General features: G+C 69.5%; 200 protein-coding genes, 1 pseudogene and 1 riboswitch (1 of these 202 cut by a window edge). Of the genes and pseudogenes, 104 read left to right on the forward strand and 97 right to left on the reverse strand.

Annotation, left to right across the window (positions count from 1 at the left end; all coding sequences use genetic code 11):
* Positions 1-268: 268 nt before the first annotated feature.
* Positions 269-1363 carry an SseB family protein gene (locus AB6V29_RS09275; RefSeq protein WP_369358199.1) on the forward strand — a complete coding sequence of 365 codons (1095 nt, stop codon included), beginning with the start codon at positions 269-271 and terminating at the stop codon, positions 1361-1363.
* 55 nt (positions 1364-1418) lie between these two features.
* Here AB6V29_RS09275 and AB6V29_RS09280 read toward each other — a convergent pair whose 3' ends face one another.
* Positions 1419-2045: a DUF1684 domain-containing protein gene (locus AB6V29_RS09280; RefSeq protein WP_267786214.1), complete on the reverse strand. Its 627-nt coding sequence runs from the start codon at positions 2043-2045 to the stop codon at positions 1419-1421.
* Between the two features lie 153 nt (positions 2046-2198).
* On the opposite strand from AB6V29_RS09280, the gene ligD reads away from it, so the two are divergent.
* Positions 2199-3224 (forward strand): non-homologous end-joining DNA ligase, encoded by a 1026-nt coding sequence (ligD, locus tag AB6V29_RS09285; RefSeq protein WP_369358201.1) that lies wholly within the window; start codon positions 2199-2201, stop codon positions 3222-3224.
* Here ligD and AB6V29_RS09290 read toward each other — a convergent pair.
* Positions 3221-4171 (reverse strand): DUF5937 family protein, encoded by a 951-nt coding sequence (locus AB6V29_RS09290; protein WP_369358202.1) that lies wholly within the window; start codon positions 4169-4171, stop codon positions 3221-3223. The genes ligD and AB6V29_RS09290 overlap by 4 nt on opposite strands.
* Before the next feature lie 55 nt (positions 4172-4226).
* Between AB6V29_RS09290 and AB6V29_RS09295 the strand changes: the two genes are divergently transcribed.
* The gene (locus AB6V29_RS09295) at positions 4227-5504 is read left to right on the forward strand and encodes an MFS transporter (protein ID WP_369358203.1); all 1278 of its coding nucleotides are present in this window, start codon (positions 4227-4229) and stop codon (positions 5502-5504) included.
* Positions 5505-5528: 24 nt separating this feature from the next.
* Here the strand turns inward: AB6V29_RS09295 and AB6V29_RS09300 are convergent, their stop codons facing one another.
* The 3 genes from AB6V29_RS09300 to AB6V29_RS09310 form a co-directional block, all read right to left on the reverse strand.
* Positions 5529-6572: an ATP-dependent DNA ligase gene (locus tag AB6V29_RS09300; protein ID WP_267786219.1), complete on the reverse strand. Its 1044-nt coding sequence runs from the start codon at positions 6570-6572 to the stop codon at positions 5529-5531.
* Positions 6573-6576: 4 nt separating this feature from the next.
* Positions 6577-7755 (reverse strand): AI-2E family transporter, encoded by a 1179-nt coding sequence (locus AB6V29_RS09305; RefSeq protein WP_369358206.1) that lies wholly within the window; start codon positions 7753-7755, stop codon positions 6577-6579.
* A gap of 100 nt (positions 7756-7855) precedes the next feature.
* Positions 7856-8203: a response regulator gene (locus AB6V29_RS09310; RefSeq protein WP_267786222.1), complete on the reverse strand. Its 348-nt coding sequence runs from the start codon at positions 8201-8203 to the stop codon at positions 7856-7858.
* A gap of 134 nt (positions 8204-8337) precedes the next feature.
* Between AB6V29_RS09310 and AB6V29_RS09315 the strand changes: the two genes are divergently transcribed.
* A complete protein-coding gene (locus AB6V29_RS09315; RefSeq protein ID WP_369358208.1) occupies positions 8338-10017 on the forward strand; it encodes a sensor histidine kinase in 1680 nt (559 codons plus the stop codon).
* A gap of 40 nt (positions 10018-10057) precedes the next feature.
* On the opposite strand, the gene AB6V29_RS09320 is transcribed toward AB6V29_RS09315, so the two are convergent.
* Together AB6V29_RS09320 and AB6V29_RS09325 are read right to left on the reverse strand one after the other, a co-directional pair.
* The gene (locus AB6V29_RS09320) at positions 10058-11299 is read right to left on the reverse strand and encodes an acyl-CoA dehydrogenase family protein (protein WP_369358210.1); all 1242 of its coding nucleotides are present in this window, start codon (positions 11297-11299) and stop codon (positions 10058-10060) included.
* 409 nt (positions 11300-11708) lie between these two features.
* The gene (locus AB6V29_RS09325; protein ID WP_369358212.1) at positions 11709-12377 is read right to left on the reverse strand and encodes a TetR/AcrR family transcriptional regulator; all 669 of its coding nucleotides are present in this window, start codon (positions 12375-12377) and stop codon (positions 11709-11711) included.
* A 122-nt stretch (positions 12378-12499) separates the two neighbouring features.
* On the opposite strand from AB6V29_RS09325, the gene AB6V29_RS09330 reads away from it, so the two are divergent.
* A complete protein-coding gene (locus AB6V29_RS09330; protein ID WP_369358214.1) occupies positions 12500-13975 on the forward strand; it encodes an FAD-dependent oxidoreductase in 1476 nt (491 codons plus the stop codon).
* A gap of 151 nt (positions 13976-14126) precedes the next feature.
* On the opposite strand, the gene AB6V29_RS09335 is transcribed toward AB6V29_RS09330, so the two are convergent.
* The 4 genes from AB6V29_RS09335 to AB6V29_RS09350 all read right to left on the reverse strand — a co-directional run bounded on the left by AB6V29_RS09335 (position 14127) and on the right by AB6V29_RS09350 (position 20390).
* Complete coding sequence (locus AB6V29_RS09335) at positions 14127-14759, reverse strand: LysE family translocator (RefSeq protein WP_267786227.1); 633 nt, start codon at positions 14757-14759, stop codon at positions 14127-14129.
* 384 nt (positions 14760-15143) lie between these two features.
* Complete coding sequence (locus tag AB6V29_RS09340) at positions 15144-16709, reverse strand: FAD-dependent oxidoreductase (protein ID WP_369358215.1); 1566 nt, start codon at positions 16707-16709, stop codon at positions 15144-15146.
* Positions 16702-19002 (reverse strand): molybdopterin oxidoreductase family protein, encoded by a 2301-nt coding sequence (locus AB6V29_RS09345; RefSeq protein ID WP_369358217.1) that lies wholly within the window; start codon positions 19000-19002, stop codon positions 16702-16704. The genes AB6V29_RS09340 and AB6V29_RS09345 overlap by 8 nt, the downstream gene beginning before the upstream one ends.
* Complete coding sequence (locus AB6V29_RS09350) at positions 19002-20390, reverse strand: MFS transporter (RefSeq protein ID WP_369358219.1); 1389 nt, start codon at positions 20388-20390, stop codon at positions 19002-19004. The genes AB6V29_RS09345 and AB6V29_RS09350 overlap by 1 nt, the downstream gene beginning before the upstream one ends.
* Before the next feature lie 330 nt (positions 20391-20720).
* Here AB6V29_RS09350 and AB6V29_RS09355 point away from each other — a divergent pair, with 330 nt between their 5' ends.
* From AB6V29_RS09355 to AB6V29_RS09380, 6 genes are all read left to right on the forward strand, one after another.
* Positions 20721-21869, forward strand: a complete 1149-nt coding sequence (locus tag AB6V29_RS09355) for a hypothetical protein (RefSeq protein ID WP_369358221.1) — start codon at positions 20721-20723, stop codon at positions 21867-21869.
* Between the two features lie 314 nt (positions 21870-22183).
* Entirely contained in the window at positions 22184-23884 is a 1701-nt protein-coding gene (locus tag AB6V29_RS09360; RefSeq protein WP_369358223.1) for a hypothetical protein, read from the forward strand.
* Entirely contained in the window at positions 23872-24984 is a 1113-nt protein-coding gene (locus AB6V29_RS09365) for a hypothetical protein (protein WP_369358225.1), read from the forward strand. Before AB6V29_RS09360 ends, AB6V29_RS09365 begins: the two co-directional genes overlap by 13 nt.
* 3 nt (positions 24985-24987) lie before the next feature.
* Complete coding sequence (locus tag AB6V29_RS09370; protein WP_369358227.1) at positions 24988-26871, forward strand: hypothetical protein; 1884 nt, start codon at positions 24988-24990, stop codon at positions 26869-26871.
* Positions 26825-27754 carry a PfkB family carbohydrate kinase gene (locus tag AB6V29_RS09375; protein ID WP_369358229.1) on the forward strand — a complete coding sequence of 310 codons (930 nt, stop codon included), beginning with the start codon at positions 26825-26827 and terminating at the stop codon, positions 27752-27754. Before AB6V29_RS09370 ends, AB6V29_RS09375 begins: the two co-directional genes overlap by 47 nt.
* A gap of 238 nt (positions 27755-27992) precedes the next feature.
* A complete protein-coding gene (locus tag AB6V29_RS09380; RefSeq protein ID WP_115915798.1) occupies positions 27993-28250 on the forward strand; it encodes a nuclease in 258 nt (85 codons plus the stop codon).
* A gap of 48 nt (positions 28251-28298) precedes the next feature.
* On the opposite strand, the gene AB6V29_RS09385 is transcribed toward AB6V29_RS09380, so the two are convergent.
* Together AB6V29_RS09385 and AB6V29_RS09390 are read right to left on the reverse strand one after the other, a co-directional pair.
* The gene (locus AB6V29_RS09385; RefSeq protein ID WP_289941474.1) at positions 28299-28700 is read right to left on the reverse strand and encodes an aldehyde dehydrogenase; all 402 of its coding nucleotides are present in this window, start codon (positions 28698-28700) and stop codon (positions 28299-28301) included.
* 239 nt (positions 28701-28939) lie between these two features.
* A complete protein-coding gene (locus tag AB6V29_RS09390; RefSeq protein WP_369358231.1) occupies positions 28940-30190 on the reverse strand; it encodes a multidrug effflux MFS transporter in 1251 nt (416 codons plus the stop codon).
* Positions 30191-30234: 44 nt separating this feature from the next.
* Here AB6V29_RS09390 and AB6V29_RS09395 point away from each other — a divergent pair, with 44 nt between their 5' ends.
* Both AB6V29_RS09395 and AB6V29_RS09400 read left to right on the forward strand, forming a co-directional pair.
* Positions 30235-30699, forward strand: coding sequence for a MarR family winged helix-turn-helix transcriptional regulator (locus AB6V29_RS09395; RefSeq protein WP_369358233.1), 465 nt, complete (start codon positions 30235-30237; stop codon positions 30697-30699).
* A gap of 90 nt (positions 30700-30789) precedes the next feature.
* Entirely contained in the window at positions 30790-31152 is a 363-nt protein-coding gene (locus tag AB6V29_RS09400; RefSeq protein ID WP_369358235.1) for a VOC family protein, read from the forward strand.
* Between the two features lie 42 nt (positions 31153-31194).
* Here AB6V29_RS09400 and AB6V29_RS09405 read toward each other — a convergent pair whose 3' ends face one another.
* Complete coding sequence (locus tag AB6V29_RS09405; RefSeq protein ID WP_369358237.1) at positions 31195-31452, reverse strand: hypothetical protein; 258 nt, start codon at positions 31450-31452, stop codon at positions 31195-31197.
* Positions 31453-31548: 96 nt separating this feature from the next.
* Here AB6V29_RS09405 and AB6V29_RS09410 point away from each other — a divergent pair, with 96 nt between their 5' ends.
* Positions 31549-31758: a hypothetical protein gene (locus AB6V29_RS09410; RefSeq protein ID WP_369358239.1), complete on the forward strand. Its 210-nt coding sequence runs from the start codon at positions 31549-31551 to the stop codon at positions 31756-31758.
* 95 nt (positions 31759-31853) lie between these two features.
* On the opposite strand, the gene AB6V29_RS09415 is transcribed toward AB6V29_RS09410, so the two are convergent.
* The 4 genes from AB6V29_RS09415 to AB6V29_RS09430 all read right to left on the reverse strand — a co-directional run bounded on the left by AB6V29_RS09415 (position 31854) and on the right by AB6V29_RS09430 (position 33727).
* The gene (locus AB6V29_RS09415) at positions 31854-32096 is read right to left on the reverse strand and encodes a DUF1653 domain-containing protein (protein ID WP_369358241.1); all 243 of its coding nucleotides are present in this window, start codon (positions 32094-32096) and stop codon (positions 31854-31856) included.
* Positions 32093-32449 carry a hypothetical protein gene (locus AB6V29_RS09420; protein WP_369358243.1) on the reverse strand — a complete coding sequence of 119 codons (357 nt, stop codon included), beginning with the start codon at positions 32447-32449 and terminating at the stop codon, positions 32093-32095. The genes AB6V29_RS09415 and AB6V29_RS09420 overlap by 4 nt, the downstream gene beginning before the upstream one ends.
* A gap of 144 nt (positions 32450-32593) precedes the next feature.
* Positions 32594-33064 (reverse strand): hypothetical protein, encoded by a 471-nt coding sequence (locus AB6V29_RS09425; protein ID WP_369358245.1) that lies wholly within the window; start codon positions 33062-33064, stop codon positions 32594-32596.
* A gap of 162 nt (positions 33065-33226) precedes the next feature.
* Complete coding sequence (locus AB6V29_RS09430) at positions 33227-33727, reverse strand: small multidrug efflux protein (RefSeq protein ID WP_369358247.1); 501 nt, start codon at positions 33725-33727, stop codon at positions 33227-33229.
* Between the two features lie 204 nt (positions 33728-33931).
* Here AB6V29_RS09430 and AB6V29_RS09435 point away from each other — a divergent pair, with 204 nt between their 5' ends.
* The 4 genes from AB6V29_RS09435 (at position 33932) to AB6V29_RS09450 (ending at position 37718) form a co-directional block, all read left to right on the forward strand.
* Positions 33932-34219 (forward strand): hypothetical protein, encoded by a 288-nt coding sequence (locus tag AB6V29_RS09435; RefSeq protein WP_103206635.1) that lies wholly within the window; start codon positions 33932-33934, stop codon positions 34217-34219.
* Between the two features lie 332 nt (positions 34220-34551).
* Positions 34552-35835 carry a sodium:proton exchanger gene (locus tag AB6V29_RS09440; RefSeq protein WP_369358249.1) on the forward strand — a complete coding sequence of 428 codons (1284 nt, stop codon included), beginning with the start codon at positions 34552-34554 and terminating at the stop codon, positions 35833-35835.
* Between the two features lie 96 nt (positions 35836-35931).
* Positions 35932-37119 carry a sensor histidine kinase gene (locus AB6V29_RS09445; RefSeq protein ID WP_369358252.1) on the forward strand — a complete coding sequence of 396 codons (1188 nt, stop codon included), beginning with the start codon at positions 35932-35934 and terminating at the stop codon, positions 37117-37119.
* Positions 37116-37718: a response regulator transcription factor gene (locus AB6V29_RS09450; protein ID WP_116238599.1), complete on the forward strand. Its 603-nt coding sequence runs from the start codon at positions 37116-37118 to the stop codon at positions 37716-37718. The genes AB6V29_RS09445 and AB6V29_RS09450 overlap by 4 nt, the downstream gene beginning before the upstream one ends.
* A gap of 102 nt (positions 37719-37820) precedes the next feature.
* Here AB6V29_RS09450 and AB6V29_RS09455 read toward each other — a convergent pair whose 3' ends face one another.
* Positions 37821-38258 carry an ImmA/IrrE family metallo-endopeptidase gene (locus tag AB6V29_RS09455; RefSeq protein WP_369358255.1) on the reverse strand — a complete coding sequence of 146 codons (438 nt, stop codon included), beginning with the start codon at positions 38256-38258 and terminating at the stop codon, positions 37821-37823.
* A gap of 17 nt (positions 38259-38275) precedes the next feature.
* Positions 38276-38698, reverse strand: coding sequence for a helix-turn-helix transcriptional regulator (locus tag AB6V29_RS09460; protein ID WP_103206631.1), 423 nt, complete (start codon positions 38696-38698; stop codon positions 38276-38278).
* A gap of 85 nt (positions 38699-38783) precedes the next feature.
* On the opposite strand from AB6V29_RS09460, the gene AB6V29_RS09465 reads away from it, so the two are divergent.
* From AB6V29_RS09465 to AB6V29_RS09565, 21 genes are all read left to right on the forward strand, one after another.
* Entirely contained in the window at positions 38784-38945 is a 162-nt protein-coding gene (locus AB6V29_RS09465) for a hypothetical protein (protein WP_369358258.1), read from the forward strand.
* 172 nt (positions 38946-39117) lie between these two features.
* Positions 39118-39408, forward strand: coding sequence for a phosphopantetheine-binding protein (locus AB6V29_RS09470; RefSeq protein WP_103206630.1), 291 nt, complete (start codon positions 39118-39120; stop codon positions 39406-39408).
* A 39-nt stretch (positions 39409-39447) separates the two neighbouring features.
* Entirely contained in the window at positions 39448-40668 is a 1221-nt protein-coding gene (locus AB6V29_RS09475; protein WP_369358260.1) for a beta-ketoacyl synthase, read from the forward strand.
* Positions 40665-41555: a hypothetical protein gene (locus AB6V29_RS09480; RefSeq protein WP_369358263.1), complete on the forward strand. Its 891-nt coding sequence runs from the start codon at positions 40665-40667 to the stop codon at positions 41553-41555. The genes AB6V29_RS09475 and AB6V29_RS09480 overlap by 4 nt, the downstream gene beginning before the upstream one ends.
* Before the next feature lie 62 nt (positions 41556-41617).
* On the forward strand, positions 41618-42610 hold the full coding sequence (locus AB6V29_RS09485) for a DUF4872 domain-containing protein (protein ID WP_369358264.1): 993 nt from the start codon (positions 41618-41620) through the stop codon (positions 42608-42610).
* Complete coding sequence (locus AB6V29_RS09490) at positions 42607-43209, forward strand: 4'-phosphopantetheinyl transferase superfamily protein (RefSeq protein WP_369358265.1); 603 nt, start codon at positions 42607-42609, stop codon at positions 43207-43209. Before AB6V29_RS09485 ends, AB6V29_RS09490 begins: the two co-directional genes overlap by 4 nt.
* The gene (locus AB6V29_RS09495; RefSeq protein WP_369358267.1) at positions 43206-44393 is read left to right on the forward strand and encodes an ABC transporter permease; all 1188 of its coding nucleotides are present in this window, start codon (positions 43206-43208) and stop codon (positions 44391-44393) included. Before AB6V29_RS09490 ends, AB6V29_RS09495 begins: the two co-directional genes overlap by 4 nt.
* A gap of 62 nt (positions 44394-44455) precedes the next feature.
* Complete coding sequence (locus tag AB6V29_RS09500; protein ID WP_295832255.1) at positions 44456-44872, forward strand: thioesterase family protein; 417 nt, start codon at positions 44456-44458, stop codon at positions 44870-44872.
* Entirely contained in the window at positions 44859-46301 is a 1443-nt protein-coding gene (locus AB6V29_RS09505) for a phytoene desaturase family protein (RefSeq protein ID WP_369358269.1), read from the forward strand. Before AB6V29_RS09500 ends, AB6V29_RS09505 begins: the two co-directional genes overlap by 14 nt.
* Positions 46298-47386: a beta-ketoacyl synthase N-terminal-like domain-containing protein gene (locus AB6V29_RS09510; protein WP_180993373.1), complete on the forward strand. Its 1089-nt coding sequence runs from the start codon at positions 46298-46300 to the stop codon at positions 47384-47386. Before AB6V29_RS09505 ends, AB6V29_RS09510 begins: the two co-directional genes overlap by 4 nt.
* Before the next feature lie 5 nt (positions 47387-47391).
* Positions 47392-48132 carry a 3-oxoacyl-ACP reductase FabG gene (gene fabG / locus AB6V29_RS09515; RefSeq protein WP_258027863.1) on the forward strand — a complete coding sequence of 247 codons (741 nt, stop codon included), beginning with the start codon at positions 47392-47394 and terminating at the stop codon, positions 48130-48132.
* Between the two features lie 8 nt (positions 48133-48140).
* Positions 48141-48587 (forward strand): 3-hydroxyacyl-ACP dehydratase FabZ, encoded by a 447-nt coding sequence (gene fabZ / locus AB6V29_RS09520; protein ID WP_369358582.1) that lies wholly within the window; start codon positions 48141-48143, stop codon positions 48585-48587.
* On the forward strand, positions 48584-49279 hold the full coding sequence (locus AB6V29_RS09525; protein ID WP_369358271.1) for an ABC transporter ATP-binding protein: 696 nt from the start codon (positions 48584-48586) through the stop codon (positions 49277-49279). Before fabZ ends, AB6V29_RS09525 begins: the two co-directional genes overlap by 4 nt.
* On the forward strand, positions 49276-49986 hold the full coding sequence (locus tag AB6V29_RS09530; protein ID WP_103206620.1) for a flavodoxin family protein: 711 nt from the start codon (positions 49276-49278) through the stop codon (positions 49984-49986). Before AB6V29_RS09525 ends, AB6V29_RS09530 begins: the two co-directional genes overlap by 4 nt.
* 49 nt (positions 49987-50035) lie before the next feature.
* Positions 50036-51244, forward strand: coding sequence for an ABC transporter permease (locus AB6V29_RS09535; RefSeq protein WP_369358273.1), 1209 nt, complete (start codon positions 50036-50038; stop codon positions 51242-51244).
* Positions 51245-51278: 34 nt separating this feature from the next.
* The gene (locus tag AB6V29_RS09540; RefSeq protein WP_369358275.1) at positions 51279-52751 is read left to right on the forward strand and encodes a carotenoid oxygenase family protein; all 1473 of its coding nucleotides are present in this window, start codon (positions 51279-51281) and stop codon (positions 52749-52751) included.
* Between the two features lie 49 nt (positions 52752-52800).
* Entirely contained in the window at positions 52801-53700 is a 900-nt protein-coding gene (locus tag AB6V29_RS09545; protein WP_141375225.1) for an ABC transporter ATP-binding protein, read from the forward strand.
* Entirely contained in the window at positions 53697-54575 is an 879-nt protein-coding gene (locus AB6V29_RS09550) for an ABC transporter permease (RefSeq protein ID WP_103206617.1), read from the forward strand. The genes AB6V29_RS09545 and AB6V29_RS09550 overlap by 4 nt, the downstream gene beginning before the upstream one ends.
* The gene (locus tag AB6V29_RS09555) at positions 54548-56659 is read left to right on the forward strand and encodes a GNAT family N-acetyltransferase (RefSeq protein ID WP_369358279.1); all 2112 of its coding nucleotides are present in this window, start codon (positions 54548-54550) and stop codon (positions 56657-56659) included. Before AB6V29_RS09550 ends, AB6V29_RS09555 begins: the two co-directional genes overlap by 28 nt.
* 10 nt (positions 56660-56669) lie before the next feature.
* Positions 56670-57020: a hypothetical protein gene (locus AB6V29_RS09560; RefSeq protein WP_369358281.1), complete on the forward strand. Its 351-nt coding sequence runs from the start codon at positions 56670-56672 to the stop codon at positions 57018-57020.
* On the forward strand, positions 57017-57424 hold the full coding sequence (locus tag AB6V29_RS09565) for an ASCH domain-containing protein (RefSeq protein ID WP_307315332.1): 408 nt from the start codon (positions 57017-57019) through the stop codon (positions 57422-57424). The genes AB6V29_RS09560 and AB6V29_RS09565 overlap by 4 nt, the downstream gene beginning before the upstream one ends.
* Positions 57425-57433: 9 nt before the next feature.
* Here the strand turns inward: AB6V29_RS09565 and AB6V29_RS09570 are convergent, their stop codons facing one another.
* On the reverse strand, positions 57434-57841 hold the full coding sequence (locus tag AB6V29_RS09570; RefSeq protein ID WP_369358285.1) for a RidA family protein: 408 nt from the start codon (positions 57839-57841) through the stop codon (positions 57434-57436).
* A 176-nt stretch (positions 57842-58017) separates the two neighbouring features.
* Here AB6V29_RS09570 and sucC point away from each other — a divergent pair, with 176 nt between their 5' ends.
* A complete protein-coding gene (gene sucC, locus AB6V29_RS09575; RefSeq protein ID WP_369358287.1) occupies positions 58018-59181 on the forward strand; it encodes an ADP-forming succinate--CoA ligase subunit beta in 1164 nt (387 codons plus the stop codon).
* A 17-nt stretch (positions 59182-59198) separates the two neighbouring features.
* Positions 59199-60101, forward strand: a complete 903-nt coding sequence (sucD, locus tag AB6V29_RS09580) for a succinate--CoA ligase subunit alpha (protein ID WP_369358289.1) — start codon at positions 59199-59201, stop codon at positions 60099-60101.
* Between the two features lie 397 nt (positions 60102-60498).
* Here the strand turns inward: sucD and AB6V29_RS09585 are convergent, their stop codons facing one another.
* On the reverse strand, positions 60499-61950 hold the full coding sequence (locus AB6V29_RS09585; protein WP_267786262.1) for an NCS2 family permease: 1452 nt from the start codon (positions 61948-61950) through the stop codon (positions 60499-60501).
* Positions 61951-62016: 66 nt separating this feature from the next.
* Here AB6V29_RS09585 and AB6V29_RS09590 point away from each other — a divergent pair, with 66 nt between their 5' ends.
* The 9 genes from AB6V29_RS09590 (at position 62017) to purH (ending at position 73072) form a co-directional block, all read left to right on the forward strand.
* Positions 62017-62454, forward strand: coding sequence for a nitroreductase family deazaflavin-dependent oxidoreductase (locus tag AB6V29_RS09590; protein WP_369358291.1), 438 nt, complete (start codon positions 62017-62019; stop codon positions 62452-62454).
* 338 nt (positions 62455-62792) lie between these two features.
* Positions 62793-65372: a nitrite reductase large subunit NirB gene (gene nirB, locus AB6V29_RS09595; protein ID WP_369358583.1), complete on the forward strand. Its 2580-nt coding sequence runs from the start codon at positions 62793-62795 to the stop codon at positions 65370-65372.
* The gene (nirD, locus tag AB6V29_RS09600; RefSeq protein ID WP_210072216.1) at positions 65369-65785 is read left to right on the forward strand and encodes a nitrite reductase small subunit NirD; all 417 of its coding nucleotides are present in this window, start codon (positions 65369-65371) and stop codon (positions 65783-65785) included. The genes nirB and nirD overlap by 4 nt, the downstream gene beginning before the upstream one ends.
* A complete protein-coding gene (cobA, locus tag AB6V29_RS09605; protein WP_369358293.1) occupies positions 65782-67068 on the forward strand; it encodes a uroporphyrinogen-III C-methyltransferase in 1287 nt (428 codons plus the stop codon). Before nirD ends, cobA begins: the two co-directional genes overlap by 4 nt.
* The gene (locus tag AB6V29_RS09610) at positions 67065-68204 is read left to right on the forward strand and encodes a uroporphyrinogen-III synthase (RefSeq protein WP_267786266.1); all 1140 of its coding nucleotides are present in this window, start codon (positions 67065-67067) and stop codon (positions 68202-68204) included. The genes cobA and AB6V29_RS09610 overlap by 4 nt, the downstream gene beginning before the upstream one ends.
* Positions 68201-69013, forward strand: coding sequence for a sirohydrochlorin chelatase (locus AB6V29_RS09615; protein ID WP_369358296.1), 813 nt, complete (start codon positions 68201-68203; stop codon positions 69011-69013). The genes AB6V29_RS09610 and AB6V29_RS09615 overlap by 4 nt, the downstream gene beginning before the upstream one ends.
* Before the next feature lie 40 nt (positions 69014-69053).
* Positions 69054-70655, forward strand: a complete 1602-nt coding sequence (locus tag AB6V29_RS09620; protein WP_369358298.1) for a DUF6350 family protein — start codon at positions 69054-69056, stop codon at positions 70653-70655.
* Positions 70656-70796: 141 nt separating this feature from the next.
* On the forward strand, positions 70797-71396 hold the full coding sequence (purN, locus tag AB6V29_RS09625) for a phosphoribosylglycinamide formyltransferase (protein WP_369358300.1): 600 nt from the start codon (positions 70797-70799) through the stop codon (positions 71394-71396).
* 65 nt (positions 71397-71461) lie between these two features.
* A complete protein-coding gene (gene purH, locus AB6V29_RS09630) occupies positions 71462-73072 on the forward strand; it encodes a bifunctional phosphoribosylaminoimidazolecarboxamide formyltransferase/IMP cyclohydrolase (protein ID WP_369358303.1) in 1611 nt (536 codons plus the stop codon).
* A gap of 302 nt (positions 73073-73374) precedes the next feature.
* Here the strand turns inward: purH and AB6V29_RS09635 are convergent, their stop codons facing one another.
* A complete protein-coding gene (locus AB6V29_RS09635) occupies positions 73375-73896 on the reverse strand; it encodes a DUF1697 domain-containing protein (RefSeq protein ID WP_369358304.1) in 522 nt (173 codons plus the stop codon).
* A 182-nt stretch (positions 73897-74078) separates the two neighbouring features.
* The gene (locus tag AB6V29_RS09640; protein WP_369358306.1) at positions 74079-75506 is read right to left on the reverse strand and encodes an NAD(P)/FAD-dependent oxidoreductase; all 1428 of its coding nucleotides are present in this window, start codon (positions 75504-75506) and stop codon (positions 74079-74081) included.
* Between the two features lie 144 nt (positions 75507-75650).
* Between AB6V29_RS09640 and AB6V29_RS09645 the strand changes: the two genes are divergently transcribed.
* From AB6V29_RS09645 to AB6V29_RS09660, 4 genes are all read left to right on the forward strand, one after another.
* Positions 75651-77258 carry an AlkA N-terminal domain-containing protein gene (locus tag AB6V29_RS09645; protein ID WP_267786275.1) on the forward strand — a complete coding sequence of 536 codons (1608 nt, stop codon included), beginning with the start codon at positions 75651-75653 and terminating at the stop codon, positions 77256-77258.
* On the forward strand, positions 77255-77752 hold the full coding sequence (locus AB6V29_RS09650; RefSeq protein WP_267786276.1) for a methylated-DNA--[protein]-cysteine S-methyltransferase: 498 nt from the start codon (positions 77255-77257) through the stop codon (positions 77750-77752). The genes AB6V29_RS09645 and AB6V29_RS09650 overlap by 4 nt, the downstream gene beginning before the upstream one ends.
* Positions 77753-78048: 296 nt before the next feature.
* Positions 78049-79905, forward strand: a complete 1857-nt coding sequence (locus AB6V29_RS09655; RefSeq protein ID WP_267786277.1) for an ABC transporter ATP-binding protein — start codon at positions 78049-78051, stop codon at positions 79903-79905.
* On the forward strand, positions 79902-81719 hold the full coding sequence (locus AB6V29_RS09660) for an ABC transporter ATP-binding protein (protein WP_267786278.1): 1818 nt from the start codon (positions 79902-79904) through the stop codon (positions 81717-81719). Before AB6V29_RS09655 ends, AB6V29_RS09660 begins: the two co-directional genes overlap by 4 nt.
* A 238-nt stretch (positions 81720-81957) precedes the next feature.
* On the opposite strand, the gene AB6V29_RS09665 is transcribed toward AB6V29_RS09660, so the two are convergent.
* Positions 81958-82410, reverse strand: coding sequence for an N-acetyltransferase (locus AB6V29_RS09665; protein WP_210072204.1), 453 nt, complete (start codon positions 82408-82410; stop codon positions 81958-81960).
* Positions 82411-82755: 345 nt separating this feature from the next.
* On the opposite strand from AB6V29_RS09665, the gene AB6V29_RS09670 reads away from it, so the two are divergent.
* Positions 82756-84975 (forward strand): NADP-dependent isocitrate dehydrogenase, encoded by a 2220-nt coding sequence (locus tag AB6V29_RS09670; protein ID WP_369358311.1) that lies wholly within the window; start codon positions 82756-82758, stop codon positions 84973-84975.
* Between the two features lie 181 nt (positions 84976-85156).
* Here the strand turns inward: AB6V29_RS09670 and AB6V29_RS09675 are convergent, their stop codons facing one another.
* The 3 genes from AB6V29_RS09675 to AB6V29_RS09685 form a co-directional block, all read right to left on the reverse strand.
* Positions 85157-86557, reverse strand: coding sequence for a L,D-transpeptidase family protein (locus tag AB6V29_RS09675; protein ID WP_369358313.1), 1401 nt, complete (start codon positions 86555-86557; stop codon positions 85157-85159).
* A 107-nt stretch (positions 86558-86664) separates the two neighbouring features.
* The gene (locus AB6V29_RS09680) at positions 86665-88029 is read right to left on the reverse strand and encodes an FAD-binding oxidoreductase (RefSeq protein WP_369358315.1); all 1365 of its coding nucleotides are present in this window, start codon (positions 88027-88029) and stop codon (positions 86665-86667) included.
* Entirely contained in the window at positions 88026-88412 is a 387-nt protein-coding gene (locus AB6V29_RS09685) for a YrdB family protein (protein WP_267786283.1), read from the reverse strand. Before AB6V29_RS09685 ends, AB6V29_RS09680 begins: the two co-directional genes overlap by 4 nt.
* A gap of 138 nt (positions 88413-88550) precedes the next feature.
* A riboswitch (ZMP/ZTP riboswitch) is annotated at positions 88551-88636 on the forward strand.
* 57 nt (positions 88637-88693) lie between these two features.
* On the opposite strand from AB6V29_RS09685, the gene glyA reads away from it, so the two are divergent.
* The 3 genes from glyA to AB6V29_RS09700 all read left to right on the forward strand — a co-directional run bounded on the left by glyA (position 88694) and on the right by AB6V29_RS09700 (position 91900).
* A complete protein-coding gene (gene glyA, locus AB6V29_RS09690) occupies positions 88694-89968 on the forward strand; it encodes a serine hydroxymethyltransferase (protein ID WP_210072199.1) in 1275 nt (424 codons plus the stop codon).
* A 489-nt stretch (positions 89969-90457) separates the two neighbouring features.
* Entirely contained in the window at positions 90458-91342 is an 885-nt protein-coding gene (locus AB6V29_RS09695; protein WP_210072198.1) for a bifunctional methylenetetrahydrofolate dehydrogenase/methenyltetrahydrofolate cyclohydrolase, read from the forward strand.
* Between the two features lie 90 nt (positions 91343-91432).
* Positions 91433-91900 (forward strand): cytochrome C5, encoded by a 468-nt coding sequence (locus AB6V29_RS09700; protein ID WP_369358317.1) that lies wholly within the window; start codon positions 91433-91435, stop codon positions 91898-91900.
* 66 nt (positions 91901-91966) lie between these two features.
* Here AB6V29_RS09700 and hxlA read toward each other — a convergent pair whose 3' ends face one another.
* Complete coding sequence (gene hxlA, locus AB6V29_RS09705; RefSeq protein ID WP_210072196.1) at positions 91967-92590, reverse strand: 3-hexulose-6-phosphate synthase; 624 nt, start codon at positions 92588-92590, stop codon at positions 91967-91969.
* A 29-nt stretch (positions 92591-92619) separates the two neighbouring features.
* Positions 92620-93198 (reverse strand): 6-phospho-3-hexuloisomerase, encoded by a 579-nt coding sequence (hxlB, locus tag AB6V29_RS09710; RefSeq protein WP_307315386.1) that lies wholly within the window; start codon positions 93196-93198, stop codon positions 92620-92622.
* A 100-nt stretch (positions 93199-93298) separates the two neighbouring features.
* Between hxlB and AB6V29_RS09715 the strand changes: the two genes are divergently transcribed.
* Positions 93299-94138 carry a LuxR C-terminal-related transcriptional regulator gene (locus tag AB6V29_RS09715; protein ID WP_210072194.1) on the forward strand — a complete coding sequence of 280 codons (840 nt, stop codon included), beginning with the start codon at positions 93299-93301 and terminating at the stop codon, positions 94136-94138.
* An 18-nt stretch (positions 94139-94156) separates the two neighbouring features.
* Here AB6V29_RS09715 and AB6V29_RS09720 read toward each other — a convergent pair whose 3' ends face one another.
* Genes AB6V29_RS09720 through AB6V29_RS09745 form a run of 6 tightly spaced genes read right to left on the reverse strand, consistent with a single transcriptional unit; the run spans position 94157 to position 100741 of the window.
* Positions 94157-94963 carry an HpcH/HpaI aldolase/citrate lyase family protein gene (locus AB6V29_RS09720; protein ID WP_267786288.1) on the reverse strand — a complete coding sequence of 269 codons (807 nt, stop codon included), beginning with the start codon at positions 94961-94963 and terminating at the stop codon, positions 94157-94159.
* Positions 94948-95733, reverse strand: coding sequence for a fumarylacetoacetate hydrolase family protein (locus AB6V29_RS09725; protein ID WP_369358321.1), 786 nt, complete (start codon positions 95731-95733; stop codon positions 94948-94950). The genes AB6V29_RS09720 and AB6V29_RS09725 overlap by 16 nt, the downstream gene beginning before the upstream one ends.
* 1 nt (position 95734) lies before the next feature.
* Positions 95735-96892, reverse strand: a complete 1158-nt coding sequence (gene hpaD / locus AB6V29_RS09730; RefSeq protein ID WP_307315394.1) for a 3,4-dihydroxyphenylacetate 2,3-dioxygenase — start codon at positions 96890-96892, stop codon at positions 95735-95737.
* Between the two features lie 55 nt (positions 96893-96947).
* Positions 96948-98456, reverse strand: a complete 1509-nt coding sequence (hpaE, locus tag AB6V29_RS09735) for a 5-carboxymethyl-2-hydroxymuconate semialdehyde dehydrogenase (protein ID WP_267786290.1) — start codon at positions 98454-98456, stop codon at positions 96948-96950.
* A 45-nt stretch (positions 98457-98501) separates the two neighbouring features.
* On the reverse strand, positions 98502-99194 hold the full coding sequence (locus tag AB6V29_RS09740) for a GntR family transcriptional regulator (protein WP_307459009.1): 693 nt from the start codon (positions 99192-99194) through the stop codon (positions 98502-98504).
* Positions 99194-100741 (reverse strand): fumarylacetoacetate hydrolase family protein, encoded by a 1548-nt coding sequence (locus tag AB6V29_RS09745; protein ID WP_369358325.1) that lies wholly within the window; start codon positions 100739-100741, stop codon positions 99194-99196. Before AB6V29_RS09745 ends, AB6V29_RS09740 begins: the two co-directional genes overlap by 1 nt.
* 122 nt (positions 100742-100863) lie before the next feature.
* On the opposite strand from AB6V29_RS09745, the gene AB6V29_RS09750 reads away from it, so the two are divergent.
* Positions 100864-102255, forward strand: a complete 1392-nt coding sequence (locus AB6V29_RS09750; protein ID WP_369358327.1) for an MFS transporter — start codon at positions 100864-100866, stop codon at positions 102253-102255.
* 256 nt (positions 102256-102511) lie between these two features.
* Here the strand turns inward: AB6V29_RS09750 and AB6V29_RS09755 are convergent, their stop codons facing one another.
* Positions 102512-104170, reverse strand: coding sequence for a thiamine pyrophosphate-binding protein (locus tag AB6V29_RS09755; RefSeq protein ID WP_369358329.1), 1659 nt, complete (start codon positions 104168-104170; stop codon positions 102512-102514).
* 221 nt (positions 104171-104391) lie between these two features.
* Here AB6V29_RS09755 and AB6V29_RS09760 point away from each other — a divergent pair, with 221 nt between their 5' ends.
* Together AB6V29_RS09760 and AB6V29_RS09765 are read left to right on the forward strand one after the other, a co-directional pair.
* Positions 104392-104979: a TetR/AcrR family transcriptional regulator gene (locus AB6V29_RS09760; protein WP_210072185.1), complete on the forward strand. Its 588-nt coding sequence runs from the start codon at positions 104392-104394 to the stop codon at positions 104977-104979.
* A gap of 1 nt (position 104980) precedes the next feature.
* On the forward strand, positions 104981-105622 hold the full coding sequence (locus AB6V29_RS09765; protein WP_267786295.1) for a zinc ribbon domain-containing protein: 642 nt from the start codon (positions 104981-104983) through the stop codon (positions 105620-105622).
* Between the two features lie 4 nt (positions 105623-105626).
* On the opposite strand, the gene AB6V29_RS09770 is transcribed toward AB6V29_RS09765, so the two are convergent.
* Complete coding sequence (locus AB6V29_RS09770) at positions 105627-106331, reverse strand: IclR family transcriptional regulator (RefSeq protein ID WP_307459025.1); 705 nt, start codon at positions 106329-106331, stop codon at positions 105627-105629.
* Positions 106332-106428: 97 nt separating this feature from the next.
* On the opposite strand from AB6V29_RS09770, the gene AB6V29_RS09775 reads away from it, so the two are divergent.
* Positions 106429-108273, forward strand: coding sequence for an FAD-dependent monooxygenase (locus AB6V29_RS09775; protein ID WP_369358334.1), 1845 nt, complete (start codon positions 106429-106431; stop codon positions 108271-108273).
* Positions 108274-108765: 492 nt separating this feature from the next.
* A complete protein-coding gene (locus AB6V29_RS09780) occupies positions 108766-110238 on the forward strand; it encodes an NAD-dependent succinate-semialdehyde dehydrogenase (protein ID WP_267786299.1) in 1473 nt (490 codons plus the stop codon).
* Between the two features lie 184 nt (positions 110239-110422).
* On the opposite strand, the gene AB6V29_RS09785 is transcribed toward AB6V29_RS09780, so the two are convergent.
* Positions 110423-111862 (reverse strand): XRE family transcriptional regulator, encoded by a 1440-nt coding sequence (locus tag AB6V29_RS09785; protein ID WP_267786300.1) that lies wholly within the window; start codon positions 111860-111862, stop codon positions 110423-110425.
* A gap of 117 nt (positions 111863-111979) precedes the next feature.
* Between AB6V29_RS09785 and AB6V29_RS09790 the strand changes: the two genes are divergently transcribed.
* Entirely contained in the window at positions 111980-113872 is a 1893-nt protein-coding gene (locus AB6V29_RS09790; RefSeq protein WP_369358337.1) for a phosphoenolpyruvate carboxykinase (GTP), read from the forward strand.
* A 271-nt stretch (positions 113873-114143) separates the two neighbouring features.
* On the opposite strand, the gene AB6V29_RS09795 is transcribed toward AB6V29_RS09790, so the two are convergent.
* The 16 genes from AB6V29_RS09795 to sdhC form a co-directional block, all read right to left on the reverse strand.
* Positions 114144-116018: an ABC transporter ATP-binding protein gene (locus AB6V29_RS09795; RefSeq protein ID WP_369358340.1), complete on the reverse strand. Its 1875-nt coding sequence runs from the start codon at positions 116016-116018 to the stop codon at positions 114144-114146.
* A gap of 243 nt (positions 116019-116261) precedes the next feature.
* Complete coding sequence (locus tag AB6V29_RS09800) at positions 116262-117713, reverse strand: MFS transporter (protein ID WP_094735359.1); 1452 nt, start codon at positions 117711-117713, stop codon at positions 116262-116264.
* Positions 117714-117887: 174 nt separating this feature from the next.
* Entirely contained in the window at positions 117888-118241 is a 354-nt protein-coding gene (locus AB6V29_RS09805; protein WP_094735360.1) for a Fe-S protein, read from the reverse strand.
* A gap of 233 nt (positions 118242-118474) precedes the next feature.
* Positions 118475-118948, reverse strand: a complete 474-nt coding sequence (gene ribH / locus AB6V29_RS09810) for a 6,7-dimethyl-8-ribityllumazine synthase (protein WP_369358344.1) — start codon at positions 118946-118948, stop codon at positions 118475-118477.
* Positions 118948-120216 carry a GTP cyclohydrolase II gene (ribA, locus tag AB6V29_RS09815; protein ID WP_369358345.1) on the reverse strand — a complete coding sequence of 423 codons (1269 nt, stop codon included), beginning with the start codon at positions 120214-120216 and terminating at the stop codon, positions 118948-118950. The genes ribH and ribA overlap by 1 nt, the downstream gene beginning before the upstream one ends.
* The gene (locus tag AB6V29_RS09820) at positions 120213-120869 is read right to left on the reverse strand and encodes a riboflavin synthase (protein ID WP_210072164.1); all 657 of its coding nucleotides are present in this window, start codon (positions 120867-120869) and stop codon (positions 120213-120215) included. The genes ribA and AB6V29_RS09820 overlap by 4 nt, the downstream gene beginning before the upstream one ends.
* Complete coding sequence (gene ribD / locus AB6V29_RS09825) at positions 120869-121900, reverse strand: bifunctional diaminohydroxyphosphoribosylaminopyrimidine deaminase/5-amino-6-(5-phosphoribosylamino)uracil reductase RibD (RefSeq protein WP_369358348.1); 1032 nt, start codon at positions 121898-121900, stop codon at positions 120869-120871. Before ribD ends, AB6V29_RS09820 begins: the two co-directional genes overlap by 1 nt.
* Before the next feature lie 297 nt (positions 121901-122197).
* Positions 122198-123061 carry an Fpg/Nei family DNA glycosylase gene (locus tag AB6V29_RS09830; protein ID WP_369358350.1) on the reverse strand — a complete coding sequence of 288 codons (864 nt, stop codon included), beginning with the start codon at positions 123059-123061 and terminating at the stop codon, positions 122198-122200.
* Between the two features lie 64 nt (positions 123062-123125).
* A complete protein-coding gene (locus AB6V29_RS09835) occupies positions 123126-123683 on the reverse strand; it encodes a GNAT family N-acetyltransferase (RefSeq protein WP_267786309.1) in 558 nt (185 codons plus the stop codon).
* Between the two features lie 196 nt (positions 123684-123879).
* Positions 123880-124884, reverse strand: coding sequence for a tryptophan--tRNA ligase (gene trpS / locus AB6V29_RS09840; protein ID WP_267786311.1), 1005 nt, complete (start codon positions 124882-124884; stop codon positions 123880-123882).
* A 121-nt stretch (positions 124885-125005) separates the two neighbouring features.
* Complete coding sequence (locus AB6V29_RS09845; RefSeq protein WP_267786312.1) at positions 125006-125854, reverse strand: exodeoxyribonuclease III; 849 nt, start codon at positions 125852-125854, stop codon at positions 125006-125008.
* 61 nt (positions 125855-125915) lie between these two features.
* The gene (locus tag AB6V29_RS09850; protein WP_267786313.1) at positions 125916-127115 is read right to left on the reverse strand and encodes a YihY/virulence factor BrkB family protein; all 1200 of its coding nucleotides are present in this window, start codon (positions 127113-127115) and stop codon (positions 125916-125918) included.
* A gap of 134 nt (positions 127116-127249) precedes the next feature.
* Positions 127250-128035, reverse strand: coding sequence for a succinate dehydrogenase iron-sulfur subunit (locus AB6V29_RS09855; RefSeq protein ID WP_103206559.1), 786 nt, complete (start codon positions 128033-128035; stop codon positions 127250-127252).
* Position 128036: 1 nt separating this feature from the next.
* Positions 128037-129866, reverse strand: coding sequence for a succinate dehydrogenase flavoprotein subunit (gene sdhA / locus AB6V29_RS09860; RefSeq protein ID WP_210072156.1), 1830 nt, complete (start codon positions 129864-129866; stop codon positions 128037-128039).
* A 45-nt stretch (positions 129867-129911) separates the two neighbouring features.
* The gene (locus tag AB6V29_RS09865; protein WP_210072155.1) at positions 129912-130370 is read right to left on the reverse strand and encodes a succinate dehydrogenase hydrophobic membrane anchor subunit; all 459 of its coding nucleotides are present in this window, start codon (positions 130368-130370) and stop codon (positions 129912-129914) included.
* Positions 130370-130804 (reverse strand): succinate dehydrogenase, cytochrome b556 subunit, encoded by a 435-nt coding sequence (gene sdhC / locus AB6V29_RS09870; RefSeq protein ID WP_013583715.1) that lies wholly within the window; start codon positions 130802-130804, stop codon positions 130370-130372. The genes AB6V29_RS09865 and sdhC overlap by 1 nt, the downstream gene beginning before the upstream one ends.
* Positions 130805-131018: 214 nt before the next feature.
* On the opposite strand from sdhC, the gene AB6V29_RS09875 reads away from it, so the two are divergent.
* The 8 genes from AB6V29_RS09875 to AB6V29_RS09910 all read left to right on the forward strand — a co-directional run bounded on the left by AB6V29_RS09875 (position 131019) and on the right by AB6V29_RS09910 (position 140592).
* Positions 131019-132137, forward strand: a complete 1119-nt coding sequence (locus AB6V29_RS09875) for a mannose-1-phosphate guanylyltransferase (protein WP_103206556.1) — start codon at positions 131019-131021, stop codon at positions 132135-132137.
* Positions 132138-132395: 258 nt separating this feature from the next.
* Positions 132396-133469 (forward strand): BMP family protein, encoded by a 1074-nt coding sequence (locus AB6V29_RS09880; RefSeq protein WP_210072686.1) that lies wholly within the window; start codon positions 132396-132398, stop codon positions 133467-133469.
* A 152-nt stretch (positions 133470-133621) separates the two neighbouring features.
* Positions 133622-135139 (forward strand): ABC transporter ATP-binding protein, encoded by a 1518-nt coding sequence (locus AB6V29_RS09885; RefSeq protein ID WP_369358356.1) that lies wholly within the window; start codon positions 133622-133624, stop codon positions 135137-135139.
* Positions 135136-136464, forward strand: a complete 1329-nt coding sequence (locus tag AB6V29_RS09890) for an ABC transporter permease (RefSeq protein ID WP_307315438.1) — start codon at positions 135136-135138, stop codon at positions 136462-136464. The genes AB6V29_RS09885 and AB6V29_RS09890 overlap by 4 nt, the downstream gene beginning before the upstream one ends.
* Entirely contained in the window at positions 136461-137738 is a 1278-nt protein-coding gene (locus AB6V29_RS09895; RefSeq protein ID WP_210072153.1) for an ABC transporter permease, read from the forward strand. Before AB6V29_RS09890 ends, AB6V29_RS09895 begins: the two co-directional genes overlap by 4 nt.
* Before the next feature lie 36 nt (positions 137739-137774).
* Positions 137775-138176 (forward strand): cytidine deaminase, encoded by a 402-nt coding sequence (locus AB6V29_RS09900; protein ID WP_013583709.1) that lies wholly within the window; start codon positions 137775-137777, stop codon positions 138174-138176.
* Positions 138173-139462: a thymidine phosphorylase gene (locus tag AB6V29_RS09905; protein WP_369358357.1), complete on the forward strand. Its 1290-nt coding sequence runs from the start codon at positions 138173-138175 to the stop codon at positions 139460-139462. The genes AB6V29_RS09900 and AB6V29_RS09905 overlap by 4 nt, the downstream gene beginning before the upstream one ends.
* The gene (locus AB6V29_RS09910; protein ID WP_307315447.1) at positions 139462-140592 is read left to right on the forward strand and encodes an adenosine deaminase; all 1131 of its coding nucleotides are present in this window, start codon (positions 139462-139464) and stop codon (positions 140590-140592) included. The genes AB6V29_RS09905 and AB6V29_RS09910 overlap by 1 nt, the downstream gene beginning before the upstream one ends.
* Positions 140593-140864: 272 nt before the next feature.
* Here AB6V29_RS09910 and AB6V29_RS09915 read toward each other — a convergent pair whose 3' ends face one another.
* From AB6V29_RS09915 to AB6V29_RS09950, 8 genes are all read right to left on the reverse strand, one after another.
* Positions 140865-141749: a type IV toxin-antitoxin system AbiEi family antitoxin domain-containing protein gene (locus AB6V29_RS09915; RefSeq protein WP_307315448.1), complete on the reverse strand. Its 885-nt coding sequence runs from the start codon at positions 141747-141749 to the stop codon at positions 140865-140867.
* Positions 141750-141965: 216 nt separating this feature from the next.
* Entirely contained in the window at positions 141966-142748 is a 783-nt protein-coding gene (locus AB6V29_RS09920) for an alpha/beta hydrolase (RefSeq protein WP_369358359.1), read from the reverse strand.
* Between the two features lie 117 nt (positions 142749-142865).
* The gene (locus tag AB6V29_RS09925) at positions 142866-144017 is read right to left on the reverse strand and encodes a mannitol-1-phosphate 5-dehydrogenase (protein WP_369358361.1); all 1152 of its coding nucleotides are present in this window, start codon (positions 144015-144017) and stop codon (positions 142866-142868) included.
* On the reverse strand, positions 144014-144451 hold the full coding sequence (locus AB6V29_RS09930) for a PTS sugar transporter subunit IIA (protein WP_210072148.1): 438 nt from the start codon (positions 144449-144451) through the stop codon (positions 144014-144016). Before AB6V29_RS09930 ends, AB6V29_RS09925 begins: the two co-directional genes overlap by 4 nt.
* A gap of 104 nt (positions 144452-144555) precedes the next feature.
* A complete protein-coding gene (locus tag AB6V29_RS09935) occupies positions 144556-146220 on the reverse strand; it encodes a PTS mannitol transporter subunit IICB (RefSeq protein WP_369358362.1) in 1665 nt (554 codons plus the stop codon).
* Positions 146221-146271: 51 nt separating this feature from the next.
* Positions 146272-147954, reverse strand: a complete 1683-nt coding sequence (gene ptsP, locus AB6V29_RS09940; RefSeq protein ID WP_369358364.1) for a phosphoenolpyruvate--protein phosphotransferase — start codon at positions 147952-147954, stop codon at positions 146272-146274.
* Between the two features lie 15 nt (positions 147955-147969).
* Positions 147970-148245 (reverse strand): HPr family phosphocarrier protein, encoded by a 276-nt coding sequence (locus AB6V29_RS09945; RefSeq protein ID WP_210072145.1) that lies wholly within the window; start codon positions 148243-148245, stop codon positions 147970-147972.
* A gap of 20 nt (positions 148246-148265) precedes the next feature.
* The gene (locus AB6V29_RS09950) at positions 148266-148592 is read right to left on the reverse strand and encodes a PTS sugar transporter subunit IIB (RefSeq protein ID WP_369358367.1); all 327 of its coding nucleotides are present in this window, start codon (positions 148590-148592) and stop codon (positions 148266-148268) included.
* 189 nt (positions 148593-148781) lie between these two features.
* Between AB6V29_RS09950 and AB6V29_RS09955 the strand changes: the two genes are divergently transcribed.
* Positions 148782-150710 (forward strand): transcription antiterminator, encoded by a 1929-nt coding sequence (locus AB6V29_RS09955; RefSeq protein ID WP_369358369.1) that lies wholly within the window; start codon positions 148782-148784, stop codon positions 150708-150710.
* Between the two features lie 102 nt (positions 150711-150812).
* Here AB6V29_RS09955 and wecB read toward each other — a convergent pair whose 3' ends face one another.
* From wecB to AB6V29_RS09980, 5 genes are read right to left on the reverse strand one after another with little or no spacing between them, the layout of a single operon-like run.
* On the reverse strand, positions 150813-151958 hold the full coding sequence (wecB, locus tag AB6V29_RS09960; protein ID WP_369358371.1) for a non-hydrolyzing UDP-N-acetylglucosamine 2-epimerase: 1146 nt from the start codon (positions 151956-151958) through the stop codon (positions 150813-150815).
* The gene (gene xrtS, locus AB6V29_RS09965) at positions 151955-152689 is read right to left on the reverse strand and encodes an exosortase S (protein ID WP_369358372.1); all 735 of its coding nucleotides are present in this window, start codon (positions 152687-152689) and stop codon (positions 151955-151957) included. Before xrtS ends, wecB begins: the two co-directional genes overlap by 4 nt.
* Positions 152686-154050: a glycosyltransferase gene (locus AB6V29_RS09970; protein ID WP_267786332.1), complete on the reverse strand. Its 1365-nt coding sequence runs from the start codon at positions 154048-154050 to the stop codon at positions 152686-152688. Before AB6V29_RS09970 ends, xrtS begins: the two co-directional genes overlap by 4 nt.
* On the reverse strand, positions 154047-154241 hold the full coding sequence (locus AB6V29_RS09975) for a hypothetical protein (protein WP_116238539.1): 195 nt from the start codon (positions 154239-154241) through the stop codon (positions 154047-154049). Before AB6V29_RS09975 ends, AB6V29_RS09970 begins: the two co-directional genes overlap by 4 nt.
* A gap of 4 nt (positions 154242-154245) precedes the next feature.
* Positions 154246-155604, reverse strand: a complete 1359-nt coding sequence (locus AB6V29_RS09980) for a choice-of-anchor G family protein (RefSeq protein ID WP_369358374.1) — start codon at positions 155602-155604, stop codon at positions 154246-154248.
* 428 nt (positions 155605-156032) lie between these two features.
* Between AB6V29_RS09980 and AB6V29_RS09985 the strand changes: the two genes are divergently transcribed.
* Complete coding sequence (locus AB6V29_RS09985) at positions 156033-158237, forward strand: LuxR family transcriptional regulator (protein ID WP_267786335.1); 2205 nt, start codon at positions 156033-156035, stop codon at positions 158235-158237.
* Between the two features lie 204 nt (positions 158238-158441).
* Here the strand turns inward: AB6V29_RS09985 and AB6V29_RS09990 are convergent, their stop codons facing one another.
* Both AB6V29_RS09990 and AB6V29_RS09995 read right to left on the reverse strand, forming a co-directional pair.
* Positions 158442-160115, reverse strand: coding sequence for a phospho-sugar mutase (locus AB6V29_RS09990; protein ID WP_307315473.1), 1674 nt, complete (start codon positions 160113-160115; stop codon positions 158442-158444).
* Positions 160112-160945, reverse strand: coding sequence for a purine-nucleoside phosphorylase (locus AB6V29_RS09995; protein WP_307315476.1), 834 nt, complete (start codon positions 160943-160945; stop codon positions 160112-160114). The genes AB6V29_RS09990 and AB6V29_RS09995 overlap by 4 nt, the downstream gene beginning before the upstream one ends.
* A gap of 107 nt (positions 160946-161052) precedes the next feature.
* Here AB6V29_RS09995 and AB6V29_RS10000 point away from each other — a divergent pair, with 107 nt between their 5' ends.
* On the forward strand, positions 161053-162513 hold the full coding sequence (locus AB6V29_RS10000; RefSeq protein ID WP_369358377.1) for an NAD(P)H-quinone dehydrogenase: 1461 nt from the start codon (positions 161053-161055) through the stop codon (positions 162511-162513).
* Between the two features lie 380 nt (positions 162514-162893).
* On the opposite strand, the gene AB6V29_RS10005 is transcribed toward AB6V29_RS10000, so the two are convergent.
* Positions 162894-164660 (reverse strand): biotin carboxylase N-terminal domain-containing protein, encoded by a 1767-nt coding sequence (locus AB6V29_RS10005; protein ID WP_307315481.1) that lies wholly within the window; start codon positions 164658-164660, stop codon positions 162894-162896.
* Positions 164661-164737: 77 nt separating this feature from the next.
* Positions 164738-165385, reverse strand: coding sequence for a nucleoside triphosphate pyrophosphatase (locus AB6V29_RS10010; protein WP_369358380.1), 648 nt, complete (start codon positions 165383-165385; stop codon positions 164738-164740).
* Between the two features lie 153 nt (positions 165386-165538).
* Here AB6V29_RS10010 and AB6V29_RS10015 point away from each other — a divergent pair, with 153 nt between their 5' ends.
* From AB6V29_RS10015 to AB6V29_RS10030, 4 genes are read left to right on the forward strand one after another with little or no spacing between them, the layout of a single operon-like run.
* Positions 165539-166798: a class I SAM-dependent RNA methyltransferase gene (locus AB6V29_RS10015; RefSeq protein WP_369358383.1), complete on the forward strand. Its 1260-nt coding sequence runs from the start codon at positions 165539-165541 to the stop codon at positions 166796-166798.
* A gap of 59 nt (positions 166799-166857) precedes the next feature.
* Positions 166858-167526 (forward strand): response regulator transcription factor, encoded by a 669-nt coding sequence (locus AB6V29_RS10020; protein ID WP_210072132.1) that lies wholly within the window; start codon positions 166858-166860, stop codon positions 167524-167526.
* Positions 167519-168775, forward strand: coding sequence for a sensor histidine kinase (locus AB6V29_RS10025; RefSeq protein ID WP_210072131.1), 1257 nt, complete (start codon positions 167519-167521; stop codon positions 168773-168775). The genes AB6V29_RS10020 and AB6V29_RS10025 overlap by 8 nt, the downstream gene beginning before the upstream one ends.
* Positions 168772-169806: a hypothetical protein gene (locus AB6V29_RS10030; protein ID WP_369358385.1), complete on the forward strand. Its 1035-nt coding sequence runs from the start codon at positions 168772-168774 to the stop codon at positions 169804-169806. The genes AB6V29_RS10025 and AB6V29_RS10030 overlap by 4 nt, the downstream gene beginning before the upstream one ends.
* A gap of 325 nt (positions 169807-170131) precedes the next feature.
* Here the strand turns inward: AB6V29_RS10030 and AB6V29_RS10035 are convergent, their stop codons facing one another.
* Positions 170132-170368, reverse strand: coding sequence for an acyl-CoA carboxylase subunit epsilon (locus AB6V29_RS10035; RefSeq protein WP_210072129.1), 237 nt, complete (start codon positions 170366-170368; stop codon positions 170132-170134).
* Positions 170365-171963: an acyl-CoA carboxylase subunit beta gene (locus tag AB6V29_RS10040; protein WP_116238531.1), complete on the reverse strand. Its 1599-nt coding sequence runs from the start codon at positions 171961-171963 to the stop codon at positions 170365-170367. The genes AB6V29_RS10035 and AB6V29_RS10040 overlap by 4 nt, the downstream gene beginning before the upstream one ends.
* Positions 171964-172111: 148 nt before the next feature.
* Here AB6V29_RS10040 and AB6V29_RS10045 point away from each other — a divergent pair, with 148 nt between their 5' ends.
* The 10 genes from AB6V29_RS10045 to AB6V29_RS10090 all read left to right on the forward strand — a co-directional run bounded on the left by AB6V29_RS10045 (position 172112) and on the right by AB6V29_RS10090 (position 183373).
* A complete protein-coding gene (locus tag AB6V29_RS10045) occupies positions 172112-172894 on the forward strand; it encodes a biotin--[acetyl-CoA-carboxylase] ligase (protein ID WP_369358388.1) in 783 nt (260 codons plus the stop codon).
* A gap of 59 nt (positions 172895-172953) precedes the next feature.
* Positions 172954-173511: a PH domain-containing protein gene (locus tag AB6V29_RS10050; RefSeq protein WP_267786346.1), complete on the forward strand. Its 558-nt coding sequence runs from the start codon at positions 172954-172956 to the stop codon at positions 173509-173511.
* Positions 173512-173641: 130 nt separating this feature from the next.
* Positions 173642-174775, forward strand: coding sequence for a 5-(carboxyamino)imidazole ribonucleotide synthase (locus AB6V29_RS10055; RefSeq protein ID WP_369358390.1), 1134 nt, complete (start codon positions 173642-173644; stop codon positions 174773-174775).
* A 94-nt stretch (positions 174776-174869) separates the two neighbouring features.
* Positions 174870-175337 (forward strand): 5-(carboxyamino)imidazole ribonucleotide mutase, encoded by a 468-nt coding sequence (purE, locus tag AB6V29_RS10060; protein WP_307317903.1) that lies wholly within the window; start codon positions 174870-174872, stop codon positions 175335-175337.
* Complete coding sequence (locus tag AB6V29_RS10065) at positions 175334-176797, forward strand: LCP family protein (RefSeq protein ID WP_369358392.1); 1464 nt, start codon at positions 175334-175336, stop codon at positions 176795-176797. Before purE ends, AB6V29_RS10065 begins: the two co-directional genes overlap by 4 nt.
* On the forward strand, positions 176794-177897 hold the full coding sequence (locus AB6V29_RS10070; protein WP_369358394.1) for a glycosyl transferase: 1104 nt from the start codon (positions 176794-176796) through the stop codon (positions 177895-177897). The genes AB6V29_RS10065 and AB6V29_RS10070 overlap by 4 nt, the downstream gene beginning before the upstream one ends.
* A 26-nt stretch (positions 177898-177923) precedes the next feature.
* On the forward strand, positions 177924-178859 hold the full coding sequence (locus AB6V29_RS10075; RefSeq protein WP_369358396.1) for a glycosyltransferase family 2 protein: 936 nt from the start codon (positions 177924-177926) through the stop codon (positions 178857-178859).
* Positions 178860-178921: 62 nt separating this feature from the next.
* Positions 178922-179443 carry a hypothetical protein gene (locus AB6V29_RS10080; RefSeq protein ID WP_369358398.1) on the forward strand — a complete coding sequence of 174 codons (522 nt, stop codon included), beginning with the start codon at positions 178922-178924 and terminating at the stop codon, positions 179441-179443.
* Between the two features lie 113 nt (positions 179444-179556).
* On the forward strand, positions 179557-181284 hold the full coding sequence (locus AB6V29_RS10085; RefSeq protein ID WP_369358400.1) for a hypothetical protein: 1728 nt from the start codon (positions 179557-179559) through the stop codon (positions 181282-181284).
* A gap of 112 nt (positions 181285-181396) precedes the next feature.
* Positions 181397-183373, forward strand: coding sequence for a glycosyltransferase family 4 protein (locus tag AB6V29_RS10090; protein WP_369358401.1), 1977 nt, complete (start codon positions 181397-181399; stop codon positions 183371-183373).
* An 89-nt stretch (positions 183374-183462) separates the two neighbouring features.
* Here the strand turns inward: AB6V29_RS10090 and AB6V29_RS10095 are convergent, their stop codons facing one another.
* Positions 183463-184749, reverse strand: a complete 1287-nt coding sequence (locus tag AB6V29_RS10095; RefSeq protein WP_369358404.1) for a glycosyltransferase — start codon at positions 184747-184749, stop codon at positions 183463-183465.
* A 143-nt stretch (positions 184750-184892) separates the two neighbouring features.
* Between AB6V29_RS10095 and AB6V29_RS10100 the strand changes: the two genes are divergently transcribed.
* Positions 184893-186605, forward strand: coding sequence for a glycosyltransferase family 2 protein (locus tag AB6V29_RS10100; RefSeq protein WP_369358406.1), 1713 nt, complete (start codon positions 184893-184895; stop codon positions 186603-186605).
* A 22-nt stretch (positions 186606-186627) separates the two neighbouring features.
* Here the strand turns inward: AB6V29_RS10100 and AB6V29_RS10105 are convergent, their stop codons facing one another.
* The 6 genes from AB6V29_RS10105 to rfbA form a co-directional block, all read right to left on the reverse strand.
* On the reverse strand, positions 186628-188772 hold the full coding sequence (locus tag AB6V29_RS10105) for a glycosyltransferase (protein ID WP_369358408.1): 2145 nt from the start codon (positions 188770-188772) through the stop codon (positions 186628-186630).
* A gap of 5 nt (positions 188773-188777) precedes the next feature.
* Complete coding sequence (locus AB6V29_RS10110; protein ID WP_369358409.1) at positions 188778-189695, reverse strand: NAD-dependent epimerase/dehydratase family protein; 918 nt, start codon at positions 189693-189695, stop codon at positions 188778-188780.
* Positions 189692-190699: a GDP-mannose 4,6-dehydratase gene (locus AB6V29_RS10115; RefSeq protein WP_369358411.1), complete on the reverse strand. Its 1008-nt coding sequence runs from the start codon at positions 190697-190699 to the stop codon at positions 189692-189694. Before AB6V29_RS10115 ends, AB6V29_RS10110 begins: the two co-directional genes overlap by 4 nt.
* An 81-nt stretch (positions 190700-190780) precedes the next feature.
* The gene (locus tag AB6V29_RS10120; protein ID WP_369358413.1) at positions 190781-192193 is read right to left on the reverse strand and encodes a sugar nucleotide-binding protein; all 1413 of its coding nucleotides are present in this window, start codon (positions 192191-192193) and stop codon (positions 190781-190783) included.
* Positions 192193-193188, reverse strand: coding sequence for a dTDP-glucose 4,6-dehydratase (gene rfbB / locus AB6V29_RS10125; protein ID WP_369358415.1), 996 nt, complete (start codon positions 193186-193188; stop codon positions 192193-192195). The genes AB6V29_RS10120 and rfbB overlap by 1 nt, the downstream gene beginning before the upstream one ends.
* A gap of 2 nt (positions 193189-193190) precedes the next feature.
* On the reverse strand, positions 193191-194060 hold the full coding sequence (gene rfbA / locus AB6V29_RS10130; protein ID WP_369358416.1) for a glucose-1-phosphate thymidylyltransferase RfbA: 870 nt from the start codon (positions 194058-194060) through the stop codon (positions 193191-193193).
* Positions 194061-194206: 146 nt separating this feature from the next.
* Between rfbA and AB6V29_RS10135 the strand changes: the two genes are divergently transcribed.
* Together AB6V29_RS10135 and AB6V29_RS10140 are read left to right on the forward strand one after the other, a co-directional pair.
* Positions 194207-195124 (forward strand): ABC transporter permease, encoded by a 918-nt coding sequence (locus AB6V29_RS10135; RefSeq protein ID WP_369358417.1) that lies wholly within the window; start codon positions 194207-194209, stop codon positions 195122-195124.
* Complete coding sequence (locus AB6V29_RS10140; RefSeq protein ID WP_369358419.1) at positions 195081-196364, forward strand: ABC transporter ATP-binding protein; 1284 nt, start codon at positions 195081-195083, stop codon at positions 196362-196364. The genes AB6V29_RS10135 and AB6V29_RS10140 overlap by 44 nt, the downstream gene beginning before the upstream one ends.
* Before the next feature lie 271 nt (positions 196365-196635).
* Here the strand turns inward: AB6V29_RS10140 and AB6V29_RS10145 are convergent.
* Both AB6V29_RS10145 and AB6V29_RS10150 read right to left on the reverse strand, forming a co-directional pair.
* Positions 196636-196962 (reverse strand): annotated as a pseudogene (locus tag AB6V29_RS10145) (dTDP-glucose 4,6-dehydratase); the annotation flags it as partial.
* Positions 196963-197060: 98 nt separating this feature from the next.
* The gene (locus AB6V29_RS10150; RefSeq protein ID WP_369358421.1) at positions 197061-198023 is read right to left on the reverse strand and encodes a glycosyltransferase family 2 protein; all 963 of its coding nucleotides are present in this window, start codon (positions 198021-198023) and stop codon (positions 197061-197063) included.
* Positions 198024-198182: 159 nt separating this feature from the next.
* Here AB6V29_RS10150 and AB6V29_RS10155 point away from each other — a divergent pair, with 159 nt between their 5' ends.
* The gene (locus tag AB6V29_RS10155; RefSeq protein WP_369358423.1) at positions 198183-199184 is read left to right on the forward strand and encodes a glycosyltransferase; all 1002 of its coding nucleotides are present in this window, start codon (positions 198183-198185) and stop codon (positions 199182-199184) included.
* An 18-nt stretch (positions 199185-199202) separates the two neighbouring features.
* Here AB6V29_RS10155 and AB6V29_RS10160 read toward each other — a convergent pair whose 3' ends face one another.
* From AB6V29_RS10160 to AB6V29_RS10180, 5 genes are read right to left on the reverse strand one after another with little or no spacing between them, the layout of a single operon-like run.
* Positions 199203-200435, reverse strand: coding sequence for a lipopolysaccharide biosynthesis protein (locus AB6V29_RS10160; RefSeq protein ID WP_369358425.1), 1233 nt, complete (start codon positions 200433-200435; stop codon positions 199203-199205).
* A complete protein-coding gene (locus tag AB6V29_RS10165) occupies positions 200432-201559 on the reverse strand; it encodes a glycosyltransferase family 4 protein (RefSeq protein ID WP_369358427.1) in 1128 nt (375 codons plus the stop codon). Before AB6V29_RS10165 ends, AB6V29_RS10160 begins: the two co-directional genes overlap by 4 nt.
* Positions 201559-202755 carry a glycosyltransferase family 2 protein gene (locus tag AB6V29_RS10170; protein WP_369358428.1) on the reverse strand — a complete coding sequence of 399 codons (1197 nt, stop codon included), beginning with the start codon at positions 202753-202755 and terminating at the stop codon, positions 201559-201561. Before AB6V29_RS10170 ends, AB6V29_RS10165 begins: the two co-directional genes overlap by 1 nt.
* A complete protein-coding gene (locus AB6V29_RS10175; RefSeq protein ID WP_369358429.1) occupies positions 202752-203948 on the reverse strand; it encodes a glycosyltransferase family 4 protein in 1197 nt (398 codons plus the stop codon). The genes AB6V29_RS10170 and AB6V29_RS10175 overlap by 4 nt, the downstream gene beginning before the upstream one ends.
* A gap of 1 nt (position 203949) precedes the next feature.
* The gene (locus AB6V29_RS10180) at positions 203950-205866 is read right to left on the reverse strand and encodes a DUF6541 family protein (RefSeq protein WP_369358431.1); all 1917 of its coding nucleotides are present in this window, start codon (positions 205864-205866) and stop codon (positions 203950-203952) included.
* Between the two features lie 167 nt (positions 205867-206033).
* Between AB6V29_RS10180 and glf the strand changes: the two genes are divergently transcribed.
* Positions 206034-207170 carry a UDP-galactopyranose mutase gene (gene glf, locus AB6V29_RS10185; protein WP_267786378.1) on the forward strand — a complete coding sequence of 379 codons (1137 nt, stop codon included), beginning with the start codon at positions 206034-206036 and terminating at the stop codon, positions 207168-207170.
* 7 nt (positions 207171-207177) lie between these two features.
* The gene (locus tag AB6V29_RS10190) at positions 207178-209220 is read left to right on the forward strand and encodes an acyltransferase family protein (protein WP_369358434.1); all 2043 of its coding nucleotides are present in this window, start codon (positions 207178-207180) and stop codon (positions 209218-209220) included.
* 44 nt (positions 209221-209264) lie between these two features.
* On the opposite strand, the gene AB6V29_RS10195 is transcribed toward AB6V29_RS10190, so the two are convergent.
* The 3 genes from AB6V29_RS10195 to AB6V29_RS10205 form a co-directional block, all read right to left on the reverse strand.
* Positions 209265-210236 (reverse strand): glycosyltransferase family 2 protein, encoded by a 972-nt coding sequence (locus tag AB6V29_RS10195; RefSeq protein WP_369358435.1) that lies wholly within the window; start codon positions 210234-210236, stop codon positions 209265-209267.
* Positions 210233-212146 (reverse strand): glycosyltransferase, encoded by a 1914-nt coding sequence (locus AB6V29_RS10200; RefSeq protein WP_369358438.1) that lies wholly within the window; start codon positions 212144-212146, stop codon positions 210233-210235. Before AB6V29_RS10200 ends, AB6V29_RS10195 begins: the two co-directional genes overlap by 4 nt.
* Before the next feature lie 103 nt (positions 212147-212249).
* Positions 212250-213644: an O-antigen ligase family protein gene (locus AB6V29_RS10205; RefSeq protein WP_369358439.1), complete on the reverse strand. Its 1395-nt coding sequence runs from the start codon at positions 213642-213644 to the stop codon at positions 212250-212252.
* Positions 213645-213705: 61 nt separating this feature from the next.
* Between AB6V29_RS10205 and manA the strand changes: the two genes are divergently transcribed.
* The 4 genes from manA to AB6V29_RS10225 all read left to right on the forward strand — a co-directional run bounded on the left by manA (position 213706) and on the right by AB6V29_RS10225 (position 219655).
* Positions 213706-214860, forward strand: a complete 1155-nt coding sequence (gene manA / locus AB6V29_RS10210) for a mannose-6-phosphate isomerase, class I (protein WP_369358441.1) — start codon at positions 213706-213708, stop codon at positions 214858-214860.
* Positions 214861-215006: 146 nt separating this feature from the next.
* The gene (locus AB6V29_RS10215) at positions 215007-215330 is read left to right on the forward strand and encodes a WhiB family transcriptional regulator (RefSeq protein WP_074694106.1); all 324 of its coding nucleotides are present in this window, start codon (positions 215007-215009) and stop codon (positions 215328-215330) included.
* A 93-nt stretch (positions 215331-215423) separates the two neighbouring features.
* Positions 215424-218267 (forward strand): glycosyltransferase, encoded by a 2844-nt coding sequence (locus AB6V29_RS10220; RefSeq protein WP_369358443.1) that lies wholly within the window; start codon positions 215424-215426, stop codon positions 218265-218267.
* The gene (locus tag AB6V29_RS10225) at positions 218264-219655 is read left to right on the forward strand and encodes a DUF5719 family protein (protein WP_369358445.1); all 1392 of its coding nucleotides are present in this window, start codon (positions 218264-218266) and stop codon (positions 219653-219655) included. The genes AB6V29_RS10220 and AB6V29_RS10225 overlap by 4 nt, the downstream gene beginning before the upstream one ends.
* Before the next feature lie 22 nt (positions 219656-219677).
* On the opposite strand, the gene AB6V29_RS10230 is transcribed toward AB6V29_RS10225, so the two are convergent.
* Complete coding sequence (locus AB6V29_RS10230) at positions 219678-220112, reverse strand: hypothetical protein (RefSeq protein ID WP_369358446.1); 435 nt, start codon at positions 220110-220112, stop codon at positions 219678-219680.
* A 149-nt stretch (positions 220113-220261) separates the two neighbouring features.
* Between AB6V29_RS10230 and AB6V29_RS10235 the strand changes: the two genes are divergently transcribed.
* Positions 220262-220468: a DUF3499 family protein gene (locus AB6V29_RS10235; protein WP_103206488.1), complete on the forward strand. Its 207-nt coding sequence runs from the start codon at positions 220262-220264 to the stop codon at positions 220466-220468.
* Positions 220469-220493: 25 nt separating this feature from the next.
* Here the strand turns inward: AB6V29_RS10235 and AB6V29_RS10240 are convergent, their stop codons facing one another.
* Complete coding sequence (locus tag AB6V29_RS10240) at positions 220494-221324, reverse strand: RDD family protein (protein ID WP_369358447.1); 831 nt, start codon at positions 221322-221324, stop codon at positions 220494-220496.
* Positions 221325-221340: 16 nt separating this feature from the next.
* On the opposite strand from AB6V29_RS10240, the gene AB6V29_RS10245 reads away from it, so the two are divergent.
* From AB6V29_RS10245 to katG, 3 genes are all read left to right on the forward strand, one after another.
* Positions 221341-222336, forward strand: coding sequence for a stage II sporulation protein M (locus AB6V29_RS10245; protein WP_369358449.1), 996 nt, complete (start codon positions 221341-221343; stop codon positions 222334-222336).
* A 101-nt stretch (positions 222337-222437) separates the two neighbouring features.
* Complete coding sequence (locus AB6V29_RS10250) at positions 222438-222899, forward strand: Fur family transcriptional regulator (RefSeq protein ID WP_210072095.1); 462 nt, start codon at positions 222438-222440, stop codon at positions 222897-222899.
* On the forward strand, positions 222896-225148 hold the full coding sequence (gene katG / locus AB6V29_RS10255) for a catalase/peroxidase HPI (RefSeq protein WP_307315576.1): 2253 nt from the start codon (positions 222896-222898) through the stop codon (positions 225146-225148). Before AB6V29_RS10250 ends, katG begins: the two co-directional genes overlap by 4 nt.
* Before the next feature lie 273 nt (positions 225149-225421).
* On the opposite strand, the gene AB6V29_RS10260 is transcribed toward katG, so the two are convergent.
* The 4 genes from AB6V29_RS10260 to AB6V29_RS10275 all read right to left on the reverse strand — a co-directional run.
* Positions 225422-226381 (reverse strand): NAD(P)-dependent oxidoreductase, encoded by a 960-nt coding sequence (locus AB6V29_RS10260; protein ID WP_307315578.1) that lies wholly within the window; start codon positions 226379-226381, stop codon positions 225422-225424.
* The gene (locus tag AB6V29_RS10265) at positions 226378-229065 is read right to left on the reverse strand and encodes an alpha/beta fold hydrolase (RefSeq protein ID WP_369358452.1); all 2688 of its coding nucleotides are present in this window, start codon (positions 229063-229065) and stop codon (positions 226378-226380) included. The genes AB6V29_RS10260 and AB6V29_RS10265 overlap by 4 nt, the downstream gene beginning before the upstream one ends.
* Positions 229062-230084, reverse strand: coding sequence for a 3-oxoacyl-ACP synthase III (locus AB6V29_RS10270; protein ID WP_210072091.1), 1023 nt, complete (start codon positions 230082-230084; stop codon positions 229062-229064). Before AB6V29_RS10270 ends, AB6V29_RS10265 begins: the two co-directional genes overlap by 4 nt.
* Before the next feature lie 125 nt (positions 230085-230209).
* Positions 230210-230686 carry the 3' end of a DUF58 domain-containing protein gene (locus AB6V29_RS10275; protein WP_369358454.1) on the reverse strand. Its footprint extends 825 nt past the window's final position, so only the last 477 of its 1302 coding nucleotides appear in the window; the start codon falls outside the window, past its right edge — the gene reads right to left on this strand; the stop codon is at positions 230210-230212.

The raw sequence follows: 230686 nt of genomic DNA on the forward strand, positions 1-230686 counted from the left end.
CCGTGCGCGTGCGCGGGTGGGGGTGCCAGCGCGAGCACGTGCGCGCGGTCGGGGGTGCGGGCGCGGCGGGTCCGTCCCACGCATAAACGCGATCCACGCGCGGAAACGCGTGCTCCTCGCGTTTATCGGCGCTGATCGTGTTTATCGGTGCCCGCAGGCGCCGTCCCGCGCAGGAACGCCATGCGGTCGCGGCCTCGACCGGGGCGCGGACGCCGTTCGCGGCACCCCGCCGGGCCCGGCCCGCGGACCGCCCGGATAGGCTTGCGCAATGGCTCTCTTCTCGCGCCGCAAGAAGTCCGACTCCGACGACGTATCGGCCGACCGGCCCGACACCGCGATCGAGCCGGGCGAACAGCCCGTCGATCCCGCGGGCCCGAGCGATGCCGCTCCGGCCGCGGAGGTTCCGGCTGAAGCCGCCCCGACCGTGGGCATCTCGATGTCGTCGTTCCGCGGGGTGGGCGCCGGCCCCGACACTCCCGAGCCGTCGTCGGCTCCGCCGGTGGCAGCTCGTCCCTCGGCGCGCCAGCCCGGCGCGATGGAGGCCCCCGAGGCACCCGAGACGGTGCCGGGCCTTCGCGACAACGTCCTGCTCGGCAATGCCCTCGCCGAGGTCGACGGGCAGCCCGAGCCCGCTCAGCTGCTCAACATCGCGCGGCAGTTGCTGCAGGGGCACGTCTTCCTCCGCGTGAAGGGCGACGCCCGAGCGCTCCTCGCCGAGGGCAAGGACCTCCCGCTCGCCGTCGCGAACAACGGTGACGAGCAGCTCGTCCTCGCCTACAGCGGCGGACTCGCCCTGCGTGCCAGCGTCGATGCCGACGGCGACCGCGATACGTCTGCGATGGGCCAGCCCGTCATGGCGCTGCTGCGTCACGTGCTCGCCGGTCCCTACGCAGGCATCATCCTCGACCCCGCCTCCCAGCCGAACCGCGCCGTGCTGCCCAAGGCTCTCCTCGAGCGCATGGTCGCCGAGGTCGACCCCGAACTGCGCATCAAGACTGCCCTGTGCGAGACGCGCGATGACTCCACCGCGTCGAGGATCGTCGACGCGATCGTCGCCGAGGCTCCCCTGTGGATCGGCGTGAACCGCTCCGAGGAGGGCGGTCCGATCGGCGTCGCCGAGTCGCGGTCAGCCACGGGCGAACGTTTCCTCGAGGTCTTCACGCACCCGCTCGAACTTCTCGCCCTCGGCCGCGGTGACCAGCCGCTGCCCATCCAGCGCACACAGCTCGCGAAGGCTCTGGCCGGCGACGCCGCACTGACCGGCATCCTGATCGATCCTGCCGGCCCGTGGATCCGCATCGACCGCGACGAGCTCGCTCCGGTGATCGCTCTGGCGGAAGAGGGCTCCGAGCCCACCGCCTGACTCGACGACAAGACGGCGGGCCGCTCCCTCTCGGGGCGGCCCGCCGTCGTTCGTGTCAGACCCCGTACAGCTCGCCGACCGGCACCGCCACCGGGAGCACGTTGCCGGCCGGGGCCAGCGGGCAGGCCCACATCGGGTCGTACGCGCACGAGGGGTTGTATGCGAAGTTGAAGTCGATGACGAGGGTGTCGGGCGCGGCGCCCCGGCCGAGATCGGCGCCCTTGATGGTGTCGAGCAGATAACGCCCGCCGCCGTAGGTGCCCCCGGGGCGGCCGGCCGCGGCATCCCGAACCGGCACGAACAGCCCGCCGCCGTACGACGTCAGCCGCCACACGTCGAGGGATCCGGTCTCGGGCAGTTCGACACGACCGATGCGTTCGAAGCCGACCTCGCCGTCGGTGCCGGTCGTGGCCACGAACGAGGCCTCGTCGGCGTCGAGCAGGGGAACCTCGAAGCGCCACGCGGCGTCGTAGGGCGCGAGCGGCAGACCGACGAAGCCGTCGCGCTGCTCGGGGAGCAACGGCGTGGCCGGATGATCGGCGAACAGCGCGTCGCGCTCGATGCGCCACAGCTCGTGGGCGTCTTCGGGGTCGTCGGCTTCGCGCACCGCGTCGTACAGCGCGAAGACGCGTCGGCGCCAGTCGGCGATGTCGAGGGCGGTCCGGGCGGCTGCGGAGGTCATGGTCCGAGCGTAAACGGCTGCCGGATGCCAGGACTCGGGCTGGACAGCGAGGCGGCGCCCGCTCTGCTCGAAGACGTCTCCGGGGTACCACGGCTTCCGCCCTCTCGCGCAACCCGGCAGACACGACCGTAGCCCGCGCACTAGCGTCGGGACATGGCATCCCCCCGCATCACGCTGACCGTGCCGGGCCCCGACGGCGATCGGGAGGTGGGCATTTCGAACCCCGATCGCGTGCTGTGGCCCGAGGTGGGGATCACCAAGCGCGAGTTGGCGGAGTACCTCATCGCCGTCGCCGACCCCTTCATCGCGGCGAACGGGCATCGGCCGGTGTCGCTCGAGCGTTTTCCCGAGGGGGTGGGAGGCGAGGCCTTCTTCTCGAAGAACCCGCCGAAGGGGGCGCCCGACTTCGTCGAGGCCGTCACTGTGACGTACAACAGCGGGCGCCGGCATCCGCAGCTCTTCCTCGGCGAGATCGCGTCGGCGGTGTGGGCCGCGCAGATGAACACGATCGTGTTCCACCCCTGGGCCTCTCTCGCGAGCGACGCCGACCACCCCGTCGAGTTGCGTATCGACCTCGATCCGCAGCCGGGAACGGGTATCGCCGAGGCGGTCAGCGCGGCGCACGAACTGCGTACGGTCCTTCGCGAAGCGGGCCTCGAGGCCTGGATCAAGACCAGCGGCAACCGCGGCCTGCACGTGTTCTGCCCGATCGAGCCGACGCACGAGTTCCTCGACGTCCGGCACGCGGTCATCGCCGCCGCGCGCGAACTGGAGCGACGGATGCCGGATGCCGTGACCACGAGCTGGTGGAAGGAAGAGCGGGGTCAGCGCATCTTCGTCGACTTCAACCAGGCCAACCGCGACCGGACGATGGCGGGGGCGTACTCGCCCCGGGCTCTGCCCACCGCGACCGTGTCGACTCCGGTGTCGTGGGACGAGCTCGACGGCCTCGACCCGCTCGCGTTCACCGTGCGCTCGATTCCCGAGCGGTTGGACACGGTCGGGGATCCGTGGGCGGGGTTCAGCGAGAAGCCCGGACGCATCGACACGCTGCTGGAATGGTGGCAGCGCGACCTCGACGCCGGGCTGGGCGAGCTGCCTTTCCCGCCCGAGTTCCCGAAGATGCCGGGTGAGCCGCCGCGCGTGCAGCCCTCGCGGGCGAAGGCCCCAGACGCTTAGGGGTTCAGCGCGTCGCCCGCGGCGCTGCGGTAGTAGAGCACGGCGCGTCCGTATCGCGTGCGGTTCAAGAGCCCCGCGCGTTCCATCACGCGCAGGTGCTGGTTGATCGCGGAGGTCGAGACACCGAGCTGCAGGGCGAGATCGGTGGAGGATGCCGGCTCACCCAGCGCCACGAGAAGTGTCGCGCGCGTGCGACCGAGCAGGTCGACGACGGCGTCGGGTGCGGGCTGCGCGCTGGTGGACCACATCGCCCCCTGCCCGCGCGCGGGGTACATCACCGTGGGAGGGAGGTCGTCGTCGATCGGCGTGGACACCCGGACGGTGAAGATCGACGGGACGAGGGTGAGGCCTTCGCCGAGGACCGGTCGGCGGCGAACCTCGGGGTTCCACAACCGCACGTCGAGGTGTCGTCCGTCGTAGCGCGCGGCATCCGACAGGCCGTTGAGGACCGTACCCATGCCGGATTGCGCGGCGACGCGCCCACGGTAGGCGATGTCGGAGCGCAGGACCGCGCTCATGCGCGCCCAGTGCGGCGCGAAGCAGAGGTCCCACGTGGTCGCGAGCGCTCGCTGCAGACGAGCGACGACGAGATCGTGGCGCCCGCGGAAAACCGTCGGCACCTCCCCGTGCACCCGCTCGAGATCGGTGTGCAGGCGCGCCCGCGAGATGCGGCCGAGCTCCGCCAGTTCGTCGTCGAACGACGTAAGAGGGGAGGCGGGCCGCGGGTTGACGAAGTCCGCCGTCCACTTGCGGTCGTTGATCAGTGCGAGCAGTACGTCGAGATCCAGGAGCGGGCGCACGTCTGCGATCTGGCGGAGCCACGGAGCCTGCAGCGGGTACCCCTCCGGCTGCGACAGGGCGCGGAGTCCGAGGCCCAGCTCCGACAGCGGCGAGATACCGAAACGGATCGCCGAGATGTCGGCGGCCTCCAGCTCGTACCGGATCATGAAGCCCCACGCTACATCGATTGAACGCCTCTCCGCCGACTGGATCAATGGAGGGGTGACCAGCACGATCCCCGCCGCCCCCCTGAAAGTTCTCGTGCAGACGGACAAGACCCTGCGCCGCCTGCTCACGATCACGCTGGTCGACACCCTCGGACGCGGCGCGTTCTTCACTCTGACGACGCTGTATCTCACGCTCATCGTGGGACTCGAGCCCGTGACGGTCGGTATCGGCTTGACCATCGCCGGGGCGGTGGGCGTGGCCAGCTCGCTCGCCTTCGGCCACCTCTCGGACCGCTTCAGCGCACGGATGATGCTGATCGTGCTGCACGTCGTTCAGGGCGCGGCGCTCATCGGCTACCTCTTCGTGAGGGATCTTGCTTCGCTCGTGATCGTCGCCTCGCTCGTGCTGCTCGCACAGCAGGGCGGTGGGAGCGTGCGCTCGTCCGTGGTCGGGCGGGCGTTCCGCGGAGACGACCGCGTGCGCATCCGTGCCGCCATGCGGACCGTGACCAACGTCGGGATCGGGATCGGCACCGCGGTCGCGGCGATCCCGCTCGCCCTCGGCACGCCGTTCGCCTTCCACGTGACGATGACCGTCTCGGGATCGTTCTTCCTGCTGTCCGCGCTGCTCGTGGCCGGACTCGACCCGGCTCGCATCGACGTCTCCACCGCCGAACCCGCGCCGGACGCCCCCGCCGCGGCAGGCCGGAGTCCCTATCGGGACCCGCGGTTCCTGTGGCTCACCGCTCTCATGGGAGTGTTCGGCATCCAGTTCGGTGTGTTCGAGATCGGTGTGCCGCTGTGGGTCGTCGCGCACACGATCGCCCCCGACGTGGTCGTCAGCCCACTGCTGCTCGTCAACACGGTCGTCGTGGTGCTGCTGCAGGTGCGGATGAGTCGCGGGACCGGCACCTTCGCCGGGGCCGGACGCGCGATGAGCAGGTCAGGGTGGCTCATGGTCGCGGCGTGCGCGCTCTGGGCGGGCGCCGGCTGGATCGGCGGCGAGGGGTGGGGCCCGGTGGCAGCGGTGATCGTGGTGCTGCTGGCCGCGGCCGTCGTGCACTCCCTTGCCGAGATCACCTCGAGCGCCGCAGGATGGAGCCTCAGCTTCGACCTCGCCCCGCAGGAGCGTATGGGCAGCTACCAGGGCGTCTACGGCACCGGATACGCGGTCGGCGCGATGATCGCCCCCGCCGTGGTGACGCTCACGGCGATCGATCTCGGCACGGGCGGGTGGGCCATTCTCGCGGCGATGTTCGCCGCTGCGGCTGCGGGGGTCGTCGTGATCGCACGGCGGGCCGAGCGGGAAAGGGATGCCGCTCCCACCGACTGAGCGACAGTGCGGGAGTCGCCGGACTCAGTCCAGCACGTCGCCCAGGTCGTACGACGACACCGTCTCGAGCTGCGTGAACGTGCAGGAGCGGGCGTCGCGGTCGGGACGCCAGCGGTCGAACTGCACGGTGTGGCGGAAGCGCATGCCCTCGAGCTGGTCGTAACGCACCTCGAGCACGAGCTCGGGGCGCAGCCGGACGAACGACACGTCTTTCGACGCCGAGAAGCGTGAGCGGTCGGTCTCGCCGACGACGGCGGCGCCATCGGCATCTCGCTCGACGAGCGGGGCGAGTTCGTCGATGAGCTCGCGACGTTTCTTGTCGGTCCATGCCGAGACACCGCCGACGCCGTGCAGGCGACCCTCGTCGTCGTACAGACCGACGAGGAGCGAACCCACGCCCTCGCCCGACTTGTGGATGCGGTAGCCGAGGGCCACGACGTCTGCCGTGCGGGCGTGCTTGATCTTGAACATCGTGCGCTTGTTCGGGGCGTAGGGCTGGGCGAGCGGCTTGGCGATCACGCCGTCGAGGCCCGCGCCCTCGAACTCGGCGAGCCACCGGCGCGCGAGGTCGGGGTCGTCGGTCGTGCGGGTGACGTGAACGGGGTGCGGCACGGTGCCCAACAGGTCTTCGAGCTGCGCGCGGCGCTCCGAGAACGGCTCGTTCTGCAGGTCGCGGTCGCCGCGGGCGAGCAGGTCGAACGCGATGAACATCGCCGGCGTCTCTTCGGACAGCAGGGCCACGCGCGAGGCCGCGGGGTGGATGCGCTGCGACAGGGCCTCCCAGTCGAGGCGTTGCGCGCCGGCCTCGCCGCGGGCGACCACAACCTCTCCGTCGATGAGGCACGGCTCGGGCAGGATCTCGGCGAACGCCGCGACCAGCTCGGGGAAGTACCGGGTGAGGGGCTTCGCCCCGCGACTGCCGATCTCGACGTCGGTGCCGTCCCACGACACCAGCGCGCGGAAGCCGTCCCACTTGGGCTCGTAGCTGAACCCGCCCGCGACCTTGGCGTGCTCGGGCACCTGGGGCACCGACTTCGCCAGCATCGGTGCGGGGATGTCATAGCCCACGGCGTCAGTCCTCGCTCTCGCCCCCGGCGAGCGGAACGGGGTTGCGACGCTTCTTGCGGCGCGCCCACTCGGCCGGCTTGTCATCGCCGTTCCAGACGCTGATCACGCCCCAGACCACGGCGGTCAGCGGGACGGCCAGGAGCGTGCCCAGGATGCCGCCGATCGCGGTGCCACCGGCGAGCACCACCAGGACGACGAAGGAGTGCAGCTTCATCGAGCGACCCATGAGAACCGGCTGCAGGAAATTGCCCTCGAGCTGGTTGACCAGCACCACGATGCCGACCACGATCAGGGCGACGATCGGCCCGTTGGTGACGAGGGCGACGAGAGCGGCCAAGATGCCGGCGGTGACGGCGCCGACGATCGGGATGAAAGCGAGAAGGAAGACAAGAACCGCCAGGGGGAGGGCGAGGGGTACCTGCAGGATCGCCAGCCCGATGCCGATACCGATCGCGTCGACGGCGGCGACGGAGGCCGTGCCGCGGACGTACGAGCCCAGCACGGTGACGGTCTTGTCTCCGATCCGGCGTGCGCGCTCGTAGTCGCTGCCGCGGAAGGGGCGCAGCACGAACTCCCACATGCGGGGGCCGTCCTTGAGGAAGAAGAACAGGATGACGACCATGAGCACGAAGCCGGTGACGAACGATGCGACAGCGCTGACCCCGGCGAGGGCGCCGGTGCCGAACTCCGAGCTCGTGACGAAGCTCTGGACCCCCTGGAGCGCCTGATTCACCTGGTCGGGCGAGATGGCGAAGGGGAGCGTGTGATACCAGTCCTGCGCCTGCTCGAAGCCCTGCGTGGCCTGCGAGCTGAGGTAGTCCCACTGATTGATGACGGCGTTCGCCACCAGCCAGCCGAGCGCTCCGAGAACGACGACGACCGCGAGCAGCGTCAGCAGCGTCGCCAAGATGGCGGGCACGCCCTTTCGCCTCATCCACATCGTGACCGGCCCGAAAGCCGACGCGAAGATGAGGGCGAGGACCAGCGGGATGATCACCAGCGTGACCTGACGAATGCCCCAGATGAGCCCGGTCACCAGCACCACGACGATGATGATCTGCACGGCGCGGATGGCGAGACGCCCGAAGCCGTCGGACCACAGGCTCTTCGATGGCGTCTGTGCCGCCGGGGGGACGGAACGGACGGTGTCGTGCGGCGCGGGGTGGCGGGAGAACGGGCCCATGCTCACACGGTAGTGGGGACCTCCGACATGGCCGGTGTGTCTTGCGCCGGGTGTCGAGGCGGATTAGGGCGCGGCGACGCGGCTCCGCCGGAGTCCTCGGTCAACCCTCGAGGATCTCCCGAACCTGGGCGACGACCGCCCGCGGTCGGAAAGGTTTCGAGATGACCGCGTCGACGCCCGACTCGCGCGCTCGGCACTGATCTTCCGACTGCGCGCGGGCGGTGAGCATGAGGATGCGGGGCTGCTCGATACCGCACGTCGCCCGGATCTTCTCGCACGCTCGGATGCCGTCCATGACGGGCATCATCCAATCGAGAAGAACGACGCGCGGCCGTTCGCGCAGCACGGCGTCGACGCCTTCCTCCCCGTTGCTCGCCCGAACGGCTGAGATATCTGCTCGGTCGAGACCCATCAGCAACAGATCGGCGATGTCATCGTCGTCGTCCACAACCACAACCGAAGCTCCCATATGAGATATCTTGCCCGGAAAGTACCGTGATGGTCGGCGCAAAGAACCTCATCCCAGATGCTGGCAAAATCGCACGAGGCAGCGCCGTCCTGTGGCGCGCGGAAGGGGGCGGCATGCCCGATCGATCAATTTGGACGCCCCTTCTTCCTCGTCAGTTGTTCGTGCGTCTGCAATTGCCCTTCTTGCTCGGGGTCACGCTGCTCTCGGTCGCAATGCTCATCGCCGTTCCCGAACTCGAACGATCGGCGGAGTTGTGGCTGGGCTTGGTGGTGGCGGCGGTTGCCTCGGTCCTGTTCCTCTCGCCGCGGCAGACGTGGATGCACACGGGGTGGATCGTCGTCATCCCCGTGCTCGACATCGTCAGCATCGCGTTCGTGCGCACCGCCCTCCTGCCGTACCTGCCGTCCGTGGGACTGCTGTCCCTCGTCCCCTTCGCGTGGATCGCGTACCGGTTCGGGTGGCCCGGACTCGCGCTGATCCTCGTGTCCGGCATCGTCATCGCCGGTCTACCCTTTCTTCTCGGCGGACGACCCGTGACGACTCTCCTCGCGCTCGTGAATGTTCTGACCCTCCCCTTCATCGCGACCGGGTTATCGGTCGCGATCCATCTGGGTTCGCGGAACTTCGAAATGCGGCGTCGAATGTCGGAGGAAGCGACGGCGAGGCTTCGCACCGCTTTGGAGCAGTCGCACGAGGCGGAATTGCTCCTGCGTTCTGTGTTCGACACCGTCAGCGGAGCCGTGGCGTACTACAACGCGCGAAACGAGCTCGTGCTCGCCAATGCGACCGCCGCGAAGATGGTCGATGTCGTCGGATTCCGTCTCGACGTTCCCCCGTATGCAGGACCCGACGCATTGATGGCCGACAGGAAGACGAGGATCCCGCTCGAGCGCCAGATCATTCCGCGTGCCCTGCGGGGCGAGATCATCGCGAATCACATCGAATGGCTCGGCCGCCCGGGCAGCCAGATCGCCATCATGGCATCGTCGCGCCGCGTGCACCGAGACGACGGCACCCTCCTCGGCACGGTGATCGCCGCATACGACGTGACCGAGCTGGTAGAGGCGATCGAGGTGCGCGAGGAGTTCTTGACGACGGTGTCGCATGAGCTGCGTACTCCGCTCACATCGATCATCGGCTACACGGAAGAGATCGTCGACGTCCTCGGGGAAGACGCGAAGAGGCTCGGCATCGACTCGTGGCTGGCGACGATCCTGCGCAACACCGACACCTTGCTCGATCGTGTCAGCGAACTGCTGACGGTCGCCGATTCGCAGGTGCAGCTCGACGTCCGGGAGGTCGACGTCGCATCGATCATCGGGCGTGCGGTCGAACCGTTCACCGTGTTGGCCGGGCGCGCCGGTATCGAGTTGCGGACCGACGTGTCCGCCGATCTGCTCATCGAGGCGGATCCGACCCGTTTGGCGCAGGTGGTCGAAAATCTCGTGGGCAACGCGACGAAGTTCACCGGGCGCGGGGGACTTGTCACGGTCAGCGCGCGGCGGCGAAGCGACGAGGAACTGTCGATCTCGGTGGCCGATACCGGGATCGGGATGACCGCCGACGTCCGACGGCGCGTGTTCGACCGCTTCTATCGGGCTCAGGTCGTGCGAGACGACGCCATCCAGGGAATCGGCGTCGGCATGTCCATCGTGAAGAAGATCGTCGACGCCCACGGCGGGGAGATCGCGATTGAGAGCGCCCCCGGGCTGGGGACGACGGTGACGGTGGTGTTGCCGACGCGCTCCGTCACGAGCCCGGCTCCCGCAGCGGAGGCGGTGGAGTCCGCCTAGCCCCCTCGACGCGCGGGCGCCGGGGTGCCGGCATCCGGGCTCAGACGAACGCGCTCATTCCGGTGATGTCGCGGCCGAGCAGGAGGGCCTGGACGCTCTCGGTGCCCTCGTACGTGTGGATGGCCTCGATGTCGGCCATGTGCTGCATGACGCCGTTCTCGAGCAGGATGCCGTTGCCGCCCAGCAGGTCGCGAGCGATCGCGGCGACCCGGCGGGCCGCCCGGGTGTTGTGGTACTTCGCGAGCGACGCCTGGGTGGGACGCAGGCCTCCGCTGGACTCGAGGTCGGCCAGGCGGCGGCAGTAGAGCTGCATCGCGGTGAGCTCGTCGAGCATCTGCGCGAGCCGCTCCTGCACCATCTGGAACTTGGCGAGGGGCTTGCCGAACTGCATGCGTTCGGTGGCATATGTCCGGGCGATCTCGTAGCAGGCGGTCGCGTGGCCGAGCGCCGACCAGGCGACGCCCGATCGCGTGGCGAACAGAACCACCGATGCGTCTTTGAAGGTGTGTGTGCCGGGGAGCACGGCATCCGCGGGAAGACGCACCTCGTCCATCGCGATGTGAGCCTGGTGGATGCCGCGCAGCGACACCTTTCCGGTGATGACGGTGCCCGTGTAGCCCGGGGTGTCCTGCTCGACGAGGAAGCAGCGCACGTTGCCGTGGTCGTCGCCGCCCTCGTTCTCGACGCGCGCCCAGACGAAGGTGATGCCGCCGGAGGCGCCGTTGCCGATCCACTTCTTCGTTCCGCTGAGCGACCAGCCCTCGTCGGTACGGGTGGCGGTGGTCTCGAGAGAGACGGAGTCGGAGCCGTGGTCGGGCTCGGTCAGGGCGAAGGCGCCGAGCACGGTGCCGTCGGCGAGGGGCTTCAGCCAGCGCTGCTGCTGCTCGGGCGAGCCGTAGAGCGCGAGCGTCCGCAGCGCGAGTCCGCCCTGCACGGCGAGGGCCGTGGCGAGCGAGCCGTCGTGGCGCGAGATCTCCATGTTGACCAGGCCCGCGGCCAGCGGCGAGGTGTAGGGCAGCTCGTCGTGCTCGATGCCGTCGGTGAACAGCTGGAGCTCGCCCATGCGCCGGACGAGGTCGATCGGGTAGCTCGCGGCATCCCATTCGCCCTGCATGCGCGTGCCGACCTCGTCGGCGAAAGCCTTGGCGGTGTCCCAGATCGCGCGGTCGGCGTCGGGGATGTCGGCGAACACCGCGTAGTAGTCGGTGTCGCGGCGGCCCAGCAGGTCGTAGCGGGCGACGCACTCTCCGGGGAGCGCGCGGGCATCGGCATCGATGGTCATGGGTCCCAGTATCGCGCATGTTGATACTGGGTGTCACGTGCCGGGAGAGACTCGCGGCGAACGCTCGGACGGATGCTCGGGCGGATGCTCGGGTGGGCGCCCGGGTGCGCGCGGCGCCGTGTCGCGCGCCCCGCGATGACCGGGCCCGCTTCGACGTCGAGTGTCCACGACACCCGGAAGATTTTTCAGAATGTCCGGGTGTTTTGGACAACCAACGCAGGGCCTCGCCCCGCGATGGCGGTGCGTCGTTCGACGTCGAGTCCCGCGATGGCGGTGCGTGATTGGACGTTGAGTGTCCACGACACCCGGACGATTTTTCGCAACGTCCGGGTGTTTTGGACACTCAACGGGTGGGGCGGGCGGGCGGGCGGGCGGGCACGCGAGGGACGGCCCCCGCGAAGCCCGCGCGTCAGTCGCCCAGCGCCCCGCGCAGGCGCCGCGTGATTTCCGCGGCGGGCATGCGACGGGGGAAGGCCGCGACGATCAGGTCGTCGCCGGCAGCGTCATCGCCGTCGGGGTGCACGCCGTAGCGGCGCAGCACGTCGTCGAGAGCGCGACGGAGAATGGATGCCGGCACCCGAGCGCCCCGCATCAATCGGCGCAGCACGTGATTGTGCACCGCCGTGACCGAGGCCGCGAAGCCGACGGCATCCAGGGGGTCGATACCGGGGAGCGCTTCGCGCAGGTACTCGTCGAAGAGGCGTTCGTAGCGGAACACCGTGACGATCTCGCGGTCGCGAAGGCCCGGGATCTGCCGCACGATGGCGTAGCGGCGTCGGGCGACCTCGGGGTCGGCGGCGAAGTGCCGGAACACGCGCACCGACGCCTCGCACACGGCCGCCCACGGATCGTCGTGCGGCTGGGCGAGATAAGCGCGCGTCTCGGCGAGAAGCACCTCGTGGTCGGCGAACACGACGTCTTCTTTGCCGCCGAACTGCCGGAAGAACGTCGACCGCGACACCCCCGCCGCCTGCGCGATCTGCTCGACCGAGGTCTGGTCGTAGCCGTGCTCGACGAAGAGGTCGATAGCCGCGGACACGACGGCGGTGCGGCTCGAAGGGGCGGCGCTGTCGGTCACGCCCCGAGCCTATCCGCGGGCCGCCCGCGCGCGGGGTCGGGTTACGCGGGCGTCGCGTAGATGATCGAGGCGACGGTGGCAACCGCATACCGAGACCCTCGCGCCCGCGATGGGATGAACGCATGACCTCCTCCCTGTGGCACCGCGACCAGACGTCCGTCGACGGGACGCCGTTCGAACCCGACACCCGGCACGACGTGGTCATCGTCGGCGCCGGGATCACCGGCCTCTCGACCGCCGTGATGCTCGCCGAGGCGGGGGTCGATGTAGCGGTGGTCGACGCAGGTGACGTGGGGCAGGGCGCGACCGGGGCATCCGTGGGTATGGCATCCCTTCTGCAGGGGACGACGCTCGCGGCGCTCCGCGCCCACCACCCGGCCGGACTCGTGAAGGCGTATGTCGACGCGAACCGCGCGGGGCAGGAGTGGCTCGCCGAGCGCGCCGGCGCCGCCGCCGATTGGCGCACCGCCTTCACCTTCGGGCGGGGTCTCGCCACCGACACCGCTCTCGACGCGGTCCGCGATGCATCGCGCGAAGCGGGACTCCCCGTGCGCGAAGACGGCCCCGCAGACCTCGGCGGCCGCACCGCTGTGCGTGCCCTGGCCCTCGACGACCAGCTCGCCCTCGACCCCGTCGCGCTCTCGCGCTCCCTCGCCGAGGCGGCCCTGGCGGCCGGGGCGACGCTGCACACGGGCGTCCGCGTGACCGACGTGCACGCTCTGCCCGCCGGTCGCGCCGACACCGACCACGGCACGATCTTCGGCGACACCGTCGTTCTCGCCACCGGTACGCCCATCGCCCGCCGCGGCCTGTACGACCTGAAGACCCGGGCGCTGCGTTCGTGGGCGATCGCCTTCGAGATGGAGGGGGATGCCGAGGCCCCCGGCGGCATGTGGAGCGAGGTCGGCGCCGACGGGCGCAGCATCGTGGCGGCACCGTCGTCGTTCGGGCGCGGCGTTCTGCTGGTGACCGGGGCACGGCATCCGGTCGGCTCGGCGCCCTCGGAGGTCGCGCTCGCCGAGGGGCTCGCCGCCTGGGCGCGCCGCACGCTCCCGGTGGGCGCGGAGGTCGCCCGCTGGTCGGGCCAGGACTACCAGTCGCACAACCTCGTGCCCTTCGTCGGAGGGATGCCGAGGGGCCTCGGACGCCTCCGCTTCGCCACCGGATACGCCGGGTGGGGCCTGACCAACGCCCCCGCCGCCGCGATGCGGTTGACCGACGAGATCCGCGGCGTCTCGCGCAGCGACCGGCCGCAGTGGATGCGCACGATCGGCACGCGCATGACGGTTCCCGCCGACCTCGGCCGGGGAGTCGGCGAAGCCGCACGTCGGGTGGGCGTGGCAGCGGGCGCCTTCGCCGCGGCGGCGCCCGCACCGGTCAAGCGACCGGCCGAGGGAGCCGGGGTGGTGTCGCGGCAGGGGCTGCGGACCGCGGCGGTCTCGACGATCGAGGGACAGACGCGCGCGGTGGTGGCCCCGGCCCCGCTCACCTGGAACGACGCGGAGCGCTCGTGGGACAGCCCCGTCGACGGCTCGCGCTACGCCCCGGACGGGACACGGCTCGAGGGCGCGGCATCCGCGGATCTGGGTGTGCGCTGAGGTCGTCGGGCGTGGCGGGGCTCGGCTCGGCGGCCGCGCCGAGACTGCATCTCGCTGACAAACCGGTTGCAGGCTGACGCGGAGTCGTCAGCGAGTTGCCGTCTCGACGGCCGCCACCTGGACGACCGCCCGAGTCAGCTCTTCGGGCCGGTCAACTCTTCGCGCCCGACAGCGCGAGCGCGCCGCCGAGGCCGATCATCATGACACCGCCCGTGCCCGACAGGGTCGAGATGCGCTTGGGTGAACGGGCGAACCACTCGCGGGCGGTGCCGGCGGCCAGGGCCCACACGCTGTCGCAGGTGAGCGCCATGATCTGGAACATCAGGCCGAGAACGAGCAGTTGCAGCCACACCGCCCCCGCGTGCGGGTCGACGAACTGCGGCAGCACCGCGACGAAGAACGCGATCGTCTTGGGGTTGGTCAGACCGACGACGAAACCTTGACGCAGCAGGGTCCACGACGACGACGGCGCGCGGCTCGCCCCGGCGACGTGAGCGTGGCGATGACGAATGGCCTGGATGCCGAGCCACACGAGGTAGATCGCCCCGACGATCTTGAGCACCGTGAACGCGACGATCGACGACGCGACGATCGCCCCGACACCGAAGGCGACCGCGATGACGGCGGGCACCGTGCCCAGCGCGTTTCCGACGACACTGAGCACCCCCGCACGGCGGCCGAGCGCGATGGATCGTCCGATCACGAAGAGCACGCTCGGACCCGGGATGACGATGATGACGACCGACGCGGCGACGAAGGCCACGAGGTTCTCGATCGGAGGCATGCGGGGACTGTACTGCCGTCGCGTTTCGGGACGGTATCGCGCGTGGCAGCGGGCGAAACTCCTGAAATTCGGGATGCCGGTGGCGGTGAACGCGCGTAGGGCGGGGTGATCGCCCGGTTTCTCAGGAGTTTGGCCCGGCGGCTTCGCCTCGCCTCAGCCGGGTCCGGTGTCGGCAGGCGGCGGGGCGGCGCGCCGAGGCCAGAATTCGTACCCGCGTCTGGGCAGGTGGTGCGCGCGTCGCGGCGGGCCGAACTCCTGAGATTCAGGATCCCGGTGGCCGCGGACGCGTTCAGAGGGGGGTGATCACGCGGTTTCTCAGGAGTTCGGCCCGGCCGCCGCCGTGACCCGCCGCCGCCGAGGCCGCCGGACGTGGTGGCCGCCGCCCTAAGCCGGCACGGCCTCGCGGGCCAGCAGTTCGGTGATCCTCCCGACGCAGCCGCCGCAGCCGGTGCCGGCGCGGGTCGCGGACTTCACGCACGAGACCGTGGGTTCGCCCGCCGCGGCCGCCTCGCGGATGGCCCCGGCGCTCACGCCGTTGCACCAGCACACCGTCGCGTCGGCGGCGAAGGGGTCGGCCACCACTGCCATCCCGGCGTCCGGTGCGTCGAGGCGCAGGAGCGACGAGCGGTCGGCGGGCAGCTCCGACCCGCGCTCGAAGAGGAGCGTGAGCTCGGCCCCGGTCCGCGGCATCCCGACCGCGACGAAGCCGGTCAGCACACCCTCGACGGTGACGAGCTTGACGTACGCGCCGCGCGCGGGGTCGGCCCAGAGCGTGACCTGGGGGCCGTCGCATCCGGGAGCGTGTGCGAAGGGGTCGGCGTCGACCGCGCCTCCGGCGACGACGTCGATACCCTCGGCCTTGAGCATGACGACGCCGGGGCGTTCGACGGCGACAGGTCCCTCGACTCCCGACGACAGCAACGCCGCGAGCCTGTCGGCCTGCCGCCAGCCGGGTCCGACGAGTCCGCTCGGACCGCCCGGCACGCGGCCGTCGGCACCGGCTCCGGCGGGGTCGGCGACGTGCGCGCAGTCGCCGATGGCGAAGACGTTCGGGTCGGTCCACGAGCGCGACGCTGCGTCGACGAGCACGCCGGCCGAGGTGGCGAGACCGCAGAGCGATGCGAGCTCCGTTCGTGCCCCGACGCCGCACGACAACACCAGCAGGTCGCCCGCGAGCACCTTGCCGTCGGCGCACACGAGTCCGTCGAACCAGGCCTGACCGTGGTCGTCGTAGCGCTGCACGATGCTCTCGGCGCGCGCGTGGTGCATCATCTCGACGCCCACGGCGCTCGCCGCGGCGGCGAGCACGCGTCCGCCGTTCTCATCCAGCGTCCGGTTCATCGGCGCGGCGGAGTGGTACGCCACGACCACCTCGGCCCCCGCTTCTGCCGCGGCGAGGGCGAGTTCCATGCCGAGCACTCCCGCGCCGAGCACGACGATGCGCTGACCGGCCGAGACCGCCGCGCGCACGTGCTCGGCGTCGCCGAGGTCGCGCAGGGCCACGACACCGCGGGGGAGCGGCGCAGTGCCCTGATCCAGAGCAGAAGGGTCGGCCGGCCGCGCGGAGCGGTGCCGCTGCGCCCGCTCGAGCCCGGCGAGCGTCGGCACGTTCGCTCGCGCCCCGGTGGCGAGCACGAGCCGGTCGTAGGGAACACGGATGCCGTCATGCAGGCGCACCACCCCGAGGTCGCGGTCGACGCCGACCACCGTCGTCCCGAGCGCGAAGCGCACTCCCGCTTCTTCGGCGACGAGGCGGTCGCCCATGTCGAGCCCGTCGCGGTCGGTGCGGCCGACGGCGTACTCGGCGAGCAGCACGCGGTTGTACACGTCGTGCGGCTCGGCGCCGACGACGGTCAGGTCGATCCGCCCCTCTCGCACCGCGGGCAGGAGCCCCTCGACCAGCCGCGCCCCGACGGGGCCGTAGCCCACCAGCACCACACGCTCAGACACGGGTCTCCTCCTCGGTGCGCGACGACGGTGTGCGCGACGACGGTGTGCGTGACGTCGGTGTGCGCGACGACGCTGTGCGCGACGACGGTGTGCGTGACGACGCTGTGCTCAGCGACGGGGCGCCCGACGGCGTAGTGCTCGGCGCCGCACCTCTCGCGACCCCGACGAGCGCGGGCCCCACACCCGGGTGCTCCGCCACGACGACCGGCGAGGCCGTGGCGTGAGGGGGCGTGGCATCCGGGATCGCCTGCACCCGCACCCGCGTGCGCTTGAACTCGGGCATGGCCGAGGTCGGGTCGACGACGGCTTCGGTGAGGCGGTTGGCGCACTCGTCGCCGGCGTAGTGGAACGGCAGGAAGACGGTGTCGTGGCGGATGTCGGTGGTCACCGTCGCCCGTGCCCGTACCTCGCCCCGCTCGTTCGACACGGCGACCAGCGCGCCCTCGCGGATGCCGAGGCGCGACGCCGTCGCGGGGTGGATCTCGAGCCGCGCCTCGGGGCGGGCGCCGTTCAGCTCGGCGACGCGGCGGGTCTGGGTGCCCGACTGGTACTGCTGCAGGTAGCGGCCGGTGGTGAGGGTCAGCTCGTCACCGCGGTCGGTCGGCGTCGGGGGAGTGGCATCCACCGGCACCAGACGCGCCCGCCCGTCGGAGTGGGCGAAGCGTTCCGCGAACGGACGCGGAGTGCTCGAAGAGCGATACGGCCAGTACGCCTCGACGCCGGTGTCGAGCAGGGCATGCGAGAGGCCGGAGTAGTCGGCGACGCCGCCCTCCGACGCGCGAGCGAGCTCGTCGAACACCTCGGCCGGATTCACCGACCAGGTGGATGCCGCGCCCAGGCGCCGCGCGATCTCGGCCAGGATCCACAGCTCGCTGCGGGCCCCCTCGGGCCCCGGCAGCGCGCGGCGGCGGCGAATGACGCGGCCCTCGAGCGAGGTCATGGTCCCTTCCTCTTCGGCCCACTGCAGGACGGGCAGCACGATGTCGGCGAGCTCTGCGGTCTCGCTGAGGAAGAAGTCGCAGACGATCAGGGTGTCGAGGGCGGTGAGCCCCGCCCGCACGGCCGCGACGTCGGGAGCCGAGACGACGACGTTCGATCCGGCGACCAGCAGGGTCTTGACCGGCCCGCCGAGCTCGCCGAGCAGGGCGGTGGCCGGGATGCCGGCATCCGGAAGCTCGTCGGGATCGACGCCCCACACTCCGGCGACGTGCCGGCGCGCTTCGGGGTCACGGATGGAGCGGTAGCCGGGCAGCTGGTCGGCCTTCTGGCCGTGCTCGCGTCCGCCCTGGCCGTTGCCCTGGCCGGTGAGGGTGCCGTACCCCGAGCCCTCGCGACCGACCAGGCCCAGCACGAGCGCGAGGTTGATCGCGGCGGTCGCGGTGGCGGTGCCGTCGACGTGCTGCTCGACGCCGCGTCCGGTGAGGATGTATGCGCGTCCCGCGGCGAGGCGCCGCACGGTGGCCCGCAGCTCTGGGACGGGAACACCGGTGGTGGATGCCGTTCGCTCCGGCCACCACGCGGAGACGGATCGCCGCACCGCGTCGAAGCCCGTCGTGCGCTCCTCACCATAGGCACGGTCGGCGAGACCCTCGGCGAAAGCGATGTGCGTGAGGCCGAGCAGCAGGGGCAGGTCGGTTCCGGGGGCGGGCTGCAGGTGGGTGCCGGCGCCGTCTTCGGTGAGCCGCGCGGTGGCCGAGCGGCGCGGGTCGACGACGATCAGTCCGCCCGCGGCGCGGGCCCCGGCGAGGTGCGCGAGGAACGGCGGCATGGTCGCGGCGACGTTCGAGCCGAGCAGCAGGATCGTCGAGGCGTCGTCGAGGTCGGAGACCGGGAAGGGCAGCCCCCGGTCCATGCCGAACGCGCGATTGGATGCCGCGGCCGCCGACGACATGCAGAACCGGCCGTTGTAGTCGATCCGCGAGGTGCTGAGCGCGACGCGGGCGAACTTGCCGAGCTGGTACGCCTTCTCGTTGGTGAGTCCGCCGCCGCCGAAGATGGCGTTGGCGTCGGGCCCGTGGGTGGCCTTCGTGTCGCGGAACGCCCGGGCCACGGCATCCAGTGCTTCAGCCCAGGTGGTCTCGGCGAGGGTGCCGTCGGGTTGGCGGAGGAGTGGCATCCGGAGTCTGTGGGGGGATGCCAGGAGCTCCGCCGACGTCCAGCCCTTGGCGCAGAGCCCTCCCCGGTTGGTGGGGAAGTCGCGGCCGGCGACCGTGGTGGACCCCTCGTGGGTCACGGTCATGGCGCACTGCAGCGCGCAGTAGGGGCAGTGGGTGTCGGCGGAGCTCACGGACATCAGATGCGGGTTCCGCTCTTCTTCGACATGCGCAGGTAGATCCCGGCGGTGAGAGCGAGGAAGGCGACGTACGCGAGGGCGAACCAGCCGAGGGCGGGAGTGTACGAGCCGAACGTGGTCTTCGAGAAGCCGAGCAGCTGCGGAATGAAGAACCCGCCGTACGCGCCGATCGCCGAGATGAGGCCGAGGGCCGCGGCCGCCTTGCGCTGCGCGCCGATGCCGCCGTTGGCGCGGAGTGTGAAGATCGTCGGGATCATGCGGTAGGTCGAGCCGTTGCCCATGCCGGCGGCGGCGAACAGCACCAGGAAGCACAGCAGGAAGATCGCGAAGTTCTGCATCGGCAGGGTGAGGATGACGCCCAGGATGCCGAGACCCATCACCGTGAATGCGCCCATCGTGATGACGGTGCCGCCGAAGCGGTCGGCGAGCTTGCCGCCGTAGGGACGGGCGAGCGAGCCGACGAGCGCGCCCAGGAACGCGAGCGTGACGGTGGCGGTGCCGATCGCGAAGCCCTTGAAGTCGGGGAACGTGTCGGCGAGCAGCTTGGGGAAGACACCGGCGAAGCCGATGAACGAGCCGAAGGTGCCGATGTAGAGAACCGCCATGATCCACAGGTGCGGCTCTTTCAGAGCGGCGAGGGATGCCGTGATGTCGGCCTTGGCGCTGGACAGGTTATCCATGCGGAGGTACGCGCCGACCATGGCGACGATGATGAGCGGCACCCAGATGAGACCCGCGAGCGGCAGGTTGAGGGTGGCGGCGGCGCCGACCGTGATGACGATGGGGACGACGAACTGCGCGACGGAGGCGCCGAGGTTGCCGCCGGCGGCGTTGAGTCCGAGGGCGTAGCCCTTCTGCGCGGCCGGGTAGAAGAACGTGATGTTCGCCATCGAGCTGGCGAAGTTGCCCCCGCCGAAGCCGGCGAACGCGGCGATCAGGAGCAGCAGGCCGAACGGGGTCGCGGGGTTGCTGACCGCGATGGCGAGACCGATGCTCGGGATGAGCAGCAGGCCGGCCGAGACGATCGTCCAGTTGCGACCGCCGAAGCGCGGAACCATGAACGTGTAGGGGATGCGCAGCGTCGCGCCGACGAGGCTCGGCATGGAGATGAGCCAGAAGATCTCACCCGTCGACAGCTGGAAGCCTGCGGCCGGCAGAGAGACGACGACGACCGACCACAGCTGCCAGACGACGAAGCCGAGGAACTCGGCGAAGATCGACCACCGCAGGTTGCGGGCAGCGATGGCTTTGCCATCGGCGGCCCACTGGGTGGCGTTCTCGGGGTTCCAGTTGTCGATCCAGCGGCCGGGGCGGTGTCGTAGTTCCGCTGTTTCGGTTGCAGCCGCGGGCGGCGTTGCGGTTTCGGGGCGCGGGTCGGTGACGGTCACGGAGTCCTCCGATGGGCGATGCGGGGGAGGTGCAGCGCCCCGCATGGGTGGGGCGTGGTCGCCAGCGTAGGCAGGAGGGGTTTCCCGCGACCGCGTGCCCGGGGGCGGGGAGGTAACGAGTGGCTCACTGGAACGGATTGTCCGAGGAGAGACATCTGTTACATCCTCGACACGCATCACGCCGACCGGGGGAATCCTCCGTTGTGAGCGCGATCGTGCCCCTTGCGCGGGACAAGGCTGAGCAGTAGTGCGCCGAGAATGACGAAGATTCAGATATGTTGTGCTTGTAGCCAGATGGCGTCAGGGGTGACGCTTGTTTATTAGGATCGGTTGTGGGGAATCGTGAAAGAATTGTTGGCGAGGCGGCTGCTAGACACCGTGGTGTATGGCGATTCGGATGATGCGAGACCGTCCAGCGACGAGGTTGCTGCAGAAACCGCGCAGCTGACGAGGCTCGCAGCGCTCAAGTATGACGAATACGAGGGGTATAGCCCCGCGGTCAAGTTTCTCGAGTCGCTCGCGATCTGGTTAAGTCAGCTGGAGCCTTCAGACCGGCGCGGCGCCCTTCGATTCGTCAACGAACGACTGCTATTTATCTCTGCGGCCGAGATGGATCATCTCGTGGGAACCATTTATCCCGATCGCCTTCGCCCGTACTTCATACGAAAGGCTGCGCATGCGCTTGGAGTCAGTCACACCCGGGTAAGGCACGTGACGGCATCGGTCGAATTTCAAGAGCTCCATAGGCGTACGTTGATAATGGGCATGAGCGACGGCGCTAGGCTGGATAAGCTGCGAAGGGCCTCCTCTTTTTCTACTGAACAGTTTCACCTGGTTTCGACACTCGATGTGGGCAAGCAGGAAGATCTGAGGGGAAAGCTTGCGGACGCGCTTTCTCAGATGGGTTCGAGTGCACCCGCGAACTTTGCAACGGTGGTCGTTGTCGACGATTTCACGGCTAGTGGGACAACGATGCTGCGCCCCGTGGAAACTGAGGATAGCTCGGAGAAAGAGGGGGCTTGGGAGGGCAAGCTGGTGCGCCTTCGGGAACACTTGGTGCAACTTAAAGATGCGGGGATTGTGGCTGCCGACGCGCGGATCGTGGTACTGATCTACCTCATGACACAAAAGTCACGAGTCGCTCTCGCCGAGCGAATGCGAAACTCAGGTCTCGAATCCGAATTTGAGCTACGCGATGCGCACACATTTGGGGAAGATGTTCCGCTTGTCAACGGCCGCGACGATGAGTTCTTAAGAATTTTTGAAAAGTACTTCCAAGAGGAGTGGGTTGACGAGCATAATAGAAAAGCAGGGCATCCGAGATTCGGTTTCGCAGATAGTCGGCTTCCACTCGTCTTGCATCACAATGCTCCGAACAACACGCCCCCTGTAGTTTGGAAGCAGCATGATCCGGCAACAGGATCTGGCTGGAGTGGGGTCTTTCCTCGTCACGAGCGACACAGTTCGGAGCGACCGTAGTGGTTATACATAACCCTTTCCGGTATCGAGCGACCGAACAACTTAGCCAACTATCGAATTTCCACCGCACGTTTGGTGTAGAGATGCTCAGTCTCCTACCTGAAGGAGACGAGCTCTGGGATCGGCTAGTAGTTTTGCGTAGCGCCCCGGGGGCAGGTAAAACCTCGCTCCTCAAGCTCTTCTCGTCAGAGTCGTTGGCTCAACTTTCCGCGTATGTGCACCCTGAGGCGTCGGTCCTGGCTCTGAGAAAGGAACTCATGAGCCGCGGGGCAATTGACGCGAAGGGCTCTAAGCGACTGGGAATATTCCTCAGTATGCGCCCTGATTATAAGACGCTGGTAGATCTAGGACCCGATGGCGCGGCTGCGTCGAAAATACTCTTTAAGCTGTTGGATGCGCGCATTCTTCGAACTGCGCTCGAGGCCATCGCTTTTGCGCGCCAGGTGCCTTTTCCGAAGGATGTGGAACGCCTCGAACTTCTGTTCTCAGGTCGCGACGCCACTGCAACGGCCGCGGTGCGTCGCCTGAGTTCCGCGACGGATGAGCAGGTGCGATCTGGTTGTGTTAGCGCATTGGATCTTCTCTCGCGGGCGGAAAGCATCGAGAAAGAAGTTCTGGACTTGCTCGATTCGCTGGTCCCCGTCGAATGGGACCGAATTGACGGGCACACCAAGTTGTACAGCATCGATCTGCTTGATAGGGCGCGGTTTGCAGTCGACGGGGTAGAGGTTCCCGCAGAGCCGCTGCTGCTGATCGACGACGTTGACGAGCTGCACGGGGCACAACGGAGCGCCGTGTACGAGGCGCTTCTTGACCGGCGCATCGGGTTTGCGAGGTGGGTTGCGGAGCGGCAGGCGGCCGCTACATCCGGCGAGCTGATCGGCAAAACGGTGGGTCGAGACTTGATCATTGTGACCGTCGACGACGGACGGGTGGTGAGCGACTCCAAGCGGCACAAATTGCTGAAGCACATTTCCGACACTCGAGGCATCGAGGGACTCGGCGCGATAGACGTGCACTCGCCATTCAGTGATCTCCTCGATGGTGACACGTCTCTGGATCAGCGCAGCGTCATTGCGGCTTTGGAAGGGGCCCGACGTGGCGTCATGGAGCATCTACGGGAGCACCCCGCGTACATGCCATGGTTTAAGGAGATTGAAGCTCGTTTGGCGGGCGACAACAACCTCGAACTGGCCATCGCATTTCGCGAGGCTTCCATTCGTCTGGAGAGAGAGAATAGTCGATCGTCGGAAACATTATTCGGTGCAGATTTCGATGACTCCCTTGAAGTCGAATTGCCTTCGGAGTCGCAGTCGAAAGATCGGGGAGCAGCGCGGCTTTTCATATCGAACGAGTACCCTGTGCCGTATTACTACGGTGCGGAGACGCTATCCGCGTTGTCGAGTCGAAATGTCGAACAGTTCCTTCGGATATCGGGCGATGCCTTCGATGCAATGGTAGCCGCAGTTTCGCGTCGCTCCCGGCGGGGAAACGCGAACCTTGCTGCCGCCGACCAGGACAGGCTGATTAGGCGTGCCAGCATTACATTCTGGAACGACATCCCTAGGAAGGTGGAGAGTGGAAGCGATGTGCTTGCGTTGCTGACGGTAATCGCGGCCGTCAGCGTTGAGCAGACGTACCGCGCCAACGCTCCATACGCCCCCGGCGTGACCGGTACGGCTCTGCCATACCTGCAACGAAATGCTCTTCTGGATGGGGTGGGCGGGAAGAGTGATGTTAGACGCCGTCTGAGTGCGGCGCTTCGCATTGCGGTGTCGGAGAACTTGCTGGAGATGTCTAGCGATATTGTGCGCGTCAAGAACCAGGATTTGATTCTCTTCCATCTGAATCGGCTGCTGCTCCCTGCGTTGAAGCTGCCTTTACAACGCAGTGGATTCAGGGAGCAGAGTGTAGCAACTCTTTCCAAGCGCTTTGAGGCTGTAGTTCGGCTGGACCTTGACGCTGCTCGGGCAATCGGTCTCGTCCCCAGTCAAATACCAGGATGGCCAAGATGACAGATTCTTCTTCTCACCGCTGGAGCGATTACGTCTTCACGTCAGAATCCGAGGAGACTGTCGCGCTTATCGTGGAAGCCTCCGCCAGTGCAACCGGTCGCACTCTGCTGATATGTGGCGGTGGGTTCGATCCTCGAACTCTTCACGCTCCGACTGCTGTCGCCGGGATCGATCTCGAAAATCTCGTGGTTCTCGCGCTAAAACCGAATGCGCTGGGTTCCCACGCGGACGCGACTGAGTCAGCTTCCCACAATCTGCAATCGCTGCGTGAAATGTTTCCCGATAATCTGAATGTTATCGAGTCCCCCCAGGTGGCTGAGCCTAATTCTGCTGGCGCAACGCTAACTCGTCAGCTTGTGGCTGATCATGAACTGCTGTTGTATGAGACTGTTCTAGTTGACATTAGCGGAATGCCGTCCTCTATTTCCTTTCCAATTATCCACTTGCTGTTGAGTGATGATGAGGGCGGGGATGGTGCAAAATTCGCTGGCAACCTTCTGGTGTTGGTTTCGGAGGACGCTGAAACGGATCGGAGGATAGTCCGAAGCGAAATCGGTCGGGCGAGCGTATTGAACGCAATGACCCGGCTTCCAACCGCTCGTCAGACCGTCATCTGGATACCGATATTGGGCGAAGGGGCGGGAGAGGAGTTGAGTAGAATCCGCGTGATGCTTGACCCCGAGGAGGTCTGTCCGGTAGTCCCATTTCCGGCCACCCGTGCCCGACGCGCGGACGACCTGATCGTCGAGCACGGTGACCTGCTGTTCGAGGTCTTGCGGTTTGAGCCCCGAAATGTATTGCACGCGTCCGAACTCAATCCCTTCGACGTGTATCGGCAGATGGTTTCCCTAGCACGCCGGTACCGAACGGCGCTAAGCCCCCTGGGCGCACCGACGATTGCCACGAGCGAACATGGCAGCAAGCTGATGAGCCTAGGGGTGTTGCTAGCCGCCCACGAGGAGCATCTTGTCGTCGCGCAGGTAGACACAACGAGCTACGACTTCGCGAGTCCGGACGCGGCATCAGACCGCGTACCGGTGCTGTATGGCGCCTGGTTAACCGGCTTGCCGTACGACGTCGGAACCCCGGAGGATGGTTGACGCATGAGCACGTATGAGGAGAGTGTTGCGGCTATCCATCTTGAATTGGGGAACGTCGCCCGTTCGCCCAGTTTCGATGAGTTGAGCGTCTTCGCTGGTCAGCTGGCCGGTCGGCCTCTCGTTGCCGTCGGAAGCGGCGGGACGGCGGCCCTCGCTGAGCTAGCGGCCCTGGCACACAGAAAATCGACGGGTCGCGCTGCGTGGGCGATGACGCCCCTGACCTTCGCGCAGTCGGGGCCAATGCCGGCAGGGGCTGTTGTCTTGATTTTCTCGGCGCGCGCCAAGCACCCCGATACCGCGCTTGCTTTCGAGCGCGCCCAGCTTGAGGGTCTGCATGTCCTCCTGGTAACGGAGCGGTCTCTTCGAGACTTGCCGGACTCACTCAAAGGTGGTTCCCTGTCCGTGCTCACTGTTCCTTCAGGGCCATCCAAGGACGGGTTCTTGGCAACCGGATCGGTTGTTCGGATGGCGGCAGTCGTTTCGCGGATGTATGGATACTCCGTCGCTCAGCCGCCACTCGAGTCCATGGCGAATGTGACAGACAGAGTGATTGTTCTCCACGGCTTAGAAGGCATACCAGCCGCCACGGACCTAGAGACACGACTCCATGAGCTTGGTTTGGCCACCGTGCAGCGAGCAGATTTTCGAAACTTCGCCCACGGGCGCCACGTCGGATATAGCCGTCACAGCGATATGACCACGATCATCGCATTGACGGGGGATGAGTCGCGCGAAATTTGCATACGCACGTTGGGTCGACTTCCGGCGGGGGCGAACATGGTTCTTGTGAGTAGCGATAAGCGCGGAGTCGAGGCAGCGTTCGAACTCCTGGTGAAAGTGCTGCCTCTTCCGATCACGCTCGCGAAGGCCGTGGGAGTGGAGCCTAGTCGTCCGCCGGTGCCCAGTTTTGGTCGAGCGCTCTATCATCTTCCTTATAAGAGAGCGCTGCGAAAGTTCGGCCTCTCACCTGTGGGGCAGAAGTTGCGCGCTGCCGGGCTGAGCGAGGATTATGGCGCCTCCCGGGCGTATTTCAGCCACGCGTACGAAGATTGGCGTCGAAAGGTCGCTAGCTCGCCTTTCGTTGGTGTTCTCGTCGATTACGACGGGACCTGCGTGGCGACGCGGGACAGATGGGACCCCCCCTCCGTGGAGGTTCGTGAGCCGCTGGTTGGCATGATGCGCGCGGGTGTGCGTATAGCGGTTGCTTCGGGCCGTGGCGACAGCCTGTTCGCGGGGCTCCGCGAGTGGATACCGAAGGATCTGTGGTGGTTGGTCGATTTGGGTCTACACAATGGATCGTGGCAGCAGAATCTCGCAGATGATCTGTCTGAACCGACTGTGGGCGAAGATGCAATCGCCGATGCTGGGCGCGTGTTGTTGGAGCTTGAACAGTTGGGCATAGCCACGATTAAGATTGGAGCGCGTCAAATCTCGTTAAGCCCCGTAACGTTGACGCAGTCCGTTACGGATCTTCGTCATCTTGCTCTCGCCCTGTTGACTCCGCTTCGTAGTCAGCAGATGGACGTGCGCGAGAGCGCGCACAGCGTTGATGTCTTCCCGTCTGGCCGCGGCAAGGTGGCCACCCTCGACAGGGTGCAGAATGGATACGGTCGGTACCTATCTGTGGGAGACCAGGGAGGTCCTGGTGGCAACGACTTCGATCTTCTGCATGCATCGATTCATTCGATAACGGTGGGTCGGACGTCCCCGGATCCGAGCCGATGCTGGCCTGTGTTTGGGGCCGAGCTACAGAACGAGGTTGCCCTCAGCCGGATACTACGGCGCGTCCGGCTGGGGACCCGAAGTTTCCGATTCACCCCACCCATCTTGAAGGCAGAGCATGGCACATCGACGTCGGATAGTGAGCAGCGGCTACACAACAGCTGACGCGTTGGTCAACGGATCTGTCCGGGCAACGCCGGGTGGCACGGCGGCCAACGTCGGGCGAGCCTTGGCGTCGCTCGGGTGGGACGTCGACTTGGTCGGCAGAGTCGGCGATGACCCGGCAGGAAACCTTGTAATTGACCGACTGAGTCAATCGGGCGTAAATACAGATCACCTCCGACGTGATTCTGCCTGGCGCACGCCGGTGCTAGTGCAGGAGGCCCACCGAGGAGATCATCGATGGCGATTTCGATGCCCCGCCTGTGGGGAGAAATTCGCGACACATCGCCCGCCGCCTGAACCGGACGCGACAACTCTCCTGAGCGCGCTGAGGACTCCGGATGTGTTCTTCTTTGATCGCGCAAGCCGGTTCACTCTTCGGCTGGCGGAGGGATGGCGTGAACGCGGCACATTCGTCGTGTTCGAGCCGTCATCCCGCGGCGTTTTGAGTCTCTTTGTGCGCGCCGTTACTATCGCGAACATCGTGAAATTCAGCTCGCAGCGATCTGCTCCGTTTATGAATGTCCTAGAACTGCCCGATGCTGCGGTCGTCGAGACGCAAGGAAGTGTTGGTGCGAGGTTTAGATGGCCTTCGTCGAAACGGTGGCAGCACGTCGACGCGTTCGCTCCTAGTCAGTTCGTGGACTCAGCGGGGGCGGGAGATTGGACAACTGCTGGCCTTTTAGACCGGCTCTGGACGAGTGGCGGAGAGCGCGTGGATCTTGAGGCGCTCCCGGTGGCTCTACAGAACGGCCAGGCTTTGGGATCAAGGGCTTGCTCGTGGGAAGGAGTGTTTCCTGATCCACTGGACGACATAACAACTGACTTTGAATCATTTGGTTGTCCTCGAGTGATTTCAAGGCGGCAGGAAATGAGCAACGGTTGACACTTGCGCGAGAAACTCTCTTGGGCTGAAGTCTCGCAATGCATGTGCGTGCAGTTCATTCTTCTCTGGATAGTGCGGTTATCGTTGGCTCATGGGCTATGTATTTTTCTCCAGTTATTCTGGGAACGCTCGCGCGCCAGGTCGGCGATTTTGTTACGTCCCACTACACCGCAGATCGCCCGCCCCCGCGGCATCCCGTAGCTTCATCACACCAACCCCTTCGAAGGCAGGTGAAGCCATGTCCCGCACGATCTCGTCGACAGTCCACCCGATCCAGCGCTGCATGGCAGCCTCGAACCCCTCCGCGTGGTGGGATGGTCTCGTCATCGAGGCCGACGGATCGACCGCGACGCTCGCTCTGCTGAACGGCGCGACGGTGCAGCTGCGGATCGTGGGACCTGCGGTCGATATCGCGGTGGGGGAGCCGGTGGCGTTCCACCCGGTCGCCGAGCTGCTCAGCGCGTCGGCGATTCTCACCACCGCGCGCACCGCGTAGCCGAGCGGCCGCCGACGTAACGTCAGCGGCCGCGCGTGGAGAGAGAATTCAGGCGGTCATCGAAGACATCATGGCCTCGCACTTCATGACCATGTCGTCGCAGGCCATAGCGCAGTAGCGGCACATCTCGTCCATGTCGCCGTGTGCGCGGCACTCTGCGGCGCACGCCTTGCCCATGGTCATGCAGGCGGTCATCATGGCGCTCATCACGTCCATGTTCATTCCGGCCGGACGCATCATCATGTGCATCGTCGCCTGAGCCATCTCGACCATGTTCGAGCACATGGCGCAGCACGTGGCCATCTCGGCGCCGTGCATCATGTCGCTGCCGGCGCACATCGCCGCGGCCATCGCACACGCATTGAGCGACTGCATGCATTCCTGCATGGCATCCATGTCCATGGTCATCTCGCCCATGTCCATCGACTTCATCATGTCCATCGTGTCCATCTGGATCTCCCGTGCTCTCGTCGGTTCGGAGGAACCGGAGGCCGCGGAGGGACTCCGGCGTAACCGAATGCTACGCCCGCGGCCCCGGCGATCGACAGGCCTCGGAGCAGGTTGATCAGGTCGCCGTCTCGTTGTATCGGGATCACCGCCGCTGGCCCTCCGGAGGCTGACCGTCGGCTACTTCGTGGCCGGAGCTCGACGCGCTACCCGGGGCTGTGCTGCTGTCGTCACCGCATCCGTCAAGACGCCGAGGTGCCCGCGCTCGAGCGCCGCGTGGCAGCCAGGGCTACGGCCGCAATCGCGGCGGCGACGACCATGACGACGGCCAGCGGTGCGGCGGTGCCCTCTCCGCCCAGACTCACCAGCGGCGAGACCAGCGCGGCGAGACCGAACTGCAGTGCTCCGAGCACGGCCGAGGCGCTTCCGGCGATCTGGGGGACGGCGCTGAGCGCCAGGGCGGTGGCGTTTCCGAACACCAGCCCCAGCGACCCGACGGCGGTGAACAGCGGCACCGTGAGCCAGAAAGCCGGCGCGCCGAAGAAGACGAGCAGGGCGAAGGCGATGGCAGAGGCGGTTACCAGCGCGATCCCGAGCGTCAAGACGCTCTCGACCGAACGGGTGGCGGTGAGCTTGGGCGACAGGGCGCTCACGACCACCAGCGCCAGCGCGTTCAGGCCGAAGAGCAGGCCGTAGGCAACCGTGTCGAGTCCGAGCATGTTCTGGTACAGGAAAGGCGACGCCGAGATGTACGCCATCATCACCGCGAAGCCGAAGGCGAACACGGCGGTGTAGCCGATGAAGGTGCGCGACCGCAGTGCGCGAAGCGGAGACCCGGATGCAACCCGCTCGGCGCGCAGCATGTCGCGGCGGGCGCGCAGATGCGTCTCGCGCACCACCGCGAGTACGGCGACGAGCATCGCGACCGAGAGTCCCAGAACGATCGCCAGCAGGCCGCGCCACCCGATCGGTCCGACGAGCAGGCCCCCGAGCAGCGGTGCCACGACCGGGGCGACACCGCCCACGATCATCATCAACGAGAAGGCACGCGCGGCGGCCTTGCCGGTCGACAGGTCGGAGATGACCGCGCGACCGATGACCATTCCCGCTGCCCCACCGAGGCCCTGGAAGAGACGCGCGGCGACGAGGACGGCGACGTTGGGCGCGAATACCGCGACGGCGCTCGCGAGCACGCAGAGGGCGGCGCCGACGACGAGGGGCGGCACGCGGCCGAAGCGGTCGGAGAGCGGGCCGAAGACGAGCTGCCCGGCGGTCACGCCGATGAGGAACGCCGTCAGTGTGAGTTGCACGGTCGTGGCCGAAGTCGCCAGCTCGACGGTCATCTGCGGGAATGCCGGCAGGTAGAGGTCGGTGGCGAAAGGGGCGACGGCGCTCAGGAGCCCGAGCACCAGTAGAAGCGGCGTCGTGATGCCCTTTGGGTGAGGGGAAGAGGGCGCAGCCGGAGTACGGAGGGAACCGGTGTCGATCGTCATAGTTATGAAAGCATAACTGAATGGCGCGCTGTTACAGTCGAGCCGTGCCCCCCTCGGTCTCTGACGGTGCTCTCGCCGAGCTCGCCGACGTCATAATGCGCGTCGCGCGCGAGATCGATCCGAAGGGGCCTCAGGCGCCCGACATCGTGCCGCTCACCGGCACGGAAGCCCTCGTCATGAGATGGGTGCACCACAATCCCGGTGCCTCACCGAGCGCCGTCGCTAGAGCGACGGCGTTGCAGCGCAGCAACTGCAGCGTCGCGCTGCGCTCGCTGGTCGCGAAGGGCCTGATCGAGCGTCAGACCGCCACGGATGACGCCCGAGTGACGCGTCTGCATCCAACCGCTCTCGCGGATGAGAGCGTGCAGAAGCTTCATGCGTACTGGGCGGGCCGCCTGCGGAGGGCGCTCGACGGTGATGAAGCCGGAGTGCAGGCGGCGGCGGCCCTGCTCGCCCGCATAGAAGAGGAACTGCGCCACGGTGGCGACCCTCCGCCGATGTCAAGCTGAGGTCGCGTTGCGACAGAGCTTCGGGGGAGTTGATCACGTGGTGCAGCGGGCGGGGCGCGAAGAAGTCGTTCTGCTGCGAACATTGTTGGAATGAAGGTCCGTTTCGCGCGTCACACCGACCATCTCGACGACATCGTTCGGTTCTATCGCGACGGGGTCGGGCTCCCTGTGCTGGGCGGCTTCGAGGATCATGCGGGATACGACGGGGTGTTCCTCGATCTCCCCGGAAGTGGCGCGCATCTGGAGTTCACCACGGGCGGCGGTCACCCGGCACCGATGCCGGACCCCGAGTCGGTGCTCGTTCTGTACTTCGACGACGACGAGGAACGCCTGCGCATCGCGGCTCGCCTTGCCGGGCGAGAGGTTTCGCCCTCGAACCCCTATTGGCGGACGCACGCTCTGGCGTTCGCCGACCCCGACGGGTTCCAGGTGCTCCTCGTGTTGGAGCGGTGAGGACGGCGTCGACTACGCCTTGCGTCTGTAAAAGCCCTCGTCCTAGCGTGCCCGGATGCCGACCGACTTCAGCTCCAGCCCGGCGAGGCGCTGCATGACGACGGGGTCGCCTCGGCGCCAGGCGCTCACAGCGTCGGGATCGACTTTCGCGAGAACGCCGACCTTCTGATGCGTGAGTGCCCGCAGGGCGAGAAGGTCGGTGGTGAGGCCTGAACGCACCAGGTTGCGGGTGCGCGTCGCGCGCGAGATGAAGCGCAGCCGCGGGACGAGCCACACCAGCAGAACGATGAGGATCGGCAACCCGCGACTCCCACGCCGAGGGCGATCGCCGCCTGCCGGACGAGGTCTTGCTGTGTCTGGCCGACGGCCGCGAGGGTGTCGCCCGCGGAGCTCGCCGTGGTGAACGGACTGCTGATCCCCTCGCCGATGAACGGGACTCCTCCGAGGCGGGTGCCGGCGTCGGCCATCGACGCGCGGAAGTCCACGCCGGTCGCCTGGATCTGGCGGCCCAACTGCGCGAGCTGGTCGACGGCAGAGAAGACGGTGATCCCGGCGGTGATGCTCAGCGCGATGAGCACGAGCGCGATGAGGTCGACGGTCACCTGACGCGCGCGCTGCACGGCGAAGTCGGAATACAGTTTCACGCCGTCACTCTCCCACGCGGGGAGTGCGATCGCGGGGAACGAAGAATGGGCGCCGCGTCAGCTCGACGGGCCGACCCGCCGGAACCGCGGGCCCGAGTAGCCGTCGCGTTCGACGTGCTCGGTAAACATCTCGATCGGGCGCACCCAGGACGAGTGATCGCCATAGAGCGTGCGGTAGGAGACGAAGACCTCTTCGGTCTCCGAGTGCTTCGCGGTGCCGAAGACTTCGTAGCGCTGGCCTTTGAAGTGCTCATAGATGCCGGGTTCGATATCGACCGGCTCGCTGCCGTCGGTCTTCACGACAGTTCGGCAGGAGCCGTGCTGACCGTGCCGTCGGTGCGCGACTGCAGGTACTCGCAGAGCTTGCCGGTCGTGAAGAGTTCTTCACCGAGAGCGATGAGGTGGCTGCCCGAGAGCGGGAACTCGCCGGAGCGTTCGGAGAGGGATGCCGTCCACTTCCGCTCGCAGTCGACGTTCAGCGAGATCGATGCGGGCCCGTGGTTGAGGTGGATCGCGACCATGCCGGATTCGAGGTGCTCGGGGTCGTCCTGACGGAGGACGTGCACGGTGGCGTGCGCCACACGGTCGTGCTTCTCGTACTCGGTGACCCACTCGTGGATCTCGGTGTAAGTGGGACGAGCGGCGCAGGTCATGTGTCGAGACTAGCTGTCCGGGCCTCGCGCGACGTCTGCTCTCATGCACCCTCTCGCGGCGATCAGAGCGGCGCGGTCAGCGTGTGAGGTGGAGCACGACGAGACGGGCGCCGACCGCCCAGCTTCGCGTCAGGTTCGGTCGTGTCAGCTACCGGACGGCTGCACGCCAGCGAGATCGTGCAGGGCGCGGAAGCTCGCCTCGTGCTGCTCCCGGAGGGCCTCCCACCCGACGCCCGGATCGATCGACTCGGGAGAGGGAACCGCGACCGCGAACCCGTGCTGGGCGCGCGGAACCGCCTCGCCGGGCAGCCGCAACTCCTGCGTGAATGCGCCGGTATCGGGCGCGAACGTCAGGGTGTGCGCGGCGATGTCGTGGTCCCAGTCGGCCGACGGCCACGACATGAAGGCGACGTGGCGCGGGGGATCGAGCGGGGCCGTGGCGGACACCCAGCAGCCGTGGTGATCTTCGCCGGGGGAGAGGATCGTGTACGTCCCACCCTCGCGGTAGACCAGCAGCGCTTCGCGGAACGGCTTTTGCGAGAACATGGCCGTGTAATAGAGGGCTTGCGCGTAGATCGGCTGTCCGAGGGTCAGGGTGACAGTCTGCTGCGGCATCGGGTGGGTGTCCTCTCGAATGCGGGCGGGGTCTCCTCTATCCAGCCATGCGGGCCGTGGGCCGAGGTTGCGCGGAGCGAGGTCTTCGCTATGACGTTGCTGACCGCGCGCGGAACTCAGCGCAGACGTCGAGACGCGGCATCCCTCGTCCGAAGGGAAATCTCACGCCACCGCCCGGATCACGCCCGTGATGATCAGCGTGATCACCGTCGTCCACAGCACGATCGCGGCGGCCTGCCAGGCGAGCACGCGCATCGGCGGCACGCCGGTGGAGGTGAGGGCCGCGGCGGTGAACTGCGTCGGCAGCAGCAGGGGGCCGAGCAGGCTCACGCCCGGGGTTCCGTAGCGGTGGTAGGCCTTTTCGAACTTCTCGCGGCGGGCGGTCGGGGGTGTGGCGGCCGAGCCGCGGCGGGTGGTGACGGCGGTGCGCACGCGGGAGGAGGCGAGCACAACCACGGCGACGCAGATGATGTTGCCGACCGCGCCGGCGATGGCGGCGACGATCGGAGGGATGCCGCCGATGATGCCGATCGCCGCGGCACCTTCGCCCTCGATGAACGGCACGGCACCCGCGAGGGCGAGGATGAGCGGTTGGACGAGGTCGGGCACGTCGGCGACGAGGCCCTGGAAGCCGAGGATGAGGTCCGACACGGGATTCGACATGGGGACTCCGGGGGAATGAGGACGCGGCGTGTTCCGCGGTGATTCCATCCCATCGGCGGGCGGCTCGTCGCGGCAGTGTCGCGGTGTCACGACCGGGCGGGAAAATGCGGCGCCCCACCCCTGACGAATGTCAGGGGTGGCCTTCACGGCGTCTTCCGGATCGCGTATCGTCGCAAGCCCCGTGGCCGATCCGAAGGAGGAACCGTGCCGAGCTTCCTCGTGTGGATCGAGTACCTCTTCTGGGCGGTCATCGCGGTCGGGGTGCTCGTTCGTCTCGGCGTCGCGCTCGGACGTCGTCGCTCGGGCCGGCGCAAAGACGCCGTGCGACAGGCGATCCGCCCCGTGATCGATGCGGGTGCGGTCGAGTCCGCGTTCTACGGATGGACGCCATCGACCTCGGGGCAGCTTCGGCAGGAGCCCACCTCGATCGAGACGGCGCAGGACCGCGACCGCGTTCCGCCCGAGCTCCCCGACGACCGACCGCTGAGGTGACGCTCCCGCGGCATCCGCGCCGGATTTCGGACAGCCTGAACACTGGGAATGCCGCTCGGCGACCCGCGTCATCACGGGGTGAGGCAACCCGAAATCCTGTCAATCGCGCTCTCAGCTTGCGTTCAGAAATATCGCTGGCCGAGGCTGGAGGCAACGAAGGGGAGTAGCTCCGGGCCGCCTCCGGCCCGCGGCGGTGTCGACATACTGGCGTTCACGATGATCGCCCGGCATCCCACCTCGACCGGTCAGCGGTGAGGCGAGCGAGACCTTCGGCCCGCCCAGGCCGAAGCGTCGCTGTCCCGTCTTCGGTCGCGTCCGACCGGAGTTCTTCCATGCCACGCGCTCTCATCCGCCGTATCGGCCTGTGCCTGCTGATCGCGGCCCCCGCGATCGTCTTCCGGGTGCTCGGGTTCCACCCGAACGCCGTGCTCGATCTCATCGTCTTCGGTGCGGCCGTCGTCGCCGCGAGCTTCCTTCTGGCGTGGGCCGCCGAGGCCGCGCAGAAAGACATCTCGGGCCCGCTGGCCATCGCCATCCTCGCCCTGATCGCCGTGCTCCCGGAGTACGCGGTCGACCTCTACTACGCGTTCCGGTCGGGGTACGACCCGTCGTACGAGCAGTTCGCGGCGGCGAACATGACCGGCTCGAACCGGCTCCTTCTCGGCTTCGGGTGGCCGCTCGTCGTGATCGTGGCGTTGATGGTCGCGAACCGCGTCGCGAAGAGCAAGAAGGCCGCACGGGTGACGTTCCTGCAGCTGCCGCGCGAATCCCGCCTCGATGTGGGCTTCCTCGCGGTGCTCGCGGTCGTCGCCTTCGCGATCCCGCTGCTCGGCCACCTCCCGATCTGGTTCGGACTCGTCCTCATCGCCGCGTTCGCCTTCTACCTCTGGCGCGCAAGCCAGGCCGAGAGCGACGGCGAGGAGCACTTCGTCGGCCCCGCCGCGCTCATCGCCGACCTGCCCCAGCGGCCGCGCCGCCTCACCGTCATCGCGCTGTTCGTCGTGGCCGCGGCCATCATCCTCGCGTGCGCCGAACCGTTCGCCGAGGCGCTCGTGGAGTCGGGTTCTGCGTTGGGAATCGACAGCTACTTCCTCGTGCAGTGGCTGGCGCCGCTGGCATCCGAGGCTCCCGAATTCATCATCGCCGTGATGTTCGCGCTGCGCGGTATGGGGGCTGCCGCCATCGGCACCCTCATCGCGTCGAAGATCAATCAGTGGAGCCTGCTGGTCGGCTCGCTGCCCCTCGCGCACTTCTTCGGCGGCGGTGGGGGAGACCTTCCCCTCGACGCGCGCCAGATCGAGGAGTTCGTGCTCACCGGTTCGCAGACCGTGATGGGCGTGGCCATCATCATGGCGCTGCGGTTCCACTGGTGGTCGGCGGCGTCTCTCGCGGCGATCTTCGCGGTGCAGTTCTTCGTCACCGACACCGGAGGCCGGTACATCCTGTCGGGGGTGCAGATCGCGATCGCGATCGTCGCGCTGATCATCCACCGACGCAGCATCCTGCCGACGCTGGCGGCGCCGTTCCGCCGTCGGGTCCGCGGCGACGGGAGCGACGATGCGCTTCTCGCGGGTGCGGAGCCGGCGGCGTCGGGACCGCGACGAGAGGGCGCCTGAGCGGACGGCGGGCACGGAACCCACCCGTGCCCGCCCCCTCTCGCGGGGTCGTCCCGCCCCGCCCGTGACGAATGTCATGCCCGTACTGTGGCGGGTGTGAGCGCCCCCGCACCCGCACCCCTCCGCACTCCCGCGGCGACCTACGCCCGTGACGTCCGCGTCACCTGGTGGTACACCGCCGCCTCGGTGATGTTCCTGCACGTGTTCGCCCTCTTCCTCTGGACGTTCGTCGTCGTCATGCGGGGGACGCCGCTCGACATCGCGCTGGTCCTGATCGGGGCGGCCGGGTCGATGGCATCCGGAGTCCTTCTGCTCGTGCACTACCGCCGCGAGCCCCTCGACGACGGCGACGACTCGGCGCGGCGCCGGGTCTGGCCCCTCGTGCTGGTGGGGATCGCCTCGGCGGCGGTGTTCGGCCTGGGGGCGGGATCCGTGCTCGTCGCGGTGGCCCTCGCGGCGCAGGCGCTGTGCACGGTGCGGTGGCGGGGCGGCATCCGGCTGCGGCTCGTCGTGCTGCTGCTGGTCGTGATCGTGGCGGCGTGGGTCGTCGAGGCCACGCGCCTGAATCCCGACGGCTACCTCACCCTGACCTTCGCCCTGCCGTTGTTCGCGTCGATGCTCGCGCCGCTGACCGCCACCTCGCTCTGGTGGTGGGACATCGTGCGCGAACTCGACCGCGCCCGCCGCGCCGAGGGTCGCCTCGCGGCCGCGCAAGAGCGCCTGCGCCTCGCCGGCGACCTGCACGACCTGCAGGGCCACCACCTGCAGGTGATCGCGCTGCAGCTCGAGCTCGCCGAGAAGATGATGGGGCGGGATCCGGATGCCGCTGCCGAACAGGTCCGCGCGGCTCGCGTGAGCGTCGATGAGGCGCGGCGAGGCACGCGCGATCTGGCCTCGCAATTCCGCGGTGTGCCCCTGCCCGACGAACTCGCCAACGCCGCCGATCTGCTGCGCGCCGCGGGCCTCACCGTCGACCTGCTGGTCGATACCGAGGCCGGTCGCGCGCCGGCGGACGTGCTCGGGCCGGTGGTGCGCGAGACCACGACGAATGTGCTGAAGCATGGCGGCGGGGTCTCGGCATCCCTCTCCCTCTCCCGTCACGAGGGATCGTGGGTGCTGGTCGTCGAGAACGACTCGCGGGGTGCCGCGTCTCCGGTCGGCGATGGGGCGGGACTGTCGGGGATCGCCGAGCGCGTGGGCCTGGTGGGAGGGACGATGGATGCCACCCGCCTCGGCGACCGATTCCGCATCACCGTTCGCGTGCCCGAGGAGGTGACGGCATGATCCGCGTACTCATCGCCGACGACGAAGACATGATCCGTACCGCGCTCGCAGCTCTTTTGCGGTTGGAGGACGACCTCGAGGTCGTCGCCGAATGCCGCGACGGCGAGAGCGCCGTGACCGAGGCGCAGCGGCTGAGGCCGGACGTCTGCCTGCTCGACCTCGAGATGCCCGGGCTCGACGGCGTCGACACGGCCGCGAAGATCCTGCGGAGCGTGCCCTCGCGCTGCGTGATCGTCACGCGGCACGCGCGGCCGGGGGTGCTGCGGCGGGCGCTCGGTGCGGGAGTGAGCGGATTCCTGTCGAAGTCGCGACCGGCGGACGACGTGGCGGCCGTCATCCGCGAGGTCGCGGTCGGGCGCCGGTACGTCGACCCCGAGGTCGCGGCCGACGCGCTGAGCGACGAGCGCAGCCCGCTCACCGACCGGGAGCTCGACGTGCTGCGAGCCGGCGCGCGAGGGCAGACGGTTGCCGAGATCGCGGCATCCCTCCATCTGTCGGCGGGGACGGTGCGCAACCACGTGTCGTCGGTGCTCGGCAAGCTCGGACTCGCGAGTCGGCAGCAGGCGACGATCCACGCGCGCGAGCGGGGGTGGATTTAGTCGGTGCATCCGACGGGCGAGGGGACGAGTCGGTGGCGACCGTGACGCGGCCGTCGCGAGCGAACGGAGGGGACGAGCGCGGAGGAGCCGACGCACGCGGCGTCACGATGCCCAACGCTCGGACGAGTGGAACTGGCCGCGCCCCAGCCGGGCGCGCGTATAGGTGACGCCGCGCAGACGCGTGAGGTCGTTCTCGAGGAAAACGCGCAGGAGCTTGGGCGTCACGCCCAGTTCTTCGGCGATGTCGTTCTCGGGCAAACCCATCGCTTCGAGCCGGGCGAATCGCTCCGGATCGACGAGGAGCCGAGCGGCGTACGCGTCGGCGGCGGCCTCCGCACGGGGATCACCCGGGCCCCGGTGTCCGTGAAAGGCGTGTCCGAGTTCGTGTGCGACGACGCAGGCGCGCTCGACGGGGGTGAGGGTGAAGCCATACACGATCATGCGACGCTCGTGATCGTAGAAGCCCCGATAGGGTTCGGGGAGATGAGCGACGTGAACGGTGACCCCGAGGCGTGCCGCGAGGGCGAGTAGTTCTCGCAAGGCTCCTCCGTCGATGATCAGTCGGTCGACCTCGTCCTCTCGTCGGTGTTGGCGGCGTCGAGGAGACCGGGAGAGACGTGACCGAGGTAGGTCACGTTGTCTGTTTCGTCGAGGGTACGAGGGGCTTCCGACATGGAGGCGAGCAGCTTGACGAGGCCGTCGTGCGGCGAGCCGCTCGACGTGGAGCCGTCGTCGCTGTAGTCGACGAGGGCCATGTCGACGATCTCGCGCGTCGGCACGCGCAGGACCGCCGCGATGCGCTCGAGCTCGGAGACCGTGGTCTCGTTCACCCCGTCTTCGCGTCGCTTCAAGTTCGACAGGGGGATGCCGGTTTGCCGCGCGAGAGCCTCGCGCGTGACATCTCTGCGCCGACGCGCCGCCCGGATCGCCGAACCCAGATGCCGGTCGAACGGGTGGGGCGTCTTCTTCTTACGGGCCATGCCCCCAGCGTAGGAGAGTCCTCCCGTTTCACCGGGCGGGTGAAATCGTTTGAGGCAGTCAAACATGACCCTCTAGCATTCAAACATGACCACTGAGACGCGCGAGGAGCACCCGACAACGGACGAACAGGGCGCGCTTCCCGGCGGCGATCGCGGCGCGTGCTCGAAGCGAGATATGTCGGTGCGTGAATTCCTCGCGGAAGGCGCGCGGCGCGGCGTCACGACGGAACAGCTGTTCCCGGAGTGAGGCATTCGAGGCATCCGGTCCCCCCGGCGTCGGGTACGTCGTCGCCGCGGCACACGCCCGAGCGGCCCGCTCGGGTAACCGAAAGCCGGTTCACCGCCCGCATCGGGCCCCGACCATCCGCCCAGCCGCCTCGTCGATGTTTCGACCCACTGCAAGAGACGAAGGAAATGACATGACCGAACAGACCATCGAGCGAGAGATCGTCTCGGCCATCGTCGAACGACTGGGGCTCGAAATCGATCCTGTCGACGTCGACCTCGACGCGCCGATCTTCTCTTCCCTGGCGGAGGGAACGGAACACGAGGAGTCCTCGCTCAACCTCGACTCCATCGACATCCTCGAGGTCGTCCTCGCCCTCAACGCGACCTTCGATGTCGAACTCCCCGACGATCAACCCGAGGTCTTCACGTCCGTTCGTACGATCGCGGATTACGTGCGCGCGCACCGCGTCGACGCCGCCTGATCGGCGCCCGCTGACCACCGTCGAGAGGCTCCACCCAGGATGAGCACACGCGTATACGTCACCGGCGTCGGGTTGCTGAGTCCGATCGGGAACACGATGAGCGAATTCACCGAATCGCTCCGCGCGGGATCGAGCGGATTTCGGGCGATCCCGTACTTCGACACCGCAGCCTTCCCGTTCGACCGTGGAGCGGTCATCACCGAGTTCCCGGCGGAGCTCACGACCCTCGTGGCGGAGCATCTCGAGTGGGAAACCGCGGAGCACTACGGCGTGCACTGTGCGGCCGTCGCCCTTGCCGATGCCGGATTCGCCGTCGAAGCGCTCGACCCGTTCCGCACGGCCGTGGTCGTCGCGTCGTCGAACGCGGGCGTCGAGACGAATCACACATACGCGCAGCAGAAGCTCCGCGACGAAGTGATCCCGGGGGTGACCGTCGTGCGAACGCCCGCGACGGTCACCGCGACGATCCGCCGTGCGTTCGGATTGCGCGGGCCCCAAGCCGCGGTCTCCACCGCCTGCGCGGCCGGAAGCAACGCCGTCGGCCGCGCCTACGACTTCATCACGACCGGGCAGGCGGACGTGGCCATCGCGGGCGGTGCGGAACCGTTCTCGATGCTTTCCTTCTCCGGCTTCACCCTGCTCAAGTCGCTGACGCACGACGCCGTCCGGCCGTTCGACGAAAGGCGAGACGGTACGGGTCTGGGAGAAGCGGCATGCGTGTTCGTCCTGGAGAGCGCGGAGTCCGCGATCGCGCGCGGCGCGACGATCTACGGCGAAGTCTGCGGCTACGGCCTCTCCGACGACGCCTTTCACGCGACTGCCCCCGATCCGAGCGGAACCGGTGCCGTTCTGGCGATCACGCAGTGTCTCGCCGACGCCCGGATACGGCCGGAGGACGTGGACTACATCAACGCTCACGGAACCGGAACGCGTTACAACGACGCCATGGAACTCGCCGCGCTGACCCGCGTGTTCGGAGACAGCCTGGCACGTATCCCCATCAGCTCGACGAAGCCGCTGCACGGACACACTCTCAGCTGCGCGGGCAGTCTGGAGATGCTCGTGTGTCTCGCCGCGCTCGAGGGTGGTTTCGTTCCCGGCAACATCGGCACCACGGAGCCGATGCACGGATTCGCCGAACTCGACATCCCACACACCTCCCGTGACGTCGATGGGATGAGCGTCGCGATCTCCACCTCGTTCGGGTTCGGGGGGAACAACACCTGCGTCGCCCTCCGGAGGGTGAGGCGGGGAGAGTGATCGACGCACCGACGTCGCTCGCGCGACATTCTCATCCTGCTCTCGCGCCCGCGGGAATGATCTTCGACGCGTTGGACATCTCCGTCGAGCCGAGCGCGGTCGTGGTCATGGCATCCGGAATCCGGTACGCCGATCCGGACGGCCTCGATGACTTCGGCGGACTCGATGCGGCATTCGACCTCTTCGAGGCCGCGGGGTTCAACTGCGAGCAGTTCCGGAGCGTGGACGCCGGGCCGTTCCTCGATGCCGCTCGTCGGGAACACGCTCTCGCCGAGCGGCGCTGGAGAGCGACGCCGTTCTACTCCCTCCATCCCGAGTGCGACCCGGTGAGCGGGGCGACGACCGTGCGTCCTGTCGCTCTGAGCGAATTCGGCGACACGACCGTGCGGATCACCTCGACGTTCGCCGACCGGACGGCGTCCTACGAGGATCTGCTGCGCGGCGAATCGTCCCTGTGGGGATACGCGGCGCCGGTGCCCTCGCTGCGGGCGATCCTGGCACCCGCGCGCTACGACATCGCCGCGCGGGCCCGACGGTCCCTCCGACTCCTCTTCCTGCGAATGGCGACGGCCCGGGACGGCCTGTCCCGACTCGAGTCGTTCGTCTCGAGCCGCCCTCTGCGCGAGAAGACTCAGGCGTACCGGCGCGGCATGGCGGCGATGGGTGCCGGCGACGACTCGTTCCACCGCTCCGTGCTCGTGACGGCGATCGAGTCGTACGGCACGGCAACGGTTCCCGATGAGACACACGCGGGCTTCGCCCGCTCGGCCGCGCTGCACCTCGAGTTCCTGGACGGCGCCGATGCGGCACTCGCCGAGATCGCCCGCGTCGAGCGCGCCGCGCTCGACGCCCATGCACGCGGTGTCGCGGGACGGGTCTGCTCATGAAACTCACGCCACGCACGCAATGGCCCGACCCCTACCTCAGAGGGTCCCATTGCTTCTCGACCATGATCAGAAACGCGTTCCTCGGGACGGAGTTCGTCTTCGATGAAGAGCTCGCGTACGTCATCGGCGGCGGACTCGGGCTGCTGTTCCACCGCGACGGCGACACCTACTACATCAACAGTCGCATTCACGACCTCGAGCACTTCTTCGCGCGACGAACGGGCTCGCGCATCGAGTTCGTCTCCCACGCCACGGCGGACGCGATGCTGGCCCGCACCCGTGAGTGGGCAGACGCGGGCACGCTCCCGTACCTGTACTGCGAAGCGCGAGAACTGTCGACTTTCCGCGGCGTGCTTCCCTGGGAGGAGGTCCACGCCTTCGGCGAGCACGCGTTGCCGGTGCGGTCGGTCTCGGCGGCCGGCTCGTTGCTCGTGAACGACTACCTGTGGGCGCATCCGATCGCGATGGACGCGGAGGAGGTCGCGACGGCGGCGGCGATGCCGAGTGACGGTGCGATCTCGATGGCCTGCCCTGCCCGCCGATTCGCGGTCGGCCGGCTCATCCCGCCCGAGCACGTGCCCGACGTCCGCGAGGTACTCGCCCTGTCCCTCGTCGAGAGCGCTGAGCTCTTCCTCAACCCCGCGAACAACAGCCAGGGGGAGCGGGCTCTCAAGGCCTTCGAGCGAGAACTGGCATCGATGCCCGACACGGTGACTCCCCTCGTCATGCAGGTCGAGCTGGTGTCGATGGCGACGACGCTGGAGAAGATCGGTTCCGGGGGCGGCGCCGGGCGGCACCTGTTCGCACGGGGTCTCCGGGCCGCCTCGACGCACCTGGACAACGGCCGTCTCGCGGCGATCGCTACGGAGTACGCCGCCCTCGGCGGGAGGTGGCGTGCACTCGCTCGGGGCATGCGCGCCCACGCCGCACAGCAGGATCCGCGCGTCGGATGGGCGAGCGTGATCACCGCGGTGCGCGAGATCCGGCGGCGCGAGGTCATCGCCGTCACCGAACTGCTGCGCGTCAGCTCCGCTCTCCTGGGGGAGGCCGCGTGATCGTCGCACAGTGGATCGATCGCTCCGAGTACGGCGCGGGTGGACGGCCGTTGCGCCGTGCGGCCGGTCGGGCGCTGCTCTCGGACACGGCACGACTTCTGGGGCTCGGCGGACTGCGGGTACGCCGTCGTCCCGGCCAACGACCCGAGGCCGAGACTCCCGGCGTCTGGTTCTCGATGTCGCACACGGGCGACCTGACGGTGTGCGCCGTGGCGACGAGCAACGTGGCCATCGATATCGAGCAGCAGAATGCGCGACGGGAGCGTCGCATGGTGAGCGGTCCACCGGTCCGCTTCTTCACTGCAGCGGAGCGGGAGCTCATCGCACGCGACCCCTCTCGCCTGCTTCCCGTCTTCACGGCCAAGGAGGCGTGGGCGAAGTATCTCGGCCTCGGCCTCGCCCTCGGGTTCGGCAGCTTCGATGAGGCCAGCGTTGTCGCTCGCGACCCGGGTGTCGAGTTCACGCGGGTTTTCATCGACGGCACGGTAGGCACCGCGGTCCACAGGGCGGGAGAGGGCCTCGTCATCCGCCGGCGATCGCTGCGCCCGGAACAGCTCGCGGCGGGGGCCGACATCGATCGAGCGGAGCGGGCGCGATGATCGGAATCGCCGTACGAGACGTGGTCCACTACCGGCGTGAGACGGTCGGCGTCGTCGCGCAGGTGGCCGTGGGTATCGCGCTCTTCGTCATCGCGCTGTCGTTCGTCGCAGCGATCGGGCAGAACGCGGATCGACTGCTCTTCGGCACCGTCGGGGCGCCCTGGCTCGTGCAGCCGGCAACGCGCGATGACGTCCTCTCGGTCGACGCACACGAGATGTCGGACATCGCCGCTGCCGTGGGGGCGACGTCCGTCCATTCGCGCCTGGATCTGAGTGCCAACCTCGAGAGCCCCTCGGCCTCCCCGGATCGGCCGGCGAGCGCATCCGTGACTCTCGTCGGCGCGGACCTGGCAGCCGAACGCACGCTGGCCGAGAACTTCGGACTCCCTCCAGAGCCGCTCGGCGCCGATCGCATCGTGCTCACCGACACCGTCGCCCGGCAACTCGGAGTCGCCTCTGGTGACGTGCTCGTCATCTCGATCGGCGCTGCGCGGCTCACGTACACCGTCGACGCGGTGGTCACGGCATCCACACCCAGCTTCACCCTCGAGAGCTGGGTGCTCGTCGATCGAGAGTCGCTCGCCCGGAAAGTCTTCGGCGACGCCGACCGAGCCAACGAATTGCTGATCGATGCACCGCAGACCAGCACCGTCCGCTCCGAGATCGACGCCGCAACCGCCGGCCTCGGCTGCGCGACCACACTCTCCCTCTGGTCGGACACGATGTGGTCGTCCCTCATGCTCGGACCGGCGATCTGGGGTGTCGTGCTCGTCGCGGCGTCGACCTTCACCTTCTTGATCATCTGCATCGGCTTGACCTCGCTCGTCTACTCCGCCTTGCTCGCCCGCGTCGCAGACATCGCCGTGCTGAAGACAGCAGGAGCCCGATCGAGTGCGCTGGGGCGGATGTACCTGACCGAGGTCGTCGCCCAGTACGTGATCGGCTACGTCGTCGGCGGCATCCTGGCCGCGGTCCTGATCGCCGGCGCGAATGCCGTCGGTTTCACCTCGACCGACCAGGCGTTCACCTTTGTGGTCGGGGCGACGACTCTGTCCTTCGCGCCGACGTGGTGGGCGTTCCTCGCTCCGCTCGGCATCGGCTTCGTCCTGACCGTCGCCGTGCTCTGGTTCCCCATCCGTTCGCTGTGCCGGTACCCGGTGCTCGACCTCCTGGAGATTCGATGACCGCATCACGGATCGCGCCGCCGAACGAGATCAGGTTCTCGGTCCGTTTCGCCGAAACGGACATGGCCCGCGTCTACCATCACAGCAACACGTTCGTGTGGTTCGAGGCCGGCCGCTTCGCGCTCATCGAAAAGATGATCGGCGGACAGCCGATGATCGAGGTCGACGGGGTACCGATCTTCGCCCCCGTCACGAAGACTCGTGTCTCGTTCACGGGCTTCGCCAGGTTCGGCGACGAGCTGCGGCTCGAGACCTTCATCAAGCCGCAGGAGACCACGAAGCTCGTCTTCTACTACCGACTGACGAAAGTCGTTGACGGAGCCACCGTCGCCCTCGGGACGACCGAACACGTCACTCTCGTGGAGGGCGGGAGATTCCTCTTCCGCTGGCCGGAGGCGGTCGGGGAGAAGATGAAGACGTTCTTCTTCGAGAATCCCGGCGTGGTGACCGACGGGCGGGGTTTCGATGCGAAGCTCTGACGTCGTGGTCGTCGGCGCCGGAATGGCCGGTCTCGTCGCCGCGGCGCGAATGCTCCACCACGGTCACCGCGTCGTCGTCGTGGAGCGCACCGGTCAGGCGGGCGGTTACTTCGGCGGCTTCGAGAACGAGGCGGGAGACCGATTCGATCTGGCCGTCTCGCATCTCCTCGGCGGAGGGGAAGGCGAGTCCCTCGCTCGCTTGCTCGCGTCACTCGACCTGAGTGCCGCGGTGGAGTTGGAACCGTTCGACATCGCTGACATCCTCACGATCGGCGAGCGGCGTATCGAAATGCCGATCGGACTGGACCGACTCCAGAAGGAGCTCGCGCGAGAGTTCCCGGCATCCGTCGACGACCTGGCCCGCTTCTTCGACTTCCTGCGGTCGTTTCTCAGCGACGACTCAGCAGATCCTCGCGAACGCGGACGCTTCATGATGCGCCATCACCGTCGCGGGTTCGAGGAGTTCTGCCGGGAGACGATCACCGACCCCGAGCTGCGGACGGCCCTGGCGATGAGGATCCAGTGCGACGACTCATCGCTGCTGGTCATGGCCGGATTCATCACCGAGTGCTACGGCAAGGGGATGGTGTATCCGCGCGGCGGTGTGCGGAACCTCGTCGAATCGATCGTGGACCGCCTGCGGAGCGCAGGCTGCGAGATCATCTTCGACTCCTCGATGACGAACCTGGTCATCGAGGGCAGCCGAGCGAGCGGGGTCGTTCTCGCCGACGGCACGGTGCGACGCGCGGACGTGGTGTTCTTCACCGGGGACGCCCCGAGCCTCGGCGCCCTGCTGGAACGTCACGGTCTCGCCGGCATCGACGCGGGCGGCCGGAGACGAGGGCACTCGTCGCTGAGCCTCTTCCACACTCTCGCCGGCGTCGATCTGACACGCTTCGGTCGTGCCGCGCGTCACTACGTGACTGCGTCGACCGACGTCTTCGAGACCTACCGCGTTCTCGAAACAGGTGCCCTGCCCGAGCACCCGGTCATCAAGGTGCACGTCGTCACCAACATCGATCGCACCGTCGCCGCCCCCGGTCGAGACCTCGTGCGGATCGAGGTCGACATGTACCACGATCCCGACCTCCACGATGCGGATTTCTATGCGGAGTACGCAGACCGCATCGAGGCGACGCTCGCCGGCACGCTCCTGCCCGAACTGCGAACGAGCAGCGTCTATCGACGCATCGTCACACCCATCGACTACGCCGAGTGGTTCGGACACATGGGAGGGTCGGCGACGGGGTGGGCGCACGACGTCGACAACTACATGGTTCGGCGCATCAGCCAGAGGACGAGCCTCGAGAACCTTTTCATCACGGGCCAATGGGGGGAGCACGGCTCGGGATTGCCGCAGCTGATCGCCTCTGCCGACCGGTCCGTCTCCCTCGCGCAACAGCAGCTGAGAAAGCGAGAAAGAGCATGAACGAGCCCCTGGCGATCACCGGCGTCGGCGCGATCTCGTCGCTGGGCCTGTCGGCGAGAGAGCACGCGAAAGACCACGAGAACTGGATCTTCGCCGATGTCGACACGGTGGAGGCCACGTCCTCCGGTTCGATCGGGCACTCGGTCCGTGAGGTGCCGGCGGGGTTCCGGATCCGGGACTACGTCACGTCGGTGGGTCTGCGGCGCAAGCAGAGGTTCAGCCAGCTCGCGATGGCAGCGGCCGTCGACGCGTTCGCGGGGGCCCACTTCGCCGAGCTTCCCGCCGACGCGGAACGGATCGGGATCGTCGCGAACACCGAGTACGGACCGCAGCGGGTCGTCAGCGACTATCTCGACGGCCTGCTCGGGGGCGGGCTCATGAACGCGAGCCCCGCACTGTTCACGCAGACCGTCTACAACGTCGCCAACGGCCAGGCCAGTCTCGCGCTCGGTCTGAAGGGTGCGAACTCGACCCTCGTCGGCGGTTCCGCGGTCGCTTACGGAGCGCAGCTGATCGAGACGGGCAAGGCCGACGCGATCTTCGCGATGTCGCTCGACGAGACGAACGAGATCATGACGGACCACTTCGATGCCGCCGCTTCGGACCTCGACCGCGAGCTTCCCTTCAGCACGGGCGAAGCGGCCGCTGTCGTGGTCCTCGAATCCCCGCGATCGGCCGGGCGACGCGGTGCCGAGCCCATCGCGCACCTCCTCGGGCTCTCCCTCGCCTCGGCGACGAGTGCCGGCGTCAGTTACGTGGACTGGCCGGAGAACGACGACACGATCGCGCACACGATGCGGGCAGCCCTCGGCGATGCGGGACTCGGGGTGGGCGACGTGGACATCGTCGTCGGTACAGCGAACGGACTCGGCGCCATCACCCGGAACGAGATCGCTGCGATCCGGGGGATCGGACACCGAGGTCCTATCGCCCTGCCCCGACTCCTTGCCGGCGAATGCTTCGGCGGCAACGAGGCGCTGGCCCACGTGCTCGCTCTGTCCGCAGCCGAACCCGGCCAGACATTGCTGGTGACGGTATCGACGGTGAACGGCGGCGTCACCTCCGCCCTCGTGAGAAAGGCCTGATCTCAATGCAAGACGCACGAGTGTGTGTGACAGGGGCGACGCGCGGGATCGGCCTCGCGATCGCTGAACGATTCCTCGCGGACGGCGCATCTGTCGCCGTGAACTATCGCAGTGACCGTCCGGAGACCCTCGCCGTTCTGGACCGGCTCGAGAAAGAGCACCCCGGTCGGGTCCTTCCGGTCCGAGCCGATATCTCGTCGTTCGACGAGGTGAAGCGCATGTTCCAGCAGATCAAAGCCGCGTGGGGAGGCCTCGATGTGCAAGTGAACAACGCCGGTCACGCGCAGGACTCTTTCGCGCTCATGATGAGCGAGGACGCCTGGCGATCGGTCGTCGACACGGATCTCTCCGGCACATTCGCGTGCGCCAAGCAGGCCGCGTGGCTCATGGCGGCGCAGAGGTCGGGAACGATCGTCAACATCTCCTCCGTGAGCGCCATCACCAGCCCCGCGGGTCAGGCGAACTACGCGGCAGCCAAAGCCGGGGTTGTCGCCTTCTCGCGGACGCTCGCCAAGGAACTCGCGCGCATGAACATCCGCGTCAATGTGATCGCTCCGGGGTTCGTCGAAACGGAGATGCTCGATCAGCTGCCGTCGGCGATGAAAGACGAGTATCTGGCGCTCATCCCCGACCGGCGATTCGGGAGTGCGGAGGAGATCGCCAACGCCGTCTTCTTTCTCGCGAGCCCTGCGGCTTCGTACATCAACGGGCACTGCCTCGTCGTGGACGGGGGCTTGACCGCATGACCGGGCCGATGAAGGCTCCCCGCTCCGCCCCCGTCACCGCCTCTCAGATCATGGAACGGTTGCCGCATCGTCATCCGTTTCTCCTCCTCGATCGCGTCGACGAGCTCGTTCCTGATGTGCGGATCGTCGCCATCAAGAACGTGACGATCAACGAGCCGTACTTCGCCGGACATTTCCCCAGCAACCCGATCATGCCCGGCGTGATGATCATCGAGGCGCTCGCGCAGACGGGCGGCCTGCTCTTCGACATCGGGGGCCGTCTCTGCGTGCTGGCTCGGATCGACGCAGCGCGATTCCGGGGGGTCGTGCGCCCGGGTGACCGGCTCATCCTGACGGCCGACAATCTCGCCCGCCGTGCATCGATGGGCAAGGTGCGTGCGGCCGCCACCGTCGATGGGCGCACCGTCGCGAGCGCCGAGATCAGCTACAGCTTCGTCGAGGGGGCGTCCTCGTGATCGTCGTCGACCATCTCCATCGCACCTATGGCGACGGCCCCGATCTTCTGCACGCGAATCGCGACATCTCTCTTCACGTCTCCTCGGGTGAGTTCGTCGTGCTCGCGGGACCGTCCGGGTCGGGCAAGACCACGCTCCTCAACATCATCGGCGGTCTCGATACCGCATCGTCGGGATCGGTTCGGGTCGACGACGTGGAGGTGACGGCCCTGTCGCCCCGAGCGCTCGCCGACTTCCGCCGTGACCGCGTCGGATATGTGTTCCAGCGGTCGAACCTCGTCTCATCGCTCTCGGTGTACGACAACGCGGTGTTGCAGCTCCGGCTGCAGAAGAGGTTGACCCGTGCGGCGCGTGAGCGTACCCGTGCCCTCCTCGACGCGGTCGGGCTCGGCGACAAGCTCGACGCGCTCCCCGCGCAGCTATCGGGCGGGCAGCAGCAGCGCGCGGCCATCATCCGCGCGGTCGCGAGCGATACCGCTCTGGTCGTGGCGGATGAGCCGACGGCGAGTCTCGACTCGGTGAGCGCCGACGGGGTTCTCCGGCTCTTACGTCGGCTCAACGACGAGCACGGCGTGACGATCCTCGTCTCGTCTCACGACGACCGTGTGATCGAGACGGGGCGACGCGTGATCCACCTGACCGACGGTGCGATCGTCTCGGATTCGGGAGTCCCCAGCGGAGGTGGGTCGTGAAGATCGTCGCCGTCCACTCGAGCCCGAGGCCGAACACCCTGAGTCACACGCGGGTGCTGCTTTCCGCCGTGCGGGATTACCTGCTCGGTCGTCGACCCGACTGGTCGTTCGACGACATCGCCCTGTGGGAACGAAGAATCTCGGTGTGCGACGGCAATGGGCGATGCTTCCGCACGGACGGCTGTGTGTTCGACGACGACGTGGAACGGATCATCGAGCAGATGCTCGATGCAGACGGCGTGATCCTGGCGAGTCCGAACTACTGCGCCAACGTGAACTCGACAATGATGACCTTCGTCGAGAGAACGACGCGCCTGAGCCACCGCCGACTGCTCGCGGGAAAGGGAGCGTTGGCGTTGTCGACGTCCGCGAGTCCGGTCGATTCCACTCATGCCTCGGACTATCTCCGACGAGTGCTCGGCAGCTACGGTGCGAGCGTCGTCGAGGCGTACAACGTCGGAAGCCCGATGATCGTCTTCGACTATGGCGACTCGGAGCACGGCCGGATGATGCGCCGTCGCGTCGACGACTTCATCGACGCGGTCTCCGATCCATCGCGACATGTTCCGGATGAGAACTTCGGTGTCGATGTGCGGCAGCAGCTGCGCGACAACCCCGAGTTCACGAGGCGGCTGTTCCGCAGCGATGCCGCTTACTTCGCTGCATCCGAACGTCGGGAGGCAGCCGCTCATGGCTCGGACCGATGACTCGTCCTCGCGTCGCGGACACGCAGGCTCCGGCGAGCGAGGAGCGGGTGTGACGGCGCGCTACATCCTGTTCATGGCGTTCGCGATGATCCGCGCCGATCGGCGAACGGTCCGGACCTTCTCGAGCGTGGCCGTTGCGACGCTCGGCCTTCTGCTTTCCTTCGCCGCCATCAACGGCATGGGCACGATGATGACGCAGTCCGCGAAGGACCTCATCAGCGGTGATGTGTCCGGCTTCGCCCCGGGCTACCGGTACTCGATGCTCAACCCCGCGACCGACGTGGTCTCGTACCTCGACGACGCCGGTGGGCAGTTGGTCTCGGATCTGCGGCGATCGACGGGAGTCACCGACGTCCGGCCGAGGATCACGGCGGGTGCGCAGCTCTCGGCGCGAGGGACCGATACCGGCGTCGTCGTGGTCGGATCGGACACCGCGGCAGAGGGCTATGTGCTCCTTGCGGGCTCGGCACCGAGGGGAGCCGGGGAGGTGTGCATCAATCAGCGGCAACGCGACGACCTCGGCCTCGCGGTCGGCGACACTCTGACGCTGTCCGTCGCGGGCGCGCCGGAGTCCAACGCCTCGACGCCGGTGCGGGTGTCGTGCGTATACGACAACAGTCGGTTCGGCCTGTTCCGCTCCAGCTTCATCGTGATGGACGTCGCCGGCGTGCAGCAGATCCTCCAACGTCCCCACGCGCTGACACAAGTGCTTCTCACGGTGGTGCCGGGGGTCGACGCAGCGGCCGAGACGACGGCGTTGGCGACCCGGTTCCCGGGGGTCGCCTTCTTCACCGCGCGAGACACCGCCGGGCTCATCTTCGGGATCCGGGCGGCCCAACGCACGACCATGTGGGCGCTCGTCGGCGTGATGGCGCTGATCTGCGCGGTGCTCGTCGCGAACGTCGTCGCTTTCGCGCTCCGACGGCAGCGCGGCGAGATCGCCACGATGCGGGCGATGGGCTTCGGGGCGAACGCGGTGCGCGCGGTGTACGCCGCACAGACGTTGATCGTCGGAGCCTCGATGATCGCGGTCGGAACGATCGTGTCGATCGTGAGCGTCGTGATATGCGGGGTGATCGGCATCCCGATCGGGAGTGGCGTGCAACTGTTCGGAGAACGCACGCTTCGGCCGTGGCTCGGCATCGGCGATGTAGCCGTCACCGCCGCGGTGATGCTGATCGCCCTGCTCCTCGGGAACGTCCTCTCCACCCGGAGGATGTTGCGCCTGTCGCCGGTCGCGATCGCTCGCGACGTCTGATCCGCCGTCCATGAACCGAGAGAAGACCGCACCCATGGCTCGTCTGTCGCCTTACCGCCGTGGCCACTTCGCGCCCGTTCGGGAGGAGGTGACCGCCTTAGATCTGCCGGTCACGGGCATCATTCCCGAAGACCTCGACGGGCGTTACCTGCGTAACGGCCCCAACCCGCTCGGTGTCGAGCATCCGCGTTTTCACTACTACCTCGGCGCCGGGATGATCCACGGAGTCCGCATCTCCGGCGGCCGCGCCGAGTGGTATCGCAATCGATGGGTCCGGCAGGCTCCGGTGTCTCGCGCGCTGAGGGAGCCGCGGCGCACCTACCGAGTTTTGGGAGGGATGGATGCCGCATCGAACATCAACGTGATCGGCCACGCGGGAAGGACCCTTTCCCTCACAGAGGGGGGAACACTCCCGTTCGAGCTCACGGACGAACTGGACACTGTCGGGCCATGCGACTTCGAGGGTGATCTGCACGGGGCGATGTCTGCTCATCCGAAGGTCGACCCGGTCACCGGCGACCTCCACAGCCTCGGCTACTTCGCGGGGTCGTTCACGGTGGACTACACCGTGGTCGCGGCAACGGGGGCGGTGGTCCGTAGCGAGAGCATCGAGCTCCCGCATGCGACGATGATGCACGATTTCGCGCTGACACCGAGCTACCTCGTCCTCATGGATCTGCCGGTGACCTTCCATGCGCTGTCGGCCGTCGCGGGCGACCCGTTCCCCTTCCGATGGAACCCGAGGGCGGTGGCGCGGCTGGGTCTCCTGCGACGCGGGAGCTCCGAGGCGGAGCCGAAGTGGTTCGAGATCGAGCCCGTGTGGGTCTACCACACCGTCAACGCGTACGACACGTCGAGTGGCATCGTCCTCGACGTCGTGACGCACCCATCCATGTTCCGCGGACGCACGGGGGAGATCAGCGGTCACGGGACTCCGTCGCTCGAACGCTTCACGATCGACACGCGTACGGGTCGAGTGAGGCGAGAGATTCTCGACGATCGCCCGCAGGAGTTCCCCCGTGTCGATGATCGCGTTCTCGGGCGTCCGCACCGATTCGTCTACACCGCGAGCGCCGCCGCGTTCGTCGACACGTGGAGGCCGCGAGAGCTCGACACGATCGCGGACGCCGAGTTCGACAACGTCCTGTTCCGGCACGACCTCCTGGGCGGTCGTACCCAGCGGCGGAGCTTCCCCCGGGACGCGGCGATCGGAGAGGCGGTGTTCGTGGCGCGACGCGGGGGGACGGGCGCCGAAGACGACGGCTACGTGCTCAGTTACGTGCACGAGCCCGGGAGGGGAGCCAGCGACCTCGTGATCCTGTCCGCCGCCGACTTCGAGGGCGACGAACTGGCACGGGTCCATCTGCCCGCGCGCGTACCGCTCGGGCTCCATGGCAACTGGATCCCGACGGAAGAGCGCGCCGCCGCAGCGCTCTCCGACGGGGGAGCGACCGCAGTGGACGCGCACGACGTGGCCACTCCGCCCGTCCCGGAGACGGGCCCGTGAGGACGGGACGGCGCCGCGGATGCACGGGGAGAGGGAAGAAGGAGCGCTCATGTCGATAGAGGTCGTCAATCTCTGCAAGGACTACGGGGGACGGCGCGCTGTGCACGACGTGTCCTTTTCTGTGCCGTCGGGTTCCGTCTTCGCGTTCCTCGGGGAGAACGGCGCGGGTAAGTCGACGACGATCGGCTGCATCACGACCACGCTCGCGCCGACGTCGGGCGTGATCTCGGTCAGCGGCTACGACGTGGAGCATCACCCGCACGACGTTCGTGCGAGCATCGGAGCCGTCTTCCAGTCCTCCCTTCTCGACCCTCTGCTCTCCGTGCGCGAGAATCTCGCGGTCCGAGCCGGTTTCTACGGACTCGACACGCGCGAGGCGGGTCGCCGTATCGGAACGCTATCCGATCTCGTCGGACTCGGCTCATTCCTCGAACGGCGCTACGGGACGCTGTCCGGCGGTCAGAAGCGGCGGGCGGACATCGCCCGTGCGCTCGTGCACGAGCCGCGTGTGCTCTTCCTCGACGAGCCCACCGCCGGTCTCGACCCTCAGTCCCGGGAGAGGATCTGGGCGACGATCCACGAGTTGCGCGCGACCGCCGGGACGACGGTCTTCCTCACGACGCATTACATGGAGGAGACCGAGAACGCCGATCGCGTGTGCATCATCGATCGGGGGCGGATCATCGCCGGGGGGACGCCTGCGCAACTGCGCTCTCGATACAGCTCCAGCATCCTCACCGTGCGGTCCGAGGACCACGCCGGGGTGATCGCCGCGTGCCGCACCCGGGGGATCGATGTCCGTGCGGTGGGTGCTGATCTCGTGATCCCGATGGCGTCGTCGCAGACAGCCAAGGAGCTCCTCGCGGTCCTTCCGATCGACGACTTCGAATTTCGCCACGGAACGATGGACGACGTGTTCCTCACTCTCGTCGGGGGAGCGGACGCATGAGGAGCATCGCCGTGCTGACGACTCGCAACCTCCGCGTGTTCTTTCGAGATCGCGTCGGAGTGTTCTTCTCCTTGCTCTCCGCGCTCATCCTCATCGCGCTCTATGCTCTCTTCCTCGGCGGCATCCAAGTCGACAGCCTCGAAGCGCGGTTCCCGACGGCTCCGGATGCCGATGTCCGGTGGTTCGTGAACTCCTGGGTGTTCGCGGGCATCACCATGATCACCACGTTGACGACGTCGATCGCTGCGCTCGGCGTCTTCGTGGACGACAACGTCTCGGGCCGCTTTCGCGACTTCATCGTTTCGCCTATTCGCCGGACCCATCTCATCCTCGGGTACATGATCGCGGGTTTCACGGTCTCCGTCGTGATGACCTCGATCATCATCGCCATCGGCCAGGTGTACCTTCTGACCCAGGGCGACGAGTTGCTGAGCCCCGCCAATGCGGGCGAGACCTGGGGGGCCGTTCTTCTCTCGAGCGCCGCGTTCTCGGCGCTCGCCGCTTTCGCGGTGACGTTCCTGCGGTCCGCGGGAGCATTCACCGCCCTGTCGACCGTCGTCGGGTCGTTGATCGGGTTCTTCTCGGGCGCGTATGTTCCCGCGGGCACCCTGCCGACGTCCGTTGTCGATGGCATCAACCTCCTCCCGTTCGCGCAGGCGGCCATGCTCATCAGACGCCCCTATACCGAGCAGGCGCTCGTCGCGCTCGTCGGGGGACAGGAGGAAACGGCACGCGCCCTTCGCGAGTTCTACGGGATGTCGGCCTCGGTCGGCGGGTTCGCGGTCAGCGCCGGCGTCGCGGTGGGCACGCTCGTGATGGTCGCCGTCGTCTTCGCCTGTCTCGGTGCGTGGCGGTTGTCGCGGACCATCCGGTGATCGTCGTGGTCGACATCCGTGTGTTCGATCCGGTCCGCGACGCGCACCGAGTAGCGGCGTTCTACAACGAAGAGGGGTACGGCCCCATCGCTTCGGGCCGTGCGGCCACCGCCGGCATCCTCCTCGACATCCTCACCGAACGCGCCGTGAAGCTGTTCATCGTGGCGGAGCAGCACGGCAGGATCGTCGGGACCCTCGGGTACGCCAGGATGTCCGGTCGCCGCGTCGCCCCGGACGGGCAGCTCTTCGCCGTGATGTTCTTCGTCAGCCCCTCCCTGCGCGCCGGTTTCCTCGTCGGTCGGTTGTTCAACGATTCCTTTGCGCGTTTCGCCGACCTCGGTGCGCGATCCCTGCGCGTCGAAGTCGATCCCGCGAATCGTCGGGCTTTCCCCCTCTACGTCCGTATCGGGTTCCGACTGGTCGGTGACGGACGCCCTGACGAGGACGGCTATCTCGAACTCGTCAACCATCTGCCGGGTGTGGCGGCCGCGCTCCAGCCCGAACGATCATCGGTGTCGGGCCCCTCTCGGTTCAGTGCCCAGACGATCAGGGAGGCGCGCAGGCAGACCCTGACCAGTGGCGTCGGACGAGATCGAACGGGCGAACCGACGATCTCGTACCACCTCGAGATCGATGGTCGTCCGGTCTCCGCGGTGACCCACGCCGACACCGGAGAGATCCTGTCGGCCACCGTCGGGGGACTCCGGATCGACGGTCGGCGGATCGGCGCGGAGCCCCTCGCCGGTGACTCCCCCGCAGAGGTGGTCCATCCCCTGCCCGGCGGCTTCTCCGCGGTGCTGCAGACTGCGGACGGCGCGATTCGCATCGAGCATCCCCGTCATCTCGGTCCGCTCGCCCTGGATCCGTTCCCCGTGGATCGGCGCATTCCGGCCGGGGTCCGTCGTCCGGCGGCACGGATGGTCACGAGCACCGTGGAGGATCAGCGGTGGATCTCTACCGATGGAGAGATCGTGAGGACCGTCGAGTTCGCACGGGGAGGGCTCGACGTCGCGGTGACGCATCGCGACGGGGAGCGCATCGCGATCTTCCCGTGGTCGGGGTTCCGGGCGGCAACGTTGACGGTCACGTCGCCGTCGGTTGATTCCCCCGCCTCGGCGCATTACATCCGTGGTGTGTGGCCCCGCGATCTCACGGATTTCGAGGCGGCCGCAGAGGATGTCTGCGAGGCGCAGGGTACTCAGGCGGTGTGGATCGAGACGTTGACGGGGCTCGAGCTGCGGATCGAGGTGCATTCCCCCGGACAGTGGCGGATCGAGGGTCCTCATCTTGCTCGCGTCTGCGCCGAGGCGTCGCTGAACTACAGGTATGTTCCCCGAAACGGGTCCGTCTCCGCCATCGCTGCGCGGTCGAGGAACGACGCTCGACGTGGGCGCGAGTCCACGGACCTCCCCGATACCCGTTGTCACGCGCGAGACTCGCCCGTCCGTGTCGAGGCCGCTGCTCGTTGTTCCGCCGCCGATGCCGTCGCCGTCGATGTGAACGAGGGCGTCATGGAATGGAGACTCGGCGGTGTGAGCATTGTGGAGGCGGCACCGCCGGATCGTCGGCTCGGCCCCCTGAGCGGGTTCCGCTCGTCGATGTGGTTCGCGCTGCAGCCCAGCCGGTACGACCCTGATGCGGGTGCGGTTTGGGCTCCGCCCGACCCGCGTCTGAGCTACGGAACCGGGATCGACGAATGGTGGGTCGAACCATGCTCGGGTTCGCATCTCATCCTTCGCGCGCGCGCGCGACGTGCGGGGTCGAGAACGAGCGAGCTCGTCGTGTATCTCGCGGTGCCGGATGCGGAAGCAGAACTCTGGGACCCCGAACAGGGGTGGTATGCGGAGAGCGCAAGCGGATCCACCTGGCGAGCGTGGACGACGCGATGTCGTATGCATACCCCTCACGGAGTGATGGAGATCGAACCGATGGTGGGTCTCTTCCCCGAGATTATGGTGAGACGGGGGTCATTCGGCGTCGTCCTGGCGATGCACTCGCAGACCGACCTCCTCGGAGTCGAGGCGGCGTGGCACGTGCGTTTCATCGCTCGCGCGTCCGCCTCATCCGCGCCGGCCGATGGGTGAGGCGCTCCGGGTGGCACAGGATGCCGCCCGCGCGGCGTCGTCACCCCGCCCGCTGTCGATCGCGGTCGTCCCGAGCCAGACGACCGCCGGGACGTGCGCTCGCGCCTCGACGGCCCCACCCGGGATCGCGTACCGTCGACGCGTGACGAACGGGATCTTCAGCTCGGTGAGATGTGAGACCGAGGTGCGGGAGACCGAGACGCCGTACGTCGACCAGCGGAACATCCACTTCTCCGTCAACCGGTGCGGCTTCCACATCGTCGAGTTCTTTCACCCCGGGCAGCGCCCCGAGGCCGGGAGCGAGGGGGATCACCCCGGCCCCGACCGTATGTTCCGGTTCGAGAAGCGGATGCCGGTATGACCGGCGACCTGCCCCCGATCGAGTTCATGTTCCCCGGGGCGGGACGCGACCGGATCGTCGCGGCGATCCGCGCGGGGGAGAAGACGGCGACCAGCTCGCTCGTGCGGGAGTATCTCGTCGCGGGGGAGCCGTTGCCGGCGGTCGGGGATCGGGGCGCCGTGGTCGACTCGGCCGGTGAGCCGGTGTGCGTCATCGAGACGACCGGGGTAGAGATCGTCGCTCTGCGGGACGTCTCGCTCGCCCATGCGCTCGACGAGGGCGAGGGGTACGCGTCCGTCTCGGATTGGCGCCGCGGTCACGTGCGGTTCTGGACCTCGGATGCCATGCGTGAAGAGCTCGGGAGCGCCTTCGTCGTTGACGACGACACGTCGGTGGTGTTGGAGCGGTTCGCGGTCGTGGGGTGATCCTCGCGGTCAGTCGACGACCGCGGCGACCGCCTCGATCTCGACCAGCTGATCGTCGTAGCCGAGGACGGTGACGCCCATCAGCGTGCTCGGCACGTCGTGGTCGCCGAAGGCGTCGCGCACGACCTCCCACGCGGTGACGAGATCGGCCTGACGGGTGGATGCCACGAGCACGCGCGTGCTGATCACGTCGGTGAGCTCCGCGCCGGCTGCGCGCAGCGCGACCGTCATCGTTTCGACGCACTTCGCCGCCTGCGCCGCGTAGTCGCCGACTCCGGCGGTCGAGCCGTCGTCGTTCAGCGGACACAATCCGGCGAGGAAGATCAGTCGGGCGTCGGCCGGAGCGGTGGCGGCGTAGGCGTACTCGGCGGCGTCCGACAGGGCGGCGGCGCGGATGAGGGTGACGGCGGAGGGCATGGGGGCTCCGGACGGCGAGGCGAATGTCGGGGGTCATCGCCAGACTAGGCGCATGCCTCTCTTCAAGGGTCGGGGGTCTTCAGCCCCGTCTAGTAGGGTTGTCGACTGGCGAAGATCTCTTGATATCGAGAGAGTTCGCCTCCTCCCACCACCGATCGCCCAGCGAAGGATTGTCCGTGGATCTCTACGAGTACCAGGCACGTGACCTGTTCGAAAAGTACGAGGTGCCGGTACTCGCCGGCATCATCGCCGACACCCCTGAGGAGGCGAAGGCGGCCGCTGAGAAGCTCGGTGGCGTTGTCGTCGTCAAGGCTCAGGTCAAGACCGGAGGCCGCGGCAAGGCCGGCGGCGTGAAGGTCGCGAAGACCCCCGACGAGGCGTTCGAGGCGGCCCAGGCCATTCTCGGTCTCGACATCAAGGGCCACGTCGTCAAGCGCGTCATGGTCGCCGCAGGCGCCCGCATCGCCAAGGAGTTCTACTTCTCGGTGCTGCTCGACCGTGCCAACCGCTCCTACCTCTCGCTCTCGAGCGTCGAGGGCGGCATGGAGATCGAAGAGCTCGCCGTCGAGCGTCCCGAGGCGCTCGCGCGCATCGAGGTCGACCCGATCGAGGGCATCACGCCCGAGAAGGCCCTCGAGGTCGCCAAGGCCGCGAAGTTCGACGACGAGCTGGCTCCGAAGGTCGCCGACGTCTTCGTCAAGCTCTTCAACGTCTACAAGGGCGAGGACGCCACCCTCGTCGAGGTGAACCCGCTCATCCAGAGCGAAGACGGCGACATCATCGCCCTCGACGGCAAGGTCTCGCTCGACGAGAACGCCGGCTTCCGCCACCCCGACCACGAGGCGCTGGAAGACAAGGACGCGGCCGACCCGCTCGAGGCCAAGGCCAAGCAGCACGACCTCAACTACGTCAAGCTCGACGGTCAGGTCGGCATCATCGGCAACGGCGCGGGTCTGGTCATGTCGACCCTCGACGTCGTCGCGTACGCCGGTGAGAAGCACAACGGCGTCAAGCCCGCCAACTTCCTCGACATCGGTGGCGGCGCCTCGGCGACGGTCATGGCCGCCGGCCTCGACGTCATCCTCGGCGACGAGCAGGTCAAGAGCGTCTTCGTCAACGTCTTCGGCGGCATCACCTCGTGTGTCGCCGTGGCCGAGGGCATCGTCAAGGCTCTCGAGATCCTCGGCGACGCCGCGACCAAGCCGCTCGTCGTCCGCCTCGACGGCAACCAGGTCGAAGAGGGTCGTCAGATCCTCGCCGCCGCCAACCACCCGCTCGTCACCCTCGCCGCCGGTATGGACGAGGGCGCCGACAAGGCCGCCGAACTGGCCAACGCGTAAGGGATAGGGACAGAAACATGTCGATCTACCTCAACAAGGACTCCAAGGTCATCGTCCAGGGCATCACCGGCGGCGAGGGCACCAAGCACACCGCCCTCATGCTCAAGGCCGGCACCCAGGTCGTCGGTGGCGTGAACGCCCGCAAGGCCGGCACCACGGTCTCGCACAAGGACGCGTCCGGCAACGACGTCGAGCTCCCCGTCTTCGCCTCGGTCGAAGAGGCCATCCGCGAGACCGGCGCCGACGTGTCGATCGCGTTCGTGCCCCCGGCCTTCACGAAGGACGCGATGGTCGAGGCCATCGACGCCGAGATCCCCCTCCTCGTCGTGATCACCGAGGGCGTGCCCGTCGGCGACACCGCCGAGGCGTGGGCGTACTCGAAGGCCAAGGGCGAGAAGACCCGCATCATCGGCCCGAACTGCCCCGGCATCATCACGCCCGGCGAGGCACTCGTGGGTATCACGCCCGCGAACATCACCGGCAAGGGCTCCATCGGCCTCGTTTCGAAGTCGGGCACCCTGACGTACCAGATGATGTTCGAGCTGCGCGACCTCGGCTTCTCGACCGCCATCGGCATCGGCGGCGACCCGGTCATCGGCACCACGCACATCGACGCCCTCGCGGCGTTCGAGGCCGACCCCGAGACCAAGGCCATCGTCATGATCGGTGAGATCGGTGGAGACGCCGAAGAGCGCGCCGCCGACTTCATCAAGGCGAACGTCACCAAGCCGGTCGTCGGCTACGTCGCGGGCTTCACCGCTCCCGAGGGCAAGACCATGGGCCACGCCGGCGCCATCGTCTCCGGCTCCGCCGGTACCGCCCAGGCGAAGAAGGAGGCCCTCGAGGCCGCCGGAGTCAAGGTCGGCAAGACGCCGTCCGAGGCCGCCGCCCTGATGCGCGAGATCATCGAGAGCCTGTAAGCAGCACTCTCTGCGGGGCCCGGATGCCATGGCATCCGGGCCCTTTCGCATGTCCGGCGGGGGCGGGGTGCGCTCGGCCTCGCGCGCGGCTGGGTTGCGTGCGCGCGACGACGGGCCGCGAGATCACGTGACTCCGCCGAGAACACATGCCCCGGCGTGTGCGCTCGCCCCGATCACGTGATCTCGGCGGCCGGGCCTGGGCTTCCCGCGCGAGGTCACGTGATATGACAGCGGGGCGGCGCCGCCGGGGCCGCATTGCGCGCCGTGCGGAGCACCGCAACAGAGAAATTGCGCGCCGTGCGGAGCACCGCGACAGAGAAGTTGCGCGCCGTGCGGAGCACCGCGACAGAGAAGGGCCCGGATGCCGTGGCATCCGGGCCCCTCGGTCGCACAGGCGTCAGCCGAGCAGGGCCTCGACCGGACCGCGGGCGAAGAAGACCACGAAGCCGGCGGCGACGATCCACAGCAGCGGGCTGATGCGACGCGCGCGACCCGACAGTGACTGGATCAGCACCCAGCTGACGAAGCCCGCGCCGATGCCGTTGGCGATCGAGTACGTCAGGGGCATCACGGTGACGGTGAGGAAGACGGGGATGAGCACCGACATGTCGCTGAGGTCGACGTGGCGGATCTGCGCCATCATCAGCGCACCGACGATGACGAGGGCCGCGGCGGCGATCTCGGTGGGGACGATGCTCGTCAGCGGGGTGAAGAACATCGCGAGCAGGAACAGCGCGCCGGTGACGACGTTGGCGAGCCCGGTGCGGGCGCCCTCGCCGATGCCGGAGCCCGACTCGATGAACACGGTGTTCGACGACGACGAGGTCGCGCCGCCCGCCACCGCGCCGATGCCCTCGATCACCAGGGCCGAGCGCAGTCGCGGGAAGGTGCCGTCGGGGGCGGCGAGGCCCGCCTCGCGGGAGAGGCCGGTCATCGTGCCCATCGCGTCGAAGAAGTTCGTGAAGACGAGGGTGAAGACGAGCATGAGGGCCGCGAGCACGCCGATGCGACCGAAAGAGCCGACCAGGTCGACCTGGCCGACCAGCGACAGGTCGGGGAGGCTCACCCACTGCGCGGGCAGCGTCGGAACGCTCAGGCCCCAGCCGCCGGGGTTGCCGTCGGCCTTGGCGCCGAGGCCCGTGACGGCCTGAACGATGACCGCGATCACCGTGCCCGAGAGCAGACCGATCAGCAGCGCGGCCTTGACCTTGCGCACCAGCAGCACGGCGGTGATGACGAGGGTCAGCACGAACAGTGCGGTGGGGATCGTCGTGATCGAGCCGCCGACACCAAGGCCGACCGGGGGCGAGCTGAGCCCGGTCGAGGTGACCAGGCCGCTGTCGACGAAGCCGATGAAGGCGATGAACAGACCGATGCCGACCGTGATCGCGGTCTTCAGGGCGAGGGGCACCGCCTCGAAGATCATGCGGCGAAGGCCCGTGACCGCCAGCAGCACGATGATGAGGCCGTTGATGACGACGAGGCCCATGGCCTCGGGCCAGGTGACCTGCCCGACGATGCCGACCGCGAGGAACGAGTTGATCCCGAGGCCCGCGGCGAACGCGAACGGCAGGCGCGTGACCAGACCGAACAACATCGTCATGACACCCGCGGTGAGCGCGGTGACGGCCGCGACCTGCGAGAAGCCGAGAGCGTTGCCGGCGACGTCGGGCGTGCCCGAGAGGATGATCGGGTTCAGGATGACGATGTACGCCATCGTGACGAAGGTGACGACGCCGCCGCGGATCTCTCCGCCGACGGTCGAGCCGCGGGCGGTGATCTCGAAGAAGCGGTCGAGGCCGTTCTTCGGTTCGGGGACGGCCGTGGTCTCGGGAGCGGAAGCGCTCATGAAGGCTCCAGGAAAAAGGGGGAGGGGCTAGACCGGAGGGGAAGACGCCGACGTATCGTGTGAGCTATGTCACTCTCAGGCGAGTATCTACCCAGCACCAGCGAATGGGCCCGTCAGCAGGCGGAAACCTTCGAAGCCACGGGGGGCAAGGAGTCCGCCGACATGCGGGGCGTACCCATCATCGTCCTCACCACCGTCGGGGCCAAAACCGGCGGGCTGCGCAAGACCGCCCTCATGCGCGTCGAGCACGACGGAAAGTACGCGGTCGTGGCATCCAAGGGTGGGGCTCCCGAGCACCCCGCGTGGTTCTACAACCTGGTGAAGAACCCCCGCGTGGCCCTGCAGGACGGCGAGACGAAGAAGGAGTACGACGCGCACCAGGCCGAGGGCGCCGAGCGCGAGGAGTGGTGGGGCTACGCGACCGAGGTCTGGCCCGACTACGACGAGTACCAGAAGAAGACCGACCGCCGTATCGAGCTGTTCGTGCTCGAGCCGGTCGACTGACACCGGTCCGTGGCGCCCGTCGCCACCCGGTCGATCGGCATCGAGTGTCCAAAACACCCGGACGTCGCGAAAATTCGTCCGGGTGTTTTGGACACTCAGCGGGGGAGCGGAACGACGCTCGCCGCACGGGCGCGGGAGAGTCGGAGACGGATGCCGCGGGCGAAAGCTCACACCACCCCCGCGCCCGCGTGAGAGAAACGTTCGCCGGGGGTAACGCGGGCGCGAGGGCGGGGGAAACCTCGGCTGCCTAGCGTCGGGGCATGGCCCGCTCGAACCCCGCAACCGGAACGAAACACGCCGCTGACGCCGCGGCAAACTCCGCCGCGTACCGTGACGGCATGCTCCACCCCGCCCCATCCGGGTCCGTCGTGGTCGTGGGTGCGGGAATGGTGGCCCACCGCTTCGTCGAGAGCCTCACCAGCCGCGACACCGAGGGCCGCTGGTCCGTCACGGTGCTGGGCGATGAAGCCCGCGGGCCGTACGACCGCGTCGGTCTCACCGGCATCTTCAGCGGAAAGACCCCCGACGACCTCGCCCTCGACCCCGCGGTTCTCGATCACGAGCGGGTGCGGGTGAAGACCGACGCGCGCGTTACGAAGATCGACCGCGCGGCACGCACCGTCACCACGGCGGGCGGCTCGACGCACGCGTACGACCGTCTCGTGCTGGCGACCGGCTCGTTCGCCGCCCGCCTGGCCCTCGACGGGTTCGACCACCAGGGGTGCTTCGTCTACCGCACGCTCGACGACGTCGCCGGCATGCGCGCCTGGGTCGCGAAGCGCTCGGCCGAGCTCGGCCGGCCCCTGCGCGGCGCGGTCGTCGGCGGCGGTCTCCTCGGGCTCGAGGCCGCGGGGGCGCTGCAGGCCGAGGGCGTCTCGCCGTTCGTGCTGCAGTCCAACGAGCGCCTGATGTCTGCCCAGCTCGACCTGGGCGGGGCGCGCACCCTGCAGCGGCTCATCGAAGCGCGCGGCATCGAGGTACGCACGAGCTCGGTGACGACCCGGGTGGATGCCGACAAGACCGGCGCCGTATGCGGCCTCGAGCTGCGCGACGGCACGTGGGAGGCCGTCGACATCGTGGTCTTCACGGTCGGCGTGCGGCCCCGCGACGAGCTCGCCCGTGCGGCCGAGCTGCGCGTCGACGCCCGCGGCGGGGTCGTGATCGACGAGGGCTGCGACACCTCGGATCCCGCGATCATGGCGATCGGCGAGGTCGCGAGCTTCGACGGGCAGTGCATCGGTCTGGTCGCCCCCGGGTACGCGATGGCCGAGGTCGCCGCGACCCGCCTGCTGGGCGGCGCGGCCGCCTTCCCCGGCTTCGACACCTCGGCCAAGCTCAAGCTCTCGGGCGTCGAGGTCGCGAGCTTCGGCGATGCGTTCGCCGAGACGCCGAACGCGCTCGACGTCACCTACGCCGACCCGGTATCGGGCGTCTACAAGAAGCTCGTGCTGAGCGACGACGCGCAGACGCTGCTCGGCGGCATCCTGGTCGGCGACGCCTCGGCGTACACCGCGCTGCGCCCGCTCGTCGGTCGAGCGCTGGGCGGCGATCCGGCGGCCTACCTCATGCCCGAAGGCCTCGCCCCGGCCCCGCAGGGCGACCTGCCCGCCGACGCGATCGTGTGCTCGTGCAACGGCGTCACCGCCGGAACCGTGCGCGAGGCCGTCACCGAGCACCAGTGCGCGGATGCCGTCGAGGTCAAGGCGTGCACCAAGGCCGGGGCGGCGTGCGGCTCGTGCTTCACGCTCGTGAAGAAGCTCGTGGCGACCGAGCTCGCGGCATCCGGAAAAGAAGTCTCGAATGGACTGTGCGAACACTTCTCGTTCACCCGGGCGCAGCTGTTCGACGCCGTCCGGGTCTCGGGGCTGCGCACCTTCACCTCGATCGTCGAGCGCTTCGGCACCGGCCGCGGCTGCGACATCTGCAAGCCGGCCCTCGCGAGCATCCTCGCCAGCCTCTACTCGGGGCACGTGCTCGACGGAGAGCTCGCGAGCATGCAGGACACCAACGACCACGTGATGGCCAACATCCAGCGCGACGGCAGTTACAGCGTCGTCCCGCGCATTCCGGGCGGTGAGATCACGCCCGAAGGCCTGGTCGTGATCGGCGAGGTCGCCCGCGACTTCGGGCTCTACACGAAGATCACCGGCGGGCAGCGCATCGACATGTTCGGCGCTCGCCTCGACCAGCTTCCCGACATCTGGAAGCGCCTCGTCGACGCCGGGTTCGAGTCGGGCCACGCGTACGGCAAGTCGCTGCGCACGGTGAAGTCGTGCGTCGGGTCGACCTGGTGCCGCTACGGCGTGCAGGACTCGGTGGGCATGGCCGTGCAGCTCGAGCTGCGCTACCGCGGGCTGCGCTCGCCGCACAAGATCAAGTTCGGGGTGTCGGGCTGCGCCCGCGAGTGCGCCGAGGCGCGCGGCAAGGACATCGGGGTGATCGCGACCGAGGCCGGCTGGAACATGTACGTCGGCGGCAACGGCGGGTTCACCCCGCGTCACGCGGTGCTCTTCGCCGAGGGGCTCGACGACGACGGGCTGCTGCGGGCGATCGACCGATTCCTCATGTTCTACATCCGCACCGCCGACCGGCTGCAGCGCACGGCCCCGTGGGCGGCGGAGTACGAGGGCGGTCTCGAGGCGCTGAAGGGCGTCGTGTTCGACGACACCCTCGGCATCGCCGACGACCTCGACCGGGCCATGGCATCCCACATCGACGCCTACGAAGACGAGTGGGCCGCCACCCTCGCCGACCCCGAGAAGCTCAAGCGCTTCCAGAGCTTCGTCAATGCTCCCGACAAGGTCGACCCCTCTCTTGCCTACGTCGCCGAGCGCGGTCAGGCCCGACCCGCCACGGCCGAAGAACGCGCGTCGGGCGCGGTGCTCATCGGCGGAACGACGCTGGCGGTGCGGTCATGACTCTGATGGAGACGACTCCGGATGCCGGGACCCCGGCCGCGACGACGGGCTCGGCGTCGGCGCCGGGCAACGGGTGGATCCGTGTCTGCCGCGTCGACGATCTGCTCGTGGAGCGCGGGGCCGCGGCGCTTCTCGGTGACCGGCAGGTCGCGCTGTTCCGGACGTTCGACGGCAGGATCTTCGCGACCGACCAGATCGATCCGTTCAGCGGGGCGGCGGTGCTCTCGCGCGGGATCGTCGGTGACCGCGGGGGAGTGCCCACCGTCGCCTCGCCCATGTACAAGCAGGTGTTCGACCTGCGCACGGGAACCTGTCTCGACACGCAGGGCAAGGACCCGCTGACGGTGGCCGTGCACCCGGTCGCGGTCGCCGAAGGGGATGTATTCGTGAAGCTCGAAGGGGACCCCCGATGATCGCTCTCGCAGGCCTCGACCTCACCGACAAGCTCGTCGTGTGCGTGGGCGGCGGCTCCGTCGCCGAGAAGCGCATCGCGCGGCTGCGCGCCGCCGGCGCCCGGGTACGGGTGATCGCCCCCGTCGCGACGCCGGGGCTCGCCGCGCTCGCCGCCGCGGGTGAGATCGAGTGGATCGACAGAGGATTCGCCGACACCGATCTCGACGAGGCCTGGTTCTGCCACACGGCCACGGGCGCGGCATCCGTCGACACCGCCGTCGTCACGGCGGCCGAAGCCCGCCGCGTCTGGTGCGTCAACGCCGGTCACGGCGGCAAGGGCACCGCGCGCCTGGCCGCCGAGACCACGAGCGGCGACGTCATGGTGGGCGTCGTCTCCACCGCCGGTGCCGACCCTCGCCGCAGCGTCGCCGTGCGCGACGCGATCGCGCAGCGCCTCGCCGAAGGCGCCCTTCCGCTCCGCCGCCGACGCCGCCCGCTCGTGGGGAGCGTGGCGCTCGTCGGCGGCGGTCCCGGCCCGGTCGACCTGCTGACGGTGCGCGCCCGCGCTCTGCTGGCCGAGGCCGACGTCGTCGTGCACGACCGGCTCGGACCCACCGGCGTGCTCGCCGAGCTCGGCGACGACGTCGAGCTGATCGACGTCGGCAAGCGCCCGCAGCATCACCCGGTGCCGCAGCACGAGATCAACGCCCTCCTCATCGATCGAGCGGCGAAGGGCCTGCGGGTCGTGCGGCTCAAGGGCGGCGATCCGTTCGTGTACGGCCGCGGCGGGGAGGAGGTCATCGCGTGCCGCGAGGCCGGCATCGCGGTCGAGGTCGTTCCCGGCATCTCGAGCGCGATCGCCGTGCCCTCGGCCGCGGGAGTGCCCGTGACGCACCGCGGCGTCGCCGGTACCCTGCATGTCGTGAACGGTCAGGAAATCCCGAGCGAGGCGACCCTCGCCGCCCTGCGCGACGACAGCGCCACGGTCGTCGCGCTGATGGGCGTGAGCGCCCTGCCGCGGTTCGTGGCCGCGGCCCGCGCCGCCGGCGCTCCCGAGACGCGCCCCGTCGCGTTCGTCGAGAACGGCCACACACCCGCTCAGCGCACGATCCGCACCACGCTCGGTACGGCGATCCAGGATGCCGAGACGCACCGCCTCGCGAATCCCGCGGTGCTGGTGTTCGGCGAGGTCGCCCGGGCCGATCTTCTGCTGCCGGCCGCGTCGCCCGCGGCGGCTGCGGTATCGCTCCAGCCCGCTCACGCTCCGGTCCGGGTCGCGGCGCACCCGGAGGGCATCGGGTGACGACACCCGCGCGGACGATCAGCACGGTGCTCCAGGGGTGCACCGTGCTGCTCCCCGTCGACCGACGGTCGGGGGAGCTGTCGGCCGCGCTCGAGCGACACGGGGCGCGCGTGCGCGTCGCGCCGGCGCTCACGATCATCCCGCATGTCGACGACGACGAGCTGATCGCGCAGACGCGCTCGCTCGTCGCCGACCCTCCCGACGTCGTCGTGGCGACGACGGGTGTGGGGTTCCGCGCGTGGCTGGAGACAGCCGACGAGGCGGGCCTGCACGATGCGCTCGCTCCCGTGCTCGACGGCGCACGGATCGTCGCCCGTGGCCCGAAGGCGCGCGGCGCGATCCAGCAGGCCGGTTTCGAGGCCGACTGGGTCGCCGAGAGCGAGACGGCCGCCGAGCTGCGCGACTTCCTCGTGGCCGAGGGGATCGACGGACTGCACATCGCGGTGCAGCACCACGGCTCGGGGGCCGACGGCCTCGACGAGGCGTTCGAAGCGGCCGGAGCCCGCGTGACCAGCCTCACGATCTACCGCTGGGGGCCGCCGCCCGATCCCGAGGTCGTCGCCGCGTCTACCCAGCAGGTCGCACGCGGAGAGATCGACGCGGTGCTCTTCACCTCCGCTCCCGCTGCGCGCGAGTGGATCCTCGCGGCCGAACGGGCCGAGGCGCTCGACGGAGTGGCCTCCCGAGCCGCCCGCGGGCACGTCCTCGTCGCGGCCGTCGGGCCGATCACCGCCGGTCCCCTCCTCGAGGCGGGCATCACCCCGCTCATCCCCGACCGCGGACGTCTCGGGGCGCTCGTGCGCGCCGTAGTGACGCACTACGGCGGAGCCGACGCGGTGCTGATCCCCACGACGGTCGGGCGCCTCGGCATCCGCTCATCGGGGATCGTGCTCGACGGGGAGTTCACACCTCTGCCGCGCACCGGCGTCGAGATCCTGCGCGCGCTCGGGCGCGCGCCGGGGGCGGTGGTCTCGCGCGCCGATCTGATCGCCGCGCTGTCGAGCTCGGAGGCGAGCGGGCACGCCGTCGAGGTCGCCGTGGCCCGCACCCGCGACGCGCTCGGCGGGCTCGACCTGATCCGCACCGTCTACAAACGCGGATACCGGCTCGACGTGATCGACGAGGAGGACGCATGACCGCCGTACTGATCGCCTGCGCCCACGGCACGAGGTTCGAAGAGGGCCGCGTCGTCGTGCGCGAACTGCTCGAGGTGCTGCGCGCCACCGCTCCCGCCGGCGTCGACGTGCTCGAGGCGTACGTCGACGTGCACGGTCCCTCCGTCACCGACGTCGTGGCCGAAGCTCGCGAGCGCACGGACGACATCGTGATCGTGCCCCTGTTGCTGTCGACCGGCTACCACACCGAGGTCGACCTGGTGGAGGCCGCCGACGGACTGCCCGTCGCCCCCGCTCTCGGGCCCCACCCGGTGCTGGCCGAGATCCTCGCCGACCGCGTCCGCGCCGCCGGGGCGGGTCCCGACGACACCGTCGTGCTCGCCGCGGCCGGCTCCACCCGCCCGGGCGCCGTGATGGACGTCGAACGCATGGCGGAGCTGATGGCGGATGCCGGTGTCACCGGCCCCGTCGTGACGGCCTACGCCGCGGCATCCGATCCCCGCATCCCGGATGCCGTGGCCGCAGCACGCGCGGACGGCCGACGCACCGTCGCCGCGAGCTACGTCCTCGCACCGGGGCACTTCTCGCGCGTGATCGAGAAGGCGCAGGCCGACCTGACCACCGCCCCGATCGGTGCGGACCCGCGCCTGGCGGCGGTGGTGTGGGAGCGATGGCGCGATGCGCGCGTCGCCCCGGTCGCCGGGGCCGCCGGGGCAGATCCGCGCTTCTCGGACGCGCCGGCGGACGCGCCCGCCGAGCCCGACACGGCCTCGCGCGCCTGGCTCACCGCGTTGCGCAGGCTCGTCTCGGGCGCTCGCCGCCGCGCCTGAGGGGCGGGCTGAGGCGGCGCGGGTAGGGTTCCTCTCGCCCATGCATCGCCTCCTCATCGCTCTCCTCGCCGCCCTCGACGCCGTCCTGGCGACCGCCGGTGGCATCGCCGTCGTGCTCGCACCGCTCACGCTGCTGTGGGTGTTCGGCGTCGGCAATCCCGACTGGAGCGCTCTGTGGCCCGCGTCGGCCGCGATCTGGCACCTCGGCCACCTCGTGCCGGTGACCATCACCCTGCCCGACGCCTACCTCGCCGCGACCGGCATCGACCCGACGTTCGCGACATTCACGCTGTCTCTCGCCCCCCTGGCCTTCGCGGCCTTCACCGGCCTCTTCGCCGCCCGTTCCGGCTCTCGCGCCGCAGAGGCGGGCGCCGGTCTCACCGGGTGGCTCTCGGGCTCGTTGGTCTTCGCGGCTCTCTCGGCGGGCATCGCGCTCACCTCACAGGCTTCGCTCGTGGCATCCGAAACCTGGCTCGCCATCCTGCTGCCGACGCTGATCTTCCTCGTGCCCTCGCTCATCGGCGCCGTCGTGGGCGCCTGGCGCGTGGGCGACGACGGGCCGGTCGATGCCGTACGCGGATGGATCGAGCGGATGCCGAGCGCCTGGGCGCCCGTTCCCGCACTCGCGCTGCGGGGCCTGGCGATCACCACTCTGGGACTCGTCTCGGTGGGCGCGGTGGTCGTGCTGGCGGGTCTCATCGCCCGCGCTTCGCAGGTGATCGGGCTGTACCAGGCCAGTAACGCCGACGGCATCGGCGCGACCGTCATCGCCCTCGGTCAGCTCTTCTACCTCCCCACGCTCGTGCTCTGGGCCATGTCGTTCGCCGCCGGGCCGGGCTTCGCGCTCGGCACCGACACCGCGGTCACCCCGGCCGCGACGCAGGTCGGTGCGCTCCCCGGCATCCCGGTGCTGGGCGCGGTGCCCGATTCGACCTCGTCGTGGCTGCTGCTGCTCATGCTGCTGCCGATCGCCGTGGGCGCGTTGACGGGGTGGATCCTGCGATCCCGGATGCCATCGACCACCGGCCCCGAGCCGCTGGGACCCCGGTCGGTCCTGGCCGTCGCGGTCGCGGCACTCACCGGCGGCATGGGTGCGCTCGCCGCCGTGGTCTCGTCGGGGTCGATCGGTCCCGGCCGCCTCGCCGATACGGGCCCGCAGCCGGGCCCGCTCGCCCTGACGCTCGGCCTCGAGGTGCTGGTGGGGCTCGCGATCCTGCTGCTCAGCCCGCGCTTCGGCGGGTACGAGAGCGACGACCGGTACGAGGAGCGCAACGACCGGGGCTTCTCGTTCTTCGCGCGCGAGCACACGCCCTTCGACCGCGACGAGCACTGGACCGGCCCGACCCCGACCGGCTCGCCCGCCGGCGCGGGCATCTCGCACGACGTCTGGCCGAGCTCGTACCGCGATCCGGATGCCGTGGCGACCGACACCGCGCTGGGGGTACGGGGGAGCGCTCGGGGATCATCCCCTTCTTCAGCGTCGCCCGTGTCTTCGCCGCCCGTCTCTTCGCCGCCCGTCTCCGAGAGCCCCGTGGCGGGCGCGAGCGGGGGCGCACCCGACGAACTCAGCGACGACGAGGTGCGTGCGCGCATCCGCGCCGCCTGGTCGGAGCACGGCGGCGAGCCCGACGACAGGCGCTGACCGCCACACGATCGGGCCGGCCGACCGGGGGCGTTCGGCCCGGGCCCGACCCGCTCGGCCGGTACGGCCGGCTTCGAGCCGGCGGTCCCCGGCTGCTCTCGAGGGCCCGCGCGCGCGGACGCACCTGCGTAGACTGAGCGCGTGCTCACGGTCGCCGTCCTCATCTCCGGCACCGGCTCGAACCTCCGCGCCCTGCTCGAGGCGGCCTCGGCCCCCGGCTTTCCGGCGCGCGTGATCGCGGTCGGTGCCGATCGCGAGGCCGACGGCTTCGCCCACGCCGAGCACTTCGGCATCCCGACCTTCCTCGTCCCCTTCAGCGCATTCGCGTCGCGAGAGGAGTGGGGCGCCGAACTCGGGGCGCAGCTCGCCGTGTGGAACCCCGACCTCGTCGTGCTCAGCGGCATGATGCGCCTGCTGCCCGCCGACCTCGTCGCCGCGTGGGAGCCCCGCATCATCAACACCCACCCCGCGTACCTGCCCGAGTTCCCCGGCGCACACGGGGTGCGCGACGCGCTCGCCGCGGGCGCCTCGCAGACCGGAGCGAGCGTGATCGTCGTCGATTCCGGCGTCGACACCGGCCCCATCCTCGCTCAGGAGCGCATCCCGGTGCTCCCCGGCGACGACGAGGACTCTCTGCACGATCGCATCAAGCCCGTCGAACGACGTCTGCTCATCGACGTCGTGCGCCGCATCGCCGAGGGCGAGCTCGACCTCGCCGCCACGGCATCCCGAACCGCCTGACCCGCCCGACGGGCGTCGGCCCGTCGCGCATCCGAACCCGACTCGAGACACAGGAGCCGAACGCCATGGCCGGACCCCGCCACGACCCCGCCGACTACCGCCCCCGCGACGTCGTCCCGATCCGCCGCGCGCTGGTGTCGGTGAGCGACAAGACCGGTCTGCTCGACCTCGGCGCAGCACTCGCCGCCGCCGGTGTCGAGATCGTCTCGACCGGGGGCTCGGCGACTCTGCTGCGCGACGCCGGGTACGACGTCACCGACGTCTCGGCCGTCACGGGCTTCCCCGAGTCGCTCGACGGGCGCGTGAAGACCCTGCACCCGAGCGTGCACGCGGGACTGCTCGCCGACCTGCGCCTGGCCTCGCACGAGGCGCAGCTCGAGGAGCTGGAGATCCGCCCCTTCGAGCTCGTGGTCGTCAACCTCTACCCGTTCGTCGAGACCGTGGCATCCGGTGCCCAGGGCGACGACGTGGTGGAGCAGATCGACATCGGCGGCCCCGCCATGGTGCGCGCGTCGGCGAAGAACCACGCGAACGTCGCCATCGTCGTCTCGCCCGAGTCGTACCCCGCCATCATCGACGCGCTGCAGGGTGAGGGCGGCACGACCCTCGCGCAGCGCCGCGAGCTCGCAGCCCGCGCGTTCTCGCACACCGCCGCCTACGACACCGCCGTGTCGACGTGGTTCGCCGAGGGCACCCTCGCCGACGACATCGATCTGCCCGCGCACCTGACGATCAAGGCCGAGCGTCTGTCGACGTTGCGCTACGGCGAGAACTCGCACCAGCGCGCCGCGATCTACACGCGCGTCGGCGGCCACGGCATCGCCCAGGCCACGCAGCTGCAGGGCAAAGAGATGTCGTACAACAACTACGTCGACGCCGACGCGGCGCTGCGCGCCGCTTTCGACATGGTCAAGCCGGCCGTGGCGATCATCAAGCACGCGAACCCCTGCGGCATCGCGGTCGCGGCCCCCAACGCCCTCGACCCGATCGCCTCGGCGCACCTGCGCGCGCACGAGTGCGACCCCGTGTCGGCGTTCGGCGGCGTGATCGCCGCGAACCGCACGGTCACGCTCAAGATGGCAGAGAACCTGCGCGACATCTTCACCGAGGTCGTCATCGCCCCCGATTTCGAGCCCGAGGCGCTCGAGGTGTTCAAGCTCAAGAAGAACCTGCGCGTGCTGCGTCTGCCCGCCGACTGGCAGCAGGAGCGCATGGACGTGCGCCTCGTCTCGGGCGGACTCCTCCTGCAGGACGCGGACCGCTTCCCCGACGACATCGAGTCGGTCGCGAAGGACTGGGAGCTCGTCTCGGGTGAGCGTCCCGCGGACGAAGACATGGAGAGCCTCATCTTCGCCTGGAAGTCGTGCCGCGCGGTGAAGTCGAACGCGATCGTGCTCGCCCAGGGGTCGGCCACCGTCGGCATCGGCATGGGCCAGGTCAACCGCGTCGACTCGTGCCGCCTCGCGGTGGAGCGCGCCGGTGACCGTGCGCGCGGCTCCATCGCGGCATCCGATGCGTTCTTCCCCTTCGCCGACGGCCCCCAGGTGCTGATCGACGCGGGCATCTCGGCCATCATCCAGCCCGGCGGTTCGGTTCGGGATGCCGAGGTCATCGACGCCGCGCGCGCCGCCGGAGTGACCATGTTCTTCACCGGGGAGCGCCACTTCTTCCACTGAGACCTCTCGGTGCGTTCGACGCCGTCGCAGCTTCGGCTGCGGCGGCGTCGTCGCGTGTGCGGGGGGCGGGGCGGGTGTCGGTGCGTGTGCGGGGTAGAAACGCGGTGCGCGCGCAGAAACGCGTGGTGCTCGTGTTTCTGAGCGCGCACGGCGTTTATGCGTGGTCGGGGTGGCGTGATGTGCGCTGTGGGGCGCGTTTCGCGGCGGTGGTGGACGTCATTCGCCGAACGGCGGAGTGCGCCCCGAGCGGCGGAGTGCGCCCCGAGCGGGGCTCGCGCCTGCGGTCGGGTGCGCGGCCGCGGTCAGGCGCTCAGCGCGACGAGCTTGGCCACCGTGTTCGCGTTGCGCACGGTGCCCGTCACACCGAGGCGTTTCTCGAACCAGGCTGCCTGCAGCTTCGAGCCGCCGATTCCTTCGGGATACCGCACGAACACCTCGCGACCATCCAGCATCGCCTCTTCGGGGTAATCCGCCGGGACGACGATCTTTTTCTCCGGGGCCGGAGGTTCCGCGAGGAACACGGTCTGAACCCACCGACCTTCGGCCGCGCCGGCGAACGGATTCCGAGCGTGCGCATCCGCGAGTTCGGTGTGGGTGCGCACGATGACCGGGAGGTCGAAGCCGAACGCCGTGCGCACGGCACCGCGGATCACGCCCGCAATCTCGCCGGGGGAGCGCCCGCCGTCGTCGAGCACGATGTTGCCGGCGACTTGCAGCGTTTCGACCTCACCCAGACCCTCGGATGCCAACACCTCACGCAGCGCGGGCATCTTCAGCGCCGTCGGTCCGCCGACGCCGCGAAGGAGGGCGACGATGCGGGGCATGAGGCGACCTTACGCCGTGCGGGCGCGGGCGTGGAGACGAAACCGCCGCCAACAACACCGCGCTGAGTGGGACAACGTGACGCAGCGAGCCCGTTTCGTTCGCGCGCTTCTCGGCGCACGTCGGAGCCTCGCTACGAGCGGGGGCGGGGGAGCGTTTCTCGGCGCTCGCGCGGGCCCCGGTCTCAGGCGGAGTCGCGCCCGAGCGTCTCGAGCAGGCGCAACCAGACCTCGCTGACGGTCGGGTACGAGGGAACCGCGTGCCACAGACGCTTCACCGGCACCTCGCCGACGATCGCAACCGTGGCGGAGTGCAGCAGTTCGGCGATGTCGGGTCCGACGAAGGTAGCGCCGATGAGAACACCCCGGTCGAGATCGACGATCGCACGGGCCTTGCCGACGTAGGCGTCGGACTGCTCGCTCGACCCGGCGATGCTTGCGAGGTCGTAGTCGAGCACCTTCACGTTCAGGCCCTTCTGCTCCGCTTTCTGTGCGGTGAGACCGACGGATGCCACCTCAGGGTCGGTGAACGTCACCTGGGGGACCGCGTCGTGGTCGGCGGTGGCGACGTGCGCGCCCCAGGGAGCGTCGTCGACCTCGTCGCCTTTCGCCCGAGCGGCGATCACGTCGCCCGCAGCCCGGGCCTGGTACTTGCCCTGATGGGTGAGCAGGGCGCGGTGGTTGACGTCGCCTACGGCGTAGAGCCAGTCGAAACCGCGGACGAGGAGGGTGTCGTCGACGTCGAGCCAGGTGTCGGCGTCGAGGCCCACGGCATCCAGACCGAGATCGCCGGTGCGCGGAGTACGACCGACGGCGACGAGAACCTCGTCGGCGGTGACGGTGGTGCCGTCGGACAGCTCGAGCACCGCGCGCCCGTCGTCGTCGCGGCGGGCGGACGTGGCATCCGCTCCCTCTTTGATCGTGACGCCGCGGTCGCGGAGCGAGGATGCGACGAGCTCGCCGGCGAACGGCTCGTTGCCCCCGAGAAGGCCCGAGCGGGCGACGAGGGTGACGGTGGTGCCGAGGCTCTGGAACGCGGTTGCCATTTCGGCGCCCACGACGCCGCCGCCGATGATCGCGAGAGAACCGGGGACTCGCTGCACGGCGGTGGCCTCGCGGCTGGTCCACGGCGCGATGTCGGCGAGACCCGGGATATCGGGGAGGAGTGCAGCGGAGCCGGTGCAGACGGCGACCGCATGCCGGGCGAGGAGGTCGGTCGTCGCGCCGTCTTCGGCGGTGACGCGTACGCGCTTCTCGCCGGTCAGGCGGCCGTGGCCGCGCACGAGGTCGATGCCCGCGCCCTGCAGCCACTCGACCTGACCGGAGTCGTTGTAGTCGCTGGTCATGGTGTCGCGACGGCGGAGCACCGCGTCGACATCGAGGTCGCCGGTGACGGCCTGCTTCGCGCCGTCGACGTCGCGGGCGGCGCGCAGGGCTGCGGCGCTGCGCAGGAGAGCCTTCGAGGGCATGCACGCCCAGTACGAGCACTCGCCGCCGACGAGCTCGGATTCGACGATGGCGGCGGTGAGACCGGCCTGCACGGCACGGTCGGCCACGTTCTCGCCGACGGGGCCGGCGCCGATGACGATGAGGTCGTATTCGCGTTCGCTCATGTTCCTCACGCTACCCACGACCTCCGACATCGCACGGGGGTTGCGCCCAGGCCCGACGACCGCGAGGGGACGGTCGAGCCGGCCCGCACGGCCGTGTCCGATTTCCGCCAGTCGATGTCGGAGGTCGATGGCAGGGTGGATGCCATGACCACTTCCGTCTCCGAGCCCGCGGGCTTCGCCGAGCGCTATCGCGTGATCCAGTCGCGCGACCGCCGCTTCGACGGGCAGTTCGTCACGGCGGTGCGTTCGACGCGCATCTATTGCCGTCCGAGTTGCCCTGCGCGCACGCCGAAGGAAGAGAACGTCACCTTCTACGCCACCTCCGCCGCGGCGCACGAGGCGGGCTATCGCGCCTGCAAGAGGTGTCTGCCCGAGGCCGCTCCCGGCTCTCCCCTGTGGGACGTCCGCCAAGACGTGGCCGCGCGGGCCATGCGCCTCATCGCCGACGGCGTCGTCGACCGCGAGGGGGTTCCGGGGCTCGCGCGGCGCCTCGGCTATTCGTCGCGGCACCTCACCCGGCTCCTCACCGCCGAGCTCGGGGCCGGGCCTCTCGCGCTCGCCCGCGCGCAGCGCGCGCACACCGCACGGGCGCTGCTGGTGGGGACCGACCTCCCCTCGGCCGACGTGGCGTTCTCCTCCGGGTTCTCGAGCATCCGTCAGTTCACCGAGACCATCGGCGAGGTGTTCGGGATGCCGCCGCGCGATCTCCGTGCGCGACGCTCCCACACCTCGGGTGTCGAGGCCGCGGCGGGCGAGATCGACCTCGCCCTGCCGGTGCGAGGGCCGATCGACACCGTCGGCCTTTTCGGGTGGATGAGGGCTCATGCGATTCCGGGCGTCGAGGAGGGCGGCGACCGCTCGTTCGCGCGTGTCGCTCGCCTCCCGGGCGGCCCGGCGTGGTTCGAGGTGCGCCTCGCCGACGACGGTCGGCTCCGGTTGCGCGCGCGGTTGTCGGCCTTGGCCGACCTCGGCACGCTCATCGCCCGCGTTCGCCGACTGTTCGACCTCGACGCCGACCCCCTCGCGATCGACGAGGCTCTCGCCCGGCATCCCGAGCTCGCCCCCGCCGTGGCGGCGATCCCCGGTGTGCGGGTTCCCGGTGCGGTCGACGCCCACGAGATGCTGTTGCGGGCCATGATCGGGCAGCAGATCAGCGTGGCGTCGGCCCGGACCATGCAGGGCCGGCTGACGGCCGAACTCGGCGAACCCACCGCCATCGGCCCGAGGCCGCTCGCTCTCTTCCCCACGCCGGCGGTGATCGCCGAGCACGGGCTCGAGGTCCTTCGCGGGCCCGCGGCGCGCATGCGGGCCATCGTCGAGGCGGCGGCAGCGCTGGCCGACGGCCGCCTCGAGCTCGGCGCCGGCGACGACGGCGCGGAGCAGCGCGAGCGGCTGCTGGCGATGCGAGGGATCGGCCCGTGGACAGCCGATTACGTGCGCATGCGCGTGCTCGGCGATCCCGATGTCCTGCTTCCCGGCGACGTCGCGGCCCGCGCCGGTGCGGCAGCCCTCGGGCTCCCCTCCGATCCGGCGGGCTTCACCGCGTGGTCGGAGCGATCTGCGCCCTGGCGCAGCTACGCGATGGCGCACTACTGGTATGCCGCTCCGGTGACCCAGTCCTGGCGCGCACCGGCCGAGACGGCGGCCGCAGTCGCGGCGTCCCCCACCCGTCGGCGAGCCTCGGGCATGCGCGCCGACGTCGTCCTGACCCCCTCACCCGATTCCGTCACAGAGAGCGAGAACCCCGCATGACCGCCGCCACCCTCCAGTTCGTCGATACCCCCGACGGTGCGTTCGCGATCCTTGCCGATGAGGTCGACCGGGTGATCGTGTCGGGGTGGACCGATGACACCGACGCCGTCCTCGCGCGGCTCCGACCGGATCAGCGTCCAGCCGACGTCCGTCGGGGCACGACGACGGCCGCTGATGCTGTTCGTGCGTACTACGCGGGCGATATCGGTGCGATCGACTCCGTCGTCGTCTCTCAGCGGGGGACGCGCCTGCAACTGGCCGGGTGGGAGGCGCTGCGCGCCATCACCCCCGGGACGCCCCTCACCTACACGGGCTTCGCCACAGCGCTCGGGTCTCCGACGGCTGTGCGGGCGGCCGCGTCCATCTGCGCGCGGAACGCGGTAGCGCTCTTCGTTCCCTGTCATCGCGTCCTGCGCGCGGATGGATCCATGGGGGGTTTCGCATGGGGAACGCGAGTGAAGCAGAGTCTGCTGTCGCGCGAATCGGCGACCTGACCGGCGGGAATTGGGGAAGAGACTCTTGCTTCCAGCGTTCTCTCAGACATATTCTGGAGGGCTGCCGTCCCCCCGCGGAAGCTTCATCGAACAAGGAGGATGCCATGGACCAGACCGACGCCTTCGTCGCCCCGGCCGTCGTCGCGCCCTCCGCCGTCTCACGACCCGGCCGACGCCTCTAGGGCTCCGCGTTCGCGTTTCGACGCACCGCTTCGCCCCGACTGACGATTTTCGTCGCGCCTCCGGCACCCCTTTCTGCGCCCGATCCCGGCGCCCGCTTCGACCCCACGAGGATCATGACTCCCTCCGCTCATCCGCCCCGTCTTTCGACGCCGCGCGCGCTCGCGCGGCTTCTGCCCATCGCGCGCCCGGTACTCCCGCGCCTCATCGCCGGTGCCGTCACCGCGCTCATCGCCAGCCTTCTGGCGCTCGCCATCCCCCTGGTGCTCGAGCAGATCGTCGCCGGCCCCATCGCCTCCCTCGACCCCACCGCCCTGGTGTGGGGTTCCCTCGCCGTGCTCGGTCTCGGCCTCGCCGAAGCCGCGATGGTGTGGCTGCGGCGCTGGTTCGTCCTCGCGCCCGCAACCAAGGTCGAGTACGACCTGCGCCAGTCGTTCTACTCGCGCCTGCAGCGCCTGCCGGTCGCCTTCCACGACCGGTGGCAGTCCGGCCAGCTGCTCTCGCGCATGATGCAGGACATCAGCATGCTCCGTCGTTGGCTGGCCTTCGGCGTCATCCTGCTCGTCGTCAACATGCTCACGATCGCCATCGGCGCCGTACTGCTGTTCCGCTGGCACTGGGTGCTCGGCGCGCTCTTCCTCGTCACCTCCGCCCCGGTGATCTACGTCGGGTTCCGGTTCGAGAAGCGCTATGGCGCGCTCACGCGGCAGAGCCAGGACCAGGCGGGCGACCTTGCCACCTCCGTGGAAGAGAGCGTTCACGGCATCCGCGTCCTCAAGGCCTTCGGCCGCGGCGCACATGCCCTGAAGAAGTTCACCCGTCAGGCAGAGTCGCTGCGCGAGACCGAGATCGACAAGGCCCGCGCGGTCGGGTGGATCTGGTTCTGGCTTGTGCTGCTTCCCGACATCGCCTTCGCGGTCTGCCTGGGCGCCGGAATCGTGCTGACCCAGCTGGGGCAGCTGCAGGTGCCCGAACTCGTCGCGTTCTTCGCGATGGCGACCGTGCTGCGCTGGCCGATGGAATCGATCGGCTTTCTCTTCTCTTTCCTGCTCGACGCGCGGACGGCGACCGATCGCATCTTCGAGGTGTTCGACGAGCAGAACACGATCGTCGACCCTGAGAACCCGCGCACCATCGCGCAGCCTCGCGGAGAGCTGGCGTTCGAGAGCGCCCACTTCCGTTACCAGGATGCCGCGGACGCCGAGCGCGACCTGCTCGACGGCGTCGACCTGGTGCTGCACCCGGGCGAGACCATGGCCCTCGTCGGTCTGACCGGCTCGGGCAAGACCACGCTCACGACGCTTCCCGGCCGCCTCTACGACGTCACCGGCGGTCGCGTGCTGATCGACGGTGTCGATGTGCGCGATCTCACCCTCGCGGAGCTGCGCCGGCACGTGGGCATGGCATTCGAAGACGCCACGCTGTTCTCGCAGACCGTGCGCGACAACGTGCTGCTTGGTAGGGAGGACCTCACGCCTGGGTCCGACGAGGCCGAAGAGATCCTGCGCGAGGCGCTGCAGGTGGCCCAGGCCCACTTCGTGTACGACCTGCCCGACGGCCTCGACACCGTCATCGGGGAGGAAGGGCTCAGCCTCTCCGGTGGCCAGCGTCAGCGTCTCGCCCTTGCGCGTGCCGTCGCCGCCCGCCCGGCCGTGCTCGTTCTCGACGACCCTCTCTCGGCGCTCGACGTCGACACCGAGGCGCTCGTCGAGGATGCCCTTCGCGAGGTGCTCAGCGAGACGACCGCCCTGATCGTGGCCCACCGGCCCTCGACGGTCACCCTCGCCGACCGCGTCGCCCTTCTGGAGGAGGGGCGTATCACCGCAGTCGGCACGCACTCCGACCTGCTCCGGCAGAGCGACCACTACCGCTACGTGATCTCGAGCCTCGAAGAGGCTGAGCGCGAAGCGCGAACGGGGGCGATCCCCGTCATCGACGATGATTCCTTCGCCGGAAAGGAGGCGACCCGATGAGCACCGCCACCGTCTCCGGGACCAGCGGCGAGGACCGCTCCGACTACACGCGCGACGAGAGCCGCTCCATCCGCCAGCGTTCGCTGCGCCTTCTCGGTTCGCTCGTCTCGCCCCTGCGCTGGCAGCTCGTCCTCGCCGGCGCCGTGCTCGTCGTATCGACGGCGCTCCGCGTCGCCGGTCCCGCCCTCATCGCGTTCGGCATCGACAACGCCCTGCCGGCCGTCATCGAGCGATCGGATTGGATGCCGACCATCGGCGTCGTCGGCGTGTACCTGCTCGCGGGGATCGGCGGCGCCGTCCTGATCGGGTGGTACGTCGTCGTCGCTGCGCGTCTGACGCAGGCCGTCATGCTCGACCTCCGCAAGCGCATCTTCCTGCACACGCAGAAGCTCAGCCTCGAGTTCCACGAGTCGTACACGTCGGGCCGCATCATCTCGCGTCAGACGAGCGATCTCGACACCATCCGCGAGCTGCTCGACGGCGGTCTGAACGAGCTCGTCTCGGGTGTCCTCTACGGACTTTTCACCCTCGGCGCTCTGTTCCTCATCGACTGGCAGTCGGGCCTGATCCTGACCGTCATGGGCATCCCGATGTACCTGCTCATGCGGTGGTTCTACTCGCGCTCGCAGGTCATCTACCGTGAGTCGCGCGTCATCAGCGCGCAGGTGATCGTGAAGTTCGTCGAGTCCATGACCGGCATCCGCGCCGTCAAGGCGTTCCGAAAAGAACCCCGCAACGACCAGGAGTTCGGCAAGCTCGCGGCCGACTATCGCGACGTCAACATGCGCTCCATCAGACTCTTCGGAACGTTCGAGCCGGGCATCATGGCGGTGGCGGCGGTCTCGGTGGCGGTCGTGCTGCTGTGGGGCGGTGGACGAGTGATCGCGGGGCCGCTCGAGATCGGTGTCCTCACGGCGGCGGTCCTCTACGTGCGCAACTTCTTCTCGCCGCTGCAGGAGGTCGCGTTCTTCCTGAACTCCTATCAATCCGCCACGGCTGCGCTCGAGAAGGTGTCGGGCGTACTCGAGGAGGAGCCGACGGTTCCCGACCCGATCGACCCCGTAGACCTGTGGAGTGCCCGCGGGCACGTCCGCTTCGACGAGGTCACCTTCGGTTACACCGAGGGCCGCGTCATCCTGCCGGAGTTCACGCTCGACATCCCCGCGGGGCAGACGATCGCCCTGGTCGGGACCACCGGCGCCGGCAAGACGACGCTCGCCAAGCTCATCTCGCGCTTCTACGACCCGACGAAGGGTTCGGTGACCCTCGATGACGTCGACCTGCGTCGCCTGCACCCGAAGGATCTCCGCCGAGCGATCGTGATGGTCACACAGGAGGCGTACCTGTTCAGCGGGACGGTCGCTGACAACATCGCGCTCGGCAAGCCCGACGCCACGATGGACGAGATCCGCGCCGCCGCCCGCGCTGTGGGCGCCGACGCCTTCATCTCGAAGCTGCCCGACGGTTATGACACCGACGTGAACAAGCGCGGTGGCCGCGTCTCGGCGGGTCAGCGTCAGCTGATCTCGTTCGCGCGCGCGTTCCTCGCCGACCCGGCCGTGCTGATCCTCGACGAGGCCACCGCCTCGCTCGACATCCCCAGCGAGCGTCAGATCCAGAACGCCCTGCAGACGCTTCTCGCTGACCGCACGGCCATCATCATCGCCCACCGCCTGTCCACGGTGGCGATCGCCGACCGCGTCCTGGTCATGGAGCACGGCCGCATCATCGAGGACGACACTCCCGACGCCCTCATCGCCGGCACGGGCAAGTTCGCCCAGCTTCACGCGGCATGGCGGGAGTCTCTGGTCTGACTCCGCACACCGGATGCCACGTTCCCTCGGGGGCGTGGCATCCGGTGCTTCTGCCGTCTGCTCCGTCGGCTGAACCGGAGGTTCAGACGTGCTGACCGTGAGCGGAGAACCGCGCCGACATCGGATGCGGCGTCCCCGCCGATCCGATCGCGGTGCGATTCTCCGGTTCTGCGTGCCACCACCGGGGTCGCTCGCGCGGCAAGGGTGGCGCCGCGCACGAAAGCGGGTGCGACCGCCGTCAGACGTTCACGCGGGCGACGATCTCGCCGTACTCCGTCTCGCCGACGGGCTCGAAGCCCACGCGCTGGAAGAAGGCCTCGGGTCCGCCGACACCGGGCTCGTAGATGACGTCGACGTGATCCATTCCGCGACCGCGGGCCTCTTCGAGCACGGCGGCGATGGCGAAGCTGCCGACGCCGCGGCCCTGCTCGTCGGCGTCGACGTTGATGCGCCACAGCACGGAGCGGAAGTGCTCCTCGGGTGCTTCGGGGTCGAAGTTGGCGCTGACGAAGCCCACGACCTCGTCGGCGTCGAGCACGACGCGCTGCCACGAGGTCTGCGGGTTGCTGACGGTCGCGGCGATGCCGTAGCTGACCGGAGCGAGGAACTGCTCCTGCCCGGGCTTGAGCGAGAGGGTGTTCACCGCCACGATCGTGGCGGCGGACAGTTCGACGAGACGCAGGTCAGCCATGGGCCCAGGCTAGCGCGCCGCCACCGCGCCCCCAAGAGCTCATGCCCCCGCATGCGTCGAGGGAGCCTCCTGCCCCCTCGCTGCGCCCGCGGGAAGTGGACGCCGGGATCGACGCCCTCGTCGCCGGCGGTATCCGCGTCGACGGGCCCGGATGGATGCGCGTTGCGGATCTCACCCGTGACACCCTGGCGCACCCGAAGACCGCTCGAGAACACGGCATCCGCGCCTGAGATGCGGCTTCCCGCGGGGTGGGGATCATCCGTGAACTATCTCGATATCAAGAGACTTTGCCCACGTGCGATAGGCTGAAACACAACCCTGGCCGCCTCTACGGAGAGATCTGACGTGCCCGATTCCACCATCATCTACACGTACACCGACGAGGCGCCGGCACTTGCCACCGCGTCGTTCCTGCCCATCGTGCAGGCCGTCACGAAGCAGGCGGGTGTCGACGTCGAGACCCGCGACATCTCGCTCGCCGGCCGCATCCTCGCGGCCTTCCCGCAGCGCCTCACCCCCGAGCAGCAGGTCGGCGACGCGCTGGCCGAGCTGGGCGGTCTCGCGACGCTCCCCGAGGCGAACATCATCAAGCTGCCCAACATCTCGGCATCCATCCCGCAGCTGAAGGCGGCCATCGCCGAGCTCCAGTCGCAGGGCTACGACATCCCGGACTACCCGGACGAGGCGTCGAGCGTCGAAGACAAGGACGTGCGCGCCCGCTACGACCGCATCAAGGGATCCGCCGTGAACCCCGTGCTGCGCGAGGGCAACAGCGACCGTCGCGCGCCGCTCGCGGTGAAGAACTACGCGAAGAAGCACCCGCACCGCAACAAGGCGTTCGCCGAGGGCTCGAAGACCCGCGTCGCGACCCTCGGTCACGACGACTTCCGCTCGAACGAGAAGTCGGTCGTCCTCGCCGACGACGACGTGCTCACGATCCAGCACGTGGCGGCCGACGGCGCCACCAAGACGCTCAAAGAGGGCCTGAAGGTCCTCCAGGGCGAGATCGTGGATGCCACCTTCCTCTCGGCCGCGGCCCTCGACGCTTTCCTCGCCGACACGTTGGCCGAAGCGAAGTCCGACGACGTGCTCTATTCCGTGCACCTCAAGGCCACGATGATGAAGGTCAGCGACCCGATCATCTTCGGTCACGTCGTCAAGGCGTTCTTCGCCGACGTGTTCGACCGCCACGGTGATGCTCTCGCCGCCGCGGGCCTCACCCCCAATGACGGTCTCGGCTCGATCCTCTCGGGTCTGTCGAACGTCGAGGGCGGCGACGCCATCGCCTCCGAGATCCGCGATGCGCTGGCATCCGGCCCCCGCCTGTCGTACGTCAACAGCGACAAGGGCATCACCAACCTGCACGTGCCGAGCGACGTGATCGTCGACGCCTCCATGCCGGCGCTGATCCGCAATGGCGGCAAGCTGTGGGGCGCCGACGGGGGAGAGGACGACACTCTGGCCGTCATCCCCGACTCCTCGTACGCCGGTGTGTATCAGGCCACCATCGAGGACGTCATTGCGAACGGTCCGCTCGACCCCGCCACGATCGGCTCGGTGCCGAACGTCGGTCTGATGGCGCAGGCCGCCGAGGAGTACGGCAGCCACGACAAGACGTTCGAGATCCCCGCGCCCGGTCGCGTGCAGGTCGTCGCCTCGAACGGCGACGTGCTGCTCGAGCACGAGGTGAACACCGGTGACATCTGGCGCGCGACCCAGACCAAAGACGTCGCGGTCCGCGACTGGGTGAAGCTCGCCGTCACCCGCGCGCGCGCGACCGGGGTTCCGGCCGTGTTCTGGCTCGACGAGACCCGCGCGCACGACCGCAACCTCATCGCCAAGGTCAACGAGTACCTCGCCGACCACGACACCGAGGGCCTCACGATCGAGATCCTCGCCCCCGCTGCGGCCACGACGTACTCGCTCGAGCGCATCCGCCGCGGCGAGGACACGATCTCGGTCACCGGCAACGTGCTGCGCGACTACCTGACCGACCTGTTCCCGATCCTCGAGGTGGGTACGAGCGCCAAGATGCTCTCGATCGTCCCCCTGCTCGCGGGCGGCGGCCTGTTCGAGACCGGTGCGGGCGGTTCGGCCCCGAAGCACGTGCAGCAGCTCGTGGAAGAGGACTACCTCCGCTGGGACTCGCTGGGCGAGTTCTTCGCACTCGCGGCCTCGCTCGAGCACCTCGCCGACACGACGGGCAACGAGCGCGCGCGCGTGCTCGCGCAGACGCTGGACGCGGCGACCGGCACGTTCCTCGAGAACGACAAGTCGCCCGGCCGTGCCCTCGGCACGATCGACAACCGCGGAAGCCACTTCTACCTCGCCCTGTACTGGGCGCAGGAGCTGGCGAAGCAGTCGACGGACGCCGCCCTCGCCGAGGTCTTCGCCCCGGTCGCCGAGAAGCTGGAAGCCTCGGAGCAGACGATCGTCGCCGAGCTGAACGCCGTCCAGGGACACCACGCCGAGATCGGCGGGTACTACCGCCCGAACACTGAGCTCGTCGAGAAGGTCATGCGCCCCTCGGCCACGCTGAACGCGGTGGTCGACGCCCTGCGCTGAGCGGGAACCCGAGAGGGGCGGATGCCGATGGCATCCGCCCCTCTCGGGTTTGCGGAGGAGACCGGACGCGAGCCCGAACAGCACTTCGCGGCTGCTCACGCTCCGCGAGACGCCGGGAAGGGCCGCGGAAACGGAAGAGGGGGCGGATGCCGATGGCATCCACCCCCTCGAAGACCCGGGCTCAGTAGTGGACCGAGACCTCGGTACCGCGGTAGGCCCAGTCGTACAGCTCCTTGGCCTGCGGGATCGTCATGTTGATGCAGCCGTGGCTCATCGGCGTCCCGAAGTTGTTGTGCCAGTAGGTGCCGTGGAAGCCCTCGTCACCGTTGAAGTAGGCCACCCAGGGGACGTCCTTGGTGCAGTAGTCGTAGCCGGGAACGCAGCCCATGTCCTGCATCGCGGTCTTCCAGCCGATGCGGAAGTTTCCGGTGTGGGTGGCGTGGTCGCCCGCGCCCGACGAGATCGTGTACGTACGGTACACCTGGCCGTTCTGCCAGAGCGTCGTGGTCTGCGTGCTCAGGTTGACGTCGATCCGGCGCTCGGTCTTCGTAGTGTCGAAGGCCGTCTCGGTGACGGGGAGGGCGTAGCGCCCGTTGCCCTCGGCGAGCTGTTTCGCGAAGGCCGCGGCCACACCGCTGGTGTCGCCGAGCGTGCGACCGGTCTGGCCCTCGGTGAGCGCCTTGATGACCTCTCCGCCGGTGTCGACGATCACGTCGGCGTTGACGGGGGCGCGGTCGACCGCACCGGGCAGGCCGGCGACGGCGGACTGGATCGCGGCGGCGTCGGCCGAGATGGCGAAGTCGCCCTTGCCGTCGGGGGTGACGGTGAGCCACGATGCGGCGGTCGCGCGGTCGACGGGGACGGTGCGCTCTTCGCCGACGTAGAAGCCGGCCGAGTCGAGGATGCCGTTGAGCGTGGCCACGGCGGCGTTCGCCTCGTCGGTCGATACGGGGGCATCGACGGGGACGAGGGTGGCGTCGACGGTGGTGGTGGGCTGGCCGGCGTCGAAAGCCGACTGCAGCGCCGAGATCACGGCGGCCACGTCGATGCCCTCGCCCGCTTCGGCGGGAGTGGTCACGTACACCTGCGAGCCGGCGTCGTACGCGATGGTCGCGTCGACGGGGGCGCGGTAGGTGCCGGGGGCGCGGTTCTTCAGTGCGGTCGCGGCCTGGTCGGCATTGACCTGCACCTGCACCCCGGTGCCCTCGGGGAACCACGAAGCGGGCTTCCACATCGGGTTGTCGGAGAAGGCCTTGTCGGCGAGGGCCGCGGCGTCGACGGTCGCGCCGAGGTCGGCACCGGTGACGGTGACGGCGCCGGCGGGGGAGTCGACGGTGACCGTGGTCTCGGCGAGACGGTTCGAGATGGCCTGGGCTGCGGCACCGGCGGTGAGACCGCCGATCTGCACACCCGCGACCGAGGCACCCGGCGCGATCAGCACGAGGGAGGCGGCGATGAGAGCCACGGCCGTTGCACCGGCGGGGATGCCGATCCACAGGCCGGAACGGTTCTTGCGCTTCGTCGGCTCGGGCGGTGCCCAGGCGTAGGTTGCGCCGTCGGTGCCAGGTGCGCCGTCGGTCATGAGTCAAACCCCCCGATAGTCAGTCTTCTTATGCTACGAGCGGATCTTGCGGATACGCCTTGAGCAATATCACGGTCTGATCACGTCGCCTGCGCCTCAGGCGGACGTCAGAGGCCGAAGACCTTCCCCGGGTTCAGGATGCCGAGCGGGTCGAACACTCGCGCGATGTCGCGCTGCAGGGCCCACTGGTCGTCGCCGAGCTCGTCGATCAACCAGCGGCGCTTCAGCACGCCGATCCCATGCTCGCCGGTGAGGGTTCCGCCGAGCGCGAGTGCGGCGCGGAACAGTTCCTCGGCCGCCTCCCACACCACCGGCGGCACCTCGGGACCCTCGAACACGAAGTTCGGGTGCAGGTTACCGTCGCCGGCGTGCGCGACCGCGGGAATGACCAGACCGAACTGCCGTTCGATCCGCGCGATCTCGTCGAACATGTCGGGCAGAGCGCTGCGCGGCACCGAGACGTCTTCGATGAGGGTGGTGCCGAGCGTCTCCATCGCGGGGTGCATGGCGCGGCGGACGGCCAGGAGCGCCTCGCCCTCGGCGGCGTCCGCCGCCACGGCGACGGCGCCGCCCGCCTCGCGGAGAACCTCGGCGATCTCGGCCGCCTCGTCGGCGGCGACCGGGCCGTCGGTCTGGATGGTCAGCTGCGCGGCGCCCTCGGGAGGAGCGGGCAGGGACAGCAGGCGATGCGCGGCGGCGAGGCTGGTGGCATCCATCAACTCCATGATCGCGGGCTGCACTCCCGAGGCCGTGACCGCGGCGGACGCGACGGCGGCGGCGCGGACACCGTCGAACAGCGCGGTGAGAGTGACGCGTTCGCCCTCGACGAGGCGGCGGAGCTTGAGGGTGGCGCCCACGACGACCCCGAGGGTCCCCTCCGAGCCGATGACGAGCGAGGTGAGGTCGAGGCCGGTCACGCCCTTGACGCTGCGGTGACCGAAACGCATGAGGCGTCCGTCGGCGAGGACGACGTCGACGCCGAGCACCGCATCGCGCACGACGCCGTACTTCGCGCACAGGAGTCCGCCGGCGCCGGTGGCGATGTTGCCGCCGACGGTCGAGATCTCGCGGCTCGCCGGATCGGGTGCCCACCACACGCCGTGCGGTTCCAGTCGCGTGTTGAGCTCGGCGTTCAGGATGCCGGGTTCGACCACGGCTAAGAGGTCGTCGGGGCGGACCTCGAGCACACGGTCCATACCGCGCACCGAGAGGCTGATCTCGCCACCGCCGGTGTTCGCTCCGCCGGCGAGACCCGTGCCGGCTCCGCGGGGGACGACGGGGGTGCGGGTGGCGGTGGCGATCCGCATCACCGCCTGGACATCGGCGACGGATGCCGCGTGCACGACGGCGAGGGGCAGGCCCTCGGCGGCGTGGCCCGACTTGTCGGCGCGGGCCGCCTCGAGGGCGGCGGGGTCCGTGTCGACGCGCGCGCCGAGCTCGGCCCGGAGCAGCGCGACGACCTCGGCGGTCATGCCAGGCGCCGTCGCCCGTTCAGCGCGCCGAGGACGACGGCGACGATCGCGAAGACCAGGCCGATCCAGGCTTGACCCATGCTCCACCACGCGACGGTGGCGGCGGCGTAGACGAACAGCTCGACGAGCGCGCGCACGAAGGGGTGCACGGCGAGCACGGCCCGCGGTGAGACGAACAGCGCCCACACCAGGATCGCCAGGGCCGGGGCGCCGATGCCGGCGACGATGTTCCACGGGAACGGCCACGCCAGGAAGCCCCAGATGGCGAGGGTCACGAAGGCGAACAGGCCGCAGATGACACTGCCGATCTCCAGCGCCGACGGCCGGGGGCGCATGCCGGGAGCGAGAGGCGCCTGGGCGCGGACGTTGCGGGAGTCGGTCACTCCGCCATTTTACGCGGGCCTCGGAGCCCGGCATCCGCGATGCCTCGGCGTCGAGTGGACCGCGCGCTCCGAGATCTCCCTGTGGAGGAACGGTGGATGCCGAGATGCGTGGGGCGGCGGCGGGTTTACCCGCTAAAGTGGCACCGTCGCGACTGGCGTTGAGGTGGGGAACCACCGGGGAGCGACCGCTTGACGGTATTCGACCGCACGCCTGGGTCGGTGCGGTATCTACGCGGGCTCGCCGAGCCCGCGGCATCCGGAACCATCGTCAAGGAGATCGCATGACCGATCCGTACTTCAACGCCCCTCTCTCGGAGGTCGACCCCGAGATCGCCGAGGTCCTCGAGCGCGAGCTCAACCGCCAGCGCGGCTTCCTCGAGATGATCGCGTCCGAGAACTTCGTTCCCGTCTCGGTGCTGCAGTCGCAGGGCTCGGTGCTGACCAACAAGTACGCCGAGGGCTACCCCGGTCGCCGGTACTACGGCGGTTGCGAAGAGGTCGACGTCGCCGAGTCGCTCGCGATCGAGCGGGCGAAGACCCTGTTCGGCGCCGAGTTCGCCAACGTCCAGCCGCACTCCGGTGCGTCGGCCAACGCCGCCGTGCTGCACGCGATCGCCCGCCCCGGCGACACGCTGCTCGGTCTCGCCCTCGACCAGGGCGGTCACCTGACCCACGGCATGAAGATCAACTTCTCGGGTCGTCTGTACGACATCGTCGCCTACGGCGTCGACCCCGAGACCTCGATCATCGACATGGACGAGGTGCGCCGCCTCGCCGTCGAGCACAAGCCGAAGGTCATCATCGCCGGCTGGTCGGCATACCCCCGTCAGCTCGACTTCGCCGCCTTCCGCGCGATCGCCGACGAGGTGGGCGCGCTGCTGTGGGTCGACATGGCGCACTTCGCCGGTCTCGTCGCCGCGGGCGTGCACCCCTCGCCGATCCCGCACGCGCACGTCGTCTCGACCACCGTGCACAAGACGATCGGCGGCCCCCGTTCGGGCCTCATCCTCACCAACGACGAGGCCCTCGCGAAGAAGATCAACACCGCGGTCTTCCCGGGCCAGCAGGGCGGCCCGCTCATGCACGTCATCGCCGCCAAGGCGACGGCGTTCAAGCTGGCTCTCACGCCGGAGTTCAAGGAGCGCCAGGAGCGCACCCTGCGCGGTGCCTCGATCCTCGCCGACCGCCTCACCCAGGACGACGTCAAGAACGCCGGCATCGCCGTGCGCTCGGGCGGCACCGACGTGCACCTCGTGCTCGTGGACCTGCGCGAAGCCGAGATCGACGGCAAGCAGGCCGAAGACCTGCTGCACGACATCCACATCACCGTGAACCGCAACGCCGTGCCGAACGACCCGCGCCCGCCGATGGTGACGTCGGGCCTGCGCATCGGGACCCCGGCGCTCGCGACCCGCGGCTTCGGCGACGCCGAGTTCACCGAGGTGGCCGACATCATCGCGCTCGCGTTGATCCCCGGCGCCGACGTCGAGGCCCTGCGCGCACGCGTCGCGAAGCTGGCCGACGCCTTCCCGCTCTACCCCGACCTGCAGCAGTGAGCCCGGCCGGGGCGGGCGTCGCGCGTGCGGCCCCGTCCCGGTACCCGGTCCCCGCGTCCGCGCGGGGTCTCGGTGCCCGGTACCCGCGTCCGCGCCGGGTCTCGGTGCCCGGCCCCCGCGCCCGCGCGGGGTCTCGGTGCCCGGTCCCCGCGTCCGCGCGGGGTCTCGGCATCCGCCCCGTCCGGTCGCCCCGGGGCGCCGAGCCCGGCCCGTGCACTCCACGCAGAAACGCGATCCGCGCACGCAAACGCGGGGAGAACGCGTTTCTGCGACTGGATAGCGTTTATGCGTGACAGCGGATGGCCCCGGTCCGGGCACCCGCCGCGGCGTCCCTGCGGCGCCGGATCGCTGCCCGCCCGCCCCACCCCACGCAGAAACGCAATTCGCGCACATAAACGCGAGGAGAGCGCGTTTCTGCGACCAGACAGCGTTTATGCGTGCGACACCTCACCCGCACGACCCCGATCGATACCCAGGAAGAGGAATGCCATGACGGCGACGATTCTCGACGGAAAGGCCGCGTCGGCGGCGATCAAGGCGGAGCTGGCCGAGCGTGTCGCCGCTCTGCGCGAGCGAGGCATCGTGCCCGGCATCGCCACCGTGCTCGTGGGCGCGGATCCCGCGTCGCAGCTGTACGTCGGCATGAAGCACAAGCAGTCCGAGGCGATCGGCATGAACTCGATCCAGGTGGAGCTGCCCGCCGAGGCGACGCAGCGAGAGGTCGAGGCCGTCATCGACCGCCTCAACGCCGATCCCGCCTGCCACGGCTACATCGTGCAGCTGCCGCTGCCGAAGCACCTCGACACCGACGCGATCCTGGAGCGGATCGACCCGGCGAAGGATGCCGACGGCCTGCACCCCACCAACCTCGGGCGTCTCGTGCTCAACGTCAACGCGCCGATCCTCACGCCGCTTCCGTGCACGCCGCGCGGGGTCATCGAGCTGCTGCTGCGCAACGACTACGACCTGAAGGGCAAAGAGGTCGTCGTCGTGGGTCGAGGTGTCACCATCGGTCGCTCGATCGGCCTGCTGCTCACGCGCCGTGAGATCAACGCCACCGTGACCCTCACCCACACCGGCACCGCCGACCTCGCCAAGCACCTGCGCGAGGCCGACGTCATCGTCGCCGCCGCGGGCGTGAAGCACATCGTGCGTGCCGCCGACGTCAAACCCGGCGCCGCGGTGCTCGACGTGGGCGTCACGCGCGAGACCGACCCCGAGACCGGCAAGTCGCGCGTGTACGGCGACGTGCACCCCGACGTCGCCGAGGTCGCCGGCTTCGTCTCACCCAACCCGGGCGGAGTCGGCCCCATGACGGTCGCCCTGCTGATGACCAACGTCGTCGAGGCCGCGGAGCGCGCCACCGCCGTCTGATGGTGAACCGCGGCATGCCGCCGGTTGAACAGACGGAGCGTCGCACGCAATGGGGAGGCGCGAGCGCGACCGACGTGGCAAGGTTTTCTCATGACTGAGTCTGTGCTGAACGACCTCCTCCGCCGCGTCACCGAGAGCGGCCTGCTCGAAGACGCCCAGATCGACGAAGACAGCGTCATCGGTTCCGGACACCTGGATGCCGCCGGCGTCGAGGTGGAGGTCGACCTCGACCCCGAGCTCGACGAGGACGAAGAGCCCGATCTCGACGCGATCATGAGCAACCTGAAGGACGTGCTCTCGGTCGGCGAGGAGCGCTGGCGCGCGATCGTCGAGGAGATCTCGAGCGACATCGAGGACGCGCTCGACGATGACGAGCTCGACACCGATGTGGACCTGCGCACCGACCTCGAGGCGATCGGCGTGGGCGTCTTCGCCGACGCGATCATCGTCGTGTTCGCTGGGCAGACCTCGTTCCCCGACGCCCTCGTGCACGTGCAGCTCACCCCCGAGCTCGAGGTCGAGGACATCGAGATCATCGGTGACGACGACGAGGAGTGATCCTTCCCACGTCAGAGAGGGACCGGGCCGTTTCGGCCCGGTCCCTCTCTCGTTGAGGCCCTGCGATCAGACGATCGCGGCGCGCAGCGCGGCCGCCGCGGCACCCACGTCGGGGGCGCTGTAGATCGCGCTCCCGGCGACGGCGACCTGGGCGCCCGACTTCTGCACGTCGGCGATGCTCGAGGTGTTGACGCCTCCGGCGACGGAGAACGGCACACCGGCCGCCTCGCCGTCGCGCAGCAGCGTGCTGAAGGTAAAGCCTTCCTCGGCCTGCTCGTCGAGGCCGGCGTGCATCTCGACGAACTCGGCGCCGAGGGCCACGACCTCCTTGGCGCGGGCGGGCTTGTCGGCGACGCCGATGAGGTCGACGACCACGCCCTTGCCGTGCTTCTTGGCGGCCTTGACGGCGCCGGCGATCGTGCTGTCGCCGGCCGAGCCGAGGACGGTGACGAGGTCGGCACCGGCGCTGAAGGCGATGTCGGCCTCGAGCTCGCCGGCATCCATCGTCTTGAGGTCGGCGAAGACGATCTTGTCGGGGTGCGCGCGCTTGATCGCGGTGATGGCGGAGAGGCCCTCGCTCTTGATGAGCGGGGTGCCGAGCTCGAGGATGTCGACGTGCGGCGCCGCGGCGGCGGCGAGGTCGAGGGCGGCTTCGGTGGACAGGGTGTCCATGGCGAACTGCAGCTTCATGAGGGGGTCCTTCTTCTCTGCGGGGTGGGTCATTCGAGGTTGGCGTGGCGCGGCCAGATCTCATCGGCCGAGAGGCCCGAGCGGTGCCAGAGGGCGTCGAAGATCGCGTCTCCCACGAGCACGACGGCCTGCTCGAAGAGGCTGCCCGCGTACTGGGTCGAGGCGGCCTCGGAGCGGTCGAGCTTGGCGGCGGCGGGAACGGTGACGAGGGCGTCGGCGGCGCGCCCCAGCGGCGAGTCGGGCGCGGTGGTGATCGCGACGACGCGGGCGCCGACATCGGCCGCGGTCTCTGCCGCGCGGACGATGCCTCCGGTGGTGCCCGAGCCGCTGGCGGTCAGCAGGGCGTCCTTCGCGCCGATCGCGGGTGTCGTGGTCTCGCCGACGACGTGCACCTCGAGGCCGAGGTGCATCAGGCGCATCGCCGTCATGCGCAGCGCGAGGCCCGAGCGCCCCGCGCCGAGGACGAAGACACGATCCACCTCGGTGAGCACGTCGAGCACGTCGTCGAGGTCGCCGGGCTCCGAGACGAGGCGGTCGACGACGGATGCCAGCTCCCCGGCGATGCGCGAGAGGGAGGACTCGACGGTGGCGTCGTCGCGGGACATCATGACCCCATGCTGCGCCGGTGCGGACGCCGCACGGGCCGGTCGACCGCAGGGGGCCACCTACCCGAATGGGTAGGTGCACGCCGTGGTCTAGGTTGAACACGTGACGTCCGTACCCGCCCTCGCCTCCCCGGCATCCCGCGCGCTCGTCACCGAGCACGAACGCATCGTCGCCGAACAGGCCGATCGGCACGCGGTCACGCTCGAGTCCGTGCTCGCGGTCCTGCGCTCATCGCGGCTCGACGACCGCGCGGCCCGGACCCTCGCCACCGAGACCGCGGCCGCGGCTCTGGTGGTGCTGCGCACCTCGACCGACCAGCAGCACGGCGTTCTGCTCGAGCCGGTCACCGGTGCCTTCGCGCGCCTACGCAGCGACCTGCGTCCGCTCGTGCGCCACGGCGACCTCGACGTGCAGTTCGTCGAGCCGCCGACCACCGGGCGCGCCCTTCCCGGTGAGGTCGCGCACGAAGCGCGCGCGATCGTCCGCAGCGCGGTACTGGCCCTGCTCGACCGTGGAGCGCCGCACCGCGTGCGCATCCAGTGGGATTGCGACGGCCTGAACCTGCTCATCGGTATCCGCGACGACGGCGAGGGGCGGCTGACCGCGCACGACGATTCGTTGCGCCCGATCGTCGAACGGGTGAGCGCGCTGAACGGGGCCTTCGACGTCGCCTCGACGCCCGGGTGGGGCTCGGAGGTGTCGGTGCGGCTTCCTCTCGACCCGCCGGCGCGCCCCGAGTTCCTCGACGACGCGGTGGATCTGAGCCCGCGAGAGCGAGAAGTGCTCACGCTCGTCATCGTCGGCTCGCGCAACCGCGCCATCGCGACGCAGTTGGGGATCAGCGAGAACACCGTGAAGTTCCACGTGTCCAACCTGCTGCGCAAAGCCGGGGTCGCGACCCGGGCGGAACTCGTGGCGCTGGGTGCGTCTCGCGTTCCCTAGCCTCGCGCGGGGGAGCCGTCAGTAACTGTCGCGCTCGCCCGAGGCCACCCGCGCGGTGACGAACCGCGTAGCGAGCGCCTCGGAAGCCCGCGCGAGCAGGGCGACGTCCGCCCCGACGGCGACGAAGTCGGCGCCCGCGTCGAGGTAGGCCTCGGCCACCGCGGGGTCGAACGCGTTCACGCCGACCGGGGTTCCGGCATCCCGGGCCGCGGCGAACACGGCGTGCACGGCGGCGACCACGTCGGGGTGCGTCTGCTGTCCGAGAAGACCCATGGATGCCGAGAGGTCGGAGGGGCCGACGAAGACGGCATCCACCCCCTCGACGGCGGCGATATCTGCCGCGGCGGCGACGCCGTCGGTCGTCTCGATCTGCACGGTGAGCGAGACGTGCTCGGCGGCGTCGGCGAGGTACCCGTCGATCCGGTTCCAGCGCGCGCTGCGGGCCAAGGCGCTCCCGACCCCGCGAACCCCGGCGGGCGGATAGCGAGTGGCGGCGACCGCGGCGCGGGCCTCGTCGGCCGAGGACACCATCGGGACGATGAGGCTCTGCGCGCCGAGGTCGAGCACCTGTTTGATGACGACCGGGTCGTTCCACGGCACGCGGACGACGGGGGTCACCGGGTACGCGGCGCTCACCTGCAACAGCGCGAGCACGGTTTCAAGCGAGGTGGCGGAGTGCTCCATGTCGATCAGCAGCCAGTCCAGGCCCGAGCCCGCGGCGATCTCGGCGCTGACGGTGCTGCCCGAGCACACCCACATCCCCGCGAGAGGTCGATCGGACGCCGCGAGCGCGGCGCGGAACGTCGGGGTCAGACGAAGCGGCACGAGATCGTTCCCATCGGTCCGTAGTCGCAGAGGACGTCATCGCCCCGCGACACCCACATCGGGCGCGTGAACGATCCTGCCAGGATGATCTCGCCCGCCTCCAGGCGCGCGCCGTGCTGGGCGAACTTGTTCGCGAGCCAGGCGACGCCGGTAGCGGGATGGCCGAGGACACCGGCCGCGACCCCGGTCTCCTCGATCTCGCCGTTGCGGCTGAGCACGCCCGGCACCCACCGCAGGTCGATCTCGTCGGGGCGCCTGTGCACCTCGCCGAGCACCATGGCGCCGTAGGCCGCGTTGTCACTGATGGTGTCGACGATCGTGCGGCCCTCAAGCTCGATGTGCGAGTTGAGCACCTCGAGGGCCGGCACGGCGTAGTCGATCGCGGCCAGTGCGTCGTCGAGTGTGCAGTCGGGGCCCTCGAGTGGCTTCTTCAGCACGAAGGCGAGTTCGACCTCGATACGCACGTTCGAGAAGTGATCCACGGGGATCTCGGCCCCCGAGCGGTACACGGTGTCGTCGAACATCACGCCGTAGTCGGGCTCGGTGATGCCGGTCGCCTGCTGCATGGCCTCCGACGTCAGCCCGATTTTGCGCCCCACGAGGGTGCGACCCGCGGCGAGCTGCGTATCGCGCCAGCGGCCCTGGATCCGGTACGAGTCGTCGACGGTGGCATCCGGGTACCTCGCCGTGATGCGCGGAATGACCGCGTGCGTGCGGTCGGCCTCGGCGAGCTCGGCCGCGATGGCGTCGATCTGTGCGTCGGTGAGCATGTCAGAGCTGGTTGCCGAGCTTGAACTCGGCGGAGGGGGCGGATGCCGATTCCTCCGGCGCGCGGGTGTAGCTGAAACCGTCGGCGCCGATGGTGACGGCCATCTCGCTGGAGTGTTCGCGCGCGCGGACCGGCTGGGGGTTGCCGTCGAGGTCGAGCACGAGCGAGCCGTCGGTGTACCAGCTGGGGACCACCGGGTTGCCCCACCAGTCGCGGCGCTGATTGTCGTGCACGTCCCACGTGATGACCGGGTTGTCGGGGTCGCCGGTGTAGTAGTCCTGCGTGTAGATCTCGACGCGGTGCCCGTCGGGGTCGCGCAGGTACAGGTAGAACGCGTTCGAGACGCCGTGGCGGCCGGGACCGCGCTCGATGGCATCCGAGCGGCGGAGCGCGCCGAGCTTGTCGCAGATGGCGAGGATGTTGTGCTTCTCGTGCGTCGCGAAGCAGACGTGGTGCATGCGGGGGCCGTCGCCGCCGGTCATGGCGGTGTCGTGCACGGTGGGCTTGCGGCGCATCCATGCGGCGTAGACCGTGCCCTCCTCGTCTTGGATGTCCTCGGTCACGCGGAAGCCCAGCGACTGCATGAAGTTCACCGCGCGGGGGACGTCGGGCGTGATCTGGTTGAAGTGGTCGAGGCGGACGAGCTCACCGGGGGAGTGCAGGTCGTAGCGCCACGAGAGGCGCTCCTGGTGCTCGGTGTCGAAGAAGAACTCGTAGGGGAATCCGAGGGGGTCGACCACGCGCACCGAATCGCCGATGCCCTCGGTGAACCCGCCCGGCTCGCGGCGGACGTCGCAGCCGAGCTCCTCGTAGAACGCCACCGCCTTGTCGAGATCTTCCGCCGACCGCACGCGATACGAGAACGCGGCGACCGCGGCCACGTCGCCCTGACGCAGCACGAGGTTGTGGTGGATGAACTCCTCGGTGGAGCGGAGGTAGATCGCCTCATCGTCCTCTGCGGTGACGTGCAGTCCCAGCACGTCGACGTAGAAGACCCGGGATGCCGCGAGATCGGTGACCACGAGCTCCATGTACGCGCAGCGCAGGATGTCGGGTGCGGGAGACGTGGGGGTGGGGATGGGATCGTCCGAGGCGATCGGGGCCTCCTGGGTCACCCAGAACCCGGAGGAGGTCTTCTCTTCTTCGGTGTGCTTCGTCATGGGGTCGCGTCCTTGCGTGTGTGTCTGCGTCTGCGTGCGCGGGTCGGGGTCTCGCTCAGTGGGCCGGGCTCGGAGCCTTGCCGAAGGTGGGGTTGTGGGCGGGCCCGAGGGTGATGTGCACCGCCTGCTGGTCGGTGTAGAAGTCGATCGAGCGGTAGCCGCCCTCGTGTCCGAGGCCCGAGGCCTTCACCCCGCCGAACGGGGTGCGCAGGTCGCGGACGTTGTTGGAGTTCAGCCACACCATGCCCGCCTCGACGTTCTGGGCGAACAGGTGCGCGCGCTTCAGGTCGTTGGTCCAGACGTAGGCGGCCAGGCCGTACTTCGTGTTATTCGCCAGAGCGAGGGCTTCTTCGTCGGTGTCGAAGGGCGTGATCGCGACGACGGGGCCGAAAATCTCCTCCTGGAAGATGCGCGCGTCGGGCGCGACGTCGGCGAACACCGTGGGCCGCACGAAGTTGCCCTCCGCGAACTCCTGCGGCCGGCCGCCGCCGGCGACGAGACGTCCCTCGCTCTTGCCGAGCTCGACGTACGACATGACCTTCTCGTAGTGCTCGGGGTGCACGAGCGCCCCGACCTCGGTCGCGGGGTCGTCGGGATAACCGACCTTCACGCGGTCGGCCTGCGCGGCGTAGCGCTCGACGAAGACGTCGTACACCGAGCGCTCGACGAGGATGCGGCTCCCCGCGGTGCAGCGCTCGCCGTTGAGCGAGAACACGCCGAAGATGGTCGCGTCGATCGCGGCATCCAGGTCGGCATCCGCGAAGACGATCGCCGGGCTCTTGCCCCCGAGCTCCATCGACAGACCCTTGAGGAACGGGGCGGCGTTGGCGAAGATCAGCTGGCCCGTGCTGCTCTCGCCGGTGAACGAGATGAGCGGCACGTCGGGGTGCTTCACCAGGGCATCGCCGGCGTCTTCGCCGAGGCCGTTGACGAGGTTGAACACGCCCTCGGGAAGCCCCGCCTCCTCGAAGATGCCCGCCCACAGCGACGCCGACAGGGGCGTGAACTCCGCGGGCTTGAGCACCACGGTGTTGCCGGTGGCCAGGGCGGGACCGAGCTTCCACGACTCGAGCATGAAGGGGGTGTTCCACGGCGTGATGAGGCCGGCGACGCCGATCGGCTTGCGATTGACGTAGTTGAGCTGGCGTCCGGGCACCTTGAAGGCGTCGTCGGTCTGCGCCACGATCAGGTCGGCGAAGAAGCGGAAGTTCTCGGCCGCGCGGCGGGCCTGGCCGAGCGCCTGCGTGATCGGGAGCCCCGAGTCGAACGACTCGAGCTCCGCGAGACGCTCGTCGCGCGATTCGACGAGGTCGGCGATGCGATGCAGCACGCGCGAACGCTCGCGGGGGAGCATGCGCGGCCAGGGGCCCTCGGCGAAGGCCGTGCGGGCGGCGGCGACCGCGAGGTCGATGTCGGCTTTCTTGCCGGCGGCGGCCGAGACGTAGGTCTGGTTGGTCACCGGGTCGAGCACGTCGAACGTGTCGCCGTCGACGGAGTCGACGAACCGGCCGCCGATGTAGTGCTGGATGCGCTCGGGCAGCTCGGCGGGGATACGGCGGGTCATTGATGCTCCTTCTTCGGAGGGGGCGGATGGCGATGGCATCCGGAATCAGAAAGCGGGCAGGCCGAGCACCTGGTCGGGGTGCTCGTGGATCATGTAGGCGTCGAGAGTCGCCGAGCGATGGCGTCGCGAGACCTTCTCGATCTCGGCGAGTGGGGCGCCGTTCTCGATCAGCACGAGGATGTTCTCGTGCTCGCGCACGGACTCGGCGGCGCGACCGGGCACGAAGCTGAAGGTGGAGTCGCGCAGGTGGCCGAGGCGCGCCCACTCGGCCTGCACGAGCTCGAGCATGCGCGGGTTGGCGCACTTGGCGAACAGGATCGCGTGGAACTCCTGGTTCAGCGCGGTGAAGGACCGCGGATCGAAGTGCTCGAGCGTCTCGACCATGAGCTCGTTGACTTGGCGCGCGCGTCGCACGTCGTCGGTGGTCAGCGCGCGGGCCGACAGCGCGGTCGCCGCGCCCTCGAGCAGGCTGAGCGCCTGCATGCTGAAGCGGTAGGCGGTGTCGTCGACCATCGAGACGCGGGCGCCGACGTTGCGCTCGAACATGACGAGCCCCTCGGCCTCGAGCTGACGGATCGCTTCGCGCACCGGCACGACGCTCATGTCGAGTTCTCCGGCGATCGAGCCGAGCACCAGCCGGTAGCCGGGGGTGAACTCCTGAGAGGCGATGCGGTCTTTGATCCACCGGTACGCCTGCTGCGACTTGCTCTGCGTGCGAGCCGAGGTGCTGGCATCCATCAGGCGTTCTTCTCGCTGTCGAAGCGGGCGCGCCAGGAGGCGTTCATCGGGAAGAGGCCCTCGACGGGATGACCGGATGCCACCTGGCGGGCGATCCAGGCATCTTCCTCTTCCTGTGCGAGGGCGGCGTCGGCCACCTCGTCGGCCAGGGCGGGCGGGATGACGATGACCCCGTCGCCGTCGCCCACGAGGATGTCGCCGGGCTCGACGGTGGTGCCGCCGCAGCCGACGGCCACGTCGGTCTCCCACGGCACGTGGCGCCTTCCGAGAACGGCGGGGTGGGGGCCCGCGGCGAAGACGGGGATTCCGACGGCGGCCACGGCCTCGGCGTCGCGGACGCCCCCGTCGGTGACGATCGCTGCGGCGCCGCGGGCGTGCGCGCGGAGGGCGAGGATGTCTCCGAGCGTCCCGGATCCGGTCTCACCGCGCGCCTCGATGACGATGACCTCGCCCGCCTCGACCGCGTCGAAGGCGCGCTTCTGCGCGTTCTGGCCGCCGCCGTGGGCCGCGAAGAGGTCTTCGCGGTGCGGGACGAACCGCAGGGTCCGGGCCGTGCCCACGAAGCGGCTGCCCGGGGCCAGCGGGTGCACCCCGTCGATGGTCACGTCGTTCAGGCCGCGCTTGCGCAGCTGCCCGCTGAGGGCGGCGACGGGGACGCGCGAGAGCTTGTCGCGCAGGGCGGGGGAGAGGGAGGGGGGCGTGGCGGTCACGAGAACAGGGGATTCGGCGGGGACAGGCTGATTCGCGGCGGATCGCCCTGTTCCGGTGGCATCCCCTGTTCCCGTGGCAGCTGCGGCTGCGGCCTCCGGCGACCCCCACGCCTCGGTGCGCTGGGTGTCGTCCGCCGCGGGCAGCGAGCCGATCGCGGCGTCGAACGCCCGGTCGCCCTGGACCACCGTGGTGCGGAGCTTCCCTGTCGAGAGGGCTCCGGCATCGACCTGCACCTCGACCACCTGGCCCGGCGTGACGACCGAGGATCCCGCGGGGGTGCCGGTCAGGACGACGTCTCCGGTCTCGAGGGTGAAGTGCTGCGAGAGGTCGGCGACGATCCGGGCGAGGGGGAAGATGAGGCCCGCGGTCGAGTCGTCTTGAACGAGCTCTCCGTCGACCCAGGTGCGCAGCCGCAGGTTCTCGGGGTCGACCTCGCGGGCATCGATGAGTGCGGGGCCGAGCGGCGTGTAGCCGTCGCCGCCCTTCGACCGGACGTTCGAGCCCTTGTCGTTGGCCCGGAGGTCGTAGAGGCCGAAGTCGTTCGCGGCGGTGACGGATGCCACGTGCGACCACGCGGCATCCGGAGTCACCCACCGTGCGGGCTCGCCGATGACGAGCGCGATCTCTCCCTCGAACGCCAAGAGCTCGGTGCCCGCGGGGCGCACGATCTCGGCCCCGGAGGGAGCGAGCGAGCTCGACGGCTTGAAGAAGTACGACGGGGCGGCCGGGCGACGGCCGCGCTGATCGGCGCGCGAGGCGTACGAGAGGTGGACGGCCACGATCTTGCCCGGGCGACCGCCGAGGGCGGTGAACCGGGGGTCGGTGCTGTCGGTCATGGATGCTCCCTTGCGTCGTATTCGAAATCGTATATGATCCGAAAGGCGGGGGCAAGCACGGCCCCGCCCCCCTCTCGACAGCGACGTCGCGGTCTCGACGATGACGTCAAAGGAGCCCACCCATGTCCACCGCATCTCCTCGCCCCTCGGACGGTTTCACGCCGACCGGCACCATCTCGACCTCCGGCGATCGCCGCCGCGTGGTCTTCGCCACCGTCGTCGGAACCACCGTCGAGTGGTACGACTTCTTCCTCTACGCCTCGGCGGCGGGTCTGGTCTTCGGCCAGCTCTTCTTCGCCCCGGCCGGACCCGGGGTCGCGCAGATCCTGTCGTTCCTCACCGTGGGGCTGAGCTTCCTCTTCCGCCCCCTCGGCGCCTTCCTCGCCGGCCACCTCGGCGACAAGTACGGCCGTCGGGTGGTGCTGATGATCACGCTGATCCTCATGGGCGCCTCGACGACCCTGATCGGAGTGCTTCCGACCTTCGACGTCATCGGCGTCGCGGCCCCCGTGCTGCTGATCCTGCTGCGTGTGCTGCAGGGCGTCTCGGCCGGAGGCGAGTGGGGCGGCGCGGTGCTCATGGCCGTCGAGCACGCCCCCAAGGCCAAGCGCAGCCTCTTCGGCGCCGCTCCGCAGCTCGGCGTTCCCCTGGGTCTGCTGCTGGCGAGCGGCATGCTCGCACTCATGGCGGTCATCGCCCCCGGCGACGCCTTCTTCGCGTGGGGCTGGCGCGTGCCGTTCCTGCTGTCGTTCGTGCTGATCCTCATCGGGTACTACGTGCGCCGGAAGGTCGAGGAGAGCCCGGTCTTCCTCGAGCTGGCCGAGCGCAAACAGAAGACGCGGATGCCGATCGTGCAGCTGTTCCGCAAGCACGCGCTGCTCGTGCTCATCGCCGCGCTCGTCTTCGCCGGCAACAACGCCGTGGGGTACATGACCACGGGCGGCTACATCCAGCGTTACGCCACGAACCCCGACGGCCCGGTGGGCCTCGCGACGGCCGACGTGCTGGGAGCCGTCACCATCTCGGCCGTGTCGTGGCTCGTCTTCACCTGGATCGGCGGGTGGATCGGTGACGTCATCGGTCGTCGCACCACCTACCTCATCGGGTGGGCGGCGCTGTTGGTCGGTGTCTTCCTGCTGTTCCCCCTGGTCAACACCGCGAGCATCGGCCTGCTGACCCTGGGGCTCGTGGTGCTGACCGTGGGCCTCGGCCTCACCTACGGGCCCCAGGCGGCGCTCTACGCCGAGCTGTTCCCGGCATCCATCCGCTTCTCGGGGGTGTCGATCTCGTACGCGCTCGGCGCGATCCTGGGCGGTGCGTTCGCCCCGACGATCGCCGAGGCGCTGGTGCGCGAGACGGGGTCGACCGCGTCGGTGACCTGGTACCTCGCGGGCATGGTGGTGCTCGGCGCGATCGCCACGCTGGTGCTCCGCGATCGCAGCGGCATCCCGCTGGGCCCCGACCACGAGGCCGAGCAGGCGGTCAGTCCGGTGCGGGGGCTCTCGAAGGTCTGAGTCCGTCCGGTTCGGCCCCGTCGCGCTCCGGTGCGGCGGGGCCTTCGGCATGGGGGAGGTGCCCGGCTCCCGGGTTCTGCGGGCGTACCGAACTCCTGAGATCCGGGCCGCCGCGGCTCAGGCAGCCGTTCTCCGGACCTCGCAGCCCGAGATGTTCAGGAGTTGGGTACGCGTCGGGGCGGGTGCCCGCCCCGGCTTCTCGCGGTCCGGTAGTCCCCGGACGCGCCGGATTGTCCGGAGGCCCGTACCCGCGCGCTCAGCGCGCCGCGATCTCTTCCCAGTACGGCGCTACGACCGCCGCGCTCACGCGGAGGTCCAGCAGCAGGAAGCCCCGCTCGGAGGCCGGGCGAGCGACCCAGGATGCCAGGGCCTCGAGGTCGCCGACCGACTCGACGACCACACCCTCGGCGCCGAACCCGCGCGCGACCGCGGCGAAGTCGACCTGGGGGATCAGCATGGGGTCGGGATGCAGGCCCTTCACCCCGTAGTTGAGGACCTCGGCGCCGTACTGCGCGTCGTTCCAGACCACCGCGATGCCGCGGCCGCCCGCGACCCGAACGGCGGTCTCGAGGTCGGCGAGGGCCATGAGCCCGCCGCCGTCGCCGGTGGTGAGCACGATCGTCGAGTCGGGGCGGGCGACGGCGGCGCCGGGGACGCTCGGGAAGCCGAGGCCGATCGACTGATACGCCGTTCCGACCATGATCATGCGGTCGGGCGAGGTCACCGGCCAATACATGTTCGACCAGCCGAGGAAGTGCCCGCCGTCCGAGACGATCACCCGGTCCTCGGGCAGGAGTTCCGCGATGCGGGCGGCGGCGGTGCGCGGGTCGAGGCGTCCGTCGGGGCCCGTGCCCTGGCCCTCGGGCTGTCGGCGGGCCGCGGCGAGGTCGAGGCCCCGGCCCCAGGTCGAGCCGGTCGCACCGCGCTGGTGCAGGCGTCGCGTGATCTCGGTCGCCACGTCGGCGGCATCCCCCCGCACGTATCCGCCGATGTTCGCGTGCGTCGCGGTCGGCGCGAGATCGACCTGGAAGACGCGCGTGCCGGGGGCGAAGAGCTCACCGAAGCGCATCGTGAACTGGTTCAGACCCGCGCCGAAGACGACGGCGACGTCGGCCTCGCGCACGAGCTCCATCGCACCGGGGGCGCCGAAGCCGCCGGCGACACCGAGGTCGCGCTCGGGGTCCGAGAACAGGCCGCGGCCCAGGGCGCTCGTGGTGGTCAGCGCCCCGGCGGTCTCGGCCAGGCCGTCGAGGGCCGCTCCTGCGCCGGCGAGCCACGCCCCGCGACCGCCGAGCAGCAGGGGGCGCTCGGCCGATGCCAACGCGTCGACGATCTGATCGATGACCGCGTCGGCGTAGGCGCCGAGCGGGGGGTGCTCGGGAGTGACCTGGGGCGCGGCGCCGGGGGCGTCGGCATCCGGGACCGGTCCCGCCTCGCGGGTCGCGACGTCGTAGGGGATGCCGAGCACGACGGGCAGGCGATAGGTCAGGGCGTGCTCGATCGCGATGACGATCGTGGCCGCGGCGTCGCGGTGACCGACCGTATAGGTGCGCGCGCCGACGGCGGCGGCGAGGGCAATCTGGTCGACGCCCCAGGGGCGCGGGCCCGAGGTCGGCTCGTCGCCGACGATCAGCACGAGAGGGGTGCGCGCCTGCACGGCCTCGGCCAACGCCGTGAGCGTGTTGGTGAAGCCGGCGCCGTACGTGGCGGTGGCGGCGGCCAGGCGCCCGCACGCGCGGTAGTGCGCGTCGGCGGCGACGACTCCCGCGGCCTCATGGCGCACGGCGACGAAGCGCGACGAGGTCTCGCGCCCGAGAGCATCGAGGAAGTAGGCGTTGCCGTTGCCCATGACGCCGAAGACGGTGTCGATGTGGCGGGCGAGGGTGTGCGCGACGTGCGCGGAGACGGTGGGCATGGCAGAGGAAGCCTTTCGAGACGGGACGGATGGTTGCCGTATGTGTCTCGCGGGTCCTCCGCTACGTGCCCTTTTTTCGAGCAGCGACGCACGGCCCCGTGCGCCTGACGGGATCGAGTATAGGGGCGCGGGGCGACCGCTCCCGTCACCGCGGAAGGATCCGCTGGCGCGGGCGGCGTCCCCCAGTATTATCAAGCGATAACCTCCCGGAAGGAGAACGGATGCCGAGCCCCCGCCGCCGTACCGCGCGCGACGACGAGCTGCTCACGGCATCCGTCCGGGCCTTCGCCGCTCGCGGGTACTTCGGCACCTCGACCGCTCAGGTCGCGAGCGAGATGGGGGTGTCGCAGCCCTACGTCATCCGCACCTTCGGGTCGAAGCTCGAGCTGTTCGTGCGCACGCACGCGCACGCCGGAGCGGAGATCACGCGTGTCTTCCGCGAAGCGACGGGCGAGGGCTTCGACCCGGACCGCTTGGGCGGTGCGTACCGCTCGCTCGTCCTGTCGCGACCGGACGCGGTTCTCGTCTGGGCGCACGCGTTCTCGGCCGCGACGGCGGAGCCCGAGATCGGTGTCGAGTCGCGTCGACAGTTCGACGAGGTCTATCGCACGCTGCGCGAGGCCGGCGCCTCCGACCTCGATCTGTGGGCCTTCATGGGCCGCGGAATGCTGATGAACAACCTGCTCCTCATGCAGGCTCCCGACTTCGGCGATCGATATGACTTCGGACCTCTCGTCGACCTCGTCTTCGGGCCGCGGCCCGAATCCCCCCACGGCGCCGACGGCGCCCCTCGCCTCGATCAGGAGTGACATGAGCGACCTCGTCCCGTTCACCGACAACTTCACCGACCTGTCCAACATGGACGGGTTCCAGTTCGAGTTCCGCTGCGAACGCTGCGGCAACGGCTACCGGTCGGCGTTCCGACCCGACCCGCGGGCCGCGGGACAGAAGCTCGCCCGCGGCATCGGAAACCTCTTCGGCGGGCCGGTGTCGCAGTTCGCGTCGATGGCCGACCGGTTCCTCGACCGCGGCACCAACTCGCCGGCGAAAGACGAGGCTCTCCGCGCCGCGACGGCGGAGATCGCGCCGCGCTTCCACCAGTGTCGGGGCTGCAGCGACTGGGTCTGCGGCGACGGCTGCTGGAACGACGGGGTGGGCCAGTGCGTGCGCTGCTCGCCGAACGCCACGGAAGAGCTCGCTCAGCTGCAGGCCGAGGCGCGACGCCGCCAGGTGCAGGAGCGGCTCGAAACCGTCGACCTGCTCGGCGGTGCCGATCTCAAGACGCAGGCCCGCCCGCGCTGCGGTGCGTGCGGCGCCCAGTCCCACGGCGGCAAGTTCTGCGGTGAGTGCGGCTCGCCGCTCGCGGTGGTCGCGTCGTGCGGTGGGTGCGGCTCCGAGAATCCCGCGGGTGCGCGCTTCTGTTCCTCGTGCGGGACCGGCCTGACGCGCTGATGTCCTAGAGCGCGCGGCGGATGGCCTCGGCCGCCGCCTGCAGTCGCGCGGCGATCTCCCCGTCGTCGCGGTCTGTCGCCACGTGCACCGCGGCGACGGCGGCGGGCTCGCGGCCCTGCACGCTGAGGGGCACGGCGACGGCGCGCAGGGTCGGGATCACCTCGTCGTGGCTGGTCGCCCAGCCGCGCTCGGCGGCATCGGCGACCTCGGCCGCCAGTCGGGCGTCGACGGCGTCGGGCCAGCGGCGCGGAGGCAGCAGCGCGAGGATCGCCCGCCCCGGGGCCCCTCGGGTGACCGGATGCCGCGTCCCCGGCCGCTGCGCGACGGTCGTCGTCGCGTGACGTGGTTCGACGCTCGTGAGGGTCACGCACTCGTCGTGGTCGAGCACGACGAGGAAGCACGTCATGCCCAGCTCGTTCGCCGCGGCCGTGAGCTCGGGCAGGGCCTCGGCCTGCAGGTCGGCGGCGACCCCCGCGGCGAGAGCCGCTAGGCCCGTTCCCAGGCGCACCGCGCCCGCGGCATCCCTCGTCACGAGTCCGTGGTCCTCGAGCGTGCGCAGGAGTCGATAGGCCACGGAGCGGTGAAGCCCGACGCGGGTGGCCAGGTCGTCGATCGTCAGCGGGGTGCGGGCGTCGGCGAGTTCTTCGAGCAGGCGGATGCCGCGGCTGAGCGTCTGCGAAGCGGGCGTTGCGTCTTGCCGCGATGACATGGCTCGACTAGCCTCTCGTTCGATACCGGAACGTCGTGTTCGAATATAGAACACTACGGTTCGGTGAGCAACCCCGACATCGACGTCAGGAGAAACAGTGCAGTTCCACCACCACGGTTACGTCTCGGGTGACCCGCGCGTGCAGAATGCCGCCGGGACCGGCATCGATCGGCCCGAATGTCTCCCCGACGAGGTCGACGTGCTCATCGTGGGCTCCGGTCCCGCCGGAATGCTGCTCGCGGCCCAGATGTCGCAGTTCCCGCAGCTCACGACCCGCCTGATCGAGAAGCGCGAGGGGCGACTGGCTCTCGGCCAAGCCGACGGCATCCAGCCCCGCAGCGTCGAGACCTTCCAGGCGTTCGGGTTCGCCGACCGCATCACCGCCGAGGCCTACAACATCGGCTGGATGAACTTCTGGGCGCCCGACCCCGAGAATCCCGAGCGCATCGTCCGCACCAGTCGCACCGAGGACTACGGCTACAAGATCAGCGAGTTCCCGCACCTCATCGTCAACCAGGCGCGCGTGCTCGACTACTTCGCCGAGGCGGCGGCTCAGGGCCCCGCGCGCATCGTTCCCGACTACGGCGTGGAGTTCCTCGGCCTCGAGGTGCAGGGCGACCACGTCGAGGTGCGCGTGCGCACGGACGAGGGGGAGCGCACGGTTCGGGCGAAGTACGTCGCCGGGTGCGACGGCGCGCGCAGCGGCGTCCGTCAGGCGATCGGCCGCACGCACGTCGGCGCGGCCTCCCGCCACGCCTGGGGCGTGATGGACGTCCTCGTCGAGACCGACTTCCCCGACTGGCGCATCAAGTGCGCGATCAACGCCGCGGCCGGCAACATTCTGCACATCCCGCGCGAGGGCGGCTACCTCAGCCGCATGTACATCGGCCTCGGCGAGGTCGCCGAGGACGACGACCACCGCGTGCGCCAGACGCCGATCGACGAGGTCATCCGGCGGGCGAACGAGATCCTGCACCCGTACTCGATCGATGTGAAGCAGGTCGCGTGGAGCAGCGTCTACGAGGTGGGCCACCGGGTGACCGACCAGTTCGTCGACGACCTGCAGAACCCGCGGGTTTTCCTGACGGGCGACGCCTGCCACACACACAGCGCGAAGGCCGGCCAGGGCATGAACGTCTCGATGCAGGACGGCTTCAACCTCGGCTGGAAGCTGGGTCACGTTCTCACCGGTCTCGCCCCCACCGAGTTGCTGCGCACCTACGACGCCGAGCGCCGCCCCGTCGCTCAGCAGCTCATCGACTTCGACCGCGAGTGGTCCTCGCTCATGGCCCGCAAGCCCGGCGAGATCACCGACCCCGACGAGCTCGCGACCTACTACCTCGCCACCGCGGAGTTCCCCTCGGGCTTCGGTACGCACTACGCCTCGTCGCGGATCGTCGCCGCCGACGCGGCCCAGGAGCTGGCATCCGGATTCCCCGTCGGAAAGCGCTTCCACAGCGTCGAGGTCGTGCGGGTGTGCGACGGCAACGCCGTGCACCTGGGCCACCACGCGAAAGCCGACGGGCGGTGGCGTCTGTATGCCTTCGCGGATGCCGAGGGCTCGGCGCTGCGGGAGTGGGCCGAGGCCGCGCGGGCCGTGGTCGAGCGATTCACCCCCGGAGGGGCCGACCCCGACGCGGTCTTCGACGTCAAGGTCGTGTTCCCGGGGCGTTGGGAGGACGTGGTCGAGGTCCCCTCGCTGTTTCGCCCCCGGTCGGGGCCGCTGGGTCTCACCGACCTCGAGAAGGTCTTCGCCGCCGCGCCCTCGGCCTGGACGACCAGCGACGTCTTCGCCGAGCGGGGCATCGGCGCTGCGGGGGCCGTGGTGCTCGTGCGCCCCGACCAGTACGTCGCGCAGGTGCTCGCGCTGGACGATGCGGCGGGGCTGGAGCGCTTCCTGGCGGGCGCGATGGCGGTGCCGATGGCCGCGGCATCGCGCTGACGCCCCGGCCCGGCATCCGCCCCACCCCACGCGGAAACGCGATCTCCGCGCAGAAACGCGAGCACCTCGCGTTTCCGCGTGCGGGAAGCGTTTCTGCGTGACCCCGGCGGTGCGCGGATGCTGGAGCGCCCGGATGCCGGAGCGCGGATGCCGCAGTCGCCCGGATGCCGGAGCCGCCCGGATGCCGGAGCGCGGATGCCGGAGTCGCCCGGATTTCGCAGCCCGGCGTCGTGAGGCATCCGCCCCACCCACGCAGAAACGCGATCCCCGCGCAGAAACGCGAGCACCTCGCGTTTCCGCGTGCGGGAAGCGTTTATGCGTGCGTGCAACGCCGGCCCGCCGGCCGTGCGCACACGAAACGAACATCCATACGGCGCACGGACTCGCCGTGACGGCGACCGCAACCACCCCCTTGTACGCCAGGTATATCGGCACGCGCCGGCGTGCTGAGAAGAATGGGCGGTATACCCCCGCCCCGATCCAGGAGGATTCATGACTGATTCGCGCGAGAGCGAGCTGCTGGCATCCGTGCCCACCGGTCTGCTGATCAACGGCGAGTGGCGCGCAGCCGAAGGCGGGAAGACCGTCGCGGTCAACGACCCCGCCACTGGCGAGGTCATCCGCGAGATCGCCGACGCGAGCGTCGACGACGGTGTCGCCGCGATGGATGCCGCGGCCGAGGCGTTCCCGTCGTGGGCGGCGACCCCGGCTCGTGAGCGTGCCGAGATCCTGCGCCGCGCCTTCGACCTGCTGCAGGAGCGCAAGGAAGACGTCGCGCTGCTGATGACCCTCGAGATGGGCAAGCCCCTCGCCGAGGCGCGCGGCGAGGTCGGCTACGGAGGGGAGTTCCTCCGCTGGTTCAGCGAGGTCACCGCGCACACCCAGGGTCGCTACGGCGCGAACCCCGAGGGCACCGGTCGCATGATCGTGACGCAGCACCCCGTGGGGCCCTGCTACCTGATCACCCCGTGGAACTTCCCCCTCGCGATGGCCACCCGCAAGATCGCGCCCGCGCTCGCCGCCGGGTGCACGGTCGTCATCAAGCCGGCCACCCTCACCCCGCTCACGACGCTGTTCTTCGCGCAGATCCTGCAAGACGCGGGGCTGCCCGCCGGTGTCGTCAACGTGGTCACGACCACGAACACCGGCCCCGTCTCCGAGCGCATCATCTCCGACCCGCGGCTGCGCAAGCTGTCGTTCACCGGCTCGACCCCGGTCGGCGTGAAGCTGCTGCAGCAGGCCGCACCCGGTGTGCTGCGCACCTCGATGGAGCTCGGCGGCAACGCGCCCTTCGTCGTGTTCGACGACGCCGACCTCGACAAGGCGGTCGAGGGGGCGATGCTCGCGAAGTTCCGCAACATCGGCCAGGCCTGCACCGCCGCGAACCGCTTCATCGTGCAGCGCTCGATCGTCGAGGAGTTCACCGCGCGGGTCACCGAGCGCGTGCGGGCGATGAGGATCGGCCGCGGCACCGAGGAGGGCGTGCAGATCGGCCCCCTCATCGACGACCGTGCCGTCGACAAGGCCAAGACCCTCGTGGGGGATGCCGTCGAGCGCGGAGCCACCGTCACCACCGGCGGCGCGCCCGTCGACGGCCCCGGCACCTTCTTCGAGCCGACCGTCGTGGCGGACGTGCAGCCCGGCAGCGACATCCTGCGTGAGGAGATCTTCGGACCGGTCCTCGCGATCGTCCCCTTCGACGACGAGGACGACGCCGTGCGCCTCGCCAACGACACCGAGTACGGCCTGGTCTCGTACGTCTTCACCGAGTCGCTTGCTCGCGGCCAGCGCATGATCGACAAGCTCGAGACGGGGATGATGGGCCTCAACGTCGGCGTCGTCTCCAACGCCGCCGCCCCCTTCGGCGGCTGGAAGCAGTCCGGCCTCGGTCGCGAGGGCGGCGACGAGGGCATCCACGAGTACCTGCAGACGAAGTACACGCTGACGGCGAACCCCTACGCCTGACGACACCGGATGCCGCGATCCCGGCGCCCCGCGAGGGCTCGGGGCCGTGGCATCCGTCGTTCTCGTCCCCTCGACCGCCCGAGACTCCTGAGTCTCCGGGGAGTGGAGCGCGGTGTGGGGTGATCTGCGGCGGTCCAGCCCTGTTCGTCAGGAGTTTGGCTCACCCGGACCCACCGAACGGTAATCAGCCGTTCGCGTGCCGATCCAGGAAAGCGAACACCTCGGCGTCGTCAACGCCCGGGAACATGCCGCGGGGCAGCGGCGAGAACATGTACTGGTGCACGCGGGCGCTCGGCCACGCCTTGCCCGACCAGCGCTCGGCGGCCTCCGTGTCGGGGCGACGGCAGCACGACTCGTCGGGGCAGTGCGAGATGCCGCGCTTCGTGGTCTCGCGTCCGCGGAACCAGCGCGCGTCGTCGAAGGGCACCCCGACGGTGATCGAGAAGTCGCCGCTCGACGTGCTCCCCGTCTGGGTCGAGCACCAGAAGGTTCCGGCCGGGGTGTCGGTGTACTGGTAGTGCTCGGTGGTGCGGTTGTGCTCGTCGAACGCCGACCTCGCCGAGAACTTCTTGCACACGATCTGCCCCTCGACCGACCCGGTGACGTCGGTGGGAAGGGGGAGGTCGTCGTTCTCGTAGACGCGCGAGATGGCGCCGTCTCCGTCGACGCGCATGAAGTGCAGGCGGATGCCGAGGTGCACCGTCATGAGATTCGTCATGCGCATGGCCGCGGCCTCGTGGGTCACGCCGAACGCGTCGCGGAAATCCTCGACGGCGAGGTTGCGGTCCTTCTTCGCCTGCGTGAGGAACGCGACGGCGCTCGTCTCGGGCATCAGGCAGCAGGCCGCGTAGTAGTTGATCTCGAGTCGCTGCTGCAGGAAGTCCGCGTAGTCGGTGGGTGGGCGATGCCCCAGCAGGCGATGTGCCATCGCCTGCAGCGCCATCGAGCGCAATCCGTGCCCCCCGGGGATCGAGGCGGGCGGGAGGTAGATGCGGCCGTTCTCGAGGTCGGTGACCGAACGGGCCGAGTGGGGCAGGTCGCTGACGTAGATGAGCTCGAAGCCCAGCTGCTCGGCCATGATGCTCACCGTGCGGTGGGTGAGCGCACCGGTGGAGTGCCCCGCGGCCTTGAGCTGCTTCTCGGCGAGCCGCTCGACCTCGGGTAGGTGGTTCGACATCTCGCGCATGCGCAGGCGCAGTTCGGTGTTGGCGCGGCGGGCTTCCTCGGGGCTCGCGATCGTCTCGCGCTCGCGGCGCTGCAGCTCGCGGTGCAGGCCCAGGACCGCTTCGATGGTGTCGTCGCTCGTGCCCTTGGTGACCTTGACGGGAGGGATGCCGAGCTGACGGAAGAACGGACTGGTCTGAGCCCGCTCGAGCTCGATCTCGAGCGCCGCCCGACGGTTCGGGGGTTCGCGGGAGAGCAGTTCGGTGACCTCGGTCTCGGTGGCGCGGGCGATCTCCTGGAGGAGAGAGAGCTTGGGCTCGCGTTTGCCGTTCTCGATGAGGCTCAGCTGGCTTCCGGCGACTCCGACCATCGCGCCGAGTTCGTCGAGCGTGTAGCCCCGCGCGAGGCGGTGGTGCCGGATGCGGTGACCCAGGGTCGTGAGCTCGAACGACGATGCCATTCCTTGACCATATCGAAAAATCGGCGATTCTTACCGCTCGAATTCTCGGAAAGAAGTTGTGACGACGCGCACCATGGAGGAAGACCACCGATTTCGCTCTCAACCGAGGAGAACGACATGGCACTCGCCGACATCTTCAGCTCCACCCCGCGCACCGCCGCGCCCACCGCCCGCGCCGCTCGCGTCCAGCGCCCCGGCCACGGTGAGTTCCCCGCCGTCCAGGGTCCGGGCCTCGCCGCCCTCACCGCGTGGGTCGACCAGGTCGCCGCCCTCACCCAGCCCGCCCGCATCCACTGGGTCGACGGCTCGGCGGCCGAGAACGACGCGCTGCTGCGCGAGATGGTCGACGAGGGCAAGCTCATCAAGCTCAACCCCGAGTGGCGTCCGGGGTCGTACCTGGCCCGCTCGCACCCCGGCGACGTCGCCCGTCTCGAGTCGCGCACCTACATCGCCTCGAATCGCGAAGAAGACGCCGGTCCCACGAACAACTGGATCGCACCCGCCGAGATCCGCGAGACCCTCGACGGCGTCTTCGAGGGCTCGATGCGCGGGCGCACGATGTACGTCGTCCCCTTCTCGATGGGCGCGGTGGGCGGGCCCCTCAGCCACATCGGCGTGCAGATCACCGACAGCGCCTACGCCGTGGCATCCATCGGCGTGATGACCCGCGTCGGCACCGCTGTCACGGAGCGGATCGCCCAGGGTGCGCCCTGGGTCAAGACCGTGCACTCGGTGGGTGCGCCCCTCGCCCCGGGCCAGGACGATGTCGCGTGGCCCTGTAACGACGAGAAGTACATCGTGCACTTCCCCGACACCCTCGAAGTGTGGTCGTTCGGTTCGGGCTACGGCGGCAACGCGATCCTCGCGAAGAAGTGCTTCGCGCTGCGCATCGCCTCGGTCATCGGTCGCGACGAGGGGTGGCTCGCCGAGCACATGCTGCTCATCCGCGTGATCGACCCGAAGGGCACGGCGTACCACGTGGCCGCGGCCTTCCCCTCGGCCTGCGGCAAGACGAACCTCGCGATGCTCCGCCCCACGATCCCCGGCTGGCGGGTCGAGACCCTGGGCGACGACATCACCTGGATCCGCCCCGGCGAGGACGGACGCCTGTGGGCGATCAACCCCGAGGCCGGCTTCTTCGGCGTCGCCCCGGGCACGGGCGAGTCGACCAACGTCACCGCCATCGAGACGCTGTGGGGCAACACGATCTTCACCAACGTGGCGCTCCGCCCCGACGGCGACGTGTGGTGGGAGGGCCTGACCGATGAGGCGCCCCCGCACCTGACCGACTGGGAGGGCAATCCCTGGACGCCGGCGTCGGGCCGCCCGGCCGCGCACCCCAACTCTCGCTTCACGGTGGGTGCCGCGCAGTGCCCGCAGATCGCCGAGGACTGGGAGGCCCCCGAGGGCGTTCCCCTCGACGCGATCCTCTTCGGCGGCCGTCGCGCGACGAACGTGCCGCTGGTCGTCGAAGCCACCGACTGGTCGCACGGCGTCTTCATCGGCTCGACGGTGTCGAGTGAGAAGACGGCGGCGCAGGAGGGGACGGTCGGCGAGCTCCGCCGCGACCCCTTCGCGATGCTGCCCTTCTGCGGATACAACATGGGCGACTACTTCGGCCACTGGCTGAAGGTCGGACAGAAGCTGCGCTTCGATCGCGCTCCCCGCATCTTCCAGGTCAACTGGTTCCGCAAGGGCGACGACGGCCGGTTCCTCTGGCCCGGGTTCGGCGACAACGCGCGCGTGATCGACTGGATCATCCGCCGCGTCGACGGACAGGTGGATGCCGTGGACAGCCCGATCGGCCGTCTGCCCCGCCTCGAGGACCTCGAGTTGTCGGGTCTCGACCTGCCGGCCGCCGACCTCGAGGAGCTGTTCTCGATCGACACCGCGTCGTGGCTGGCCGAGGCCGACCTGACCGAGGAGTTCTACGCCACCTTCGGTTCCCACCTGCCGGCCGCCCTGCGCGCCGAGCTCGCGGCTCTCCGCTACCGCCTGCAGCGGTCCTGAGACCGCTCGCCCCCGCGCCGTTTCGCGCGGACCGGGCGAGCATGTGAATCGACGCCCCTCCCGTTCCTGGCGCGCGGGAGGGGCGTCGGTGCGTATCGGTCAGGTCAGCGAGACTGCATCCCGCTGACAACTCGGCGTCACGCTGCAGCCGACGTGTCAGCGAGATGCAGTCTCGCGTTGCGAGGGCGCCGAGCGGTGCAGAGCAGCGGCGAGCGGGGCGAAGCCGCGGGACGCGTCGGCGCTGGAGCGCCTCACGCGGCCAGCCCGCCGGCTACACCAGCAGCTGGTGCTTGGCCAGGTCGCGATACAGGGGAGTGGATGCCACCAGCTCGCTGTGCGTGCCCTGGCCGACCACCCGGCCGTCGTCGAGCACCACGATGAGGTCGCTGTCGACGACGGTCGACAGACGGTGCGCGATGACGAGGAGCGTACGGTCGGTCGCCACCGCGTCGATCGCTTCGCGCATGCGCTGCTCGTTGACGCCGTCGAGCGACGAGGTCGACTCGTCGAGCAGCAGGACCGGGGGAGCGGCCAGCAGGGCGCGGGCGATCGCGAGACGTTGGCGCTCTCCACCCGAGAGCATGACGCCGTCCTCGCCCACCGGGGCATCGACGCCGAGCACGTCGCGCTCGACGACGTCGCCCAGGTTCACCGCGCGAAGCACTCGCTCGCAGTCGGCGTCGGTGGCGTCGGGCGAGGCGAGACGCAGGTTGTCGGCGATGGTGCCGGCGAGGGTCGGGGCATCCTGCTCGACGTATCCGAAGCGAGCGCGCAGCTGCTCGCGGGGAAGGTCGCGCGCATCGGCTCCGTCGATGATGATCGCCCCGCCGGTGGGGTCGTAGAACCGCTCGACGAGAGAGAGGATCGTGCTCTTGCCGGCTCCCGAGGGACCGACGAGCGCCACGCGCGCGCCGCGTGGGACGGTGAACGACACCCCGCGCAGCACCTCGTGATCGGTCTCGGGTTCCGCGTCCCCGGGCTCGTTCGCCTCGAGGTGCACCTCGGCGAGCACCGAACGTGCCTCCTTCGCCGCGGCCTCGCGCGCTCTGACGACGTGATCGGGATAGCGGAAGTGCACGTCGCGGAACTCGATCGCCGCGGCATCCGGGGTCGCGGTCGTCGCGGACGGCCGGTCGCCGTCGTCTTCGAGCGGAAGGTCGAGGACCTCCTGGATGCGCCCGAGCGCCCCCAGCGCCTGGTTCACCGAGGTGATCGCGCCGATCGCCGAGGCGAGAGGCTGCACGAGCAGGAACAGGAAGATCACGAACGTGACGAGCGAGGCCACGTCGATGGCGCCGGATGCCACGCGGTATCCGCCGACGCCGAGCACGACCAGCAGCGACACCTGCAGGGCGACGAACGCGATGGGCACGATGAGCGCCGACACCCGCGCGATGCGCACCCCTGCGGCGTAGGCTGCCGTGGCGTTCTCGGTCACGGCGGCGATCTCACGCTCGGTGGCGCCCGATGCGCGGATGGTCCGGATCGACCCCACCGCGCGCTCGACGCCCGACGACAGCTCGCCGACCTTGGCCTGTTGGACGGCGGATGCCGCGCGGATGCGCGTGCTCAGCAGCACGACGACGGCGAGGGAGGCGCCCACGACCACGACGATGAGCGCGAGCAGCAGCGGGTCGATGAACGCCATCGCGATGACCGCGCCGACGAGGATGAGGGCGTTGCCCACGGCATCCGCGAATCCCTGGGTGAGCACCGCGTACAACAGCGTCGTATCGGTTCCCACGCGCGAGACGAGGTCGCCCGTGCGGCGCGCGTCGAACTCGCTGATCGGCAGCCGCAGGATGCGTCCGATGAGCCGCCGCCGGCTCGAGAAGACCACCGCGGTGCCCGTGCGCTGCAGCAGATAGTGCTGGAAGCCCGAGATCACCGACGACAGCACGACGAAGGCGACGAGCAGCCAGACGAGAGCGCCGAGGGGGACGCTGTTCTGCACGCGCGAGATGACCTCGCCCACGACCAGCGGCTGCGCGAGCGTGGCGGCGGCGCCGAGCACGCTCAGCACGCCCACGACGACGAGTGTGCGCGTGTGCTCGAGCAGGAACGGCAGCAGCTGACGGAACGACGCGCGCGGGCCTTCGGGCGCGCGCCGGCCGCGCCGACCACGCGCGGGAGCGGAAAACGACATGCTCACCTCGGGAAAGGAATGGGGTGCTTCGACCGTACCCCGCCCCACCGACACCGCCGGTCGGTCCCCTCGATGGCGTGCGAAACTCCGGAGAAATCCCGCGAAGCGCCGTCGTTCCCGGGTGAAGACCCCCGGGGCGCACCGATCTTCAGGAGTTCGGCCCGCCCGCCGACGAAGCCCGATCGCAACGACGGATGCCACGAGGCCTGGGCCCCGTGGCATCCGGTGTCGAGAACGAACCCGTTACGGCGCGGTCGCTCCCGCGGCGATGTTGTCGTCGTAGTCGACGTCCTTCGTCTCGGGCGAGAGAACGAGTGCGACCAGGGTCAGCACGCCCATCGCCGAGAGGTACACGCCCACCAGCCACGGGTTGCCGTCGCCCGCCGCCCACAGGGCCACGGCGACGATCGGTGCGAGGGCCGCGCCGAGGATCGACGAGACGTTGTACGAGATGGCCGAGCCGGTGTAGCGCACGTTCGTCGGGAACAGCTCCGGCAGCACGGCGCCCATGGGGCCGAAGGTCGCGCCCATCAGCAGGAACCCGAGGATGAGGAACGCCTGCACGAGCACCCGCGTGAAGCCGGGGTCGGCGTGCGGCACGAGGAAGAACGAGAACGTCAGGCCGAACACGATGATCGCGGCGGTGACGCCGATCAGCAGGCGCTTGCGGCCGATGCGGTCGGCGATGGGGCCCGACAGCATCGTGAAGATGCCGAAGAACACGACGCCGATGATCTGCATGATCACGAAGTCCGTGTACCCGAAGCCGAGGCCGGGCACGTACTCGGCGGCGTTGAACGGGGTGCCGGCCTTCTCGGCTGCGGCCTGCGCACCCTCGAGGGTCGCCTTCGTGCCGTACGAGAGGGTGAAGCTCGTCATCAGGTAGAACAGCACGTAGGTCGCCAGCATGATGAACGTGCCGAGGATGAGCTGCTTCCAGGTGCGGCGCACGGCCTCACCGAGCGGGAACTTCTTGATCGCCCCGGTCTTCTCGGCCTTGGCGAACGACTCGCTCTCGACCAGACGGAGCCGCACCCAGAGGCCGACGATGACCATCACGGCCGAGAACAGGAACGGCACGCGCCAGCCCCACGCGAGGAACTCGGCCGAGCGCTGTGCGGTGCCGTCAGGGTGCGGCAGGGCGAAGTTGATGAAGAGGAACACGCCGTTGGCGATGATGAAGCCGATCGGAGCGCCCAGCTGCGGGAACGTGCCGAACAGCGCGCGCTTGCCCTTCGGGGCGTTCTCGGTGGCGACCAGTGCCGCTCCCGACCACTCGCCGCCGAGCGCGAAGCCCTGCGCGAGACGCATGACCAGCAGCAGGATCGCCGCCCACACGCCGATCTCGTTGAAGGTGGGGAGGCAGCCGATGAGGAAGGTCGCCACCCCCATGGTCAGAAGGGATGCCACGAGCGTGGCCTTGCGGCCGAAGCGGTCGCCGAAGTGTCCGAAGACGATGGCGCCGAGGGGGCGGGCGACCATGGCGGCGCCGAAGACGCTGAACGACAGCAGCAGCGAGGTGGTCTCGTTGCCGGTCGGGAAGAAGAGGATCGGGAAGACGAGGACCGCGGCCGTGGCGTACGCGTAGAAGTCGTAGAACTCGATCGTGGTGCCGATCAGGCTCGCGGTGATGACGCGCGAACGCGGGTTCGCGGGGGCCGAGGCGGATCGGGTGGAGGGGGATGAGGTGGTCATGACTGCCTGACGAGAAGGTCGATCAATCGCGTCCGGGATGGGGCGCAGCGGTGGCGCGCCGCGATCACGGGGGTGGGTGTGAGCGGGCGCGCGAAGGAGCACCGGAGACGTCCCCGAGTGAGGGGCGTCCAGACCCTCCAGTCTATGCGTGCGCTGAGTGCGGGGCCCGCGGCCTCAGTGCCAGATCACCGCGAGACCGGCGTTGAGCAGAGCCAGGATGCCGATGGGCCAGAAGATCGCGGGCGACAGCGAACCCGTGCGCTTCTGGCGGGCGGAGCCGATGCCGAGCAGAGCGCCGATGACGAGGAGCACCACGAGCTTGATGCCGATCTTGGCGTAGTTGAGGTCGTGGTCGAGGCCCCACGGAGCCGACAGGGCGAGGCCCGTGACGAGGGAGAGGAGCAGGGCGTAGTTCATCAGCGGCGTCACACGCACACGGCGGGCGACGGCCTCGACGACCCAGGCGCCGAACAGGACGGCGAAGCCGACGAGGTGGACGAGGACGACGACACTGCGCAGGATCTCCATACCGGTCAGGGTAGGGACGCGGCGCACCGCCCGCCAGGAAGGCGCGCCTCACCGCGCGGCAGCCCGAGCCGCCACGCGCGGTCCCGGCTCGCGGCGCGCGGTCCCTGAGCCGCGGTGCGAGGCCCCTGAGCCGCGGTGCGAGGTCCCTGAGCCTGTCGAAGGGTCCGCCCCGCCCCGCAGACGACGACGGGCCCGGCGACCGCGGAGGTCACCGGGCCCGTCGGAGGAATGCCTCAGCCGCGCAGCTCCCGCAGCACCAGGGCGGTGCGGATCGCGGCATCCGCGGCCTCCTCGCCCTTGTCTTCCTTCGATCCTTCGAGACCCGCGCGGTCCAGGCCCTGTTGTTCGTCGTCGAGGGTCAGAACGCCGAACCCGACCGGCTTGCCCGTGTCGAGGGCGACCCGCGTCAGGCCGTCGGTCGCCGCCGACGAGACGAACTCGAAGTGCGGCGTCCCACCCCGGATGATCACGCCGAGCGCGACCACGGCATCCGCCCCGGCGTCGAGAGCGGCCTTGGCCGCCACGGGCAGTTCGAACGATCCGGGTACCCGCACGACCCGGTAGGTCGCGCCCGTGGCGTCGAGCACGCGCTTCGCGCCGGCGATGAGACCGTTCGTGATGACCTCGTGCCACGTTCCCGCGATCACGACGACGTTCAGGCCCGACGCATCGATGCCGCCGGTCTCGGGTGCTCCACTGCCAGCCATCAGGCGCTCTCTTCCTTCATGTGCGCGAGGGCGTCGCGCAGGTCGTCCTCGGCGATGACGTGGCCCATGCGGTCGCGCTTCGTCTCGAGGTACTGGTGGTTGTTGGGTCCCACGCCCACGAGCAGCGGAACCTGCTCGACGACGTCCAGACCGAAGCCGCGCAGCTGCGCGACCTTGTCGGTGTTGTTGGTCAGCAGGCGCACCTTGTCGACCCCGAGGTCGGACAGGATGCCGGCGGCCGCGGCATAGTCGCGCGCATCGGCGGGCAGGCCCAGAGCGAGGTTGGCGTCGACGGTGTCGAGGCCGCGCTCCTGCAGGTTGTACGCGCGCAGCTTGTTGATGAGGCCGATCCCGCGGCCCTCGTGACCGCGCATGTAGATGACGATGCCGCCGTCGCGGTCGATCGTGTCGAGCGCCGCCTCGAGCTGGGGACCGCACTCGCACTTGAGCGAGCCGAACGCCTCGCCCGTGAGGCACTCCGAGTGCACGCGCACCAAAGGAGCCTTCTCGGTGAGGTCGCCCGAGACCACCGCGAGGTGGTCGGTGCCGGTGATGCGGTCCTTGTAGGCGAGGAAGCGGAACGTGCCGTGCGAGGTGGGGACGTTCGACTCGGCGCGCAGGCTCACGCGGCGTCGCGCGGGGGCGGTCGCCGGCAGCGGGTCGGTGTCGTTCAGGTAACCGATGAGCTGCTCGATCGTGATGACCGGGATGCCGTCGCGCTCGCCGAGCTCGAAGAGCCCGGGCAGGCGCATCATGCTGCCGTCCTCGGCCACGACCTCGGCGATCGCGCCGACGGGCTCCAGGCCCGCGAGGCGCATGAGGTCGACCGCGGCCTCGGTGTGACCGGCGCGTTCGCGGACGCCGCCGTCGACGGCGCGCAGCGGCAGGACGTGACCCGGGCGGATGACGCTCGTCGGGACCGATTCGGGGTCGGCCAGCACGTTCAGCGTACGCGCGCGGTCGGCAGCGCTGATGCCGGTGGTCACACCGGTCGCGGCGTCGACGCTCACCGTGTACGCGGTGCCGCGGGCATCCTGGTTGACCTCGACCATGGGCGGCAGGTCGAGACGGTCGGCCCAATCGGCCGGCATGGGCGCGCACACGTACCCGCTCGACCACCGCACGGTCCACGCGAGGGCCTCGGGGGTGGCCAGCTGCGCCGAGAGGATGACGTCTCCCTCGTTCTCGCGGTTCTCGTCGTCGGCGACCAGGATCGGGCGACCCTGACGAAGGGCCTCGAGGGCCTCGGGGATGGTGGACAGGCTCATCGGGAGCCCCTCTCGGTCTGTGCGGCGGTCGCCGCGGGATTCTCTGTCGTACGGAAGGCGAGCATGCGCTGGACGTGGCGCGCGAGGATGTCGGTCTCGAGGTTGACGGGGGTGCCGGCCTCGGCGCGGCCGAGCGTCGTCGCCTCGAGGGTCTCGGGGATGAGAGACACCTCGAGCCAGGGCTCGACCTCGTCGGCCTCGCTGACGGCGCTCACCGTGAGCGAGACACCGTCGATCGCGATGGACCCCTTGTCGACCACGAGGGGAGCCAGGTGGGCCGGGATGCCGACCCGCACGACGCTCCACTGGGCTCCGGGCCGCACGTCGCGCACCACGCCGGTGCCGTCGATGTGCCCCTGCACGATGTGACCGCCCAGGCGACCGTGGGCCGCGGTGGCCCGCTCGAGGTTCACCGGGCGCCCCGGAGCGACATCGGCGAGGGTCGACATGTCGAGGGTCTGCTTCATGACGTCGGCGGTGAACCAGTCCTCGCCCTGTTCGACGACCGTGAGGCACACGCCGCTGACCGAGATCGAATCGCCGTGGCCGGCATCCGATACCGAGAGGGGGGCGCGCAACGTCAGCCGCACGCCGTCGCCCGAGGGTTCGACGGCGGTGACGGCACCGATCTCTTCCACAATTCCGGTAAACATCAGGATTCTCCCTCTCGATCCGAGCTGGGGTGGGCGACGATCAGCAGATCGTCACCGAGGTTCTGGACGGATGCCACGGCCAGCCGACGGGCATCCGCGATGGTGGGCACTCCCACGTCGCCGAGGGCGAGGCGCGAGCCGCCCAACAGCACGGGGGCGAGGTAGACCAGCAGTTCGTCGGCGAGACCGGCGCGGACGACGGCGCTCGCAAGCGTCGGCCCGCCTTCCACGAACACCCGCTGGATCCCCTTCTCGCCCAGGTCGGCGAGCACGGCGGCCAGGTCGTGCGAGTCGTAGAACAGGGGCGTGCGCGGGTGGCGGCGGACGGCGGCATCCGGGGCCGTCTCGCTGCGACCGACGACCACGGGCACGGGCTGTGTCTCGAGCAGGGAGCCGTCATCGGCGCGCGCGGTCAGTGCCGGATCGTCGGCTCGCACGGTTCCCGTACCGGCGACGATCGCATCGGCCCGGGCGCGTCGGGCGTGCACGTCGCGACGCGCGGCGGGACCGGTGATCCACTGGCTCGAGCCGTCGGCGGCGGCGGCGCGACCGTCGAGGCTCTGCGCCCACTTGACGGTGACGTGCGGGCGACCGGTGCGCTTGAGGACGGCCCAGTCGTGCACGAGCGCTTCGGCCGCCTCGCGCTCCGCCCCGCTCTCGACGTCGACCCCGGCCGCGCGCAGTCGGTCTGCCCCACCCGACGCGGCGTCGGTCGGGTCGTCCAGGGCGTAGACGACGCGGCCGATGCCGGCCTCGATGAGCGCGAGTGCACAGGGTCCGGTGCGACCGGTGTGATTGCAGGGCTCGAGGGTGACGACGGCGGTGGCGCCGCGCGCGGCATCCGGCGACAACCGCGAGAGGGCGTCGACCTCGGCGTGCGCGGTGCCGGCGCCGCGGTGGTAACCCTCGGCGAGGATCTCACCGGCGGGGGAGAGGATCACGGCACCCACCTGGGGATTCAGCCCGCGCGGCCCGCGCCGGGCGAGCTGCAGCGCTCGCCGCATGGCGTCGATCTCGACGGCGGATGCCATTTCCTTGTCCTTCCCGCGGAATCGGGGCAGGGCCAGCGGGAAGGCGCGTCGCGCCATCCGTGCTGCCTCCTATCCGGACTAGCGAGAGCTGACCCTCGCATCACCGTCGGTCCCGGAATTCCACCGGATCGGCCCTCCCGCGTGAGCGGCAGGGTTCGCGGACTATCACCGCCGGTTCGGATTCTCACCGACCCCGGAGCACGTTTTTGCACTTCTGATCCTACTCAACGTGCCCTCCGCGGTTTCATTCCCGGTCATACGGCGACGTTTCGAGCAGTCGACGGTCGGTGCCCCTAGCTACTTGAGCAACCGCGACAAGCGCCGGTCGGCCAGGAGCTTGCCGCCGGTCTGACAGGTGGGGCAGTACTCGAGGGAGTTGTCGGCGAAGAACACGCTGCGCACCTCGTCGCCGCACACCGGGCACGCCTCACCTCGGCGGCCGTGCACGCGCATGCCGCGGCGCTTCGCGTCTTTGAGTTCCGCAGGCGGCTTCCCCCGTGCGACGGTGATCGCTTCGGCGAGAGTCGTGGTCATGGCTGCGAAGAGGTGATCCACCTCTTCGTCGGAGAGGTTGGCCGCCAGGGCGTACGGCGACATCTTGGCCGCGTGCAAGATCTCGTCGGAGTAGGCGTTTCCGACCCCCGCGATGATCGTCTGGTCGCGCAGCACTCCCTTGATCTGCGTGCGGCGCCCCGTGAGCAGCGCGCCGAACTCGGCACGACCGAAATCGTCGTCGAGCGGGTCGGGGCCGAGACGGGCGATGCCCGGTACCTCAGCCGGATCGGTCACGGCGTAGACCGCCAGCGACTTCTTCGTTCCTGCCTCGGTGAGGTCGAAGCCCGATCTGTCGTCGAAGCCGACGCGCAGCGCGATCGGAGTCTTGCCGGGTTTGATGAGGGTCGTCGGCAGTGCGTCGTACCACCGCAGCCAGCCCGCCTTGGCGAGATGGAAGACGAGGTGGATGCCGCCGTCGGTCGCCACGTCGACGAACTTGCCGTGCCGCTCGACGGCCGTCACCTGGGCGCCGACCAGATCGGTCAGGGGCGGGTCGTACGTCTTGAGGGCGTTGATGGCCGACACGGTCGCTCTCTCGAAACGGAGCCCCGCGAGTCGCCCCCGCAGGAACTCGACGAGCCCTTCGACCTCTGGCATCTCCGGCATGAATACATGGTGCCACCGCCCTCCGAGATCGGGTCGGGCCTTGCGCCGGTGTCCCGGAAGGGGCTCAGCCCACCGGCCAGCTCACGGGTCGGCGGTCGTCGCCGCGCAGCAGGCCGGCCACCCACAGGTCCGAGCGACCGAGCGAATTGACGTGCGCCTGGCGCAGCAGCCCCTCGTAGCGGAAGCCGAGAGACCGCGCGACGCGCGCCGATCCGAGGTTGCCGACGGCCGCGCGCCACTCGACGCGCGCCAGTGCCGGACGCGCGGGGGAGAAGGCCCAATCGATCACCGCTCGTACCGCCTCTCTCGCGACGCCGCGCCCGCGCACGCTCGACGACACCCAGTACCCGATCTCCGGGGCGCCGCTCGGCAGCTTGGCCAGGCCCACCATCCCGACCAGGCGTTCGTCGAGCCGGATCGCCCAGGTCGCCTCCGAACCCTCGGCCCACCACCGGTGGGCGAGCTCGACGAACGCTTCGGCATCGGCGAGCAAATAGGGAGACGGAACGGTCGTGAAGCGCTGGATCGCGGCATCCTGGCACTCTTCGTGAATGGCGGCGACATCGCCGGCGCGGGGCGTGGACAGCTCGAGGCGGGACGTGCGCAGGGTCTCCGGTTCCATTCGGCCACGCTACCGGCGGGCGTGGAGCCTGCGCCTCGCAGGACCGGATCGGCGCGCCAGAACCGGATGCCGACGAGCCCGGGGTCCGATTCTGGTGCACCGATCCGATTCCCCTGCCACACGCCAAGGGACCCGGACACGGGAACGACGACGCCCGCACGACCCGGGAGGGCGTGCGGGCGTCGGAGGGGATGGGTCAGCCGCGGCGCAGCAGACCGATCCGGTCGTACACATCCGTGAGGGTCTTCTCGGCGACCGAGGCGGCCTTGCCGGCGTTCACGGCCAGCACGCGGTCGAGCTCGGCGGGGTCGTCGAGGAGCTCGAGGGCTCGGGTGCGCACGGGCTCGAACTCGTTCACGACGACCTCGGCCAGGCCCTTCTTGAAATCGCCGTACCCGCGCCCGGCGTACTCGTCCTCGATCGAGGTGACGTCGCGACCCGTCAGGGCCGAGTAGATCACCAGCAGGTTCGAGACGCCCGGCTTCTCGTCGCGGTCGAAGCGCACCGCGCCCTCGGAGTCGGTGACCGCGCGCATGATCTTCTTCGCGCTGACCTTGGGGTCGTCGAGCAGCCACAGCACGCCCGCGTCGGACTCGGCCGATTTCGACATCTTCGACGTCGGGTTCTGCAGGTCGTAGATGCGGGCGGTCTCGCGCCGGATGACGGGCTTCGGAACCGTGAAGGTCTCGCCGAAGCGCTGGTTGAAGCGCTCGGCGAGGTCGCGCGTGAGCTCGATGTGCTGCTTCTGGTCGTCGCCGACGGGCACGACGTCGGTCTGGTACAGCAGGATGTCGGCGGCCATCAGCACCGGATAGGTGAAGAGGCCGACGTTGGTGGCATCCGTGCCGTAGCGCGCCGACTTGTCCTTGAACTGCGTCATCCGCCCGGCCTCGCCGAAACCGGTGAGGGTCGACAGCACCCACTGCAGTTCGGCGTGCGCCGGCACGTGCGACTGCACGTACAGGGTCGAGCGAGAGGGCTCGATACCGGCGGCAATGTACTGGGCGGCGGTGCGACGGGTCTTCTCGCGGCGTTCGGCGGGATCGCCGGGCTGCGTCAGGGCGTGCAGGTCGACGACCGAGAAGAAGGCGTCGTACTCGTCTTGGAGGTCGCGCCACTGCAGCAGGGCCCCGATGTAGTTGCCGATCTGGAGGCTGTCGGCGGAGGGCTGCATTCCGGAGTAGAGGCGCTGCTGGGTCACCCCTCGATCCTAGGTGCCGAGGCGGCAGCCCCTCCGCCCCCGGTCGATCCGCCCCGGTGGGCCGACGGCAAGAGGACGGGCAGGCGAGTGGATGCCGGCCCCCGGCGTCCGCGAGCTGCCGTCAGCCCCCGAGCGTGTAGTCCACGATCACCGGTGCGTGGTCGCTCCACCGGGTGTCGTACGAGGGGGCACGCTCGACCGTGTACGACGTCACCCGCTCGGCGAGGGATGGCGTGGCGACGTGGTAGTCGATGCGCCAGCCGCTGTCGGTGTCGAATGCTTTGCCGCGCATCGACCAGAACGTGTAGGGCCCGTCTACTTCGCCGACCGCGCGGCGGCCCACATCGATCCAGCCCAGGCCCGTGCCGATCGAGCCGTCGACGCCCTCGACCGTCTCGCCCTCGGGCCCGAAGAAGCGGTCGAGGTACGCGCGCTCGCGGGGGAGGAAGCCGGCGTTCTTGCGGTTGCCTCGCCAGTTCTTGATGTCGAGCTCGCGGTGACCGACGTTGAGGTCGCCCACCACCAGGGCCAGCTCTCGCTCGGCCTTGAGCTCGGGGAGGCGACGCTCCATCGCATCGAGGAACAACCACTTGGCGTCCTGCTTGGGGGTGTCGACCTCGCCGCTGTGCACGTAGGCGCTGACGATCGTGACGGTCTCGCCGTCGATGTCGAAGTCGGTCTCGATCCACCGGCCGGAGGCATCGAGCGGCTCGGGACCGAGGTGCGTTCGGGTCTCGACGCCGGGCAGGCGGCTGATGATGGCGACGCCCGCGCGGCCCTTCTGCAGGGCCTCGTCGTTGACGATCTCCCACCCGGGCAGGGCCTCGGCCAGCTGATCGGCGGTCGCGCGCACCTCTTGCAGAGCCACGATGTCGGCGCCCGAGGCGTCGAGCCACTCGGTCATGCCCTTGCGGACGGCGGCACGGATGCCATTGACGTTGACGGAGACGATACGTACGGAACGGGCCACCCTCCGAGCCTAACGAAGGCCTCCGACATCGAGATCGCGCGGGGGAGGACGCGAGCCCCGCTCAATCGGGGATGAGCGACACGCGGCGCGGCGCGGGGACGTCGGCCCGTGCGCGTGCCAGCTGCTTCTCCGCCGCGTCGAGCTTTCGCCTCGCGCTCCAGCGCCACGGCCAGCGCGACAGCGCGAGGTCCTTCTCGGCCTCGCGCACCCCGACCTGGGCGGCGATGACGAGAGCCGCCTGTTCCATCGCGAGCCGGTCCTCGGGGGAGCGCAGGGGAACGTCGCGGTCGCTCGCGGCGACGGCGATCCAGGCGGCCGAGACGAGGATCACGATCCCGATGAAGCGGAACCACAACAGGAACCCGATGAGCACGGCGAAGGTGGCCAGCAAGGGGTTCGACGGCGTGTAGACGAAGAGGAAGCCCGCGGCGACCTGCAGCACGACCATGCCCGTGGCGCCGACGATCGCGCCCGGCCACGTGCGACGCCAGGTCAGCGTGGTGCCCGTGAGGAAGCGGAAGAGCGAAGCGAGGGCCACGGTGTTGACGCCGAAAGCCACCACGAGCGAGACGATCCGCGCGCCCGCCGACCAGCCGAGGGTCTCGCGGTCCCACCCGATGAGACCGAACACCAGGTCGACGGCGCCGGTGGTGATCGAACCCAGCAGAGCCCCCACCAGCAGGGCGATCCCGAACAGGAGCGAGGCGACGAGATCACGGGCCTTCAACAGCACGTAGTTGCGCAGGTCGAAGGGGAGTCCGAAGGTGTCGCGTACCGCGCGTCGGGTGAAGGTCACGAAGCCGATCGCCGTCCACACGACCACGACGACGGCCACGATGCCGGTTATGGTCAGAAGCCGCCCGCTCTCCTGCGCGACGGCCTCCACCTGCTCGCGATCGACGAGACCGTTCTTGCTGATGATCCCGGGGATGTAGCTGTTGACGATGTGGATGAGACCGTCGATCGCGGTCTTGCTTCCGCCCAGCCAGATCCCGACACCCGCGAACGCCAGGTACAGGGCCGAGAACACGGCGAACAGGCCCTGGTAGCTCATGCCCGCCGCGAGCAGGAATCCGTTGTGCTGCAAGAAGTGCCGCCACACCCGGATCGGGAACCACTGCGCGATCTTCGCCGCACGGGCAATGGGCTCGTCGAGGCGTTCCCGAACGGCGGTCTGCGCCGCCTCGAGCCGCTCGCGCAGCGAGGCGTCGTCGTCGCGCACCGCGGGCAGCGGCCGCGGGTCGTGGCGGTTCTCGGTCACTGTGAAAGCCTAATGAATGGATGCCGCGACTCCCGCTCCGCGGACAGGCCACGGCATCCGCGATCCGTGTGCGACCCCCGAGAACGCCGAACGGCGGGGCGCCGGAGCGCACCCGCCGTTCGAGGGAGTGAGAGTCAGCGACCGCCGCGGAGGACGGCCTGCTTGACCTCGGCGATGGCCTTGGTGACCTCGATGCCGCGGGGGCAGGCCTCGGTGCAGTTGAAGGTCGTGCGGCAACGCCACACGCCCTCTTTGTCGTTGAGGATGTCGAGGCGCACATCTCCGGCGTCGTCGCGCGAGTCGAAGATGAAGCGGTGCGCGTTGACGATCGCGGCGGGGCCGAAGTACTGGCCGTCCGTCCAGAACACGGGGCACGACGAGGTGCACGCGGCGCACAGGATGCACTTGGTGGTGTCGTCGAAGACCTCACGGTCGACGATCGACTGCACGCGCTCCTTGCCGGGCTCGGGCTTCGAGTTCGAGATCAGGAAGGGCTGCACCTCGCGGTAGGAGGCGAAGAACGGCTCCATGTCGACGATGAGGTCCTTCTCGAGGGGCAGGCCCTTGATCGCCTCGACGTAGATCGGCTGCGAGATGTCGAGATCCTTGATCAGCGTCTTGCAGGCGAGGCGGTTGCGACCGTTGATGCGCATCGCGTCGGAGCCGCAGATGCCGTGCGCGCACGAGCGGCGGAACGACAGCGAGCCATCGACCTCCCACTTGATCTTGTGCAGCGCGTCGAGCACGCGGTCGGTGGAGTACAGCTCCACGTCGTAGTCGACCCAGCGGGGCTCGTCGTCGACCTCGGGGTCGAAGCGGCGGATGTTGAAGGTGACGAGGAACGACTGGATCCCCGTGTCTTCGGGGGTCTCGGCGACCTCGTCCGAGGTGTCGACCTGCTCGATGACGGTGGATGCCATCTCAGTACTTCCTCTCCAGGGGCGGGTAGCGCAGCTCCCCGGCCTCGTTCTTGGTGAACACCACGGGCTTCCAACCGAGTTCGATGTGATCGGCCGGGTGCGACGAGTGGGGGTCGCCCGACAGGTACGCCATGGTGTGCTGCATGTAGTTCTCGTCGTCGCGCGTCGGGAAGTCGTCGCGCATGTGACCGCCGCGGCTCTCTTCGCGGTTCTGCGCCGAGTACACGACGACCTCGGCGAGGTCGAGCAGGAAGCCGAGCTCGACGGCCTCGAGCAGGTCGGTGTTGAAGCGCTTGCCCTTGTCGTCGACGTGGATGTTCTTGTAGCGCTCGCGCAGGTCGGCGATGACGTCCATCACGTGCGCGAGGGACTCGTGCGTGCGGAAGACCTGCGCACCCTTGTCCATCTCGTCCTGCAGCGTCTTGCGGAGCACGGCGATGCGCTCTGTGCCCGAGTTGCTTCGCAGGCCCTCGATCAGGCCGCGCACCTCGGCGGCCGGGTCTTCGGGGAGCGGCACGAAATCGGCGGTCTTGACGTACTCGACCGCGTTGCGGCCGGCGCGCTTGCCGAAGACGTTGATGTCGAGCAGCGAGTTGGTGCCGAGACGGTTCGAGCCGTGCACCGAGACGCACGCGCACTCGCCGGCGGCGTAGAGGCCGGGGACGACGGTGTCGTTGTCGGCCAGCACCTCTGCCTTGATGTTGGTGGGGATGCCGCCCATCGCGTAGTGCGCGGTCGGCATGACCGGGACCGGCTCGACGACCGGGTCGACACCCAGGTAGGTGCGGGCGAACTCGGTGATGTCGGGGAGCTTGGTCTCGAGGACCTCGGCACCCAGGTGCGTGCAGTCCAGCAGCACGTAGTCGCGGTGGGGGCCGGCGCCGCGGCCCTCGGCCACTTCCTGCACCATGCAGCGGGCGACGATGTCACGCGGCGCGAGGTCCTTGATGGTCGGGGCGTAGCGCTCCATGAAGCGCTCACCGCTCGCGTTGCGCAGGATCGCGCCTTCGCCGCGGGCACCTTCGGTCAGCAGGATGCCGAGACCGGCGAGGCCGGTCGGGTGGAACTGGAAGAACTCCATGTCCTCGAGCGGCAGGCCCTTGCGCCACACGATGCCCACGCCGTCACCGGTGAGGGTGTGGGCGTTGGAGGTGGTCTTGAAGATCTTTCCGAAGCCGCCGGTCGCGAAGATCACGGCCTTGGACTGGAAGACGTGCAGCTCACCGGTGGCCAGGTCGTAGGCCACGACGCCGGCGACCTGCGTCTTGCCCGCGGCATCTTTCACCGTGACGAGGTCGAGCACGTAGAACTCGTTGAAGAAGTTGATGCCGAGCTTGACGCAGTTCTGGAACAGCGTCTGCAGGATCATGTGGCCCGTGCGGTCGGCGGCGTAGCACGCGCGGCGCACGGGGGTCTTGCCGTGATCGGCCGTGTGACCGCCGAAGCGACGCTGGTCGATCTTGCCCTCGGGGGTGCGGTTGAAGGGCAGGCCCATGTTCTCGAGGTCGATGACGGCGTCGATGGCCTCTTTGGCGAGGATCTCCGCGGCGTCTTGGTCGACGAGGTAGTCGCCGCCCTTGATGGTGTCGAAGGTGTGCCACTCCCACGAGTCCTCTTCGACGTTGGCGAGCGCCGCGGCCATGCCGCCCTGCGCCGCGCCGGTGTGCGAGCGGGTGGGGTACAGCTTCGAGATGACGGCTGTCTTCGCCCCCGGGCCGGCCTCGATGGCCGCGCGCATGCCGGCGCCGCCGGCGCCGACGATCACGACGTCGAACTGGTGGTAGTGGACGCCGTCCTTGACGATCGAGTCCGAAGCGGTCTGAGTGCTCACGTGTGCAATACCTCTGCTGTCAGGGGAAGAAGGGATGCCGCCGGCTCAGGCCGACTGGCACACGTCCCACAGGGAGCTGCTCTCGGTCACACCGAGGCAGGGGTCGAAGGTGAAGACGACGAGCGTGCCGAGCAGGATGAGGAACCCGGCCGACGTCCACAGCGACCCGATGAGGATCTTGCGGACGGTGGCGTTGCCGACGTAGTCGTTGACGATCGTGCGCATGCCGTTGGCGCCGTGGATGAGGGCCAGCCACAGCATGAGGACGTCCCACCACTGCCAGAACGGCGAAGCGAGCTTGCCCGCGACGAAGGCGAAGTCGATCTGATGGATGCCCTCGCCGGTCATGAGGTTGACGAAGAGGTGGCCGAAGATCAGGACGATCAGCAGCACGCCGGAGGCGCGCATGTAGATCCAGCCCCACTTCTCGAGGTTGGAGCCCTTCTTCCGCACGCTGGGCGTGCGGGGCGCGGGGATCGTGGCGGCTTCTTGGGCGACGGACATCAGTGGCTCCCGGTGACGGCGCTGAAGACGTTGATGAGGTGGCGCGGCGTGAAGCCGAGCATGGTGACGACCCAGAGGCCGAGCACGCCCCACCACAGCTGGCGCTGGTGGCGCGTGGCCCAGGGCCAGAAGTCGACGAGGATGATGCGCAGGCCGTTGAACGCGTGGTAAGCGATCGCGCCGACCAGGGCCACCTCGCCGAGACCCATGATCGGGTTCTTGTAGGTGCCGATGACAGCGTCGTAGGCCTCGGGGGAGACCCGGATGAGCGCCGTGTCGAGGATGTGCACCAGGAGGAAGAAGAAGATGGCGACACCGGTGATGCGGTGCAGAACCCACGACCACATGCCTTCGCGGCCCCGGTAGAGAGTGCCGCGGGGCCTCTTCGAGGTGGTCTCTTTCACCGACGGCGTGGCACGTGCTGGTGCTGACACGGTCGTCCTCCCTGATCGAACACGGTGTGGGGCCCGCACGGGCTCCCAGCGTCACACGGGCGCCACTGAATACTACGTCCGGCCTATGAACGGCGGGGATTAGGGCCGCCTAAGACTCTCTCGATATCGAGATATCTGCGGATGCCGCTCGCGTCGGCGCCGGCCCGTGCGGAGCCTCCGTGCGCTCGCAGGTGCGACCGCTAGGGTCGGAGCCATGGCAGACCCCGCTATCGACGACTTCTACGCCGTGATCCCCGCCGGAGGGATCGGCAGCCGCCTCTGGCCCCTCTCGCGCGCCGACGCGCCCAAGTTCCTGCACGACCTGACCGGGTCGGGGCAGACGCTGCTGCGCGACACCTGGGACCGGCTCGCCCCGCTCTCGGGCGAGGGTCGCATCGCGGTCGTCACCGGCCGTGCCCACCGTGCCGCCGTCGAGCGCGAGCTTCCGGGTGTGCCCGACCACAACGTCTTCCTCGAGTCCGAGCCGCGCGACTCCTCGGCCGCGATCGGCCTCGCCGCGGCCATCCTCGTCCGTCGTGAGCCCGACGTCATCATCGGCTCGTTCGCGGCCGATCACGTCATCCGGCAGACCCGCCAGTTCGAGTTCGCCGTGCGCCAGGCCGTCGCGGTCGCGCGCGAGGGATACATCTGCACGATCGGCATCCAGCCCGCCGAGCCGTCCGTCGGATTCGGCTACATCAAGCAGGCCGGCGAGCTCATCGTCGACGGCGCCCCCGAGGCCTACCTGGTCGAGCGCTTCGTCGAGAAGCCCGACCTCGACACGGCGAAGGAGTACTTCGCCGACCGGGCCTACCTCTGGAACGCGGGCATGTTCATCACCCGCGCCGACGTCCTGCTCGCCGAGCTCGCCGTCAACGAGCCCGAACTCCACGCGGGTCTGCTCGAGCTCGCCGAGGCGTGGGACGACCGCGATCGTCGCGGCCCCGCCGTCGACCGCATCTGGCCGGGGCTGAAGAAGATCGCCATCGACTATTCCGTCGCCGAGCCCGCCGCGGAGAAGGGCCGCCTTGCGGTCATCCCCGGGCACTTCGACTGGGACGACGTGGGCGATTTCGCGAGCCTGTCCAAGCTCAACTCGTCGGGCGGTCGGAACGAACTCGCCATCCTCGGCGAAGACGCGCGCGTCCTCTCCGATGCCTCCAGTGGCATCGTCGTCTCGCAGACGAAGCGCGTGATCAGCCTCATCGGCGTGCGCGACATCGTCGTGGTCGACACCCCCGACGCCCTGCTCGTGACCACCAGCGAGAACGCCCAGCGCGTGAAGGGCGTCGTCGACGCGCTGAAGCTGACGGGCCGGGGCGACGTCCTCTAGCACCGCGTACCCGCAACATTCTGAGACCGGATGCCACGCCTCGTGGTATCCGGTCTCTCTTTTTCGCGGGGCGTGTGGCGGGGGGATGACGCGAGATTGCGTCTTTGTAACCATTGCCGCGCGCGGGGGCTCCCGGTGCGCAAGCGCGGCGACACAGTGGGTAACGTGACGGGATCGTCCCTCAAACCCGTTGGGGGCATCCGTCTTGGAGGACCATTCGTGAAGACCACGAAGAAGGCCGTCGTCAGCGGCCTCGCCATGATCGGCGCCGCCGTGCTGCTCGCCGGTTGCGGCGCCGCGCCCGAGAGCAACGGCTCGACCGCTGCCGCCGGGGGAGACCTCGTCGAGGGCTTCACCCCCTGCATCATCTCGGATGACGGCGGCTGGAACGACCGTTCGTTCAACCAGTCGGCCAAGGAAGGCATCGACAAGGCCGCGAGCGAGCTCGGCGTCAAGGCCATCGAGGTCGAGTCCAGCTCGGCGAACGACTACGCCCCGAACCTCGAGAACCTCGTGGCCGAGGGCTGCACGTTCATCGTCGCGGTGGGCTTCAAGCTCAGCGCCGACACCGTGGCCTCGGCCAAGGCGAACCCCAACCTCCAGTACGCGATCATCGACGACCGCGCCGACACCGACAACGACGGCAAGACCGACGCCCCGAACATCAAGCCGCTGCTGTTCGACACCGTCCAGGCCGCCTACCTCGGTGGATATGCCGCCGCCGCGTACTCCGCGGAGAACGGCGTCAACAAGGTCGGCACCGTCGGTGGCATCCCGATCCCGCCCGTCACCATCTTCATGGACGGCTTCGTCGACGGCGTGAAGAAGTACGACGAGGACAAGGGCGCCAGCGTCCAGACCTTCGGGTGGGACGTCGCCGCGCAGAACGGCTCGTTCACCGGCGGCTTCGCGGCCAACGACGCAGCCAAGCAGGCCGCGCAGGGTCTGCTCGACCAGGGTGTCGACGTGCTCCTGCCCGTGGGTGGCCCGATCTACAGCAGCGCGGCCGACGCGATCCGCGACAGCGGCTCGAAGAGCGTCATGCTCGGCGTCGACTCCGACCTCGCCAAGGCCGACCCGAACGTGTCGGACCTGGTGCTGACCTCGATCCTCAAGCGCATCGACACCGCCGTGTACGACTCGGTGACGCAGGCTGCCAAGGGCGACTTCGACGCGACCCCCTACGTCGGCACGCTCGAGAACGACGGCGTCGGCCTGGCGGACTTCAACTCGAAGTTCACCCTGCCGGCCGGTCTGGCCGACGAGCTGTCCGCTCTGCGCGAGCAGATCGTCTCCGGCTCGCTGAAGGTCACCTCGCCCAGCTCCCCGTAAGCACCACCTCTCGCGCCGCGGTCGCTCGGACCAGGAGTTCGAGCGGCCGCGGCCGCGAGCCCCAGAGAACCAACCGCGGTCACTCGGACCAGGAGTCCGAGCGACCGCGGTTTCTTTCCGTCTTCTTAACGTCTTCGAATAGGGTGCACAGCATGAAGCTCGAGCTCCGCGGCATCACCAAGCGGTTCGGGTCCCTGGTTGCGAACGACCACATCGATCTGGTCGTCCAGCCTGGCGAGATCCACGCTCTCCTCGGAGAGAACGGTGCCGGTAAATCCACACTCATGAACGTCCTCTACGGCCTGTATCAGGCCGACGAGGGCGAGATCCTGCTGGACGACGTCGTCCAGCGCTTCCGCGGCCCCGGCGATGCCATGGCCGCGGGAATCGGCATGGTGCACCAGCACTTCATGCTCATCCCCGTCTTCACCGTCGCCGAGAACGTCATGCTCGGCCACGAGAGCACCAAGGCCCTGGGCGCGCTCGATCTGAACGCCGCCCGCAAGCACGTGCGCGACGTCGCGCAGCGCTTCGGCTTCGAGGTCGACCCCGACGCTCTGGTCGGCGACCTGCCCGTCGGCGTGCAGCAGCGCGTGGAGATCATCAAGGCTCTGTCTCGGGATGCCAAGGTGCTCGTGTTCGACGAGCCCACGGCCGTGCTCACCCCGCAGGAGACCGATGAGCTCATGGGCATCATGCGGCAGCTGCGCGACGAGGGCACCTCGATCGTCTTCATCACCCACAAGCTCCGCGAGGTGCGCGAGGTCGCCGACCGCATCACCGTCGTTCGCCTGGGCAAGATCGTCGGCGAAGCCGAACCCACTGCCAGCAACGGCGAGCTCGCCTCGCTCATGGTCGGCCGCGCGGTCGAGCTCACCGTGGTCAAGGACGCCCCGAAGGCCGCGGCATCCGGGGGCCTGTCCATCCGCAACCTGCGCGTGGTCACGCCCGAGGGAGCCGTGGTCGTCGACGACGTCGATCTCGACGTGCGTCCCGGCGAGATCGTCGCGATCGCGGGTGTGCAGGGCAACGGTCAGACGGAGCTCGTCGAGGCCATCGTGGGCCTCGCCGAGGGGGTGACCGGCACCGTCGACCTCGACGGCACCGAATTGGTCGGAAAGAGCGTGCGCGCCATCCTCGACGCGGGCGTCGGCTTCGTCCCCGAGGACCGAAAAGAGGACGGCCTGGTCGGAGGCTTCTCCGTCGCCGAGAACCTCATCCTCGACCGTTCATCCGACTCCGCCTTCGTCTCCGGCGGCACGATCAAGCGCGCCGCGCTCACCGCTTTCGCCCGCGAGCGCATCGCCGAGTACGACATCCGCACCCAGTCGGCATCCACCCCGGTCGGCACGCTGTCGGGCGGCAACCAGCAGAAGGTGGTCATCGCCCGCGAGATGAGCCGCCCGCTGAAGCTGTTCGTCGCCGCTCAGCCCACCCGCGGCGTCGACGTCGGCTCGATCGAATTCATCCACAAGCAGATCGTCGCCGCGCGCGATGCGGGCGTGCCCGTGATCGTCGTGTCGACGGAGCTCGACGAGATCGCCGCCCTCGGCGACCGCATCGCGGTGATGTACCGCGGCGGCATCGTGGGCATCGTGCCGGAGAACACCCCGCGCGAGATCCTCGGGCTCATGATGGCGGGCGAGCAGCCCGCGGAGGAGACAGCGTGAGCGGCCACATCCCGAGCACGGGCCCGACCGGAGACGCAGGTCTGCCGCCCGAGCAGCTGCCGACCGCATCGGGGCCGCTGACCGGCCACACCCCCGCCGAGACGCCCGCGCCGCCGCGCACGAACCAGTTCCTCACCGAGTTGCTGCGCTCGTCGTGGATCACCACGCTCCTCGCCGTCGTCGCGGCGATGATCGTCGGCGGCATCCTGATGGCGGCCACCAACGACCAGGTGCGCGAAACCTCGGGCTACTTCTTCGCGCGTCCCGGCGACATGCTGGGTGCGATCTGGAACTCCGTCTACGGCGGCTACGAGGCGCTGTTCCGCGGCGCGGTGTTCAACTCCCGCGTCTCCGACTTCGGTGCGCAGATCCGCCCGCTCACGAACACCCTCGGGTTCGCGGCTCCGCTGATCGCGGCCGGTCTGGGCGTCGCTCTCGCCTTCCGCGTGGGTCTGTTCAACATCGGCGGACGCGGCCAGATCCTCATCGCCTGCGCCTTCGCCGGTCTCGTCACCTTCAACCTCGACCTGCCGATGATCATCCAGCTGCCGCTGACGCTCATCGTGGGTATCGCGGGCGGAGCGCTCTGGGGCGGCATCGTCGGTCTGCTCAAGGCGCGCACCGGCGCGCACGAGGTGATCCTCACGATCATGCTCAACTACGTCGCCTACTACCTGGTGACGTGGATGGTGCGCACCCCCGGTCTGCTGCAGCGCCCCGCGGGCGACCAGCCGATCTCGTCGGCGACTCCCGCGAACGCCCAGTTCCCCGAACTGTTCGGTCCGCAGTTCCCGCTGCTCGACCTCGGCTTCGTCTTCGTGATCGCGGCGACGGTCTTCGTCTGGTGGCTCATGGAGCGCTCGAGCCTCGGCTTCCGCCTGCGCGCCGTGGGCGAGAACCCGCACGCGGCCCGCGCGGCCGGAATCTCGGTACCCCGCATGTACGTCTACGCGATGCTGTTCGCCGGAGGCCTGGCGGGTCTCGCGGGTATGAACCAGATCCAGGGGGCGGTGACCACGGGCTTCGACGGTCTCATCGACTCCGGCATCGGTTTCGACGCCATCACCGTGGCCCTCCTCGGCCGCAGCCGCCCGTGGGGCGTGTTCGCGGCCGGCATCCTGTTCGGCGCCCTCAAGTCGGGCTCGTTCACGATGCAGGCCTCGCAGGGCATCCCCGTCGACATCGTGCTGGTCGTGCAGGCCCTCATCGTGCTGTTCATCGCGGCCCCGCCGCTGGTGCGCACAATCTTCTTCCTCCCCAAGAGCGAGGCCGAGCGCGCGGCCAAAGACCGGGCCAAGGCGGCCAAGAAGGCGGTGGCGGCATGACCGCGACGCATCTCGCGGATGACGCGATCCAGCTGACCACGGTGCGCGTGCGCCACATCAAGCTGGCGGTGAGCCTGACGGTCGTGACGGTGCTGCTCGCTCTGCTGTTCGCCCTCGTCCCGCGCGACGGGCAGAGCACCTTCCGCCTGGGCGACCCGGCCTCCGACATCGACCTCGGCAGCGTCGCGGTGCCCACCGCGGCCACGAGCTGGGGCGTGCTCGTGCTGCTCGTGCTCCTGACCGCCTGGTCGGTCTGGGATGCCGTGAGCTACCGCCGCACCCCGCTGTGGCTGCCGATCGCCTTCGGCGCCCTGGCCGTCTTCGCCTTCCTCGTGTGGGCCGCGGCCGACGGCCTCGTGCCGGTCACCGGCCTGCTGTTCGGAGCGCTCTCGCTCTCCGTCCCGCTGATCTTCGGCGCGCTGGGCGGCGTGATCGGCGAGCGGGTCGGCGTCGTGAACGTCGCCATCGAGGGACAGTTCCTCTTCGGCGCGTTCAGCGCGGCTCTGGTGGCATCCCTCACCCGCAACCCCTTCCTGGGGCTCGTCGCGGCCATGATCGGCGGCGTCCTCGTGGCCTTCGTGCTCGCGGCGTTCTCGATCAAGTACCTCGTCGACCAGGTGATCGTCGGTGTCGTGCTCAACGTGCTCGTCACCGGTCTCACGGGCTTCCTCTACGGCGCGCTGCTCGTGCCGAACGAGGACGTGCTGAACCGCCCGGAGCGCTTCCCCCGCATCGAGATCCCCCTGCTGGGCGACATCCCGATCATCGGACCGGTGCTGTTCAACCAGACCTTCATCGTCTACCTGATGTACGCCGTCGTCGCCGTGGTCGCGTGGGGCCTGTACCGCACCCGCTGGGGTCTTCGCCTGCGTGCCGTGGGCGAGCACCCCCAGGCCGCCGACACCGTCGGAATCAAGGTCAACTCGAGCCGCTTCTGGAACGTCTCGCTCGCCGGTGCGATCGCCGGTATCGGCGGCGCGTACTTCACCCTCGTGTCGGTGGGTCAGTTCACCAAGGAGATGACCGCGGGCCTGGGCTTCATCGCCCTCGCCGCCGTCATCTTCGGTCGCTGGGACCCGATCCGCGCGACGCTCGCGGCACTGCTGTTCGGCTTCGCGACGAACCTGCAGAACCTGCTCACGGTGCTGCGCACGCCCATCCCCAGCGAGTTCATGCTCATGCTGCCCTACATCGTGACGATCATCGCGGTGGCGGGTTTCGCCGGCCAGATCCGGGGGCCCGCAGCCGCCGGAAAGCCCTACATCAAGGGCTGACCCCCTTCCCTTCACGAGAGGATCCACCACTCCACGATGACCGACATCGACTGGGACGAACTTCGTTCGGCCGCCACGGATGCCATGCACCGCGCCTACGCGCCCTACTCGCGCTTCAAGGTGGGCGCCGCGGCGCTCGTCGCCGACGGGCGCATCGTCTCGGGGTGCAACGTCGAGAACGCCTCGTACGGCGTGACGTTGTGCGCCGAGTGCGGACTCGTATCCGACCTGCACATGAGCGGGGGCGGCCAGCTCGTGGCCTTCGTCTGCGTCGACGGTGAGGGCCGCACGCTCATGCCGTGCGGACGCTGCCGACAGCTGCTGTTCGAGCACGCGATCCCGGGCATGCTGCTCGAGACCGTCAGCGGCATCCGGACCATCGACGAGGTGCTCCCCGACGCCTTCGGGCCCCGCGACCTCGAGGAGGCGGCACGATGAGCGCCGAGCAGTACGACGCCGTCGACATCATCCGTGCGCAGCGCGACGGACGCGCCATCACCGAGGGCGAGATCCGCTGGCTGGTCGACGCGTACACGCGCGGCTACGTCATGGACGCGCAGATGTCGGCGTTCACCATGGCGGTGCTGTTGAACGGCCTCGGTCGCGACCAGATCCGCGTGCTCACCGACGCGATGATCGCCTCGGGTGAGCGCATGGACTTCGGCTCGCTCGGCAAGGTCACCGTCGACAAGCACTCGACCGGCGGCGTAGGCGACAAGATCACCCTTCCGCTCGCCCCGCTGGTCGCCGCCTTCGGCGTCGCGGTACCGCAGCTCTCGGGCCGTGGACTCGGCCACACCGGCGGGACGCTCGACAAGCTCGAGTCCATCCCCGGCTGGCGTGCAGCGCTGTCGAACGACGAGATCATGGCGCAGCTGCGCGACGTGGGCGCGGTCATCTGCGCCGCCGGCACGGGCCTGGCCCCCGCCGACAAGAAGCTCTACGCGCTCCGCGACGTCACCGGTACCGTCGAGGCGATCCCGCTGATCGCCTCGAGCATCATGTCGAAGAAGATCGCCGAGGGCACCGACTCACTCGTTCTCGACGTGAAGTTCGGCTCCGGCGCCTTCATGCAGGACATCGACCGCGCGCGCGAGCTCGCCGAGACGATGGTCGCGCTCGGCACCGACTCGGGAGTGAACACCACCGCCCTGCTGACCGACATGAACACCCCGTTGGGCCTGGCCATCGGCAATGCCAACGAGGTGCGCGAGTCGGTGGAGGTGCTCGCCGGGGGAGGACCCGCCGACGTCGTCGAGCTGACGGTGGCACTGGCCCGTGAGATGCTCACGCTGGCGGGCAGGCCCGACGCCGACGTCGAGGAAGCGCTGAAGGACGGCCGTGCGATGGACGTCTGGAACCGCATGATCCGCGCGCAGGACGGAGATCCGGATGCCGCTCTCCCCGAGCCGCGTGAGACGCACACGGTCGTGGCCGAGCGTGCGGGCGTCGTCACGCGCGTCGAGGCTCTGCCGTTCGGCATCGGCGCCTGGCGCCTGGGCGCGGGTCGCGCACGGGCCGAGGACGCCGTCGTGCACGCCGCGGGAATCGACCTGCACGTCACCGTCGGGCAGTCCGTGACCGCCGGTCAGCCGCTGTTCACCCTGTCCGCGGACGACGAGTCGCGCTTCGAGCGTGCGCTCGGCGCCGTCGAGGGCGCCCTCGAGATCGGCGACACCGCCCCCGCGGCATCGCCCATCGTTCGCGAGCACATCACCGCGTGATGGCATCCGGAAAGAGGGAAACCGTGGCATCCGAAGAATTCCGCATCGGCCGGACGAAGATCGCCGATCTGCCGAAGGTCTCGCTGCACGACCACCTCGACGGCGGGCTGCGCCCGCAGACGGTGCTCGAGCTGGCTGACGAGATCGGGCTCGACCTGCCCGCCGACGACGCGAAGGGCCTCGAAGGGTGGTTCTCGGACCACCTCGACGGAGGCTCGCTGGAGGATTACCTCGAGAAGTTCTCGGTGACCGTCGGCGTCATGCAGACCCGTGAGGGCCTCGTACGCACGGCCAAGGAGTTCGTCGAAGACCTCGCGGCCGACGGCGTCGTCTACGGCGAGGTGCGGTGGGCCCCCGAGCAGCACCTCACCCGCGGTCTCAGCCTCGACGACGTCGTGGACGCCGTGCAGGAAGGCATCGAGCAGGGCGAAGATGCCGCCGACGCACGCGGCCGCGACATCCGCGTCGGACAGCTGCTGACGGCCCTCCGGCACAACGACAACGCGCGCGACATCGCCGAGCTCGCGGTCTCGTGGCGCGGGCGCGGTGTGGTCGGCTTCGACCTCGCCGGACCGGAGGACGGGTTCCTGCCGCAGCGGCATCGCGAGGCGTTCGACTACCTGGCCGAGCAGTTCTTCCCCACCACCGTGCACGCGGGAGAGGGGGCGGGACTGGCATCGATCCGCTCCGCTCTCCTCGACGGACGGGCGCTGCGTCTCGGTCACGGCGTGCGCATCGCCAACGACCTCGATGTCGTCTCGCGCGAGGGCGAAGAGGTGCAGGTCACTTTCGGTGACCTCGCCCGCTGGGTACGCGATCGCGAGATCACGCTCGAGCTGTCGCCCACGTCGAACCTGCAGAGCGGGGCCGTCACGGCCTGGGGCGACACGATGGACGCCCACCCGTTCGACCTGCTGTACCAGCTCGACTTCTCGGTCACGGTGAACGTCGACAACCGCCTCATGAGCGCCACCACGCTCACGCGCGAGCTGGGTCTGCTCGCGCAGGCGTTCGAGTACGACCTCGACGACCTCGAGGCGTTCCAGCTGAACGCGGCGGCGGGGGCCTTCCTGCCGGTCGAGGAACGCGAGGAGCTCATCGAGATCATCTCGGAGGGGTTCCACCGCTGACGCGGTGCGGGCGGCGCTCACCGGTTTCGGTGGGCGCCGTCGTCGTTTCCGGGAGCGGCGGGGAGGGGCGCGCGGCGTGCGAAACTCCTGAGATGTGCGCATGACGCGGCGGCGCAGTGCCCTGCCCAGGCGCGATCGCACCGTTTCTCAGGAGTTCGGTGCGGTCGGGGTCGCCGTCCGCGCTGCGGGCGGGGGAGCCGAGCGTGAGACGGAGGGACGGCGTGCCCGGGCGTGTGGCGTGCGAAACTCCTGACTTGTGCGCCCGCACGCCGTCACGTGGGCCGGTCGCGGCGCTGTGGGGTCGAAGACTCAGGAGTGCGGCCCGGAGCGCCGTGCAGCAAGATGCGCTCGAGAGCGGCGCGGACACGGTCCGGGTGATACAGGATGTCTTCGGCTAGCAGTCGCAGCGTGGCGTAGCCGCGTTCCAGAGCGGCCATGTCGCGGCGCCGGTCCTTCTTATGGACTGGCCAGGAGCCGTGGAACTGCTCGCTGTCGCACTCGACGATGAGCCATCCGTCGACGAGCAGGTCGACACGGCCCACGCCATCGATACGGACCTGCAGCTCGACGCGGCAGCCCAGCTGACGCAGAAGCAGACGAACCAGCGACTCGGTCCCCGCTTCCGCACGCGAATCCAGCAGTGGACGCAGGGCCCGGAAGCGATGGGGGACGCGCGCGAAGACTTCGGCGATGTCTGCTTCATCGACAAGCCCGAGGTGCCAGGCGTTGTCGAGGGTGGCGACAGCGGACCGCGGCGGTTGGCATCGGATCGCCTGGGCGAGCGCCTCGACGACATCGACTGCGGCACGATCGCGTGGTGCCGACGATGCACGCCAGTGGTAGACGACGTCGCGGGGTGCCGGAGGTCGACGGCTCGCCAACGGGTCCTGCTGCACGTGGCGGTGCGAATGATGATGGACGAACACCCCGCGCATGGCCAACAGGCTGATGCAGTCCAGCCGCCCGCCCAGACGCGCAGCCGCGACGATGTCGCCGTGCGTTCCGGCCGCGACGAACCGCCCCTGCCGCACACGCGCAAGGCTGCCGTCTGCGACAGCGCGAGCGAGAGCGCGCCGCGACCATCCGGCGGCCAGGAGTTCGCGCGTCGTCCACACCGTCTCCTGGTTCTCTTCGGAAAGGGGAACGAGGGACGTCACCCGGACACCCTGGCCGATCTGATCGCCGTCTTCGTTTGGCGAGCGCCCGAGCTGTGGATGACGGGTGCCGGGGAGGAACGGGCGGCACCGAGCTCGCCCGTGCCGAACTCCTGACCTTCCGCGCTGCACGCGCCGTGCCTCGGCGGCGATGGTGCCTGAGCGGCGAGGTTCTCAGGAGTTTCGCTCGCGTGGCCGTCCGCGCGACCGCGGGCGGCGTCAGGGCCGCGGCAGGAAGCCCGCGAGCTGCTCGGCGATCACCCGGTCGACCTCGGCGGGGTCGGCCGTGGGGGTGCCATCGCCGGGTTGCGGACCGTAGGAGCCGAACGAGGCGTGCGAGGCGCCGGGGATCTCGACGAAGGTGGCGGTCGCGGGCAGCTCGCCCTTGGCATCCGCGATCTTCTGCGGGGTGGACAGGCCGTCTTCGGATCCCGAGAGGCTGAGGACGGGAAGGCCGGATGCCGAGAGGTCGTTCGCGCAGTACGAGGCGAAGAGCACGAGAGCGTCGGCGTCGCCGGCGAGCTGGCAGGCGCGGACGCCGCCGAGGGAATGACCGCCGACAGCCCAGGTCGACACGTCCGGCGCGAGGTCGGTGAACGTCGACAGGGGACGGGGATCGAAGAAGGCCAGGTTGAGCCAGGGGCGCGTGATCACCACGGTCACACCGTCGTCGACGACCGTGTCCGCGAAGGTGGCGATGTACCCCTCCGCCTCGACCTTCGCGCCCGGGATGAAGACCAGCCCCTGCCCGGTCGCCCCCGTCGCGGGGGAGAGGACGATGCCCGCACCGTCATCGGTGATCGTCAGAGCCGGGTTCGCCCGGGCCTCGGCGAGCGGGCCGGGTTCGGCGCCCATCACTCCCACCTGGGTGTAGACCAGGATGCCGACGACCAGCAGCACGACGAGAGCGCCCAACCCGCCGAGAGTCCACCGCAGCCATCGCCGGCGACGGCGAGGAGCGCGCGCGGGAGGGGGATCGGCGGGGGTCTCGCTGGGGGTCACCTCTCGAGCGTATCCTCGCCGGTCGGCGTCGAGGGCGCGGGACCCCCCCGCCGAAACGCCTCCGCCGATGTGGCGCGCGGGGCGTCACATCGGCGGAGGTTCGGAGCGTAGCGGGTGTCAGGCGGGAAGGGCAGCCTTGCGGGCCGACACGATCTCGACGATGCGCGCGTACAACGGGTGCTCGACGTCGAGGCCGGTGACCTCGGCGGTGAACGTCTCGGCGTCGAGCTCGCGCAGCATCCGCTGCAGGTCGACGGCCTGGGCGTCCTCGGCATCCGAGAACTCGAGAGCCGCGGCCATCGCGGCCACCAGCGCGTCGACGGGAAGACCCCGGTCGACGGCTTCGGCCGCCGGGCCCACGAAGCGCTCGTGTCGCGAGAGTTTGCGCAGGGGCTGGCGGCCCACCCGCCACACGGTGTCGGGGAGGGCGGTGTTGCGGAACCGGCGCAGGATGGTCGCGCGGTACTCACCCTGCACGTCGGCGTCGAGCTCGTGCTTCTCGACGAGCAGAGCGCTGGTCTCCTCGAGGGCCGCCTCGACCTTGGCCGCGATCTCGGGGTTCGACAGAGCGTCCGAGATGCGGTCGATCCCGGCTTGCGCGCCGAAGTACGCCGTGGTGGCGTGCCCGGTGTTGACCGTGAAGAGCTTGCGCTCGATGTAGGGCTCGAGGTCGTCGACGAAGTGCGCGCCGGGGATGCTCGGCGGGGTGTCGCCGAACGGCAGACGCTCGATCGCCCACTCGTAGAACGGCTCGACGGTGACATCGACACCGCCACCGGACTGCGCCGGGACGATCCGGTCGACCGCGGTGTTGGCGAAGACGGCACGGGATGCCAAGGCATCCCACGACTCGCCCGCGAGCTCGACCACGTGCTCGCGCAGCTGATCGGTCGCGCCGATCGCGTTCTCGCACGCCATGATCTGCAGCGGGGGGAGCGCCGGATCGCGCAGGGCGAGACCCGCCACGATGTGCGGGGCCACGAACTTCAAGATGGTGGGGCCGACGGCGGTGGTCACCACGTCGGCGGTCGCGATCTCGTCGACGAGCGCCTCGGCGTCCACGGAACTGTCGATCGCGCGGAAGCCCGTCACCTCTTTGTCGACGCCGCCCTCGCCCACCTCGTGGACGGTGTACGACGACGCCGAGTTGATGGCCTCGACCAGAGCGGCCGAGACATCCGAGAAGACCAGCTCGTAGCCGCCCTCGTGCAGGAGCAGGCCGACGAAGCCGCGGCCGATGTTGCCGGCGCCGAAGTGGACGGCCTTCATGCGTTGACGGATCCGGAGAGGGCCTCGAAGAGCTCCTCGGGGGAGGAGGCGGCCTTCAGACGCGCGACGTCGTCCTCCTCGGAGAAGAGGATGGCGATCTGCGACAGGATCTCGAGGTGCTCGTCGCCCTTGCCGGCGATGCCGATCACGAACGTGACGGGCTCTCCGCCCCAGTCCACGCCGCCGTCGTAGCGGACGACCGACAGGCCCGAGGTGAGGATGGCCTGCTTGGTCTCGTTGGTGCCGTGGGGGATGGCGAGCTCGTTGCCCATGTACGTCGACACGGTCTCTTCGCGCTGCTGCATGGCGTCGAAGTACTCGGCGGTGACGGCACCGGTGGCCTGGAGCAGGTCGGCCGCCTCTTTCATCGCCTCCTCGCGGGTGGCGCTGCCGGGGTGGATGCGGACGGATTCACTGCGGAGGACGTCTGACATGGTTCTCGCCTTTCTCGTCGTGCTGTCCAGCCTCGCAAAACGCGGGCCGGACGGGAAGACGCCAGGGGTCGGGCTGACGCACCGACCCCTGGCGTGCTAGGGGATTACTTGGCCTCGTGCTGAGCGCGCACCATCTCCACGACCTCGTCGTACTTCGGCGAGTTCATGAAGTTGTCGACCGACACGTGGAGCGAGTCGGGCGACTGCGCCTTGGCGCGGTCGGTGAGCTGGTTCTGCGTGATGACCAGGTCGGCGGAGCCGTCGAGGTTCGCGATCGCCTGGTTGGTGACCGTGACGCCGTCGATGCCGGCCTTCTTGATCTTGTTGCGCAGGACGCTGGCGCCCATGGCCGAGGAGCCCATGCCGGCGTCGCAGGCGAACACGATGTTGTTCAGCTGCTTGGTCGCCACGGTTCCCGCGGCGCCGCCGAGGACGGCGTCGACATCGCGGTCGGCCGCCTCGGTCGTGCCCGAGCCGGTCGTGCCGGCGGCACGGGTGCGGAGGGCGCCGAGGGCCGAGGACTCCTTGCCCTTGTTGGCCGCGGTCTGGTCGATCGCGGCGGCGAAGCTGTCGCCCTCGGCCTCCTGGTCGCGCTTGCGCGAGGCGCGGAGGATGACGCCGGCCACCAGGAAGGTCACCGCGGCGGCCACGACGACCGACAGGTAGACCACGAGGAGGTTGGCGGGACCGGCGCCGATGGCGGCGACGGTGACGGCGATGATGCTGCCGGGAGCGGCAGGGAAGGCCAGGCCGCCCTGGAAGATCATGTTCGTCGCGACACCCGAGGCACCACCGGCGATCAGCGCAAGGATCGTCATGGGCTTCGCGAGGGCGTACGGGAAGTAGATCTCGTGGATGCCGCCGAGGAACTGGATGATGATCGCGCCGGGGGCCGACGCCTTCGCCGCGCCGACACCGAAGAAGGTGAAGGCGAGCAGCAGACCCAGGCCGGGGCCGGGGTTCGCCTCGATGAGGAACAGGATCGACTTGCCCGACTCCGCCGCCTGCTCGATGCCGAGAGGGGTGAAGACACCGTGGTTGATCGCGTTGTTGAGGAACAACACCTTGGCCGGCTCGACGATGATCGACAGCACCGGGAGCAGGTTGAACTGCACGAGGAACGCGACGATGCTGCCGAGGACCGCGCTGATACCGAGGAAGACCGGGCCGAAGGCGAAGAAGCCGACGATCGCGAGGATCATTCCGAGGATGCCGGCGGAGAAGTTGTTCACGAGCATCTCGAAGCCGGGGCGGATCTTGCCGTCCCACAGCTTGTCCATCTGCTTGGTGACCCAGGCCGCGAGCGGGCCCATGATCATCGCGCCGAGGAACATCGGGATGTTGGTGCCGACGATGACGCCCATCACTGCGATCGTGGCGACCACGCCACCGCGCGCGCCGTAGACGATGCGCCCACCGGTGTTGGCGATGAGCAGCGGCAGCAGGTACGTGATCATGACGCTGACCAGGCCGACGTAGCCCTGGTAGGTGCCGCCGTCCGCGTTCGCGGTCAGCGCGGTCATGGCGCCCGGCCAGTTGATGGTCGCGGCGTCGCCGCCGCCGCCGAGGATCTCGGCGACCGGAGCCCAGTGCCAGCCGAAGGGGCTGTTGGCACCGAAGAAGCCGGCGGGGATGAAGAGCATGGTGATGAAACCCCATGCGATGAATGCCGCGATGTTCGGCATGATCATGCCGGAGAGGAACGTGCCGAATCGCTGAACCGCGATCCGAGCCCCTCCCGGCTTCTTGGTGGGTGACGTCGTCGTCATTGCTGTGTCTCCTTGACTGGCTGCACGGCCGGAGCCGCGGTGGGGGGCGGCTTACGCCGCCGAGTGGGCGGAGGCTGCCTGGGCGGCCTCTCGGGCAGAGGCCGCGTCATCCGCGGCCAGGGCGGCCTCGGCGATGCGACGGGCATCGTCGAGAGAGTGGGTGAGCAAGGTGGCGCGCACGTCGGCGAGGGCCGTGGGAGCCATCGACAGCGTGGTGGCGCCGAGACCGACCAGCACGACAGCGAGCAGCGGGTCGGCCGCCGCCTCGCCGCAGATGCCGACGGGCTTGTCGTGAGCGCGACCGGCGGCCCCGACCTCGCGGATGAGGCGCAGCACGGCCGGGTGCCACGGGTCCTGGAACGACGCGACCGAGCCGAGCAGGCGGTCCGCGGCGAGCGTGTACTGCGTCAGGTCGTTGGTGCCGATCGAGGCGAAATCCGCGATCTGCAGGATCCGGTCGGCCAGCAGCGCCGACGAGGGCACCTCGACCATCACACCGGTGGTCTTCAGGCCGTAGTCCTTCGCCAGTGCGGTGAAGTAACGGGTCTCCTCGACGGTCGAGACCATCGGCGCCATGACCCAGAGGTCGGCCGGGCCCGCCTCGGAAGCCCGGGTCGCGGCATCCGCTTCCGCCAGGGCGGTGAGCTGCTCGCGCAGGATGTCCTCGCTCGCGCGGAGGGCGCGCAGGCCCCGCAGGCCCAGCGCCGGGTTCTCTTCGTGCGCGTCGTTGAGGAAGGGCAGCGGCTTGTCGGCGCCAGCGTCGAGCACACGCACGACGACCTTCTTGCCGGGGAAAGCGCTGAGCAGTTCGATGTAGGCGGCGCGCTGCTCCTCGACGGTGGGCGCGGAGCTCGAGCTGAGGAAGAGGAACTCGGTGCGGAACAGACCCACGCCCTCGGCGCCGAGCTCGACGGCCTCGGCCGCGCCGCCGGGCTTGCCGAGGTTCGCGAGCAGGGGGACCTTCGTGCCGTCGGAGAGGGCGCCGTCGGTGATGGGGGCGGATGCCGCGGTCCTGCGGGCGTCGGCGCGGTTCTGCGCGCGGGCGAGGTCGTCGTCGGTGGGATCGACGGTGACGACACCTGCGGCGGCGTCCACGATGACGGACTGCCCGTCGACGAGGTCTTTCGCGCCGGCCGCGCCGACGACGGCGACGATCGACTTCTCTCGGGCCAGGATCGCCGTGTGCGAGGTGGGACCGCCCTCGGTCGTGATCAGGGCGAGCACCTTCTCGAGGTCGAGCAGGGCGGTGTCGGCGGGTGCCAGATCCTTGGCGACCAGCACGAAGGGGTGGCCCGGATCCGGGATGCCGGGAGCTGCGACCCCGCGCAGACGCGCGATGACCCGCTGGGCGACGTCGTCGAGGTCGGCGGCACGCTCACCCAGATAGCCGCCGAGGGCCACGAGCTGCTCGCGGAAGGAGGAGAAGGCATCGTGCACGGCGAACTCGCCGGTCTTCCCGGCCGCCAGACGGCTGTCGACCTCGGCCTCGAGCGTGGGGTCCTCGGCGATCATCGCCTGCGCCTCGAGCACGTCGCGCGCAGCTCCCCCGGCCTGGGCGCCGCGGGCTTCGAGCTCACGGGCGACGGCGCCGATGGCCTCGCGCACGCGCGCGGTCTCGTCTTCGACCGAGAGCTCGCTCTTCGCGTCCTTCGGGGCGGGCAGGGGCTCTGCCATGCGCGCGATGGGTCCCTGGGCGACGCCCAGTCCGATTCCGACTCCACGGAGTTCCGTCATGGTGCTGTGTTTCCTTTACTCGGCGTCGTGGTCGGTGGTCAGAAGCTCCGCGAGGCGCTCCAACGTCGCTTCGGCGGTGTCGCCGTCGGCGGTGAGGGTCACGTAGTCGCCCTGCTCGAGCCCGAGAGCGATGATCCCGAGGATGCTCGCGGCGTTGATGGGCTTGCCGGCGTCTTTGGCGAGGGTCACGGGGATACCGGAGTCCTTCGCCGCCTGGGCGAAGAGCTTCGCGGGGCGCGCGTGCAGGCCGTGCGACGATCCGATGCGGACGGTGCGGGTCAAGTGGGGCATGGTGTCCTCTCCGTCGTTTTTCAGATCGTGTCCGCGGGCTGGCGGGATCGCAGGGCGTCCTCGACCAGGGCGAGGGTTCGGGTGCCGCTGTGGTCGGTGAAGACATCGTCGGGAAGCAGCACCACGCTCACGCCGCGGGGCGTGGCTTGGAGGCGGATGTCCTCGAGCTCGAGGGCCAGGTGCGGACCCACCAGCACGATGTCGGCCGCGTCCAGGTCGATCGGGAGGGACTGCGAGGTTCCCGCCGACGCGGAGTAGTCCAGGCCCTTCTCGTGGGCAGCGCGACGAACGCGTTGCGCGACGAACGTGCTCGACGCACCCGCTCCACACACCACGAGGATCTTCATCGACCGGCCTTTCTTCCTCTCGATTGTCCGCACCCCGCTCACAGCGGACAACCAGGTTCGTTTCCCACCCCCCGGAACGCGGATGCCGTGACCTTTCCGCTGCGAGCGTGCACGCTCCTGCGCCCGGTGCGGGAGGGCGTGAAAGGATGGACGAATCGCCGCTCACCGGTGCGGCGCGGAGGACGGATCGTGACGACGAAAGCTCGCCAAGACCGCCTGCTGGCCCTGTTGCTGCGGGACGGGGAATGGTCGACCGCGGCATCGCTCGCCGACGCCCTCGGGGTGACCCCGCGCAGCATCCGTTCCTACGTCACGGCGATCAACGCGCGCGTCCCGGGCGGCGCGGCGATCGAGTCCGGTCCGCTGGGCTATCGCGCGGGGACGGCGGCGGCCGCGGCCCTTCGTGCCCTCACCGGAACGGATGCCGGCACCCCCCGCGACCGCCTCCACACCCTCGTGCGCCGATTGCTGGATTCCGCCGAGGGGATCGACGTCTACGACACGGCGGACGCCCTGCACGTCAGCGCGGCGACCCTCGAGGCCGACCTGTCCCGGGTCCGGGGACTGCTCGGCGGAACCGAGCTCACCCTCGAGCGCTCGGCATCCACCGCTCGCCTGCGCGGAACCGAGGTCGCCCAGCGCCGCCTGTTGTCGAAGCTCGCCCACGACGAGATGGACGCCGGACTCTTCGACCTCGACGCCCTGCGCCGCACGCTCGGCGAGCAGTCGGTCGGGGCGCGCGCCTTCGGGCCGTTCAAAGCCGAGCTCGTCGCGGAACTCGGGGCGCTGGGCTACTACGTCAACGAGATCGGCATCGGCGACGTCGTGATGCACATCGCGATCGCCGCCGACCGCACCACTCGCGACCGCGCCCTCGGCTCTCCCGGCGGCGACTCCTCGGACGCGGCGGCCGCCGTGGTCGACGTGCTCGACCGGCTCACCCTGAAGCACATCGGCGTCCAGCTCGGCTCGGGCGATCTGCGGCATCTCGCGACCCTGGTGCTGACGCGCATCGTCGCCCCGGGATCCCCGGGCGGAGACGGCGTGCGTGCTCGCCTGGATCCCTCGGTCGAGACGGCCGTGCGACGGGTCGTCGAGAATGCGGCATCCGAGTTCCTCGTCGACATCGCACACGACGACTTCATCCTGCGCCTGGCGCTGCACGTGCAGAACCTGCTGCACCGATCGCGTGAGCAGGCGTGGTCGCGCAACCCGCTGACGCGGTCGCTGAAGTCGACGTACCCGATGATCTTCGAGGTCGCGGTGTACATCGCGAAGGGGCTGCAGGACGGTCTCGGCATCCCGATCCTCGACGACGAGATCGCCTACATCGCGATGCACGTCGGCGGGCGACTGGAGCGCAGTCGTCGGGCCGATCAGCTGCTGACGGCGACGATCGTGTGCCCGGGGTACTACGAACTGCACGAGCTGCTGCGTTCGAGCGTCGACCGCTCGCTCGGTCAGGCCATCGAGGTCGTCGGCGTCGAGACCCGCATCGACCCGGCGTGGGACTCGATCGAGACCGACCTCGTGCTCACGACCATCGATCCGCCACGTCCGGGGGACCGGTTCGTACGTATCCAGCCGTTCCTCACCGACGCCGACGTCGAGCGGGTGCAGGCCGCGGCCGGGCGTATCCGCCGCGGTCGCCGCCTCGCCCGTCTCCGGGCCGAGCTCGAGCGGTACTTCACGCCCGAGGCTTTCGTGCGGGGGGTGGATGCCGCCGAGGGCGAGGCGGGCGTCATCCGGCGTCTCGGCGGCATGCTGGTCGAGCAGAACGTGATCGACGAGGCGTACGTCGCCCGGGCGGTGGAGCGCGAGGCGATCTCGTCCACGGCGTTCACCGACGCTCTCGCCGTTCCGCACGCGATGGGCATGACCGCGACCCAGACCCGCATCGCGATCGGCATCGCCGACCCCTCGATCGCCTGGGGCGAGGGCCGCGTGCAGGTGGTGGCGCTCGTCGCTTTCAGCGAGACCGACCGCGAGGCGTTCCAGACGGTGTTCGAGCAGTTCGTCGAGGTCTTCAGCGAGCGCGACAGCGTGCAGCGCATCGTTCGCCGCGGCACGGACTTCGCGGCTTTCCTGGACGAACTGGTCGCGGTGATCGACGGCTGACCGCGCGCGGCCGGCCGGGGCTCGGACTCCGCCGGTCGGCGGACGCGATGCGCTTGCGGGCGGGGAGAGCTCGTCCGCGATCGCGGGGCGCTCCCGCGAGCGTCAGCCCGCCAGGGCATCGGAGCGTGCGACACCGAGCAGGCGCTCGATCGCGTCGGCCGCTCGCGGGGCTGCCCGGCCATCGCCGTAGAGCTCCCGGGCACGAGACATACGGGCGTGTGCGGCGGGGTCGTCGAGCAGGGTGGCAAGTTCGGCGGCGACCACCTCCCGGCGTGTGCCGATGAGCCGCGCGGCTCCGGCCTCGACCCCCTCTCCGCGCTCGGTGGTGTCCCGCACGACCAGGGCGGGCACGCCGAGCGCGGGAGCCTCCTCCTGCACCCCGCCCGAGTCCGTGACCACGCAATGAGCGCGGGCGAGCAGGCGACCGAACTGGGCGTAGGGCAGAGGTTCGCACAGGATCACGCGATCGGTGTCGCCCACAGCCGAGAGGACCTCGCGGCGTACGCGCGGGTTCGGGTGCATCGGCAGGATGGCCACGACGCCGGAGCGGGCGGTGACCGTCTCGGCCACCGCGGCCACGACGCGCGCGAGCGGGCCGTCCCACGACTCGCGCCGGTGGACCGTGACGAGCACGATCCTTTCCCACCCGTTCGCGATCTCCTCCATCGCGGGATCGTCGAAGCGCTGCGGATGCGTCCTCTGCCAGCGGAGGGCATCGATACCGGTGTTGCCCGTGACCACGATGTCGTCGGGGGCGACCCCCTCGGCGCGGAGGTTGGCGGCCGCGCTGTCGGTCGGTGCGAGATGAAGCGAGGCCAGTGGCGCGATCAGCCGGCGGTTGCCTTCCTCGGGGAAGGGCGAGCGCAGATCGCCCGATCGCAGCCCGGCCTCCAGGTGGATCACGCGCGACCCCGCGTAGTACGCCGCGACGGCGGCGAGCGCGGCACTGGCGGTGTCTCCCTGCACGACGACGGCATCCGGGGCCGCCTCCGCCCAGCGGTGCGCGAGGGCGGCGAAGATCGCGGACGATGTCTCGGCGAGCGATGCCCCGCTCCGAAAGACATCGAGGTCGACGTCGGGCGCGATACCGAACGACGCGTTGACCTCGTCGGCCATCTGCCGGTGCTGACCGGTGACGGTCACGGTCGTGCGCGCGGAACTGCGTCGCCGGAGTTCCGCGACCAGCGGCGCGCACTTCACCGCCTCCGGGCGGGTGCCGTACACGACATCGATCCAGGGACGACTCATCGGCGGTCCTTTCTGCCCGGTCCGGTACCGGTGCGGCGTCGGTCGCGGCGAAGGGGTGCCGCAACATCGGGGTGATCGGCGGGGGGCGTGGCACTTCTGGCCGTCGACGTGGTCGTGGAGCCGTCTCGTCGGACGGGGTGCGAGGCGCCCCCGGCGCGTGCGCGACCTCGTCGTCCGACGTCGGGATCCGCAACGCCTCGCCGCGGGGACTCGCGCAGGGCGATGCGCAATACGAGAAGGATCGCGGCGATGAAGCCGGCGATGACGAAGAGCGAGCCGAGGTAGCGATGCACGAGGTCGAAGCCCTCGCGCCCGTATCCGCTGTACGCCCACGCGGCGGAGCCGAAACGGATCATGTTGCTGGCCACGGCGACGGCCACGCCGACGGCGAGACCCAGAACGACCCGCGCGGAGCGTGCGCGCGTCACCCCCAGCACGGCGGCGGCCAGGAGGACCAACGGAACGACGAGGACGGTCGTCGAGCACAGAGCCGTGATCGAGAGTCCCGCGACCTCGGGGGTGCCGATGCCGAAGTACACGATCGAGCCCGACGCGACCGCGCGACCGGGGGTGAGCGCGGCGACGACGGCGCGCGCGAGCTGTGCCTCGGCCCGACGCGTGTCGGCTTCCGCGATGACCAACAGTGCCGCGATCGCGAGCAGAAGCGCCACCAGTAGCGTGCGATGGGCCCGACCCGCGCGGGGGAGGGAGACGGCCGCGGCGACGCTCACGACTCGACCGCCAGCAGAAGGCGTCCGGCCTCGGCGTTGCGGCGTGTCTTCGTCCACCCGCGCCGCCCCGTCAGCATGCGGCCGAACGCGCGGATCACGCAGACGTAGCTCTGGTACATGTACAGCCAGTAGCCCAGCCCCCACACCGCCGCACGCCAGAGCGGGTGTCGCTCCTCGCGCAGCACGTACACGAGCGGCCAGAGCGAGAACGGCAGGATGCCGGTGAGCACCCACAGCGGCAGGATCCACGTGGACGACGAGACCCAGCTGAGGATGCCACCGGGCGCGAGGGCCCCCGAAACGAGCATCGCCACGGCCACGCTGGGCCACAGCACCGATCCGGCGAGCTGGATATAGGGGATCGCGAGGAAGTACGCCGCCTCGAGGGCGCCGGCATTGGTGAAATGACGTGACGAGAAGATGCGCGGGAGGTACCGTGCGCACTGCAGTCCGCCCTGGCACCATCGCGTGCGCTGCGTGAGCAGTCGACGCGCCGAGGGGAGTGCTTCCTGTGAGACCCACGTGTCGTGGACGTACACCGTCCGATATCCGGCGAGCATGATCCGCAGCCCCACCTCGTAGTCCTCGAGCAGCGCATCGCCCCACGGTTCCCCCTTCGCCGACGAGGCCGCACGGAGGGCACTCAGACGGGTGAACTGCCCGTTTCCGCCGAGACCGACCGAGACCGTGCGCATCCGCAGGACCTGCATCGCCGCGATCGTGGTGCGGAACTCGATGTCCTGCATCCTCACGAGGTAGCGAGCCCACGCCTGAGCGAGACGACCCCGTCCCCCCAGGGGTGCGGGGTCGTCTCTGTTGCTCATCCGCACCGCGACCTGCACGGCACCGACGTCGGCTGAGCCGAAGGCGGTGGGGCCCGACGCCTGACGGAGGGCGTTCGGGGCGAGGGATCCATCGGCGTCGAGGACGATCACGATGGTGCGATCGTCTTCGACACCGCCCTCGCCCCGGGACGCCCGCCAGTGCATCAGCTGCGCGTAGGCGGCGTTGAGGGCCGCCCCTTTGCCGGTGCGAGCGTCGGGGAGGCGGCGGATCACCGCGTGCACGAAGCAGTCGCCGGCGGCGACGGTCGAGACGATGTCCCCGGTGCCGTCCGTGCTCGCGTCATCGATGATCCACACGTGCACGTCGGGGAACCGCTCCCGCATCCTCGTCAGCGTCTCCGCGATCACGGTCGCCTCATCCCGGCAGGGGATGAAGGCGTGCCACTCGAACTCCCGACGGTCGCCGCCGCGAGCGCGCCTCCGACGAGCGAACGGGACGACGATGAGCGTCGTGTAGGTCAGGAACATCACCAGGAACACGAACGAGAGCGAGAAGAGGATGTCGAGAGGGTTCACGAGTTTCGTCGGGCCTCTCCGGATGCCGCCGCCTCGTCGCCGTGACCGCGCAGCCACGCCGAGCGCCACGCCAGGAGTGCGCCGAGCAGGGCCGCGCCGGCCCCGACGACGACGAGCGTCGCCGTCGGGGCCGTCGAGCCGGTGACCGCAAGGATCGCGGCCCCTCCGCCCATCGCGCCGTTGCGGTACATCGCGTCAGCCCCGGATGGATGCCGCACGGGCACGACGACGCAACGCGATCCCGGCCAGAACGATCGCACCGACGCCGATGAACCCGCCGGCCAGGGCTGACGACTCGGGCCCGGCGACCGGAACGGCGAGCTGTCCGGCGTTGGGACCGACCGTCGCGTTCGCGAGGTTCACGCTGGCCACCGACCCGGAGGGACCGAGGCCCAGACGCAGCGCGGTCTGCGTGAACGAACCGTCCGAACCGGTCGACTGCACGTTGACCTGCATCTGTGCCAGTTGCGTCAGCGCATTGCTGAGCGGGGTGACGACGGTGCTGCTGATCCCGTTCAGCGCCGGCACGATCGTCGCCTTCGCGGTGTCGACGGCCGCTTGCAGGGCGATGCCCGCAGCCGCGGTGAAGATGTTCGACCGCAGGTTCGTGGCGAGGGCGCTCGCCGCGTTCAGCACACCGTCGACCTGGCTGACGATCTTGTTCGCCACGGCCTGCGGGACGTACGAGAGCAGGTCGGTGCCCGGCGGCAGAGCGTTGACGCTGGAGACACCGGCGGCCGAGGTCAGGTCGTCGAGCGTCAGCTGGACCGTGCCCGACGAGAACGGATTCGTCAGTCCCGCACCGCTGGTGTTCGCGAGCGCGATCAGCGTGTTCAGCGCCGGGTTGATGATGCCGAGCACACCGGAGACGATCGTGCCGTCGACCACGAAACCGGCGTCGGAGAGGACGTACTGACCGGTCTGCGTGCCGTCGGCGGCTTGCTGGGCGGAGGCGGCCAGCACACCCAGATCGACTTTCAGCCCGACGGGCGCCGACGACGATCCCAGCCGGAAGGTCGCCGACTGGTTCGCGGACGGCGAGCCGACGTTCGAGGGCGTGACCGTGCCCGCGCCGATGAGGCTGGGGGCAGCCGAGACGGCACCGGAGAACGCGGAAGAACTGCCGTCGTCGCGCGCCTGGGCGTACTGGCCGACAGCGCCGAGCTGGATGATCCCGTTGTCGCCGAAGAGGTTCGTCGATCCCGCCGACAGGCCGACGAGGCCCGCGATCGCCGAGGCGTCGAGCGGCTGGTCGGTGGTGACGTCGCCGCTGGCATCGGGGTTGACCGCCTGCGCTCCCCTCAAGGCGAGGGCGTTGTCGAGCACGTTCGTCCCGAGCAGGGACGTCTCGACGAGCCGCCCGGTGCCCTGTGAGACGACGGCTGCAGCTTGGGCGCTGGTCGCCGGGATGAGCAGAGCGGCGGCGATGGCGACCGCACCTGCGGTCCGCGTCGTGCGCCGCACCCGGCCGTAGGACGTTGATGATCCGGTGGTCATGGTGTCTTCTTCCTGGTCAATCCGCGCGCCGTGGAGCCCGCGATCGGGTCGGGTCATGCGGGTCGTGGTGACGCTAGGGGCTCGCAGAGATCGGCACATCGGTGTGGCACACGTAACGTTCCGGAGGGGGCTCTCAGCGTGGTGCTCGGTATGGCTGCGCAAACACTGATGCCTCTCAGTGACCAGGGAGACGCGCGGAATTCGGTGTAGGAACGGAGGGGGGTGCCGCCTCGCGTACCCCTAGTACAAGGGGGTTGCAAACAATGAGTGGTGCTCGAACATTCGTAGGGCGCTCGGTGGAACGAGCCCTGGCGGTAGCCGCCTTCAGCCGGAATCGGAGCGTGTTCGTGACAGGCCCCAGCCGGAGCGGGCGCTCAACGCTCCTGACGTCGGTCGTGAGGGATCTGGCCCGGCCCACGGTTTTCCTGGAACGTCGTCCGAACGGCGTGACACGGTGCGGTCCCCGCACGACGGACCGGCATCCGGTGACGGGGGAGGACGATGTCGCCGCTCTGATCGACGCGCTCGCCCACGACATCCCTCTCGTCGTCGACGACCTGGACCTGCTCCCGTACCCGGTGCTGGCCCCGCTCATCGACGCCTTCCGCACGACGCCGACCGTCTTCCTGGCCGCCATGTCGCCTCGTCATGTCGTGGCGTCGGCGAGTGCGGAGCGATGGGAGACACTGCGCCCGATGTTCGATCAGTCCGAGGCCCTCGCCATACCCTTGCCGCCGCTGTCTCTGCGCGAGACGGCGGATCTCGGCGATGCCCTGCGCACGGCCCGCTACGGGGCCGATCGCGCGGACGACGCCTGGCACATGGCGCTGCACCACCTCAGCGGGGGGAGCCCGGCCCTCGTGCGCGAGATCGTCGAGGCGGCGGCGGCCCGCGGGCGTCTTCATGCGCTTCTCCCGATCGATCCCCAGACTGACGCTCTCCCGGGGGCGGTCGTGGCATCCGCGATGAAGATGCTTGCTCCCCTGGACGCTCGTGAGCGACGGATCCTCGCGGCCCTGGCCGAGCTCGGGCCCGTGCCCAACGGGCATCTCGGGTCGATCGTTGCCTCTGACGTCCTTGCGCGGCTGCACGACGGCGGCCTGCTGTCGGCGGGGGCGGATCCCAGTACCTCCGCCGTGAGCGGTGTGATCGCGCGGATGGTGACCGATTCGAGCGATCTCGGCAATTTCGACGACGAGCGGCGAGCGCTGGCGCGAGAATTGCTCCTTCTCTCCCGGCACTCGTCGCGTCTGACGCCGGGGGAGGAGAAGTTCTGCGCGCGGTGGGCCGACGCCGCGGGCGACGCGTCGCTCGAGAAGGCCCTCGCCCGGATTCTTCCGCGGGCAGCGCTTGCGCTCGCGCGGTCGAGTTCGCCCTGTGAGGCCCTGCCCGTCGCGGAAAGAGTGCTCGAGGCGAAGCCCGATGCGACCGCGTTCTCCGCGCTCATCCTCGCCCGCGTCGCTCTCGGGGAGTACTCCGAGGCCGAACGTCTGCTGGATCACTACCCCGTTCCCACGACGAAGGAGGAGCGCGAGGGGGCTCTCCACGTGCACGTGAGCGTCCTGTTCGCCACCTGCACGGGGATCGACGCGGCCCTGGAGCGGCTGCGGACCTTGGCCGACTGGGCCCCTGACGACGAGGCATGGCGGCTTCGGCTGGAGTGCTCGGTCAACGCCCTGTCGTTGTCCAGCGGGTCGGCCCCCGATCTTCCGGACGACCTGACCATGCTGGACCCCCACGCGGACGAGGAGACGGTCAGTCTGACCGAGGCGTGTCAGGCGGCCTTCGAGGCCTCGCGCGGCGACAGCGCGAGAGTGCACGAGCTCCTGCACCGACGGCATCAGACGCACGGGATGGACGTGGAGTCCAACTTCACGGTCTTCCGGCTGCACGCCTTCGCCCTGATGATGCTCGGAGAGGATCTGGACCTGGTCCAGAGGGCCACGCGGCGTCGCCTGCTGGTCGCACGGTGGGAGGACCGGCAAGACGATGTGGCGCTGCTCGCTCTCACGGACGCGTCGATCCAGGTCATCCGGGGTCGACCTGCGGACGCCCTGCTGAGCCTGGGACTCATCGACGGGAGCCCCACGGAGCCGGTACGCATCTGGTGCGAGGTCGTCCGCGCGGCGGCGCTCGTCGTCAACGGCGATCTCGTGCACGCCGCCGCCGCCATCGAGCGCATCGACGCCGTCTCCGAGGACTGGGGTCGTGGGGGGTTCGGTGCCGTTCGCGACACCGTGTGCGCGCTGTTCGACGCCGCGAGTCGTCGGCCGCTCGCGGCCGCTGCGCGAGCGGAACGGGTGCTCGAACAAGCCCAGCGGACGATGCCGATCCTCGTGCCCGTGCTCCTGCGCTTCCAGTTGCAGAGCGGAGTCCCGGCCGAGGAGGTTCTCGAGCGTGCCGAGCTCCTCACCCAGCAGCTCGACATCGCCTCGCTGCACGCCTTCGTGGACGAGTTGCGAACGATGACCGGACGCGACGTGGCGCGCTTGGAAGTGTTGACCGCGCGCGAGAGGGAGGTCGTCCAGTTCGCCGCGTCGGGGTTCTCGAACGCCGAGATCGCCGCTCGCCTGAGTCTGTCGGTCCGAACCGTCGAATCCCACCTGCACCACGCGCGAACACGACTGGGGATGGGGCGTTACGAGAGGTTCTCGTCCGTGCCCGCCTCACTGGCGGCCGGCAGCCGCTGAGTCGACGGCGCCTACGGGGCGCACGCCGACCGACGTGGTGGTCCCGGGGCCCGCGATCGGGGGGGGGGGGGGGCTCCCTTGGTTTGGGGGGGGGCGGGGGAGTTCCTGGGGGCGGGGCGGCGATAAAGCGGGGGCGGCCAGGGGGGCGGGCGCAGCCGATCCACACCCCCCGCCCCCGAAACCCGGGCCGCGCCACGACGCTCGTCAGCTACGTGCGGCGACGAGCAACTCCTCGGCGCCGGCGCGCAGCGCCGTCAGACGACGATTGGCCTTCTTGGCCGAACCCGCGTGTACATCGAGGTACAGCTTGAGCTTCGGCTCGGTGCCGCTGGGGCGAACGATCAGGCGCGAGCCGTCCTCGAGCCACAGGCGCAGCACGTCGCCGGGCGGCAGCCCGTCCACCCCGAGGAGCAGATCGTCGATGCGGCTCACGCCGACCTCGCCGACCGCGACGGGCGGATGAGCACGCAGGGATGCCATGATCCCGGCGATCTCGCTCACATCGGTGACCCGGATCGAGATCTGGTCGCTCGCAAAGGCCTCGAACGTCTCCCGGAACTCACGGAGCAGGTCCGCGACGGTACGGCCCTGGGCTCGGGCGTCGGCGGCCATGCCCAGCAGTGCGATCGCGGCGGAGATCCCGTCCTTGTCGCGGACGACGTCGGGGTTCACGAGGTAGCCCAGCGCCTCCTCGAAGCCGAAGACGATCCCCGGTGCACGCGAGATCCACTTGAACCCGGTGAGTGTCGCGCGGAAGTCGAGACCGTAGTGCTCGGCCACCGCCTGCAGACCGGGCGACGAGACGAGAGAGCAGGCCAGAGTGCCGCCCGTTCCGGCCGAGGCCGCGGCGCGCGCCGCACGCCAGCCCAACAGCAGACCGATCTCGTTGCCGCTCAACCGGCGCCATCCGCCCTCGGTCTCGGCATCCGGGATCGCGACGGCGAGGCGGTCGGCATCCGGATCGTTCGCGATGACCAGCTCGGCGTCGGACACCCGCGCCGTCTCGAACGCGAGGTCCATCGCGCCGGGTTCCTCGGGATTGGGGAAGGCCACCGTCGGGAAGCGTCCGTCGGGGTGGATCTGCGCCTCGACGAGCACCGGCGCGGGGTATCCGGCCTGCGTCAGCACGCGCGAGAAGGTCTCCCATCCCACGCCGTGCATCGCGGTGTACGCCCAGCGCAGTCCCGAGGCTCCCGCGGGCGCCGGGGCCACCTCGGCGGTGGACGCGATGTACGCCTCGACGACGGACTCGGGGGCGTTGGCGTACCCGACCGAGCGCGGTAGCACCGTGACGTCACCGGCGTCGGCGATGCGCTGGATGTGGGCGGCGATCTCGGCGTCGGCCGGCGACACGATCTGAGCGCCCTGGTCGTCGCCGCCGAGGTAGACCTTGTACCCGTTGTCGTCCGGCGGGTTATGGCTGGCGGTGACCATCACGCCGGCATCGGCGCCCAGGTGCCGCACCGCGAAGGCGAGTACGGGAGTGGGCAGCAGTCGGGGCAGCAGGATCGCATTCAGGCCCGCCCCGGCGAAGATCTCGACCGAGTCGCGCGCGAACACGTCGGAGTTGCGCCGACCGTCGTAGCCGACCACGACGGTCGGCGCCTCGCCGGACGAGCGCTCGTTCAGGTACGCGGCGAAGCCCGCGGCGGCCTGGGCCACGAGCACACGGTTCATGCGGTTCGATCCCGCCCCGAGAGTGCCGCGCAGCCCGGCGGTGCCGAAGGCCAGACGGGTCGCGAAGCGGTCCTCGAGGTCGGCGGTCGCCTCGGCATCCCCGCCCTCGACGCGTGCGATGAGCTGTGTCAGCTCGTCACGGGTCACGGCATCCGGGTCCTGCGCGAGCCAGGCGCGGGCGGCGGACAGGTACTCGCTCACAGCGAGCCGATCACGCGGGCCAGCAGCGCCGAGATGACCGGCTCGGCCTCGCGGCCGGCTTCGAGCACCTCGGCGTGGCTGAGCGGGGTCTGCTGGATGCCGGCGGCCAGGTTCGTGATGAGCGAGAAGCCGAGGATCTCCATGCCCGCCTGGCGTGCCGCGATGGCCTCGAGGGCCGTGGACATCCCGACGATGTGGCCGCCGATGGCCTTGGCCATCTGCACCTCGGCGGGGGTCTCGTAGTGGGGCCCTCGGAACTGCGTGTAGACGCCCTCGTCGAGCGTGGGGTCGATCTCGCGCGCGATCGCGCGCAGGCGCTTGGAGTACAGGTCGGTGAGGTCGACGAAGGTCGCGCCCTCGAGCGGCGAGTCGGCGGTGAGGTTGATGTGGTCGCTGATGAGCACGGGTTGACCGGGCTTCCACGTCTCGCGGATGCCGCCGGCCCCGTTGGTGAGGATCATCGTGGTCGCGCCCGTCGCCGCGGCCGTGCGCACGCTGTGCACGACCCGTCGGACGCCGTGGCCCTCGTAGTAGTGTGTGCGCGCGCCGATGACGAGCACGTTCTTACCGCCCGGGGTGCGGACGCTGCGGAGCGTGCCGACGTGCCCCTCGAGAGCGGGCTTGCTGAAGCCGGTGACCTCGGTGGCCGGGAACGACGCCGTCTCTTCGCCGATGAGTTCGGCGGCGCGGCCCCAGCCCGACCCGAGGGTCACGGCGATGTCGTGGTGCTCGACGCCCGAGAGACGGGCGATGTCGGCCGCTGCGGCCGTGGCGACCTCGAACGGGTCGACCGCCGGGTCATCGAGCGGGTGAGAAGTGCTGTTGGACATTCCCCCACTCTAGAAACTGCGGGGCCCGCGGGCCAGACGGCAGGCAACCGTGTCGATCGTGTCGGGCGGGCGGGGTGGCGCATCGGCACCCACCCGGCGCTGACAGAATGGATGCCATGGTGCAGAGCTTCGAGCGCAAGCAGTCCGTCGCGATCGTGGGCGGCGGCCCCGGCGGGTACGAGGCCGCTCTGTCGGCGGCCCAGCTCGGTGCCGACGTCACCCTCGTCGAGCGCGCCGGCGTGGGCGGCTCGGCCGTCATCACCGACGTCGTGCCCTCCAAGACCCTCATCGCCACCGCCGATGCGGCCGTCGCCATCCGCAACGCCAGCAGCCTCGGCGTGCAGCTGTTCGCCAAGGACGACCGGGGCAAGCCCCTGACCCCCGAGGTCGCGATCAACCTCGCCGCCGTCAACCAGCGTCTGCTGTCCCTCGCCCGTCAGCAGTCCGACGACATGCGCTCCTCGCTCCTCGAGGCGGGCGTGCGCATCATCTCCGGCCACGGCCGGCTCGACGGCAACGGCGCCGTGGTCGTCTCGACCGAGGCCGGCGGCACGGACTTCGATCGCATCGAGGCCGAGACCCTCGTCGTCTCGGTCGGTGCCTCGCCCCGGGAGCTCCCCTCGGCCCAGCCCGACGGCGAGCGCATCCTCACGTGGACGCAGCTGTACAACATGAAGTCGGTGCCCTCTCACTTGATCGTGGTCGGCTCGGGCGTGACGGGTGCGGAGTTCGCCTCGGCCTACATGAACCTCGGCGCGAAGGTCACGCTCGTCTCGAGCCGCGACCAGGTGCTCCCCGGTGAGGATCAGGATGCCGCGGCCGTCCTCGAACGCGTCTTCCAGCGCGGCGGCATGACGCTGCTGTCGAAGGCGCGGGCCGATTCGGTCGTGAACACCGGCGACGGGGTGGTCGTCACCCTCGCCGACGGACGCACGATCGAGGGCAGCCACTGTCTCATGGCGGTCGGCTCGATCCCCAACACCGCCGGCCTCGGTCTCGAGCAGGCGGGCGTGCAGATGACCCCGTCGGGGCACATCCGCGTCAACCGCGTCGCCCGCACCTCGGTGCCCAACATCTACGCCGCCGGCGACTGCACGAACTTCTACCCGCTGGCATCCGTCGCCTCTATGCAGGGGCGGCAGGCGATCTTCCACGCCTTGGGCGACATCGTCATCCCGCTCGAGACCCGCCGCATCACCGCGAACATCTTCACCGCGCCCGAGATCGCCACGGTCGGCTTCAGCGAGCAGGACGTCATCGAGGGGCGCATCGCAGGCAAGGTGCGCAAGCTCCCGCTCTCGGCGAACCCCCGCGCCAAGATGCAGGGCATCACCGACGGCTTCGTCAAGCTCATCGCCCGCGAGGGCAGCGGCACCGTCATGGGCGGCGTGATCGTCGGCCCCAAGGCGTCGGAGCTCATCTACCCGATCGCGATCGCCGTCGAGCGTCGCCTGACCGTGGACCAGGTCGCGCGCGTGTTCGCCGTGTACCCCTCGCTCACGTCGAGCATCACCGACGCCGCCCGCGCCATGCACATCGTCGACCGCGACGACCCCGGCGAGGACTGAGCGGTGAGGATGCCGTGGGCTTACGGCATCCGTCGTCGGGTGGTCGTCCCGCGGGCTCTGGCTGACGCATAAACGCTTCCTGCGGACGGAAACGCGGCGTGCTCGTGTTTCTGCGTGGGGAGAGCGTTTCTGCGCGGGGGAAGGCCCCGGCGACGACTGAGCGCGGATGCCGTGGGCTGACGGCATCCGTCGTCCGGTGGCCGTCCCGAGGGGTTTGCCTGACGCATAAACGCTTCCTGCGCGCGGAAACGCGTTGTGCTCGTGTTTCTGCGCGCGGAGAGCGTTTCTGCGTGAGGTGGGGCGGCGGGGGACGACGCCGGAGACGAACGACGGCGCCGCACCCCCGGGGGAGCGCGGCGCCGGTCGATCGGAGCGCGACGTCAGCTGATCAGCAGCAACTGGTGACCGGCCGAGACGGTGGTGCCGGGGGCGGCGTCGATGCCCGCGACCGTGCCGTCCTTGTGGGCCTGGATCGGCTGCTCCATCTTCATCGCCTCGAGCACGACGACCAGGTCGCCCTTGACGACCTGCTGGCCCTCCTCGACGGCGACCTTGACGATCGTGGCCTGCATGGGCGACTTGACCGCGTCTCCGGTGGCTCCGGCGGTGGGCGACGCCCCGTGCGAGCGGCGCGTGGGGGGAGCGACGGCTGGGCGGCCCACCTGGGGAGCGGCAGCGGTGATGCGGTCGGGCAGGCTCACCTCGAGGCGCTTGCCACCGACCTCGACGACCACGGTGTGGCGGCCGGGTGCGGCGGCGGGAGCTTCGAGCTCGCCGTCCCACGCGGGAATGTCGTTGACGAACTCGGTCTCGATCCAGCGCGTAAAGACGCCGAACTCGCCGTCCTCAGCGGTGAAGGCGGGGTCGCGAACGACCTTGCGGTGGAAGGGGATCACGGTCGGCATGCCGGCGACCTCGAACTCGTCGAGGGCGCGGCGGGCGCGCTCGAGGGCCTCGGCGCGGTCGCGACCGGTGACGATGATCTTCGCCAGCAGAGAGTCGAAGGCGCCCGAGACGCTGTCGCCGGCGGTCACGCCGGAGTCGAGACGGATGCCGGGACCGCCGAACGTCTTGAAGACGTGGATGGGGCCGGGCTGAGGCAGGAACCCGCGGCCCGGGTCCTCGCCGTTGATGCGGAACTCGATCGAGTGGCCGGTCGGCGCGGGGTCGTCGTAGCCGAGCTCCTCGCCCTCGGCGATGCGGAACTGCTCGCGCACCAGATCGATCCCGGTGACCTCCTCGGACACGGGGTGCTCGACCTGCAGGCGCGTGTTGACCTCGAGGAACGAGATGGTGCCGTCCGCGCCGATGAGGAACTCGCAGGTGCCCGCGCCGACGTAGCCGACCTCTTTCAGGATGGCCTTGGATGCCGAGTACAGCACCGCGTTCTGCTCGTCGCTGAGGAAGGGGGCCGGGGCCTCCTCCACCAGCTTCTGGTGACGGCGCTGCAGCGAGCAGTCGCGGGTCGAGACGACGACGACGTTGCCGGCGGCATCCGCGAGGCACTGGGTCTCGACGTGTCGCGGCTTGTCGAGGTACTTCTCGACGAAGCACTCGCCACGACCGAAGGCGGCGACCGCCTCGCGCGTGGCCGACTCGAACATCTCGGCGACCTCGTCGAGCTCGCGGGCGACCTTGAGCCCGCGTCCGCCGCCACCGTATGCGGCCTTGATGGCGATGGGCAGGCCCACCTGCTCGGCGAAGGCGATGACCTCGTCGGCACCCGAGACGGGGCCGGGGGTTCCGGGGGCCAGCGGTGCGCCGACCTTCTCGGCGACGTGACGCGCCGTGACCTTGTCGCCGAGGGCCTCGATGGCATCGGGGGAGGGGCCGATCCACACGAGGCCGGCACCGATCACGGCGCGGGCGAAGTCGGCGTTCTCGGCGAGGAAGCCGTAGCCGGGGTGGACGGCGTCGGCGCCGGAGCGGCGGGCGACCGAGAGGATCTTCTCGATCGAAAGGTAGGTGTCGGCACTCGTCGCCCCGTCCAGGGCGTACGCCTCGTCGGCGAGGCGGGTGTGCAGAGCGTCACGGTCCTGATCGGCGTAGACGGCGACGGAGGCCTTCCCCGAATCACGGGCGGCGCGGATGACTCGGACGGCGATCTCGCCGCGGTTGGCGACAAGGACCTTGGCGATCTTCGGCATCCTCCCAGCCTAGCGAGGGGGCACCCCTGCCTTTTGACCCTCCTCGACAAGAAACACCGAAAAACGTGTGGGGGAGTCTACGAACGGTTCCACAGCGCGGTCCACGAACCGCCGAGTTCCCGCACGAGACGACGGATGGTCGACAGCGACATCCCGACCACCGTGGAGGGGTCGCCCTCGACGCGCTCGATGAAGGCGCCGCCGAGGCTGTCGACCGTGAAGGCCCCCGCCACCAGCAGGGGCTCGCCGCTGGCGACGTAGGCGGCGATCTCGTCCTCGTCGACGTCGTCGGCGAAGGTCACCGACGCCTCCGCCACGGCGTGTGCCTCACGCGGCTCGCTACCGGGGGAGAGGCGGAACACGCTGTGGCCGGAGTGCAGCACGCCGGTGCGCCCGCGCATGTCGAGCCAGCGTGCGGTCGCCGCCTCGGGTGTGTAGGGCTTGCCGAGGATCTCGTCGCCGAGCGCGAACATGGAGTCACCGCCGATGACGAACCCGTCGAAGTCGGGCTCTTCGGCGTGCAGTCGCCGGGCGACGTCCTCGGCCTTGCGGCGCGCGAGCAGCAGGACGTGCTCCGTCGCGGGCAGACGTCGCCCCTCGGCGGCCTCGACCTCGGCGACCACGGCCTCCTCGTCGACCTGAGGTGCGCGCGCTTCGGGTTCGATCCCCGCATGCCGCAGCAGCATCAGGCGGGCGGGAGAGGTGGATGCCAGGCACACGCGCATACGACAACGCTACCCACGAGCGCGCTCGGCGTCGGCGGTTCGCGCCGGCTCGCGACCCCGTCGACGCGGGCGCGAGCCCTTTTCGGCGGCCTCGGCGCGCTGTCTCGCCCGACCGCCGGGTGCTCTCCCGGCCGCATGTGACAGGCTCGGAGCATGCACGACGGCGACCTCATCGAACTCGACATCACCGGTATCGCCCACGGCGGTGTGTTCGTCGGGCGGCACGAGGGGCGCGTCGTCTTCGTATCCGACACGCTGCCGGGCGAGCGCGTCCGCGCGCGGCTCACCGACACGCGCAAGAAGGCGTTCTGGCGCGCCGAGGCCGTCGAAGTCGTGGATGCCGCTGCCGAGCGTCGTCCGCACGTGTGGCGTTCGGCCGGCATCGACGTCGATCCCGCGGAGCGCGTGGGCGGTGCCGAGTTCGGCCACATCGACCTGTCGCATCAGCGCGTGCTGAAGGAGCGTGTCGTGCGCGAAGCGATGGAGCGCGTCGGCCGCCTCGAGTTGCCGATCGATCTGCGTCCCGCGGGAGACGCGGATCGCCCCGAGACCACCGATGGAACCGGATGGCGCACCCGCGTGAGCCTCCACGTCGACGACGAAGGTCGCGTCGGCGCGTACGCCGCACGCTCGCACCACGTCGTCGAGACCCCCGACCTCCCCCTCGCGACCGAGGCGATCGCCCGCGCGGCCGCCGAGGTCCGCGCGGGAGCACGGCCCGGGCGCATCGACCTCGTCCAGCCGACCGACGGACGCGTCCGCGTGCTTCCCCGTCCCGACGGCGAGCGCTCGAGCGCCGCACCCGAGGTCGTCGAAGAGATCGTGGGCGAGCGCGTCTTCCGGGTCGATGCCGGGGGCTTCTGGCAGGTGCACCGCCTCGCCGCGCACACCCTGACCTCTCTCGTGAAGACGGAACTGCACGCTTCGGTGGGCGAGCTCGACCCCGAGGCGACGCACCTCGACCTCTACGGCGGGGTCGGGCTCTTCGCCGCATCCCTCGCCGAGCTGGGCGGGGCGTCCACGCGCGTGGTCAGCGTGGAGTCCGACCCCCGTGCGACGGAGCACGCCGGAGAGAACCTCGCCGAGTGGGTCGGCGCGCGCGCCGAGACCGCGCGGGTCGACCGCTACGTGAAGACCCTCGCCGCCGGTGCGTCGGAGCGCGAGCGCGCGCGCCTGGAGCGCGGCGTCGTGCTGCTGGATCCGCCGCGTGCGGGTGCCGGCCGCGCGGCGGTGGAGGGCATCGCCGCGCTCTCTCCCTCGGCGGTCGTCTACGTCGCGTGCGATCCCGTCGCCCTCGCCCGTGATCTGGCGCTGTTCGCGGAGCTCGGTTATCGGGCGGAGCGTGGCATCCGGGGTGTGGACCTGTTCCCGAACTCGCATCACGTCGAAGCCGTCACGGTCCTGCGCCGCTGACGCGCCGGACCGCGAGATCGCTCCCGCCCCGCCTGCCCCCGCGCCGATACGATGTGGGGATGACGCGCGTCGCCTTGATCGATGACCACGAATCGGTCCGACTCGGGCTGGAGGCCGCTCTCGCGCGCACCGAAGCCACCGAGGTCGTCTTCTCGGGCGCGAACGTCGCCTCGTACCTCTCGTGGAGGCAGGCCGCCGCGGCCACCCCCGCCGACGTCGTCGTGCTCGATCTGACGCTCGGAGACGGCACGACCGTCTCGGAGAACGTCGACCGTGTCGTCCGCGACGGCTCGAGCGTCATCATCCACAGCGTCGCCGACCGCGCTGCGGCGGTGCGCGAGGCGCTCGCCGCCGGAGCCGCGGGGATCGTCAGCAAGTCGTCGCCGACGCACGAGGTGCTCGGCGCCATCAGCACCGTGGCCCGCGGAGAGGTGCTCGACAACGTCGAGTGGGCCAGCGCCGTCGAGGGCGATCGCGAGTTCGCCGACGCGCAGCTCTCGACCCGCGAGCGAGAGGTCCTGCGTCTGTACGCCGCCGGTCTGCCGCTGAAGGCGGTCGCCGATCGACTGGGCGTTGCGTACTCCACCGCCAAGGAGAACATCACCCGCGTCCGCGTGAAGTACGTCGAGGTGGGGCGTCCGGCACCGACCAAGGTCGATCTGCTGCGACGGGCCATGGAAGACGGCATCCTGCAGGACGCACCCGATGACGCTCCACTCCATGGCTGAGAACCATCGGTCCGTGCTCGACGAGGCGTGGGGACGCATCCCGCACACGCGCGAGGGGCAGGCGGAGCAGGGGGCGTTCACGCAGACGCGCATCGAGCGCGTCATCACCCTCATCGTGGGGCCGGGCTCGCTCGTGCTGGGGCTCCAGGCCTTCGTCGCGGCGTTCGGGCCCGGAGACGAGGCCGCCGGATGGCACATTCCGCTCGTGCTCTCGGTCTTCGTCCCGCTGGTGGCCATGATCGCCGCGTGCACCGTGGGGCGCTTCGCGCGAGTGTTCTCGGGCGTGTTCGCGGTCGTCTTCATGCTCGCGCTGACGCTCTGGCCGGTTGCCACGGCCGGGGGACCCACGCCCGTCCCCACCGAGAACCCGTGGATCTTCTACCTGGTCAACGTCGCCACCGTCGCGACCGTGGTCGCTTTCCCCCTGTCGTTGCAGGTCGTATGGACGGTCGCGGCGCCGCTTCTGTTCGGCGTGGTCCGCCTGCTGCAGGCCGGCGGACGCAGCGAGTTCTTCGTCCCGATCGCCCTGGACGTCTCGTTCGCGCTCATCCTGGGCAGCGTCCTGGTGACGCTCGGCTGGATGTACCGCTCCATCGCCGCGAACGTGGATCAGGCCCGCGCCTCGGCGGTGACCAGCTACGCCGCAGCGGCCGCCACCGCCGCGACGGAGCACGAGCGCGTCGCCGTGGCCGCCCTCATGCACGACAGCGTGCTGGGGGCCCTGCTGGCGGCCGACCGCGCGACCACCCCCCGTGAGCGCACGCTGGCGGTCAGCATGGCCCGCGAGGCGCTGACGCGACTGGCCAACGCCGAGAAGGACTCTCTGGAGGGCAGCGACGAGCCCGTCTCCGCGCTGCGTCTGGCCGAGGACATCGAGGCGTCCGCTCGGGACCTCGGGGTCGATCTGACCGTGGTCCGTCACGTCGACGAGGGCACGCCGCACGTGCCGGGCCGCATCGCGCGCGCGCTCGTCCTCGCGGCGATGCAGGCGGTCGCGAACGCGGTACAGCACGCCGACGCGCAGGGCCTCACCGTGCAATTGACCGGCTATGCCTCGCCGGGGAGCGTCTCGGTGCGGGTGCGCGATACCGGACCCGGTTTCGACATCGCTTCAATCCCGGCCGATCGGCTCGGCATCCGCGGCTCGATCGACGCGCGGCTCGCCGCCGTCGGCGGTCGCAGCGAGATCGACTCCCACGCAGGCGGAACGACCGTGACCCTCGAGTGGGAGAGCGGTGACCGCTGGTGACCGTCCGCTCCATCCTCTCGGTCATCGGCCTGGCCTTCACCGCCTATCTCGCCGCGCGCGGCCTCATCTGGACCTCGCCCGAGACCGTCGTGCGCGGATGGCTGATCGTTGCGGCGCTGGTGATCTACCTCCCCGTGACGTGGTTGTGGATCTTCGCGATCGGTGCCCGCGACAGGCGGGGGCAGTCGTCGTCGGCGACGCGGGCGCGGCTCCCCGCGTGGGGCGTCACCCTCGCCCTCTTCGTCGCGGTGATCGTCTCGAACGCGCCGTTCCTCGCCGTCACCGAGGCCGGTCGCACGCAGCCGTTCGTCACCTGGGTGATCGGCGGCGTCGGTGCGCTCATGACCATCGTCATGGTGCGGCGCCGTCCGATCGTCGCCTGGGTCGGCACGCTGGTCCTGACCGTCTCGACGTCCTTCTGGCTCGGGCCGCTCCAGGCGCTCAGCCTGGGCCTCGTGGGCTCGATCGTCTGGGTCACGGCGGCGCAGCTCGTGACCATCGCCCTCGATCGCGCGGCCCGCGACGCCGAGCACCTCGCGGAGCTCCAGCAGGCGGCATCCGCCTGGCAGGCTTCGCAGAGCGGTCGTCAGCGCGAGCGTCGGCTGCACGTGCAGCGGGCCCTGCAGGCGGCGGGTCCGATCCTCGCCCGCACCATCGAGAACGGCGGCAATCTGCGTGCCGCGGACAAGCAGGCGGCCCGGCGTGCCGAGGCGAGCCTGCGCGATGAACTGCGCGGAAACCGGCTCCTCGACGACGGCGTCCGCGCCGAGATCGACGCCGCGAGGCGCCGCGGCTCCGCGGTCAGCCTCTTCGACGAGGGGGGTCTGGAGGGGCTCGGCGTCGGCGCCCTGAACGGCATCCGTGCCGAGCTGGCCGAGATCCTCCGCGAGGCGTCGTCGGAGCGGGTGATCATCCGCACGTCGCCGCACCACGAGATCGCCGTGACGATCGTGGGGCGCTCCGCCGGCGACAGCGCCGGGGGAGACGACGATCAGGTCGACCTCTGGCGAGAGATCCGTCGCCCGCGCTGACGGCGACCCGAGGGGTGCCGTTCGCTGATCCGAGAAGACCCCGCGCCGCACACGTCGAACTCGCACTGCGCGCGGCCGGCGGCGGCGACGTGAGGGGGGTCCGTCGGCGCCGCCATGCCCTCCGCGGGGGAAGAGGATGAGGGTGAGGGGCGGCGAATGCGCCAGCCCCTCACCCGGGCGAACGGTTACCCGAAAACCGTCCGCACGGCCGAATCCGGCTCGAGTGAGCGGTCCGACCGAACGCGTGATGCGTTCCAGCTCCTCCAGTATTCGGCAGTGTCTCCCGTCCGTCTGTAGGTATTTCGGGGGACATTTCGAACAGGTCTCAGCCGGTGAAGCCGTGCCATCCCGCGGTGCGGTTCAGCGGGGCGCGCAGGCCCCGCGCGGATAGCTCCCAGCGCGAGCGCGGAGTGTCGTCGGGGACGGTGGCGTCGGCCACCTCGCGGACGTACGCGTCGCTGACCACGACGATCGCCGCGGCCAGCTCCTCCTCGGTGGGCGTGCCGCGAACGACCTCCGCCACGAACGGGCGGGGGTCGTCGGTGCGGGGGGCGTCGCTCACAGCGGGATGTTCCCGTGCTTCTTCGCGGGCAGGCTCGCGCGCTTGTTGCGCAGGGCCCGAAGCGCCTTGGCGATCGACACGCGCGTCTGCGCCGGCTCGATGATCCCGTCGAGCTCGCCACGCTCGGCGGCCAGGAACGGGGATGCCACGTTGTAGGTGTACTCGTTCGCGAGGCGCGTGCGCACGGCGGCGACGTCTTCGCCGGCCTCCTCGGCGCGCTTGATCTCGCCGCGGTAGAGGATGTTCACCGCGCCCTGGCCGCCCATGACGGCGATCTCGGCGGTGGGCCACGCGAGGTTGATGTCGGCGCCGAGCTGCTTCGAGCCCATGACGATGTATGCGCCGCCGTAGGCCTTGCGCAGGATCACGGTGACCAGGGGCACGGTGGCCTCGGCGTAGGCGTACAGCAGCTTGGCGCCGCGGCGGATGACGCCGGTCCACTCCTGATCGGTGCCGGGGAGATAGCCGGGCACGTCGACGAGGGTCACGATGGGCACCGAGAACGCGTCGCAGAAACGCACGAAGCGGCTGGCCTTCTCGCCCGCATCGATGTTCAACGTGCCGGCCATCTGCGAGGGCTGGTTGGCGATGATGCCGACCGTGCGCCCCTCGATGCGACCGAAGCCGATCACGATGTTCGGCGCGAACAGCGGCTGCACCTCGAGGAACTCGGCGGCATCGACGATGCCGTCGATGACGGTGTGGATGTCGTACGGCTGGTTCGGGGAGTCGGGGATGACCGTGTTCAGAGAGCGATCGGCATCCGTCGTCTCGAACTCGAACGGGGTGTCGTAGACCGGGATCTCGGCGAGGTTGTTGTCGGGGAGGTAGCTGATGAGGCCGCGGGCGTAGTCGATCGCGTCGTCCTCGTCGTCGGCCAGGTAATGCGCGACGCCCGAGCGGGTGTTGTGGGTGTGGGCGCCGCCGAGTTCTTCCATGCCGACGTCTTCGCCGGTGACGGTCTTGATCACGTCGGGGCCGGTGACGAACATCTGGCTGGTCTTGTCGACCATGATGACGAAGTCGGTGAGGGCGGGGGAGTAGACCGCGCCACCGGCGGCCGGGCCCATGATGATCGAGATCTGCGGGATGACGCCGGAGGCCGCGGTGTTCAGCCGGAAGATCTCGCCGTACTTGCCGAGCGCCACGACGCCCTCTTGGATGCGGGCGCCGCCCGAGTCCAGGATGCCGATGATGGGGATGCCGCTTCGCAGGGCCAGCTCCATCACCTTGATGATCTTGTCGCCGGCGACCTCGCCGAGAGAGCCGCCGAAGGTGGAGAAGTCCTGCGCGTAGACCGCGACCGTCCGACCGTGGATCGTGCCCGTGCCGGTGACGACGGAGTCGCCGTAGGGGCGGGACTTGTCCATGCCGAAGGCGGTGGTGCGGTGGCGCACGTACTCGTCGAGCTCGACGAAGGAGCCGGGGTCGACCAGCATCTCGAGGCGCTCGCGGGCGGTGAGCTTGCCCTTCGCGTGCTGCTTGTCTCGAGCGGCGGCTTCGGCATCGACGACCGCCTCCTGGAACCTGCTGCGGAGGTCCGCGATCTTGCCGGCGGTGGTGAAGAGATCGGGCTGGTCGGTCACGCTTTCCACCCTAGCGACCGCATCGCCGCCCGCGTTGGAGGGTGCGCACAAGCGAATGCGCGGGGCGCTGTGGCATCCGCCTATGCCCCGCCCTGTCGCGCCGCGGAGGAGAACGCAAGCGGATGCCGGGAACCCGGCCGTTCCCTAGGGTGTGCTCATGCCGATCCCCGCCGCTGGATACCCGCAAGCCGCCGCCCACAGCCCCCGCGTGCAGGTTGTCGAGACGACCGACTCCACCAACGCCGACGTGATCGCCGCGGTCGCGGCCGACCCCGGCGGCTGGCCGCACCTGTCGCTCCTCGTCACCGACGACCAGCGCGCTGGGCGCGGGCGCCTCGACCGAACCTGGACGGCCCCGGCCGGAACCGCCCTCGCCGTCTCGGTCGTCGTCGATGCGACGATGATCCCGGCGGAGCAGCGCGGGTGGATCCCGCTCGCGGCCGGTGCGGCCATGACCCGCGCCGTTCGCGCCCAGCTCACCGGCCACGGGGGGACGGCCGAGTTGAAGTGGCCCAACGACGTGCTCGTCGACGGGGGCAAGATCTGCGGCATCCTGGCCGAGGTCGTCCCCGGGGCACCCGACACCGTCGTGGTGGGGGCGGGCGTCAACACCCGGATGGGCCGGACCGATCTTCCGGTGACGACCGCGACCTCGTTCGCCGCGATCGGTGCGGAGTGCGACGACGACCGACTGCTCGCCGACTACCTCGAGAATCTCGGCAAGACCCTGGCCCGTCTCGTGCACGACGACGTCGAGCGCGTCCACCACGAGATCGAGAAGCTCTGCGCCACCGTCGGCCGAGAGGTCACCGTCGCCCTGCCCGACGGGTCGACGCTCCAGGGCACCGCCGCGCGTCTGGACCGCGACGGACGGCTCGTCGTCGAAGCCGGCACCATCGAGACCGTCGTCTCGGCCGGCGACGTCGTCCACGTGCGCTGACGGCGCGGCACTCCGCGTGGCGGCGGCACACGGGCGCCTCCGTCTCGCAGAATGAGACCGTGACCCAGCCGTCGAACTCGATCGGGCGCCCGCGCACGCCGGCGCCGGGCACGGCTGCGCCCGAGTTGCGCATCGCGCGCCTGCGCTCGCACGCGCGGCGGCTGTTCTGGTCGGCCCTCGTGCTGATCGGGGTCGCCGGGGCCACGGCCTACTACTACGACAACCTTCCCGCCCCCTACGAGAACTGGATGCTGCTGACGGCGGCGGGCCTGCTCGTGCTGCTGCTCACCGTGATTCCGTACCTCGTGTGGCTGTCGCACACGTGGACCATCACGACGCGCCGCGTGATCGAGCGCTCGGGACCGTTCGGAGCGAACCGTCGCGAGATCTCGCACGTACGCGGATACGCGATCCAGATGCGCCGCGGCATCCTGCAACGGATGTGGGGAGCCGGGACCCTCTCGCTCTCGAACGGCGTCGAGCCGGTGCTGCGGCTGAAGAACATCCCGCACGCGGCTCTGGTGCACGAGACGCTGGTCGACCAGGTCGAGGTCAACCAGATCCTCGCCCACCGCGACGCGCAGACCTTCGGCTCGGGGGCCGTCGGCGGCGTCTGAGCCGAGCCTCGCCCCTCAGAGCCCCAACCGTCGCCGGCAGGCAGTTTCGTCGCGGAAGCCGTGTCGGCATCCGTCCGGCTCGCGTCCCCGCGGGCGGCCAGACAGAATGGATGCCGACGGAAGGAGCGGCATGGCGCTGCGAGTCGGAGTGGTCGGTGGCGGACAGCTGGCGCGGATGATGATCGCGCCCGCCGTGGAGCTCGGGGTCGAGATCCGCGTCCTCGCCGAGAGCGAGGGCATGTCGGCCGCGCTCGCCGCGACAGCGGTCGGCGACTACCGCGACGCCGACACCGTGCTGGCTTTCGCCCGCGACGTCGACGTGATCACCTTCGACCACGAGCACGTGCCGCAAGATGTGCTCGCCGCCCTCGTCGACGCCGGTGTCAGCGTCCACCCGGGGCCGGCACCCCTCGGGGTCGCGCAGGACAAGCTGGTCATGCGCGCCAAGATGGCCGAGCTGGGGCTCCCGCAGCCCGACTGGGCGGCGGTGTCCGCGGCATCCGAGCTGCAGGACTTCCTCGACGCCCACGGCGGCCGCGCCGTCGTGAAGACGCCGCGGGGCGGATACGACGGCAAGGGCGTGCGGGTCGTGTCGGCCGCGACCGAAGCCGACGACTGGTTCGCCGCCCTCGCCGAGGACGGCAACGGCGGCTCGCTGCTGGTCGAGGAGCTCGTCGATTTCACGCGCGAACTCGCCCAGCAGGTGGCACGTCGTCCCTCGGGCGAGGTGCGCGCCTACCCCGTGGTCGAGACCGTGCAGCGCGACGGCGTGTGCGCCGAGGTCGTCGCCCCGGCTCCTCGCGCCGACGCCCGCGTGCAGCGCGTGGCCGCCGAGATCGGCGTCGCCGTCGCCGAGGGGCTCGGTGTCACGGGCATGCTCGCCGTCGAGCTCTTCGAGACGAGCGACCAGCGCATCCTCATCAACGAACTCGCCATGCGCCCCCACAACAGCGGCCACTGGACGCAGGACGGAGCGGTCACGAGCCAGTTCGAGCAGCACCTGCGCGCGGTCCTCGATCTGCCCCTCGGATCGACGGATGCCGTGGCACCCTGGTCGGTGATGATCAACGTCCTGGGTGGGCCTGCCGAAGGCACCCTCGACGAGCGGTTCTCCGCGGCGATGGCCGCGCACCCCGCCGCGAAGATCCACACCTACGGCAAAGCCCCGCGTCCGGGCCGCAAGGTCGGTCACGTCAACGTCATCGGTGAGGACCTCGACGACGTCGTCTACGAGGGCCGCGCGGCCGCCGCGTTCTTCGACTGAGCGCGCCGTTCCGAGATCTTCCAGCGAGTCCACCTACCCTGGACCGGTGACCCGGCCGCTGCATTCTTCCGAGACGCCCGTGGTCGGCGTCGTCATGGGCTCCGACTCCGACTGGCGCGTGATGAACGCCGCCAGCGAAGTGCTGACCGAGTTCGGCATCCCGCACGAGGTCGAGGTGGTCTCGGCGCACCGCACACCCGACAAGCTCATCCGCTACGGCCGCGAGGCGCGGGGGCGCGGGCTGCGCGCCATCATCGCGGGGGCCGGGGGAGCCGCGCACCTGCCGGGCATGCTGGCATCCGTCACCGCCCTCCCCGTCGTCGGCGTCCCCGTGCAGCTGGCGACGCTCGACGGCCTCGACTCGCTGCTGTCGATCGTGCAGATGCCCGCGGGCATTCCCGTCGCGACCGTCTCGATCAACGGGGCGAAGAACGCCGGTCTCCTCGCCGCGCGGATCCTCGGCAGCGCCGACGCCGCCCTCGCCGAGCGCGTCGAGGCCTACGCGCGCGACCTCGAAGCGCAGGTCGAAGAGAAGAACCGACGTCTGAAGGACTCCCTATGACGCTCGCGGCCGCTCGTCCACGATCCCAGGCGCACGTCGTCGAGCAGCGTCCCCTGCGCAACCCCGACGCCACCTCGACGGCCGTCATGACGCGCCGCGGCTGGTGGCTCGTCGCGTTGAACTTCCTGCTCCCGGGCTCGGCCCAGGTGCTCGCCGGCAACAGGCGGCTGGGGCGGTTCGGCCTCGCAGCGACCCTGCTGATGTGGACCATCCTCGTGCTCGCGGGACTCGGTGCGCTGCTCATGCCCAGCGGACTGTTCGCCCTGGCGACCGGATCGTTCATCCCCGACTTCCTGTCGTGGTTCCGCCCCCTCCCGCTGACACTCGTGCAGATCGTCCTCGTCGCCTACATCGTGCTGTGGGTCGTGCTCACGATCGACACCCTCCGACTGGTCCGACTGGTCCGTCTGCGCGCGTTCTCGCGCGTGGGCGTGGCGTTCGTCTCCGTCGCGCTCCTCGTTCTCTCGGGCTCGGGCGCGGCGTGGGCCGCGCAGACCGCGGGCACGACCCGAGACACCTTCTCGGAGTTGTTCGCGCAGTCCGCCCCCGTCGTGCCGCCGTCGGACGGGTACTACAACATCCTCCTTCTCGGCGCCGACTCCGGTGAGGGGCGGGACTCGATGCGCTTCGACAGCATCTCGGTCGTTTCGATCAACGCCGACACCGGAGCGACCACCATCACCGGCATCCCGCGCGACATGCCGCACTTCCCCTTCGCTCCGGGACCCATGCAGGACAAGTACCCGAACGGCCACACCGGCTATGCCAACGCGACCTGCGGCTGGGGGAGCGGCATCAATCAGCTCCGCACCGAGGTCGAGGTCTGCCAGGACGGCAACGCGCTCTACCCGGACGCGGTGTCGCAGGGGTCCGAGCCGGGTATCGAGGCGACGAAGGACGCCGCCGAGGGGATCATGGGCATCCAGATTCCCTACTACGTGCTGATCGACATGAAGGGCTTCGCCGACCTCGTTGATGCGCTCGGCGGCGTCGACATCGACGTGAAGGAGCGCCTCCCGAAGGGCGGCCCCGCCTACGACGGTCAGCCGGTCGACGACTGGGCCTTCGGCTGGGTCGAGGCCGGACAGCAGCACATGAACGGCGACACCGCGCAGTGGTACGCCCGCTCGCGGTACACGACGAGCGACTTCGATCGCATGCGCCGTCAGCGCGAGCTGCAGGAGGCGATCCTCGCGCAGACCACCCCGCAGAACGTGCTCGCGCACTTCCAGGACGTCGCGGGTAGCACCACCAATATCGTCCAGACCGACCTGCCGCAGGGCCTCATCGCCCCGACCCTGGTGAATCTGGCGCTCAAGGCCAAAGACCAGCCGGTCGGCACCCTCGAGCTCACCCCGGCGGGCGGCGTCGACGAGTTCGACCCCGACTACGCCCAGGTGCAGCAGATGGTGCACGACAAGCTGCACCCGCCGACCGAGACGGAGGCGCCCTCCTCGTGACCGTGACCCTGCGCGTCGTGCTGGATCAGCTCGTCGCCCCGACTTCCCGCGACCTCGCCGAAGCCTCGGCCTCGCTGACCGAGGCCCTCATCGCCACCGCCCCGCGCGGCTGCGATGTCGGGGCCATCGTCCCGTCGCCGGGCATCCCCGACGACGATGCCATCGCCGGTCTCAGCTCCGAGACGCGTCTGTCGATGCGTCGGCGCGAGCTCGCGGCATCCTGGCAGCTGGGGGTGGCTCCCGGCATCGGCAAGGGACTCATCCACTCGCCGACCCCGCTGGCGCCGCTCGTGCGTCATGACCGCGTCAACGAGACGCACCAGATCGTGGTGACGGTGTGGGACCTGCGGGCGTGGGAGACCCCCGAGGAACTGCCCAAGGCCGAGGTCCTCGCCGCTCGAGCGTTGCTGTCGCGAGTGGGAAAGCACGCCGACGCGGTGATCGTCCCCACGCACGCCATGGCCGAGCGCCTCGCAGAGGTCGCGAAGGCCAAGCTGGTGAAGAAAGTCCGTGTGATCAACGGGGCCCCGGCAGCGGGGCTGCGCGTCCCGTCGGATGCGGTGGGGCGGCTCCGCGCCCTCGATCTGCCTCAGACCTTCGTCGCCGCCGCCGGAGGGAGCGCGGCCTCCGACGCCCTCGGCGCGGCTTTCGCGGCCGTGGTCGCGTCCGGCTGGGAGGGCGACGTCGTCGTCCTCGACGTCCCCGAGGGGGAGGCGCCGGCCGTCATCGACATCGCCTCGGCCGCGGGCCTCGCCGAGACGCGGATCCATGCCCGCGGCTCGCTCGACCGCTGGGATCGCGCAGCGATCCTCTCGCACGCCGCGGCCTTCGTCGCCGCGAGCCCCCGGGCCGACTGGCCGTGGCGGGCGGTCGACGCCCTCGCGGTGGGTGTCCCCATCGCCGCCGTCGATACCCCGGTGCTGCACGAAGTGCTCGCCGACGCCGCCGCCTTCGCGACCTCCGACCAGCTCGGTGCCGCCCTCGAGCGTGCCCTGGGCGAGGACGCCGAGCGACTGCGGGTCCTGGCCGGCGACCGCGCCAAGGGCTTCGCGTGGAGAGCGTCGGCCGAGCGGGTGTGGGCGCTGCACGCGGAGCTGTGAGGCCGACGGCCCCTATGCTCGACAGCATGACTGCGCGCGTCGGGATCGTCGTCCGTACCCGGCGGCGGCCGGACTTCCTCCGACGGGCGCTGAGCGACATCGGCGCTCAGACCTTCGTCGACCACCGGGTCATCGTGGTGAACGACGGGGGAGACCCCGCCGAGGTCGAATCGATCGTCGCGGGGGCCGGCCTCGACGTCTCCGTCCTTCACATCGCGGACGGTGAGGGCGGTCGCTGCGTCGCTGCGAATCGGGGTGTTCGCGACGCTGGTACCGAGTACGTCGTACTTCACGACGACGACGACCGCTGGCATCCCGAGTTCCTCTCTCGAACCCTCGCGTGGCTCGATGCGACCCCTTCTGACGCGGCCGTCGCCGTGCCGACAGAGATCGTCTACGAAGAGAAGCGCGACGGTGCGTGGGTCGAGGCCGGGCGGGCGCCGTTCTGGGCGGGTATGCAACGCATCTCGCTGACCGAGATGCTCAGCGTGAACCGGGCCGTCCCCATTTCGGTGCTCTATCGGCGGTCGATCCACGACGAGATCGGTTGGTACGACGAGTCGCTCGACGCCGTCGAGGACTGGGATCTCTACCTTCGGATCCTTCGGCACGGGGGGATCGGCTTCCTCCCGGGAGAAGCGCTCGCTTTCTGGACGCAGAGACCGGATGCCACGGGCCTCGACGCCAACAGCATGTTCGCCCTCACCGAGGCGCACGCCATCGACGATGCGCGGGTACGTGATCGCGCGCTCGCGGAGTGGATCGGGCGAGAGGGGGAGGGGCTGCCGCTGTACCTCGCTGACCTGCACACGGAGCTCGCTGCGCACATTGACGAGCGTCTCGCTCAAACCGCGGCCCGGATGCGTAAGGAGATCCGGGACGACCTCCGGCAGGAACTCGATGCGCATCAGCCGCTGTGGTCGCGTCTGCGGCGTCTGCGGCGTAGAGTCGTCCGTCGATAACGACCTGGTGTCTCGCGGCGTGGGTGGAGGCGAGTCGGCGCTCGCGCGCGCATAATATTGCCGTGAAGAACGCCATCGACGCTGCCGTACCGTCCTCCCTCCGGCGCACGCGCGTCGTGATGCCCGTGCTGCTCCTGGCCGGGGCTCTGTCGTTCTCCGGATGCGCCGGGGCTACCGGCTCCGCAACCCCCGCCCCGAGCCCGACCGCGTCGACCGCGACGCCCACGATGTCGCCTGAGGCCACCGGCACACCGTCGCCGGCCCCGACTGAAGGGGGGGGCGCAGCCACGGATGCTCCGTACAACGGTCAGATTCTGATCATTACTTCCGAGGTCCGCGACGGCACCCTCGAGGTCTCGGCGATGGTGCCGGGGGTCTCGGAGTCCGGTGGGACGTGCACGCTCACTCTGGTGTCCTCGGGGGCGAAGGTCGACTCCACGGCTAACGAGGGAAAGGACGTGACCTACTGCGGTCTCATGTCCATCGCCGTCGGCGACACGGCCGACCCGGCTTTCCAGGTCACCTACTCGTCGCGCACCACATCGGCCACGTCCGCGGTGACGACGGTCGAGCCGACCTCGTGATCCGTCCCACCCGCCGCCGCCGCTGCCGCTTCGCGGCGATGGTCGCGGTCTGGGCTTGCGCGCTCGCTCTGCTCGTGGCCGCCCCTCTCGCACTCCCCGCCACGATCGCCCCCGTGGATTCCGCCGCGGCAGCCAATGCCGCGGACTGGAACCCGGGCAATATCATCGACGATTCCGTCTTCTACGACGGCAACGCCATGGGTTCCGCCGAGATCCAGGCTTTCATGGAGCGCCAGGTGCGCAACTGCCAGTCGGGGTACACCTGCGTCAAGGATTACCGGCAGAACACGGACAACAGGCCCGCCGACAAGTACTGCAACGGCTACTCCGGTGCGGCGAACGAGAGCGCCTCGACCATCATCGACAAGGTCGCTCGCTCGTGCGGCATCAGCCAGAAGGCTCTTCTGGTTCTGCTGCAGAAGGAACAGGGTCTCATCACCTCGACGGCTCCGTCGTCGTGGAACTATTCCGCGGCTACCGGCCAGGGATGCCCGGACACGGCCCCGTGCGACAAGGCGACCGCCGGTTTCTTTTACCAGGTCTACTACGCGGCGCGTCAGTTCGAGGTCTACCGCCTCAATCCGACGTGGTGGGGTTACCAGTCCGGTCGATGGAACAACATCCTGTACAACCCCGATGGCGGGTGCGGCACTCAGCGTGTGTACATCGAGAATGCCGCAACCGCCGGCCTTTACATCTATACCCCATACGTGCCCAATCGGGCGGCCCTGAACAACCTCTACGGCACGGGCGACGGTTGCTCTGCCTACGGCAACCGCAACTTCTGGCGCACATTCACAGACTGGTTCGGATCGACGCGCGAGCAGAACCGCCGGATCGTTTCCGTGGCCAACGACATCTATCTCGTGTCCGGCAATCGTAGGTACCACATGCCGCCCCACGCGTGGGCGCAGTGGCGAGCGGCATTCGGTGACCCTTCGGCAGTGACGCGTGAGTACCTCGACCGTTTCGCGGACGGCGGCGATGCGAGCCTCTATGTGCGCAACTCGACCACAGGGGCCGTCTACTACCTCGATTCGCGGGAACTGCACTACTTCGATAGCTGCGACCTCATCGCCCTCTGGGGCGGGAATTGCCAGAATCTCATCATCGACGTGACGGGTGCAGACCTCGCGTCCCTGAGTGTGGGCAAGCCGATGAGTCCTTTCGGGCGAACCGACTCGGCCGCGACGGTTTATCGGATGGTCGGCGCCGAGATGCAGCCGATGTATGACGACGCGGTAGCCGCGACGTACAACCTCGGGACGGTGCCGTACGCGGCGCTCCTCCCGGGATCGGTCGTGGCGCGGTACCGCGTGTCGACGCAGACCCGTTTCGCGAACGGCCAGTTCATCATGTTCGCCGGTGACAGTCGTGTGTGGCTGCCCACAGGCGACGGTCGTTTGTTCTACCTGCCCTCCTGGACGCGTGCTGCCGAATTCGGCCTCCCCTCCGGCGTCTTCAGCACGAATGTCCCCACCTCCGCCGCTTACAACTGGCCGCAGATCGGCAACCTCGAGCCGTTCGTCTCGTGCGGTGGGAGTTCCTTCTATGTGGCTTCGGGGTCCCTGCGGCCCGTAACTGCCGCGGCGACTGAGGGTTTCGTCGTCGCGTCGCTCGACCCGTCCACATGCTCCGCGCTGGCCATCACGACGGAGGGCGCGGGTCTGGTTTTCATCCGCCCCGCCGATGACACTCGGATTTTCTACGCCGTGGGGGGTGCATACCGTCATGTCACCTCTGTGCCGCAGCTCCAAAAGATCGCGGGTACACCCTCGCCACGAGTGCTCACCATCAGTCGCGAGGCTCTCGCTCTGCTCAAGATCGGCCCCGCGTACTGACGTGCCGGTCGAGGGACGCCGAGGCCGGGACAGGGATGTTACGCAATGCCACCTAAACTTGGGTGGTCTGTGGTCGAAAGGATCGTGAATGTTGGATCGGTTGCCTCGCGCGGTGTCTCGCCGTCTCGCGCGCCTCATCGAGCGCGTGTCGGCGGCGCTGTTCCAAGCCTCGCTTCTGGTAGAGCTCGGCCCTCAGGCCTTCCGCGTACGCCGTCGTGCGCTCGGTCAATGGCGAGCGGTCGAGGGACTGACGTTTCCGAACGGCATCTCCACCGCCTTGACCTCGCAACGTGCCGCGGGCTGGTACACGATCGTCCGCCCCCAGCTGGTGATTGCCCTGTATGGCACCCCGTCGCCCTCCCTCGGGGCGTGGATGACGCGTACCGCGAGCCGCATGAACGTTCACTTCCTCGTCGGCGACGCAGCCGTTCCCTTCACGCGCAGCCTCTCCGCCGAGACCTGGACCCGCACCGGAGTGCGGGGAGCGGCGGAGTTCGACCTCACCGAGGTTCTGGCCTACATGCACGGGCGGCGGCGCAGGTGGGACCTCCTCCTGCTCGACGCGGGTCAGCCTCTCCCCGAGATCGCGGAGCTGATGCAGCTGCAATTCGCAGCCCATGAGTACCAGCCGGAGAAAGAGACGGGCTTCGTCACTCCCGCCTACCGCGTCGACGGTGTGGTGACAAGCGGGTTCCAGTTCGATCGACGCAAGGGCGAGTACGTTCCGAGCCCGAGCAGCGTGAAGGACTACGGCCAGGATTCCATTCCGCGCTACGTGCTCACCGCCCCCGCCCATGGCTTCTACGCGACCTCCTTCGCGCTCGACCGCGTCGACGTTCCCACCCGCCATCTGTCCGGTACGCGGCTCGACGTTCAGGTCGCGGAGCTCGTGCGCAAGGGCTGGGCGGGCAACATCCGCACCCTGTGCTTCAGCCCCGTCGTCTTCGATGTGAGAACACTCCCCAGCTTGTCCGTGAGCTCTGATGCTCGCGAATGGCTCATGCGGCGTACGGTGTCGGAAGACGGTGAGCGGGTCCGGGTGATCTTCGTCCTCACGGCAACATCGATCAGCGGCGGGATCCGCGCGGTTTTTCAGATCGCCAACGGATTGGCCGCGCGGGGGATGGACGTCGAGATCTGGTCGTTGCAGACGGCTCCCACCTGGTTCGAACTCCACGTCCCCGTCCGCACGTTCGACAGTTACGGCGATCTGCTGCTCTCCCTGCGCAATGCCGATGCCATCAAGGTGGCGACGTGGTGGGAGACGGCCGAGATCGTGTGGTTGGGATCGGTCAACCACGGCCTCCCCGTCTATCTCATCCAAGAGTTCGAGACGTGGTTCTTCCCCGATGATCAGGTCGTCCAGGCAGCCGTCGTCGCGGGCTACCGCAGCGAGTTCCTCGGCATCACGGAGGCGAGCTACCAGGTCGGCGAGCTGGAGCAGATCGGAATGACGGCGACGCTCGTGCCTCACGGTTATGACGAGACGGTCTTCCATCAGCTCGCCGAGGTCCCTCGCGAGGAGGACACGGTGCTGGCTATCGGTCGGTCGTTCTTCCAGAAGAACTTCGCGATGACCGCTCGCGCCTGGCGGGCGATGGGGGAGCGCCGCCCGCGGCTGCTGATGTTCGGAACGGAGCCCGACATTCTCGAGGACGAGCGGACGGAGTACGTCGTCCGCCCCCTGGATCCGCACGTGAACGAGCTCTACAACACGGCGACGATGTTCGTTCAGACCTCGCGCCACGAGGGTTTCTGCCTCCCGGTCCTCGAAGCGATGGCGGCCGGGTGCCCCGTCATCACCACGGATTCTCACGGCAACCGCGATTTTTGCATCGACGGCGAGAACTGCATCGTCGTCGGGCAAGACGACGATGGTGCCCTCGTGGCGGCTATCGACCGTCTCCGTTCCGATCCGGACGAACGGGAGCGCCTCCGGCGGGGCGGTCTCGAGACAGCGGAGCGGTACCACTGGCCGCGCGTGCTGGACATCGTGGCGGACTTCTACTCGCGGGCCGCGAGTTCCGGCCTGACAGCGACGCCGTTCAGCGACGTGGGCATCGACCAGTCATCGCCGAAATCCAACTGACCCGCGGCATGGTGCTTCCGGCGAGTGCTGGGCACCGTCCCGTGGGGTCGCCCCGGAGGTGAGAACCTCGGGGGCGCATCGCGTGGCCTCTACGGCATACCGTCGGCAGACTCGGCCGTGGCGTTTCCGGGCACGAGGAGGACGTCCCAGTTCTCGACCACCATGCGGAGTGGACGGGTTGTTTCCGACCATCTCCAGGCGTCGCGAACAGCGTCGATGTGACGCCCCATGCGGCGCCGAGCGCGGCGGTGTGTTAACTCGATGATGCCGGCTTTCATGGCCGCCACGTCCTCGCAAGCCACGACGACCCCCAGGTCTTCGTCGCGGATGTACTCGGCGAACCAATCCCCTTCGGTGACGACGCTGGGGAGACGGGCCCAGAAGTGGTCGAGGATCCGGGTGCGGAACGCGTAACGCGTTTCGAACGAGGGCCGGTGCGCCGACACCGCGGCATCGGCCCCCACGAGATAATCCGCACGGTCGTCGGCGGGAACCCAGCCATCGACGAAGTACACGCCCTGGTCGAGGACGCCGAGACGCTGAGCAAGCGATCTCGCCCGCTCGACCGACGGCGGGGCTCCGATCAGCTCGTTCGGGTGCGTCGTTCCGTAGAAAGCCAAACAGACCGGATGGCCCTCGCCACGGAGCTCGGCGACGGCGCGAATAGGGGTCTCCGCGTCGAACCAGTCCCAGATGCCGCCGGCCCAGACGAGAAGGAAATCCTTATCCTGCAGTTCGAAGTCCTCGCGTAGGGCGGATCGTTTGGCCACCGGGTCGTCGTCTTGCATACCGAACGGGACGAGCCCGATGATGTCGGCCACTTCGCGACCGCGGAGGGTGCTCGGACGAAGAGCGCCGGATGCCAGCGCGTAACCGATCCAGAAATCGCGCTGTCTGTCGTTCGACGTGACAAAGTATGCCCCGATGCGCAAGGCCACTCGGAACTGATGGAGCACATCGTCGAAGACGCGGTCCTTCTGTTGCGCATCAGTGAACCCCCCGATGTTCTCGGCCCCGATGGCCTCGGCGGGGAGGGCGTTGTACAGGTCGAAGATGAAGCGGACCCCCGTCGCGGCGCCACGTGTGATGACGTCAGGGTCGAGGGTTTGGCTGTAGACGACATCGTGCTCCCCCATCATGCTGACCAGCTCGTCGCCGTCGCCGTAGGTGCGGACGGTGAACGGTCCGGCGCTCAGGAAGGGAACCGAAGCCACGTCGCCCGCACTCACGGCAAGCGTCACCGTGGACACGCGAGAGAGTTGCTCTGCGATTCGGACCGCTCGGATACCGGGGCCCGCCATGCGCTCGCCGACGACATCCGTTGCGACCACCAGCAACCTCGATCGGGCGACGTCCGCGTTCGTGATCGATATCATTGGGTTTCCTGACTCGCTGATGGACGTAGACCGACATGTTGCAGATTCTTCACGGCGCCGCCAGACGCCTCTACCGCTCGATGCCGGAAACGTGGAAGGTGAAGTACCGCGACCGCCGTACCCGCCGTTCCTATCTTGCCAACATGATCGGCGGCCCAGTCGACGAAACGACTCGGGTGGCGGCGGGGACCTGGTTCCGGGACAATGCCCGACCGGTCACGATCGTCATCCCCAGTTACAACGACGTCGACCTCATCCGGGAGGCGGTCGCGAGCGTGGAGCGCACCTGCGAGCATGCCGAGTGGGAGATCGTCATCGTCGACGACTACATCGACGTCGAGGTCGTCGCCCAACTGCGACAGCTCGAGAACTCGCGGGTGCGTGTCATCGAGAAGAGCGAGAGGCGCGGGTTCTCCGGGACGGTCAACGTCGGTATGTCCGAGGCCCCTGGCGACATCATTCTGCTGAACAGCGACATCGTCGCCCAGCCCGGCTGGCTCGAGATCCTGCAGTACAGCGCGTACGCGATCGACCCCCGAATCGGCCTCGTCAGCCCTCGCCTGGTCTACCCCGACGGTCGACTGCAATACGCGGGGCACTATCACGCACGTCAGCATGCCCCGCAGTGGTGGAGCCATTTTCACACCGGTGCCCCGGCGACACGGCCGGTCGCCAACGTCGCTGGCTACAATCGTGGCGCCTCCGGGGCATGCCTCTATGTCACGCGCGAGGCGTTCGACCGTTTGGGGGGGCTCGATGACGAGTTCTGGCTGGGTTTCGAAGATGTCGACTACGCGATGCGCGCGTGGAAGCTCGGCATCCGCAGCTACTATCAGCCCGCAGCCCTGCTCGTGCACCACGAATCCGCGAGCCGCGGGTACAGCCAAGGGCACCGCGAACTCGCCTCCATGCGGCGCTTCTGGGCGCGGTGGGAGGATCAGCTCCTCACGCGCCGTCTGCCTGAAGACGCCCCGCTCGACGTCGTCCTCGGTCCGGCCTCGGGTTCACTCTGGGAGGCCTACGTGCGGCGCATCTGCGATGCACAGTCCGGCCGCGCCGTGTCGTATCACCGCGTCTCCGGTGTGGCACCCGACGAAGAATTGATCCAGCGGCTGTCCGACGGCACCGGGATCGTCATCGCGGCCGATTGGACGGCGTCCGAGACGGTCTGGCTGTCCACCGCTGGGGGCGGGCTCCCTGTATACGTCCTCCCGGGCGTCGAGAGCGCGTTCCACCCCGAAGACCCGGCGCTCCAAGCGCGGATCGTCGCCGGATACCGTCCCGACTTCGACTATGTGGCCCCCAACCCCTGGGTGCAGCGTCAGCTGCCGATCGACACGGCGTGGGAGGCGCGGGCTCGCGTAGCACCGGCTCTTCCCCCGAGGGAGTTGTCGGCCGAGAGCGAGAGGGTCGTAGTGGTCATCGGCGCGACGGCGTCCCAGCGCGAGCGACTTCGGGCGACCGCCCGTGAATTCGCGCATGTCGTGATGCCACTCGATGACATTGATTCGCAGGCCGATCTCGACTCCGTGATCGACCGCCGGCCGCGCGTGATCGTGGATTTCGTAGCGCGCGGAAACTCTCTCGTCCCTCTCGCGTTGATGTCGTGCGGCGCTGTATATGTCCTGCCTCATGAGCCCGTCCTCGGACATGAGGTGTTGGATGGCTACAACGCGCTGAGGTTCGACCCGGGCGCCCTCGAGACGCTCGACCGCTCGCTTGCCGATTCTCTTGCGATCGACAGCGTCTGGTCGGAGGTGCGTAGCAACGGGCATGCGACCGCACGACGAATCGCCGAGCTGGCGCCGGTGGAATTCGGGCGCGCTCTGGCGACGTTCTCTGCGTCCGCGATCTGAACCGGCGCGGCCCGGGTGAGCGTCAGCGCAGTTCGAGTGCGCGATCGAGGAGTGTGCGGGCACGCGCATCGAAGGAGTGCGCCGCGCGCACTTCAGCGCCGATGCGCGCGAGTTCCTCGGGCAGGGGGAACACCTCCTCGGAAGGGCGGCGCAGCAGCGTCAGCAACTCGTCGATCGTCCGATAGGTCGCAACCGCTCCGCCGAAGATCTCGCCGACCCCGTCCACCTCGTCGCTGATCGCACGTCCGCCCGCGGCAACGACATCGAAAAGCCGGTTCGAGATGAAGCCCGCCCGCTGCATGGCCGGCCAGTGGTCGTTCATCACGATGTCGGCACTCTCGTACAGGGCGGGCAGTGCTGCATTGGGCACGCTTCGCGCGACCACCGTATGGGCCGGGATGTAGCCGGTCCAATCGGGGCCGTACACGCTGAGTTGCAGGCCCGCCTTCACGGGCTCGACCACGGACGGACGGGCGATACCGCGCGCGGTGCCAACGAACACCCGCTCCGAGGTGCGCGGCAATCCCCGCGGGTGGAAACGCCGCGTGTCGGTGCACTGCAGCAGAGTCCTCACCTCACGGCCCCACGAGACGCTCGTCTCGCGGGCCCATGACCGGGACGCCGCGAACACCGCATCGAAGCTCGCCGCCTCGCCAGCGGTCAACTCATCGGGGTGGCTGATGACCCAGAGCAGAGAGACAGCGTCATCCTGAGCGTCGATGGGTTCAGGCCCGCGAAGCGCGAGGACCACATCGTCGAGCCGTGCGGACGGACGTTTCCGCGCCTCGTAGGCGTCAATCACGACGTCTTGGCCGAGACGTCGAAGTGCGTCCGCCAATCCCCGGGCGAAGTGAGTGTCGCCCCAGAACTCCCCGGGTCGGCCCGGGGGGGCTGCGATCTTCAGAGCCCATCTCAGCCGGGGAGTCGCTCCCGCAGAGGTGGCGTCGGGGAGTCGCCGTTCCACGCGCGGCCTTCCCCCCGCTCCCGCGACGGCGACGAGACCGGCCGGACGCAGATAAGGGTCCACATCGGTGTCAGGTCCGGGCGCGGACTCGATCGGCGGAGACAGGCGGGGAGCGCGCACGACGGCGCCCAAGAGCGTCCGCCCCGGGCCGTTGGGGCTACTCCCCAGCGGGTGGGCGAAGGTGGGGGCGGCGATGCGCGGCACGGCAATCCACTCGCCGGCCGCTTGCGCATCCTCGGCGGGGTGACCGCTCAGCAGATGCCGATACCGTCCGCCGCTGACGACGAGTCCGGCGGAAGCGATGGCCCCGGTCTCGTCGAGCCACAGAGGAGCGACGGGCCCTTCGGTTCCGGCTGTCGCGAGAGCATGGAGATCGGCGGACGAGATCTCGTTACCGGCGCCGCGCACGACGACCACTCCGTTTGGCGCCACGGGGAGGCTGTCGATCAGACGGGCATCTCGGGTCTGCACGCGGACCCGAGGGTGCCAAGCCCACACCAGCGTACAGGCGAGCCATGACTCGACCTCGTCGCTGTCGAGGGCGATGACGAGGTCGGTAGCTGCCTGGGCCGCGGTGTCCAACACGGCGTCGAGGGCGTAGGCGAGGTCGGGTTCGTCCTTCCCTACCTCACAGACCACGATACGCGCGACCGACGACGAGGCCATTGGTCCGCTCGGCTCTCTCCGCGCGGAGCGTCCCATCGCCGACACAACGGTCGACCAGGGGACGCTCGTCGTCTCCCTCTTCGTGCCGAGCGCGATCCGGCCTTCCGCCCGCGCGAGCCGCCAGCGGTGGCCGAGCGGACCCGCAGGGTCGGAGAGGGCTTCCGGATGCGCCTCCGCCCAGCCCACCGCGTCCCAGTTCACGCTGACGCGGATGCGACGGGGGTCGTTGACCAGATAGGCGTAGAGCGCCGGGACCCGACCGACATCGGAGAGCTGCGAGGCGATAAGGCGTTCCATTGCGAGCGGGTTCAGCGTCACCCCGGTGCGGAAGCCGCCGCGCACGTAGGCTCGCAGCGCGGCGCGCGGGGTGCGGAACCCCTGCGCACGGATCAGGTCGTCGTCGATCAGGTCGGCGCGACGGATCACCCGCGCCCACCAGACGCGGTCGAGAGCGTGAACGACCGGGCGCGCGAACGCGGAACCCCTGAATCGCCGGAGGCTCTTCCGCGCGAACGTCGCGAGACGAGGGATTCGCATGCGGGTCATTCGAGTGCGCCGACGTAGTCGGTGATTGAAGAACGCCAGTCGATCGTGGGGACCCAGCCGAACTCGTCGCGCAAGCGAGATGCGTCACCGCGGACGTCCGCGACGTCACCGGGACGCAAGAGCCCCGTGTCGATGCTCGTCGGAGGAACGGGCACATCGAGTGCGGAGGCAAGTGCTTCGAGCATTTCGGCGCCCGTGTGCGATCGGCCTGAGCCGACGTTGTACGTCGCATATTCGTGCACCGAGGCCGACGCGAGGGTGACGTATGCCGCCGCGACGTCACGTACATCGGTGTAGTCGCGCGCGGTGGAAAGATTGCCCGTCTGCAGTGGCTCGCCGGGCACCGCGGACCGCAGCTTCCGCGTCAGGTCCGGGATGAGAAAGCCTGGTCCCTGGCCCGGACCGATGTGATTGAACGGACGCGCCACCACGGTGTCGACTCCCCGTCGCGAGTAGTACTCGGCCTGGGTCTCGACGAGCAGCTTCGCCACGGCATAGGGCGATGTCGCGGCCATCGCGTGGGCCTCGTCGACCGATCTCCCCTCGGACGGAGGGGCGTACACGGCGCCCGAGCTGACGACGATCACACGCGCGCCCTCGGACCGTGCGAGGAGGGTTTCGCACATCACGGTCATGATCGAGCTGTTGACTTCGAGGTAGCGCTGCGGCTCCGAGAACGACCGCCCGACGGCGGCGAGCCCGGCGAGGTGCACCACGGCGTCGACCCCGACCGGGAACGGCCAATCACCTGTCAGGTCGGTTCCGTAGTAGGCGTCGCAGAACGGAGCGAGCCGCTCGGCCGGGTCCGCCTCACGGCCCGCGGCCCACACGCGCATTCCCGCTCGCTGTGCGAGCTGGGCGACGTGCGGGCCGACGAATCCGTTCGCCCCCGTGATAGCGAGGGTGAAGGTCACGCGGGGTTGCTCAGCAAAGCCGACTGCTGCTGCAGGTCGTGGGCGACCATTCGCGCCACCAGGCCCGGGAAATCGACCTCGCGGCGCCACCCGAGTTCGTTCTCGGCCTTGGCAGGGTCGCCGAGCAGGATGTCGACCTCGGCGGGACGCATGAACGCGGGGTTCTGCACGACGTAGGGCTTCCAGTCGTCGACGCCGATCTCGGCAAAGGCAAGAGTGAGGAACTCCTCGATGGAGTGGGTCTCGCCGGTCGCAAGGACGAAGTCATCGGGGGTTTCGTGCTGCAGCATTCGCCACATGCCTTCGACATAGTCTCCGGCGTAGCCCCAGTCGCGCTTGGGCCACAGGTCGCCGAGTTCGATGTGCGGCTGCAGGCCGAGCTTGATGCGGGCCACGGCGTGTGTGATCTTTCGCGTGACGAACTCGACGCCGCGGCGCTCGCCCTCGTGATTGAAGAGGATGCCGCACGAGACGTACATGTCATAACTCTCGCGGTAGTTCTTGGCGATCCAGTGGCCGTAGAGCTTTGCGACGCCATACGGGCTGCGCGGGTGGAACAGGGAGTTCTCGTTGTATCCGGCACCGGGCCGGTTGTAGTCGAGACCGCCGAACATCTCGGATGTGGAAGCCTGGTAGAACTTGGTCTTCTGGGCTCGCCCGGTGATGCGGACGGCCTCGAGAGCGTTGAGAACGCCCTTCGCGGTCACGTCTGCGGTGAGGGTCGGGTTCTTGAACGAGTAGCCGACATGGCTGATGGCCGCCAGGTTGTAGAACTCGTCGGGGTCGCTCGTCTCCACAGCGCGGACGAGCGATGTCGGGTCGGTGAGGTCGCCCTCGATCAGGGTGACGTACGGGAACTCGCTCTGCGTCGCTTCACGGCGGGGGTTGTTCTGACCACGAATGAGCCCGAACACCTCGTATCCCTTGGAATGCAGGAGGCTCGCGATGTGCCCGCCGTCCTGTCCCGTGATTCCGGTGATCAATGCACGTGGGGAATCTGCCATTATGCCTCCAGTCGAACTGCTCGTTCCATGCTACTCGGCGGCGTGCAGTGGTCCCGTCGACGCACGTGCCCGCCGACGGGGTCAGACTCCGAGCAGCGTCGCGAGAGAGTCGGCAGCCGGTGTCGTCCGGAAGCCCGTGGCCTCGAGTTTGGACAAATCCAACACGCTGCGACGCGGGCGGGGGGCCACCGGGGCGGTGGCGGCGGCGAAGTAGTCGTCGGTGGAGACGCCCGTGACCCGTGCGCTGTCGTGACCAGTGAGGTCGAATACCCGGCGAGCTACCTCGGCCCACGACATCGGCTCGCCGCTTCCCGTGAGGTTGTACACGCCATGGGGCGCGTCGCTCTCGATGAGATGGCGGATACCGGCCGCGATGTCACCGGTGAAGGTCAAGCGCCCCACCTGATCGTCTACGACACGCGGATCGACGCCTCGGTCGGCCAAAGCTGCCATCGTGCGGACGAAGTTCTTGCCCTCGCCGATCACCCACGAGGTCCGGACGATGTAGTGCCGAGGCACCGTCGAGACGAGCGCATCACCCGCCGCCTTGGTCTGTCCGTACACGCCGAGGGGGCACACGGGGTCGTCCTCACGGTAGGGCCGATCGATGGCGCCGTCGAAGACGTAATCGCTGGAGACGTGGACCAGGGTGAGGCCGTTTGCGGTCGCGATCCGGGAGAGGGCCGCGACTCCGGTCACATTGGCGGCCCACGCGGCACGACGACCGTCGGGCGTTTCGGCGGTGTCGACGGCGGTGTGGGCGGCGGCATTGATGATCACGCCATAGTCTCGCCAGCGGCGAGCGCCGTCGATGTCGGGGGCGTTGAGGTCCAGGTCCGTTCGAGTCGCGTACTCGACATGCGACAACCCGGCGAATTCCTGCTGGAGGGCGAGGCCGAGCTGACCGGATGCACCGACGACGAGGATCTTTCGCGGGGGAATGGGCGTCACGTCGCGCAGACGCGGGTGGGCGAGGTCCTTGACGGAGATCTCCGCGTCGGCGAGGGGTATCGGCCAGTTGATCGCCGAGGTCTCGTCGGCGAGGTTCAGGAACGAGTACTCGGCGCGGGGTGACCAGTGGTCGTTGACGAGGTAGGTGTACGCCGTATCGGGCTCGAGTGTCTGGTATGAGTTACCGACCCCGCGCGGAACGAAGATGGCTCGCGACGGGTCGAGTTCGGTGGTGAAGACCTCGCCGAACGACGGTCCCTCGCGAAGGTCCACCCACGCACCGAAGATCCGGCCCGTAGCGACGGAGACCCACTTGTCCCAGGGTTCGGCGTGGATGCCGCGGGTGGTGCCGACGGCGTCGTTGAACGAGACGTTGTTCTGGACGGGGCCGAAGTCGGGCAGACCCAGAGCGCTCATCTTCTCGCGCTGCCAGTTCTCCTTGAACCACCCGCGACTGTCGCCGTGGACCGGGAGATCGAAGACGACGAGACCCGGGATGTTGGTCGATGTCACGCTCAACTGCTTGCCGAAGGTGGCGGCCATCACTGGCCCTTGCTGGCGTAGAAGGCTTCGACGCCGTCCTTCGCGGGTGTCCACCACGACTCGTTGGCGCGGTACCAGTCGATGGTCGCCGCCAGCCCGGCCTCGAAGTCGCCGTAGGCGGGGTGCCAGCCGAGCTCCGTGCGCAATTTGGTGGAGTCGATCGCGTATCGAAGGTCGTGGCCGGCTCGGTCCGTGACGTGGTCGTACGCGTCGGCGGGCTCGCCCATGAGGGTCAGGATCAGCTCGACGACATCCTTGTTGTTCTTCTCACCGTCGGCGCCGATGAGGTAGGTCTCGCCGATCTCGCCCTTGTCCAGGATCGTGAGGACGGCGGACGAGTGATCGTCGGCGTGGATCCAGTCGCGGACATTCTCGCCGGCGCCGTAGAGCTTCGGCCGAACGCCGCGCAAGACGTTGGTGATCTGGCGAGGGATGAACTTCTCGACGTGCTGGTACGGGCCGTAGTTGTTTGAGCAGTTGGAGATCGTGGCCCGTACGCCGAAGGAGCGTACCCACGCCCGGACGAGGAGGTCGGAGCCGGCCTTCGTGGACGAGTACGGCGACGAGGGGTTGTAGGGAGTGCTCTCGGTGAACCGCGCGGGGTCGTCGAGTTCGAGGTCGCCGTACACCTCGTCGGTGGAGATGTGGTGGAACCTGCGGTCGTACCGGCGGGCCGCCTCGAGCAGGGTGTACGTGCCGATGATGTTCGTGTCCAGGAACGGGCGGGGGTCGTGCAGGGAGTTGTCGTTGTGCGACTCGGCGGCGTAGTGCACCACGGTGTCGGTCTCGGCGAAGAGCCGATCGACGAGCTCCGCATCCGCGATGTCGCCTTCGACGAGGCTCACCCGGTCCTCGGGCAGACCGGCGAGCGAGGCGCGGTTGCCCGCGTAGGTCATCTTGTCGAGGACTGTGACCCGGTGGTCGGTGTGCGCCACGACGTGGTGTACGAAGTTGGAGCCGATGAAACCGGCGCCGCCGGTGACGAGGAGATGCATGTTCAACGCCCTCTTTCCAAAAGTTCGAGCAGGTACCCGCCGTAGCCCGACTTCACCAACGACTGCGCACGTTCGCGCAAATCGTCATCGGTGAGGAATCCTTGCCGCCACGCCACCTCTTCGGGTACACCGATACGCATGCCCGTGCGTCGCTCGATCGTGCGCACGTAGTCGGCCGCATCCGTCATCTGGTCGAAGGTGCCGGTGTCTAGCCACGCGGTCCCGCGGGGAAGCACCTCGACACGGAGCTTGCCGGCGTCGAGGTACGCCCTGTTCACGTCGGTGATCTCGTACTCGCCGCGCGGTGACGGAGCGAGCCCGCGAGCGATCTCGACCACGTCATTGTCATAGAAGTACAGGCCGGGCACCGCGTAGTTGCTGCGGGGCCGCGCGGGCTTTTCTTCCAGGGACACCACGCGGCCGGTGTCGTCGAACTCCACGACGCCGTAGGCCGTGGGCTCGGACACCCAGTAGGCGAACACCGCTCCGCCCTCGACGTCGGAGTACCGTTTGAGCTGCGTCCCGAGCCCCGGTCCGTACAGGAGGTTGTCTCCCAAGACGAGGGCGACCTTGTCGTCGCCGATGAAATCCGCGCCGATCGTGAACGCTTGGGCGAGTCCGTCCGGCGACGGCTGCTGCGCGAAGGAGATGTTCACGCCGAAGCGAGAACCGTCTCCGAGGAGGCGTTCGAAGAACGGGCGGTCGTGGGGGGTCGTGATGACAAGGATGTCCCGGATGCCGGCCAGCATGAGCGTCGACAGCGGATAGTAGACCATCGGCTTGTCGTAAACGGGGATGAGCTGTTTCGAGACCCCGAGAGTGATCGGATGCAGCCGTGTCCCCGAACCGCCGGCAAGAATGATTCCCTTCACACGGTGATCTTTGCACACCGGGATCCTCGAGCTGTGCGCCCGAGTCGCGCGTGCAGGAGGGAGGACGTCGCTCCCCGGGGCCTCCCAGTGAGCGCCGCATATACTGAGGCTCCTCAGTTCCGAGTGACGAAAGCCTGAGTACTACTTTGACGGACATTGCCCGGGCGCGCTTCGAGCGGCTCTCTCGCGAATCCCTCGTTCAGACGGGCGGCGGAGGAACATCATTCCTTGGCACGTGGAGTTCGTTCCGGGCGGTCTTCTCCCACAGGGAGCTCCTCGCCCTCCTCGTGCGGCGCGACATCAAGGCCCGGTACAAAGACAGCGCGTTGGGTCTGCTCTGGACCCTGATCAACCCCATCGTCCAGCTGTGCGTGTATTACCTGGTGATGGGAGAGATCCTGGGGGCCGCGCGCGGGCTCCCCGACTTCGCCATCTACGTCTTCTCCGGTCTGACGATCTACGCTCTGTACTCCGAAACGCTCTCGGCGTCCACCGGCTCCATCGTGGCCAACAGCGGATTGGTGAAGAAGGTCTACGTTCCGCGCGAGATCTTTCCACTGGCGAGTGTGGGGTCGGCGCTGTTCACGTCGGGTGTGCAGATGGTCGTCCTCGTCGTGGCGTGCTTCGTGCTCGGAGCGCCGCCGCTCGGCTGGGAGATCGTCTATGCGATTCCGTCCATTCTTCTGGTCGTATTGTTCGCCGGATCATTCGGCATCCTGCTGTCGGCGCTCAATGTCTACCTGCGAGACGTGCAGTACCTGACGCAGATCGTTCTGATGCTGTCGCTCTGGGCCGCGCCTATCGTCTACGGCTGGAACATGGTGAATGACGTCATGACCCGATACAACCTCCCGGCGTGGGTCCTGGAGGTCTATACGAACAACCCCCTCACCTTGGCGGTCCTCGGCTTCCATCGGGCGTTCTGGACGGCCGGGAGTCCCGCCGACTACCCCCCGCAGATGGCGATGCGCATGGCGATCGCAACCCTCGCCGGGATCTTGCTGCTGTGGGTGTGTCAGCGTGTTTTCGCTCGCCTGCAGGGCAACTTCGCCCAGGAGCTGTGACATGAGTATCGAGAACGTCAAGACGGTCGATATGCCCGAAGTGGTCGTCGTGGACCAGGTGTCCAAGTCCTTCACCATTCGAAAGGACAACTCGCTCAAGGAGCGCGTCGTCACCCTCGGCAAGCGAGGACGCGTGCACGAGGAGAGATTCGAAGCGTTGAAGGGTGTGTCTTTCGCGATCCGCGCCGGCAGCTCCATCGGCTTGATGGGCAGCAACGGCTCGGGCAAGAGTACGCTTCTCAAACTCATCGGCGGGATCATCGATCCCAGCGAAGGGCGCATCATGCGTCGTGGGCGTCTCGCCGCGTTGCTCGAGCTGGGCGCAGGATTCCACCCGGACCTCACGGGGAGAGACAACATCTACCTGAACGCCGCCATCCTCGGTATGTCGAAGGAAGAGACCGATGAGCGTTTCGACAGCATCGTCGCTTTCTCGGAGATCAGCGAGTTCATCGATACCCAGGTGAAGTTCTACTCTTCGGGGATGTACGTGCGTCTGGCGTTCTCGGTGGCGATCCACACGGACCCCGACATTCTTCTCGTCGATGAGGTGCTTGCGGTGGGCGATGAAGTCTTCCAGCGGAAGTGCATGGACAAGATCCGTCAGTTCCAGCGCGAGGGTCGCACCATCATCCTCGTCTCCCATTCGCCCGAGCAGGTCGCCGAAGTCTGCGATGTCGCGGTAGTCCTGAGTCACGGCAAGGTGGCCTTCTCCGGCTCCGTGGGCGAGGCGACGAAGGTCCACCGTGAGATTCTGGAGGGGCGTCGCCGCGAGGTGCGCGCAGAGGAGGACGCCGCTGAAGACGGCACTATCCAGACCGTCACCCCCGCGCCCGCGAAAGTCACGGCCGTCCGCGTCTTGGACGCGTCGGATTCTGTCGTCGATCTAATCGAACCGGGTGACTCGGTGACCGTCGAGCTCGACGTCGAGTTTGAGGCGTCCGTCGGTGAATGGAATTCGAGCATCAGCATCGAGACTCCACAGGGCCACCAGGTTTTCGGCACCGGCACCCGCCGGATGAAGACCGTTCACCGTCCCTCACCCGTGGGAACCTCGACGATCCGGTACAAGATCGGGTCTCTCCCGCTCGCGGGTGGGCAGTACTTCATCAACTGCGAGATCGCGGACGCGTGGGACACCCCGTGGTCAGTGCTGTTCCAGGGCACGATGTTCTTCGTTCCCAGCGAATTCCGACAGTCAGGAATGGTGCACGCGATCGCGAGCGTGTCGCAGAACTGACCCGCGGACCCATCAGCGGTGGCATCGCTCCGCCGCAGACGTCGGACGTGCGCTTGGTCTGCAGCTGCCCACGTGCCTGCCCGGGTGTGAAGACTGCGTGCGGGGCAAAACCCTTGTGATGACGGCTCCGAACCGTCGCCACAATTCAGGAGGCGAGAACCCGGCGGAAGTACTCCACCGTGCGTAGGCCTCGGACGTAGAGGCCAGCAGGATCGGCACCCGGAGGCGCTCGGCCAGGCCGAGCATGTTGATAAGGCCATCGACATCGAGGTCACTGCCCCTTGCTGGCGTAGAAGGTTCCGACGCCGTCCTTGGCGGGTGCCCACCACGACTCATTGTCGTGGTGCCAGTCGATGGTGGCGGAGAGTCCAGATTCGAAGTCCCCGTATGTAAGGGTTCAGCCGAGTTCTGCGCGCAGCTTGGTCGAATCGATCGCGTAGCGCATGTCGTGACCGGCGCGATCGGTGACGAGGTCGTAGGCGTCTTTCGGCTGACCCGTGATCTTCAGAACCAGCTCGATGACGCTCTTGTTGTCCTTCTCACCGTCGGCGCCGATGAGGTGAATCTCACCGAACTCACCCTTGTCCAGGATGGTCAGTCGGAGCCGCCAGCGAGAATGATGCCCCTCACGCTTTCATGTTGTCACACCCTGCCCCGCGTCCCGAGTGCGGAGCGACCCCGTCCAGTGCGACTCGATCAGTCCCGGGCCGCCCAGTAACCGTTGCTGCGCATCTTCATCGACGTTCGCAGGCCGATAGTTTCGTCGATCGCGTCGAGCGGTAGGGCGACACGGGGTGCCAACGCCCCCCGGCGCCACCCCTCCCACCGCCCGGCAAGCGACACGGCGTCGCGACGCAGCACGAGCCGAGCGCCCGTGACGATCACCTCGACGAGGAGCGCCCGCAGGCCCCACCGCGAGCGCAGGACGCCGTACTTGCGCAGCAGGTATCCGCGCGCGAACCCGGACAGACGGCGCTGACGCACCGACTCCTTGCCCGCGCTGGCCCCACCCAGGTGCGTTCCCAAGGGTTCGGGGATTGCGACGCACGACCACCCGGCCACCCGCAGGCGGAAGGCGAGGTCGAGCTCTTCGCCGTACATGAAGATGTTCGTGTCGAACAGGCCCACCTCCTCGAGGGCTGCGCGACGGTAGACGGCCACGGCGCCGTAGGGTCCGAGCACGGGCGGGTGCTCGGCATCCGCTCGTGAAGGCTCGGCGCCGTGGAAACGGACGAAACCCGCCCCCGTCACGTCGGCCACGATGCCATAGGAGTCGACGGTGCCGTCGGGGGCGAGCAGAAGGGTCGCGGCGCTTCCGATGCGAGACGACGGGTCGTCGGGGAGCGCGCGAAGAGCCGCCGCGACGGCGTCGGGTTCGAGGACGACGTCGCTGTTCACCAGCATGACGAGGCGACCCTGACCCGCTGCCATTCCGACGTTGCACGTGCGGGCGAACCCGAGGTTCACCTCATTGCGGATAAGGGTCACGTCGGGGAACTCGACGCTGACCCGATCAGCGGTGTCGTCGGGGGACAGGTCGTCGACCACGATGACGCGCGCCGGGACACTTTGGGCGAGAGCAGCTCGAATGCACGATTGCACGAACTCCCACCCACCGTGGACCGGGATGACGAGATCGACCTCGGGAGCAGCAGTCATTCGCGGTCGGCCTTCCGATGGGGGGCGAGCCTCCGGCCTTCGTGCGCATCCGCGAGAGGTACGCTGCGACGCCGACGAGGACGGGACGCCCAGTTTAGCGTCGGACGCTTTCGGCGACGGCGATCGATAGCATGGACAGGTCTCCCCGACGCCCTCGCCATGACTGCATTCGAAACCGCCCCCGCCCCCGGCTACGTCGTCCTCGCGGCGTACCAGCCGCCCGAGGCGCTGTTCACTCGTCAGCTCCGCTCGATCCAGGAGCAGACACTCTCCGACTTCCACTGCGTCATCGTCGCCGACGGCGGCGCCGACGATGTGCGGGCTATGGTGCGCCAAGCGATCGGCGACGACGATCGTTTCGAGGTGGTGGGCTTCGACGAGCGCGTCGGCTTCTACGCCAACTTCGAGCGCGGGCTCGCCGAAGTCCCCGTCGACGCGCCCTGGGTCGCCCTGAGCGATCAAGACGACGAATGGATGCCGGACAAGCTCGCCGTCCTCGTCTCGCACCTCGACCGAGCGGCTCTGGTCAGTGGCCAAGCGCGCGTGGTGACTTATCCCGAAGGCGTCGTCGTGGCGGCAACCACTCATCGACGATCGGTGTCCGCTCCAGCCCTTGTCCTCGAGAACCAGTTCTCGGGGGCGCTCTGCGTCTTCCGCGGATCGCTCCTGAAGACCGCACTGCCGTTCCCGCGCTATCCCGGACCCGCTCAGGTACACGACCACTGGCTCGCCGTCTGCGCGGCGGTCGCGGGGGGCATCGACGTGGTCGATCGAGTCGTGCAGGACTACGTCCAGCATTCCTCGAACGTGCTCGGTGAGGCGGATGCAGCTCGACTCGGCTGGCGTCAGACGCTGCGGCGTCGGCGCGACGCCCTGCGGGCCGAGACCGGCACGCGCGGTCTTCGCGCGGTCGCGAGGTCGGTGTACGTCGTGAACGCGGGATGGGCGAAGGCGATGGTCGACACGCTGGCCGCGCGCGTTGACGGAGAACGGGCGCAGCGACTCGCGGCCGCGTTCGGGGGGCATCGACGGGCAGGGCGCACGCTGCGGACGGTGGCCGCCGCGGTGCGACGCGGCGAGATCAGCCCGCGCACGGCCGCGGTCTATCTCGTCGGTGGCGTGGCATGGAATCTCACCGGCGGGCGGCGTTCCGAGCGCTGAGCCCCGGCGGGCACCGTCTCAGGTGTGAGCGACGAGCGCTCGCTGGCTGAGGATCTCCTTCGTCGCCGCGATACCGACGATGGTGAGCACGACGACCTCCGACGCGGCCAACCCCCACACCACCGCGGTCGTTCCGACGGTGGCCCCCAGCAGCACCATGACGGGCAGTCCGACGCACGCCGACGAGATGATCGCGGCGAGGACGACGCGGTTCCGATTCGCGGGGACGAGAACGTTGCGGATGAGCGGCGTCGTCAGCGAGATGATGAGGTATGTCACCCCGTAGGCCGGGAACATCGACGGGGGAGGCGCGACCGCCGATCCGAGAAACGCCGCCGTCAGCCAGGGGCCGAGAAGGATCAGCACCAGCAGGCCCACGATCCCCACGACGAAGTGCAGCGCGAGCGCCACGAGGTGCCGCCGCGTCCGGCCCTGCTCCCACGAGGCCTCGAGGACCCATTTCTGCAGGGTGTTGCCGACGATGAGGATCGCGGTCAGGCCGACGCGATAAAGCTTGTCGGCTGAGGTGAGCTCGGCGGCTGCCTGTGTCCCCACCAGCCCCTGGGTGATCGGCACGGGGGCGGTCGTGTAGCTGCCCCCCAAGCCGTCCGCGCTCGCGAGAGGAAGGTTCTGTCGGAAGCTCCGGCCGATGCCGGCCAGGTGGAACGGGGGGATGACCCGGCCGAACAGATGCACGTGGAGGGCGGCGAGTCCGACGAGGGTGCCGGCGATCATCAAAAGCGGATACGCCACGATCTGGCCGGTGAGCTGCATCACCAGGGCGCTTCCCGCAGTGAAGACCGCCATCGGGATCGCCTCGTACCACAACACCATCCGCGCGCGACCCGTGCCCACGGCGTACCACGACATGGTGAGGCCGGTCAGACCCGTCGCCAGTACGACGAGTGCAGCGACTCCGCCGAACGCTCCGCCGACAAGGGCTGCGGCGATCCACGCCGTCACCCCGCCCACGACGGCGAAGACGGCCAGACGCGACCAGAAGCTGTGTGCGTAAACCTCGCGCCGCGCGTCGTCGTGCTCCGCCATGGCGATGCGGGCTCCACCGGCGACGTTCCAGCCGTAGCTCGAGATCATCGCGAGGAGGCTTCCCAGCGCCTGGCCGGTGCCGATCGCCGCCCACCCGTCGGCTCCCTGGATACGCGCCGCAATGGGCAGCACCAGCAGCGGCACGACGGCGACGATCATCGGCGCGGTGCCGAAGCCGATCAGACGAGCGAGAAGGACCTTCACCGGCCGCGCTCCGATAGCACCTTGTCGAGCACTCGCGCCGTCGCCTCGGCCGCGGCGTCCCAGGTGAAGCGCGACGCCCACCGCTGGGCCTCGGACCGTGCGGCGTCGTCGGCGGGAGTCCGCAACGCCGCCGTGATCGCGGCGCCGAAGGCGTTGGCATCCGTCGCATCGGCGTAGTGAGCCGCGTCGCCGCCGACCTCCCGCAGGACGGGGACATCGTGGGCGAGGACGGGAACCCGCCGGCGCAGTGCGTCGACGACGGGGAGGCCGAAGCCCTCGGCGAGGGAGGGGCAGACGTAGAGAGCGGCGGCTTGGTAGAGCGCCTCGAGCTGCTCGTCGCTGACCCAGCCGGGCAGGATCACGTCGCGCTCGAGGCCCAGCCGCGTCACGTCGCCGGCGAGCGGATCGGGCAGGCGGCTGCCCGCGATGACCGTCACGGGTCGATCGGCGGGGGGGATGGTCGCGAGAGCGGCGAGCAGCCCCGGGAAGTTCTTGTGCGGCATGCGGTTGCCGACGCTCAGCACGAGGGGTCGGCCCGCCGGCAGCGCGAAGGGCGACAGGATGCCGTCGGGCTCGGCGACGGGTCGCGGTTCGGAGCTGCCGTTGTGCACCACCGAGATGAGACCGGCGGGAACGCCGAGAAAGCGCTCGATGCTGTGAGCCGCCGCGTGCGACACCGTGATCACGCGGTCGGCGGTCTGCGCCGAACGACGCATGAGGGTCGACGTCACCGCGCGCTGCGCGCGCTGGGCGAGGCCGCCGGGCACCTCGTCGTAGATCGCGTCGTGCACGGTGACCACGCGCTTGACGCCGCGGAAGACGGGCCCGAAGTTGGCCGGTGCCCACACCAGGTCGGCCCGGCCCCGCCGCGCGAGCAGGTCGGTCGACGTGACCGCGCCGAGGGCCCACGTCGCCGGGCCGGAGCCCACCCACGGCACCGTCTGCACGTGGCCGGGGAAGAAGGCCGACACGCGGTCGGTGCCGGCACGACCGGTCACCGCGGCGAAGCGCGTCTCCGGCAGAAGACCGGCGATACGCGGCAGCAGTTCGCGGACGTAGGTCTCGGTGCCCCCGCGTGAGCCGGTGAACCCGAGGAGGTCGACGAGGATGCGGCGCTCGGCCATCAGCTCTCGATGACGGCTTCGGGGCGCTGCTCGCGCCGGGGCGTGGTCAGCACGCCCGAGAAGAAGCTCATCATCGCGGTCTGGAAGCCGAGGATGATCAACAGCGCGCTGGGGACGGCGATGCGCACGGCCTGGGCGGCGTTCTGCGCCCCGAAGTCGAGGTTCCCCCACAGAGCCACCTGCACGATGCCGATGACGATGCCGAGGAAGAACAGGCCCACACCGATCAGCAGACCGCGCTCGGCCGACCACTTCGCCACGATGCGCCGGTATCTCTCGCTGGTGGGGAGGAACCCCTCTTGCGTGGCATAGAGCTTGGTCAACCAGAAGAACAGCAGGGACTGGAACCCGATCACGCACAGCGCGCTCGCGTAGACCATGGTCGTCACGTCGAAGCCCACGTCGCCGATGCGGACACCACCGAACGACAGCACGCCGACCGCGATGGCGCCGAAGAAGAAGGCCACGAGGCCCGGGTAGACGAAGAGCCAGCGCGGAGCGAACAGCAGGAGGAAGCGCAGGTGACGCCACCCGTCATGCCAGCTGCGCAGGTGCGGCGGGCGCGAGCGACCGTCTTTCTTGAGGGTCGTGGGCACCTCTTCGATGCGGAAGCGGGCGAGCGAGGCGCGCACGACCATCTCGGAGGCGAACTCCATGCCGGTGGTCTGCAGGTCGAGCTCGCGGATACGGGCGCGGTTGAATCCGCGCAGGCCGCAGTGGAAGTCGCGGATGCCGGGCTTGAAGAACAGCTCACCGATGAACGAGAGCACCGGGTTTCCGAGGTACTTGTGCAGCGGGGGCATGGCGCCCGGCTCGATACCCCCGCGGAAACGATTGCCCATGACGAGGTCGGCGCCGGCGCGCAGGCGCTCGACGAAGGGCTCGAGGTTCTCGAAGTCGTAGCTGTCGTCGGCGTCGGCCATGATGATGTACCGGCCGCGGGCCGTCTCGATGCCGTTGATGAGAGCGGCGCCGTATCCGCGACGCGGGGCGTGCGAGACGCGCGCGCCGAGACCCTCGGCGAGGGCCTGCGAGCCGTCGGTGCTGCCGTTGTCGGAGATCAGGACCTCGCCCCGGATGCCGCTGCGCTCGAGGAAGCCCTGCGCCTTGCGGATGCAGACCTCCAGCGTCTCGACCTCGTTGAGGCACGGCATGAGGATCGTCAATTCGACGTCGGACGGTGCGGGAGTGGTCACGGGGTGTCTTCTTTCGTCTTCACCGCGGTCGGTGCGGGCAGCGCGAGGGCTGCGCGGATCCCGTCCACGGTTCGGCGGATGGTGCGTGTGCCGACGGCGGTGTCATACCAGGCGCGCGAGGTGCGGCGCAGGTCGTCACCGCCGGCGGCGACGTCCCGGATGGCCCGGGCGAGATCGGCGGGGCGGGTGGTGGGGGAGACGACGCCGTTGACGCCGTCGTCGATGAGTTCCGTCGCGGCGTTGCCTTCGTCGGCGACGAGGATCACGGGCGTGCCATGGGCGTTGGCCTCGACGACGACGAGGCCGTACCCCTCGCGGCGTGAGGGATTGGCCAGGGCGAGCGCGCCGTGCAGGAGCGTCTCGAGTTCGGCATCCGACACGAAGCCCGGAAAGTCGGTCCAGTCCTCGCCGCCGACGCGTCGCACCTCGGCGCGCACCGCCTCGGAGCTGGGCCCGGTGCCCAGCACGACCAGGTGGAGGTCGGGGAGGTTCTCGCGCGCCGCCGCGACGGCGGCGGGGAGCACCTCGACGCGCTTGTCGGGGATGTGGCGGCCGACGTACAGCACGTACGGCGGAGTCGCGGCCGACGAGGGGGGAGTCACCTCGGCGGCGCCATCGATGAGCCCGGGGCTGACGAGGGGCGCATGACGCAGCCCCTCACGACGAAGACGCGTGGCGGAGAGCTGGGAGTGGCAGGTGGCCAGCGGGGTGATCGCGATGGCGGCGCGCTGCAGGACCCAGGCGATCGTGCCGGTGACGACGCCCGAGTACTCGATCCACTGACGGCGGTGCCACACCTCGAGGTAGTCCACCACGAGGCGCGTCCCGGAGCCGAGCAGGGCGAGTCGAGCCGCGAATACATTGAAGATGGGCAGGCCGCTGACGATGACGGCCGCGTAACGGCGGCGGCGGCGCAGGAGTGCGCCGAACAGTCCCGCCGCATAGCGCAGCGCGGCGGGGATGCGGCGGACCCCATCGGCGGAGTAGAGCGAGAGACGGCCGGCGACCGGCACGACGCGGAAGTGCTCTTCCCCCGGGGTCGCGGCATCCCACTGCACGGCGGTCAGGTAGTCGACGTCGAGGCCCGTGCGGCCCAGCTCGTCGGCGAAGGCACGGTACTGTCGCTCGCCGCCGCCCGTGGAGTACGGGAACAGGCAGTCGTAGGCGACCGCCACGGTCGAGGAGCGCGACACGTCAGCACCCCTCGATGCGGAAAAGCCGCGCGGCGGGACCCTGGGAGTCCACGAGCACGAGGCGCGTGCCGGCAGTGAGGTCCTGGATGCCGTTGTATGCCGCCGCGCCCGCCGGATCGATGACGTCCTGGGTGCCGAAGTCGAGCACGTAGTCGATGCCGAGTTCGTCGACCGCGCGGCACACGGCCGGGTCGGAGTCGATGTCGCGGAGGTGTGTGTTGAGGAAGAGCAGTTCGGGGGAGGGGTTGCCGAAGACGTGCTTCTGGGTCACCTGGCGGTCGGCGAAGGCGAGAGCAAGAGAGGCACCCGTCCGGGGGCTCCCGGCGATGAGGGCGTCGGGCGGCGTCTCGTCGTCGAGGCGTTCGAGCAGGGCCTCTTCGTCGGACGACAGGATCAGGGAGCTGTCGGTGTAGGCGTACGCCTCGTGCACCTGGCTGAGCGCGATGCGGACGTTCGGGCCGACGGCCACCGAGAACACGGCGGCGACACCGACGACGACGGCGCCGACGTGGAGCCATCCCGGCACGCGTCGACCGCGAACCCCCGCTCGGACGAGATCGACGATCGCGAGAGCGCCGAGGGTAGCGACGGGGATGGCCACCAGCGGCAGGAGCGCGGCGAGCCGGTTCGAGTCGTTGTACCAGGGGTTGGTGAGCAGCTGACGAAGGGGGCTGTCGATGCGCAGCCCCGAGGCCACGGCGAAGAGCGTCACCGCTACGGCGAAGGGAGCCAGCACCGTCAGCAGGCGCGGGCGACGGGCGACGGCGACGAAACCGGCGATCAGCAGCAGGGATGCGACCACGGTCGGGGTGAACCCGCGGGGCGCGGCGAACAGACCCTCGCCGAGCGACTGCGACAGCTGCTGCCACGGGGCCCAGCCCGAGTGCTCGGCCCCCGTGCGGAAGACCGCGACGGTGCCCGCCATCGCCACGGCGAAAGCGACGACCGAGATCAACAGCCCGAGAAGAGCTCCGCGGGTGCGGTCGGTGATCGCGCGCACCGCGAAGGTGGTGACCACGACGGCGGCGGCGAAGAACAACAGACTCAGGAACGCGTTGGGGTGGCCGAGGAAGGTCCCGCCGGCCAGCAGGGCGACGAGGAGAGCCGAGCGCACCAGGGCGGGCGCGCCGCGCTCTGGCAGCATCGTCACGATGACCGCGAGGGCCGCGGGGAGCATCGCATAGCCGACGAGGTTGGGGTACAGCACGCCCCAGTTGAAGAACAGGGCGGGGAAAGCCCCGAACCCCGTCGACAGCGCGGCGGAGACGACATAGGCGGTGCGCCGCTGGGCGAAGAATGCTCCGGCGAGAGCCATGACCGAGGCGGGCCAGAGGATCGACACGATCGCCAGGTTCGACCCGTTCACCGCGACGGGGACGCTCGCGCCCGTCAACTCGGCGCCGAGGGTGGTGAGGGCGTGCCAGGCGTTCGGATAGAAGCCGATGTCGGAGGTCGACCCGATCTGGAACGGCGAAGCACTGCCATTTCGCAGGCCGAGGGCGATCGCGTTCAGGTGGACGATGTTGTCGAAGCGCTGCGCGATGTTGCCGGGAGCGCCGAACGCGCGAGCGAACATGACGGCGCTGACGAGGGCCGTCGCCGCCAGCGACAGCAGCGCGACCAGGCCGGTCCGGCGTGCGGCGGGAGCGGCGTCGACCCCGGCGAAGCGGCGGAGGGCGAGCGCGATGCCGACGACCAGGAGCGTGACCAGGGCGAGGGGGATCAGGTTCCACCGCAGACCCACGAGGGGAGCGACGGATGCCGCGGCGGCGGCGATCGTGACCGAGATGGCCGGGGCGAGGAGCAGGCGCTGAGGGCTCCGCCAGCCCCAGCCTGCGACGACCACGGCGGCGCCGGGGATGATCAGGACGGCAGCGACCGCGACGTACGCCGGAATCGCGCTGATCCAGTCACCCATGCAATTCCGTCTCCGTCCGCGGCCGTTTCGACACGCCATCGTATCGGACGGTCTCTGCGGGGCCGCTGAGCGCGGCCGCGGGGGCTCGGATGCGCCCCGGGTAGTATCGAGCGGACGTCTCCCGCGGGGTCGTGCCCCCACCCTCGACACGAAAGACGCAGCATTTCATGGACCTCCTCATCGTCGGTTCCGGCTTCTTCGGCCTCACCATCGCCGAGCGTGCCGCCGCCGCGGGCCGCAAGGTCACGGTCATCGACCGCCGTCACCACATCGGCGGCAACGCCTACTCGGCGGACGAACCCGAGACGGGTATCGAGGTGCACCAGTACGGTGCTCACCTCTTCCACACCTCCAACCCGACGGTGTGGGAGTACGTCAACCGCTTCACGCAGTTCACGAACTACGTGCACCGCGTGTACACGACCCACAAGAATGTGGTCTTCCCCCTGCCGATCAACCTCGGCACCATCAACCAGTTCTTCCAAGCCGCGTACACCCCCGACCAGGCACGCGCGCTCGTGCACGAGCTCGCCGGGGAGTTCGATGCGAAGGATGCCGCGAACCTCGAGGAACGCGGGATCGCCCTGATCGGTCGGCCCCTGTACGAGGCGTTCATCCGCGACTACACCGCGAAGCAGTGGCAGACCGATCCGAAGGACCTGCCCGCCGAGGTCATCTCGCGCCTGCCCGTTCGCTACACCTACGACAACCGCTACTTCAACGACACGTGGGAGGGTCTGCCCGTCGACGGCTACACCGCGTGGCTGGAGCGCATGGCGGACCACCCGAACATCGACGTCAAGCTCTCCACCGACTACTTCGACGAGTCGCAGCCGCTGAACAAGAAGGCGACCGTCGGCCAGGTGCCCGTGGTCTACACCGGGCCCGTGGACCGCTACTTCGACTACGCCGAGGGCGAGCTGTCGTGGCGCACGCTCGACTTCGAGCAGGAGGTGCTGCCGATCGGCGACTTCCAGGGCACCAGCGTGATGAACTACGCCGACGCCGACGTGCCGTACACGCGCATCCACGAGTTCAAGCACTTCCACCCCGAGCGCGCCGACCGGTACCCGACCGACAAGACGGTCGTCGTGCGCGAGTACTCGCGCTTCGCCACGCGCGCCGACGAGCCGTACTACCCGGTCAACACCGCCGACGATCGCGCGGGCCTGCTGGCCTACCGCGAGCTGACCAAGGGCGAGCGCGACGTGCACTTCGGTGGGCGTCTGGGCACCTACCAGTACCTCGACATGCACATGGCCATCGGTTCCGCCCTGTCGATGTGGAACAACCAGCTCGCGTGATGTCCTCGTGCATCTGACCCTCGGGTCGCCCACCCGCCCCGTGCCCGCACAGCGGGAGACCGAGGGGCGTTGGGCGTACCGTCGCGACATCGACGGGTTGCGCGCCGTCGCCATCCTGCTGGTCGTGTCGTACCACGTGTGGTTCGGCCGGGTCTCGGGTGGCGTCGACGTCTTCCTGATGCTCTCGGCGTTCTTCCTCACCCGCGGGTTCGTGCGCCGGATGGCGGGCCCCGCCCCGGTGCGTCCGATCCGACACCTGCTCGGCGTGTTCCGGCGGTTGCTGCCGGCCGCGGCCGTGACCCTGGTCGGCATCCTGGCGGTGGTCTGGACGCTCTACCCCGAGACCATGCACCGCTCCATCGCCGAGCAGGCGTGGGCCTGCCTCGGCTACGTGCAGAACTGGTTCCTGGCCGCCGACGCGGTGGACTACTACGCGCGCACCGATGTGCCGAGCCCGCTGCAGCACTTCTGGTCGATGTCGGTGCAGGGGCAGGCCTTCGTGTCGTGGGTGATCCTGCTCTGGGCGTGCCAGATCGTGGTCCGGCGTCGCGGATGGTCTCCCGATCGCGTGGTGGGGGTGGTCTTCGGCGCCGTCTTCGCGATCTCGTTCGTCTACTCGGTCGTGCGCACCGCGTCGGCGCAGCAGCTCGCCTACTTCGACACCGGGGCGCGACTGTGGGAGTTCGCCGCGGGATCCCTGCTGGTCATCGCGTTGCCCCGTGTGAGGTTCGCCGCGATCGCCCGCACCTTGATCGGGTGGGCGGGCCTCGTCGGACTCCTCGTGCTGGGTGCCGTACTCGACGTCCAGGGCGGTTTTCCCGGGTTCCTGGCACTGTGGCCGGTGCTGTGCGCTGCGGCCATCGTCGTGTCGGGATCAGGCGAGACCGGGCGGTTCTCGCTCGCGCGTGTGCTGTCGTCGCGCCCGCTCCAGGCCGTGGGGCGCGATGCCTATGCGCTGTATCTCGTGCACTGGCCGATTCTGGTGACCTTCCTCGTCGTGAACGGCCGCACCGAGGTGGGCTTGGTGGGCGGCGCGGGGATCATCGTGCTGTCGCTGCTGCTCGCGCGGCTGTTGACCTGGGCCGTCGACCGTCCCGTGCGTGCCTGGCGGAGGACCGACACTTCCGCTCTGGTACCGGTGGTGGTCCTCGCGGTCGCCGTCGCCGTCGTGGCCGTTCCCGTCGGAGCCTGGCAGGCGTCGGCCTGGGTGCAGGAGCGCGCGATCGAGGCTCGGGCGCTGCAGGCCAATCCCGGGGCCGCCGTGCTGCGCGATCCTTCGTTGTCGAAACCTCCGGCCGACGCCCCGCTGCTGCCGCTTCCGACCCTGATCGACGACGAGTGGGTCCACCTGGACCGCGAGTGCTCGGGGGAGTGGGCGAACGACGTCGAGATGCTGCGCGGGACCTGCTCCGAGACCACCGGCACCCCGCGGGCCCGCCACACCATCGCCGTGATCGGCGACTCGCACGCGCAGCAGGTCACGAGCGCCCTGCTTCCGGTGGCCGCGGCCAACGGGTGGGGCGTGGTCTTCCTCATCAAGGGGGGCTGCTCGATGGGTCTCGACGAGCCGGGCATGGACGAGCGCTGCGACGGGTGGCGCGAGGCGGCCATCGAGCTCGTCGAACGAGTGCGACCCCATGCGGCGTTGACCGTCGTGACGCGCTCGGATGCCGGAGAGGACGACGAGCGTCTGCGCCCGGGAATCGAACGCTTCCTCGACCGGATGGACGGCGCGGGGGTGCCGGTGCTGGGCGTCCGCGACAACCCGCGTTTCGCCTTCAACATGTACGACTGCGTGGTCGGGTCCGACGATCCGCTCGACTGCGCGGTTCCGCGGTCGGCGTCGCTCGCCGATCGGAACCCCGCCGACGACCTCGACCGCCCGGGTCTGCACCTCGTCGACCTCACGCCGTGGATCTGCCCCGACGACCTCTGCGTCGGCGAGATCGGGAACGTCGCGGTCTATCGCGACGACAACCACCTCAGCCGCCTCTATGCGCGAACGCTCAGTCCGTCCCTGGCCGAGCAGCTTCCGGCCACGATCGGCTGAGCCGTGGATGCACAGGCGTCCCGCGTCGCGTCAGCGCGGACGAGTCAGCCGACGGGTTGCGACTGCTCGAGCGGCGGCATCGGCTTCCAGGAGGAGTCGCGCAGGATGCGTCGGCCGTCGCGGAGCCCGCGGAACAGGTGGCTCGTGCCGGTGATCTTGCGTTCGACCACGACGAGGCGGATGAGTTCCTTCACGAAGGTGAGCGTCGTCCCGAGCGTGAAGGGCAGGGCGCGGTAGACGCCGAGCGCGCGGTAGTACTTCTGCAGGTAGGCGCGATTGCGCATGATGTAGTACCGGTACGCGTCGCTCGACGCGTTCATGTGCCGGATACCCATGTCCCACTGCTTGATCTCGCGGGTGCGACGCAGCACGAACTCGTTGACGATCACCGAGGGCGTCTGGCGCGAGGCCAGCCAGCCGTACAACTGGTCGTCCCAGTAGATGAAGAAGCGGGGATCGGGCAGACCGATCTTCGCCACGATGTCGCGGTGGATGAACATGCCCTCGAAGCAGCCCGAATTCATCGGCTTGAACCCGGAGTCGTCGAAGGCGGCGGGGGCGAAGGGGATCGGGATCGCCATCGACTCGGCCACGCGATACTGCCAGTAGAACTCGCTGCCGTCGTAGTCGTAGCGCCGGCCCTGGATGCTGCGGAAGCGCGGCGTCCAGTGCCCCATGCGAGCGAGCCCGTCGGTGACCACCTCGACGTCGTCGTCCATGAGCCAGATCCATTCGGATCCGAGCTCGTAGGCCGTGCGCATCCCCTCGCTGAACCCGCCCGAGCCGCCGGTGTTGGTCTCGAGCCGCCGGTAGACCAGCTCGGTGGGCAGGCGATCGCGGAACGACTCGACCACCGCGGTGGTGTCGTCCGTCGAGGCGTTGTCGATGACGACGAGGTGACCGGGCGCCGGGTCCATGCGCTCGATGCTCTCGAGGAGCCGCGTCAGCAGGTGCGTGCGGTTGTAGGTGACGACGACGATGGTCGCGGTCTTCGGGTCGAACGGGGCCGTGGTCACGGACGCTCCTCGAAGGTCGCGCGCCAATTGGCCTCGGAGACGAGGTCGGGCAGGGCGCTGCGGTACTGACGGGACAGGCGGGGCCACTCGCGCTGGAGGCGGCGGTGCAGCTTCCAACTGTCGACGAGCATCCGACGGAACAGGGCGCGATCGCGCGTGTAGATGTTCTTGCCGGAGCCGTCTGCGGCGCTCACGAGGGCGCTGTCGTAGAGCGGGACGCGCCACCAGTGCGCGTCGCCCTTGCCGAACTCCACCTCGGGCTGGCTGACGTTCTCGGGCTTGGGGGTGTGGAACCAGTGCGAAACGAGCGTGCGCGCGGTGAAGGTGCGCAGGTCCAGACCCGTCGGGCTGTCGAACTCGTGCTTCTTCAGGCGCTTGAACACCTGGCGTCCCCGGCGCGAGCGCAGGGGCACGCCGGAATCCTTGTGCACGACGGTCTCGGGGTGCTTCTTCGCGACCGTGCGGGCGTCGGGCATGGCCGTGGCGAGATTCGCGCGCATGTGGTCAGGGCCGGAGAGCACGTCGCGCAGGGCGCGGTGACGCAGCTCGACCGGGTAGTACTGCATCATCATGAGGTGCTTGAGGTCGACGCGTCGACTGTGCCGGATGAGGGTCCCGCCCTGCGGTGAGCGCGAGTGCAGGAGCGCGGCGACGATGCGGTTGCGGGCGTGGAAGTACGCCTGCCAGTCGATCGAGTCGTCCTTGCCCAGCCACGAGACGTGCCAGAGCGCGACACCGGGCATGGAGACCGTGGGGTAGCCGGCATCCCGAGCCCGAACGCAGAACTCGGCGTCGTCCCACTTGATGAAGGCGGGCAGCGACAGGCCGATCTCGCGCAGGATGCTGGTGGGGATGAGGCACATCCACCAGCCGTTGTAGTCGGCGTCGAGGCGCATGTGCAGCAGGGGGCTCTGGCGCAGGTTGGCGACGCTGAAGTCGTGGGGGAGGCGCTCCTGGAACAGGGCGCGCCACATGAAGGGGGCGTCGTCGACGACCTCTGCCCAGGCGTGGAGCTTGGGACGGTCGAGCAGGTCGAACATGTGGGCCCCGACGATCGTCGGCACCGAGGCGTACCGACCGAACACCACCGAGCGGCGGATCGACTCCGGCTCGATGCGCACGTCGTCGTCGAGCAGCTGCACGAAATCGCTGCCCTCTCGGGCGAGGGTCTCGACCATGGCGCGGGCGAAGCCGCCGGAGCCGCCGAGATTGGGCTGGCGCAGCACCTGGAGGGTGTCGCCGAGGCGCTCGGCGACCGCCGGGTAGCCGTCTTGCGCTTCGACCAGGTCGGTGCCCTGGTCGATGATGAACACCCGGTCGACGACGTCGAGGACATCGGGGGAGTCGGCGAGGGCGTTGAGCGTCTCGACGCAGTAGTCGGGCTTGTTGTAGGTCGTGACGCCGATGCTCGCCTTGCCGCCGCGGACGGGCTCCTGCTCGGTGGTCCACTCGGCGCCCTCGAACATCGCGTCCGCGCGGTCGGCGGCGACGTCGAACCAGATCCAGCCGCCGTCGCTGTACTGATCCAGCACGAGGTTGAACGAGGTCGCGACGGCGTCGCCGCGCACCTCGCGGGTCTCGATGCGCTGCTTCGTGCCGCCGCCGTTCGAGCGGTACACGAGCACCGTGGCATCCCCCGAGGTGCGCACCGTCAGGCGTACCTGGCGCACGGCCGTCCAGTGCTGCCAATACGAGGCGGGGAAGGCGTTGAAGTAGGTGCCGAACGAGACGCGTCGGCCGGCGACGATGCGGGCGCGGTGGCGGTCGAGGATGTTGCTGAGCTGGGCGACGTTGGTGACCCGCACCGGCTCCTCGTCGATGGTCGACCACGTCTCGGGGTCGACGTACAACGGGAGGAGGTCGGGGTCGCGGTCGAGCGGCAGCACGGCGTTCTGCAGGGTGTACGTCACGAAGAGATCTTTCGGTCGAGGAGCCGCGGCCGCGGACGGCCAGCGGGCAGTCTACCGGGCACGCGTCCCGTCACCCTGAGCGTTCGACGCCCCCGCGCGCGGCTCAGGGCGTCGGCCGTTGCAGCTCGCCGCGCTCGATCGAGATGCTCTGCTCGCTGGGCCCGACGCCCACGAGCGGGGTCTGCTTGATCTTCGCGCCGAAGAGGATCACGAACATCCAGCCCCACAGCAGCAGGGGGCCGGAGTCGGTGAGCCCCTGCACGACGAGCAGCGCACCGACGAGGGTCGGCAACAGGGTGAGGGGGGAGTGCGGTCGATCGTCCCGCAGATCCCAGCGCGGCCGGTCGACCGCGAAGAACCACGAGCGCCACAGGTACGCGAGGTACACGAGCGCCAGCAGCGCCACCCCCACGGCGCCGAGCTGCAGGTAGGTGTCGAGCCACATGCCGTGCGCCTGGGTGACCGGCTGCCCGCGGTCGACGATCCACCCGCCGAGGAGCGGTTCCGAGGTGACCCACGGCGTGGAGAAACCCCACCCGATGAGCGGATGCCGATCCGCCCGGGCCAGCACGTCGGCCCAGATCCCCTCGCGGCCGATGAGGTCGGCACCGCGGCCCAGCACGCCGAAGATCGTGTCGCGCCCGAACCACAGCGTCGCGCCGCCGCCGAGGCCGATCGCCGCGTACAGGAGGTACCAGCGCGTGCGCTCGCCGGGGCGGCGCGCGGTGCGCATGACCAGCACCGTGCCGAGCACGAGCGCGACGAAGGCCGCGGCGATGACCCCCGTGATCGACTGCGCGCGTACGAAGAGGAAGCCGGCGACGACGATCCACACCACCAGCAGTGCGCGGCGCGGCGCACCGACGGCCAGTCGCACGCCGAAGACGATGACCGCGACGAGCATCACCGCGGCCAGCAGGTCGGCGTCGCCGAAGATGCCCTGGATCCGGCCGCCCGTGAGCAGGGCGCCGCGAGACCAGGGGGCGACCACGGGCTCGGTCGCAACGACGAACCCCGGCAGCAGTGGACCCCGCACGATCACCGACACCGCGAGCTCGAACAGCGCCGAGAGCCCGACGACCCACTTCGCCGCCGACGCGATCGCGCGCACGACGTCTCTCCAGGTGAGCACAGCCCCCACGAACAGCGCGTGGAGAGTCGTGACCCACAACAGAAGCAGTGTCAGCACGGATGCCGCGGGCCAGGCGCTCCACAGCACCGACGCCGTCGACCAGACCAGGTAGCCCGCCGCGATCCACGGCAGACGCCGGACGGCGTGGGGCGGGCGCACGACGACCCAGACGACGACGGACACGACGGCGGTCGCCGCGACGACGACGGCGGTGGCGACCGGGCCCACGGCGTTCACGAGACCCACGCCGCCCAGGGCGAGGACGAGGAGGAACACGCACCATGCCCGCAGCAACAGATGCCCCGTCGTCTCGCGCGCGGGCGCCGACGGCAGCGCCGACACCGGGTGACTCGTGTGCATCGCCATGGTGTGTTCAGGGTAGCGGTCGGCATCCGTCGTCGTCGGGTGGGCGCATTATGCTGACGCCGTGCTGATCGCCATCTCGAACACCCCCCGCGACTACGCCTGGGGCAGCCCGACCCTCATCGCCGACCTCGAGGGCCGCGAGCCCACCGGGGCGCCCGAGGCCGAGGTGTGGTTCGGCGACCACCCGGGCTCACCGGCCGAGGTGCACGACGGCTCGGGTCGCACGCTCGACGCGTGGCTGCCCGCCGCCGCGTCCGAGCGGGGCGTCCCCGGGAAGCTGCCCTACCTGCTGAAGCTGCTCGCGGCCGGCGCGCCGCTGTCGATCCAGGTGCACCCGTCGAAAGAGCAGGCGGCCCGGGGTTTCGCTCGCGAAGAGGAGGCCGGCGTCCCGCGCGACGCGGGCGAGCGCAACTACAAGGACGACAACCACAAGCCCGAGGTGATCGTCGCCCTCAGCGACACCTTCACCGCCCTGGCGGGGCTGCGCGATCTGGAGCGCACGCGTTCGCTCGTGGATGCCCTCGGCGACGCTCCCGCGGTGCGGGCCTTGCGCGCCCACCTCGCGGGTGACGACGCTCTGCGCTCGGCGATCGGCTGGCTGCTCGGGGGAGCCGAGCGAGCCGAGATCGAAGAGATCGTGGATGCCGCGGCCTCTGCCGAGGCGCCCGGTTTCGCCGCCGAACTGGCCCTGACGCGGTCGCTGCACTCCGCCTACCCCGCCGACCCCGGCATCGTGGTCGCCCTGTTGATGAATCTCGTCGAGCTGCGACGCGGCGAAGCGATCTTCGTGCCGGCCGGCGTGCTGCACGCCTACGTCGCCGGTCTCGGCGTCGAGATCATGGCCGCAAGTGACAACGTGCTGCGCGGGGGGCTGACCCCCAAGCACATCGATGTCGAGGAACTGCTCGGTCTCGTCGACTTCCGTCCGGCCGAGCCTCCGTTGCTCCGTCCGACCGCGTCGGGGAAGGGCGCCGAGATCTTCGCGCCGGGGATCGCCGACTTCGCACTCGGTCACCTCGAGGCGGGCGGTGCGGGCAGCCTGGAGCTGCGTGGCATCGCAATCGCGCTCGGCGTGGCGGGCGAGACCGTGCTCACCGGAGCCTCGGGAGAGAACATCACCGTGCGTCCCGGCGAGGCCGCGCTCATCACCCCCGACGAGTCTCCTCTCGCATCGGACGGCGGCGGCGAGGTCTTCGTGGCCATGCCGGGCGCCTGACGTCCGCGACACGCCGGGGCTGTCCGTGAAGGTTCATCTCGCCCTTGAGGGTTTACGATCCGCGACTTGACTCAGCGGAATGACACGGGTGTAATTATGACTGCGCGGAATCGCGTCATGGGGGCGTGAGCGAGGCGGAGGACGATATGGCGACATCGCAGTACCGGTCCGGTGTCCCGGAGAACTGGTTCGTCGACCCGGTGGACCTCGGTGTCCCCGGAGTCCGTCGCGACATCGACTCCACCGAAGAGAACACCCTCGCCTGGCAGACCGATGCTCTCTGCTCGCAGACCGACCCCGAGGCTTTCTTCCCCGAAAAGGGCGGTTCGACGCGCGACGCCAAGCGCATCTGCACCTCCTGCGACGTGAAATCCGAATGCCTCGAGTACGCGCTCCAGAACGACGAGCGCTTCGGTATCTGGGGTGGCCTCAGCGAGCGCGAGCGCCGCAAGCTCAAGCGGCGCGCCTGACCCCGTCTTCCGCGGTCCACTCCCTGAGTGATCCGGCAGCCGACGGCGCGGCGTTCGTGATCGCGGGAGCGCGCACCTAGGCTGATCCGCGTCATGCCCGACCGTGTTCACGCCATCCTCGTCGTGCGTCCCGAAGGACGCACTCCTGCAGCGAACCATCTGGAGCGCACTCTGGCGGCTCTCGCCGCGCAGACCCGCCCCGTCGACGCGCTCACCATCGTCTTGTGCGGCGCCGACGCCGCACTGCGCGATCTCGCCGCATCCTCCGGCGCGGAGGGCGTCATCACGGCCCCGGCCGGCACGTCGTTCGCCGCGGCCACGGCGCTTGCCACGCCCCGCCTGACCGGCGACGCCGTCTGGCTGCTCGCGCAGGACACCGCTCCCGACCCCGACGCGCTCGTACGTCTCGCGGGCGCCCTCGAACTCTCCCCACCCCTCGTGGTCGCGGCCCCCAAGCTCGTGGCGTGGGACGACCGCGACGCGATCCTCTCCCTGGGCGTGAGCATGAACCGCTACGGCGGCACCGTCGAACTCGCCGCCGGCGAGCTCGACCAGGGACAACGCGACGGGGATGCCGACGTGCTCGGCGCCGACGTGCGGGGGTTGCTCGTGCGGCGAGACGCCTGGACGGTGCTCGGCGGTCTCGACCCCGCCCTCGGCGGTGCCGACGAGGGACTCGATCTCGGCGTGCGCGCCCGCCTCGCCGGTCATCTCGTCTCGCTCGTGCCCTCCGCCCGCGTCGCCGTCGCCGGAGACGGGGTGGCCGCCATGGCCCGCGGTCGACGTCGCGCTCGCCGCCGCGCCTTCGCGACGCGCACGGCCCAGCTTCACCGCCGACTCGTCTACGCCCCCGCCCCCGCGGTCGCCCTGCACTGGCTCTCGCTGCTGCCGCTCGCCCTGTGGCGCACGATCCTGCACCTGGTGACGAAAGTCCCCTACCGAGTCCTGCCCGAGTGGGGGGCGACGCTGCTCGTCATGGTCCGGCCCGCCGCCGTCGCCCGCGCCCGGGGCCGCATCCGCTCTTCGCGGAAGGTGGGGTGGTCGCGGCTCGCGCCCCTGCGCGTCACGCGCGCCGAGATGCGCCTGCGATGGGAGAGCGATGTCGCCGACCCCGATGCCCCGGTGCGCTCGGAACTGCGCTTCTTCGTCGGCGGGGGTGCCTGGGCGGTTCTCGGTGCCCTCGCGGTCTCGGCCGCCCTGTTCGCCCCGCTGCTCGCGTGGCCCGTCCTGGGTGGGGGCGCTCTGGCGCCGCTGCGACAGAACGTCGCCCAGCTCTGGCAGGACGCCGCCTGGGGGGCGCGCCCCCTCGGGCTCGATGCCGTCGGGCCGGCGGATCCGTTCTCGGCCCTCGTCGCGGTCATCGGCTCGCTCTCGCCGGGGGAGCCGTCGCGCGCCTTCGTCGTGCTGTGGGTGCTCGCCCTGCCCCTCGCCGTCCTCGGCGGGTGGTTCGCGGCGACCCGCGTGACGGAGTCGTCGATGCTGCGCATCGTCGCCGGGTTCGCCTGGGCCCTGGCCCCGACCTTCCTCGCCGCTCTCGTCGAGGGCCGGCCGGCCGGCGTGCTCGTGCACCTGCTGCTGCCCTGGCTCTTCTACGCCGCGAGCGTCGCCCACCGGTCGTGGGCCCCGGCGGGAGCGGCATCCCTCCTGCTCGTCGCCGTCCTCGCGTCGGCGCCCTCGCTGGCTCCGGCTGTCGTGGTGCTGTGGTCGGCGGCGCTCGTGGTCGTCGCCCTCGTGGCCGGTCGCGGCATCGCTCGGGTCGTCTGGTTGCTCGTCCCCTCGATCGTCGTGTTCGCCCCGCTCGTGTGGACGCAAATGCGCGCGGGCAACCCCTGGGGCCTGCTCGCCGACCCCGGCATCGCCTATGCGGGGGCCGAGGCCTCCGCCACGCCGCTCGGTCGCGCACTGCTCGCGGCGGGCTTCCCCACCTCCGACCCGGGCGGGTGGGCGAGCCTGACCGGGGGACCGGTGTGGTGGGTCGGCCTGCTCGTCGCGCCCCTCGCCGCTCTGGCCGTTCTCGCGGTCCTCACCCCGCGGTGGATCACGGCATCCGCCCTCATCGTCCTCACCGTGGTGGGGCTCGCCACCGCTTTCGCCGCCGTCGGCATCGCCGTGTCGTTCGATCACTCGGTCGCCGTGCCCCTGTGGCCGGGGGCGGGCTTGAGCCTCGCGTGGATCGGTCTGGTCGGTGCGGCCGTCATCACCCTCGATGCCGGGATCCCCGCTCGCGTGCGCGTCCTCCGACCGGTCGGTGCCCTGCTCGCGCTCGCGGCCCTCACCGTCTCGGTCGCCCCCGCTCTCACCGCCCAGACGGCCGGGACCGACAGCGGGCGCTCGGTGCTCACGAACGGGCCCGTCTCGACCCTCCCGGCGTTCGTCGCCGCCGAGGGGCGCGGGTCGCTCGACATCGGCACGATCGTGCTCGACCCCCGTTCCGACGGTCTGCGTGTGCAGGTCGTGTGGGGCGGCAGCGCCACCCTCTCGGGTCAGAGCACCGTCGAGGCCACGCGCACGACGGTTGACGACCAGGACCTCGAGCTCGCCGCCCTGGCGGCGGATCTCGTGACCCCCTCGGCCGACGACGTCGTCTCGCGCCTCGCGGAGCGCGGCATCTCGTTCGTGCTGCTCGAATCGGCTCCGGCCGGCGAGGACGACGTGATCCGCGGAACGCGACTGGGAGCGGCCACCTCTCTCGACCAGCGCGACCTGCTCGACCCGGTGGGAGCGACCGCACGCGGCGACCTCTGGCGCGTGAACACCGCCGTCACCCCGCGCCCGCCGCTCGACGAGCACCGCCTCACCCTGCAGCGTCTGGTGGCCTTCGGCTCCCTCGCCGTCGTCCTGATCGCCCTCCTGCTCGCCGTGCCGACCGCAGCGTCCCGACGGGTCGCACGCCGCACGCCCCGCATCGTGGGCCCGAACCCGGGAGGAGCCCGATGAGCGAGCGTCGTCTGCTCCGTGTCGCCGCCACGAGCGCCCGCGTCATCGCCGGTGCGGCCGTGGCCACCGCCGCCGTCATCGGCACGGTCGTGGGAATCGCGGCCCCCTGGCCGCAGTACTCCGCAACGCCGGTGCGTGTGCAGGCCACCCCGACCCCCGGAGACACTCTCCTCGCGTGCGACGGTCCTCTGCTGGCCCTCGGGCGCAGCGCCGACTCCGCGGGCTCCCTGAGTGCGGCGGCCGCCCAGCAGGTCGTCAGCGGCCCCGCCGACGCGGACGCGACCACGACAGCCCTGAACGGGGCGACGGCCGACTCCTCCGGCGACGCCGAGGCCCTGCGTGCCGCGCCCCGCGATCGCCTTCAGACGCCGCTGGCCGCCGCCGGGTCCGCCACGGCCGCCGCGAGCGACCTGATCGGGTTCGCGGCATCCGCCTGCCGACCCCCTCTCGCGGAGTCGTGGCTGGTCGGGGGTGCCTCCACCACGGGGGCGAACGACCTCGTCGTGCTGGCGAACCCCGGCGACGTCCCCGCGACCGTCCAGCTGTCGGTCTACGGGGCGCAGGGCGTGTCGAGCCCGCCGAGCGGTCAGAATCTCGTGGTTCCCGCGGGCGGACGCCGCGTGGTCCCTCTCGCGGGACTCCTCCTCGGCGAGGAGAGTCCGGTCGTGCGCGTCGTCTCGTCGGGTGCACCGGTTCACGCCTCGCTCCAGGCCACGCTGACGCGCCTGCTCCTTCCCGGCGGCGCCGACCAGGTCGCGCCGCTCGCTCAGGCGGACGCGCATCTGGTCATGCCGGGGGTGCAGGTGCTCGCCACCGACGCCAGCCAGGCGGGCACGGTGCTGCGTCTGCTGTCGCCGGGATCCGACGCCACCGCGACGGTGACAGTGGTGCCGAACGACCCCGCGGTCAGCGCACCCGCGCCCACCGACGTCCCCCTCACGTCGGGCCTTCCGACCTCGCTGAACCTGTCGGGGCTCGCCGCCGGTTCCTACACGGTGGACGTGACGGCCACGGCTCCCATCGTGGGCGCCACCTGGTCGACGACCGGCTTCGGCGAGGGAGCGGACTTCGCCTGGTACGTCCCCGCTCCCGAGATCTCGGCCCCCAGCACGATCGCGGTCGCCGCGGGCGTGGGCGCGAACCTGGTGATCGCCGGCGCCTCGAGCGACACGACCGTCACGCTCACCCCCGCAGGCGCAGGCGCGCCCGTCACCACGACCGTCGCCGCCGGAGCCAGCGTGGCCGTGCCGGTCGCCACGGGCGTCTACCGGCTCGAGGCCGATTCTCCCGTGCGCGCGGCGGTGTCGTACGCCGGGGCGGGAGCGCTGGCCTCGTACCCGCTGTGGCCGGCGGATGCCGCGGCTTCGGCGCTCACGATCCTGCCCTAGCGGTCCCGACGCCCGGGGCCGGTCAGAAGAAGCGGAACCGCTCGGGGCCCAGGTCCCACGGGTCGCGATCGAGGTACTCGGCGGCGGCGCGGAAGACCGCGCCCTCGATCATCATGCGGCGGTGCAGGTCGTCGTCGTGGTGGGGGTGTCCCAGGCGCTCGATGGGCACTCGGTACAGGATGATGCGCTTCTCGTCGCGCAGGACCGTCCATCGAGGGATGCCGTCGGCGGCGGCGGGCGGCATGATCCCGATCTCGAACGAGACTTCGCGCAGATCTGTCCATGCCGAGCGGAGGAACTCCGCGGCCGCACCGACCGCGATGTCGAAGCGCTCGACGCGGGTGTCGATGGGGGGCAGCGGCGGTCGGACGACGGGGCTGCGGTTCTCGCGGCCGTGACGACCGTGTCGCGAGGGGCGGGCCACCGGCCGCGCTTCCCGGGATCGACGACGCATCATGGGCCCATCCTACGTTCGAGGCAGCGGCCCGCTCGCGCCCGTGCCGCGGCGCGAGTGCGCTCGAGGCTCCGGTCGCGCCGGGGGCCGGCATCCGGGACCCCGGCGCGGCGTCGGGGCCGTGTCGGAGGGGCTGGCTAGGCTGATCCGCGATGCGCGACAGACTCTGCTCGAAAGTGGGATGCGCCCGCGAGGCGATGAGCACTCTCACCTACGATTACGGCGACCAGATGGCGGCCCTCGGTCCCCTCGGTCCCGCGGGCGACCCTCACGCGCACGACCTCTGCGCGATCCACGCCGACCGACTGTCGGTTCCCAAGGGCTGGGTGGTCGTACGGCACGAGACGCTCCGCACCTGAGGCGCGGCGCTCTCGCCCGAGGGAGTCACGCGCGCCCGGTCAGGGCGGCGGCGCGCTCGTTCTCACGCAGCAGCGCGCGGTACTCGCGGTCCCGTCGCACCGACGACACGGCGCGGACGAGCCCTTCGGCATCCGACGGGGGAATCGGCGAGACGAAGGGGCGCACGGCTTCGGCGAGGGACGCCGCGACCCGGGTGCGAGCGGCGGGCTCGAGGGCGTCGGCGCCGCGCACGAACTGCGCCACGCGGGTGGCGAGGCGGTCGGGAAGCCGCGAGACGTCGGCGATCTCGGCCCAGGACTCCCAACCCGGCGGCAGGCCCGGCGCGGGGGGAGGGAGGCGGCGGGTACGGGTGCGCTCGCTCGCCGTGCCGGCGAGCAGGTCGCCCAGTCGCTGAGCGCGCGGGGTGAACATCCCGACGACCGCGGCGATCGCGCCGAGGGCGAACCACAGCTCGAGAACACCGGTCAGGGATCGGATGAGGGCCTGACGGAAGCCGGCGGCCCCGCCGTCGGTGCGTACGATCCGGGCTCCCACGGCGAGGCGACCGAGGCTCCGGCCGCGAGAGAGCGTCTCCACCGTGGTGGGGATCACGACGGTCACGAGCACGAGCAGCGAGATCACGCCGATGCGGACGGCGGCTTCCGGAAGGGTTCCCGCCGCGACCATCGTCGTCAGCAGCAGCGCTCCGCCGATCAGCAGTACCGCCCCGATGAGGAAGTCGATGAGCGTTCCGAGCGCGCGCAGGAAGAAGCCGACGGGTTGGACGTCGAGGGCGACGGCCTCTCCGGTGAGCGTCTCGTCCGCACCCGTGTGCACGAGGGCGACCGCGGGAGAGGGGGTCGTCGACGAAGCCATGCGTACAGTTGACCACATGGACCTCGATGCCCTCACGGCCGCCCGGCGCGAGGAATGGGCGCGGCTCGACGAGCTGGGTCGTCGCAAGCGCCTCAGCGGTCCCGACGTGGACGAGCTGGTGACCCGCTATCGTGCGGCGTCGGCCGACCTGGCCGACATCAAGACCTCCGCCGGACGCACGCCCGAAGGCGACTACGTCTCGATCCTGCTCGCGCGCACGCGCCTGCGCCTCACGGGCGTCCGCGACAACGTGCTGAAGCAGCTGCCGCGCTTCTTCGTCCTGCAGCTTCCGGCGGCGTTGTATCGCGTGCGCTGGAGCACCCTGGCTGTTACCGTCGGCTTCCTCGTGGTCTCGAGCCTCGTCGCCCTGTGGATCTCGAGCGACCCGGCCGCCGTCGCGGCCCTGGGTGAGAAGAGCCAGCTGCAGAACTACGCCGACGAGCAGTTCGTGAACTATTACCGCGAGAACCCGAATGCGATCTTCGCGGGGTCCGTCTGGACGAACAACGCCTGGATCGCGGCGCAGTGCGTGCTGTTCGGCGTCGCCGGACTCTGGCCCCTCGCGGTCATGATGCAGAACGCCGTCGGGGTGGGGACCTCGGCGGCGATCATGTTCTCGTTCGACCGCGGCGACCTGTTCTTCCAGTTCATCCTTCCCCACGGCCTGCTCGAGCTCACCGCGATCTTCGTCGCGGGCGCGGCGGGCCTGCAGATCTTCTGGGCCTGGGTCGCCCCCGGGCGGCGTTCGCGGGCGGCGGCGCTCGCCGCAGCGGGTCGATCGCTGGCCACCGTCGCCGTGGGGCTCGTCTTCGCCCTGGCCCTGTCCGGTCTCGTCGAGGGGTTCGTCACCCCGCGCGAGTGGCCGTGGCAGATCAAGATCGCGATCGGCGCTCTCGCCCTCGGTGTCTTCCTCTTCTACATGCTCTGGGTCGGTCGACGCGCGGTCCGCGCGGGCGAGACGGGCGACCTCACCGAGTACGAGGCCGGGACCCCCACGCTGACGGCGGGATGACGGCATCCGGATGCCGTGTCGTTCGGCCCGGGAGGTGAGCGTTCCCGATCGTTCCCCGGCGTGTCATTTTTGATTCACTCAAAACTAGGTACGCTGAATGCATGCTCGACAATCGACCGGAAGCCCCCGCGGATGCCCTCATCCGCGGAGCGGGTCTGCGGGTGACGGCGACGCGGGTCGCCGTCCTCGAAGCCCTTCGCGCCCGGCCGCACGCCACCGCCGACGCCGTCTACGACGGCATCGTCGGCACGCTCCCCGGAACGAGCAAGCAATCGGTGTACAACGCGCTCGGCGATTTCGCCGACGCGGGTCTCGCACGTCGCATCGAACCCGCCGGCCACGCCGGCACGTTCGAGTTGCGCGTGGGCGACAACCACCACCACGTGGTGTGCACCGGGTGCGGCCGGATCGACGACGTGGACTGCGTCGTCGGCGCGGCGCCGTGCTTGCACATGCCGGAGGGCAGCGGCTTTCTCATAGAGACCGCTGAAGTGACGTTCTGGGGCGTGTGCTCCGATTGCCGAGCGAAGTCCGAAGCCGAAAAACCGAGAGGATCCCGATGAGCGACGCTCTGAACGGGTGCCCCGTCTTCCACGATGGAGCCGCCCCCGACGACAACCGACTGCCCGTGGGCGAAGCCCCCGCCGACAGCGAGCCCGCCGGCGCCCTGCCCCACCCCACCCAGGGATCCGCCAACCGCGTGTGGTGGCCCGAGACCCTGAACGTCAAGATCCTCGCGAAGAACAACGCCCTGCGCGACCCGCTGGACGAGGGGTTCGACTACCGCGCGGCGTTCGAGGCGCTCGACCTCGACGCCGTCAAGCAGGACCTCAAAGCGGTCATGACGACCTCGCAGGACTGGTGGCCCGCCGACTTCGGCCACTACGGCCCTCTCATGATCCGCATGGCCTGGCACAGCGCCGGCACCTACCGCGTGACCGACGGTCGCGGCGGCTCGGGCGCGGGCATGCAGCGTTTCGCCCCGCTGAACAGCTGGCCCGACAACGTCAACCTCGACAAGGCCCGCCGGCTGCTCTGGCCCGTGAAGAAGAAGTACGGCCAGTCGATCTCGTGGGCCGACCTGATGATCCTCGCCGGCAACGTCGCGCTCGAGGACATGGGCTTCCCGACCTTCGGCTTCGCCGGTGGCCGCACCGACGTGTGGGAGCCCGACGACGACGTGTACTGGGGCCCCGAGACCACGTGGCTCGGCGACGAGCGCTACACGGGCAACCGCGAGCTCGAGAAGCCCCTGGCCGCGGTCCAGATGGGTCTGATCTACGTCAACCCCGAGGGACCCAACGGCAACCCCGACCCGCAGCTGTCGGCCAACGACATCCGCGAGACGTTCGGGCGCATGGCCATGAACGACGAGGAGACCGTCGCGCTCATCGCCGGTGGTCACACCTTCGGCAAGACGCACGGTGCCGCGAGCGACTCGCACGTGGGCGTGAACCCCGAGGCCGCCGACATCAACGACCAGGGCCTGGGCTGGAAGAACAGCCACGGCACGGGCAAGGGTGACGACACCATCACCAGCGGCCTCGAGGTCACGTGGACGTATCACCCCACCCGCTGGGACAACGAGTTCTTCCACATCCTGTTCGCCTACGAGTGGGAGCTCTTCCAGAGCCCCGCGGGCGCGCACCAGTGGCGTCCGGTCAACGGCGGAGGCGAAGGCCTCGTCCCCGAGGCGCACTCCGACGGTCGCCGCGAGCCCCGCATGCTCACCAGCGACCTGGCGCTTCGCGTCGACCCGGCGTACGAGAAGATCTCGCGCCGTTTCGCCGAGGACCCGGCCGCGTTCCAGGACGCCTTCGCCCGCGCGTGGTTCAAGCTGACCCACCGCGACATGGGCCCACGTGAGCGCTACCTCGGCTCCGAGGTCCCCTCCGAGGTGCTCGTGTGGCAGGACCCCGTGCCCGCCGTCGATCACCCTCTGATCGACGCCGCCGACGCCGCAGCGCTGAAGAAGCAGATCCTCGACAGCGGCCTGTCGGTGCAGCAGCTCGTCACCACGACGTGGGCCGCCGCCTCGACCTTCCGCGGCAGCGACAAGCGCGGCGGCGTGAACGGGGCGCGCATCCGCCTCGAGCCGCAGAAGAGCTGGACGGTCAACAACCCCGAGCAGCTGGCATCCGTGCTCGACGTGCTCGAGAAGATCAAGGGCGCATTCGACGCGCAGGGCGACAAGAAGGTGTCGATCGCCGACCTGCTCGTGCTCGCGGGCAACGCCGGTGTCGAGCAGGCCGCCCTCGCCGGCGGCGTCGAGGTCGAGGTGCCCTTCACCCCGGGCCGCACCGACGCCACGCAGGAGCAGACCGAGATCGAGTCGTTCCGCTGGCTCGAGCCGATCGCCGACGGCTTCCGCAACTACGCCTCGCGCGAGGCGCGGCTTCCCGCGGAGTTCCTGCTGCTGGACAAGGCGAACCTGCTCACGCTGACGGCTCCCGAGATGACCGTGCTCGTCGGCGGCCTCCGCGCGATCGGCGCGAACTGGGACGGCAGCGACTGGGGCGTGTTCACCGACACCCCCGGTGCCCTGACGAACGACGTGTTCGCGAACCTTCTCGACCTCGGCACGACGTGGAAGCCGCTCGACAGCGGCAAGCACGCCTTCGAGGGCACGAAGGACGGATCGGGCGAGAAGGTCGGGATCGGCACGCGCGTCGACCTCGTGTTCTCGTCGAACTCCGAGCTGCGCGCGCTCGCCGAGGTCTACGCCTCGGACGACGCCAAGGAGAAGTTCGTGCGCGACTTCGTCGCCGCGTGGCGCAAGGTCACCGAGCTCGACCGGTTCGACCTGGTCTGAGTTCGGCGAACGCTGCGGCTCGGTAACCCGCGGCAACCGGAAGGCCCGTCCCCTCGCGGGGCGGGCCTTCCGTCGCTCGTTGCGTCCTGGGCGGTTCTCTCGTGCCCGCCCGCGTCGCGCGCCGTGTCCCGTGCGCCGTGTCCCACCCCGTGCCGGACCGAGCTCCGACTCACGCACCTTCGGGACGAGCGAGCAGAAGACGCGTGTCCCACTTGGCGCAGGCTCCGGCGCGTTTCCCCGCACGGAGGCGGACACGCGCGGGGGCGGCGCGGCTCAGGCGCGAGACAGGCGGCGCAGACCCTCGTCGATCGACACCGACGGCGCCCAGCGCAGGTCGCGGCGGATCGCGGTCTGATCGAACCAATGCGCGGTGGAGAGCTGCTCGGCGAGGAAACGCGTCATGGGCGGCTCGTCCTGGCCCGGGCGCACGGCCCACACCCGCTCGATCAGCGATCCCGCGGCCTTCGCCACCCCCGCGGGCACGCTGAAGCGCGGCGGGGTGACGCCCGACGCCCGGCAGATCCCGGCGAGCAGGTCGCCGACCGGCCGCGGTTCGCCGTTCGTCAACACGTACGCGCGCCCGCTGACCTCGTCGACGCGGTGCAGGGCGGCCACGATCCCGGATGCCGCGTTGTCGACGAACGTGGAGTCGATGAGAGCCGTCCCGCCGTCCAGCAGGGGCAGGGTGCCCCGACGCGCGCGGGCGACGACGCGCTCGATGAGCTGGGTGTCGCCCGGGCCCCACACGATGTGGGGGCGGATCGCGACCAGAGCGGTGTCGCCGCCGGCGCGGGAGAGCGCGAGCACTTCGGCCTCGGCTTTCGTGCGGGCGTATTCGCCGCGCGCGGCATCCGGATCGGCGGGCTCGGCCCCCACACCCGCGAGGGCGTGGCCGGCGTGCGCGACCGACGGCGACGAGACGTGCACGACGCGCGTCACGCCGGCCGCCTCGGCGGCATCGAGCAGAATGCGGGTGCCCTCGACGTTGACGGCGTGGAACTGCGCCGGGTCGCCGGCGAGAGAGACCTTCGCCGCGAGATGAACGATCCCGTCGACCCCCTCGAGGGCGGAAGCCACGGCATCCGGATCCGTGACCGACCCGAGCCGGTCGTCGGCGCCGTCGACGCCCGACCGGCGACGCTGCAGGGTGCGCACCTCGTGCCCCGCCTCCTGCAGAGAGCGCACGACGGCCCGGCCGAGGAAGCCGGACGACCCGGTGGCGAGGACCCTCACGGCGCCGTCGGCTTCTCTCCGGCCAGCACGCGCTCCGCCCAGCGGGCCACGCGCGCGCGGTCGATCTTGGAGTTGTGGCGGATGTCGGTCGGAAGCGTGGGGACCACGAGCACGGCGGCGAGGCGCTGGGCGGTGGCCGCACGCACCTGATCGGTCAGATCGGGGGATGCCAACCCCGGGCGACGGGCGCCCGCCTCGACCACCGCGACGACGACCTGGCCGCCCACCGGGCCCACGCCGACGGCAGCGGCGCGTTCGACGGCGGGCACCGTCTCGACGTCCTGCTCGATTCCCACGGGAGTGACGGGGCCGTCGGCGGTGGTGATGACGTGGGGCAATCGCCCCTCGATCCAGAGCCTGCCCTCGGCGTCGAGGTGTCCGACGTCTCCGGTGCGGTGCCAGCGCTCGGGGAGTCCACGCTGCGCTTCGCGGTCGGTGAGGTACAGGCGGAAGTATCCGCGCTTGAGGTGGGGCGCCGAGATGACGACCTCGCCGGTGACCCGCGGCTGCGTCGACGGTGCGCCGGAGGCGCGGCCGTCGGCGTCGATCGCCGAGATGCGCACCTGGCCGCTTCCGAGCGGGCGACCGACGCACACGCCGCGGTCGCCTCGCGCCTGTTCGATCTCGGGCAGAGTGATGTCGGCGACGAGCAGGCACTCGGTCATGCCGTAGGGGGTGTGGGCCGTCGCGTTCGGCATGAGCGCCTGCGCGCGGCGGAGAAGATCGACGCCCACGGGGGCTCCGGTCGACAGGAACGTCTCGACACCCTCGAGAGCGGCGCGGTCGTCGGCGGTGAGGGCCGACGCGGTCGCGACGACGTTCGACACCGCCGCGGGAGACAGGAACACGATCCGCGCGTCCGAGGCGCGAACGGCCGCGGCGACGGCGGCCGCCGTCAGGGTGCGCGGAGCCGAGACGTCCATGTCGGGCGTCGCGGAGCGCGTGCCCAGCGCCGGGCCGAGGAGCGCGAAGGGGGCGAAGCCGGTGACGAGACCCGTCTCGGCGGTCACGCCGAAGTGCGCCGCGAGGGTGTCGCGCAGCGCGGTGAGCTGGGCGTGCGTGTAGACGACGCCCTTGGCCGGTCCCGTCGAGCCGGAGGTGAACAGCACCGCAGCCTCGGCCTCGGGGGCGGGGGGAGGGGGAACGGCACGACCGCGCCCGGCCCGAGCGAGGTCGGACAAGCTCGCCTCGACGCCGAGCGCGCGGGAGGTGACCGCCGGAAGAGACGCGGCCGAGATGCGGCGACCGGGCCAGGCGAGCGCGCGTGCGGCCGCGAGCCCCGCGACCTCACCGATCACGACGTCGGGGACCGCCCCGCGTACGGCGCGGGAGAGACCCCGGATGCCGAGACCCCGATCGGCCACGACGACGACGGCGCCGATGCGCAGGCAGGCATACAGGGCGGCCGTCAGGGTCGGACCCGGCTGCACGAGGAGCGAGACGCGGTCGCCCGCGCGCACCCCGAAGGCATCGAGCCCCGCGGCGAGCTCCTCGACACGGGCGGACAGCTGGCGCCAGCTCACGCGGAGCGGCTCGCCGTCGCGGGCGGAGGTCATGTCGATGACGGCGGTGCCGTCGTCGTCGCGGCGGGCATCGAGGGCGTCCCACAGGTGACCCGACGGGGCCTGGGGCGAGTCGGAAGGGGCGGGCGCGGGCGCGGCGGCTGCGCGCTTCGCGGCGGCCGAGCGACGCGAACGGGTCGCGGGCGTGACGGCATCCACTACCTTCTCGTCGAGCCAGTCGAGAACGACGTCGGCGTAGGGGCGCTCCTCGGCGAGGAGGTGCCCGGCGCCCTCGAAGCGGTGCACGTCGGCCTGCGGGAGACGATCGGTGAGGTCGTCGAGGTGGTCCTCGCCGAAGACCGGGTCCTTGGGGCCCCGCAGCAGCAGGGCGGGCACGGCGAGCTCACGCAGCCCCGACGACATGCGGTGCAGGGCCGGAGTGCTCTCGTGCTCGGGTGTCGCGGGGATGTCGGCGACGAAGCCGCCGATCCCTCGGCGGCGCGCGACGGTCGCGTACGGCGCGCGGAACGCGGCCTTCACGGCCGGGTCGAGCTCGGCCAGCGCGAGGGTGGTGTCGAGGAACGCCGTGGTGCCCGTGGTGCCGGCCGCGAGCATGCCGCGAGCCGTGGCGACGCGGAGGGCGAAGGGAAGAGAGGCGCCGTCGGGGTGGTGCACGGCGGTGTTGAGGGCGATGACGGCCGCGAGGCGGTCGCGGTGCTCGACGGCCCAGCCGAGCGAGACGGGCCCGCCCCAGTCATGACCGATGGTCACGATGGGACCTCGGATGCCGAGTCCCTCGACGAGAGCGTCGAGGTCGGCGATGCGCTGGGCCAGGGTGCGCCGCAGCGGGGAGCGTTCGGAGAAGCCCATCTCGAGCTGGTCGACAGCCACCACGCGCCAGACGGCCGCTCCGGCGTCGGCCCGCGCGAGAGAGGCGTTCACGAGGGCGCGCCAGAGGTACGACCACGTGGGATTGCCGTGCACGGCGACGATCGTGCCGATCGGCTCGAGGCCGCGCTCGACGAGGGCGTCCCCGGTGTCGAGCACGTGCCACAGGCGCGTGGCGCCCGCGTCGGCGAGGACGCCGTCGACGCTCACGAGGCGCGACAGGGCCGGGTCGAGCCCGGGCAGGCCCGCGGGGGGAAGAGTGGCCTGCGGTCCCGTGACGCGCGGGAAGCTCACCAGGCCAGCTCCAGCATTCCGGTGTTCAGGCCGGAGCCCACTCCCATCAGCAGGACGCGATCACCTCGGCGCAGCGTCTTCTGCTCGGCGGCGAGGGTGATCGGGATGGAGGCAGGACCGACATTGCCCAGGCTCGGGTAGGTCACCGGCACGCGGTCGCGGTCGAGCTTGGCGGCGCGGACGATCGCCGAGGTGTGTACCGACGAGACCTGGTGCGTGATGTAGCGATCCATGCCCGTCCAGGAGAACTCGCCCTTCGCCTCTTTCCACGCCGACACGACGAGGTCGAGGCCGCCCTTGAGCAGCGCCTTGGCGTCGGTGAACATGCCGTCGACGCTGCCGACGCAGAGGTCGTAGAACTGGGTCGCGGCGCGCGTGACGCCGCCCACGATGCGGTGACCCTCGGGGTGGTCGCTCGCCCGGCCGAGGACGGCGGCGGCGGCTCCCGAGCCCAGGGTGAGGGAGGCGAACTCCTGCATGAAGGCATCGCGGTCGAGGTCCTCGCGCACGAGGCGGTTGATGGTGTTGACCTGGATCTCGTCGGCATCCTCGCCGTTGACGATCAGGGCGTACTTGACCTGGCCCGACTGGATCATGCCGGCGGCCAGGCTCATGCCGTTGATGAAGCCGAGGCAGGCGTTGGCGACGTCGAAGTTGATCGCGGAGCTCGGCAGGCCCAGACCGTGGTGCAGCCGCACGGCGACCGAGGGTTCGAGATGCTTTCGCGTCACCGACGTGTTGATGATGAGCCCGATCTCACTCGGGTCGACGCCTGCCTCGGCGAGCGCCTGCTTGCCCGCGGCGATCGTGGCTTCGTCGGAGGACTCGCCCTCGGCCCAGTTGCGGCGCTCGTTGACGCCCGCGACGCGGCGGAGCAGGCCCGGCTTGAGCTTGAGGCGCTGCAGAGCCGGGGCGAGGCGCTCCTCGATGTCGTCGGACGTCGTGACGCGGCTGGGCAAGACGCTCGCCACCGAAACGAGGGCCACATCGTCGAAGTGCGTGGTGGCGTTACCTGGCAAGAGATCTCCCGCATCCTGTGCGTAGACGGCGCAGCCGGGCGCGGAGGGGACGCATCGACGGCTGGAAGGGTACCCCCCAGGATAAGCCGCGAGATATGTCGCAGGCTGCATGAGGGGTGGGTGTGCTAGAGCCGACCGGCCGCTTTGAGGGCGAGGTAGCGGTCGGCCACGAGCGGGGGCAGATCGTCGGCCGACGCCGACACCGCATCGCCTCCCGCGCGGACGATCGCCGCGGCAACCCGCTCGGCATCGTGCCGGGCGCGCTCGACGGCGGCGGCGGCGTACACGTCGGACGCGTCCCGGTGGACGGGGATGTCGCCGGGTCCGTCGGTGGCGGTGGCCACCAGAAGGCGCGAGCGGGAGGCGACCGCGGGAAGAGAGGCGAGGAACGCGCGGGCGGCCTCGGGGTCGTCGGCCGCCGTGAGCAGCACGACGAGGGCCGGACGGACCGCGAAGCCGCGCACGTGCGCGAAAGCGGCATCCCAGTCGGTGTCGATCAACTGCGGATCGACGGGCGCCATGGCATCCACCAGGGCGGGCAGGAGCGAGGTGCCGTCGACGCGGGTGACGCGAGCTCGGGGCAGACGGTCGAACATCAGCAG

The sequence above is a fragment of the Microbacterium sp. 20-116 genome (assembly GCF_041079415.1).
In the GTDB taxonomy this organism is placed as follows: Bacteria; Actinomycetota; Actinomycetes; order Actinomycetales; family Microbacteriaceae; genus Microbacterium.

What these genes read in the sequence shown, in the direction of transcription:
- AB6V29_RS09760 (WP_210072185.1), top strand. Translation starts at nt 104,392, where the DNA reads ATGCCGAGCCCCCGCCGCCGTACCGCGCGCGACGACGAGCTGCTCACG.
- AB6V29_RS09495 (WP_369358267.1), top strand. Translation starts at nt 43,206, where the DNA reads ATGATCGGAATCGCCGTACGAGACGTGGTCCACTACCGGCGTGAGACG.
- nirB (WP_369358583.1), top strand. Translation starts at nt 62,793, where the DNA reads ATGCTCCACCCCGCCCCATCCGGGTCCGTCGTGGTCGTGGGTGCGGGA.
- AB6V29_RS09910 (WP_307315447.1), top strand. Translation starts at nt 139,462, where the DNA reads ATGGCATCCGGAAAGAGGGAAACCGTGGCATCCGAAGAATTCCGCATC.
- AB6V29_RS09380 (WP_115915798.1), top strand. Translation starts at nt 27,993, where the DNA reads ATGTCCCGCACGATCTCGTCGACAGTCCACCCGATCCAGCGCTGCATG.
- glf (WP_267786378.1), top strand. Translation starts at nt 206,034, where the DNA reads ATGGACCTCCTCATCGTCGGTTCCGGCTTCTTCGGCCTCACCATCGCC.
- AB6V29_RS09500 (WP_295832255.1), top strand. Translation starts at nt 44,456, where the DNA reads ATGGCCCGCGTCTACCATCACAGCAACACGTTCGTGTGGTTCGAGGCC.
- AB6V29_RS09995 (WP_307315476.1), bottom strand. Translation starts at nt 160,945, where the DNA reads ATGTCCAACAGCACTTCTCACCCGCTCGATGACCCGGCGGTCGACCCG.
- AB6V29_RS09755 (WP_369358329.1), bottom strand. Translation starts at nt 104,170, where the DNA reads ATGCCCACCGTCTCCGCGCACGTCGCGCACACCCTCGCCCGCCACATC.
- AB6V29_RS09665 (WP_210072204.1), bottom strand. Translation starts at nt 82,410, where the DNA reads ATGGCTGACCTGCGTCTCGTCGAACTGTCCGCCGCCACGATCGTGGCG.
- AB6V29_RS10095 (WP_369358404.1), bottom strand. Translation starts at nt 184,749, where the DNA reads ATGATATCGATCACGAACGCGGACGTCGCCCGATCGAGGTTGCTGGTG.
- katG (WP_307315576.1), top strand. Translation starts at nt 222,896, where the DNA reads ATGAGCGACGCTCTGAACGGGTGCCCCGTCTTCCACGATGGAGCCGCC.
- AB6V29_RS10105 (WP_369358408.1), bottom strand. Translation starts at nt 188,772, where the DNA reads ATGCGAATCCCTCGTCTCGCGACGTTCGCGCGGAAGAGCCTCCGGCGA.
- AB6V29_RS09280 (WP_267786214.1), bottom strand. Translation starts at nt 2,045, where the DNA reads ATGACCTCCGCAGCCGCCCGGACCGCCCTCGACATCGCCGACTGGCGC.
- purE (WP_307317903.1), top strand. Translation starts at nt 174,870, where the DNA reads ATGGGCTCCGACTCCGACTGGCGCGTGATGAACGCCGCCAGCGAAGTG.
- AB6V29_RS09390 (WP_369358231.1), bottom strand. Translation starts at nt 30,190, where the DNA reads ATGACGATCGACACCGGTTCCCTCCGTACTCCGGCTGCGCCCTCTTCC.
- AB6V29_RS09545 (WP_141375225.1), top strand. Translation starts at nt 52,801, where the DNA reads ATGTCGATAGAGGTCGTCAATCTCTGCAAGGACTACGGGGGACGGCGC.
- AB6V29_RS09805 (WP_094735360.1), bottom strand. Translation starts at nt 118,241, where the DNA reads ATGGAGATCCTGCGCAGTGTCGTCGTCCTCGTCCACCTCGTCGGCTTC.
- nirD (WP_210072216.1), top strand. Translation starts at nt 65,369, where the DNA reads ATGACTCTGATGGAGACGACTCCGGATGCCGGGACCCCGGCCGCGACG.
- AB6V29_RS09620 (WP_369358298.1), top strand. Translation starts at nt 69,054, where the DNA reads ATGCATCGCCTCCTCATCGCTCTCCTCGCCGCCCTCGACGCCGTCCTG.
- AB6V29_RS10000 (WP_369358377.1), top strand. Translation starts at nt 161,053, where the DNA reads ATGGATGCCATGGTGCAGAGCTTCGAGCGCAAGCAGTCCGTCGCGATC.
- AB6V29_RS09975 (WP_116238539.1), bottom strand. Translation starts at nt 154,241, where the DNA reads ATGTACCGCAACGGCGCGATGGGCGGAGGGGCCGCGATCCTTGCGGTC.
- AB6V29_RS09770 (WP_307459025.1), bottom strand. Translation starts at nt 106,331, where the DNA reads ATGTCATCGCGGCAAGACGCAACGCCCGCTTCGCAGACGCTCAGCCGC.
- AB6V29_RS10250 (WP_210072095.1), top strand. Translation starts at nt 222,438, where the DNA reads ATGCTCGACAATCGACCGGAAGCCCCCGCGGATGCCCTCATCCGCGGA.
- AB6V29_RS09980 (WP_369358374.1), bottom strand. Translation starts at nt 155,604, where the DNA reads ATGACCCGACCCGATCGCGGGCTCCACGGCGCGCGGATTGACCAGGAA.
- AB6V29_RS09935 (WP_369358362.1), bottom strand. Translation starts at nt 146,220, where the DNA reads ATGACGACGACGTCACCCACCAAGAAGCCGGGAGGGGCTCGGATCGCG.
- AB6V29_RS09425 (WP_369358245.1), bottom strand. Translation starts at nt 33,064, where the DNA reads ATGCCGCAGCAGACTGTCACCCTGACCCTCGGACAGCCGATCTACGCG.
- AB6V29_RS09345 (WP_369358217.1), bottom strand. Translation starts at nt 19,002, where the DNA reads ATGTCCGTGAGCTCCGCCGACACCCACTGCCCCTACTGCGCGCTGCAG.
- AB6V29_RS09925 (WP_369358361.1), bottom strand. Translation starts at nt 144,017, where the DNA reads ATGAAGGCCGTCCACTTCGGCGCCGGCAACATCGGCCGCGGCTTCGTC.
- ribH (WP_369358344.1), bottom strand. Translation starts at nt 118,948, where the DNA reads ATGGCTGGCAGTGGAGCACCCGAGACCGGCGGCATCGATGCGTCGGGC.
- wecB (WP_369358371.1), bottom strand. Translation starts at nt 151,958, where the DNA reads ATGAGTCGTCCCTGGATCGATGTCGTGTACGGCACCCGCCCGGAGGCG.
- fabZ (WP_369358582.1), top strand. Translation starts at nt 48,141, where the DNA reads ATGAAGGCTCCCCGCTCCGCCCCCGTCACCGCCTCTCAGATCATGGAA.
- AB6V29_RS09365 (WP_369358225.1), top strand. Translation starts at nt 23,872, where the DNA reads ATGGCCAAGATGACAGATTCTTCTTCTCACCGCTGGAGCGATTACGTC.
- AB6V29_RS09675 (WP_369358313.1), bottom strand. Translation starts at nt 86,557, where the DNA reads ATGACCGACGGCGCACCTGGCACCGACGGCGCAACCTACGCCTGGGCA.
- AB6V29_RS09590 (WP_369358291.1), top strand. Translation starts at nt 62,017, where the DNA reads ATGTCACTCTCAGGCGAGTATCTACCCAGCACCAGCGAATGGGCCCGT.
- AB6V29_RS10015 (WP_369358383.1), top strand. Translation starts at nt 165,539, where the DNA reads ATGCACGACGGCGACCTCATCGAACTCGACATCACCGGTATCGCCCAC.
- AB6V29_RS09315 (WP_369358208.1), top strand. Translation starts at nt 8,338, where the DNA reads ATGCCCGATCGATCAATTTGGACGCCCCTTCTTCCTCGTCAGTTGTTC.
- AB6V29_RS09680 (WP_369358315.1), bottom strand. Translation starts at nt 88,029, where the DNA reads ATGACCGCCGAGGTCGTCGCGCTGCTCCGGGCCGAGCTCGGCGCGCGC.
- AB6V29_RS09765 (WP_267786295.1), top strand. Translation starts at nt 104,981, where the DNA reads ATGAGCGACCTCGTCCCGTTCACCGACAACTTCACCGACCTGTCCAAC.
- AB6V29_RS09695 (WP_210072198.1), top strand. Translation starts at nt 90,458, where the DNA reads ATGACGGCGACGATTCTCGACGGAAAGGCCGCGTCGGCGGCGATCAAG.
- AB6V29_RS09650 (WP_267786276.1), top strand. Translation starts at nt 77,255, where the DNA reads ATGACCGCCGCCACCCTCCAGTTCGTCGATACCCCCGACGGTGCGTTC.
- AB6V29_RS09565 (WP_307315332.1), top strand. Translation starts at nt 57,017, where the DNA reads ATGACCGGCGACCTGCCCCCGATCGAGTTCATGTTCCCCGGGGCGGGA.
- AB6V29_RS10020 (WP_210072132.1), top strand. Translation starts at nt 166,858, where the DNA reads ATGACGCGCGTCGCCTTGATCGATGACCACGAATCGGTCCGACTCGGG.
- hxlA (WP_210072196.1), bottom strand. Translation starts at nt 92,590, where the DNA reads ATGAAGCTGCAGTTCGCCATGGACACCCTGTCCACCGAAGCCGCCCTC.
- AB6V29_RS09885 (WP_369358356.1), top strand. Translation starts at nt 133,622, where the DNA reads ATGAAGCTCGAGCTCCGCGGCATCACCAAGCGGTTCGGGTCCCTGGTT.
- AB6V29_RS10155 (WP_369358423.1), top strand. Translation starts at nt 198,183, where the DNA reads ATGACTGCATTCGAAACCGCCCCCGCCCCCGGCTACGTCGTCCTCGCG.
- AB6V29_RS09510 (WP_180993373.1), top strand. Translation starts at nt 46,298, where the DNA reads ATGAACGAGCCCCTGGCGATCACCGGCGTCGGCGCGATCTCGTCGCTG.
- hxlB (WP_307315386.1), bottom strand. Translation starts at nt 93,198, where the DNA reads ATGATGTCCCGCGACGACGCCACCGTCGAGTCCTCCCTCTCGCGCATC.
- hpaE (WP_267786290.1), bottom strand. Translation starts at nt 98,456, where the DNA reads ATGACCCGCCGTATCCCCGCCGAGCTGCCCGAGCGCATCCAGCACTAC.
- AB6V29_RS09880 (WP_210072686.1), top strand. Translation starts at nt 132,396, where the DNA reads ATGATCGGCGCCGCCGTGCTGCTCGCCGGTTGCGGCGCCGCGCCCGAG.
- AB6V29_RS10120 (WP_369358413.1), bottom strand. Translation starts at nt 192,193, where the DNA reads ATGGCCGCCACCTTCGGCAAGCAGTTGAGCGTGACATCGACCAACATC.
- AB6V29_RS09900 (WP_013583709.1), top strand. Translation starts at nt 137,775, where the DNA reads ATGACCGACATCGACTGGGACGAACTTCGTTCGGCCGCCACGGATGCC.
- AB6V29_RS09875 (WP_103206556.1), top strand. Translation starts at nt 131,019, where the DNA reads ATGGCAGACCCCGCTATCGACGACTTCTACGCCGTGATCCCCGCCGGA.
- AB6V29_RS09835 (WP_267786309.1), bottom strand. Translation starts at nt 123,683, where the DNA reads ATGGAACCGGAGACCCTGCGCACGTCCCGCCTCGAGCTGTCCACGCCC.
- AB6V29_RS10005 (WP_307315481.1), bottom strand. Translation starts at nt 164,660, where the DNA reads ATGCCGAAGATCGCCAAGGTCCTTGTCGCCAACCGCGGCGAGATCGCC.
- hpaD (WP_307315394.1), bottom strand. Translation starts at nt 96,892, where the DNA reads ATGACGAAGCACACCGAAGAAGAGAAGACCTCCTCCGGGTTCTGGGTG.
- AB6V29_RS10180 (WP_369358431.1), bottom strand. Translation starts at nt 205,866, where the DNA reads ATGGGTGACTGGATCAGCGCGATTCCGGCGTACGTCGCGGTCGCTGCC.
- glyA (WP_210072199.1), top strand. Translation starts at nt 88,694, where the DNA reads ATGACCGATCCGTACTTCAACGCCCCTCTCTCGGAGGTCGACCCCGAG.
- AB6V29_RS09615 (WP_369358296.1), top strand. Translation starts at nt 68,201, where the DNA reads ATGACCGCCGTACTGATCGCCTGCGCCCACGGCACGAGGTTCGAAGAG.
- ptsP (WP_369358364.1), bottom strand. Translation starts at nt 147,954, where the DNA reads ATGACGGAACTCCGTGGAGTCGGAATCGGACTGGGCGTCGCCCAGGGA.
- AB6V29_RS09905 (WP_369358357.1), top strand. Translation starts at nt 138,173, where the DNA reads ATGAGCGCCGAGCAGTACGACGCCGTCGACATCATCCGTGCGCAGCGC.
- AB6V29_RS09330 (WP_369358214.1), top strand. Translation starts at nt 12,500, where the DNA reads ATGACCTCCTCCCTGTGGCACCGCGACCAGACGTCCGTCGACGGGACG.
- AB6V29_RS09855 (WP_103206559.1), bottom strand. Translation starts at nt 128,035, where the DNA reads ATGGCATCCACCGTCATCGAGCAGGTCGACACCTCGGACGAGGTCGCC.
- AB6V29_RS09550 (WP_103206617.1), top strand. Translation starts at nt 53,697, where the DNA reads ATGAGGAGCATCGCCGTGCTGACGACTCGCAACCTCCGCGTGTTCTTT.
- AB6V29_RS09785 (WP_267786300.1), bottom strand. Translation starts at nt 111,862, where the DNA reads ATGGCATCGTCGTTCGAGCTCACGACCCTGGGTCACCGCATCCGGCAC.
- sucD (WP_369358289.1), top strand. Translation starts at nt 59,199, where the DNA reads ATGTCGATCTACCTCAACAAGGACTCCAAGGTCATCGTCCAGGGCATC.
- AB6V29_RS09645 (WP_267786275.1), top strand. Translation starts at nt 75,651, where the DNA reads ATGACCACTTCCGTCTCCGAGCCCGCGGGCTTCGCCGAGCGCTATCGC.
- AB6V29_RS09400 (WP_369358235.1), top strand. Translation starts at nt 30,790, where the DNA reads ATGAAGGTCCGTTTCGCGCGTCACACCGACCATCTCGACGACATCGTT.
- AB6V29_RS10215 (WP_074694106.1), top strand. Translation starts at nt 215,007, where the DNA reads ATGGCGACATCGCAGTACCGGTCCGGTGTCCCGGAGAACTGGTTCGTC.
- AB6V29_RS09375 (WP_369358229.1), top strand. Translation starts at nt 26,825, where the DNA reads ATGGCACATCGACGTCGGATAGTGAGCAGCGGCTACACAACAGCTGAC.
- AB6V29_RS10165 (WP_369358427.1), bottom strand. Translation starts at nt 201,559, where the DNA reads ATGGCCGAGCGCCGCATCCTCGTCGACCTCCTCGGGTTCACCGGCTCA.
- AB6V29_RS09950 (WP_369358367.1), bottom strand. Translation starts at nt 148,592, where the DNA reads ATGAAGATCCTCGTGGTGTGTGGAGCGGGTGCGTCGAGCACGTTCGTC.
- AB6V29_RS09700 (WP_369358317.1), top strand. Translation starts at nt 91,433, where the DNA reads ATGACTGAGTCTGTGCTGAACGACCTCCTCCGCCGCGTCACCGAGAGC.
- AB6V29_RS09750 (WP_369358327.1), top strand. Translation starts at nt 100,864, where the DNA reads ATGTCCACCGCATCTCCTCGCCCCTCGGACGGTTTCACGCCGACCGGC.
- AB6V29_RS10075 (WP_369358396.1), top strand. Translation starts at nt 177,924, where the DNA reads ATGACTGCGCGCGTCGGGATCGTCGTCCGTACCCGGCGGCGGCCGGAC.
- AB6V29_RS09475 (WP_369358260.1), top strand. Translation starts at nt 39,448, where the DNA reads ATGAGCACACGCGTATACGTCACCGGCGTCGGGTTGCTGAGTCCGATC.
- AB6V29_RS09725 (WP_369358321.1), bottom strand. Translation starts at nt 95,733, where the DNA reads ATGCTCACCGACGCACAGATCGACGCCATCGCGGCCGAGCTCGCCGAG.
- AB6V29_RS09360 (WP_369358223.1), top strand. Translation starts at nt 22,184, where the DNA reads ATGCGCCCTGATTATAAGACGCTGGTAGATCTAGGACCCGATGGCGCG.
- AB6V29_RS10230 (WP_369358446.1), bottom strand. Translation starts at nt 220,112, where the DNA reads ATGATGCGTCGTCGATCCCGGGAAGCGCGGCCGGTGGCCCGCCCCTCG.
- AB6V29_RS09795 (WP_369358340.1), bottom strand. Translation starts at nt 116,018, where the DNA reads ATGTCGTTTTCCGCTCCCGCGCGTGGTCGGCGCGGCCGGCGCGCGCCC.
- AB6V29_RS09895 (WP_210072153.1), top strand. Translation starts at nt 136,461, where the DNA reads ATGACCGCGACGCATCTCGCGGATGACGCGATCCAGCTGACCACGGTG.
- ribA (WP_369358345.1), bottom strand. Translation starts at nt 120,216, where the DNA reads ATGAGCCTGTCCACCATCCCCGAGGCCCTCGAGGCCCTTCGTCAGGGT.
- AB6V29_RS09505 (WP_369358269.1), top strand. Translation starts at nt 44,859, where the DNA reads ATGCGAAGCTCTGACGTCGTGGTCGTCGGCGCCGGAATGGCCGGTCTC.
- AB6V29_RS09800 (WP_094735359.1), bottom strand. Translation starts at nt 117,713, where the DNA reads ATGACCACCTCATCCCCCTCCACCCGATCCGCCTCGGCCCCCGCGAAC.
- ligD (WP_369358201.1), top strand. Translation starts at nt 2,199, where the DNA reads ATGGCATCCCCCCGCATCACGCTGACCGTGCCGGGCCCCGACGGCGAT.
- AB6V29_RS09335 (WP_267786227.1), bottom strand. Translation starts at nt 14,759, where the DNA reads ATGCCTCCGATCGAGAACCTCGTGGCCTTCGTCGCCGCGTCGGTCGTC.
- AB6V29_RS10220 (WP_369358443.1), top strand. Translation starts at nt 215,424, where the DNA reads ATGCCCGACCGTGTTCACGCCATCCTCGTCGTGCGTCCCGAAGGACGC.
- AB6V29_RS09470 (WP_103206630.1), top strand. Translation starts at nt 39,118, where the DNA reads ATGACCGAACAGACCATCGAGCGAGAGATCGTCTCGGCCATCGTCGAA.
- AB6V29_RS10115 (WP_369358411.1), bottom strand. Translation starts at nt 190,699, where the DNA reads ATGGCAGATTCCCCACGTGCATTGATCACCGGAATCACGGGACAGGAC.
- AB6V29_RS10225 (WP_369358445.1), top strand. Translation starts at nt 218,264, where the DNA reads ATGAGCGAGCGTCGTCTGCTCCGTGTCGCCGCCACGAGCGCCCGCGTC.
- AB6V29_RS09820 (WP_210072164.1), bottom strand. Translation starts at nt 120,869, where the DNA reads ATGTTTACCGGAATTGTGGAAGAGATCGGTGCCGTCACCGCCGTCGAA.
- rfbB (WP_369358415.1), bottom strand. Translation starts at nt 193,188, where the DNA reads ATGCATCTCCTCGTCACCGGCGGCGCCGGTTTCATCGGCTCCAACTTC.
- AB6V29_RS09540 (WP_369358275.1), top strand. Translation starts at nt 51,279, where the DNA reads ATGGCTCGTCTGTCGCCTTACCGCCGTGGCCACTTCGCGCCCGTTCGG.
- AB6V29_RS10235 (WP_103206488.1), top strand. Translation starts at nt 220,262, where the DNA reads ATGCGCGACAGACTCTGCTCGAAAGTGGGATGCGCCCGCGAGGCGATG.
- AB6V29_RS09830 (WP_369358350.1), bottom strand. Translation starts at nt 123,061, where the DNA reads ATGCCGGAGATGCCAGAGGTCGAAGGGCTCGTCGAGTTCCTGCGGGGG.
- AB6V29_RS09740 (WP_307459009.1), bottom strand. Translation starts at nt 99,194, where the DNA reads ATGGATGCCAGCACCTCGGCTCGCACGCAGAGCAAGTCGCAGCAGGCG.
- AB6V29_RS09655 (WP_267786277.1), top strand. Translation starts at nt 78,049, where the DNA reads ATGACTCCCTCCGCTCATCCGCCCCGTCTTTCGACGCCGCGCGCGCTC.
- AB6V29_RS10150 (WP_369358421.1), bottom strand. Translation starts at nt 198,023, where the DNA reads ATGACTGCTGCTCCCGAGGTCGATCTCGTCATCCCGGTCCACGGTGGG.
- AB6V29_RS09790 (WP_369358337.1), top strand. Translation starts at nt 111,980, where the DNA reads ATGGCACTCGCCGACATCTTCAGCTCCACCCCGCGCACCGCCGCGCCC.
- AB6V29_RS09780 (WP_267786299.1), top strand. Translation starts at nt 108,766, where the DNA reads ATGACTGATTCGCGCGAGAGCGAGCTGCTGGCATCCGTGCCCACCGGT.
- AB6V29_RS09385 (WP_289941474.1), bottom strand. Translation starts at nt 28,700, where the DNA reads ATGGACACGATGGACATGATGAAGTCGATGGACATGGGCGAGATGACC.
- AB6V29_RS09460 (WP_103206631.1), bottom strand. Translation starts at nt 38,698, where the DNA reads ATGGCCCGTAAGAAGAAGACGCCCCACCCGTTCGACCGGCATCTGGGT.
- AB6V29_RS09430 (WP_369358247.1), bottom strand. Translation starts at nt 33,727, where the DNA reads ATGTCGAATCCCGTGTCGGACCTCATCCTCGGCTTCCAGGGCCTCGTC.
- AB6V29_RS10245 (WP_369358449.1), top strand. Translation starts at nt 221,341, where the DNA reads ATGGACCTCGATGCCCTCACGGCCGCCCGGCGCGAGGAATGGGCGCGG.
- AB6V29_RS09945 (WP_210072145.1), bottom strand. Translation starts at nt 148,245, where the DNA reads ATGCCCCACTTGACCCGCACCGTCCGCATCGGATCGTCGCACGGCCTG.
- fabG (WP_258027863.1), top strand. Translation starts at nt 47,392, where the DNA reads ATGCAAGACGCACGAGTGTGTGTGACAGGGGCGACGCGCGGGATCGGC.
- AB6V29_RS09640 (WP_369358306.1), bottom strand. Translation starts at nt 75,506, where the DNA reads ATGAGCGAACGCGAATACGACCTCATCGTCATCGGCGCCGGCCCCGTC.
- AB6V29_RS09585 (WP_267786262.1), bottom strand. Translation starts at nt 61,950, where the DNA reads ATGAGCGCTTCCGCTCCCGAGACCACGGCCGTCCCCGAACCGAAGAAC.
- cobA (WP_369358293.1), top strand. Translation starts at nt 65,782, where the DNA reads ATGATCGCTCTCGCAGGCCTCGACCTCACCGACAAGCTCGTCGTGTGC.
- AB6V29_RS10065 (WP_369358392.1), top strand. Translation starts at nt 175,334, where the DNA reads ATGACGCTCGCGGCCGCTCGTCCACGATCCCAGGCGCACGTCGTCGAG.
- AB6V29_RS09370 (WP_369358227.1), top strand. Translation starts at nt 24,988, where the DNA reads ATGAGCACGTATGAGGAGAGTGTTGCGGCTATCCATCTTGAATTGGGG.
- AB6V29_RS10010 (WP_369358380.1), bottom strand. Translation starts at nt 165,385, where the DNA reads ATGCGCGTGTGCCTGGCATCCACCTCTCCCGCCCGCCTGATGCTGCTG.
- purH (WP_369358303.1), top strand. Translation starts at nt 71,462, where the DNA reads ATGGCCGGACCCCGCCACGACCCCGCCGACTACCGCCCCCGCGACGTC.
- AB6V29_RS09930 (WP_210072148.1), bottom strand. Translation starts at nt 144,451, where the DNA reads ATGTCAGACGTCCTCCGCAGTGAATCCGTCCGCATCCACCCCGGCAGC.
- AB6V29_RS10100 (WP_369358406.1), top strand. Translation starts at nt 184,893, where the DNA reads ATGATCGGCGGCCCAGTCGACGAAACGACTCGGGTGGCGGCGGGGACC.
- AB6V29_RS09290 (WP_369358202.1), bottom strand. Translation starts at nt 4,171, where the DNA reads ATGATCCGGTACGAGCTGGAGGCCGCCGACATCTCGGCGATCCGTTTC.
- AB6V29_RS09450 (WP_116238599.1), top strand. Translation starts at nt 37,116, where the DNA reads ATGATCCGCGTACTCATCGCCGACGACGAAGACATGATCCGTACCGCG.
- AB6V29_RS09275 (WP_369358199.1), top strand. Translation starts at nt 269, where the DNA reads ATGGCTCTCTTCTCGCGCCGCAAGAAGTCCGACTCCGACGACGTATCG.
- AB6V29_RS10205 (WP_369358439.1), bottom strand. Translation starts at nt 213,644, where the DNA reads ATGGCGATGCACACGAGTCACCCGGTGTCGGCGCTGCCGTCGGCGCCC.
- AB6V29_RS09570 (WP_369358285.1), bottom strand. Translation starts at nt 57,841, where the DNA reads ATGCCCTCCGCCGTCACCCTCATCCGCGCCGCCGCCCTGTCGGACGCC.
- AB6V29_RS10240 (WP_369358447.1), bottom strand. Translation starts at nt 221,324, where the DNA reads ATGGCTTCGTCGACGACCCCCTCTCCCGCGGTCGCCCTCGTGCACACG.
- AB6V29_RS09465 (WP_369358258.1), top strand. Translation starts at nt 38,784, where the DNA reads ATGACCACTGAGACGCGCGAGGAGCACCCGACAACGGACGAACAGGGC.
- AB6V29_RS09420 (WP_369358243.1), bottom strand. Translation starts at nt 32,449, where the DNA reads ATGACCTGCGCCGCTCGTCCCACTTACACCGAGATCCACGAGTGGGTC.
- AB6V29_RS09745 (WP_369358325.1), bottom strand. Translation starts at nt 100,741, where the DNA reads ATGACCGACAGCACCGACCCCCGGTTCACCGCCCTCGGCGGTCGCCCG.
- AB6V29_RS09660 (WP_267786278.1), top strand. Translation starts at nt 79,902, where the DNA reads ATGAGCACCGCCACCGTCTCCGGGACCAGCGGCGAGGACCGCTCCGAC.
- AB6V29_RS09440 (WP_369358249.1), top strand. Translation starts at nt 34,552, where the DNA reads ATGCCACGCGCTCTCATCCGCCGTATCGGCCTGTGCCTGCTGATCGCG.
- AB6V29_RS09305 (WP_369358206.1), bottom strand. Translation starts at nt 7,755, where the DNA reads ATGGGCCCGTTCTCCCGCCACCCCGCGCCGCACGACACCGTCCGTTCC.
- AB6V29_RS09320 (WP_369358210.1), bottom strand. Translation starts at nt 11,299, where the DNA reads ATGACCATCGATGCCGATGCCCGCGCGCTCCCCGGAGAGTGCGTCGCC.
- ribD (WP_369358348.1), bottom strand. Translation starts at nt 121,900, where the DNA reads ATGGCATCCGCCGTCGAGATCGACGCCATGCGGCGAGCGCTGCAGCTC.
- AB6V29_RS10045 (WP_369358388.1), top strand. Translation starts at nt 172,112, where the DNA reads ATGCCGATCCCCGCCGCTGGATACCCGCAAGCCGCCGCCCACAGCCCC.
- AB6V29_RS09485 (WP_369358264.1), top strand. Translation starts at nt 41,618, where the DNA reads ATGATCAGAAACGCGTTCCTCGGGACGGAGTTCGTCTTCGATGAAGAG.
- AB6V29_RS10025 (WP_210072131.1), top strand. Translation starts at nt 167,519, where the DNA reads ATGGCTGAGAACCATCGGTCCGTGCTCGACGAGGCGTGGGGACGCATC.
- AB6V29_RS09865 (WP_210072155.1), bottom strand. Translation starts at nt 130,370, where the DNA reads ATGTCCGTCGCCCAAGAAGCCGCCACGATCCCCGCGCCCCGCACGCCC.
- AB6V29_RS09635 (WP_369358304.1), bottom strand. Translation starts at nt 73,896, where the DNA reads ATGCCCCGCATCGTCGCCCTCCTTCGCGGCGTCGGCGGACCGACGGCG.
- AB6V29_RS10055 (WP_369358390.1), top strand. Translation starts at nt 173,642, where the DNA reads ATGGCGCTGCGAGTCGGAGTGGTCGGTGGCGGACAGCTGGCGCGGATG.